196 protein-coding genes, 1 tRNA gene, 3 pseudogenes and 2 riboswitches (1 of these 202 cut by a window edge) are annotated in these 230686 nt (G+C 64.3%); of the genes and pseudogenes, 88 read left to right on the top strand and 112 right to left on the bottom strand.

Annotated elements, in window-relative coordinates:
* The 3 genes from J2W94_RS00995 to J2W94_RS00985 all read right to left on the bottom strand — a co-directional run.
* On the bottom strand, nucleotides 1-487 hold the 5' portion of the coding sequence (locus J2W94_RS00995; RefSeq protein ID WP_310089742.1) for an NAD-dependent protein deacetylase. Its footprint begins 404 nt before the window's first position; 487 of the gene's 891 nt are visible here — the first part of the coding sequence; the start codon lies at nucleotides 485-487; the stop codon falls past the left edge of the window.
* Nucleotides 488-554: 67 nt separating this feature from the next.
* Nucleotides 555-1685, bottom strand: a complete 1131-nt coding sequence (locus J2W94_RS00990; protein WP_310089741.1) for a PilT/PilU family type 4a pilus ATPase — start codon at nucleotides 1683-1685, stop codon at nucleotides 555-557.
* Nucleotides 1686-1760: 75 nt separating this feature from the next.
* A complete protein-coding gene (locus tag J2W94_RS00985; RefSeq protein ID WP_310089740.1) occupies nucleotides 1761-2798 on the bottom strand; it encodes a type IV pilus twitching motility protein PilT in 1038 nt (345 codons plus the stop codon).
* 96 nt (nucleotides 2799-2894) lie between these two features.
* Between J2W94_RS00985 and J2W94_RS00980 the strand changes: the two genes are divergently transcribed.
* Genes J2W94_RS00980 through J2W94_RS00970 form a run of 3 tightly spaced genes read left to right on the top strand, consistent with a single transcriptional unit; the run spans nucleotide 2895 to nucleotide 4910 of the window.
* Nucleotides 2895-3575 (top strand): YggS family pyridoxal phosphate-dependent enzyme, encoded by a 681-nt coding sequence (locus J2W94_RS00980; protein WP_310089738.1) that lies wholly within the window; start codon nucleotides 2895-2897, stop codon nucleotides 3573-3575.
* Between the two features lie 8 nt (nucleotides 3576-3583).
* On the top strand, nucleotides 3584-4408 hold the full coding sequence (gene proC / locus J2W94_RS00975; RefSeq protein ID WP_310089737.1) for a pyrroline-5-carboxylate reductase: 825 nt from the start codon (nucleotides 3584-3586) through the stop codon (nucleotides 4406-4408).
* A 40-nt stretch (nucleotides 4409-4448) separates the two neighbouring features.
* Complete coding sequence (locus J2W94_RS00970) at nucleotides 4449-4910, top strand: DUF4426 domain-containing protein (RefSeq protein ID WP_310089736.1); 462 nt, start codon at nucleotides 4449-4451, stop codon at nucleotides 4908-4910.
* 18 nt (nucleotides 4911-4928) lie between these two features.
* Here J2W94_RS00970 and J2W94_RS00965 read toward each other — a convergent pair whose 3' ends face one another.
* The 3 genes from J2W94_RS00965 to pdxH all read right to left on the bottom strand — a co-directional run bounded on the left by J2W94_RS00965 (nucleotide 4929) and on the right by pdxH (nucleotide 6945).
* Nucleotides 4929-5330, bottom strand: a complete 402-nt coding sequence (locus J2W94_RS00965; protein WP_310089735.1) for a DoxX family protein — start codon at nucleotides 5328-5330, stop codon at nucleotides 4929-4931.
* A 78-nt stretch (nucleotides 5331-5408) separates the two neighbouring features.
* On the bottom strand, nucleotides 5409-6206 hold the full coding sequence (locus J2W94_RS00960; RefSeq protein ID WP_310089734.1) for a cobalamin-binding protein: 798 nt from the start codon (nucleotides 6204-6206) through the stop codon (nucleotides 5409-5411).
* A gap of 136 nt (nucleotides 6207-6342) precedes the next feature.
* Nucleotides 6343-6945 carry a pyridoxamine 5'-phosphate oxidase gene (gene pdxH, locus J2W94_RS00955; RefSeq protein ID WP_310089733.1) on the bottom strand — a complete coding sequence of 201 codons (603 nt, stop codon included), beginning with the start codon at nucleotides 6943-6945 and terminating at the stop codon, nucleotides 6343-6345.
* Between the two features lie 195 nt (nucleotides 6946-7140).
* On the opposite strand from pdxH, the gene J2W94_RS00950 reads away from it, so the two are divergent.
* Entirely contained in the window at nucleotides 7141-7956 is an 816-nt protein-coding gene (locus J2W94_RS00950) for a kinase (RefSeq protein ID WP_430540530.1), read from the top strand.
* A 64-nt stretch (nucleotides 7957-8020) separates the two neighbouring features.
* On the opposite strand, the gene J2W94_RS00945 is transcribed toward J2W94_RS00950, so the two are convergent.
* A complete protein-coding gene (locus J2W94_RS00945; RefSeq protein WP_310089732.1) occupies nucleotides 8021-8224 on the bottom strand; it encodes a dodecin family protein in 204 nt (67 codons plus the stop codon).
* A gap of 112 nt (nucleotides 8225-8336) precedes the next feature.
* On the opposite strand from J2W94_RS00945, the gene J2W94_RS00940 reads away from it, so the two are divergent.
* From J2W94_RS00940 to J2W94_RS00920, 5 genes are all read left to right on the top strand, one after another.
* The gene (locus J2W94_RS00940; protein WP_310089731.1) at nucleotides 8337-8879 is read left to right on the top strand and encodes a shikimate kinase; all 543 of its coding nucleotides are present in this window, start codon (nucleotides 8337-8339) and stop codon (nucleotides 8877-8879) included.
* Nucleotides 8876-9985: a 3-dehydroquinate synthase gene (gene aroB, locus J2W94_RS00935; RefSeq protein ID WP_310089730.1), complete on the top strand. Its 1110-nt coding sequence runs from the start codon at nucleotides 8876-8878 to the stop codon at nucleotides 9983-9985. The genes J2W94_RS00940 and aroB overlap by 4 nt, the downstream gene beginning before the upstream one ends.
* Nucleotides 9986-10213: 228 nt before the next feature.
* Nucleotides 10214-10468, top strand: coding sequence for a WGR domain-containing protein (locus J2W94_RS00930; protein ID WP_310089729.1), 255 nt, complete (start codon nucleotides 10214-10216; stop codon nucleotides 10466-10468).
* A gap of 42 nt (nucleotides 10469-10510) precedes the next feature.
* Nucleotides 10511-11575, top strand: a complete 1065-nt coding sequence (hemE, locus tag J2W94_RS00925; RefSeq protein ID WP_310089728.1) for a uroporphyrinogen decarboxylase — start codon at nucleotides 10511-10513, stop codon at nucleotides 11573-11575.
* Between the two features lie 33 nt (nucleotides 11576-11608).
* Nucleotides 11609-12235 carry a hypothetical protein gene (locus J2W94_RS00920; RefSeq protein ID WP_310089727.1) on the top strand — a complete coding sequence of 209 codons (627 nt, stop codon included), beginning with the start codon at nucleotides 11609-11611 and terminating at the stop codon, nucleotides 12233-12235.
* Between the two features lie 22 nt (nucleotides 12236-12257).
* On the opposite strand, the gene J2W94_RS00915 is transcribed toward J2W94_RS00920, so the two are convergent.
* Complete coding sequence (locus J2W94_RS00915; RefSeq protein WP_310089726.1) at nucleotides 12258-12851, bottom strand: HAD family hydrolase; 594 nt, start codon at nucleotides 12849-12851, stop codon at nucleotides 12258-12260.
* Nucleotides 12848-16381 (bottom strand): hybrid sensor histidine kinase/response regulator, encoded by a 3534-nt coding sequence (locus J2W94_RS00910; RefSeq protein WP_310089725.1) that lies wholly within the window; start codon nucleotides 16379-16381, stop codon nucleotides 12848-12850. The genes J2W94_RS00915 and J2W94_RS00910 overlap by 4 nt, the downstream gene beginning before the upstream one ends.
* A gap of 106 nt (nucleotides 16382-16487) precedes the next feature.
* On the opposite strand from J2W94_RS00910, the gene J2W94_RS00905 reads away from it, so the two are divergent.
* The 3 genes from J2W94_RS00905 to J2W94_RS00895 are packed head-to-tail and all read left to right on the top strand — an operon-like array spanning nucleotide 16488 to nucleotide 18356.
* A complete protein-coding gene (locus J2W94_RS00905; RefSeq protein ID WP_310089724.1) occupies nucleotides 16488-17165 on the top strand; it encodes a YceI family protein in 678 nt (225 codons plus the stop codon).
* A complete protein-coding gene (locus J2W94_RS00900) occupies nucleotides 17162-17782 on the top strand; it encodes a cytochrome b (protein ID WP_310089723.1) in 621 nt (206 codons plus the stop codon). The genes J2W94_RS00905 and J2W94_RS00900 overlap by 4 nt, the downstream gene beginning before the upstream one ends.
* On the top strand, nucleotides 17772-18356 hold the full coding sequence (locus J2W94_RS00895; protein ID WP_310089722.1) for a YceI family protein: 585 nt from the start codon (nucleotides 17772-17774) through the stop codon (nucleotides 18354-18356). Before J2W94_RS00900 ends, J2W94_RS00895 begins: the two co-directional genes overlap by 11 nt.
* A gap of 123 nt (nucleotides 18357-18479) precedes the next feature.
* On the opposite strand, the gene J2W94_RS00890 is transcribed toward J2W94_RS00895, so the two are convergent.
* Entirely contained in the window at nucleotides 18480-19034 is a 555-nt protein-coding gene (locus J2W94_RS00890; RefSeq protein WP_310089720.1) for a hypothetical protein, read from the bottom strand.
* A gap of 103 nt (nucleotides 19035-19137) precedes the next feature.
* On the bottom strand, nucleotides 19138-19368 hold the full coding sequence (locus tag J2W94_RS00885) for a glutaredoxin family protein (RefSeq protein WP_310089719.1): 231 nt from the start codon (nucleotides 19366-19368) through the stop codon (nucleotides 19138-19140).
* A gap of 67 nt (nucleotides 19369-19435) precedes the next feature.
* Between J2W94_RS00885 and J2W94_RS00880 the strand changes: the two genes are divergently transcribed.
* Entirely contained in the window at nucleotides 19436-20818 is a 1383-nt protein-coding gene (locus J2W94_RS00880) for an L-serine ammonia-lyase (protein WP_310089718.1), read from the top strand.
* Nucleotides 20819-21047: 229 nt separating this feature from the next.
* On the top strand, nucleotides 21048-23546 hold the full coding sequence (locus tag J2W94_RS00875; RefSeq protein ID WP_310089717.1) for an EAL domain-containing protein: 2499 nt from the start codon (nucleotides 21048-21050) through the stop codon (nucleotides 23544-23546).
* 92 nt (nucleotides 23547-23638) lie between these two features.
* Here the strand turns inward: J2W94_RS00875 and J2W94_RS00870 are convergent, their stop codons facing one another.
* The 3 genes and pseudogenes from J2W94_RS00870 to J2W94_RS00865 form a co-directional block, all read right to left on the bottom strand.
* Nucleotides 23639-25516 carry a S8 family peptidase gene (locus J2W94_RS00870; RefSeq protein WP_310089715.1) on the bottom strand — a complete coding sequence of 626 codons (1878 nt, stop codon included), beginning with the start codon at nucleotides 25514-25516 and terminating at the stop codon, nucleotides 23639-23641.
* 110 nt (nucleotides 25517-25626) lie between these two features.
* Nucleotides 25627-26382: pseudogene (locus tag J2W94_RS18120) on the bottom strand (YadA family autotransporter adhesin); the annotation flags it as partial.
* Nucleotides 26383-26562: 180 nt separating this feature from the next.
* Nucleotides 26563-30069: pseudogene (locus J2W94_RS00865) on the bottom strand (ESPR-type extended signal peptide-containing protein); the annotation flags it as partial.
* A 352-nt stretch (nucleotides 30070-30421) separates the two neighbouring features.
* Between J2W94_RS00865 and J2W94_RS00860 the strand changes: the two are divergent.
* Complete coding sequence (locus J2W94_RS00860; RefSeq protein WP_310089713.1) at nucleotides 30422-31804, top strand: sensor histidine kinase; 1383 nt, start codon at nucleotides 30422-30424, stop codon at nucleotides 31802-31804.
* Nucleotides 31805-31888: 84 nt separating this feature from the next.
* Here the strand turns inward: J2W94_RS00860 and J2W94_RS00855 are convergent, their stop codons facing one another.
* The 4 genes from J2W94_RS00855 to metX all read right to left on the bottom strand — a co-directional run bounded on the left by J2W94_RS00855 (nucleotide 31889) and on the right by metX (nucleotide 36060).
* On the bottom strand, nucleotides 31889-32602 hold the full coding sequence (locus J2W94_RS00855) for a response regulator transcription factor (RefSeq protein WP_310089712.1): 714 nt from the start codon (nucleotides 32600-32602) through the stop codon (nucleotides 31889-31891).
* A gap of 79 nt (nucleotides 32603-32681) precedes the next feature.
* A complete protein-coding gene (locus J2W94_RS00850; protein ID WP_310089711.1) occupies nucleotides 32682-33758 on the bottom strand; it encodes a homoserine dehydrogenase in 1077 nt (358 codons plus the stop codon).
* Nucleotides 33755-34981, bottom strand: a complete 1227-nt coding sequence (locus J2W94_RS00845) for an O-succinylhomoserine (thiol)-lyase (protein ID WP_310089710.1) — start codon at nucleotides 34979-34981, stop codon at nucleotides 33755-33757. The genes J2W94_RS00850 and J2W94_RS00845 overlap by 4 nt, the downstream gene beginning before the upstream one ends.
* A complete protein-coding gene (gene metX, locus J2W94_RS00840) occupies nucleotides 34978-36060 on the bottom strand; it encodes a homoserine O-succinyltransferase MetX (protein ID WP_430540529.1) in 1083 nt (360 codons plus the stop codon). The genes J2W94_RS00845 and metX overlap by 4 nt, the downstream gene beginning before the upstream one ends.
* Nucleotides 36061-36140: 80 nt before the next feature.
* A riboswitch (SAM riboswitch) is annotated at nucleotides 36141-36258 on the bottom strand.
* Between the two features lie 112 nt (nucleotides 36259-36370).
* Between metX and J2W94_RS00835 the strand changes: the two genes are divergently transcribed.
* The 6 genes from J2W94_RS00835 to J2W94_RS00810 all read left to right on the top strand — a co-directional run bounded on the left by J2W94_RS00835 (nucleotide 36371) and on the right by J2W94_RS00810 (nucleotide 43828).
* Nucleotides 36371-37480, top strand: coding sequence for a phytase (locus J2W94_RS00835; protein ID WP_310089709.1), 1110 nt, complete (start codon nucleotides 36371-36373; stop codon nucleotides 37478-37480).
* Nucleotides 37477-38412, top strand: coding sequence for a M23 family metallopeptidase (locus tag J2W94_RS00830; protein ID WP_310089708.1), 936 nt, complete (start codon nucleotides 37477-37479; stop codon nucleotides 38410-38412). The genes J2W94_RS00835 and J2W94_RS00830 overlap by 4 nt, the downstream gene beginning before the upstream one ends.
* Nucleotides 38413-38585: 173 nt before the next feature.
* A complete protein-coding gene (locus J2W94_RS00825) occupies nucleotides 38586-40190 on the top strand; it encodes a peptide chain release factor 3 (RefSeq protein WP_310089707.1) in 1605 nt (534 codons plus the stop codon).
* A gap of 3 nt (nucleotides 40191-40193) precedes the next feature.
* The gene (locus J2W94_RS00820; protein WP_310089706.1) at nucleotides 40194-41078 is read left to right on the top strand and encodes a CPBP family intramembrane glutamic endopeptidase; all 885 of its coding nucleotides are present in this window, start codon (nucleotides 40194-40196) and stop codon (nucleotides 41076-41078) included.
* 55 nt (nucleotides 41079-41133) lie between these two features.
* Nucleotides 41134-41802: a PAQR family membrane homeostasis protein TrhA gene (gene trhA, locus J2W94_RS00815; protein ID WP_310089705.1), complete on the top strand. Its 669-nt coding sequence runs from the start codon at nucleotides 41134-41136 to the stop codon at nucleotides 41800-41802.
* 79 nt (nucleotides 41803-41881) lie between these two features.
* Nucleotides 41882-43828, top strand: coding sequence for an AsmA family protein (locus tag J2W94_RS00810; RefSeq protein WP_310089704.1), 1947 nt, complete (start codon nucleotides 41882-41884; stop codon nucleotides 43826-43828).
* A gap of 152 nt (nucleotides 43829-43980) precedes the next feature.
* Here the strand turns inward: J2W94_RS00810 and J2W94_RS00805 are convergent, their stop codons facing one another.
* Genes J2W94_RS00805 through mtgA form a run of 3 tightly spaced genes read right to left on the bottom strand, consistent with a single transcriptional unit; the run spans nucleotide 43981 to nucleotide 46155 of the window.
* Entirely contained in the window at nucleotides 43981-44409 is a 429-nt protein-coding gene (locus J2W94_RS00805; RefSeq protein ID WP_310089703.1) for a CBS domain-containing protein, read from the bottom strand.
* Nucleotides 44369-45397: a glycosyltransferase family 2 protein gene (locus J2W94_RS00800; protein WP_310089702.1), complete on the bottom strand. Its 1029-nt coding sequence runs from the start codon at nucleotides 45395-45397 to the stop codon at nucleotides 44369-44371. Before J2W94_RS00800 ends, J2W94_RS00805 begins: the two co-directional genes overlap by 41 nt.
* Nucleotides 45398-45399: 2 nt before the next feature.
* Nucleotides 45400-46155: a monofunctional biosynthetic peptidoglycan transglycosylase gene (gene mtgA / locus J2W94_RS00795; RefSeq protein ID WP_430540555.1), complete on the bottom strand. Its 756-nt coding sequence runs from the start codon at nucleotides 46153-46155 to the stop codon at nucleotides 45400-45402.
* A 198-nt stretch (nucleotides 46156-46353) separates the two neighbouring features.
* Between mtgA and J2W94_RS00790 the strand changes: the two genes are divergently transcribed.
* The 3 genes from J2W94_RS00790 to J2W94_RS00780 all read left to right on the top strand — a co-directional run bounded on the left by J2W94_RS00790 (nucleotide 46354) and on the right by J2W94_RS00780 (nucleotide 51359).
* Nucleotides 46354-47247 carry an Hsp33 family molecular chaperone HslO gene (locus J2W94_RS00790; RefSeq protein ID WP_430540554.1) on the top strand — a complete coding sequence of 298 codons (894 nt, stop codon included), beginning with the start codon at nucleotides 46354-46356 and terminating at the stop codon, nucleotides 47245-47247.
* 142 nt (nucleotides 47248-47389) lie between these two features.
* Nucleotides 47390-48214, top strand: a complete 825-nt coding sequence (locus J2W94_RS00785) for a hypothetical protein (RefSeq protein ID WP_310091521.1) — start codon at nucleotides 47390-47392, stop codon at nucleotides 48212-48214.
* A gap of 280 nt (nucleotides 48215-48494) precedes the next feature.
* The gene (locus J2W94_RS00780; protein WP_430540553.1) at nucleotides 48495-51359 is read left to right on the top strand and encodes a TonB-dependent receptor plug domain-containing protein; all 2865 of its coding nucleotides are present in this window, start codon (nucleotides 48495-48497) and stop codon (nucleotides 51357-51359) included.
* Nucleotides 51360-51668: 309 nt separating this feature from the next.
* Here the strand turns inward: J2W94_RS00780 and J2W94_RS00775 are convergent, their stop codons facing one another.
* The 3 genes from J2W94_RS00775 to J2W94_RS00765 form a co-directional block, all read right to left on the bottom strand.
* Nucleotides 51669-53294 carry a tetratricopeptide repeat-containing sulfotransferase family protein gene (locus tag J2W94_RS00775; protein WP_310089699.1) on the bottom strand — a complete coding sequence of 542 codons (1626 nt, stop codon included), beginning with the start codon at nucleotides 53292-53294 and terminating at the stop codon, nucleotides 51669-51671.
* Nucleotides 53295-53517: 223 nt separating this feature from the next.
* Nucleotides 53518-55305: a phosphoenolpyruvate carboxykinase (GTP) gene (locus J2W94_RS00770; RefSeq protein ID WP_310089698.1), complete on the bottom strand. Its 1788-nt coding sequence runs from the start codon at nucleotides 55303-55305 to the stop codon at nucleotides 53518-53520.
* 130 nt (nucleotides 55306-55435) lie between these two features.
* Nucleotides 55436-56179 (bottom strand): helix-turn-helix domain-containing protein, encoded by a 744-nt coding sequence (locus tag J2W94_RS00765; RefSeq protein WP_310089696.1) that lies wholly within the window; start codon nucleotides 56177-56179, stop codon nucleotides 55436-55438.
* Between the two features lie 111 nt (nucleotides 56180-56290).
* Here J2W94_RS00765 and J2W94_RS00760 point away from each other — a divergent pair, with 111 nt between their 5' ends.
* Nucleotides 56291-56722 carry a hypothetical protein gene (locus J2W94_RS00760; protein WP_310089695.1) on the top strand — a complete coding sequence of 144 codons (432 nt, stop codon included), beginning with the start codon at nucleotides 56291-56293 and terminating at the stop codon, nucleotides 56720-56722.
* On the top strand, nucleotides 56719-57531 hold the full coding sequence (locus tag J2W94_RS00755) for a DUF2145 domain-containing protein (protein ID WP_310089694.1): 813 nt from the start codon (nucleotides 56719-56721) through the stop codon (nucleotides 57529-57531). Before J2W94_RS00760 ends, J2W94_RS00755 begins: the two co-directional genes overlap by 4 nt.
* Nucleotides 57532-57561: 30 nt before the next feature.
* On the opposite strand, the gene J2W94_RS00750 is transcribed toward J2W94_RS00755, so the two are convergent.
* The 4 genes from J2W94_RS00750 to J2W94_RS00735 form a co-directional block, all read right to left on the bottom strand.
* On the bottom strand, nucleotides 57562-58470 hold the full coding sequence (locus J2W94_RS00750) for a DUF4097 family beta strand repeat-containing protein (RefSeq protein WP_310089693.1): 909 nt from the start codon (nucleotides 58468-58470) through the stop codon (nucleotides 57562-57564).
* A 10-nt stretch (nucleotides 58471-58480) separates the two neighbouring features.
* Nucleotides 58481-58966 (bottom strand): anti-sigma factor, encoded by a 486-nt coding sequence (locus J2W94_RS00745; protein WP_310089692.1) that lies wholly within the window; start codon nucleotides 58964-58966, stop codon nucleotides 58481-58483.
* Nucleotides 58963-59529: an RNA polymerase sigma factor gene (locus J2W94_RS00740; RefSeq protein ID WP_310091518.1), complete on the bottom strand. Its 567-nt coding sequence runs from the start codon at nucleotides 59527-59529 to the stop codon at nucleotides 58963-58965. Before J2W94_RS00740 ends, J2W94_RS00745 begins: the two co-directional genes overlap by 4 nt.
* A 613-nt stretch (nucleotides 59530-60142) precedes the next feature.
* Entirely contained in the window at nucleotides 60143-60742 is a 600-nt protein-coding gene (locus J2W94_RS00735; protein WP_310089691.1) for a TetR/AcrR family transcriptional regulator, read from the bottom strand.
* 156 nt (nucleotides 60743-60898) lie between these two features.
* Here J2W94_RS00735 and J2W94_RS00730 point away from each other — a divergent pair, with 156 nt between their 5' ends.
* From J2W94_RS00730 to J2W94_RS00720, 3 genes are all read left to right on the top strand, one after another.
* Entirely contained in the window at nucleotides 60899-61867 is a 969-nt protein-coding gene (locus J2W94_RS00730; protein ID WP_310089690.1) for an alpha/beta fold hydrolase, read from the top strand.
* Nucleotides 61864-64344 carry an acyl-CoA dehydrogenase gene (locus J2W94_RS00725; protein WP_310089689.1) on the top strand — a complete coding sequence of 827 codons (2481 nt, stop codon included), beginning with the start codon at nucleotides 61864-61866 and terminating at the stop codon, nucleotides 64342-64344. The genes J2W94_RS00730 and J2W94_RS00725 overlap by 4 nt, the downstream gene beginning before the upstream one ends.
* A 157-nt stretch (nucleotides 64345-64501) precedes the next feature.
* Nucleotides 64502-64978, top strand: coding sequence for a hotdog fold domain-containing protein (locus J2W94_RS00720; protein WP_310089688.1), 477 nt, complete (start codon nucleotides 64502-64504; stop codon nucleotides 64976-64978).
* A 116-nt stretch (nucleotides 64979-65094) separates the two neighbouring features.
* On the opposite strand, the gene J2W94_RS00715 is transcribed toward J2W94_RS00720, so the two are convergent.
* Nucleotides 65095-65457, bottom strand: a complete 363-nt coding sequence (locus J2W94_RS00715) for a DUF1304 domain-containing protein (protein WP_310089687.1) — start codon at nucleotides 65455-65457, stop codon at nucleotides 65095-65097.
* Nucleotides 65458-65569: 112 nt separating this feature from the next.
* Complete coding sequence (locus tag J2W94_RS00710; RefSeq protein WP_310089686.1) at nucleotides 65570-66943, bottom strand: NTP/NDP exchange transporter; 1374 nt, start codon at nucleotides 66941-66943, stop codon at nucleotides 65570-65572.
* A 215-nt stretch (nucleotides 66944-67158) separates the two neighbouring features.
* On the opposite strand from J2W94_RS00710, the gene J2W94_RS00705 reads away from it, so the two are divergent.
* Nucleotides 67159-68751, top strand: coding sequence for a GMC family oxidoreductase (locus tag J2W94_RS00705; protein ID WP_310089685.1), 1593 nt, complete (start codon nucleotides 67159-67161; stop codon nucleotides 68749-68751).
* A gap of 15 nt (nucleotides 68752-68766) precedes the next feature.
* Here J2W94_RS00705 and J2W94_RS00700 read toward each other — a convergent pair whose 3' ends face one another.
* The 3 genes from J2W94_RS00700 to J2W94_RS00690 all read right to left on the bottom strand — a co-directional run bounded on the left by J2W94_RS00700 (nucleotide 68767) and on the right by J2W94_RS00690 (nucleotide 72828).
* Nucleotides 68767-69666 (bottom strand): DMT family transporter, encoded by a 900-nt coding sequence (locus J2W94_RS00700; RefSeq protein ID WP_310089684.1) that lies wholly within the window; start codon nucleotides 69664-69666, stop codon nucleotides 68767-68769.
* A gap of 83 nt (nucleotides 69667-69749) precedes the next feature.
* Complete coding sequence (locus J2W94_RS00695) at nucleotides 69750-71651, bottom strand: M48 family metallopeptidase (RefSeq protein WP_310089683.1); 1902 nt, start codon at nucleotides 71649-71651, stop codon at nucleotides 69750-69752.
* A gap of 571 nt (nucleotides 71652-72222) precedes the next feature.
* Nucleotides 72223-72828: a LemA family protein gene (locus J2W94_RS00690; RefSeq protein ID WP_310089682.1), complete on the bottom strand. Its 606-nt coding sequence runs from the start codon at nucleotides 72826-72828 to the stop codon at nucleotides 72223-72225.
* An 81-nt stretch (nucleotides 72829-72909) separates the two neighbouring features.
* Here J2W94_RS00690 and J2W94_RS00685 point away from each other — a divergent pair, with 81 nt between their 5' ends.
* Nucleotides 72910-74331 carry a serine hydrolase domain-containing protein gene (locus tag J2W94_RS00685; RefSeq protein WP_310089681.1) on the top strand — a complete coding sequence of 474 codons (1422 nt, stop codon included), beginning with the start codon at nucleotides 72910-72912 and terminating at the stop codon, nucleotides 74329-74331.
* Nucleotides 74332-74389: 58 nt separating this feature from the next.
* On the opposite strand, the gene J2W94_RS00680 is transcribed toward J2W94_RS00685, so the two are convergent.
* The 12 genes from J2W94_RS00680 to J2W94_RS00625 form a co-directional block, all read right to left on the bottom strand.
* Nucleotides 74390-74926: an SRPBCC family protein gene (locus J2W94_RS00680; protein WP_310089680.1), complete on the bottom strand. Its 537-nt coding sequence runs from the start codon at nucleotides 74924-74926 to the stop codon at nucleotides 74390-74392.
* Between the two features lie 118 nt (nucleotides 74927-75044).
* On the bottom strand, nucleotides 75045-75479 hold the full coding sequence (locus J2W94_RS00675) for a hypothetical protein (RefSeq protein ID WP_310089679.1): 435 nt from the start codon (nucleotides 75477-75479) through the stop codon (nucleotides 75045-75047).
* A gap of 973 nt (nucleotides 75480-76452) precedes the next feature.
* Complete coding sequence (gene gcvH / locus J2W94_RS00670) at nucleotides 76453-76848, bottom strand: glycine cleavage system protein GcvH (protein ID WP_310089678.1); 396 nt, start codon at nucleotides 76846-76848, stop codon at nucleotides 76453-76455.
* 90 nt (nucleotides 76849-76938) lie between these two features.
* Nucleotides 76939-78075: a glycine cleavage system aminomethyltransferase GcvT gene (gene gcvT / locus J2W94_RS00665; protein WP_310089677.1), complete on the bottom strand. Its 1137-nt coding sequence runs from the start codon at nucleotides 78073-78075 to the stop codon at nucleotides 76939-76941.
* 203 nt (nucleotides 78076-78278) lie between these two features.
* Nucleotides 78279-78800: a hypothetical protein gene (locus tag J2W94_RS00660; protein WP_310089676.1), complete on the bottom strand. Its 522-nt coding sequence runs from the start codon at nucleotides 78798-78800 to the stop codon at nucleotides 78279-78281.
* Between the two features lie 3 nt (nucleotides 78801-78803).
* Nucleotides 78804-79235: an NfeD family protein gene (locus J2W94_RS00655; RefSeq protein WP_310089675.1), complete on the bottom strand. Its 432-nt coding sequence runs from the start codon at nucleotides 79233-79235 to the stop codon at nucleotides 78804-78806.
* A gap of 24 nt (nucleotides 79236-79259) precedes the next feature.
* Complete coding sequence (locus J2W94_RS00650; protein ID WP_310089674.1) at nucleotides 79260-80213, bottom strand: SPFH domain-containing protein; 954 nt, start codon at nucleotides 80211-80213, stop codon at nucleotides 79260-79262.
* 106 nt (nucleotides 80214-80319) lie between these two features.
* Nucleotides 80320-81258 (bottom strand): DUF6607 family protein, encoded by a 939-nt coding sequence (locus J2W94_RS00645; protein WP_310089673.1) that lies wholly within the window; start codon nucleotides 81256-81258, stop codon nucleotides 80320-80322.
* Nucleotides 81255-81899, bottom strand: a complete 645-nt coding sequence (locus tag J2W94_RS00640; RefSeq protein WP_310089672.1) for a Hemin transport protein — start codon at nucleotides 81897-81899, stop codon at nucleotides 81255-81257. Before J2W94_RS00640 ends, J2W94_RS00645 begins: the two co-directional genes overlap by 4 nt.
* A 3-nt stretch (nucleotides 81900-81902) precedes the next feature.
* Nucleotides 81903-84125, bottom strand: coding sequence for a TonB-dependent hemoglobin/transferrin/lactoferrin family receptor (locus tag J2W94_RS00635; RefSeq protein WP_310089671.1), 2223 nt, complete (start codon nucleotides 84123-84125; stop codon nucleotides 81903-81905).
* 133 nt (nucleotides 84126-84258) lie between these two features.
* A complete protein-coding gene (gene hemP / locus J2W94_RS00630) occupies nucleotides 84259-84462 on the bottom strand; it encodes a hemin uptake protein HemP (RefSeq protein ID WP_310089670.1) in 204 nt (67 codons plus the stop codon).
* Nucleotides 84463-84529: 67 nt separating this feature from the next.
* Entirely contained in the window at nucleotides 84530-85504 is a 975-nt protein-coding gene (locus tag J2W94_RS00625; protein WP_310089669.1) for a potassium channel beta subunit family protein, read from the bottom strand.
* A gap of 294 nt (nucleotides 85505-85798) precedes the next feature.
* Between J2W94_RS00625 and J2W94_RS00620 the strand changes: the two genes are divergently transcribed.
* From J2W94_RS00620 to J2W94_RS00600, 5 genes are all read left to right on the top strand, one after another.
* Entirely contained in the window at nucleotides 85799-86368 is a 570-nt protein-coding gene (locus tag J2W94_RS00620) for a TMEM165/GDT1 family protein (protein ID WP_310089668.1), read from the top strand.
* 83 nt (nucleotides 86369-86451) lie between these two features.
* Entirely contained in the window at nucleotides 86452-87750 is a 1299-nt protein-coding gene (locus J2W94_RS00615) for a NupC/NupG family nucleoside CNT transporter (protein WP_310089667.1), read from the top strand.
* Between the two features lie 4 nt (nucleotides 87751-87754).
* A complete protein-coding gene (locus tag J2W94_RS00610) occupies nucleotides 87755-88735 on the top strand; it encodes a ribokinase (RefSeq protein ID WP_310089666.1) in 981 nt (326 codons plus the stop codon).
* Between the two features lie 20 nt (nucleotides 88736-88755).
* Nucleotides 88756-89754, top strand: a complete 999-nt coding sequence (gene dusB, locus J2W94_RS00605; RefSeq protein ID WP_310089665.1) for a tRNA dihydrouridine synthase DusB — start codon at nucleotides 88756-88758, stop codon at nucleotides 89752-89754.
* 237 nt (nucleotides 89755-89991) lie between these two features.
* Nucleotides 89992-90825, top strand: coding sequence for a class I SAM-dependent methyltransferase (locus J2W94_RS00600; protein WP_310089664.1), 834 nt, complete (start codon nucleotides 89992-89994; stop codon nucleotides 90823-90825).
* Between the two features lie 39 nt (nucleotides 90826-90864).
* On the opposite strand, the gene J2W94_RS00595 is transcribed toward J2W94_RS00600, so the two are convergent.
* From J2W94_RS00595 to J2W94_RS00585, 3 genes are all read right to left on the bottom strand, one after another.
* Entirely contained in the window at nucleotides 90865-91911 is a 1047-nt protein-coding gene (locus J2W94_RS00595) for a metal-dependent hydrolase (RefSeq protein ID WP_310089663.1), read from the bottom strand.
* Between the two features lie 140 nt (nucleotides 91912-92051).
* Entirely contained in the window at nucleotides 92052-92867 is an 816-nt protein-coding gene (locus J2W94_RS00590) for a UDP-2,3-diacylglucosamine diphosphatase (protein WP_310089662.1), read from the bottom strand.
* A complete protein-coding gene (locus J2W94_RS00585; protein ID WP_310089661.1) occupies nucleotides 92864-94579 on the bottom strand; it encodes a GNAT family N-acyltransferase in 1716 nt (571 codons plus the stop codon). Before J2W94_RS00585 ends, J2W94_RS00590 begins: the two co-directional genes overlap by 4 nt.
* Before the next feature lie 223 nt (nucleotides 94580-94802).
* Between J2W94_RS00585 and metK the strand changes: the two genes are divergently transcribed.
* From metK to J2W94_RS00555, 6 genes are all read left to right on the top strand, one after another.
* Nucleotides 94803-96014 carry a methionine adenosyltransferase gene (gene metK / locus J2W94_RS00580; protein ID WP_310089660.1) on the top strand — a complete coding sequence of 404 codons (1212 nt, stop codon included), beginning with the start codon at nucleotides 94803-94805 and terminating at the stop codon, nucleotides 96012-96014.
* A gap of 162 nt (nucleotides 96015-96176) precedes the next feature.
* Nucleotides 96177-97721, top strand: coding sequence for an SDR family NAD(P)-dependent oxidoreductase (locus J2W94_RS00575; protein WP_430540528.1), 1545 nt, complete (start codon nucleotides 96177-96179; stop codon nucleotides 97719-97721).
* 263 nt (nucleotides 97722-97984) lie between these two features.
* A complete protein-coding gene (locus J2W94_RS00570; RefSeq protein WP_310089659.1) occupies nucleotides 97985-98611 on the top strand; it encodes a CDP-alcohol phosphatidyltransferase family protein in 627 nt (208 codons plus the stop codon).
* Nucleotides 98612-98615: 4 nt separating this feature from the next.
* Entirely contained in the window at nucleotides 98616-99209 is a 594-nt protein-coding gene (locus tag J2W94_RS00565; protein ID WP_310089658.1) for a lysophospholipid acyltransferase family protein, read from the top strand.
* Complete coding sequence (locus J2W94_RS00560) at nucleotides 99206-100195, top strand: phosphatidate cytidylyltransferase (RefSeq protein WP_310089657.1); 990 nt, start codon at nucleotides 99206-99208, stop codon at nucleotides 100193-100195. The genes J2W94_RS00565 and J2W94_RS00560 overlap by 4 nt, the downstream gene beginning before the upstream one ends.
* A 54-nt stretch (nucleotides 100196-100249) precedes the next feature.
* Nucleotides 100250-102124 (top strand): ATP-binding cassette domain-containing protein, encoded by a 1875-nt coding sequence (locus J2W94_RS00555; protein WP_310089656.1) that lies wholly within the window; start codon nucleotides 100250-100252, stop codon nucleotides 102122-102124.
* Between the two features lie 675 nt (nucleotides 102125-102799).
* On the opposite strand, the gene ppc is transcribed toward J2W94_RS00555, so the two are convergent.
* On the bottom strand, nucleotides 102800-105508 hold the full coding sequence (ppc, locus tag J2W94_RS00550) for a phosphoenolpyruvate carboxylase (protein ID WP_310089655.1): 2709 nt from the start codon (nucleotides 105506-105508) through the stop codon (nucleotides 102800-102802).
* Between the two features lie 267 nt (nucleotides 105509-105775).
* Nucleotides 105776-105903: riboswitch (S-adenosyl-L-homocysteine riboswitch) on the top strand.
* 36 nt (nucleotides 105904-105939) lie between these two features.
* Between ppc and ahcY the strand changes: the two genes are divergently transcribed.
* The 5 genes from ahcY to J2W94_RS00525 all read left to right on the top strand — a co-directional run bounded on the left by ahcY (nucleotide 105940) and on the right by J2W94_RS00525 (nucleotide 110827).
* Nucleotides 105940-107370 carry an adenosylhomocysteinase gene (ahcY, locus tag J2W94_RS00545; protein WP_310089654.1) on the top strand — a complete coding sequence of 477 codons (1431 nt, stop codon included), beginning with the start codon at nucleotides 105940-105942 and terminating at the stop codon, nucleotides 107368-107370.
* 173 nt (nucleotides 107371-107543) lie between these two features.
* Nucleotides 107544-108368 (top strand): methylenetetrahydrofolate reductase [NAD(P)H], encoded by an 825-nt coding sequence (metF, locus tag J2W94_RS00540; protein ID WP_310089653.1) that lies wholly within the window; start codon nucleotides 107544-107546, stop codon nucleotides 108366-108368.
* Nucleotides 108369-108508: 140 nt separating this feature from the next.
* On the top strand, nucleotides 108509-109123 hold the full coding sequence (locus tag J2W94_RS00535) for a hypothetical protein (protein ID WP_310089652.1): 615 nt from the start codon (nucleotides 108509-108511) through the stop codon (nucleotides 109121-109123).
* Nucleotides 109124-109220: 97 nt separating this feature from the next.
* Nucleotides 109221-109811, top strand: a complete 591-nt coding sequence (locus J2W94_RS00530; RefSeq protein WP_310089651.1) for a hypothetical protein — start codon at nucleotides 109221-109223, stop codon at nucleotides 109809-109811.
* 104 nt (nucleotides 109812-109915) lie between these two features.
* Nucleotides 109916-110827, top strand: a complete 912-nt coding sequence (locus tag J2W94_RS00525) for a branched-chain amino acid transaminase (protein WP_430540527.1) — start codon at nucleotides 109916-109918, stop codon at nucleotides 110825-110827.
* 122 nt (nucleotides 110828-110949) lie between these two features.
* Here the strand turns inward: J2W94_RS00525 and J2W94_RS00520 are convergent, their stop codons facing one another.
* From J2W94_RS00520 to J2W94_RS00495, 6 genes are all read right to left on the bottom strand, one after another.
* Entirely contained in the window at nucleotides 110950-112281 is a 1332-nt protein-coding gene (locus tag J2W94_RS00520) for a sensor histidine kinase (RefSeq protein ID WP_310089649.1), read from the bottom strand.
* Nucleotides 112274-112951: a response regulator transcription factor gene (locus J2W94_RS00515; protein WP_093282672.1), complete on the bottom strand. Its 678-nt coding sequence runs from the start codon at nucleotides 112949-112951 to the stop codon at nucleotides 112274-112276. Before J2W94_RS00515 ends, J2W94_RS00520 begins: the two co-directional genes overlap by 8 nt.
* Nucleotides 112952-113318: 367 nt before the next feature.
* The gene (gene rimK, locus J2W94_RS00510) at nucleotides 113319-114194 is read right to left on the bottom strand and encodes a 30S ribosomal protein S6--L-glutamate ligase (protein ID WP_310089648.1); all 876 of its coding nucleotides are present in this window, start codon (nucleotides 114192-114194) and stop codon (nucleotides 113319-113321) included.
* A gap of 185 nt (nucleotides 114195-114379) precedes the next feature.
* Nucleotides 114380-114916, bottom strand: a complete 537-nt coding sequence (locus tag J2W94_RS00505; RefSeq protein ID WP_310089647.1) for a hypothetical protein — start codon at nucleotides 114914-114916, stop codon at nucleotides 114380-114382.
* Between the two features lie 536 nt (nucleotides 114917-115452).
* Nucleotides 115453-115526, bottom strand: a tRNA-Gly gene (locus J2W94_RS00500).
* 86 nt (nucleotides 115527-115612) lie between these two features.
* Entirely contained in the window at nucleotides 115613-117445 is a 1833-nt protein-coding gene (locus J2W94_RS00495) for an autotransporter domain-containing protein (RefSeq protein ID WP_310089645.1), read from the bottom strand.
* A 162-nt stretch (nucleotides 117446-117607) separates the two neighbouring features.
* Here J2W94_RS00495 and thiS point away from each other — a divergent pair, with 162 nt between their 5' ends.
* The 5 genes from thiS (at nucleotide 117608) to J2W94_RS00470 (ending at nucleotide 121790) form a co-directional block, all read left to right on the top strand.
* Nucleotides 117608-117808: a sulfur carrier protein ThiS gene (gene thiS, locus J2W94_RS00490; RefSeq protein WP_310089644.1), complete on the top strand. Its 201-nt coding sequence runs from the start codon at nucleotides 117608-117610 to the stop codon at nucleotides 117806-117808.
* A gap of 189 nt (nucleotides 117809-117997) precedes the next feature.
* Complete coding sequence (locus J2W94_RS00485) at nucleotides 117998-118792, top strand: thiazole synthase (RefSeq protein ID WP_310089643.1); 795 nt, start codon at nucleotides 117998-118000, stop codon at nucleotides 118790-118792.
* Between the two features lies 1 nt (nucleotide 118793).
* The gene (gene trmB, locus J2W94_RS00480; RefSeq protein ID WP_310089642.1) at nucleotides 118794-119513 is read left to right on the top strand and encodes a tRNA (guanosine(46)-N7)-methyltransferase TrmB; all 720 of its coding nucleotides are present in this window, start codon (nucleotides 118794-118796) and stop codon (nucleotides 119511-119513) included.
* A gap of 30 nt (nucleotides 119514-119543) precedes the next feature.
* A complete protein-coding gene (locus tag J2W94_RS00475; protein WP_310089641.1) occupies nucleotides 119544-121403 on the top strand; it encodes an SLC13 family permease in 1860 nt (619 codons plus the stop codon).
* 6 nt (nucleotides 121404-121409) lie between these two features.
* Nucleotides 121410-121790, top strand: coding sequence for an ACT domain-containing protein (locus J2W94_RS00470; protein WP_310089640.1), 381 nt, complete (start codon nucleotides 121410-121412; stop codon nucleotides 121788-121790).
* A 152-nt stretch (nucleotides 121791-121942) separates the two neighbouring features.
* Here J2W94_RS00470 and J2W94_RS00465 read toward each other — a convergent pair whose 3' ends face one another.
* Nucleotides 121943-122269, bottom strand: a complete 327-nt coding sequence (locus J2W94_RS00465; protein WP_310089639.1) for a Rieske (2Fe-2S) protein — start codon at nucleotides 122267-122269, stop codon at nucleotides 121943-121945.
* 88 nt (nucleotides 122270-122357) lie between these two features.
* On the opposite strand from J2W94_RS00465, the gene J2W94_RS00460 reads away from it, so the two are divergent.
* The 4 genes from J2W94_RS00460 to J2W94_RS00445 all read left to right on the top strand — a co-directional run bounded on the left by J2W94_RS00460 (nucleotide 122358) and on the right by J2W94_RS00445 (nucleotide 125386).
* Nucleotides 122358-122642 carry a hypothetical protein gene (locus J2W94_RS00460; RefSeq protein ID WP_310089638.1) on the top strand — a complete coding sequence of 95 codons (285 nt, stop codon included), beginning with the start codon at nucleotides 122358-122360 and terminating at the stop codon, nucleotides 122640-122642.
* Between the two features lie 73 nt (nucleotides 122643-122715).
* Nucleotides 122716-123426, top strand: a complete 711-nt coding sequence (locus J2W94_RS00455) for a fumarylacetoacetate hydrolase family protein (protein WP_310089636.1) — start codon at nucleotides 122716-122718, stop codon at nucleotides 123424-123426.
* Nucleotides 123427-123489: 63 nt separating this feature from the next.
* A complete protein-coding gene (gene mscL / locus J2W94_RS00450; protein ID WP_310089635.1) occupies nucleotides 123490-123894 on the top strand; it encodes a large-conductance mechanosensitive channel protein MscL in 405 nt (134 codons plus the stop codon).
* Nucleotides 123895-123970: 76 nt separating this feature from the next.
* Nucleotides 123971-125386 carry a M28 family peptidase gene (locus J2W94_RS00445; protein ID WP_310089634.1) on the top strand — a complete coding sequence of 472 codons (1416 nt, stop codon included), beginning with the start codon at nucleotides 123971-123973 and terminating at the stop codon, nucleotides 125384-125386.
* Between the two features lie 250 nt (nucleotides 125387-125636).
* Here the strand turns inward: J2W94_RS00445 and J2W94_RS00440 are convergent, their stop codons facing one another.
* From J2W94_RS00440 to cysD, 6 genes and pseudogenes are all read right to left on the bottom strand, one after another.
* Nucleotides 125637-126500, bottom strand: coding sequence for a TrmH family RNA methyltransferase (locus tag J2W94_RS00440; protein WP_310089632.1), 864 nt, complete (start codon nucleotides 126498-126500; stop codon nucleotides 125637-125639).
* Nucleotides 126490-127032, bottom strand: coding sequence for a GNAT family N-acetyltransferase (locus J2W94_RS00435; protein WP_310089631.1), 543 nt, complete (start codon nucleotides 127030-127032; stop codon nucleotides 126490-126492). Before J2W94_RS00435 ends, J2W94_RS00440 begins: the two co-directional genes overlap by 11 nt.
* Nucleotides 127025-130150, bottom strand: coding sequence for an efflux RND transporter permease subunit (locus J2W94_RS00430; protein ID WP_310089630.1), 3126 nt, complete (start codon nucleotides 130148-130150; stop codon nucleotides 127025-127027). Before J2W94_RS00430 ends, J2W94_RS00435 begins: the two co-directional genes overlap by 8 nt.
* Before the next feature lie 6 nt (nucleotides 130151-130156).
* Nucleotides 130157-131257 carry an efflux RND transporter periplasmic adaptor subunit gene (locus J2W94_RS00425; protein WP_310089629.1) on the bottom strand — a complete coding sequence of 367 codons (1101 nt, stop codon included), beginning with the start codon at nucleotides 131255-131257 and terminating at the stop codon, nucleotides 130157-130159.
* Between the two features lie 122 nt (nucleotides 131258-131379).
* Nucleotides 131380-133254, bottom strand: a complete 1875-nt coding sequence (cysN, locus tag J2W94_RS00420; RefSeq protein WP_310089628.1) for a sulfate adenylyltransferase subunit CysN — start codon at nucleotides 133252-133254, stop codon at nucleotides 131380-131382.
* 286 nt (nucleotides 133255-133540) lie between these two features.
* Nucleotides 133541-134455, bottom strand: a pseudogene (gene cysD, locus J2W94_RS00415) (sulfate adenylyltransferase subunit CysD); the annotation flags it as partial.
* Between the two features lie 220 nt (nucleotides 134456-134675).
* On the opposite strand from cysD, the gene J2W94_RS00410 reads away from it, so the two are divergent.
* From J2W94_RS00410 to J2W94_RS00395, 4 genes are all read left to right on the top strand, one after another.
* Complete coding sequence (locus J2W94_RS00410) at nucleotides 134676-136514, top strand: assimilatory sulfite reductase (NADPH) flavoprotein subunit (protein WP_310089627.1); 1839 nt, start codon at nucleotides 134676-134678, stop codon at nucleotides 136512-136514.
* A gap of 93 nt (nucleotides 136515-136607) precedes the next feature.
* Nucleotides 136608-138311, top strand: a complete 1704-nt coding sequence (gene cysI / locus J2W94_RS00405; protein ID WP_310089626.1) for an assimilatory sulfite reductase (NADPH) hemoprotein subunit — start codon at nucleotides 136608-136610, stop codon at nucleotides 138309-138311.
* Nucleotides 138308-139042, top strand: coding sequence for a phosphoadenylyl-sulfate reductase (locus tag J2W94_RS00400; protein ID WP_310089625.1), 735 nt, complete (start codon nucleotides 138308-138310; stop codon nucleotides 139040-139042). The genes cysI and J2W94_RS00400 overlap by 4 nt, the downstream gene beginning before the upstream one ends.
* A 345-nt stretch (nucleotides 139043-139387) precedes the next feature.
* Nucleotides 139388-140818, top strand: coding sequence for an MFS transporter (locus J2W94_RS00395; protein ID WP_310089624.1), 1431 nt, complete (start codon nucleotides 139388-139390; stop codon nucleotides 140816-140818).
* A gap of 41 nt (nucleotides 140819-140859) precedes the next feature.
* On the opposite strand, the gene J2W94_RS00390 is transcribed toward J2W94_RS00395, so the two are convergent.
* Complete coding sequence (locus tag J2W94_RS00390) at nucleotides 140860-141108, bottom strand: DUF1272 domain-containing protein (RefSeq protein ID WP_310089623.1); 249 nt, start codon at nucleotides 141106-141108, stop codon at nucleotides 140860-140862.
* A 135-nt stretch (nucleotides 141109-141243) separates the two neighbouring features.
* Between J2W94_RS00390 and J2W94_RS00385 the strand changes: the two genes are divergently transcribed.
* Nucleotides 141244-141849, top strand: a complete 606-nt coding sequence (locus J2W94_RS00385; protein ID WP_310089622.1) for a DUF1579 domain-containing protein — start codon at nucleotides 141244-141246, stop codon at nucleotides 141847-141849.
* A gap of 121 nt (nucleotides 141850-141970) precedes the next feature.
* Here J2W94_RS00385 and J2W94_RS00380 read toward each other — a convergent pair whose 3' ends face one another.
* The 4 genes from J2W94_RS00380 to J2W94_RS00365 form a co-directional block, all read right to left on the bottom strand.
* Entirely contained in the window at nucleotides 141971-142264 is a 294-nt protein-coding gene (locus J2W94_RS00380) for a putative quinol monooxygenase (RefSeq protein ID WP_310089621.1), read from the bottom strand.
* 105 nt (nucleotides 142265-142369) lie between these two features.
* On the bottom strand, nucleotides 142370-143347 hold the full coding sequence (locus J2W94_RS00375; RefSeq protein ID WP_310089620.1) for an XVIPCD domain-containing protein: 978 nt from the start codon (nucleotides 143345-143347) through the stop codon (nucleotides 142370-142372).
* A gap of 109 nt (nucleotides 143348-143456) precedes the next feature.
* Nucleotides 143457-143873 (bottom strand): hypothetical protein, encoded by a 417-nt coding sequence (locus tag J2W94_RS00370; RefSeq protein ID WP_310089619.1) that lies wholly within the window; start codon nucleotides 143871-143873, stop codon nucleotides 143457-143459.
* Between the two features lie 138 nt (nucleotides 143874-144011).
* A complete protein-coding gene (locus J2W94_RS00365) occupies nucleotides 144012-144995 on the bottom strand; it encodes a LysR family transcriptional regulator (RefSeq protein WP_310089618.1) in 984 nt (327 codons plus the stop codon).
* A 169-nt stretch (nucleotides 144996-145164) separates the two neighbouring features.
* On the opposite strand from J2W94_RS00365, the gene cysG reads away from it, so the two are divergent.
* A complete protein-coding gene (gene cysG, locus J2W94_RS00360) occupies nucleotides 145165-146631 on the top strand; it encodes a siroheme synthase CysG (protein ID WP_310089617.1) in 1467 nt (488 codons plus the stop codon).
* 21 nt (nucleotides 146632-146652) lie between these two features.
* Nucleotides 146653-147612 carry a cysteine synthase A gene (gene cysK, locus J2W94_RS00355; RefSeq protein WP_310089616.1) on the top strand — a complete coding sequence of 320 codons (960 nt, stop codon included), beginning with the start codon at nucleotides 146653-146655 and terminating at the stop codon, nucleotides 147610-147612.
* A gap of 62 nt (nucleotides 147613-147674) precedes the next feature.
* Here cysK and J2W94_RS00350 read toward each other — a convergent pair whose 3' ends face one another.
* The 10 genes from J2W94_RS00350 to gap all read right to left on the bottom strand — a co-directional run bounded on the left by J2W94_RS00350 (nucleotide 147675) and on the right by gap (nucleotide 162890).
* Nucleotides 147675-148289 (bottom strand): ribosomal protein L7/L12, encoded by a 615-nt coding sequence (locus J2W94_RS00350; protein WP_310089615.1) that lies wholly within the window; start codon nucleotides 148287-148289, stop codon nucleotides 147675-147677.
* 50 nt (nucleotides 148290-148339) lie between these two features.
* Nucleotides 148340-148726 carry an SMU1112c/YaeR family gloxylase I-like metalloprotein gene (gloA2, locus tag J2W94_RS00345; RefSeq protein WP_310089614.1) on the bottom strand — a complete coding sequence of 129 codons (387 nt, stop codon included), beginning with the start codon at nucleotides 148724-148726 and terminating at the stop codon, nucleotides 148340-148342.
* A gap of 243 nt (nucleotides 148727-148969) precedes the next feature.
* Nucleotides 148970-149974, bottom strand: coding sequence for a class I fructose-bisphosphate aldolase (locus J2W94_RS00340; RefSeq protein ID WP_310089613.1), 1005 nt, complete (start codon nucleotides 149972-149974; stop codon nucleotides 148970-148972).
* 184 nt (nucleotides 149975-150158) lie between these two features.
* The gene (pyk, locus tag J2W94_RS00335) at nucleotides 150159-151625 is read right to left on the bottom strand and encodes a pyruvate kinase (RefSeq protein WP_310089612.1); all 1467 of its coding nucleotides are present in this window, start codon (nucleotides 151623-151625) and stop codon (nucleotides 150159-150161) included.
* Nucleotides 151626-151830: 205 nt separating this feature from the next.
* Nucleotides 151831-154113, bottom strand: coding sequence for a tetratricopeptide repeat protein (locus J2W94_RS00330; RefSeq protein WP_310089611.1), 2283 nt, complete (start codon nucleotides 154111-154113; stop codon nucleotides 151831-151833).
* On the bottom strand, nucleotides 154110-156128 hold the full coding sequence (locus tag J2W94_RS00325; RefSeq protein ID WP_310089610.1) for a DUF3857 domain-containing transglutaminase family protein: 2019 nt from the start codon (nucleotides 156126-156128) through the stop codon (nucleotides 154110-154112). Before J2W94_RS00325 ends, J2W94_RS00330 begins: the two co-directional genes overlap by 4 nt.
* A 119-nt stretch (nucleotides 156129-156247) precedes the next feature.
* Nucleotides 156248-157441, bottom strand: coding sequence for a phosphoglycerate kinase (locus J2W94_RS00320; RefSeq protein WP_310089609.1), 1194 nt, complete (start codon nucleotides 157439-157441; stop codon nucleotides 156248-156250).
* Nucleotides 157442-157627: 186 nt separating this feature from the next.
* Nucleotides 157628-158995 (bottom strand): DUF3999 domain-containing protein, encoded by a 1368-nt coding sequence (locus tag J2W94_RS00315; RefSeq protein WP_310089608.1) that lies wholly within the window; start codon nucleotides 158993-158995, stop codon nucleotides 157628-157630.
* Nucleotides 158992-161712 carry a DUF2339 domain-containing protein gene (locus tag J2W94_RS00310; RefSeq protein ID WP_310089607.1) on the bottom strand — a complete coding sequence of 907 codons (2721 nt, stop codon included), beginning with the start codon at nucleotides 161710-161712 and terminating at the stop codon, nucleotides 158992-158994. The genes J2W94_RS00315 and J2W94_RS00310 overlap by 4 nt, the downstream gene beginning before the upstream one ends.
* 173 nt (nucleotides 161713-161885) lie before the next feature.
* Nucleotides 161886-162890 (bottom strand): type I glyceraldehyde-3-phosphate dehydrogenase, encoded by a 1005-nt coding sequence (gene gap, locus J2W94_RS00305; RefSeq protein ID WP_310089606.1) that lies wholly within the window; start codon nucleotides 162888-162890, stop codon nucleotides 161886-161888.
* Between the two features lie 210 nt (nucleotides 162891-163100).
* Between gap and J2W94_RS00300 the strand changes: the two genes are divergently transcribed.
* From J2W94_RS00300 to J2W94_RS00275, 6 genes are all read left to right on the top strand, one after another.
* Nucleotides 163101-163856, top strand: coding sequence for a S1/P1 nuclease (locus J2W94_RS00300; protein ID WP_430540526.1), 756 nt, complete (start codon nucleotides 163101-163103; stop codon nucleotides 163854-163856).
* Between the two features lie 8 nt (nucleotides 163857-163864).
* Complete coding sequence (locus J2W94_RS00295) at nucleotides 163865-164731, top strand: MBL fold metallo-hydrolase (RefSeq protein WP_310089605.1); 867 nt, start codon at nucleotides 163865-163867, stop codon at nucleotides 164729-164731.
* A gap of 130 nt (nucleotides 164732-164861) precedes the next feature.
* Nucleotides 164862-165242, top strand: a complete 381-nt coding sequence (locus J2W94_RS00290; protein WP_310089603.1) for a molybdopterin-dependent oxidoreductase — start codon at nucleotides 164862-164864, stop codon at nucleotides 165240-165242.
* Nucleotides 165239-166021, top strand: a complete 783-nt coding sequence (gene modA / locus J2W94_RS00285; RefSeq protein WP_310089602.1) for a molybdate ABC transporter substrate-binding protein — start codon at nucleotides 165239-165241, stop codon at nucleotides 166019-166021. The genes J2W94_RS00290 and modA overlap by 4 nt, the downstream gene beginning before the upstream one ends.
* Nucleotides 166022-166036: 15 nt before the next feature.
* A complete protein-coding gene (modB, locus tag J2W94_RS00280) occupies nucleotides 166037-166726 on the top strand; it encodes a molybdate ABC transporter permease subunit (RefSeq protein ID WP_310089601.1) in 690 nt (229 codons plus the stop codon).
* Nucleotides 166726-167343 carry an ATP-binding cassette domain-containing protein gene (locus tag J2W94_RS00275; RefSeq protein ID WP_310089599.1) on the top strand — a complete coding sequence of 206 codons (618 nt, stop codon included), beginning with the start codon at nucleotides 166726-166728 and terminating at the stop codon, nucleotides 167341-167343. Before modB ends, J2W94_RS00275 begins: the two co-directional genes overlap by 1 nt.
* Nucleotides 167344-167378: 35 nt before the next feature.
* Here the strand turns inward: J2W94_RS00275 and J2W94_RS00270 are convergent, their stop codons facing one another.
* Together J2W94_RS00270 and J2W94_RS00265 are read right to left on the bottom strand one after the other, a co-directional pair.
* A complete protein-coding gene (locus J2W94_RS00270; RefSeq protein ID WP_310089598.1) occupies nucleotides 167379-169043 on the bottom strand; it encodes a M56 family metallopeptidase in 1665 nt (554 codons plus the stop codon).
* Nucleotides 169033-169401, bottom strand: a complete 369-nt coding sequence (locus tag J2W94_RS00265) for a BlaI/MecI/CopY family transcriptional regulator (protein WP_310089597.1) — start codon at nucleotides 169399-169401, stop codon at nucleotides 169033-169035. Before J2W94_RS00265 ends, J2W94_RS00270 begins: the two co-directional genes overlap by 11 nt.
* Nucleotides 169402-169509: 108 nt before the next feature.
* Between J2W94_RS00265 and J2W94_RS00260 the strand changes: the two genes are divergently transcribed.
* Nucleotides 169510-171483, top strand: a complete 1974-nt coding sequence (locus J2W94_RS00260; protein ID WP_310089596.1) for an acetyl-CoA hydrolase/transferase C-terminal domain-containing protein — start codon at nucleotides 169510-169512, stop codon at nucleotides 171481-171483.
* Here J2W94_RS00260 and J2W94_RS00255 read toward each other — a convergent pair.
* From J2W94_RS00255 to J2W94_RS00185, 15 genes are all read right to left on the bottom strand, one after another.
* On the bottom strand, nucleotides 171480-172865 hold the full coding sequence (locus J2W94_RS00255) for an AcvB/VirJ family lysyl-phosphatidylglycerol hydrolase (protein WP_310089595.1): 1386 nt from the start codon (nucleotides 172863-172865) through the stop codon (nucleotides 171480-171482). The genes J2W94_RS00260 and J2W94_RS00255 overlap by 4 nt on opposite strands.
* Entirely contained in the window at nucleotides 172862-175447 is a 2586-nt protein-coding gene (gene mprF, locus J2W94_RS00250; RefSeq protein WP_310089594.1) for a bifunctional lysylphosphatidylglycerol flippase/synthetase MprF, read from the bottom strand. The genes J2W94_RS00255 and mprF overlap by 4 nt, the downstream gene beginning before the upstream one ends.
* Before the next feature lie 135 nt (nucleotides 175448-175582).
* On the bottom strand, nucleotides 175583-177601 hold the full coding sequence (gene tkt, locus J2W94_RS00245; RefSeq protein WP_310089593.1) for a transketolase: 2019 nt from the start codon (nucleotides 177599-177601) through the stop codon (nucleotides 175583-175585).
* Nucleotides 177602-177703: 102 nt separating this feature from the next.
* Nucleotides 177704-179008 (bottom strand): dicarboxylate/amino acid:cation symporter, encoded by a 1305-nt coding sequence (locus J2W94_RS00240; RefSeq protein ID WP_310089592.1) that lies wholly within the window; start codon nucleotides 179006-179008, stop codon nucleotides 177704-177706.
* A 143-nt stretch (nucleotides 179009-179151) separates the two neighbouring features.
* On the bottom strand, nucleotides 179152-180837 hold the full coding sequence (locus tag J2W94_RS00235; protein WP_310089591.1) for a BatD family protein: 1686 nt from the start codon (nucleotides 180835-180837) through the stop codon (nucleotides 179152-179154).
* On the bottom strand, nucleotides 180834-182627 hold the full coding sequence (locus J2W94_RS00230) for a tetratricopeptide repeat protein (protein ID WP_310089590.1): 1794 nt from the start codon (nucleotides 182625-182627) through the stop codon (nucleotides 180834-180836). Before J2W94_RS00230 ends, J2W94_RS00235 begins: the two co-directional genes overlap by 4 nt.
* Nucleotides 182624-183640, bottom strand: coding sequence for a vWA domain-containing protein (locus J2W94_RS00225; protein WP_310089589.1), 1017 nt, complete (start codon nucleotides 183638-183640; stop codon nucleotides 182624-182626). Before J2W94_RS00225 ends, J2W94_RS00230 begins: the two co-directional genes overlap by 4 nt.
* A 10-nt stretch (nucleotides 183641-183650) precedes the next feature.
* A complete protein-coding gene (locus J2W94_RS00220; protein WP_310089588.1) occupies nucleotides 183651-184103 on the bottom strand; it encodes a DUF4381 domain-containing protein in 453 nt (150 codons plus the stop codon).
* The gene (locus J2W94_RS00215; RefSeq protein ID WP_310089587.1) at nucleotides 184103-185011 is read right to left on the bottom strand and encodes a DUF58 domain-containing protein; all 909 of its coding nucleotides are present in this window, start codon (nucleotides 185009-185011) and stop codon (nucleotides 184103-184105) included. Before J2W94_RS00215 ends, J2W94_RS00220 begins: the two co-directional genes overlap by 1 nt.
* Before the next feature lie 23 nt (nucleotides 185012-185034).
* Nucleotides 185035-186057: an AAA family ATPase gene (locus J2W94_RS00210; RefSeq protein ID WP_310091512.1), complete on the bottom strand. Its 1023-nt coding sequence runs from the start codon at nucleotides 186055-186057 to the stop codon at nucleotides 185035-185037.
* Nucleotides 186058-186214: 157 nt separating this feature from the next.
* The gene (locus tag J2W94_RS00205; RefSeq protein ID WP_310089585.1) at nucleotides 186215-188104 is read right to left on the bottom strand and encodes a type IV pilus secretin PilQ; all 1890 of its coding nucleotides are present in this window, start codon (nucleotides 188102-188104) and stop codon (nucleotides 186215-186217) included.
* A 14-nt stretch (nucleotides 188105-188118) separates the two neighbouring features.
* On the bottom strand, nucleotides 188119-188604 hold the full coding sequence (locus tag J2W94_RS00200) for a pilus assembly protein PilP (protein WP_310091510.1): 486 nt from the start codon (nucleotides 188602-188604) through the stop codon (nucleotides 188119-188121).
* A 56-nt stretch (nucleotides 188605-188660) separates the two neighbouring features.
* Entirely contained in the window at nucleotides 188661-189365 is a 705-nt protein-coding gene (locus J2W94_RS00195) for a type 4a pilus biogenesis protein PilO (RefSeq protein WP_310089584.1), read from the bottom strand.
* The gene (locus J2W94_RS00190) at nucleotides 189362-190147 is read right to left on the bottom strand and encodes a PilN domain-containing protein (protein WP_310089583.1); all 786 of its coding nucleotides are present in this window, start codon (nucleotides 190145-190147) and stop codon (nucleotides 189362-189364) included. Before J2W94_RS00190 ends, J2W94_RS00195 begins: the two co-directional genes overlap by 4 nt.
* Nucleotides 190147-191205, bottom strand: coding sequence for a pilus assembly protein PilM (locus J2W94_RS00185; protein ID WP_093283079.1), 1059 nt, complete (start codon nucleotides 191203-191205; stop codon nucleotides 190147-190149). The genes J2W94_RS00190 and J2W94_RS00185 overlap by 1 nt, the downstream gene beginning before the upstream one ends.
* Before the next feature lie 220 nt (nucleotides 191206-191425).
* Here J2W94_RS00185 and J2W94_RS00180 point away from each other — a divergent pair, with 220 nt between their 5' ends.
* The 4 genes from J2W94_RS00180 (at nucleotide 191426) to J2W94_RS00165 (ending at nucleotide 195774) form a co-directional block, all read left to right on the top strand.
* The gene (locus J2W94_RS00180; RefSeq protein WP_310089581.1) at nucleotides 191426-193912 is read left to right on the top strand and encodes a penicillin-binding protein 1A; all 2487 of its coding nucleotides are present in this window, start codon (nucleotides 191426-191428) and stop codon (nucleotides 193910-193912) included.
* Nucleotides 193913-194016: 104 nt separating this feature from the next.
* On the top strand, nucleotides 194017-194670 hold the full coding sequence (locus J2W94_RS00175; RefSeq protein ID WP_310089580.1) for a hypothetical protein: 654 nt from the start codon (nucleotides 194017-194019) through the stop codon (nucleotides 194668-194670).
* A gap of 44 nt (nucleotides 194671-194714) precedes the next feature.
* Nucleotides 194715-195179 carry a methyltransferase family protein gene (locus J2W94_RS00170; protein ID WP_310089579.1) on the top strand — a complete coding sequence of 155 codons (465 nt, stop codon included), beginning with the start codon at nucleotides 194715-194717 and terminating at the stop codon, nucleotides 195177-195179.
* Between the two features lie 85 nt (nucleotides 195180-195264).
* On the top strand, nucleotides 195265-195774 hold the full coding sequence (locus J2W94_RS00165; protein ID WP_430540525.1) for an O-acetyl-ADP-ribose deacetylase: 510 nt from the start codon (nucleotides 195265-195267) through the stop codon (nucleotides 195772-195774).
* Nucleotides 195775-195892: 118 nt separating this feature from the next.
* On the opposite strand, the gene J2W94_RS00160 is transcribed toward J2W94_RS00165, so the two are convergent.
* The 7 genes from J2W94_RS00160 to J2W94_RS00130 all read right to left on the bottom strand — a co-directional run bounded on the left by J2W94_RS00160 (nucleotide 195893) and on the right by J2W94_RS00130 (nucleotide 205889).
* Nucleotides 195893-197182, bottom strand: coding sequence for a citrate synthase (locus J2W94_RS00160; protein WP_310089578.1), 1290 nt, complete (start codon nucleotides 197180-197182; stop codon nucleotides 195893-195895).
* A gap of 238 nt (nucleotides 197183-197420) precedes the next feature.
* Nucleotides 197421-197666 carry a type B 50S ribosomal protein L31 gene (locus tag J2W94_RS00155; protein WP_310089577.1) on the bottom strand — a complete coding sequence of 82 codons (246 nt, stop codon included), beginning with the start codon at nucleotides 197664-197666 and terminating at the stop codon, nucleotides 197421-197423.
* A gap of 72 nt (nucleotides 197667-197738) precedes the next feature.
* Nucleotides 197739-198677 carry a nucleoside hydrolase gene (locus J2W94_RS00150; protein ID WP_310089576.1) on the bottom strand — a complete coding sequence of 313 codons (939 nt, stop codon included), beginning with the start codon at nucleotides 198675-198677 and terminating at the stop codon, nucleotides 197739-197741.
* A 101-nt stretch (nucleotides 198678-198778) separates the two neighbouring features.
* The gene (recG, locus tag J2W94_RS00145) at nucleotides 198779-200884 is read right to left on the bottom strand and encodes an ATP-dependent DNA helicase RecG (RefSeq protein WP_310089575.1); all 2106 of its coding nucleotides are present in this window, start codon (nucleotides 200882-200884) and stop codon (nucleotides 198779-198781) included.
* A 96-nt stretch (nucleotides 200885-200980) separates the two neighbouring features.
* Complete coding sequence (locus J2W94_RS00140) at nucleotides 200981-203425, bottom strand: TonB-dependent receptor (RefSeq protein ID WP_310089574.1); 2445 nt, start codon at nucleotides 203423-203425, stop codon at nucleotides 200981-200983.
* A 77-nt stretch (nucleotides 203426-203502) separates the two neighbouring features.
* Nucleotides 203503-204642 carry an SO2930 family diheme c-type cytochrome gene (locus tag J2W94_RS00135; protein WP_310089573.1) on the bottom strand — a complete coding sequence of 380 codons (1140 nt, stop codon included), beginning with the start codon at nucleotides 204640-204642 and terminating at the stop codon, nucleotides 203503-203505.
* Nucleotides 204643-204653: 11 nt separating this feature from the next.
* Complete coding sequence (locus tag J2W94_RS00130; protein WP_310089572.1) at nucleotides 204654-205889, bottom strand: parallel beta-helix domain-containing protein; 1236 nt, start codon at nucleotides 205887-205889, stop codon at nucleotides 204654-204656.
* Nucleotides 205890-206045: 156 nt separating this feature from the next.
* On the opposite strand from J2W94_RS00130, the gene J2W94_RS00125 reads away from it, so the two are divergent.
* On the top strand, nucleotides 206046-207092 hold the full coding sequence (locus tag J2W94_RS00125) for an AraC family transcriptional regulator (RefSeq protein ID WP_310089571.1): 1047 nt from the start codon (nucleotides 206046-206048) through the stop codon (nucleotides 207090-207092).
* Nucleotides 207093-207235: 143 nt separating this feature from the next.
* On the opposite strand, the gene J2W94_RS00120 is transcribed toward J2W94_RS00125, so the two are convergent.
* The 5 genes from J2W94_RS00120 to J2W94_RS00100 form a co-directional block, all read right to left on the bottom strand.
* Nucleotides 207236-207619 (bottom strand): RidA family protein, encoded by a 384-nt coding sequence (locus J2W94_RS00120; protein ID WP_310089570.1) that lies wholly within the window; start codon nucleotides 207617-207619, stop codon nucleotides 207236-207238.
* Between the two features lie 45 nt (nucleotides 207620-207664).
* The gene (locus J2W94_RS00115) at nucleotides 207665-209833 is read right to left on the bottom strand and encodes a RelA/SpoT family protein (RefSeq protein ID WP_310089569.1); all 2169 of its coding nucleotides are present in this window, start codon (nucleotides 209831-209833) and stop codon (nucleotides 207665-207667) included.
* A 508-nt stretch (nucleotides 209834-210341) separates the two neighbouring features.
* On the bottom strand, nucleotides 210342-210641 hold the full coding sequence (rpoZ, locus tag J2W94_RS00110) for a DNA-directed RNA polymerase subunit omega (protein ID WP_310089568.1): 300 nt from the start codon (nucleotides 210639-210641) through the stop codon (nucleotides 210342-210344).
* A 170-nt stretch (nucleotides 210642-210811) separates the two neighbouring features.
* Nucleotides 210812-211423 (bottom strand): guanylate kinase, encoded by a 612-nt coding sequence (gene gmk / locus J2W94_RS00105; protein WP_310091507.1) that lies wholly within the window; start codon nucleotides 211421-211423, stop codon nucleotides 210812-210814.
* A gap of 18 nt (nucleotides 211424-211441) precedes the next feature.
* Nucleotides 211442-212302 carry a YicC/YloC family endoribonuclease gene (locus tag J2W94_RS00100; protein ID WP_310089567.1) on the bottom strand — a complete coding sequence of 287 codons (861 nt, stop codon included), beginning with the start codon at nucleotides 212300-212302 and terminating at the stop codon, nucleotides 211442-211444.
* Between the two features lie 72 nt (nucleotides 212303-212374).
* On the opposite strand from J2W94_RS00100, the gene rph reads away from it, so the two are divergent.
* The 9 genes from rph to J2W94_RS00055 all read left to right on the top strand — a co-directional run bounded on the left by rph (nucleotide 212375) and on the right by J2W94_RS00055 (nucleotide 220824).
* On the top strand, nucleotides 212375-213100 hold the full coding sequence (gene rph / locus J2W94_RS00095; protein WP_310089566.1) for a ribonuclease PH: 726 nt from the start codon (nucleotides 212375-212377) through the stop codon (nucleotides 213098-213100).
* A gap of 135 nt (nucleotides 213101-213235) precedes the next feature.
* Nucleotides 213236-213628: a VOC family protein gene (locus J2W94_RS00090; protein ID WP_310089565.1), complete on the top strand. Its 393-nt coding sequence runs from the start codon at nucleotides 213236-213238 to the stop codon at nucleotides 213626-213628.
* Nucleotides 213625-214215, top strand: a complete 591-nt coding sequence (gene rdgB / locus J2W94_RS00085) for an RdgB/HAM1 family non-canonical purine NTP pyrophosphatase (protein ID WP_310089564.1) — start codon at nucleotides 213625-213627, stop codon at nucleotides 214213-214215. Before J2W94_RS00090 ends, rdgB begins: the two co-directional genes overlap by 4 nt.
* Before the next feature lie 75 nt (nucleotides 214216-214290).
* A complete protein-coding gene (hemW, locus tag J2W94_RS00080) occupies nucleotides 214291-215445 on the top strand; it encodes a radical SAM family heme chaperone HemW (protein WP_310089563.1) in 1155 nt (384 codons plus the stop codon).
* Between the two features lie 79 nt (nucleotides 215446-215524).
* Complete coding sequence (locus J2W94_RS00075; RefSeq protein ID WP_310089562.1) at nucleotides 215525-217954, top strand: DUF1631 domain-containing protein; 2430 nt, start codon at nucleotides 215525-215527, stop codon at nucleotides 217952-217954.
* Nucleotides 217951-218298 carry a PilZ domain-containing protein gene (locus tag J2W94_RS00070; protein ID WP_310089560.1) on the top strand — a complete coding sequence of 116 codons (348 nt, stop codon included), beginning with the start codon at nucleotides 217951-217953 and terminating at the stop codon, nucleotides 218296-218298. The genes J2W94_RS00075 and J2W94_RS00070 overlap by 4 nt, the downstream gene beginning before the upstream one ends.
* A gap of 273 nt (nucleotides 218299-218571) precedes the next feature.
* Nucleotides 218572-219915: a Xaa-Pro dipeptidase gene (gene pepQ / locus J2W94_RS00065; protein ID WP_310089559.1), complete on the top strand. Its 1344-nt coding sequence runs from the start codon at nucleotides 218572-218574 to the stop codon at nucleotides 219913-219915.
* Between the two features lie 37 nt (nucleotides 219916-219952).
* Complete coding sequence (locus J2W94_RS00060) at nucleotides 219953-220270, top strand: low molecular weight protein tyrosine phosphatase family protein (protein WP_310091506.1); 318 nt, start codon at nucleotides 219953-219955, stop codon at nucleotides 220268-220270.
* A 98-nt stretch (nucleotides 220271-220368) separates the two neighbouring features.
* Nucleotides 220369-220824 carry a nuclear transport factor 2 family protein gene (locus J2W94_RS00055; protein WP_310089558.1) on the top strand — a complete coding sequence of 152 codons (456 nt, stop codon included), beginning with the start codon at nucleotides 220369-220371 and terminating at the stop codon, nucleotides 220822-220824.
* Nucleotides 220825-220889: 65 nt separating this feature from the next.
* Here the strand turns inward: J2W94_RS00055 and J2W94_RS00050 are convergent, their stop codons facing one another.
* The 3 genes from J2W94_RS00050 to J2W94_RS00040 form a co-directional block, all read right to left on the bottom strand.
* Nucleotides 220890-221657 carry a TerC family protein gene (locus J2W94_RS00050; protein ID WP_310089557.1) on the bottom strand — a complete coding sequence of 256 codons (768 nt, stop codon included), beginning with the start codon at nucleotides 221655-221657 and terminating at the stop codon, nucleotides 220890-220892.
* Between the two features lie 79 nt (nucleotides 221658-221736).
* A complete protein-coding gene (gene pepP, locus J2W94_RS00045) occupies nucleotides 221737-223056 on the bottom strand; it encodes a Xaa-Pro aminopeptidase (protein ID WP_310091504.1) in 1320 nt (439 codons plus the stop codon).
* Nucleotides 223057-223073: 17 nt separating this feature from the next.
* A complete protein-coding gene (locus tag J2W94_RS00040; protein WP_310089556.1) occupies nucleotides 223074-223616 on the bottom strand; it encodes a UPF0149 family protein in 543 nt (180 codons plus the stop codon).
* A 154-nt stretch (nucleotides 223617-223770) separates the two neighbouring features.
* On the opposite strand from J2W94_RS00040, the gene J2W94_RS00035 reads away from it, so the two are divergent.
* The 4 genes from J2W94_RS00035 (at nucleotide 223771) to J2W94_RS00020 (ending at nucleotide 227358) form a co-directional block, all read left to right on the top strand.
* Nucleotides 223771-226032 (top strand): putative bifunctional diguanylate cyclase/phosphodiesterase, encoded by a 2262-nt coding sequence (locus J2W94_RS00035; RefSeq protein WP_310089555.1) that lies wholly within the window; start codon nucleotides 223771-223773, stop codon nucleotides 226030-226032.
* Between the two features lie 190 nt (nucleotides 226033-226222).
* Complete coding sequence (locus tag J2W94_RS00030) at nucleotides 226223-226441, top strand: TIGR02449 family protein (RefSeq protein ID WP_310089554.1); 219 nt, start codon at nucleotides 226223-226225, stop codon at nucleotides 226439-226441.
* On the top strand, nucleotides 226438-226737 hold the full coding sequence (locus J2W94_RS00025; protein WP_310089553.1) for a cell division protein ZapA: 300 nt from the start codon (nucleotides 226438-226440) through the stop codon (nucleotides 226735-226737). The genes J2W94_RS00030 and J2W94_RS00025 overlap by 4 nt, the downstream gene beginning before the upstream one ends.
* Before the next feature lie 141 nt (nucleotides 226738-226878).
* On the top strand, nucleotides 226879-227358 hold the full coding sequence (locus J2W94_RS00020) for a DUF962 domain-containing protein (RefSeq protein ID WP_310089551.1): 480 nt from the start codon (nucleotides 226879-226881) through the stop codon (nucleotides 227356-227358).
* 50 nt (nucleotides 227359-227408) lie between these two features.
* On the opposite strand, the gene J2W94_RS00015 is transcribed toward J2W94_RS00020, so the two are convergent.
* The 3 genes from J2W94_RS00015 to J2W94_RS00005 are packed head-to-tail and all read right to left on the bottom strand — an operon-like array spanning nucleotide 227409 to nucleotide 230489.
* Nucleotides 227409-228266, bottom strand: coding sequence for an NAD-dependent epimerase/dehydratase family protein (locus J2W94_RS00015; RefSeq protein WP_310089550.1), 858 nt, complete (start codon nucleotides 228264-228266; stop codon nucleotides 227409-227411).
* On the bottom strand, nucleotides 228267-229499 hold the full coding sequence (gene nhaA, locus J2W94_RS00010; RefSeq protein ID WP_310089549.1) for a Na+/H+ antiporter NhaA: 1233 nt from the start codon (nucleotides 229497-229499) through the stop codon (nucleotides 228267-228269).
* Between the two features lie 36 nt (nucleotides 229500-229535).
* Nucleotides 229536-230489, bottom strand: a complete 954-nt coding sequence (locus J2W94_RS00005) for a calcium/sodium antiporter (RefSeq protein WP_310089548.1) — start codon at nucleotides 230487-230489, stop codon at nucleotides 229536-229538.
* Between the last annotated feature and the right edge of the window lie 197 nt (nucleotides 230490-230686).

Here is a 230686-nt window from a genome sequence, read left to right as displayed (position 1 = left end):
CCGCAGCCAGCCCGACCCAGTCCGGATTGTCCTCGCTCAGGCGCAGCTGGATTTCCGCACGCGGGTAGCTCGCGGCGCAGTCCAGGCAAACCACCTGGTCGATCCGTCCATGCAGGTCGATGACGTCGCGGCTGCCGGCCCGTCCGTGCAGGCCATCCACATTCTGGGTGAGCAGCCGCGACAACCTGCCCGACCCTTGCCATTGCGCCAGCGCCAGATGCGCGGCGTTGGGGTGCGCCAGGGAAATGACCGGCCAGCCGATAAAACTCCGGGCCCAGTACCGCGCATGCACCGCGGGGTCTTCGGTGAAATCGCGGAAATCGACCGGCGGCGTGCGTTTCCATTCGCCCCGCGCATCACGATAGTCGGGGATGCCGGAGGCGGTGCTGCAGCCCGCGCCGGTGAGCACGAACACCCGGTCGTAGCCGGCCAGCCACTCGCGCAGGCATTCGGCGGGGTCGGCAATTTCCGGTAAGCACGCGCCCATGCTTCGATTGTCCACGAAAAAGGGGCAGTTGCCTGCCCCTCTCAGTCTCGTGGCTATCGGCGAAGGATCAGCGTACTTCCGCGATCTCCACCCCATCCAGCCCCTGCGCCAGGGTACGCGCGTCGCCGCCCTGGGCCAGTTTGATGCGCAGGCGCACCTCGTTCTGGGAGTCGGCGAAGCGCAGCGCGTCTTCGTAGCTGATTTCGCCGGCCTGGTAGAGCTCGAACAGGCTCTGGTCGAAGGTCTTCATGCCCAGGTTGGTCGATTCCTTCATCACTTCCTTGAGCTTGTGGATTTCGCCCTCGCGGATGTAATCCTGGACCAGCGGCGTGCCCAGCATGATCTCCATCGCCACCCGACGGGCCTTGCCATCCGGAGTCGGGATCAGCTGCTGCGCGACCACGCCCTTGAGGTTCAGCGAAAGGTCCATGAGCAGCTGGCCACGGCGGTCTTCCGGGAAAAAGTTGATGACGCGGTCCATGGCCTGGTTGGCGTTGTTGGCGTGCAGGGTGCACAGCACCAGGTGGCCGGTTTCGGCGAAGGCGATGGCGTGGTCCATGCCTTCGCGGGTGCGCACTTCGCCGATCATGATCACGTCCGGCGCCTGGCGCAGGGTGTTCTTCAGCGCGTTGTCCCAACTGTCGGTATCGATGCCCACTTCGCGCTGGGTGATGATGCAGCCCTCGTGTTTGTGCACGAATTCGATCGGGTCTTCGATGGTGATGATGTGGCCGGTGGAATTCTGGTTGCGGTAGCCGATCATCGCCGCCAGCGACGTGGATTTACCGGTACCCGTGGCGCCGACGAAAATGATGATGCCGCGCTTGGTCATGGCCAGCGTCTTGATGATCGGCGGCAGGTTCAGCTCTTCGACGGTGGGAATGCGCGCCTCGATGCGGCGCAGGACCATGCCCACCTGGTTGCGTTGGTAGAAGCAGCTGACGCGGAAGCGGCCCACGCCGGCGACGCCGATGGCGAAATTGCATTCGTGGGTCTTCTCGAATTCCTCGCGCTGGGCCGGCGTCATCACGTTGAGCACCAGATCGCGGCTCTGCTGGCTGGTCAACGGCGTCTGCGTGATCGGCGAGATCTTGCCGTTGACCTTGATCGACGGCGGCATGCCGGAGGTGATGAACAGGTCCGACGCCTTCTGGTGCGCCATCAGCTTGAGGAACGAGGTGAAATCGATGGTGCTCATGGCTGTCTCCGGGAACTGGGAACTGGGACCAGGGAGGGGCGGCGATGTGCCTGTACCCCACTCCCTGCGCCCTGGTTATTCGAACAACCGCTTGTCCTTGGCGTATTCCTTGGCCTGGTGGCGCGTGATCAACGAGCGCTTCACCAGATCCTGCAAATGCTGGTCCAGGGTCATCATGCCGTTCTGCTGACCGGTCTGGATGGCGGAGTACATCTGCGCCACCTTGTCCTCTCGGATGAGGTTGCGGATGGCCGGCGTGCCCACCATGATTTCCCAGGCCGCGGTACGACCGCCGCCTACTTTCTTCAGAAGCGCCTGCGAGATCACCGCGCGCAAAGATTCGGAAAGCATCGAGCGGACCATCGGCTTCTCGCCGGCGGGGAACACGTCGATGATGCGGTCGATGGTCTTGGCCGCCGAACTGGTATGCAGGGTGGCGAACACGAGGTGTCCGGTTTCCGCGGCGGTCAGCGCCAAGCGGATGGTTTCTAGATCGCGCAACTCGCCGACCAGGATGATGTCGGGGTCTTCGCGCAAAGCCGAGCGCAACGCTTCGTTGAAGCCGTGCGTGTCGCGGTGCACTTCGCGCTGGTTGATCAGGCACTTCTGCGAGGTGTGCACGAACTCGATCGGATCCTCGACGCTGAGGATGTGGCCGTACTCGTTCTTGTTGATATGGTCGATCATCGCCGCGAGCGTGGTCGACTTGCCCGAGCCGGTGGGACCGGTGACCAGGATCAAACCCTGCGGCTGCTCGATCAGCTGCTTGAACAGCGGCGGACAACCCAGGTCCTCGAGCGTCAACACTTCGGAGGGAATGGTGCGGAACACCGCACCGGCGCCGCGGTTCTGATTGAAGGCGTTGACGCGGAAGCGCGCCAGGCTGGGAATCTCGAAGGAGAAGTCGACTTCGAGGAATTCCTCGAAGTCGCGACGCTGCTTGTCCGACATGATGTCGTAGACCAGCGAATGCACCTGCTTGTGGTCCAGCGCCGGAATGTTGATTCGACGCACATCGCCATCCACCCGGATCATCGGCGGCAGGCCGGCCGACAGATGAAGGTCGGACGCTTTGTTCTTGACCGAGAACGCCAGTAGTTCGGCGATATCCATACGCTGCTTTCCCCAAAATTGCTGCGACAGCTGGAACGATACATCCCCGAGAGGCAGTATAGCGCCCTTGCCGCGATATCCAACGGTTGAAGGATTATGCTCGCACAACGGCTCAACGCGACACTACAAAGCCTTGAAAACGTAGCTATTGCGAGCCATCGGCCATTGCCGCGGTTACTGGCGGTTTCCAAGACCCAAACTGCGACGGCGGTCGCGACTCTGGCGGCCGCCGGACAGCGCGCTTTTGGCGAAAATTACGTTCAGGAAGCGCAAGCCAAGATCCGCGCGCTGGCGGACGCAGGATTGGAATGGCATCTGATCGGCCACCTGCAATCCAACAAGGCGGAAGTGGCCGCGGACCTCTTCGACTGGGTGCAGACCGTCGACCGGCTGAAACTGGTCGCCGCGCTCGCCCGTTTCCGCCCGCCGCATCGCCCGCCGCTGAACGTGCTGGTGCAGGTCAATATCGACGACGAGGCCAGCAAGCACGGTTGCGCTCCGGAACAGGTGCTGGAACTGGCCGCGGCCATCGCGCAGGAACCGCGTCTGGTGCTGCGCGGGCTGATGGCGATTCCGACACCGCATCCGGACCTCGAATCGCGCCGCCCCGCCTACCGCGACATGGCGGTCTTGTTCGATACGCTGGTCGCTCGCCATTCCTCGGTCGATACGCTGTCGATGGGAATGAGCGACGATTTCCCGCTGGCCATCGCCGAAGGTGCGACGATGGTGCGTATCGGCACCGCCTTGTTCGGCCCACGCGCCGGCAAACCCTGAGGAAGACCATGACACATCCGGAAAACATCGCCTTCATCGGCGGCGGCAACATGGCGCGCAGTCTGATCGGCGGCCTGATCGCGCGCGGCGCGAGAGCCGAAAGCATGCGGGTTGCTGAACCCGTCGAAGTCCTTCGGGAATCTCTGGTCAATGATTTTGGCGTGCAAGTGTTCGCAACCGCAATGGAAGCAGCTGCCGGCGCGACCCTCTGGGTGTTGGCGGTGAAACCGCAGGTGATGCGGACCGTGTGCGAAGGGCTGGCGGACATCGCCCGCTCCGACAGGCCGTTGTTGATTTCCATCGCCGCGGGTATCACCGCCTCGCAAATGCAGCGCTGGCTGGGCGGCGAGAACGCGATCGTCCGCGCCATGCCCAACACTCCCGCCCTGCTGGGCGCAGGCGTCACCGGGCTTTTTGCCACCGCGCAGGTGGATGCGGCCGGTCGCGAACGTACCGAGGCGCTACTATCCAGCGCGGGCACCACGGTCTGGATAGACGAGGAAGAAAAAATGGACGCGGTCACCGCCGTCTCCGGCAGCGGCCCGGCGTATGTGTTCCTGCTGGCCGAAGCGATGGAACAGGCGGCCATCGCCGAAGGCCTGGGCGCTGAAGCGGCGCGCGCGCTAGTCCTGCAGACAGTGCTGGGCGCGGCCCGCATGCTGACCGAATCGGACGAATCGCCTAGCGAACTGCGCCAACGGGTGACCTCGCCCAATGGAACTACCCAGGCGGCGATCGAGACGTTTCAGGATGGCGGCTTCGAAAAGTTGGTGGGCAAGGCGATCCATGCGGCGGCCCGGCGTGGCCAGACATTGTCCGCCGCCAACGATTGACGCGCTGGCAACCCTCCACCTTACCGGACACGGACTGCAGATGCTCCTCATCAAATCATTATCGATCGCTTTGGCCGCATTGTTGCTGACCGCCTGCAATGGTTCCGAACAGCCGCGCGCGGCAGAGATCGTCGCGCCCGCCGAAACCACGGCGGTGTTCGGCGATCTGCGCGTGCATTACAACGCCTTGCCGACGCTCAGCCTGAACGATGCGGTGGCGCGGGAATACAGTGTGGAAAAGGATGCAGGAACAGCGATGCTGGTGATCGCGCTGCGCCAGTTCGCCAACAATGAGGAAATCCCCGCCGAAGGCGAAGTGAGCGCCACCGCCTACGATCTGCAGGGTGCACGCCAACAGATCGCATTCAAGGCGGTGAAGACTGGGGACTACACCGACCATATCGGCATCTTCGACATTCATCCGCGCGACTCGTATCGCTTCGAGGTGACATTGAAAGCGAACGGCCGCAGCGAAGTCGTCAAGTTCCAGCGCAATTTCTGAACGCTTGCGTGAGCGGGCTCAGCGCTGGTTGAGGGCGTAGCGGCCCGGGCCCATCAGTGCAATCGCGACCGCGGCCGCCAGGTACATCGCCTGCAATTCCACCGCCCAGCCGCCCTGCTCGTTGAGTTGGCCCAACTGCGCCAGATGCACCAGTCCGAACGCGAACAGCATGTTGACCACGATGATTCCGGCGCCGATCCGCGCATAAAAACCAAGCAGCACCAGCGCCGGTGCAAGCACTTCGCCGGCCAGCGCGCCATAGGCCAGGAAGGCGGGCAGTCCTTGCGCGGCAAGCATCCCTTCGATGGGCTCCAAGCCGGACTTCAGCTTGGCGATGCCGTGCAGCATGACAAGCGCCGCCAAGGCGACGCGCAACAACAACTTGCCGAGGTCTTGCTGGGTGGTCTGGTTGGGGCTCATCTGGGTGCTCCGGTGGTGGTTGCCTGCATCATCGCAGGATCGGCCCTGGTGGCGCAGCAGCCCTCTGCCTGAAGTCGCTCAGGCCAGGCGTTTCGACCAGTCCTGGATGATGCGCGCCATCTCGCGCACGCCATCGGTCAGCGCTGCGGGCCCGGGCTGCAGGATCAACGGCGATTTGATTTCGTGAAGTTCGCCATCGCGGACCGCGGGTATCGCCTGCCAACCCGGACGTGCGGCGACCTTTTCCGGCCTGAATTTCTTTCCGCACCATGAGCCGAGGATGATGTCGGGCGCACGCTGCACCACCACTCCGGCATCGGCCAGGATGCGGTGCTTGGCCAACGATTCGATGGAGAGTTCCGGAAACACGTCGTCGCCGCCGGCAATCCGTATCAGTTCCGCCACCCAGCGTATGCCGGTGATCGGCGGCTCGTCCCATTCCTCGAAGTAGACCCTGGGACGCCGCGGCAAGGCTGCCGATGCCCGTTCGATTTCATCCAGTCCGCGCCGTAGTTCGTCTGCGTACGCGTCGGCCCTGCCGCTCGCTCCGACCAACGCGCCGAGCCTGCGGATGTAATCCAGGATCCCGTCCACGCTGCGGTGGTTGGAGATCCAGACTTCCACTCCGTGCTTGATCAACTCGGCCGCGATCTCCGACTGGATATCGGAGAAGCCGACCACGAAATCGGGCTTGAGCTGGAGAATTTCCCCGATCTTGGCGCTGGTGAACGCGCTTACTTTCGGCTTTTCCTTGCGGGCGATGGCAGGACGCACGGTGAAGCCGCTGATACCGACGATGCGGTGTTGCTCTCCCAGCGCGTACAGCGTTTCGGTAGGCTCTTCGGTGAGACAGACGATGCGCTGCGGACCGGTCACCGGATGCTCCAACGTAGGAGCGTGCGTAGGAGCGACGTAAGTCGCGAATGAGAACGTTCGAAAAATTTTGTTTCGCGACTTACGTCGCTCCTACGACCACTCCCCCGGCCGCTCCTACGAATGCAGGCCGTCACGATCACGGATACAGCATCCGCTTCGACCATTCGCCGCTCGCATCGCATTCGTAACGCCAGCGTTCGTGCAGGCGGAACTCGGCGCCGTACCAGAACTCGAACGCCTCCGGGATCACCCGGAACCCGCTCCAACCTTCCGGCCGCGGAATCTCTCGCCCCTCGAATTCCGCTTCGACCTGGGCAATACGGTCGTCGAAGTCGTCGCGCGAGCCCAGGGTTTCCGACTGGGCGGAAGCCCACGCGCCAATCTGGCTGGGGCGCGGGCGCGAAGCGAAATACACGTCGGCCTCCACATCGTCCACCACCTGCACCACGCCCTCGATCCGCACCTGGATGCCCGCCGCCCGCAGGCTGCGCCATAGGAACAACAGTGCGGCGCGCGGATTGGTTTCCAGTTCTCGGCCTTTGTGGCTGTGCAAATGGGTATAGAACACGAAGCCGCGCTCATCGAAGGACTTGAGCAGCACGGTCCGCGCCGAAGGCCGCCCGTCGGCGGTCGCGGTCGCCACGGTCATGGCATTGGGCTCGATCTCTCCACTGCTGGCTTTGGCCTCCGCGAACAGTGTCGTGAAAGTGGACAGGGCTTCCGCATACAGGTCGATCATCGGTACTTCTCACTCGGTTTTGCGTACGCCATTGATTATCGGAAACCCCGGAATCGGCAATAAAAATCCGATCGTCATTCCCGCGAAGGCGGGAACCCAGTGACTTTGCTCGGAGCATCAAGTCGCTGGATCCCCGCCTTCGCGGGGACGACGATCTGAAGGTTTTTTGTCCGAGCCTTGCGCTATTGTCTCCCTATGATCGCCGGCACGCACGCATCCAACGCGGGATTCGAGGAATCGCTGGTCGTTTCCGCCCTGGAAGCGGCATTGTCGCTCCCGCAGCCCATGCCTGTATTCGCCATCTCGGGTTTGCAGGGAAGCGGGAAATCGACGCTTGCGGCCCAGATTGCGGCCCTCGCCGACACGCGCGGACATCGCGTCGCGGTGCTATCCATCGACGATTTCTATCTCCGCAAGGACCAGCGCCTGCAATTGGCGCGCGAAGTGCATCCGCTGCTCGCCACGCGCGGGCCGCCCGGCACCCACGACCTCGGTTTGGCGTTGGAAACCATCGGAAGCTTGCGCGATGGCCGGCCGACGCGATTGCCGCGCTTCGACAAGCTTGCCGATGAGCGCGAGCCCGCGGCGCGTTGGCTCAGCATGGAGCGGCGCTGCGATTTCGTTCTGCTGGAAGGTTGGTTCCTAAAAACGCCGCCGCAGAGCCCGGATGACCTGTTGCAGCCGATCAACGCGCTGGAGCGCGACGAAGATCCCGACGGAAGCTGGCGCAGATGGTGCAACAAGGCGCTGGCCGACGACTATCCCCGTCTGTGGCAAACCATCGATGCGTTGTGGTTCCTGCAGGGGCCGGACTTCGATGTCGTCCCCGAGTGGCGCTGGCAGCAGGAACAGTCGCTGCAAGCCAGCGACCCGGAACGCGTGGCCATGAGCCGGCTCCAGGTAGAGCGTTTCGTACAGCTGTTCGAACGCGTTAGCCGGCAGGCCTTGTGCACCTTGCCGACCATCGCGGACAAAACCGTTGCCCTTGACGAGCAACGGCGGCCTTTGTAGAGGCTGCCCCGTACCAGTACGGGCTAGAGGGCTGGATACGGGGCGGGCACTGCCCGCCGTATCTTTACTCGACCACGAAGCTGATACGCAGGTTGACCCGCCATTCGGTGATGTTGCCGCCGTCGTCGGTAACCACCTTGATCTCGTTGACCCAGGCGCCCTTGATTCCTTTCACCGTTTCGGCTGTCTTCTTCAGGCCGCTCTTCACCGCATCTTCCACGCTGGTCTTGGACGAGGCGTTGACTTCGATGATCTTGGCGATCGACATGGCTTGCTCCTTGATGGGCGGGTTACGCCGGACCCACGAAAGTAGCCCCATGACCGTTAACGTTGCGCAAGAAATGCCGAGCGGTGCGGGCCGGTGATAGCATCTGTTCACCATGAATCCCGCCCCCAACCTGATCCTGGTCGGCCCGATGGGTGCCGGCAAGACCTCCATCGGCCGACGCCTTGCCGAGCGCTTCGGCCTGGAGTTCGCCGACGTGGATCAAGTGGTGGTCGAGCGTTGCGGCGCCACCATCAACACCATCTTCGAGCACGTGGGCGAAGCGGGCTTCCGCGAGCGCGAAAAGGCCGCCTTGGCGCACGTGCTGGCAGAGGAAGGAAAAATGGTCTCCACCGGCGGCGGCGCGGTACTGGATTGCGACAACCGGTCGCTGATGCAACGGCGCGGATTCGTGGTCTACCTGCGCGTGGGCGTGGAGGCGCAGCTCAAGCGGTTGGGGCGCGACCGTTCCCGACCTTTGTTGCGGCGTGGCGACCGCGAGCAGGTATTACGCGACTTGACCGCTGTTCGCGAGCCTTTTTATATGGAAGTGGCCGACCTGATGCTGGATACCGATGGCCTGTCGCCGGGTGGGGCGACCTCTACCCTGGCGCAGCTGCTGGCGAGCCAATGGCAACGAAGCGAGCGTGCGGCATGAATGAGGTCTCGCGCATCGTCGAAGTGGGCGGCGAATCTCCATACCGGATCGTGATCGGTCCCGGCGCGCTGGCGGACGGAGCTTCGCTTGCCGGCCACGTCCGCGGCCGGCACGTGCTGCTGGTCAGCGATTCCACGGTGGCGCCGCTGTATGTCGCCACGGTACGCGAAGCCCTGCACGAAGCGCGCCCCGACCTGCTGGTGGGCACTTTCGTGCTTCCTGCGGGCGAAGCTTCGAAGACGCTGGCGAATTTCGGCGCGGCGATCGAAGCCCTGGCCACCCTGGGAGCGACCCGCGACGCCTGCATTTTCGCCCTGGGCGGCGGCGTGGTGGGCGATCTGGCCGGTTTCGCCGCAGCCTGCTGGATGCGCGGCGTGGATTGCGTGCAACTGCCGACCACGTTGTTGTCCATGGTGGACTCTTCGGTCGGCGGCAAGACTGCGGTCGACATCGCCCAGGGCAAGAACCTGGTCGGCGCCTTCCATCCGCCGCGCGCGGTATTCGCCGACACCTCCACCCTTCGCACCCTGCCGCCACGCGAACTGCGTGCGGGGTTGGCCGAGGTCATCAAATACGGGGCGATCCGCGATCCGTTGTTCCTGGAATGGCTGGAAGCCGAGCGTCAGGGGTTGCTGGCCGGCGACGATGCCACTCTGGCCATGGCCATCGCGCGCAGCTGCGAGCACAAGGCCGAGATCGTGGAGCGCGATCCGCTGGAACGCGGCGAGCGCGCCCTGCTCAACCTAGGCCACACCTTCGGCCATGCCATCGAGACCGAGCAGGGCTACGGCAGTCCGCACAACGACAACCTCAATCATGGCGAAGCGGTCGCCGTGGGCATGGTGCTGGCCGCACGCCTGTCCGCGACCTTGGGCTTGGCCGAAAACGCCGACACCGACCGTTTGATCGCGCTGCTCCGCTCCTACGGATTGCCCACCTCAATCCCGGCGGGCCTTGCGCCAGAAGCGCTGCTGGCGCGCATGCGCCTGGACAAGAAAAACCTAGCCGGCCGCCTGCGGCTGGTGCTGTGGCGCGGAATCGGACGCGCCGAAGTGGCGCCGGATGTGGACGAAAACCGCGTGCTGGCGGTGCTCTCCGGCTATTGATCCGGCCCGGAAGTAGTGACGACAACGCATGCCGGTGGGAGCGGCGTCCCGCCGCGAGCCCTTGCTTTTTTTGCCCTGCAAAAGCTCGCGGCGGGACGCCGCTCCCACAATATCCGGTGCCGATACCTGCCCGAATGATGACGCGGCCCCATGCGCACTCTTCGGGTTGCGCTGCGGCGATGCAACGTGACCTGCCCCAATAGCGTTAACAGGCCCTAAAATGAGGCCATGCGCCTCTTCCTCCAGCAACGCCCGACCGCGGGCGAATCGCCCCGCTACGTGCAGCTCACCTTGCAGCCAGACCTGTTCGGCGGCTGGGAGCTGCTGCGCGAGACCGGGCAGCTCGGCGGCCGCGCCCAACTCAAGCGCGAGCAATACCTGCTGCAAGAGGAGGCCACCGCCGCTTTCGAGAAGGCGCGCGACGGCCACGTCAAACGCGGCTTCCAGGTCACCTTCGTGCGCGGCGCCGATGCGCCCAAATGAACGCGCCAGCGACCTGACCCCACTTTTCTATCCGGATCCACCATGACTGCTTTGAAGAACGACCGCCTGCTGCGCGCGCTCAAGCGCCAACCCGTGGACTGCACCCCCGTCTGGCTGATGCGCCAGGCCGGACGCTATCTTCCCGAATACCGCGCCACCCGGGCCAAGGCCGGCAGCTTCCTGGCCATGGCCAAGAATCCGGAGATCGCCTGCGAGATCACGCTGCAGCCGCTGGCGCGTTTCGATCTGGATGCGGCGATCCTGTTCTCCGACATCCTCACCATTCCCGATGCGATGGGTCTGGAACTGTATTTCGTCGACGGCGAAGGCCCCAAGTTCCGCAACACGGTGCGCAGCGCGGCCGACCTGGCCAAGCTCGGCGTTCCGGATATGGAAACCGAGCTGCGCTATGTGATGGACGCGGTGCGCGTGATCCGCGGCGAACTGGACGGCAAAGTGCCGCTGATCGGTTTCTCCGGCAGCCCGTGGACGCTGGCCTGCTACATGGTCGAAGGCGGCGGCAGTAAGGACTTCGCACGGATCAAGGCGATGGCGCTGAACGATCCCGCCACCTTGCACGGGCTGCTGTCGGTCAACACCGATGCGGTGATCGCCTACCTTTCCGCGCAGCGTGCGGCGGGCGCGCAGGCCTTGCAGGTCTTCGATACCTGGGGCGGTGTACTCAGTCCGGCGATGTACCGCGAATTCTCGCTTCCGTACCTGACCCGCATCGCGCGCGAGCTGGACCGCGGCGCAAATGAGGAATTCACTCCGCTGATCCTGTTCGGCAAGGGCAACGCCGCGCACCTGGAAGCGCTGGCCGAAAGCGGCACCGATGCGGTGGGCGTGGATTGGCTGGTGGAGTTGTCCGAAGCGCGCCGCCGCACCGGCGGCAAGGTCGCCTTGCAGGGCAACCTGGATCCGGCGGTGCTGTACGGTTCGCCCGAAGCGATCCGCACCCAGGTGGGCAATGTGCTGAACAGCTATGGCCAGGGTTCTGGCCACGTCTTCAACCTCGGCCATGGCATGTCGCCGGACATGGATCCCGAGCATGTGGGCGTACTGGTGGATGCCGTGCACACGCTGTCCGCGCGCAGCCCCGCCTGAGTTTTTCCAGTCCCGGATCGTCCTGGAGCCCGCATGGAATGCCGCCGCTTCATCTTCGCCACGCTGCTGGGTCTATCGACTCTGGCATGGTCCTCGTGGGCGGCAACGCCGGCGCCGGTACTGCAATTGTCGGGCGGCGATTTCCCCGAGCTGACCGTGCACCAACCGACTTTCGACGAAGCCGGCAATCAGCTGCCGATGACCTGCGACCAGATTCGCGCCAAACGCATCGACGAACTCGATCCGCTATGGAAACGCAGCGTGGATCGCATCCATCTGGAATGCGAGGGCCTGAAGGAGGAAGACGTCGGCTTCGACATGCTGGCCACCACCATCACCGGTTTCCTCAAGACCGGCATGGCGCAGTTCGCCGGCCAGCCGCTGGCGGAGGTGCGGCTGATGGATTCGGACTTGTGGAGCGACCACCAGTACATCCTGCAGCGACCCTACGAAGAAGCACGCGACGCGTTGAAGCGGTTCATCGAGGCGCGTTGCGGCGCGCAACAGGACAACCCCGCCGCGCTGGTGGAGAACAGCTGCGCCATGACCGAAAGCGAAGAAGGCCTGTATCTGGAGACCAGCGAGGTCGGCGGCATCTGGGTCCATCCGGAGCAGGACGATCCACAACGCACGGTGTACGCGGAAGCCTGGTCGGACTAGGCGCAGGCCTCGAAGGTCGAGATCAGGCCACTTCCTGCCAGCGGAAATATTTCCTGTCCGCCAGATCCAGCATCTCACGATCCTCGCGCGTATCCCCATAGGCGTACACGACGGCGTAGGCATCGAGATCGCAACGTTCGCGCACTCTTCGCGATTTCTCCTCGCCCACGCATTGCGCGCCCAGGTAACGTCCGGTCAACCGTCCCTCGGCGGTCTCCAACCGCGAGCAGATCAGCTCCAGCCCCTGCTGTCCGCACCAATGGGAAAGGTAAACGTCCAGCGAACCCGAGACCACCACCACGCGATCGCCCTGCGCCTGGTGCCAACGGATCCTGTCCAACGCTATCGGCCTGACCACACTCGGCAGGACATCGCGTGCGAAGGCATGGCCGGCCTTCCGCACGGAGGCTTCCGGCACGCCGCGGAAACCGAAATGCACGATGCGGGAACGAATCCGTTTCCCGGAAACCACGCCCATGCGATAACCGCCGACCCAAGGCGCAAGCAAGATCTTGCCGATGGCCAGGCGGCGCGGAGTTACGGAAAAGCGCATGAAATCGGGAAACATTTCCCGAGTGGTGATGGTGCCGTCGAAATCGAACAGGGCCAAATTCACTGCGGAGCGGCCTCGCTTTTCGCCAAAGCCCGTTCGATGGCCGCCGCCAGCAGATCGCCGGTCACCGGCTTGCGCAGGAAACCATCGAAACCCGCCGCTTGCGCCAACGGTTCCGCTTCCGCGTCGGCACGCGCCGTCACCGCGATCAACGGCGCCTTGAACGATTGGGCGCGCAACTGACGAGCCAGGGCCAGGCCATCCAGGCCCGGCAGATCCAAGTCCAGCAGCGCGAGATCGAACGCCTGCGTCGCCGTTCGCGTCAGCGCCGCCAGACCATGGGCCGCGTGAGTGACCTGGTGCCCGCGCGCGCGCAGCAAACCGGCGATCACTTCGGCTACGGTGGCGTCGTCTTCGACCAGCAGGATGTGCAGCGAAGGCGACGGCGCCGATGGATCGGCAGGGCGCTGTCGAGGCAGATCCGCGGCGGTGGCCAGCGGCAACTGCACGATGAAGCACGTGCCCCGCCCCGGCGTGCTTTCCACGCTGATCCGCCCGCCCATGGCCACCGCCAGCTCCTGGCAGATCGCCAGACCCAGGCCGCTGCCGCCGTAACGCGCGGCGGTGCGCGCGCCCTCGGCCTGCTCGAAACGCTGGAACAAGCGGGTCTGTTGTTCCTCGCTGATGCCAGGGCCCGTGTCGCCGATCGCCAACCGTATTCCCTGCGGCGCAGAGGGCGAGACACGCAAGGTCACGCCTCCTTTCTCGGTGAATTTGATCGCATTGCCCAGCAGGTTGAGCAGGATCTGCCGCACCCGCACCGGATCGCCCTGCAACGCCGCCGGCACGGTCGCCGCTACTTCGTCGGAAAAGCTGAGGCCGCGCTGCTCGGCCATGGGCGCGGTCAATCCCACCACTTCGTCCACCAACGCACGCACGTCGAAAGCCTGCTGTTGCAATTCCAGCTTGCCGGCCTCGATCCGCGCGATATCCAGCGCATCGTTGACCAGGCGCAAGAGATGCGTGCCGGCATTTTGGATGGCGTGGGTGTAGCCGCGCTGTTTCTGATCCAACGGCGTGGCCAGCAGCAGTTCGCTCATGCCCAGCACGCCGGTCATCGGCGTGCGCACTTCGTGGCCCAACGTGGCCAGGAAGCGGGTCTTGGCCAGCGACGCCTGTTCGGCCACGTCGCGCTTGTGTTCGGCCAACTGCCAAGCGCTACGGCGACGCAAGCGACGCCGATACAGGGCGCCAGCGACGCCCAGCAGCAACAGGCCGAGCGCCACGAACGCGGCGATTCCCCATTTGCTGCGCCACCAGGGCGGCGACACCTGGAAACGCAGAATGCGTTCGGCCGAGGCATTGCCCACATCGTCGAAAGCTTGCACATGCAGCACGTAATTGCCCGGCGACAGGGTGGAAAACGCGCGTTCGCCGCTGGCACCCTGGTCCACCCAATCCTTGTCGAAGCCTTCCAGCAGCGAGCGATAGCGGTTGACCAGCGGATCGTCGAAGGAAAGCAGGCGCGCGCTGATCTGCAGTTCGTGATCGCCCGGCTGCAAAGTGAATCCGCCTGCAGCCGGCAGTGCGACGACTCCATCCTCGCGGCTGACCTGCAGCGCATCCAGCACCAGGTGCGGCGTGATCGGCGCCGGATCGGGCAGGCGCGTGTCCAGCAGCATCACCGAGCCATCGGCCGCGCTTCCCGCCAACACGCCATCGCTGGTCATCAGCAGGGCGCGATCGTTGAATTCCTGGCTGAGCAAGCCATCGCGCACGCCGTAATTGCGCACTTGGTTGGTTTGCGGATCGAAGCGGAAAAGACCCCGTCGCGTCGCCAGCCACAGCCGCTTCTTCGCGTCTATCTGCAAACCGGTGGATTCCAGCGCCGGCAAGTCCTCCGCCTTGGTGACGCGCTTTGCCAGTGCCCAGCGGCCGGAAGCGTCGCGATGCCAGGCCTCCAGGCCCGACAGGCGATGCAGCCAGAGCCTATCTGCACTCTCGAACACGAACCCGAACACGCGTTGTTCGCCGAACGCGGGCAAGGCGACGAATTTGCGTTGTTCGGATTGCCAACGCCGCAGACCTTTCGCACCCGCCAGCCACAAACCGCCATCGGGCGCGCGCACCATCGCTTCCACGTCCGATTGCGGCGAACCGTCCGCGTCCACCGCGAAGTTGTCGAGCACCTTGCCGGTATCCAGGTCGCGATGCTGCACGCTGCCCATCTGAGTGGACAGCCACAATCCATCGGGTGTCTCCACCAGCCAATCCACCGTGCTTTCGTCGGGATGGGCATCGTGCGGGTCTTCCGTCGCCCAGGTGCGCATTTCGCGGGTCGCCAAGTCGATCCGTATCAATCCCTTGCGATAGCCCAGCCACAGGCGGCCCTTGCTGTCTTCCAGCGCCGAAATCAGGCGGACATCCTTGAGCTCCTCTTCGTACATTCCCAACGACGAGATTTCGCCGGTATGGGTATTGAGGCGCTCCACTTTACCGATGGTGCTGGCCAGCCAGATATGGTCTGCACCCGCCGCGGAAAGACCGCGATAAACACCGCCGGCAAGGCCTTGCGCACGCGAGAAAGCGGCGATGCGCCGCCAATCCGAGCGCAAATAGGCCAGGCCTTTGGTAGGCACCGGCACCCACATGCCGCCATCGGGTTGCAGTAATGCGGTCTGCACTACGCGGCCTATGCCGGCGCCCAGATCATCGTGGACCACAGGTGCCGGAGCGCCGTTGCCTTCGGTCCGCCACAGACCGCCCTGGCTGGCCAGCCAATATTCGCCGCTGCCGTCGCTCAAGATCGTCATCACCGCATTGGGCCGAGCGAACATCGGCGACCACTCCGGCGTCTGCCAACGACCGTCGGCGCGCCACTGGAAAACGCCTTCGGAAGTGCCGACCCACTGCGTGTCGCCGATGCGGGTCACCGAATAGACCATCAGGTCTTCGCCGGCCGGCGTCGCGACTCGGTGCACGGCCTTGCCGTCGAAACGAGCCAACCCGCCCATGGTCCCGATCCACAGCCCCCCTTTGTGGTCGAAGGAAAGCGACAGCACCGTGTCCGACGGCAGGCCGCCAGGCGAATTCTCGTCGGCGCGGAAGCCAGTAATCAGTCCTTGCGGAGACAGACGATGCAGACCGCCGCCGAAAGTGCCGAACCACAGATCTTTCCCCTGACTGGCGATGGTGAAAACATCGTCGCTGCCCATCTCGGGATGGTCGGCCAGGCGGTAATGGCGGAAACCTTTACGCTCCTTTCCCATCACGCTGAGGCCGCCGTTTTCCGTCGCCACCCAGATCCGGTCGTCGCTATCTATGTGCAGCGCCTGCACGACGTTGCCGGGCAATGAAGCGGGGTCGTCGGGATTATGCCGCCATACCTGGAAGCCCACCCCGTCGTAACGGGCCAGCCCATCCCAGGTGGCGATCCACAGATAGCCTTCGCGGTCCCGTGCCAGCGCCGGGATAGTGGTGGCAGGCAGGCCATCGGCGGAACCCAGCAATCGGAAACGCGGTATCTCGGGCACGGTCGCCTGCGCGGTGACGCACAGCATGACCAGCCCCAGCAACCAAAGGCACCGCTTCATTCCCTACCCCCACCTGGCCCGCTTCCCTGTGCGGGCAGCATCGCAACGGACCGTTGCATGTGCAAGCGGCGTATCTTCAGCAGCACCCACCTAGAATCCCGGGCCTATGAACCCGTGCCCCCGCCTTGGCGTCGCCCTCTTACTGTCGCTGCCGGCCCTGCCGGCGTGGGCGGCGAGTGCGGCTTATGAACTGGATCCGGTGCATACCCGGGTCATGATCGCAGTCGAACACGCCGGCTTTTCCAAGGCCATCGGCACCGTGTCCGGCAGCAACGGCCATCTGCAATTCGATCCGGAGAACTGGACTACGGCCCGGCTTGAAGTCAGCGTCCCCCTGCAAAGGCTGGACCTGGGCGACGAGAAGTGGAACCAGGCCGTACTGGCGCGCAACCTGCTTGACGTAGAGGAATTCCCCACCGCCACTTTCGTTTCGACCCGAATCGAACCCATCGACCCGCAGCATGCCTCTGTATACGGCACGCTGACCCTGCATGGCGTTCCCAAGGAAGTGAAGTTGGAAGTGACCCTCAATGCGCTCAAGCGCCATCCGCTGCCGCCGTTCCGGCGCACCGCGGGATTTTCCGCCACCGCCACCCTCAGCCGTGCGGATTTCGGCATCGATGCCTGGAAGTCGGTGATCGGCGACCGCGTGGACCTGCGCTTGGAGGTGGAGGCCACGCGCACCCGCAAGGACGATGACGACAACGACGAACACGATGGCGCACAGCCGCCCGCCACGCCACCCATCACGCCTACCCAAACCGCGGAGCCCGCCACGCCATGACCTTGAAGAACACTGCCGACCGTTGGGGCCCGGTAAGCCAGGCCTTTCACTGGTTGATCGTGCTGCTGATCCTGGGCATGGCCATCGTCGGCCTGACCATGGTCGAGCTGCCGAAGACGCCGAAGTATTTCTGGGTCTACACCGCGCACAAATCCACCGGCATCACGGTGCTGGTGCTGGTCGTCGCGCGGCTGGCGTGGCGCCTGTACGCGGGCAAGCCGGAACCGGTACCCGGCACGCCGACCTGGCAGAAACAGGTCGCCAACGTCACCCACTGGATGCTGTACGGACTGATCCTGGCCATGCCGCTTTCCGGCTGGTTGTACGACTCGGCCAGCGGACTGCGCCCGTTCCGCTGGTTCGGCCTGTTCGAGATGCCCAAGCTGAGCCCGCCGGACGAATCGCTGCGCGATGCTTCCCTTGCCGTGCATGAATGGGGCTTCTGGTTGCTGGTGGCGCTGGTCGTCTCCCATGCGGGCGCCGCCTTCTACCATCACTTCTTCCAGCGCGACGCCACGCTTACCCGCATGTTGCCGCGGCGTTCACCCCGCATCGACGATAACGAACCCGCTCCTGCAATCGCCACGAAACCCGAGGAACCCCCGCATGTCTCCTGATTCCAAATCGCGCGTCTTCGCCTCTCCTCTGCTTACCGCCGCCGCATTGGTGGCGACGATGGCCGCCTCGCCCGCCTTCGCCGCCGACTACGTGCAGGCGCCAGGATCCAGCCTGGTGTTCGCCAGCAAGTACGACGGCGAGGTGTTCACCGGCAAATTCGCCAGTTTCACCACTACGCTGAGCTTCGATCCGGCCAAGCTGGCGACCTCGAAGCTGGAGGTGGTAATTCCGCTGGCCGGTACCAGCACCGGCAATGGCGACCGCGATTCCACCTTGTCCGGCGCCGATTTCTTCAACGTCGCCAAGTTCGCGCAGGCCCGCTATACGGCGACGAAGTTCCGTTCGCTAGGCGGCAATCAGTACGCCGCCGACGGCAACCTGAGCCTGCGCGGCGTCAGCAAGCCGGTCACCCTGACCTTCACCTGGACCCCGGGCGCGCAACCTGTGCTGAGCGGCAAAGCCACGGTCAAACGCCTGGACTTCGGCGTCGGCACCGGCGACTGGGCCGATACCAAGACCATCCCGAACGAGGTGGCGGTGAGTACGAAGGTCGTGTTCAAGCCTGCGAAATAATCGCCCGCACGGCCCATGGCGTAGGCCGGGCATTGCCCGCCGAGCTTTCGGGCCGCGAGAGAAGAGCCGGCGGGCAGTGCCCGCCCTACGTACGACTGCAAACTTAGGGCGCCGCGAGAGGCATCATTCCCGCGCAGGTTCCAGCCTGTAAACGAAGGCGCCGAGCAAATCGCCCTCGCGCTTGCTGCGGTGACATTCCAGGCATGCGGTGGTCGCACGGATGGCGCCGTAGGCCTTGAGTCCCGAGGCATCGGTCCGAGCCACGACTTCCTGCTCTTTCTCCAGCGTGCGCAGGATCAGCCTTTCCTGGCCATCGACAGAGCGGCTCGCCCTCATGGGTAGGAAGCTTTCGTCGGTATCGGCATGCTGGAACGCCATGAAGCCGCTCGCATACACCACTGGCGGATCGTGCTTGGCGATGCCGATCAGCTGCACGTCGCCGACGTGCAAGGGTTTGTCGTCCAGCGTCAATCTCCCGCTATGCATGAGCCTCATCATCGGCGTTATCCGCGCCTTGCCGAAGCCATCGCTCTCCACGAACGCCCGCACGTAGTCCGCATGCATGCCCTCCAGCGAAGTCCACACGGGCGGCGATGCATCCGATGATTTCGCGGTGACGGATAACGCTCCTAGCATCAAGGCGCCGAGCAATCCGATCCAGACGGTATTCCGGCCCATGCATGCATCCCTGTTGGCGTAACCGCAAGCCTACCCTTCCCTGCCAAGGAGAACCGTGGTCGGATTCCGGCATTCGGTCAGCAGACAGCTTACGGAACGACCGCTATTCGGTCGGCAGCCATTGCCGCAATCGGGCCGCATCGAACGGCCAATCCAGCTCGCGCCCGGTCGCTTCGTCGCGCAAAACCGGCACGCGGATTCCGTAAGCGGCCTCCAACGAGTCGTCCTCGTCGATGAAAACGCTTTCGAAGTCGGGCAGCCGCGCCGCCGCCAGCATTTCCAGCGCTAGGTCGCAGAGATGGCAGTCGTCGCGCTGATAGAGGATCAGTGGCAAGCGGTCAATCCCGGGAAAGTGCTGCGCCGCAGGAGGGCGGTTCATCGCGAAAGCATAGAATAGCCGCATGGCAGTCAGCACTTTCGACCTTTTCAAGATCGGCATCGGGCCGAGTTCCTCCCACACCGTCGGCCCCATGCGCGCCGCGGCGCGCTTTGTCGCGCGCTGGATCGAGGAGCCGGGGCGGCTGCAGGACGTGGTGCGATTGCGCGCCGAGGTCTTCGGTTCGCTGGCGCTGACTGGACGTGGCCACGGCACCGACAAGGCGGTGCTGATGGGGCTGGAAGGCCACATGCCCAACCTGATCGATCCCGACGTCATTCCCGCCGCGCTCGCCCGCATCCGCGGCGAGAAGAAACTGCTGCTGTCCGGCCGCCATCCGGTCGCCTTCGACGAAAAGCGCGACCTGGTGATGAACAAACGGCAGAAGCTGCCCTTCCACACCAACGGCATGCGCTTCACCGCATTCGACGCCAACGACGAAGTGATCGCCACGCGCGACTACTACTCGGTCGGCGGCGGTTTCGTGGTCAACCAGGACGACGCGGCTTCGGACCGGATCGTCGCCGACGAAACTCCGTTGCCTTACCCGTTCCATAGCGGCGACGAGCTACTGGCGCAATCGCGCGAGAGCGGGCTCAGCATCGCCCAGCTGATGTTCGAGAACGAAAAATCCTGGCGCAGCGAGGACGAGATCAAGGCCGGTCTGCGCGAGATCTGGACGGCGATGCAAAGCTGCGTGGCCCGCGGCATCCGCCAGGAAGGCACCTTGCCCGGCGGCCTGCACGTCACTCGTCGCGCCCCTGCCCTGTTCAACGAACTGTCCAGCAAACCGGAAGCGGCGATGCGCGATCCGTTGACCACCCTGGACTGGGTGAACCTGTACGCGTTGGCGGTGAACGAAGAGAACGCGGCGGGCGGGCGCGTGGTGACTGCGCCCACCAATGGCGCGGCCGGCATCATCCCTTCGGTGCTGCATTACTACGATCGCTTCTGCCCGGGCGCGAACGAGGAAGGCGTCTTCAATTTCCTGCTGACCGCGGCGGCCATCGGCATCCTCTACAAGGAAAACGCCTCGATCAGCGGCGCCGAAGTCGGTTGCCAGGGCGAAGTGGGAGTGGCGTGTTCGATGGCGGCAGGTGGTCTGGTCGCCGCGCTGGGCGGCACTTCCAGCCAGATAGAGAACGCCGCCGAAATCGGCATGGAGCACAACCTGGGACTGACTTGCGATCCGATCGGCGGGCTGGTGCAGATTCCCTGCATCGAACGCAATGCGATGGGCGCGGTGAAGGCCATCAACGCCAGCCGCATGGCCGCGCGCGGCGATGGCAAGCACAAGGTTTCCCTGGACAAGGTCATCAAGACCATGCGCGACACCGGCCGTGACATGCAGGACAAGTACAAGGAAACCAGCCGCGGCGGACTGGCGGTCAACGTCATCGAGTGCTGAACCGGATCTCGTCTAGGCAAGTCTTGCGCCCGACCTTGCAAGAAGGATAAGCGGCGTTACACCGCACGGAAACACGACAGCGTCCCGACTTCGGCCCGGACGAGCGCTTCGCCCTGCGCCCACCGTTGTTGTCATAAACGCGTCATAGCGCACGCTTCGCCGCATTCTATGCAACTACAGTGCGCGCATCCCGGCCTCGAATGCGGGTCACGACTCTAGGGGAACGTCGGTGCAGGGCCAATACGACCTATGGACGGTCATCCTGTCGTTCCTGATCGCCTGGTTCGCAGCGTTCGTGGCGATCCAGCTCGCCGGGCGCGTACGCGAGGCAGCGGCGCACCGGACCGTACTGTGGATATGGGCGGGCGGAACGGCGCTCGGCCTGGGCATCTGGTCCATGCATTTCATGGGCATGCTCGCTTTCCATCTGCCGGTGCCCATTCTCTACGACCTGCCGATGACGGCGGCCTCGGTGCTGCCGGCCATCCTGTCCTCCGCTCTAGCCTTGTACATCGCCGGCACACGCAAACGCGGATGGGCGCAGTTGTTGCTTGCGGCCCTGATGATGGGGCTTGGAATCTGCGTCATGCACTACTCGGGCATGGCCGCGATCACCTTCGTCCCGCCACCCGCTTGGTCGGTCGCATGGGTAGCGGCTTCATTCGCCGTAGCGGTCGTGGTCTCGCTGATCGCGCTGGTGTTGCTGACGCGCTTCTCCTGGGATCGGGGCGAGAGCCATTTCAACATCCAGGTCGGCGCCGCGGCGCTGATGGGGCTCGGAATCTGCGGCATGCACTACACCGGCATGCAAGCCATGTTGCTCGGTCCGGAAACCTATTGCGCAACCCGTCCGAACGCGGTGCCCGGCGAGCAACTGAGTTTGGCCATCGTCAGCAACACCCTGCTGTTCCTCGCGGTGATGACCGTGGGCTCGCATCGCGATCAACGCAGGGCCCGGCAGAACCTCCGCGACGCCGAGGCCAAGCTCACCCATAGCGCCGAGGTCCGCGCGCAAGCGGAAGCGCTCGCCGGGGAATTGACCTGCGACCTGCGCGCCAGCGAGCAGCGCTTTCGCACGCTGGTCGAGAACACGCCTGGCGCGATGCTGATGGTCGACGGCGACGGCCGCATCATGTTGGCCAATATCGCGGCCGAAGGTCTGCTCGGCTACCCGCGAACCGAGTTGATCGGCCAATCCGTAGACATCCTGGTGCCGGTCCGCTTCCGCGCCGGGCCTGGCGCGCTTGGCGACAGTTACAGCCTGATCCCGCAACTGCGCCGGATCGATGCCGGGCGCGATATGTACTGCCTGCGTAAGAACGGCGTCGAAGTTCCGGTCGAACTCAGGCTCAATCCGCTGACGGTCGACGATCGCCAGGTGGTGCTGGCCACCATCATCGACCTCACCGAACGCAAGCAAGCGGAGGAACACATAAAACGCCTCGCCTACTTCGACGGTCTCACCGGACTACCCAATCGCACTCAATTCCAGCTTCGCCTCGCCGAACTGGTGAATCGCCGCGGCGATGCCGGTTTCGGCCTGTTGTTCGCCGATCTGGACGGATTCAAGGAAATCAACGATTCGCTCGGCCACAGCGCGGGCGACCGCGTGCTGACCCAAGTAGCGCAACGCCTGCGCGATGCCGTCGGCATCGATGGCGAAGTGTTCCGCTTCGGCGGCGACGAATTCATCGTCCTGCTGCCGGCCGGAAGCGCGCTTCGGGACGACGGCATCGCCAACGAACTGATCCGGCGCATATCGCTGCCGCTGCGGGTGGAGGGCGAGCAATTGGGGGTCACTCTCAGTATCGGCAGCGTGCGCTATCCCGAGCATGGCGACAAACACGATTTGCTGCTGCGTCGCGCCGACAACGCGCTGTACCACGCCAAAGCGGCGGGCAAGAACCTCCACCTGCGCTTCCAGACCGACATGGAAGAGACCGTCACGCGCCGCTTCATCATGCTCAACGAGCTGCGCCAGGCCGCCGAACGCGATCAACTGGTCGTTCTCTACCAACCTGTCGTCGAACTGCAGAGCCGACGCGTCATCGGCGCCGAAGCCCTGGTCTACTGGGATCATCCCAAACACGGCCGGATCACACCCGCCACCTTCATCCCGGTCGCCGAAGAGAACGGCCTGATGGAATCGCTAGGCGAATGGGTGCTGATCGAGGCCATCCGCCAATCGGCGCAATGGCGCGCACGAGGCCTGGCCTCGTTGCGCATGGCGGTGAACGTCTCCGGCACGCAGTTCCGCAACGCCGCCCGCCTGCGCGACGCGGTAACCGAGGCGCTGCACCAGCACGACTATCCGGCCGGCGACCTGGAACTTGAAATCACCGAGCGCCAAATCATGTACGACCCCGAATCGAGCATCGCCACCATGCACGCCCTGTCGGACCTCGGCGTGGTGATCGCGCTGGACGACTTCGGCACCGGCTATTCCAGCCTCAGCTACCTGAGCCAGTTCCCGCTCGGCAAACTCAAGATCGACCGTAGCTTCATCGACCAGATCGATCAGGTCGGCCCCGGCCGGGCGATCGTGCGCGCGGTGGCCGAGCTCGGAAACAGCCTGGGCATGACCGTGGTCGCCGAGGGCATCGAACGCGAAACCCAACTCGCACCGCTGCTGGCTTGCGGTTGCGGCGAGGCGCAAGGCTATCTGTTCGGGCGGCCGATGTCGGCAGCCGACTTCGAACGCCACGTGCGAATCAGGCTTACCGCTTGAGCGAAACACCTTGCAAAAAAACGCCCGGGATATCCCGGGCGCCGATCGCATCGCGGACGGAACGGGATCGCTCCCGTTGCCGCCATTAGCTGCTAGTACAAACCCATCACCGAGACGTTGGCGAAGGGGCTCTCGCCCACCACGCTGAGGTAGTACGTCCCCGCAGCCGGATTGGTGATGACCACCGCTTCGCTGTTGCCGGCCTTGGCCGACTTGCGGTCGTAACTCGTCGCGGACGGCGTGCGTTCGTAGGCGACATAGATCGAGACGTTGCCGGTACCGCCATAGGTACGCAGGTTCAAGCTGGTCCTGCCGGCCGGCACCACGATTTTGTACAGCAGCGCATCGCCGGTGGCGCCGGTCTGGCCCGTTATAGCGATCCGGTTGTCGAGCAAGGTGCCTTGATCGACCGGGATGTCCTGAGTCGCTGCCAATACCGCTGCCGCGGCGTTGGCGATACCGGGTCCCTGCGATTGGCTGACCGGCGGCATCACCGTGAACGGCGTCACCGTAGTGCGGAGCAGGGTTTTTACCTGCGCCGGGGTCAGTGCGGGCCTGCCGGCGCCTACCGCTGCGCTTTGCATCAACGCGACGATGCCGGCCACGTGCGGGCTGGCCATCGACGTCCCGATCATGCCGACCATCAGATCGCCGGCTGGACTGGCGACGGGCGCTTGCGTACCGCTGTTGCCCAACGACCAGATCCAGCGGTCGTTCGGAGACGAGCCGCTGGTTGCGTTGCCACCCGGCGCCGAAAGGGTGACGGCGGCACCGTAATTGGAAAAGTAGGAACGGGCGCCATCGACGCCCGTGGCGCCGACCGTGATCACGCCCACGCAACTGGCGGGCGAGTGATAGGCGGCGTCCTGGTTGTCGTTACCCGCGGCGACCACCACGGTCACGCCGCGGCTGACCGCGCCGTCGATGGCGGCCTGCGTCACCGGATCGTCGTTGCACGAACCGTAACCGCCCAGGCTCATGTTGATGACCTCCGCCGGATTGGCGTTGTCGGGCACACCCGCGACCGTACCGCCCGAAGCCCAGGTGATGGCATCGGCGATATCGGAGGTATAACCGCCGCCATGGCCAAGCACGCGCACCGGCTGCACCTTGGCGTTGAAGGCGACGCCCGCAAGGCCTAAGCCGTTGTTGGTCACCGCGGCCACCGTGCCCGCGACGTGAGTGCCATGGAAAGAGCTGGTGCCGCCGCCTTCCCAGTCGCCCGGATCGTGCGCATCGGCATCGCGCCCGTCGCCATCACCGGCGACGACGGTGTCGATGATGAAGTCGTAACCCGGCACGATGTTGGCGTTGAGATCCGCGTGGTCGAGATAGCCGGTGTCCAGCACCGCCACCACCACGCCCTCGCCCGTCGATGTATCCCACGCGGTGGGGGCCTTGATGCCGGTCGTCGGGTGGGTGTAATGCCACTGCAGATCCAGGCGTGGATCGTTCGGGGTGAAGTCCAGCCGCTGCTTGATGTAGTCCGGCTGCGCGTATTTGACCGACGGATCCGCCCGCAGCTGCGCGAGCAAGGCGTTGGCTTCATTCTGGTTCAGTCCTCGCGACAGGCGGATCACGTCGCCGCCAGTGGCCAGCCTGCGTACGTACTGCATGCTCAGCGCCGCGCTGCTGCCGTTGGCCGATAGTTTGGTACCGGCGACACCGGCGCGCATTGCGGCTGCATTGATCGCGTTCAACAACAGCGTCTGGCTGCTGCGCGCGGCGGTTCCGTCGCCGTACTTGACGATGAAGCGGTCGAAACTCGCCTGCCTCAACGCACTGCCGGGAAGAACTTTCCTGCTGTTGTTCGCGACACCTGCGGAGACCGAGGCCGCCGAGACAGCCGCGCTCGGGCTGGACATCGTCCGCGGCGCGGCGCTGAAATAATCCGATGCGAAAGCCGATAGCGCAGCGACCACGGCGGTGGCGAGTGTTCCGGTGCAGGCAATACGAGTGCTCTTTCTCACGTTCTCTCTCCTAGGAAATGCAAAGTTTTGGCGAACAGCGCAGGACCTGCCTCAGGGGAAACCGGATCCCGACGACTTTCGCTTTCAACACGTGTGGTTGTTGCAGGGGATTACAGATCGAAGCCGAAACCGACGCCCGCCGATTTGTCGTCGCTGCTGAAGGCGCCGCCGATGCTGAAGGACGCACGTTCGCCGACCGCCTTCGAGTAACCGACCGACAAGGCGCTTTCTCCGTTCTGCCAACCGGCGCCGACCGCGACCCGGCCGCGCGGACTGCGGCTGCCGGCGGCGTTGATCGACATATTCATCATCGCCGAGCTCATCGCGCCCATCCGGTCGATGCGTTGATCTTGTTTGCTCAGGCGCATACCGATGTCGTTGGTCAGTTGGGTGAACTGGTCGTTCATCGCAGTGAAGCGGCTATCGGTATAGGCGTTGGCGGAGCTGAGCGTTCTGGTCGCGGTGGTGTCGGTGTAGCTGTTGGCCGCAGTCAAGGTGGCCGCGTCGCCTGCCTGCATCTGACCGACGTTGGCCGCATCGGTGGTGTTGACGCCTGCGGCCACATTGGTGACGCGGCGTTCGTTGCCGGCGCTACCGACCGAGACGGTATTGGCCTCGTTGGCCACCGAGCCCTGGCCGATCGCGACCGCGCCGCTAGCGGTAGCCGATGCGCCCTGGCCGATGGCGGTGCCGTTGGCCGCGGTGACGCTGGCGTCCGCACCGACCGCAACGGCGTTGGTCGCGGTCGCGCTGATCGAACTGTTGCTGCCGACTGCAGTGCCGCCATCGGCCCCGACCGTCGAACCTGTGCCCACCGCGGTGTCGCCGGCATCGGTGGCGACGCTGCCCTGGCCGATCGCCAGGCCATTGCCGGTGCCCGACGGGATATTGCCGCCACCGCCGCCCGAACCTTGCTCAAGAGAACCGATGCGGTTGCTGAGCCCGGTCAGTGCGTTATCGAGCGCACCGAATGCCGAACCGATGTTGGAATAGCTGCCGCCCTGGATGCTGTAGACCGGCGCGATCATCAGGCCGTTGGCGCCGAATGCGGCGCCGCCGCCGAGAGCGGACGCCACCGAATCCAGCTGAGCGAAGTTAACCGCGTCGCCGGACTGCGTGCCGGCCTTGAGGTTGCTTATGGTCGTGCCTTCGGCTCCGCCCAGGGTGATCGCGTCTTTGGCGTCCGGGTCGTCGTATTTCACTGCAGCCGCATTGATCTCGCCGACATCGCCACCGACTCCGGCGATCGCCTGATCGAGCTGGCCCTTGTTCACCGCATCGGTGGCCTCGGTACCGGCGGCGACATTGGTGATCTGGCGATCGATCGCTGCGTGCACTACGCCGCCAGCATCGGTCCAGTCCTGCGCCGCACCCACCGAAACCGTGTCGGCGCGATCGGCCAGCGAACCTTCGCCGAGAGCGACGCTGTTGCTCGCTTCGGCGGTAGTCCACGCATTGGCGCCGAGCACCGTGGCGTGTTCGGCTTGGGCGAAGCTGTTGTAACCCAGCGAGGTGGCCGAACCGCCGATCGCCCAGCTTTCGGCGCCGACCGCGGTGGTGTAGTCGCCGACGAGAGCGCTGTCCCAGTACGAACCTGCATAAGCGCCCGCACCCAAAGCCGTGCTGTACATTCCGGCCGCGCCCGCCGAAGCGAACGAGCCATCCGAGAAGCCGCCCAGCGCGGTGCTGAACTGTCCGGTCGCCGCCGCGTTCTGGCCGACAGCGGTGCCTTGCGACCCGACGAAAACGTTCTCGCCCGTTTCCTCGTCTGTCGACCAGAACCCGGACGCCGCTCCCGCACCGATCGCAACGCCGCCGACCCCGGACATGCTGTTCGCGCCGATCGCCGTCGCATTGAAATCGGTGGCGTAGGCACCTGAGCCGACCGCGACGCTCTGCCAGCCATCCGCCGTCGCGAACGCGCCGATCGCCGTCGTAAACGGAGCGTCGGCCAGTGCCAGGCCGCCCACCGCGGTCGCGAAGAAGCCATTCGATTCGCTGCCCGCACCGACGGAAACGCCATTGGAACCGTTGGCGATGCTGCTCGAGCCCAGGGCCACGCTGCCACCGCCATTGGCCTGCGCGCTGTTGCCGCCAGCAAAGCTGGAACCACCCTCGGCCGTTGCGTTCGCGCCGATCGCGCTGCTGTTGTCGCCATTGGCGATGCTGCCGTAACCGTTGGCCACGCTGTAGCTGCCGATCGCGTTGGCGCCGGTGCCAATGGCCGACGAGCCTTCGCCCAGCGCCAAGCTGCTGCTGCCGAACGCCAACGAGTAATCGCCGACGGCATTGCTCTGGTAACCGAACGCGCTGCTCTCGACGCCTTCGGCCACGCTGTTGGCGCCGGCGGCGATGGAATTTTCGCCGGCTGCGACCGCATCGTCGCTGCCGTCGGCCAAACCGTTGGCGGCGAAGTAGTGGTCGTCGTCGTTCATGGCGCCGGCCACCGCATCCAACTGGGCCAGGTTCACCGCATCGTTGGCCTCGGTACCGGCGGCGACGCCGGTTATCTGACGCGTCATCCCGGTCCACTCACTACCTACCGTCACCGTGTTGGCGCGGGAGGTGACCGAATCGGCGCCGAGCGCGACCGAGTTCTCGCCCATCGCATAGGTGCGGGCGCCAATGGCGGTGGAGTTGTCGGTCCACGCCCTTGAGTCCATGCCGATCGAGATCGAATCGATACCGCCGGCCTGGGCACCGCTGCCCAGAGCAGTGGCTCCGTCCGCCTGGGTCGTCGCGCCAGCGCCCAGCGCGACACTGTTGATGCCCCAGGCCAAAGTGTTCTCCTCGATGCACATGAAACCGGTGCAGGCCTTGGTGCCGCCGATCGCGATCGCGCCATCGGCACCCGCAGTGGTCCACAGACCGCCCATGGCGATCGAATTCTTGCCGTACGCCATCACGAGGTTGCCTATGGCGATGCCGTGGTCGGCGTTGGCATCGACGTAGCTGTCGGTACCGATCGCGATACCGCCAATCGCCAGCGAGCTTGAATTGGCGCCCATGGCCAAGGAGAAATCGTTCGTCGCCCAGGCGTTGTCGCCGAAAGCGCTGGCGCCGTAGCCGGAGGCATTGCTCAGCGTGCCGACAGAGGTGCCGAAGTCGCCCGCTTGGCTGCCGGCGCCGATGCCGATGCTGTCCGCGCCGCTGGCCAGGCTTTGCACGCCGATCGCGATAGAGGCTTCGCCCAGCGCCTGGCTGCCGCTGCCTTGCGCGACCGAATATTCGCCAGTGGCGACGCTGCCATAACCGCTGGCGACGCTCTCGGTGCCAAGCGCGTTGGCGCCAGCGCCGAGCGCCGACGAACCTTCGCCCAATGCCAAGCTGCCGCTGCCCACGGCCGTCGAGTAATCGGCATCGGCGTAACTGTTGGCGCCGTAAGCGCTGCTTTCCACACCATTGGCGACGCTGTTGGCGCCGGTGGCGGTGCTGGATTCGCCTGCCGCCACGCTCATGGTTCCTACGGCGGTGGCGTTGAGCTGCAGAGCCTGCGCCTGATCGCCCAGCGCCAGCGTACCGTCGCCAAGTGCGGCGGCTTGATAGCCTAGCGCGACTGCGTGATAGCCGGCGGCGATCGTCGCTTCACCCGGACCGATCACGCCATCGCCATCGAGGTCGACGCCGAGGCCGCCGCCGAGCGCGATGCTGCCATCGCCCACGGCGGTGGAGTAATAGCCCGATGCCAGCGCGTAGTTGCCTTGGGCCCAGGCCAGACCGCCAACGCTGGTGGCGCCTTCGCCGATCGCGTAGCTGGATCCGCCGATGGCGACACCGAAATCGCCACCCATGGCGCGCGAGTTGGCGCCAAGCGCCACTCCGGCTTCGCCGTTGGCGCCACTGCCGAAACCGGCTACCAGACTGCCATCTCCATAGGCCTCCGCATTACCGCCGATAGCCGTGGAACCGGTGCCGGAGGCGAGGCTGAGCGCACCGATCGCGGTACCGCCCTGCTCGGCTTCGGCCGAAGCCGAGGCGCCGATCGCGGTATTGCCCAAACCCATGACAGGACCATCGCCAGACGCATATGCGCCCTGGCCCACGGCCACGCTGGCGTCGCCGAAGGCCATCGCGCCTTGGCCGAAGGCGCTGGCGCCGAGGCCGAAGGCGATGCTGCCCGAACCGATCGCAGTGGTGGCATTGGCCGCGGCCCAGCTGCTGCTGCCGATGGCGATGGCGCCCTCGCCGGTCATGGTGGCATCGTCGCTGCCGTCGCCGGCGCCGTTCACCTTGATGTAGGCGTCGTCGACCACCGCCATGATCCCGGCATCGGCCTGCGCCTTTGCCTCGCATCCGGCCTGGTCCGTCTGCTGCGCACCGGCGGGCATCGTATCGGCGCATGTCGCATCGGTTGTGTCTCCGACCGTCGCGGAGTCGGCCGCGTGCGCGCTGGGCGTCAGCGCGAAGCTCGCCGAGAGCAACAATGCGCCCAGGGCCGGCATGCCTTGGCGATGGATCCGCCCCGCCTTCCTGCCGCTACTAGCCGCCAATTCCGAAACTACCACCAGCGCCTGCAATGACCGGTTCCACACCCGACTGAAAACCCTGTTCATCGAATTTCTCTCCAAAATTTGATATTTCAAGAGCAAAAAGACACCCATCGGCCAAAAACGCCGGCGCGAAGCCGGTCGTTGCCGCAGCATCGATTCAGGTTGATTTGCCGATGTACCCCCGGCAAAGACTGGCTGCCGGGACCAAGCGCTCCTGCGCTGCGCCCCCCTCGGCCTGGATGCGAACGTAAGGCCTGCGTAACCGCCTTGTCACGCACGATGTTCTCACCGGATAATCGCGCAATTCTCACCGTCGGCATCGCCAGTTGCCCACCGCGGCTGCGCACGGATGCATGGGCCGATCGTTTCCGTTTTCCAATGGGGCGCCGTGCGTCCGCGGGACTGCGCGATCGACATGTGGCATCGTTTTTTACGCTGGCTGCGCAGCGCGCCCATCACCGACCCGGTGGATCGCCGCAATGCGCCCGTCATGCAGGCGCTGCTGCTCTGTTACGGGCTTCTGCTGCCGCTGAACTGGGCGTGGCGGATCATCGCCCGCGGCAGCCTACCCACCGAGGGCAGGATGATCATCCTGCTGATGGATGTCGCGATCATCGCTCTGGCCTGGATCAGCATCGTCATGATCCGCCGCGGCCGCTTCAAGCCTGCGATCGTGCTGTTCTTGGCACCGCAGCTGATCTCGCTGGCGATCGTGTTCTTCCAGTTCGGCACGCAGCCCGGCGTGATCGATCCGGCGCCCACCATCCTGCCGCTGGTGATCGGCGGATTGGTGCTGGGGCGCACGGCGCTCTGGACCGTGTTCGGCCTGCTGATGCTGGTATTCGGCATCGGATTCGCCACCGAGATAAGGGACGCGGGCGGAACCACCGAGGCGATCCGCAAGGCCCTGGTCAATGTGCCGGCCGTGCTGATCAGCCATTTGCTGATCACGGCGGTACTCGACCGCACGATCCAGGCATTGCGCGAAAGCCTGGGCGAATCCATCGCCCACAGCCGGGCGCTGCAGCACGAGATGGCCGTGCGCGAACGCGCGCAAGCGCAACTGATCCATTCGCAGAAGATGGAAGCCACCGGGCGCCTAGCCAGCGGCATCGCCCACGACTTCAACAATATCCTGGGCATCATCCTGGGTTTCGCATCGCAGCGGCACCAGTCGGGCACCGCTACCGTATCGCGCGCGGCAGCGTTGGAGGAATCGCTGGAAGGCGTGGAGATCGCGGCCAGGCGCGGCAGCGCGATCAGCCGCAAGTTGCTGCGTTTCGGCAGGCACGATGTTTCCAGCATCGAAGTGTTCGATGCCGGCAACGCCATACACGAACTGAAGCCGATGCTGCGCCAGATGTTCGATGCCGACATAGGCTTGGAGATTCTGGTCGAACCACAGGCGCTGCCTGTTCGCCTGGATCGCAGCCAGTTCGAACTGATGATCCTCAACATCGCCGCCAACGCGCGCGATGCCATGCACCAGGGCGGCGACTTCTCGATCGAAGTCGGACGCCTGCAAGAACAGCGCGGCGAGATGGTCCGCATCGGCCTGTCCGACACCGGACACGGTATGACGGAGGAAGTTCTGCACCGCGCGTTCGATCCGTTCTACAGCACCAAACCCGCCGATAGCGGCACCGGCTTGGGATTGTCCGTGGTGCGTGATCTTGTGGAGAACGCGGGCGGACGCATCGAGACGAACAGCCGGCTCGGTATCGGCACTACGTTTGCGATATTGCTGCCGCTGGCGCCGAGCGGTCCGCCTGCCGACGCCGCCTCCGGAAACAAATAGGAAAAATCGACCACTCCTGGAAGACGGACACGTTCGCCGAAGAAGCGAGCCGCGGCTGCCGTACTTCCGCCAGAACTCCGCGCGTCAACGCGTCGCGGTCAACACATACCCTTCGCCATGCACGGCCGACAGCGGCAGCGGTTCGCCGCAGGCGTCGGCGACCTTACGGCGCAGACGGTGGATCATGGAATCCAGGCGATGGTTGTCGAAGTCGAAGACATTGCTGGTCAACGCGGCGATCAGCGCCTCGCGGGTGACCAACTTGCCGGGCGAAGCGGACAGACAGGCGAACAGACTGCGCTCGCTCTTGGTCAGCGCCACCACGGCGCCCGATGGCGTCAACAGGCACCAGCCATCGGCATCGAGGCGCCAACCGGGGTGGACTTTCGTGCGCTCGCCGTTACCGCGCAGGCGACGCGCCAGACTGTGCAGCGTGGCCGCGAGCAGTTCTATCTCCACCGGCTTGGACAGATACGCATCGGCGCCTTCGCTCAAGCCTCGCACGCGATCCGGTGTTTTACCGCGGCCGGTGAGCATGACGATACCCAGCAACGGATAGATCTCCCGCAATTGCCGGGCCACGCTGAAGCCATCCTGGTCGGGCAAGCCCACGTCCAGTATCACGATATCGGCGGCTTGGTTCTGCAGATGCGCGTAGAGCGCGGCGGCGGTTTCGTGGCCGCTGACGACGAAACCGAAATCCTTCAAACCAGGCAACAGGACGCGCTCGCGCAGTACGACGTCGTCCTCAAGCAAGGCGATGCTCGGCGCCGTCTGGGTCGGGTTGAGCGGATTCATCTGCACCCCTGAGTCGCAGACGCTACGTCTGCGCCGATATTTTAGCGGATGCGCGGCCCGTCCGTAGGCAATGGTGCTCTCAGGCGGCTATTTTCAAGACATCGTCCAGCAACGCCGCCGCAGTGACTTCCGCCCCCGCGCCCGGCCCCTGGATCAGCAGCGGCTGATCGCAGTAGCGATCGCTGAAAATGGCGACGCGGTTGTCGGTACCGCCCCCGCCGCAAAGCGCATTGTCGGCCGGTAACGCCTGCAAACCGACGCTGGCGCCACTGTCGTCGAAACGGCCGAGGAAGCGCAGCTTCGCGCCATTGCGGTAAGCGGCTTTGAAATGCGCGGCGAGCGGCACGTCCAGCTGGTCCAGGCCGCGATCGAGTTCTTCCAGCGGAAGCGTGGCGAGTTGTTGCGGCACCAGCGATTCCACCGTCACCGCTTCTCCCTGCAGCGGCAATCCCGCTGCGCGCGCCAGGATCAACAGTTTGCGGCGCACGTCTTCACCCGAAAGATCCAGGCGGGGATCCGGCTCGGTGTAACCGTGCTGGCGGGCTTCGCGTACGAAACCCGAGAACGGACGCATGCCGTCGTAGTGATGGAAAAGCCAAGCCAGCGAACCCGAGAGCACGCCTTCGACCCGATGGATGCGATCGCCACCGGCCACCAGCTCGCGCAAGCTGCGCAGCAGCGGCAGCCCCGCGCCGACGGTCGCGCTGTCGCCGTAGCGCGCGTTGCCTTCCTGCGCCGCTTCCGCAATGGCGCTCGCCCGTGAAAGCGCGCCGCCATAGCCGAGTTTGTTGGCAGTGACCACGTGCACGCCACGCGCCAGCCAGCTTGCATGCCAGTCGGCCACGGTTTCGCTTGCGGTCGCGTCGACCAGCACGTCGCCACGACGCAGCGCTTCGGCTTCCGCCCAGGGCGGCAGCGCGGCGACTTCCAGCGTGGAGGCGCGGGCTTGTTCCAGCGCGCGTGCAGGCAACTCATCGCAATACTGCAGCGCGCGCGAGTTGGCGAGCCACGCGAATGCCGGCAAGGGATGACCGCACTGCTGCAACCGCTGGTAACGGGCTACGAATGCCGTGCCCACTACGCCGGTGCCCAACAGAGCCAACTTCGGCGCCGGCACCGAACGGTACGCCGTCGCCAGACGCACGACGCTGCTCATGCGTCGACGAGGATGCGTTCGTCCTCCGCCTGGCCGGCGATGGCGCGTTCGGCACGCAACAGAGCCTGCGACAGATCGGCGATCAAATCGTCGGTGGATTCGATGCCTATCGACAAGCGCAGCAGGCCGTCGGAAATACCGGCCTTGGCCCGCGCTTCGGCGGTCATCGCCGCGTGGGTCATCGTCGCCGGATGCGCGATCAGGCTTTCCACGCCGCCCAGCGATTCGGCCAGGGTGAAATATTTCAATCCATCGACGAACGCGCGCACAGCCGCTTCTCCGCCATGCAGCTCCACGCTCAGCATCGCGCCGAAACCCTTCTGTTGGCGTGCGGCGACGGCATGGCCGGGATGCGAGGCCAAACCCGGAAAATACACCTTGGAAACCACAGGGTGCTCATCCAACAATGTCGCGATGGCGGTGGTGTTCTCCTGGTGCACGCGCAGCCGCGCGTCCAATGTGCGCAGCCCGCGCAACGTCAGGAAGCTGTCGAACGGCGAACCGGTCAGGCCCAGCGCGTTGGCCCACCACACGAGTTTTTCATGCGTTTCCGCTTCGCGCGCGACGACCGCGCCCCCGACCACGTCGCTATGGCCGTTGATGTATTTGGTGGTGGAATGCAGCACCACGTCGGCGCCGAACTCGATGGGCTTCTGCAGCGCCGGCGACAGGAAGGTGTTGTCGACTACGGTGATCGCGCCAGCCTTTTTGGCCGCGTCGATGACGAAGCGCAGGTCGGTGATGCGCAACAGCGGGTTGGAAGGCGTTTCGATCAGCACCAGCTTCGGCGACTGCGCCAGCGCATCGGCGAAGGAACGCGGATCGGTCAGGTCGGCGGTGATCAGCTCGAAATGGCCTTTCTTCGCCAGCGCATTGAACAGGCGCCAGCTTCCGCCGTAGGCATCGTGTGGCACTACCAGACGGTCGCCCGGTTCAAGCAAGGCGTTCAGTACCAGGGTGATGGCGGCCATGCCGGTGGAAGTGATTACCGCGCCGGCGCCGCCTTCCAGTTCGGCCAGCGCTTCGCCCAGCAGGTCGCGGGTCGGGTTGCCGCTGCGTGTGTAGTCGTACTGGCGCTTGTTGCCGAAGCCGTCGAAGCTGAAGTTGGACGACAGCACGATGGGCGGCGTGACCGCGCCATAGGCGGTGTCGCGATCTATGCCGGCGCGTACGGCCGAAGTGGCCGAGCTACAAGGAGCGTCGTTGTCGGTGTGGCGGCTCATGCGGTTTCTCCAGTCTCGTTGCGGTCGGCATCGCGCAGGGCGGCCACCAGGATGTTGTCGATGCGATCGGTTTCTTTCAGGAAGGCGTCGTGGCCGTAGGGCGAGCGCAGTACGCGCAGCTGTCCGCGCGCGCTGGAACCCTGTGTGTTCAGGCCTTCGACCAGCGCCACGGAATCGGCCAGCGGCACCAGACGATCGCCTTCGACGGCTACCACCACGGTCGGCACGCCGACCTGGGCAGGATCCAAGCGGTGCAGGTCGATGGATTCGGACAGGCGCAGATAGGCGGTGACCGGCGTGCGCGCCACGTATTGCGCGCCGGCGGCGTCCAGGTAGTCCTCGGCGGCGCAACGCACGCGGCCGTTGATGATTTCCGGAGCGGCGTCGAAACGCTCGTCGAATTCCTCCGGCGTGCGGTAGCTCAGCATCGCGAACTGGCGCGCCAGCGAAAGCCCTTGCGCATCGGCGCACTGCAACTGGCCCAACGCCACGGCTTTGCGCTGCAGCGCGCGCCAAGCGGATGCATACGGGTGTGCGCGATGTGCGCCGCTCACCGCGATCAGCTTGCGCAGACGGGACGGATGGCGCGCCGCGAGCTGCAGACCCACCAGCGCGCCGTACGAATATCCGACGAAGGCATGCAGCTGTTCGATCTTCAGCGCATCCAACAACTGCACGATGGCATCGGCTTGATCGGCGGTTTCCAGCGGCACGTCCAGCTTGCCGTCGGCGCCGACGTAGTCGATGGCCAGCAGACGGCGGCGCGTGGGGTCGAGCGCACGGCCGGCTTGTGCCAGCGCATTGGCCCAGCCGTTCTCGGGGAAGGTTTCGCTGGCCACCACGTGGCGATGCGCTGAAATTCCGCCCGCCACGAACACGACCGGCAATCCCGCCTCGCCCAGCAACTCGTAACGCAGAGTCACCTGACGGATGCCGGCATGGCGCAAGTCGAGACGCAGGCTGATTTCGCCGCGCAGGTCGCGCGCGGCTTCCGTCGGCAATGGACCCGTCGACGGCTCGTAGGCCGGCAACGGCGGCAGGGAAGGAACGGCATGCAGGGCGGCGTTGACGAAGCTCATGGCGGTATCCAGTGGAGGAACTTGGACTACAACCATCGAGCTTCGCGGAGCTCGGCGTTCGCCCCGCGCAAGGCAGGATCGAACCATCTTCCGGTAGACGCAGAGGTCTCCGCAGGATTTGGCACCTGGGCGGCGCTTGCGCGTCGCCTGGCTGCCCCGGCTTCAAAGGGCCTGTCCCTCTGCCGGTCTCGATGGTGGCGCCAGCTTGCCAGCCGTTTTTCGACATGTCAATCGCTTTATTCGGATAAAGCGATGGACTAGGTCACAATACCGGTCGCAAGCCACGCCGGCCTTAACGCATAATTAGCATATGACTCCTTCCCGACCTGCTCTGGGCCAGCTTGCGCTCGGCGCCTGCCTGACGCTGCTGGCGGCCTGCGCCACCGCTCCGGCCCCGCACACTTCCGCGCCGCAGGTTCCAGCGCCCAAGACCGCGGTGGATGCGGTGATTGCCGAGGCCTGGGTTTCCACGGAAAGCCCTGAGGACGAACTGGATTCGCTGGCGGTCTGGCCCACCGAGGACGGCCACCTCTGGTTGATCGCCACCGCCAAGTCCAGCCATCGATTGGTGGTTTACGACGCCGAGACCGGTCAACGCCTGCGCAGCGTCGGCGAACGCGGCGAAGGCGTATCGCAATTCAACCGTCCCAACGGCATCGCGGTGTATGGCGACCTGTTGTTCGTGGCCGAACGCGACAACCATCGGGTGCAAGTGTTCAGGCTTCCCGATTTCACGCCGATGGGCTTCGTCGGCCAGGACGTACTGCGTGTTCCCTATGGCCTGTGGGTGCGCGAAAACGGTCCGGACGACCTGGAACTGTTCGTCACCGACAGCTTCATGGCGGATTTCAGGACCGGCGAATTGCCGCCCATGGGGGAACTGGACCAGCGCGTGAAGCGCTTCGAGGTGCAGGTGGACGGCCAGGGCAAGCTGCAATCGAAATACCTGGGCGCGTTCGGCGATACCAGCGAAGCCGGCGCCCTGCGCATGGTGGAATCGATCGCCGGCGACTCGATCAACGATCGCTTATTGATCGCCGATGAGGACCGGCGGGTGGGTTCGACCCTGCGCGAATACACGCTGGAAGGTCTGTACCGCGCCCGCAGCCTGCCGCTGTTCGATGCCGATGCCGAAGGCGTGGCTTTATGGGCCTGCGATTCCGGCGAGGGTTATTGGATCGCCGTGGATCAATTGCGGCCCACCGTATTCCGCATCTTCGATCGCACCAACCTGCAACCTTTGAAGACATTCTCGGGTCAGGTCGTCGCCAATACCGATGGACAAGTGCTTTACGCGGCGGGCACGCCTCGCTTCCCGGCGGGCGCGCTGTTCGCACTGCATGACGACAAGGCGGTGGCCGCGTTCGACCTGCGCGATGTCGCGCGCGCACTGGGATTGTCGGACCGCTGCATGCGATGAAGGCGGTCCGCGTCCCCACAGCCTGGTGTCTCGGATTGGCGTTGATGCTGCTGGGCATGGCCGACGCCGACGCCGCGCGCCTGTACCGCTGGAAAGATCGCCATGGCGTGACCCAGTACGGCGACCAGCCGCCGGCAGCCGACGAGCTTCCGGCCAGCGACGTGAACGTGGTCCGCTTCCGCAATCCGCCCGGCGCCCTGGTACGGCTGCGTCTGGAAAACAAACGCGGCCGTTACGAAGCCTGGGCGGACAACCTGCTGCACGGGCCGGTCGAAGTGATGCTGCGCTTCAAACACGACAGCAATGTCGTCGGCAGCCCTACTTTGCCCGCCGAAGCCACCGTGCCGGCGCGCAGCAGCGTGCTGGTCGCCACGGTCACCATCACCGATCCGATCCGCGGGGGCGATTTCGAATTGTTGCTCGATGGCCTTCCCGGCAGCCCGTCGGCGCGGCCCGTCGACTACGACTACCGCCTGCCCTTCGATTACGCCCGCGTGCGCGTGGACCAGGGTCCGGGCGGCAGCTTCAGCCACAACGACCCGCAGAACCGCTACGCCATCGACTTCGCGCTGGCCGAGGGCACGCCGATAGTGGCTGTGCGCGAAGGAGTGGTGATGCAGGTGGAATCGGATTTCGACAAGGCAGGCCTGAACCGCGAGAAATACGGCGGCCGCGCCAACTTCATCCGCATCCTGCACGACGACGGCAGCATGGCCGTGTACGCGCACCTGCAACCCGAAGGCGTGCAGGTGCGCACCGGCCAGCGCGTGCGCCTGGGCCAGCGCATCGGCCTGTCCGGAAACACCGGCTTCAGCACCGCGCCGCATCTGCACTTCGTACTGCAGGTCAACCGCGGCATGCGCCTGGAGTCGATCCCGTTCCGCATGTTCGGGCCGCTGGGCGAGCTGAAGTTCCCCAGCAGCCGGCGCTGAACTTGTAGGAGCGGGCCCTGCCCGCGACCAAAAAACGGCGCTACGCGGAAACTGCGCTCCCGGAGAACTTCCGGTCGCGCCCAAGGGGCGCTCCTACAGAAAGCAGACCAGCGCAGCCGCTATAATTCGCCTCTTCCCCAATACTCGAACCGCCCTACCCGGCGCGACTTCCCATGCCCGATATTTCCACCGAAGCCGCGCGCCGCCGCACCTTCGCCATCATTTCCCATCCCGACGCGGGCAAGACCACGCTGACGGAAAAGCTGCTGCTGTTCGGCGGCGCCATCCAGATGGCCGGCTCGGTGAAAGGCCGCAAGGCCGCGCGGCACGCGACCTCCGACTGGATGGCGCTGGAGAAGGAGCGCGGCATCTCGGTGACTTCGTCGGTAATGCAGTTCCCCTACGAAGGCCGCATGGTCAACCTGCTGGACACGCCCGGCCACGCCGACTTCGGCGAGGACACCTATCGGGTGCTCACCGCGGTTGACTCGGCGCTGATGGTCATCGACGTGGCCAAGGGCGTGGAAGAACGCACCATCAAACTGATGGAAGTGTGCCGCCTGCGCGACACGCCGATCATGACCTTCATCAACAAGCTGGATCGCGAGGGCCGCGACCCGATCGAACTGCTGGACGAAGTGGAAAGCGTGCTCGGTATCCAGTGCGCGCCGGTGACCTGGCCGATCGGCATGGGCTCGCGCCTCAAGGGCGTCGTGCACCTGGTCAGCGGCGAAGTGCACCTGTACGAACAGGGCCGCAACTTCACCCGCCAGGACTCGGCGATCTTCGCCTCGCTGGACGATCCGCAACTGGTCGAACGCCTGGGCGAGAACCTGCTGGCCGAACTGCGCGACGAACTGGAGCTGGTGCAGGGCGCTTCGCATCCGTTCGATGCCGAAGCGTACCTGGCAGGCAAACAGACGCCGGTGTTCTTCGGCTCGGCGGTCAACAACTTCGGCGTACAGCCGCTGCTCGACTTTTTCGTCGACCACGCGCCCGCGCCGCAGCCGCACGCCACCACCACGCGTACCGTTGACCCGAACGAAGCCAAGCTCAGCGGTTTCGTTTTCAAGATCCAGGCCAACATGGATCCGATGCATCGCGACCGTGTCGCCTTCATGCGCGTGTGTTCGGGCCGCTTCGCCGCCGGCATGAAGAGCTTCCATGTGCGCACCGGCAAGGAAATGAAGCTGGCCAACGCGCTGACCTTCATGGCCAGCGACCGCGAGATCGCGGTCGAAGCGTGGCCGGGCGATGTGATCGGCATCCACAACCACGGCACCATTTCCATCGGCGACACCTTCACCGAAGGCGAGGCGATCAGCTTCACCGGCATTCCCAACTTCGCTCCGGAATTGTTCCGCCGCGCGCGTCTGCGCGACCCTCTGAAGCTGAAGCAGTTGCAGAAGGGCCTGGCGCAATTGAGCGAGGAAGGCGCGACGCAATTCTTCCGTCCGCTGATGAGCAACGACCTGATCCTGGGCGCCGTAGGCACGCTGCAGTTCGATGTGGTGGCTTACCGGCTGAAGGACGAGTACAGCGTGGACGCCAGCTTCGAACCGATCGGCGTGGTCACCGCACGCTGGATCCGCTGCGCCGATGCGAAGAAGCTGGAGGAATTCCGCGACAAGAACGCGATGAACCTGGCCCTGGACGCGGCGGGCGAACTGGTCTACCTGGCGCCCACGCGCGTCAATCTGCAACTGGCGCAGGAACGCGCGCCGGGCGTGGAATTCATGGCCACGCGCGAGCATGCGCACAGCGTGAGCCTGGACTGACGGATGGAAGCACGGCAGCCCGGCCTACACCGTCAGGTCCTGTCCAGGTTGCTGCGCTCGCCATTGGCGCGCATGGTCTATTTCGCGGCGCTGCTGGTCGCGCTCAGGCTCGTATTCGTGTGGATAGCGCAGTCGGCCGGAATCCCGCCCAATAGTTTCAGGACCATGAGCGCGAACTTCGCGTTCACCGTGCTGGCCGTCCTGCCCTACTTGCTCGCTTACTGGCTGCTGGCGAAATTCATCGAAAGGCGTCCGCTGTCCGAACTGGACTGGCGCAAGTCCCCGCAATTGTTGTGGGGTCTGTTCGCCGCGCTGCTGCTGTTCGCGCTGGTGACCGCCGAACTCTGGGCCGCGCAGGCCTACACCATCTCCAGTTTCGGCGACGCGCCGTTGTGGACGCTGTTCCTACTGACCGCCGTGGCGCCCGGGATCACCGAGGAAATCATCAGCCGCGGCATCCTGTTCCGGCTGACCGAGGAAGGCCTGGGGACATGGATCGCGTTGGCGGTATCGGCGCTGTTTTTCGGCTTCGCGCATTCGTTCAACCCCGGCGCGACCGTGTGGAGTTCGGTGGCGATCTCAATCGAAGCCGGGGTGTTGTTCGGGCTGCTGTATCACGTCACCCGTTCGCTCTGGTGGTGCATCGGCCTGCATGCGGGCTGGAATTTCGTACAGGGTGCGGTATTCGGAATACCGGTCTCGGGCATCAAGGTCGATGGCCTGTTCGACTCGCAGCTGCAAGGGCCGGATTGGCTGGATGGAGGCGGTTTCGGCGCGGAGGCCTCGGTGCTGACCGTGCTGACCTGCGGCATCGCCAGCCTGCTGCTCATTCGGCGCATGCTGCGGGATCGGAGCGTCGTGGCTCCCTTTTGGAAACGTGGCCACTGAAAATGTGAGCCACGCACGGATGCAGATGCTGCTGCATTGCGGTAGTTTGCAGGGCATGACTGCCGCCTCCCGTCCCCCGCACGGAGAAAAAATCGATTATCGCGACGAAATAGCCAGTGCCTTGACCCACGGTCTCGGCGCGGTGGCGGCGCTCGCGGGCGGTGCGGTGCTGATTACTCTGGCCGCGCTGTACGGAGATGCCTGGCAGTTGGGCGCCTCCATCGTATTCGGCGTCAGCTTGCTGCTGCTCTACGTCGCCTCGACCTTGTACCACTCCATCCAGCATCCGGTCGCCAAGGCGCGATTGAAGGTGTTCGACCATTGCGCGATCTACCTGCTGATCGCGGGCACATACACACCGTTCACGCTGATCGGCCTGCGTGGGCCGTGGGGTTGGGGCCTGTTCATCGCCATCTGGACGCTGGCGGTGTTCGGCGTGGTGTTCAAGTTGTTCTACACCGGCCGTTTCAAGCTGCTGTCGACGGCTATTTATATCGCCATGGGCTGGCTGGTCATCGTGGCGATCAAACCGATGCTGACCGCGCTGGATGGCTGGACCTTGGGCTGGTTGCTGCTGGGTGGCCTGTTCTACACGCTGGGCACCTATTTCTACCATCGCGAATCGATCCGTTTCTCGCACGCGATCTGGCACATGTTCGTGATCGGCGGCAGCGTCTGCCATTTCATCGCGGTGACCGCGCAGGTGCTCGCTCCACGTCTCTAGCGGATTTGAGCCGCGCAACATGAACGGTTAGACGCACTTTCGCGCAACCTGAACGCGCCTTTCTCGATATTGGCGGCATATGACCGATGCCGCTCCAAAACCCGTCCCATTCTATCGACGCAGGCCTTCGCGAAGGACTTCCGTCGTGTTGGGCGTTCTGGCGCTGGCCTTGGTACTCCTTGTCGTTCTGTTCGACTGGAACTGGCTCAAGGGGCCAGTGCAAAGCTTGGTGCGAGCACAGACCGGTCGAGAATTCCGCATCGGCGGCGACCTAAACGTGGATCTCGGCCGAACTACGACCATCAGCGGCGAGGCTTTGACTTTCGGCAATGCGGCATGGTCGAAGGAGCCGACCATGGCCAGCGCCGATCGCGCCGAGTTCGATATCGAGATATGGCCTCTGTTGTTCGAGCGCCAGACCCGCATCCCGGAGATCCGCCTCACTAAACCGACGCTGCGCCTTGAAACGGGGCCAGACGGCGTGGGCAACTGGGTGTTCGGCGATCCGGACGGAGAACCCATACGGTTCCGCAAGATATGGATCGACGATGGCCGTCTGCAATTCTTCAATGCGCCGAAGAAAACCGACGTCGACATCAGCGTCAACAGCTCGCAACCCCGACGCGAAGATGCGGCCCCGCCCATCGACGTAGAAGGCAAGGGGCGCTGGATCGGCAACCCCTTCAATATTTCCGGCCGCGCCGAATCTCCGTTCGAACTGAGCAACAGCGACAAACCCTACCGCATCAATCTGCGTGCCGACGCCGGCCCGACGCGCGCGCATGCGCGCGGCAATTTGATCAATCCTTTCCAACTGCGCAATTTCAATCTGCAACTCGCGCTTTCCGGTCAGAACATGGAAAACCTGTATCCATTGATCGGCATCGCCATTCCCCCGACCCCGCCGTACAAACTGGACGGACGCCTGATACGCAAGGGAGATGTCTGGCGTTATCAGGACTTCAAAGGTGTGGTCGGCGACAGCGATCTAGGTGGCACTGCCACCGTCACGGTGGGGCGCAAGCGTCCACTGCTGGAGGCCAACCTGGTTTCCAGACGTCTGGATCTGGACGATCTGGCCGGCTTCCTCGGCGCTCCGCCGCAGGCCGGCGGCGACGAATCCACCAATCCCGAGTTGCGCGCGCAAACGCTGCAGCTCGCGGCCGATACGCGTGTGCTGCCCGATAAACCCTACGACCTGACAAAACTGCGCTCGATGGATGCTGATGTGCGGCTGAAAGCGCACCGGATCAACGCGCCCAACTTGCCTCTCGACGACATGGACGCGCACCTGAAGCTCAATGCGGGCATCGTGAACCTGGTGCCGTTGAACTTCGGAGTCGCCGGTGGCGACATCCGTTCCACGATCCGCATGGATGCGCGCGAAGCGGTCATACGCACGCAGGCCAAGGTTTCGGTGCGGCGTCTGGACCTGTCGAAACTATTTCCCGATGTGAAATTGACCAAGGATGCGGTGGGCTTGATAGGTGGCGATATGGCGATCGCCGGCACCGGCAATTCAATCGCCGCGATGCTGGGCAGCGCCGATGGCGACGTCGCCTTGGGCATGGGTCGCGGTCAGATCAGCAACCTGCTGATGGAACTGGCGGGCATCGATATCGCCGAGTCGTTGAAGTTCCTGCTCACCAAGGATAAGAAAGTTCCCATCCGTTGCGCGTTCGGCGATTTTGCCGTCAAGGACGGCATGATGCATTCGCGTGCGCTGGCCTTCGACACCGAAGACACCTTGATCGTCGGCGACGGCGACATCAACCTGAAGAACGAAACCCTGGACTTGGAGCTGCGCCCGCGGCCAAAGGACCGAAGCATCCTGGCGCTGCGTTCGCCATTGGTGGTGGGCGGCACGTTCAAGGATCCGTCGTTCCACCCGGATTTCAAACGCCTGGGATTGCGCGGTGCGGTGGCCCTTGCGCTGGGCAGCATCGCGCCACCCGCGGCCCTGCTCGCGACGCTGGAGCTTGGCCCGGGAAAAGACAGCGCCTGCGGCGGCAAGTACGCGAAGTAGCCAGTAGGGCGGGCACCGCCCGCCGCTCTGTCCGACATCGCGAAGCGGCGGGCGGTGCCCGCGCTACGTGTCAAATCGCTCTGCGAGAACAAGAAACTCCTGGGCCCAGCTACCGAGGACGGTCAGCAAACCACTGAAGGCCAACACGACGTCTAGCTGGCGATATACCGCTGCAACTGATCCAGTTGGACCTTCTGGTCTTCGATCACTGCCTTGACCAGATCGCCGATCGAGATCACGCCGATCACTTCGCCGTCCTCCATTACCGGCAGGTGGCGGATCCGGTGCTCGGTCATCAGCTGCATGCAATGTTCGACCGTGTGATTGGGCCCGACCGTAATCACACCGGCCGTCATGATGTCCCGTACCGAAGTGTCCGCGGAGGAGCGGCCATGCAGCACCACCTTGCGCGCGTAATCGCGCTCGGAAACGATGCCGGCCAGGCTTACGCCGTCCATCACCAGGACGGCGCCTACGCTTTTTTCGGCCATCAGACGGATGGCGTCGATCACCGAGTCGCCGGAGGCGACTGCGTAGATCTCAGGAGTCTTGCTTCCCAACAATTGGCGTAGCGTATGCATCGACCTCTCCTTTCGCACCGGGTTGCTGAGCCGAGAATACTCCTCCTACGCCCGGTTGCCAGACATCCACCAGGTACAGCGGCCGCTGCTTGGATTCGTCGTACAGACGGCCCAGATATTCGCCGATCAGTCCCAATGCGATCAGCTGGATGCCGCCCAGGAACAGGATCACCACCATCATCGTGGGCCAGCCGGCGACGGGGTCGCCGTACAGGGCGGCCTTGACGATGATCCAGACCGCGAACAGGAAAGCGAAAACCGCGGTCAGCAGACCGAAGTAAGTGGCCACGCGCAACGGTGCGGTGGAAAAACTGGTGATGCCTTCCAGCGCGAAGTTCCACAACTTCCAGAGGCCGAAATTGCTGCGTCCCGCAAGACGCGCCTCACGGCGATAGGGAATGGCCACTTGGTTGAAACCCACCCAGCCGAACAGCCCTTTCATGAAACGGTGCCGTTCGCGCAGCTGTCGCAGCGCGGCCAGCGCGCGGGGCGACAACAGGCGGAAATCGCCGGTATCGGCCGGAATGGGGGTCTTGGACAGACGCCCGATCACCCGGTAGAAACCGGCCGCGGTGGCGCGCTTCAACCAGCCCTCGCCTTCTCGTTGGATGCGCGTGCCATGCACATCGTCGTAGCCTTCGCGCCACTTCGAAACGAATTGAGGAATCAGCTCGGGCGGATCCTGTCCGTCGGCGTCCAGGATCAGCACCGCGCCGGTTTCCACCTGATCCAAGGCCGCCGTCAGCGCCAGCTCCTTGCCGAAATTACGCGACAGGCGCAACAACGAGACGCGTGGGTCCTGCCGAGCCAAGCCTTGCATCACTTCCCAAGTGGTATCGGTACTGCCATCGTCCACATACAGGACTTGAGCGTTGACGCCGTCCAGGCGATGAAGCGCGGCGGCGATGCGCGGATGCAGTGTGGGGAGCGCCTCGGCCTCGTTGCGTGCCGCCACCACTACGGTAAGGCGATCCTGATCGTTAGCCATGTTCAATCCAGTGCCTGCAGATAGCCAGAGCCGCCGATCTGCCGCGCTTGACGCTGGATCCAGTTGGCGCGGCGTTGCACGAAGGGTCCGGGACGGGCAACGCTATAGCGTCGCGGAGCAGGCAGCACCGCCGCCAGTCGGGCGCTTTCGGCCGGGGAAAGACGGCTCGCGTCCTTGCGCCAATAGCTGCGGGACGCAGCCTGTGCACCGTAGATGCCGTCGCCGAATTCGGCGATGTTGGCGTAGACCTCCAGGATCCGCGTCTTCGGCCACATCAGTTCGATCAGCAGCGTGTACCAGGCTTCCACGCCTTTGCGCACCCAGCTGCGGCCCTGCCACAGGAACAGGTTCTTGGCGACCTGCTGGCTGACCGTACTCGCCCCACGCACCCTGCGGCCTTTGGCGTTGTTGATCCGCGCCTTTTCGATGGCCTTGAAATCGAATCCCCTATGGCTGGCGAAGTTCTGGTCTTCGGCGGCCACCATCGCCACCGGCAGGTTGGCGGAAATATCCCTCAGGTCCCGCCAGTCGTAGGCCACCCGAAAGCTCGCTTCGCCCGCGCCCCAAGCTTCCAATTGCCGGGCCACCATAAACGCAGAGAAAGGCGGATCGACGAAACGCAGCACGGCCACCTGCAGGACGCTGGCCGCCGCGAACAGGAATGGCAGCGCCAGCAGCCAGCGCAACCAGCGACGTGATCGGGTTCGTCCGGGAGAAGGCAGATCGATGGCGGAGGTTCCTGGCGAATGATTTGAAATCAGGGCGCAATGTTAACCTTTCGCCCCTCTCGGTGAGCGTATCGAAGGACGGCGGGCAAATAGCTCCGCTGCGGCGTCGATACTTCCTGCGAGCCATGCCGAAGAGCCAGTTCGTGCTTACGTCACTTGAACGGCAGCAGGTCGCCCATACCGTTGAGGACATCGTGTCTTTTACGGCGAGAACGCCGCCCCCGGAGAATTGTGAGCAACGCAGGCGACAACCAAACGCGCTTCCTTCTGCCTAGAGCCGGCGTGCGCGGAGTCTGCGTGCGTCTGGAAAACACCTGGCAGGAGATCCTGTCCCACGCTTCCTATCCCGACCGGGCGCGCGATCTGCTAGGCCAGGCCTGCGTGGCGTCTGCACTGTTCACCGGCCACGCCAAGGTGAACGGCCGCCTGTCCCTGCAGCTGCGGAGCCCACGCGCGCTGCGCACGCTGTTCGCCGAATGCACCGCGCAAGGAACCCTGCGCGGCATCGCCCGAATGGCGGAAGGCGAAGCCGCCCCGCACGACCTGCGCGAATTGGGCGAGGACGCGCTGCTAGCCATCACCATCGAAAACCCCGGCCTCGACCCGCGCGAGCCGCAGCGGTACCAGAGCCTGGTTTCCCTGCAAGCCGTTACTCTTTCGGCGGCGTTCGAGAACTACTTCCATCAGTCCGAGCAGCTCCCGACCCGCTTGCTGCTGGCTGCCGACGGCAACGCCGCCGCGGGGCTAATGCTGCAAAAGCTGCCGGGCGACGAAGGTGACAGCGACGGCTGGAACCGCGCCGGTGCCTTGTTCGAGACCCTGCAGCCCGACGAACTTCTGGCCCTCCCCGTAGGCGAGCTTTTGCATCGCCTGTTCCACGAGGAGGAGTGGTCGATCCTGGCCGAACGCCCCCTTCGCTTTGCCTGTTCTTGTTCCCAGCAACGGGTGGCGGCCATGCTGCAGTCGCTGGGAGCCGAAGAGGCCCATGCCGCCCTGGCCGACGGTCAGGCCGAAGTGCGTTGCGAGTTCTGTGACCAGCGCTATATTTTCAGCGCCCGCGAGATCGACGAACTTTTCGCCCTGCCGCCGGTCGGAATACAGGCCCCTGAACGGCTTCAGTAGCTTTCTGCGTGGGTGCTGGGGACTTGTTAAAGAAACATAAACCGAATAGCATCAGATCCCCTTGGGAGGGGAACCCCAGCGCGGGGTTGGGAGTCTTAAACAAGCTATGAACCTGCGTCTTCTGCACCTGCCGTTTGCCCTGCTGCTCGCCTTTGGCGTGGCAACTGGCGCGCACGCGCAATCCAAGAAGCCGCAAGCCTCAAAGCGCGATCCCACGGTCCTTCCGGTATGGAACAACACCAGCGGCAAGGTCGAAGCCGTACTCTTGCTGGAACCGACCGGCGAAGCCTCCGCGGGCGCTAGCTGGCGTCTGGGCAGCAATACTCTAGGAGCGGCGTTTGGCCTCGAAGCCGGCGACTCGCTTGGCTTGGTCTGCAACCGCCAGAGCGCCAGCAGCATCGGCAGCCTGATCAGCAATTGCGCCGTCGCCGAACTCATTACCGACAGCAACGACGGCGGCAGCCAGCGGGTCAGCGCCGGCGCCTCCCTGACTCGGCCCGGCGGCAAGCTGGGACTGTCCGCCGGCAGCGGCCGCGACACCCTCCCCGCTTGGCTGTCCTCCAATGCTGGCGCGCGCGTCGAACAGAACGATCTGGCCGTATTCGGCCAGAAGAACATCGGCCGTGAAGGTTACGTGCGGATCGGCGGCGCGGTAGCCCGCGCACGCCTAGTGCCAATTGCAGATGTTCCCGCCATGGCTGATCGCTGGAACACCAAGAGTCTCAGTGTCGGCGGTGGCTACGGTGCCTTCAGCGCCAACATCGTCGGCCGCGTGGTCGACGTTCCCGGCCAGCCGGGTAAATGGGAAGGCCTGGGCCTGGGTTTGACCTGGCGTACCCCGTGGAGCGGCCAGTTGACCGTCGGCGCGGAGAACGTCATTACCCGCGGCAAGAACCCCTTCTCGCCAAGCGACGAAAGCAGCGACGAGGGCACGGTGCCCTACGTAAGGTATGAACAGGATTTGTGAGGTTTTGCCGTCCGGCACTCCAAGCGCTTCAGTTCTTCCAAAAGCCCGCCACTGCGGGCTTTTTTATGCGTTTTCCACGAAATTCAGGAATACGAATTGAAGATGAATAGGGATCAGTGTCACGCATAATTTGTCCTGCGATTAACGACACTTTAATTCTTTGTATAAGCAGGTTACTATCCCGTTAACCCTGCCACGATTGGCGTTTGCACCATTATTTGGCGCCGCCGTGGGGGTTACTCATGAGCAACCCTCAAGACTCACTTGGAGAGAGAGAGAAATGAAATTTAAGACCAACAAGCTCCGCGACGCGGTTTCTTACGCGCTCGTCATGGGCGCCGCCTCTGTCGCGGGTACGGGAATCGCGGTCGCGCAGGAGACTACGGACGAAGCCAAGACCCTCGACAGGATCGAGGTGACCGGTAGCCGCATTCCGCGCGCCGATATCGAAAACGAACAGCCGGTTACCGTAATCAGCCGTGAAATGATCGAGAATCAGGGCTTCGCGTCCGTTGCGGACATCCTGCAGAACCTCACCTCTTCCGGTTCTCCGGCGATCAGCCGCGCCCAAGCACTGGCTTCGGGCGAGGATGTGGGTGGCTATTACATCGACCTGCGCAATCTGGGTGCCCAGCGCACGCTGATCCTGCTCAATGGCAAGCGCCTTGGCGTCAGCACTTCCGGCCTGCAGGATCTCGGCCAGATTCCTGTCTCCGCCATCGAGCGTATCGACGTGTTGAAAGACGGCGCATCGTCGCTGTACGGTTCCGACGCGATCGCCGGCGTAGTCAACGTCATTACCCGCCGTGATTTCGAAGGCGCGGAAGCCAATGCGTACTACGGCGCGTTCGATGAGGGCGAAGGCAAGCAATCCTTCGACTTCACCATCGGCACCCGCACCGATCGCGGCAGCCTGACCTTAAGTGCGGAGTATTCGAAAGAAGATCCCGTGTTGGCCGGCAATCGCAGTTTCAGCAAGTACGGCAATGCCGGCAAGAACTTCCCGTTCTCGGGTTGGAGCCTGATTTCTCAGAATGGCGTGTGGATTGGCGGCAACTGCCCGTCGGGACTCTGCACCCTGGACCGTGGCAGCGATCCGACCGATCCGAACAACTACCACGACATCACTCCCGCCGAACGCTCCAACCCCAACGAAGTAATGTTCCTGCAGACGGGTTTGGAACGTAAGTCTCTGTTCGTCAGCGGCACTTACGACATTACTGACAAGATACGTTTCACCTCCGATCTCGGCTATAACAAGCGCGCTACCGACCAGCAGATCGCAGGCTATCCGGGCAACTACGGTTTCGGGATGCTTTCGGCCGACAGCTATTTCAATCCGGCTCCGGGCGCGGACCAGTACTGGTTCCGTCGCTTCTGGGAAGTGCCGCGCACCACGCGTAGCGAGCTCGATACTCTGCGCGTGACCTTGGGTCTTGAAGGTTCGTTCGATATCGGCGAGCACCAGTGGAACTGGGACGTCGGCTTCCTTTCCAACGAAAACACCCTCAACAAATATGGTCATGGCGACGCCTATCTGCCTGCATTGCAAGCTGCCCTGGGTCCGTCTTACCTGAACGCCGCTACTGGCCGAGTCGAGTGCGGCACCGCCGCGGCTCCGATCGACTATGGCACCAGTTTCGGCGGTGGCCAGTGCATTCCGTTCAATCCCTTCCTTCCGTATGGTCAGGCGGGCGATGGATCGTTGGGCAATGCAGATTTGCAGACGTTCCTGTTCCCGGAATACCACGACGTCGGCAAGACCAAGACCACCGACTACACTGCTAACCTTGCCGGAACGCTCTTCACACTGCCCGCAGGTGACGTGGGCATGGCTTTCGGTGTGGAACACCGCAACGAACGCGGCCGCTTCGTGCCCGATGCTGTCAATCAGGCCGGCCAGAGCACGGGATTGGCCGCGCAGATCACCCAAGGCAGCTACGACCTGGATGAAGCGTATGTCGAACTCGACATTCCTTTGCTGACGGATGTGCCGTTCGCGAAGGAGCTCGCGCTTAACGTTGCTAGCCGATATTCGGATTACTCGAACTTTGGCGACACCACCAACAACAAGTTCCAGGTGCGCTGGCGTCCGATCGATGGGCTTCTGGTTCGCGCCACGTATGCCGAAGGCTTCCGTGCGCCGTCGATCGCCGATCTGTATGGCGGCTCCGGTCAGGATTTCGCGTTCTACGTCGATCCTTGCGCAGGCGGTCAGCCGGGCGCGGGCAATCCGCGTTGCACAGCCGATGGCGTGCCTGCCACATATGTTCAGCTCGGCCAGGGCGGAGTTCCATGCACCGTGTCACCCTGCCAGACGAACACGCCTTTCATCAGCGGCTCCAATCCTGAGCTGACTGCGGAACAGGCCAAGTCGAAGACTGCGGGTGTTGTGTGGAGTCCGAAGTGGGTGGAAGGCCTGACCGTGTCCTTGGATTGGTACAAAGTCACCATTGACGCGGCAATTGTCGCCGACAGCGCCACCAGCATCCTGTACGACTGCTACGTTGGCGGCGCTGAATCACGTTGCGCTTCTGTCACCCGCGATCCCACTACCCATGTGGTTACGGGTCTGTTCGCTGGCCTGAACAATGTGGGTTCGATTGAAACCGAAGGTTACGATTTCGGCGTGAACTATCGTCTGCCTGAATTCGCGGTCGGCCAGTTCACGGTCGATTGGCAGACCTCCTATGTCAGCTCCTACGACCAGAAGGCTGACGAGGCCCCGGATACCCTGGTCGTCGGTTATGTCGGCACCCCTGGCGTGTTCCGTGTGCGTTCGAACCTGGGCGTGGGTTGGGAGAAGGGCGACTACTCGCTCCACTACATGGCTCGTTACTACTCGGGCATGAAGGAAAACTGCGTTACCAATGCCGCTGGCGTTCCCACCCGTCCCTGCAACGATGTCGATCATATCGATGTATACGGCGAGGCCAATCCGCTTAACCACACCGGCAGCAACACGTTCCACGATCTGCAGGGTTCGGTCAAGTTGCCGTGGAATGCCACTGCTTCGATCGGCGTGAACAACCTCACGAACCACCTGGGTCCGATCATGTTCACCGCACCGAGCAGCAACTTTGCGTACTACGGTGGCTTTGACATCGGTCGTTTCATCTACGTGAAGTATCAGCAGCGGTTCTGATCGAACGTAAGTTCACTTGTTAGATTTCTACGGCCCCGAAAGGGGCCGTAGTTTTTTGTGACGGATGGAATCGACTAAAACTAGAACGTTGCAAGGAACTGCGAATGAGCGATGCGGAGAAATGGGCGAGGAAGGCGCGATACCAAGCGTACGGCTCTAGGCACGTTTCATGCCTCTCCGTCCATCGTTGAGCGATTCGAAAGACACTCAGCCTGCCGGCAAATACGTAGCAGCCAGCAGCGATATCGCTTAAGTCCGATCCGTCGCTGCTTCATAAATGCACCGCGCACCGGAAGGCGGGATTTACAGCTAGTACGGATTCGCGCCGTTCGCAGGCAGCGAACTCAATATCTCGAGCATCGGCCGCAGGTGCCGCTCGTAGGGTACCCACTGCGTGTGTCTGTCCTTCAGTATCCCGTTGCGCACGTGAGCGGCGCTGGCTGTTGCACTGGCCCCTCCTTGCCTATCCAGATCGAGCACGCTCGGCAAGAATTCGAGATCGCAATACTCGAGTAAGCGGCGTGCCTGGATTGTTGGGTTACCTACGAATTCCGCGTAGTCGATTTCCAGGATACGGCCGGGCGCAACCGTGTTCCAATGCGCCATCAATCTTCGGTAAAGCAGAAAATAGTCCGCCAGCGCACGCTGATCGCACGCGTAGGGCGCCGCGCCACGGAAAATCGTACGAAGGTTCGAAAAACAGGTTTCGACCGGATCGCGCCTCATGTGCACGATGCGCGCTTCGGGGAAAGCATGCAGGATGAACCCCACATTGAGGAAGTTGGAGGGCAGCTTTTCCGTCAGCCAGCGACGCCCCTGCGCACGCCAGTGCGCGTAGGCATGCATGCGCTGCCGAACCGCGTCGAAATCGATCGTAGCCGCGCGCGATACCACGCTTCCGTCGACCGCATCGAACGTATCGTGATCGGCGGCTTGTCGCAGGCATGCGCTCAGCTGGTAGGTCTCGCCTCCATCGGTCACGTCCGGATGCCCGGCCAAAACGCGCTCGATCAGCGTCGTTCCCGAGCGGAACATGCCCACTATGAAGATCAATCCGGTACCGCCGCCACTCTCCGGCATGGGAGAAGGTTCATACGACGGCAGAGCCATGCGCTCGAGCGACTCCACCAGCGCATGCTGTTCGCCGGGCCGGTAACCCGCCAGACGCCGCATGGTCGCATGGCCGCGCTCCAAGGCTTGCCAAGCCTCTTCGTAACGGCCCATCGCATGCAGGCTATGGTGCAGGGAGTAGTCGAAATAGGCCCGAGCTTCGGAGCCTGGAGCTGCTGCGGGAAGGACGCGCCGAATCTCGTCGACATGCGAGCGGGCCGATTGTTCGCTCTCCTGCATCGAAAGCAGCCAATGCGCGTTGGCCATCCCGGGATTGGCTTCCAAGGCGCGCCGGATCGACGTCGTGGATTCCTTTTTATGGCCGCTGAACATCTCGAACAGACCACGCAGATAATGGGCATCGGCATAGTCGGGAGCAATCTCCAGCGCCTGCGAAAGGCAGTCCTCAGCCAACTCGTAAAGACCGGACATCCCCAGATGTTGCGCGAGCTCGGCAAGATGAGGAAGCGATCGCGTCTTTCGCCAGTCGCTTCCTTCCACCAGTTTCTTCAGTAGCTCAGGCTCCTCGAATCGTTTCAGTCCGCGCACGACCTGGAGCAGAAGTTCTGGCGAGTCGATCGGCGGCCTGGCCGCTTCCAGAAGGGCTGCATGTGCGTCTCTGTACTGCCCTCGCTGTAGCAGGATCGTCGAAACGAGCGTCGCAATGGGAACCGAATCCGTGACGTCACTCCGCAGCAACGCGACCGCTTCCGCGGCGCGATGCCAATTTCCCTGCGCCGCGTGACCTCGTGCCTGTTCGTAGACGGCGCGAAGTGCCGGCGGAACACCGTTACGGTCAATATCGACGTCAGTGATTGGAACCATGGATTACGCCGTGGGAAATAACGGGGAAACTTCTCGTCGCTTCCTGACGCTCTGGTCTGGCCAGACCGAGCAATCGCCTGGCAGCGACCAAAAGTATCACGCCATCAAACCTTGTTCGACACACGGACATTCGCCGTCGTCCGCTGCCCGCATCGGGCGAACTGCTCAGACCCGATCCCAGCTAAACGTCCTAGTCAATTGGAGAGCTCAAGAACGGATTGTTTTATCTCAGTGTTTTGAGGATCTCGTTCGCTTCGGAAAGCAGGATAGGCGGCATGCGCGAACCATATTCCTGCAAATAGGCCCCGACCTGTTCGAACTCGGCCTTCCAGCCCGCAAGATCGAAGTCGAAAAGCGCTTCCGCCGACCCGTCCGCAAGGTCCAGGCCTTGCAGGCGAAGTTCGCCGTTTTCCGGCAGGAGCCCGACCGGAAGCTCTACCGCTCCTGCCCTGCCCTCTACCCTTTCGATCATCCATTCCAGTACCCGCAGGTTCTCGCCGAAACCGGGCCACAGAAAGCGGCCGTCCTCGCCCTTGCGGAACCAGTTGACGTGAAAGACCTTCGGCAATTTCGCGCCGGGCCGATCGAACGACAGCCAGTGGGCGAAGTAGTCGGCGAAGTTGTAGCCGCAGAACGGCTTCATGGCCATCGGGTCGCGACGCATCACGCCGACATCGCCGGTAGCGGCGGCGGTGGTTTCGGAACCCATGCTGGCGCCGACCAGCACGCCGTGGGTCCAGTCGCGGGCTTCGAACACCAGCGGCACCAGCGAAGCGCGACGGCCGCCGAAGACGATGGCGGAGATCGGAACGCCTTGCGGATCTTCGGCGCGCGCCGAGTAGCTCGGGCACTGCCGGGCCGAAACCGTGAAGCGCGAGTTGGGATGCGCAGCCGGACCGTTGGCCGGATCAAAATCGCGGCCCTGCCAGTCCTTCGACGGCTGCCCTGCCTCCAGACCTTCCCACCAGGGCTGGTTGTCGGCGGTCACGGCGACATTGGTGAAGATCGTGTCGTGCCCGATGGTGGCCAGCGCATTGGGATTGGACTTCTCCGAAGTGCCCGGCGCAACACCGAAGAACCCAGCTTCCGGATTGATGGCGTACAGGCGGCCGTCCTCACCAGGACGCATCCAGCAGATATCGTCGCCCACCGTCCACACCTTCCATCCGGCTTGGCGGTAGCTTTCCGGCGGGATCAGCATGGCCAGGTTGGTCTTGCCGCAGGCCGACGGGAAGGCCGCAGCGATGTAGTGGATCTCGCCGCGCGGATTTTCTATGCCGACGATGAGCATGTGTTCGGCCAGCCAGCCTTCCTGCCGCGCCTGCCAGGAAGCGATGCGCAAAGCGTGGCATTTCTTGCCCAGCAAGGCATTGCCTCCATAGCCGGAGCCGTAACTCTTGATGCTGAGCTCTTCCGGGAAATGCATGATGAAACGGCGATCCGGGTCCAGCTCGCCGGTGGAATGCAGGCCTTTGACGAACACTCCTTCCTTTTCGATACGCGCCAGCGCCGATGCGCCCATGCGCGTCATCAGGCGCATGTTGGCGACCACGTAAGGCGAATCGGTGATCTCGACGCCGCATCGCGCCAGCGGGGAATCGATCGGCCCCATGCAGTAGGGAATGACATAGAGCGTGCGGCCGCGCATGCAGCCGGCGAACAAGGCATCCATCCGCCGATGGCCCTCGGCCGGCGACATCCAGTGGTTGTTGGGACCGGCGTCGTCGCGGTCGCGGCTGCAGACGAAGGTGAGGTGCTCCACCCGCGCGACATCGCTGGGGTCGGAGCGGTACAGCCAGCTGTCGGGATGGGTGTCGGGATTGAGCGGCAGCAGCGTGCCGTCGTCCTGCATCAGTCGCAGCAGCGCGGCGTTCTCTTCCTCGCTTCCATCGCACCAGTGGATCGAATCCGGCTGGGTCAGCGCCGCAGTCTCGGCGACCCAGCGGTTCAAACTCTCGAGTCGGCTAGCGACCGGATGCTTTTCGTCGAAGTACGAAATCGCTGCGTTCATGCGCGCCCTCCCAGGCCAACCATATCGTTACGAATGCAACTAAATGGTACTCGCGCTGGCAGGCGGGGTCTTGCTGCAGTGCAGACCCTGTTTTATGGGAGTTTATTTACGGGAATTCATGAAAACGTTATCAGCCGTTCTGCGCGCGCCGATAGGGCTGGAACAACTGCAGCAGCCATGGTTTCTGCGCCAGCACCAGACTGACGCCGACCCGTTCCTGCGCGCTCAAGGTCGCGTCGCGGGCCAGCAGCGCATCGAACTCGCGCGCCAGTTCCTCCAAGCGCAAGCGGAGTTGCTTGACCCCTTCGATGCTCAGGCTGCCGCTAAGTAGCAATAGCGCATCTTGTTCGCCATCGAACGGATCGGCGAAGAAATCGCCGAGCAAGTTCAGGCGGAAATAGCGTTCCATCGGCCCATTGGCGCGCCAGCGGAAATTGCGCGCGGTGAGCGGGCGTCCGCGGTTGCCCGGCATCAGTTCGATGATGCCCAGGCGATCCAGCTTCACCAGCAGCGCCGTCCACTGGGCGATGTTGAAGTCGAACTGGGCCAGCACGTCTTCCTGACGCCAGCGGTTGATGGTCAGGAACAGCGCGAGCAAGAGCGCAGGCTCGCTCACCAGCGCCTGCTCCTGCGATTCGCTGAGGTTGGCCATGGCCGGGCGGCCGCGCGCGGATTCGGCGCTGAGTTCGGCCAGACCCACATCCAGCGCATCGCAGATCTGCTCCAGCCGCTGCAGGCTCATGGCGCGTTGCGAGAACATGCGTTTGATCGCCGCCTCGCTCAGCTTCAATCGGGCCGCCAGGTCGCGATAGGTCAGGCCTTGCGCGCGCAGGCAGCGTTTCAGGGAATCGACGAGTTCGATGGAGAGCGCCATAGGTCTAGGAATCGTATACCCAACCCACAACATCTGGCCACCTGGTAGAAAGATGTTGAGTTGCGGCGAAGGGTGCGCAAGCTGCAGTCGAACCGAACCCGGAGTTTGATCATGCTGCATCGCCGCCTCACTTTTCCGGTCCTGGTATTGGGCGTGTTGACGACCGGTTTCCACGGCCCAGTTAGCGCGCAATCCAACCATGTCAGCGATGCCTCGGCCGCCAGCCTGGACGCTTCGGTGCAAGTCCCGGTCGCCGTTTACGATGCGCTGAAGGCTGGCGCCCATTTCACCGTGATCGCCGTGCAGGCCAGCGCGCGCGGCACGGTCCTGACGATTTCGGTCGCGCCGGCATTCGGTTCCATCCTGCTGGCCGGCCTGGTCGAACCCGATTACAACCTGCTTTCCGGCTCGCCCAAAACCAGCGTGGGCACGGCGCTGGTGGTTTCGGGGGGCTTGCTGCTGATGGTGGGCAGCACAGCGATCGCTTTCATCCCCGAACCGAGCGCGCGCGCCCACATCCATAGCCGGCGGATCAGCCCATGAGGCCTGCTGCCTGGTTGCTGGCGCTCTGCCTGGCGTGGCCACTGGCCGCTCATGCCGGGACGCAATGCGAAATCCAGCCGGCCACGCCGCAAAAGCTCGCCGACGCCACCGCCACCGCGATGCGGGTGGTGGCGGCGCTGGAAGAGGCCGATGCGCCCGTTGCGCTGGTCGCGCGCGTGGGCACCGATCTTTCCAAGCAAGGTCTGGTTTACAGCCATGTCGGCTTCGCGCTGCGCGACCACGACGATGGTCGCTGGACGGTGTTGCACCTGCTCAACGAATGCGGCACCGCACGTTCGGCCCTGCATGCGCAGGGGCTGGTGAACTTCTTTTCCGACGACCTGGTGAATCAGGACGCCCGCATCGTCTGGCTGCAACCGGCGCTGGCGCAGCGTCTGTCCGATCACCTGCGCGGACTTCCGCAGAATGCTTTGCACGAACAGGCCTACAACCTGATCGCGCGTCCCGGCAGCGGCGAGTACCAGAACTCCACCGCCTGGGTGTTGGAAACGCTGGCGGCGACCGCTTCGACGCCGGAACTGCAAGATCGTCGCGCCGCATACGTGTGGGCGCAACGTGATGGCTTCAGGCCCGATACTATCCATATCGCCTACACAAAGCGCGTGTTAGGCGGACTGTTCGGCGCCAACACCCTCTTTACCGACCACTCCGTCGGCACCCGCCTATCAGGCGACTATCCGATCGTCACTGTGCGCTCGATCCTGCGTTATCTGGAAGAGCAGGGTTACACCGTGCGCACGACCGAATGGCGCGATGGCCGATTGCAGTCCGTTCCGGGCTCCATTTGAGTGCGACAGTGGCGCCCGGACTCTAAGAAGTCATTCCAGCCTGAGTTCCGCATTGCCCGAGAACGTCTCGAGGTGGATCTCGCCTTCGCCCGCGCCGTAACGCGTACTGAAGCTTGAACCAGGACCATGTTCCGGTCTCTCGATCCTCGCACCTGGCGCCTTGAGATCGCCGCTGAAACTTTCTCCGCTGACTTGCGCGGAAAGGTTCTTGGGTAGCGTCAACCTCAGGCTGCCGCTGACGCTTTCCATTCTGATCTCGCCCTTGGACGCCAGCCCCGTACGGACCTCGGCGTTTCCACTGACGGTGCTGGAAGAAAGCTCGCGGACGCGCTCGCCGTTGACGGCCACATCGATGTCGCCCGACACGGTTTCGGTCCTGATCTCGCCGTTCATTCGGCCACGTAGGATGATTCCACCGCTTACGGTTTGCGCCCGGACATCAGCGCTGTTGACGGTCAACCGCAGGTCGCCGCTGACGCTTTCCACATCGACCTCCCGGGGCGCTGCCGCAAGCATCACGTCTCCGCTGACGTTTTCGATGGACAGCTTGGAAGAGGCGACGCCGGACACATCCACATCCGCGGAGACCGCGTCAATGTCCAGTTCCGCGCGTACCGGAACCATCAGCTGCAAGTCGGTAGGCCCGGACTTGTTGCCGCCCCAGCCGCCATTGCTGGGATATTGCACTTTCACCACCAGATGCTCGGAATCGCCCTCTACCACCAGCTTTTCCACGCCATCGCCGAGGGTGCCGGAAATCTTCACTTCGTTACGGTCCCAGGCGCGCACCTGGATGCGCCCCTTGATGTTTTCGATGTCGACACGACCCTGCGCATCCAGCGGGCGGGTCTGATCGATGGGTGTGGCGGCGCCGGCTGCCGCAGAAAGCGCCAGCAGCGGAAGGAAGAACAATGAAGCGACAGGGGTTGTGTGGCGCATGGGAATCTCCTCAGGTCATGATCGCGCGCTGCGTCAATTGCAAGCGTCGTGCGTAGGTGCGGCGAAGTTGTTCGAGCAGGAACGAGGCGTTGGGGTCTCGGTCGATGGCAGCGAGTATCTGCGCCGCGCTGCGATCGAGTTCGCCGAACGCGCCGTGCATCTCAGGTTGGATATCGCCTTGCTGCAAGTGGGCGAAAGCGCGTTCGTAATCCAGCGCCATGGCGACTGCTTGCTGACGGATCAAGGGATTGCCGGCGGGCGCCTGCTGCGGTGCGGCGGGCATCATCTGCCAGACCACGCCGACGGCAAGCAGCACCGAGGCCGCCATGGCCCAAGGGGCGAACCGCCGCGCGCGCGATTTGACCGGCACGGCCGCTTCCTGCGGCATCGCCGCTATACGCGCGGCGATGCCCGGCCACAGATCAGCCTGCGGTTCCACATCGCGACGCAGCCCTCGCAGCTGCCAACGCAGGGTCTCTTCCTCTTGTGCGTTCATACCTCACCTCCTAAACGTCCGCGCAGCAACTGCCGCGCGCGGTGCAACTGCGCCTTCGAACTGCCAACCGCCATACCCAGTTCATTGGCGATTTCTTCGTGTTTCCAACCTTCCACGTCGTGCAATACCAGCACCGCGCGAGCGCGCGGCGGCAGCGTGGCGACGGCGCGTTCTAAATCCATCGAAAGCGCGGTGCCGTTGCCTGCGGAATCCGCCATGCCCAGGCCATCGAGCGCGTCTTCGTCTTCGTCGAAGCGCGGACCGCCGCGGCGGCTGCGCAGCTCCATCAGCGCGGTGGTGACCGCCAGCCGATGCAGCCAGGTGGAGACGGCGCTTTCGAAACGGAACTTCGGCAGCGCCTGCCAGGCGCGGACGAAGGCTTCCTGGGTCAGGTCTTCCGCGCGCACCCCTTGCACACCCACCAGCCTGACGATGACGCCGTGCACGCGTCCGGCATGACGGCGGTAGATCGACTCGAAAGCGCAGGCATCGCCTGCAGCGGCCGAACGCGCCAGCGCGGCATCGGTAGCGGCGGCCACCTCGGCGGTGGTCGTGTCGGTCATCGATTCGCTCATGGCAGCGGTCAGCATAGACATTGGGATGCGGCAATGGGCAGTAAGGTTTAAGGCGATCCATCAATAAAACCAATGTTCACGGTTCTGGACCTGCTTTTGGACCTGCTTTGGCTCTGCTCTAGCGGCCCCGTGAGGCGCGGCAAGCGGGCCGGGATAAACCCCGCAGGGGCGGCGCACAGGGATGTGCGCCGTTTCCGGAGGCGCAGGAGGCGCCTTACGGAAATTCCCGGCCTGCTTGCGGACCCAGCGGCTTCATCGCTGGGCGCGACGTTAGGGTGTGTTTCTTTGGTTACTTTCTTTGCACAAGCAAAGAAAGTGACTCGCGCGCAGCGCGGCTTTTAACAGCCGAACGGCTGATCAATGATTTCCTTTGAAGTAATGGTGGAGAACGAAGCAAGATCAAGAGCACCCCTCCTCAATCCTCCCCTGCGCTGTGCGCAAGGGAGGAGGCAGAAGCAAGTGCAAGATCAAGATCAAGATCAAGATCAAGATGGATCCCAGCTTGACCAGCTGCGCTGTTGAAGGCCGCTGGGATGACATCATTATTGTTCGTGAGAGGCGCTGGGACCCCGCCTTCGCCGAGACGACGAAACCAGCGAATTCAGTTCGGGATCAGCGTACTGATCACGTGCTCCACATAAGCTTCGAACTCTTCGTGATGCAATCGCGGCTGCTGCAACTGCAGGGCCAGCTGCAGGAAGCCCAAATAGGCCGAATACGCCAGGCGAGCGCGGTGCTGGGCCTCGGTCCGGCCCAAGCCGGCCTGGCGAAAGGAAGCGACCAGATACTCCAGGCGCCGCTGCGAAACCCGGTTGATCACCGGCTGCACCGCCGGATGATCCAGCGCCTTCAGCAACTCGCTATAGATAACGTGCGGTTTGACTTCATGGGCGACCAGCAGGAAGAGCTCGCGCAAGCGCGCCCGCGGATCCGGCACGGCTTCCAGGCTACCGAACACGCTTTCCTGTTCGATCGCTTCCCAACGTTCCAGCGCCGCCTGTAAGAGCGCGTCGCGCGATGGGAAATGCCAGTAGAAGCTGCCCTTGGTGACGCCCAACCGACGCGCAAGCGGTTCCACCGCTACCGCCGCGACCCCTTGTTCGGCGACCAGATCCAGCGCGGCCTGCGCCCAATCCTCGGCGCTGAGACGTGCGGGCCGGGAAGTGTTGGCTGAAGCCGATTCGGGCACATTCGCTGTCATATTTCACATTTAACCATACGCCGAGGTTTGTTGCGGTATGTTTTACCGCCTTGCGTCGAACATCCCTGAAATCAGCAGCTTGCAGCGGCAAAGATCTGGGCGGCTGACGCCGAAACCGATTGACTACTCTAAATTGTGAGATCCATACTAGCCCGTATGGTATCCACCTCTTCCAAGCTTTCCTACGACCCGCTGCCAGTGCAGTTGAGGACGCTGACAGGCGCCGGCGGCCTTCCCCTCGCCGCTACCGCATTTCCCACCGCCTCGCCCTTGCAGGCTTCCAATACCTTGCTTTTCGCGCACGGCTTCGGCCAGACGCGCGGCGCCTGGCAACGCAGCGGCATGGCGCTGGCGGCGGAAGGCTACGCCGGACTCTCCTATGACGCGCGCGGTCACGGCGAGTCGGCACGCAATCCCATGGATTTGCCTTATGCCGGCGAACAACTCGCCGACGACCTGATCATCGTCGCCGGCGAACATGTGCAGCCGCCGGTGCTGATAGGCGCCTCGATGGGCGGGTTGTTCGGCATGATTTCAGAAGCGCGCTGGCCAGGCCTGTTCCGCGCCATGGTGCTGGTCGACATCACCCCGCGCTGGGAAGAAGCCGGGCTGCAGCGCATTCTCGGTTTCGTCACCGCGTTCCCGCAGGGCTTCGATTCGCTGGACCACGCCGCCGACATCATCGCCGCCTACCTGCCGCATCGCCGTGCGCGCAAATCGCCGCAGGAACTGCGCGAAGTCCTGCGCGAAGGCAGCGACGGTCGCTGGCGTTGGCACTGGGACGCGCGCCTGATCGACGACCTGGTGCGCGACTGCGCGCAACACCAGGACGACATCGTCGACGCGGCGCGCGGCATACGTTGCCCGGTGCTGCTGATCAGCGGCGGTCGCAGCGACCTGGTTTCGGCCAAGACCGTGGAAGAATTCCAGGCGCTGGTTCCTCACGCGCGTCACGCGCATTTGCCGCAGGCCACGCATATGCTGGCCGGCGACGACAACGACACGTTTACCAGCACCGTGCTGGAATACCTGGCCGATCTGTCCACGGCCGACGCAGACGCAACCGCACTCAACGCCACAGGCGAATCCGCCGTCACCAACGCCGCACCCGGAGCCACTCCATGAGCATCGTCGCCCCCTTCCTCGCCTTCCTGCTGGTCGGTGCGTTCGCCGCCTACCACCGCATCCGGCTGGCCTACTGGGCCGCGATCACCGCCACGCTGCTGGTCGCATGCTGGCTGCTGGGCGCCAATCACACCGCGACCCTCGTCGCCGCCGTGCTGGTCGCGCTGATCGCGGTGCCGCTGCTGATCCCCGCTATCCGCAAACCGCTGGTGACCGCGCCGCTGCTGAAGTTCTTCCGCAAAGTGCTGCCGCCGCTGTCGCAGACCGAACGCATCGCGCTGGAAACCGGCTCGGTCGGCTTCGAAGGCGAGCTGTTCACCGGCGACCCGGATTGGAACAAGCTGCTCAACTACCCCAAACCGCAGTTGTCGGCCGAGGAACAGGCCTTCCTCGACGGGCCGGTGGAAGAACTCTGCCGCATGACCAACGACTGGGAAATCACCCACGTCCATGCCGACCTGCCGCCGGAGCTGTGGGCCTTCATCAAGAAGAACAAGTTCTTCGGCATGATCATTCCGAAGGAATACGGCGGCCTGGGTTTTTCGGCGCTTGCGCACCACAAAGTTATCCAGAAGATCGCTTCGGTCTCCAGCGTGGTCAGCTCCACCGTCGGCGTGCCCAATTCGCTCGGCCCGGGCGAGTTGCTCAACCATTACGGCACCGATGAGCAGAAGGACTACTACCTGCCGCGTCTGGCTGCGGGCGAAGAAGTGCCCTGCTTCGGTCTGACCGGCCCGTTCGCCGGTTCCGACGCCACCTCCATTCCCGATTTCGGCATCGTCTGCAAGGGCGAGTGGAACGGCGCCAACGTGCTGGGCGTCAAGCTGACCTTCGACAAGCGCTACATCACGCTGGCGCCGGTGGCCACACTGATCGGCCTGGCCTTCCGCATGTACGACCCGGACAAGCTGATCGGCGACACGCGCGACATCGGCATCACCCTGGCGCTGCTGCCACGCGAAACCCCGGGCGTGGAAATCGGCCGTCGCCATTTCCCGCTCAATTCACCGTTCCAGAACGGTCCCATCCACGGCAAGGAAGTCTTCATCCCGCTCAGCCAGCTGATCGGCGGCGTGGACAAGGCCGGCCTGGGCTGGAACATGCTCAACGAGTGCCTGGCCGTGGGCCGTTCCATCACCCTGCCTTCCACCGCCAGTGGCGGCGCCAAGGCCGGCGCGCTGGTCACCGGCGCCTACGCGCGTATCCGCAAGCAGTTCGGGCTGTCGGTAGGCCGCTTCGAAGGCGTGGAAGAAGCGCTGGCCCGCATCGGCGGCAAGGCTTACGCGATCAGCGCGCTGTCGCAGGCCACCGCGGCGGCGGTCGACCGTGGCGACGTGCCGTCGGTGCCGTCGGCTATCGCCAAATACCACTGCACGGAAATGGGCCGCGAAGTGTCCAAGGACGTGATGGACGTGGTTGGCGGCAAGGGCATCATCCTGGGGCCGCGCAACTTCGCCGGCCGCAGCTGGCAGGCCGCGCCGATCGCCATCACCGTGGAAGGCGCCAACATCATGACCCGCAGTCTGCTGATCTTCGGCCAGGGCGCGATCCTGTGCCATCCGTGGGTGATGAAGGAGATGAAGGCCGCGGGCAATCCGGATCAACAGGCCGGCCTGGAAGAGTTCGACCGCAATTTGTTCGGCCACATCGGCTTCGCCATCTCCAACGCGGTGCGCTCGTTCTGGTTCGGTTTCACCGGCGCCAAGATCGGCTCGGCGCCGGGCGACGACTACACACGCCGTTACTTCCGCAAGCTGGATCGCTATTCCGCCAACCTGGCGCTGATGGCCGACGTGTCCATGTTGTTGCTGGGCGGCAAGCTGAAGTTCAAGGAATCGCTGTCCGGACGCCTGGGCGACGTGCTGAGCCACATCTATATGACCAGCGCCATGCTCAAGCGCTACCACGATGAAGGCGCGCCGGTGGCCGACCAGCCTCTGTTGGCCTGGGCCTTCCACGACAGCGTGCACAAGATCGAACAGGCCCTGTCGGCCGCGCTGCGCAACTTCCCGATCCGTCCGGTGGTGTGGCTGCTGTGGCCGCTGATTTTTCCGTGGGGCCGCCGCGCCGTCGCTCCCAGCGACCGCCTGGGCCACCGCGTCGCCGCCTTGCTGATGACGCCGAACGAGGCGCGCGACCGCTTGGGCGAGGGCGTATTCCTCACCCCGTGCGAAAACAACCCGGGCGGCCGCATCAACAGCTACCTGGCCAAGGCCATCCTGGCCGAGCCGGTGGAACGCAAGTTCATCAAGGCATTGAAGAACAGCGATATCGAAGCGCTGGATTTCGCCTCGCAGCTGGACGAAGGCGTGCACGAGGGCTGGATCACAGCCGATGAACGCAAGCAGCTGGAAGAGCTGCGCGAGATCACGCTGGAAACCATTACTGTGGACGACTTCGATGCGCATGAACTGCGGTCGGCCGGTTACTACGACAGGCATCGCGCGGAGAGCGGGCAGTCGCGCGAAGCGGCTTGAGGTTTTAAGCCCTCCCCTTGCGCAGCAGAGGGAGGCTGGGAGGGGGTGCTTTTCGCGCTGACTTTCAGATTACTGCCGGAAGCAACAGCAAGATCAAGAGCTACCCCTCCCCAACCCTCCCCTGCTTCGCAAGGGAGGGGGCCAAGCAAGGGCTTCCATGAGCGCTTCAGTACTTCGGCTGTACAACAGCATCACCCGCAAGCCTTTCGGCCATTGGTTGTTCTCGCGTCTGATCTGTTTCAAGGCGCCCTACTTCGGCAGCATCAAGCCGCGCATGACCATGCTTGAGCCCAACCGCGCCGAGGCCAGCATCGCCCATCGCCGCAGCGTCACCAACCACCTGGGCACCGTGCATGCGATCGCGCTGTGCAACCTGGCCGAATTCATCGCCGGACTCATGACCGACGTCAGTATCCCGGCATCGATGCGCTGGATTCCGAAAGGGATGAGCGTGGAATACCTGAAGAAGGCCGTCGGCACCCAGCGCGGGGTGGCTACGCCGGAATTCCCGCCGTACGAGTCAACCGAAGGTTACGAGTTGCCGGTCGACGTGGTGGTGACCAATCCGCAGAGCGATGTGGTATTCAAGGCGCGCATCTCGATGTGGGTTTCCCCCAAACCCGCCCGCGCCTAGGGCGACGGCCTAGGGCGACGTGGGAGCGGCGTCCCGCTGCGAGCTCTTGATCTTCAATCCAAGCGAAAAAGCTCGCGGCGGGACGTCGCTCCCACGGTTCATGCGCGAATACGCAATCAGACCCCGCGAGTCAGACACCACACGGCGATGATGGCGGCGATGGCCGGCACGCCCTGCACGAAGAAAATGCGCTTGTTGACGCTGTACGCCCCATACAGCGCAGCGACCACCACGCAGCCCAGGAAGAACAGCACCACGTTCCACTGCAGGGTGCACAGCGCCCAGAGCAGTCCTGCGGCAAGGAAGCCGTTGTAGAGCCCCTGGTTGGCAGCCAGCACGCGGGTGGTCTCGGCCTTCTCCGGCGAATTGCGGAAAGTCTTCAATCCCAGCGGCTTGGTCCACAGGAACATTTCCAGGACCAGGAAATAAACGTGCAGCAGCGCAACCAGGACGACCAGGATCTGGGCAAGGATCAGCATGGGGCACTCCGCGGCATTGGATGGTCTTCAGCATAACCAACCGCGCGCGCTGCCGCTGACTCTGCCGCTCTGCCGGCGCAGCCGACCGGCGCGAGCCAGGCCGGCCAGAACCTCAGGACGTTCGTTCGCCGGCCTGCTGCCGCGACTCGTCATGGGTGCGCTCGGACGGCAACTTGGCTGCCTCGCGCAGCAGCCGCCACGCGCCGAAGGTAAAACACGAAGCCACCAGCAGGCCCGCGCCGAACACCACGCTGGAGCCGAAACCCGACAGCAGCTTGTGCACCCAGACGAAGGTCAGATCGCCGCCGCGATAGATCACTGTGTCGATGGCCGCGCCGGCCTTGTAGCGCCACTCGCGGTCGACGCGGGTGTAGAGGGTTTCGCGCGCCGGCTTGGCCAGCGAGAACTCGCTGGCGCGCGTGACCACCTGCACGATGGCCACCATCAGCGGCAATGGCGACGCGGCCAGGATCGAGAACCCCAGGATGATCGCGCAGCCGGGAATCAGTAGCGCCGGGGCGATGCCGTAGCGCGACAGCAGCAGACGCGTGAACAGCAACTGCACCACCAGCGTCAGCGCGTTCACAGCCAGGTCGAGCGTGGCGTAGAAAGCGGTGCTGGCGGCAGGATCGGTGTAGAACTTGCGCACGATGGCGGCCTGCTCGTTGTACAGCAGGGTGCCCACGCCGACGCCGAATACCACCATCACCGCCAGCCATCGGAGCAACGGTTCGCGCACGATCAGTTTCAGGCCAGCCAGCACGTCGCCGCCCATGGGTTTTTCGCCGGTGACGACGCCGCGTTCCTGTTCGCGCGCCACCGCCCACAGCCGCAGGCGCAGCAGGCAGACCACGCACAGGCAGAGGAACCCGGCCGAGATCAGCATCAGGTTGGCGATGCCGATGCTGCCGACCACACTGCGGGTGATGATCGGCCCCACGAACGCGCCCAGGGTGCCGGCCGCACCGATGTAGCCGTAGTACGCCCTGGCTTCGACGTTGCTGAAGACATCGGCCATGAAACTCCAGAACACCGCCACCGCGAACAGATTGAACACGGTGATCCACAGGAAGAAGGCCATGCCCCGCCCCGGCACGCCGCTGTCGAAGAGCACGTAGAACAGCAGCAGCGTGGCGATGAAGAATCCGTAGACCACCGGCAGGAACACCCGCCGCGGATAACGGCTGACCAGCGCGCCATAGACCGGCTGCAACAACAGCATGATCAGGAAGGTGCAGGTGAACAGCACCTGCAGGGTGAAGTCCTTCAACGGCATGCCGCGCGCGGCGAAGAATTCGATCATCCGCGGCGGGAAAATCGCCGCGACATCGCTCGAGGCGCCCATTGCCTCGCGCACCGGGCGCAGCACGTAATAGCCGCTGAGCAGACAGAAGAAATACAGGAAGGCCCAGAGCAGCGGCGGAGAATCGCCCAGCGCGGCGCGGAAGCGACCGAATGGGCCATCGCGCGAAGGCGACTGGCTCATGGGTGGACGCACCTGTTTTGGCTTCGCTTCGCGCGCATCGGTCCGGAACTCAGAGGCCGCCAGCGCGCACGGTATCCGATGCACTGCAACATCGCCAGCGGTGGCAAGCCCAATCCCCACCAGCTTTCAGTCGCTTAGGCGCCGCGGCCCACGCACAGAGCATTTGCTCTACCTCCGGCGGCTAGCTTCGCCGCACTCCTGCAACAGGTCTTGGCGTGTACGACTACATCATCATTGGCGCCGGTTCTGCTGGCTGCGTGTTGGCAAACCGCCTTTCCGAAGACCCCGCCGTCAACGTGCTGCTGCTGGAGGCCGGCCCCCGCGACTGGCATCCCTTCATCCACATGCCCGCTGGACTGGCCAAGCTGGTCGGGCAGAAAGGTGTGAACTGGAACTACGACACCGCGCCCGAACCGCAGCTCCACAATCGCCGCCTGTGGTGGCCGCGCGGCAAGGTGCTGGGCGGTTCCAGCTCGATCAATGCCATGTGCTACATCCGCGGCGTCGCCAGCGACTACGACGACTGGGCGACCGCGGGCGCCGAAGGCTGGGACTGGAACAGCGCCCTGCCCTACTTCAAGCGTTCGGAACGCAACTCCCGCGGCGGCGACGCGCTGCACGGCGACGGCGGGCCGCTCTATGTCTCCGACCTGCGCTACACCAACCCTCTGTCGTCGGTGTTCATTGAAGCCGGGCAGCAAGCGGGTTTCCACCATAACCACGACTTCAATGGTCCCGAACAATCCGGCGTGGGTCTGTACCAGGTCACCCAGAAGGACGGCGCGCGCTGTTCGTCGGCCGTGGCCTACCTGCAACCGGCGAAATCGCGCTCCAACCTGGACGTGATGACCGGCGCGCTGGTGCGACGCATCCTGCTGGAGAACGGCCGCGCCGTCGGTGTGGCCTATGCCAGCGGCGGCCAGGAAATCCAGGCGCGCGCCGAACGCGAAGTACTGCTGAGCGGCGGCGCGATCAATTCGCCGCAACTGCTGATGCTGTCGGGCATCGGCCCGGCCGATCATCTGCAGGAACACGGCATCGCCGTCGCGGTGGACTCGCCCTCTGTGGGTCGCAACCTGCAAGACCATCTGGACATCTGCACGCTGCAGCATTGCACCCAACGCGTGACCTACGATCGGGCGGGCGATATCTCGATCGCCTACAACTATTACCTGAAGAAGCACAGCGGCCCAGGCAGCAGCAATATCGCCGAAGCCGGTGGCTTCCTGCGTTCCTCGCTGGCGCCGGATGCGCGCGCCGACATCCAGCTGCACTTCGTGCCAGCGATGCTGGACGACCATGGCCGCAACCGCCTGAAGGGCGACGGCTACACCCTGCACGCCTGCTTCCTGCGCCCACGCAGCCGCGGCCGGATCGCGCTCAACAGTTCCGATCCTCGTGCCGATGCGCGCATCGAAGCGAACTACCTGAGCGACGAGGAAGGTTTCGACCTGAAGATGATGCTGGAGTGCGCCAAGCTGTCGCGCGAATTGTTCGCCCAGAAGGCCTTCGACGCCTATCGCGGCGCGCCCATCCAGCCGCCACGCAGCGACCTGAGCGATAACGAGCTGGTCGAGTTCATACGTTCCAAGGCCGAAACCGTCTACCACCCGATCGGCACCTGCCGCATGGGCAGCGACGAGACCGCCGTGGTCGACAACCAGTTGCGGGTGAACGGAGTGGAAGGCCTGCGCGTGATCGACGCTTCGGTGATGCCGACGCTAATCGGCGGCAATACCAACGCGCCGACCATCATGATCGCGGAGCGGGCTTCGGACCTGATTCTGGGCAAGGCCGTGTTGGGCTGATTCGATTCGAGCGGATCACCCTGTTGCAGGCACCTGGCCGGAAGCTCTGGTAGCCAACCACACGCCCACCGCCGCCAACAAGAATCCGCCCAGCTTCAGCAGCGTCAGGTGTTCGCCCAGCAACAGATGCCCGAATACCGCAGTGACAGGCGGCATCAGGAAGAACAACGCGGCTACTCCCGTCGCCGCGTCGCGGCGGATCAGCAGGAACAATAATGCGAATCCGCCGACCGAGTTGATCAGCACGGTCCAGGCCAGCGGTTCGTAGAACGCCATGCTCGCCTCGTAGCGGAATCCTTCGGCCAGGGCCAGTGGCAGCAAGGCGACTGTGGCCACGCCGTTCTGGATCGCGAGGCCGAGGCGCAGATCGATCTTCGAGGAATAGCGCTTCTGATAAAGCGTTCCCATGCTGATGCCCGCCAAGCCCACCGCCAATGCAATCCAGGCCCGCAGTGGCGTCGCGCCGTCCACGCGGTCGGCCACGACCAGCAACACACCGGCGAAGCCGAGCAGCAAGCCGCACCATTGCGCCAGCCCCAATCGCTCGCTGCCCGCAAGCATGGCCAGAAACGCCACCAGCAGCGGCATGATGCCGATCACCAACGCCGTCACGCCGGCGCTCGCGCCCCAGCCCATGGCCAGGTAGACGCCGCCGAACTGCATCGACAGCATCAGCACGCCAGTGATCATGCTATGCAGCACATCGCGTCGCCCGGCTCGCGCACCCGTCGCCAGTGCAAGCGCGGCAAACACCAGTCCCGCCAATCCAAAACGCCATACCAGTGCGGTGAACGGGGCCGCATGGCCCAGCATCAACTTGCCGGCTATATAACCGGTGCACCAGACGACGACGAACGAAATCCCGAGCACGGACAAGCCGTTGCTGCTCTGGGCGAGTGGCGAGGAATTGCTCATTGCTTGTCCACGATGCGCCGATGCGCATCATCCTTCCCACCGGCCATCGAGTCATCACGACTTTGGTCGGTTGCCGACCCCGCTCATCCGCGCTCGAGCATCGCCGGCAACGGGCAATGCAGCACTGCGCAGATCGTGCGCAGCAGTTCGGATTCGGCCACGCTGACGCGTCCGTCATTGCTGATCGCTGCGGTGATCGCCTCCACCATCACCTGCTTGGCCAGCGGATCCAGCGCGTCCAGCCCTTCCCATACGCCCTCCAGCGTCAGCACGCCTTCGGCCGGCGGCGCATAGGGAAGATGATCGCGTGGCAGCACGCGCTGCAGACCGCTCAGATAGGCATGCTGGGCGGCCATGGCATTGCCGTTGCCAGACTGCGCCACCACCGCCAGGAGGGTCGCGAATTCCCGTCTGACGTTGCCGGGCTTACGGCGACCGAAGCGGGTGTAACGCGCCGGATCCAGCGATTCGCGCACTTGCACTTCAAGCAGCTTGCCCAGGCAATATTCGAACAGCGACACCTGGCCATCGGCATGCACCATGGCATGGACGGCGGCGAGGAAGGCGTCGAGCTCCGGCCGCGGTCGCAGGCGCAAAACGGGGAAGGCAAGCGACGCCAGCGGCAACCGCAGCATCGGGTGCAGGGACGCTAGCTGCTGCGCGCGCAACGACCAGGCCTGCGCGGCGACCGCCTCGCCCAAGCGTGCGGCGACTTCGATACGCTGGTTAGCGGCGATGGCAGGATTGTCGTCGATCAGCAGGCCCAGCAGAAGCGGCATGACGCCTTCGCGCTGCGCCGTCAACTGGCGCAGCTCCGGCGTCAACGATTGCGCGATGCTGTCCGCGCGGCGGTAGTCGTCCTCGGCAGGCAGACCCACCTGCGCGGCGATCATCGGCGGGGTGACGCTGATTTCCCGTGCCAGCGGCGGCAGCGGCTGCGGTGCGGCGGCCAGACCCAGCGCCAGATCCTCCTGCATGCCGTCGGGCGGCGCGGCCATCCAGCGCGTGGCGAGTTGCTGCAGCTGCTGCTCGTTGAAAGACGGATCCAGCAGCCGGATGCGCTCCACCAGCGGCGGATGGGTAGCGAACAAACCGGACATCGACAGTCCTTCGCCGAACAGCATGTGGCTGACTTCCTCGGCCTTGGCTTTGTCGGTGAGTTGCGAACCTTCGTGCAGGCCGCCGATCTTTTTCAACGCGCCTGCCAGTCCCTCGGTCTGGCGCGTGAACTGCACCGCCGACGCGTCGGCCAGCAATTCGCGTTGACGGCTGACCCCGGCCTTGATCATGCGCCCGAAGAACGCGCCGATGCTGCCCACGACTAGCGCGACCAGGGCCACGCCCAGAATCGCGCCGCCGTTCTTGCCGCCGCCACGGCCGTAGATCAGCACGCGCTGGCCGATGATGCTCAGCATCATGATGCCGAACAGTGTGCCCATCAGGCGGATGTTGAGGCGCATGTCGCCGTTGAGGATGTGGCTGAACTCGTGCGCGATCACACCCTGCAGCTCGTCGCGGTTGAGCCTTTCCAGCGCGCCGCGGGTCACCGCCACGGCGGCGTCCGAGGGCGAGTAGCCGGCAGCGAACGCGTTGATGGCCGCCTCGTGCTCCATCACATAGAGCTTGGGCACCGGCACGCCGGAAGCGATGGCGATTTCCTCCACCACGTTGCGCAGGCGCCGCAGTTGGAAATCGGTGGTGTTGGCGGGCACCTCGGTTGCGCCCATCTGCAGCGCGACCGATTCGCCGCCGCCGCGCAGCGACGCCATGCGATACATCGAACCCAGGCCGACCACCAACACCGTACCGACCGTGCTCACGAACAACAGCACCGCGATGCCGCCCGCACTTTCCATCTGCGTACCCAGCAGCACCAGCACCGCCAGATCCACCGCCAGCACGATCCCGCCCACCGCCAGCGCGAACAGCAACACCATGCGGGTAGAACTACTGCGTGCCTTGGCCTGGTGCTCGAAGAAGTTCATAGAGGGAGTGATGCCCGAATTAGTTCGCGATTGATGCTGGTTTTCTTTCTGCTCTGTTCTGCTTTGCTTCGCTCTTGTCTTTTTTGCTTTTGCTCTTCGGCTTTCGACAATCCCCGTGAGGCGCGGCAAGCGGGTCGGACAAACCTCCGCAGGGGCGGCGCACAAGGATGTGCGCCGTTTTCGGAAGGGGCAGGATGCCCCGTCCGAAAATTCCCGGCCTGCTTGCGAACCCCACGGCTTCATCGTGGGGCGCGCCGTTAGGGCGGCTTTCTTTTGGTTACTTTTCTTTGCCGTTCAAAGAAAAGTGACTCGCGCGTAGCGCGAAACGCTTTTGCTCTGCTCAGACAGATGGCGCCAAGAGCGCCCCCATCCGCCTTCGGCACCTTCCCCCGCAAGCAGGGGAAGGGCTCTTACTTTGTTACTACGAGCGCGCAAAGCGCGGCTCTCAACAGCGAAGCTGGTCAACGCTTTGCTTTGATCGGATGAATCGCGCCAAGAACACCCATACCTTCCTTCGGGGCGTCCGCCTTCGGCACCTTCCCCTCTGCAAACAGGGGAAGGGCTGCTTCGGTCAGAACTGCACCTTCGGTGCTTCCCGCACTTCCGCCTTGTCCGCCGGAATATCCAGCAACGCCGCCGGCGCGAAATTGAACATCCCCGCCAGCAGGCTGGACGGAAAGATCTCGCGTTTATTGTTGAACGCCATCACAGAATCGTTGTACGCCTGCCGCGCGAACGCGACCTTGTTCTCCGTGGTGGTCAGCTCCTCGGTGAGCTGCATCATGTTCTGGTTCGCCTTCAGGTCCGGATAGGCCTCGGCCACCGCCAACAGACGCCCAAGACCCGCATTCAGTTGCCCCTGGGCCGCGGCCAGCTCAGCCATCGCAGCGGGATCGCCCGGATTGGCCTTGGCGGCAGAAAGGCCCGACTGCGCGGCGGCGCGCGCGGCGACCACCGCTTCCAGCGTCTCGCGCTCATGGCTCATATAGCCCTTCGCCGTTTCCACCAGGTTGGGAATCAGGTCGAAACGGCGCTGAAGCTGAACGTCGATCTGGGCGAACGCGTTCTTGAACGCGTTGCGGGCAGTGACCAGCCCGTTATAGATGCCTACGCCCCACAGCCCGACCACCACCACCGCAACGCCGACAATCGTCAACAATATGAACAAGATGGTCATCGAACTTCTCCCCGTTTGTGCAATTCCAAAAACCGGCGCTATTATCCGGAACAGAGACAGCTTACGCAGGCGCGACAGACGATGAAAGACAACAGCAATTCGCGGCCTGCACGGTCCATTCGCATCGGACTGCTGGGCCTGCTGCTGCCGTTGACGCTTTCTTCCACCGCGCAGACTCCGATCCGCTGGAGCCAGCAGACTCCCACCGTTGCCTCCGCGCCCGTCTCGCCCGCTCCTACTTCGCCTGCTCCTACTTCGCAATACCGCTCTCCCGCACAACCGCAGGCTTATCGCACCAGCCTGGCCACCCAGCGCGTGATGCCGTTGGCGCAAGGGTTCGACGTAGCGGCATTCGAGAACATGGCCAATGCGCTGACCGTGGGCGAGCGCGTGCCGGGTCTTGCCATGGCCATCGTGCAGAACGGACGCGTGCTGAGCGCGCGCGGTTATGGCGTGACCGACGTGAGCGCGCCGCAATTGGTGGATGGACATACCGTCTTCCGCCTGGCGTCGTTGTCCAAGGCTTTTGCCGGCACCATGACCGGTCTACTGGTCAACGACGGTTCCCTGCGCTGGGACAGCAAGGTCACCGACTACGTGCCCGACTTCCAACTCAGCGATCCTCTGGCGACGCAGCGCGTGACTGTGGCCGACCTGCTCAGCCATCGCGTCGGCCTGCAGAGCCACAACGCCTTCGACCGCGACATCGAGTCCAATGCCGACTATTACGGTGTTTCAAGAAAGCTGGCCTACGCGCCGCTCGAATGCGCGCCCGGACAATGCTATGCCTACCAGAACGTCGCCTTCAGCCTGATCGGCGACGTGGTGTTCGCCGCCACCGGCAGCTTCTACGACCAAGCGGTGGATCGGCGCATCTTCAAGCCGCTGGGCATGAACGACGCCAGCATCGGCCTGACCGGCATCGAGAGCAGTTCGCGCTGGGCGCGTCCGCATGTGCGCAGCCGCAACGGCTGGGTATCGATGATGCCCAAGCCGACTTACTACAAGCTTCCGCCGGCCGCAGGCGTCAATGCCAGCGCAAGCGACATGGCGCAGTGGCTGATCGCGCAGACGGGACACCGCCCCGATGTGCTGCCTGCACCGCTGTTGGCGACCCTGCACGCGCCGCTGATCAGCACCCCAGGCGAAATGCGCGCCGGCTGGCGTCGCGAACGCGTCTATTCGGCGAGCTATGCGCTGGGGTGGCGCGTATTCGACTACGCGGGGCACCAGGTGGTCTTCCACGCGGGGGCCGTGCAAGGTTACCGGGGTCTGGTAGCGCTGGTGCCGGAACGCGATTTCGGCATCGCCATCTTGTGGAACAGCGACAGCAGCGTGCCCTCCGGGCTGCTGCCCACCATCCTGGATCGCGCGATGGGCTTGCCCGCGCAGCAGTGGCTCGACACGCCGATCGGCAGCGACCTGCTGATGGCCGAGTCGTCCGACACCCCCGCCAACGAGAGCGGCAGCTCTTCGAGCAAGGCTTCGGCCTCGCCTAAATAAAGCCGCATTCCATTTCCGACGCCAGGCCGGCGTCGGATCGCGAGCGGCGCTCCCTTCTTCAGCGCGGTCCGCTTTCCAGCAAGCCTTTCAGTTTGGCCAGACCCTTTTCGTAGTCCTTGCCGACCATGCCATCGAGCAGAAATGCACCGAACAGGCGATTGATCGGGTTGTAGCCATGCTCGCTATCCAGCGACCAAGTCACCCGGGTTCCATTCCCGTCCGGAGTCAATCGGAAAGTCGCCTTGGCCTGGCTGCCGCCGAAGTCCAGCGCGTTGACGATCCTGCCATCGGGCACGCTTTCGATGATTTCCTGGCTGCCGCTACCGACCGAACTATTGCCCACCCAGGCCAGCTTGGCGCCGATGCCCGAGGCGGGACCGCTATAGGTGTACTTGGCGGAGGGGTCCATTTCGAACCAGGGCGACCATTCGTTGAAGCGGCCGAAGGAATTGAGGGTGGCGAATACCTCCGCCGGCGGGCGTTCGATGACGGTCGATCGCTCCAGGTGGGAGCTCGCCGGCAAGAGCAGTCCGCCCCCGCCGATCAGCACCGCTAGCACCACCACCACCCACACAAGCCATTTCAGGATTCTCATGCGCGATCTCCCCTGGGGCCTGGGCGAAGGCTACACCCTTAACCCATAAAAAAACTCCCTCCCCGCTGGGCACCGGGGAGAGAGTTCTATGGCTTACAGGTAATCGGGATTTCTTTTTTTAGATCAGCGGAGCCGGGGTGGGCGGCAGCGCTACCGGAGCCTTTTTCTTTGCCTTTTTGGCAGGCTTCTTGGCGGCTTTCTTAGCAGGCTTCTTCTTGGCAGCCTTCTTGGTAGCTTTCTTAGCGGCTTTCTTGGCCGGCTTCTTGGCTACTTTCTTGGCGGCCTTTTTAGCGGCCTTCTTGGCTGGCTTCTTCTTGGCTACTTTCTTAGCGGCCTTCTTAGCGGTCTTCTTGGCTGCCTTCTTAGCCGGCTTCTTCTTGGCTACTTTCTTGGCGGCCTTCTTCGCTACCTTCTTGGCTGCCTTCTTAGCCGGCTTCTTCTTGGCTACTTTCTTGGCGGCCTTCTTTACTGTCTTCTTCACGGCCTTCTTGGCTGCCGATTTCTTGGCGGCTTTCTTGGCGGGTTTTTTCTTAGCAGCTTTCTTCGTTGCCATGTTATGGCTCCTCGTCAGTGAACTATGGATTGGTGAATCCGTTTACAAAGCCCAGTTGCAATGGAACGCCGCGGGAGTCGGACCCGCAGGCAGCCGCCGTCGCGCCAGGCGCGTCGGAACGGATGGTGGCAAGCCCGGCCAGGAATGGCCGCGACCTGTTCGCGCCGGTCGGCGCGGATGAAAAAACACCCGCGTCGCATACGGCGCGGGTGCGGTATCGGGAATGGGTCTGGGTTTTCGTCGGGGAAGCGAAGCCTGCGTCCGTCATGCCGAGGGCGCGGGTGGGGGGCCGTTTTGTTTTGCTTATTGTCGCGATGACTCGGCTCACTTGCTTCCGCAGAAACGTCTGCTGGGGCGAAACCTAATCACGCTTTTTCGATGTGTCAACAGTTTTGCAAAAATATTTTCGGCCCCGCCCCGACCGCGATCCCGCCGCCAGGACGGAGAACTTCCGCGCATCGCGCCGACGCCAGCGCGCCGACTTCCGCATCGCGGCGACGCTGCATTCAAAAACGCCGCGTTTAATGCGGTTTTTTTGTGACGGCGCTTTCGTGCCGACGTACGCGCGCTTGCGATCCGCACCGTGCCCGCGTGTCGATGCGACGCCTTCCGAGGAGTGAACGGCCACGTTTTCGACGTTGCCGCGAACCGCTCGTTTCGGCGTCGCACCAGTCCAAATGCGCGGATTTGCGCAAACTTTTTCCGCCGCCGAACGTCGTCGCCGAGACTTCGAAGACGACTTGCGACGCTCTCGCATCCGCATCGCGATCGCCCGATTCCGATTCCGGCCGACGCAGCAGAACTCCCGTTTCTGGTTTCGCGGCGGAGCGGAAAACAACTCGGAGGACCGCTTGGCCGCCATTCGTCGGCACGCCACGGACGGAGTTCCGTCGCTCGCGAGAGCGAACTCCGAAAAGCAAACCGGCCGCACAAGGCGGCCGGTAGCGGGAGCTGAGAAGCGGACAGGACGGGATCAGTGATCCTCGTCTTCCAGCAGCTCGGCGTAGTCGTCGGGCGCCAGCAGGTCGTTCAACTGGTCGGGTTCCTCGATCTCCAGCACGTAGATCCAGCCTTCGCCGTAGGCATCTTCATTGATGGTTTCCGGCTTGTCGGCCAGGTCCGCATTCACTTCGACCACCGTGCCGGTGAGCGGGCTGTAGACGTCCGAGGCCGCCTTCACCGACTCCACCACAGCGGCGGCGTTGCCGGCTTCGACGCGATCGCCGACGTTGGGCAATTCGACGTAGACCAGATCGCCGAGCAGTCCTTGCGCGTGGTCCGAAATGCCTACGGTGACGCGGCCACTGCCTTCAACGCGTGCCCACTCGTGGGACTTGAGGAATTTGAGGTCGCCTGGGATCTCGCTCATGTTGCTGCTCCGGGGGATCGGGTTGAGGGTGGGCGGGTGGCGCTAGTTTAACGAAGGAATTCGTCCAGTGGACAATGAAGACGCGCGCGCTTATTCCAGCACGCCGGGTTGCGCCTGACCTTCGCGGACGAACGGAAATTTCACCACCCGCACCGGCACCTCGCGGCCGCGGATGTCCACGCGCACGGCGCCCCCCACTCCCAGCGGAATGTCGCCGGCCGGCACGCGCGCGAAGGCGATAGCCTTGCCCAGCGTCGGCGAGAAAGTGCCGGACAGGATTTCGCCCTCGCCGCCGGCGGTCAGCACTTTCTGGCCGTGGCGCAGCACGCCTTTTTCGTCCATCACCAAGCCGACCAACTGGCGCGGCGCGCCGGTAGCGGCCTGCGACTCCAGCACGGCGCGGCCGATGAAATCGCGCGGCTTCGAATCGGCGCCTTCGTCCAGCGCCACGGTCCATGCCAGCGCGGCTTCGTAGGGCGTGGTGGTTTCGTCCATGTCCTGCCCGTAGAGATTCATGCCCGCTTCCAGGCGCAAGGTATCGCGCGCGCCCAGGCCGGCCGGTTTCACTCCGGCGGCGAGCAGCGCATTCCAGAAGGCGACCGCCTGTTCCTGCGGCAGCACGATCTCGTAACCGTCCTCGCCGGTATAACCGGTACGGGCGACGAACAACGGCACGCCGTCGGCGGTGCGGGCCTCGACCGCGGCGAAGCGGCTCAGCTTGTCGGCGGCGGCGCGGTCGGAGTCGCGCAGCAGGCCGATCACCCGCGCGCGCGCAGTCGGTCCCTGCACGGCGATCATGGCGAACTCGGGGCGTTCCTGCACCTGCACCTGGAACGCCTGGGCCTGCTTCTGGATCCAGGCGAGATCCTTGTCGCGGGTAGCGGCATTGACCACCAAGCGGAAGAAATCCTCGGCCATGAAATAGACGATCAGGTCGTCGATGACGCCGGCCTGTTCGTCCAGCATGGCGGTGTACAGCGCTTTGCCCGGCTTCTTCAGCTTGTCCACCGAGTTGGCCAGCAGGTAGCGCAGGAACTCCCGGGTACGCGCGCCGCGCAGATCGACCACGGTCATGTGGCTGACGTCGAACATGCCGGCGTCGCTGCGCACCAGATGGTGTTCGTCGATCTGCGAACCGTAGTGGATCGGCATGTCCCAACCGCCGAAGTCGACCATCTTGGCGCCGAGCGCACGATGGGTGTCGTTAAGGATGGTCTTCTGGGTCATGGCCGTGCCTTGTGAAAGATCGCCATTATCCCAGAACAGGCAGGTACGGGGAGCCGCGTATCGAAGCGACGGTGAGGCTAGTAGTGGGAGCGATGGTGGGAGCGGCGCCCCGTCGCGAGCTGTTGCTTTGGGGCTATCGAGGTAGAGGGCGCAAGATCAAAGAGCTCGCGGCGGGACGCCGCTCCCACTATCGCGCACCACGCTTAAGGTTCGCCGTAGCCTTCGTTGATGCAGTCGACGCGCGCTGGGTCGACCACGGAGAACTTGCCGCTTTTCAGGTCCAGGCGTCTCGCCCAGGCGACGTCGGTCAGGTATTCCTGTTCAGCGCCCTGCCGCACCACCGCAATCACCTTGGCATCGTCCACCTTGTCCACGCGGCAGCTGCCCGCCTGCCAGAAGAATCCCTTGCCCACTTTCGGATAGACCTGCACGTCGGTGATCTTCCACAGCGCCAGCGGCCCTTCGCGGCCAGCCATGCGGCCGGCTACGACGTAGCGCAGCACGGGCTCGGCGTTCGAATCGGCGCCAGGATCCCTGCCTGCGTCGGCCAGCAGCCCGATCGAGAAATCGCACACGTGCTCCGGATCGGCCGAATCGGAAAGGCACGAGCCGCCGACATCCTGCAATCCTTCCGGATACGGCGGCACGGTCTTGCCGATCAACTCGACCGCGCCCACGGTCAACGGCAGCGTCGCAAGCACCAGCAAGGCGATCCGGGCAGGCATGGCTCAGGCCTCTTGTACCTTCAAGGTCATGCCGTCCACCGCGACGACCCGCACTGGCGTACCGGCGGGAAGATCGGCGCCTTCCACCACCCAGAACGCATCGGCGATCTGTACGCGCCCGCGGCCGTTGACGATGGCCTGGTCCAGTTTGGCGACATGTCCGACCAGCGTGTTGGCGCGCTGGTTGAGGTGCGGCCGGTCGCTCTGCGGTTCGTTGTTGCGGAACCAGCGACGGTAGATCTGGATGGAAACGAAACTGAGTACGATGAACGCCGCGACCTGCGCCAGCACCGGCACGTCGTCGATCAGCAGCACGCCCACGAACACCACCGTGGCGGCGAAACCCATCCACAGCATGAACGCGCCCGGCGCCATCGCTTCGGCGGCGAACAGCAGCAGCGCGACGGCTGCCCAACTAACCACATCCCAACGCATGGCGTTCTCCTTGGCCTGGATGGCTCAGCGCAGGGCCGGCGGTTTGCCGGCGATCTTGGCTTGTTGCTTTTCCAGCGATTCCTTCGCCAGTTCGGCGATGCCGGCGATGGAGCCGATGATGCCGCTGGTCTCCATCGGCATCATCACGAACTTCGCATTGGGCGCGTTGGCCAGTTCGCGGAACGCCTCGACGTATTTCTGCGCGACGAAGTAATTGATCGCCTGCACGTCGCCCTTGGCGATCGCGTCGCTGACCATCTGCGTCGCCTTGGCTTCGGCTTCGGCCAGGCGCTCGCGCGCCTCGGCCTCGCGGTAGGCGGCTTCGCGCTTGCCTTCGGCCTGCAAGATGGCGCCCTGCTTCTCGCCCTCTGCACGCAGGATCTCGGACTGACGCACGCCCTCGGCTTCCAGGATGGCGGCGCGCTTGTTCTGTTCGGCCATCTTCTGCTGCTGCATGGACTGGATCAGGTTCTGCGGCGGCTGGATGTCCTTGATCTCGATGCGGTTGACCTTCACCCCCCACGGGCTGGTGGCGTGGTCGACCACGCCCAGCAGCTTGGCGTTGATGGTCTCGCGCTGGCTCAGCGATTCGTCCAGGTCCATCGAACCGATCACGGTGCGGATGTTGGTCTGCACCAGGGCGATCATCGCCTGGTCCAGGTTGGAGACTTCGTAAGCGGCCTTGGCGGCATCCAGCACCTGGAAGAACACCACCCCGTCCACACGAACCACGGCGTTGTCCTTGGTGATGACGTCCTGCGAGGGGACTTCGAACACCTGCTCCATCATGTTGACCTTACGTCCCACTCCATACATGACCGGGATCAGGAAGTGCAGGCCGGGGGACATGGTGCTGGTGTACTTGCCGAAGCGTTCGACCGTCCATTCGAAACCCTGCGGCACCATGCGCACCGTCTTGAACAACACGATAACGCCGGCGACCAGCAGCACGATGGCCAGAAAACCTGTCTCGAACATGAGTTTCTCCCCCTTTCCTTAGATGAGGAGAAGTATAGACGGTAGGTCGGGGCTACGCCCCCGACGCACGGGAACCCGTGGAAGGCGTCGGCGGCGTAGCGCCGACCTACTTCGCCGGCGCCGGCTTCACCCACTCGGCAAACACCTTGTCGATATCGGCATCGGCGACCCGCTTGCCTTCCTCAAGCTCGCCCGCCTGGGTGAACAAGGGAATGATCATGGCCATGCCGTCGATCTTGGTCTTCAGGTGCACACCCGGCGGCTTGACCAGAAACGCATCCCAGCGCGCGCGTACCTTGGCCCAGAAATCCTGGGTCGCTTGCCAGTACTTGTAGGCAGGCTTGAAGTCCACTTCCTTGGTCTTCTGGTAATCGTTGAAGCCGAATTCGCGCGCCAGCTCCACCTGGGTGCCGTCGGGCTTGCGCAGGACCTTGGTGTTGAACTGCTCGTGGGTCCAGCCGTTCGGGGTGATCGTGTGCCGGTTGACCGCCGACACCGCGTTGTAGTCGCTGCGCTTGGTGTACTCGCGGCGCGGTAGTGGACGCCAGCTGAGATCGCTGGTCCAGGTGGCGATACCGTTGGCGTAGTCCCAACGGCCGGTACCGCAATAGCGTGGCGCGTCGCTGACCTCGAACACGCATTGGGTCCAGGCGCCCTGGTTCTTCTCCGCGGGAATCGTGCGCACCCGCCAGGTCTGATCCGCGCTGAACTCGAAGCGGCTGGGCGCCTCGTAGACCCAGTCCTGCCGCCAGTGCTTGGTGACGTGGCCGCTCTTCCCATCCACCAGAATATGTTGCAGGACGATCTTGGCGGGAGTGTCTTCGACCACGATCACCGTCTCGTTGCCGCCGCTGCGCATCGCTGCCGCGCGCTCGTACCCCGGTTGCAGCAGCACGGTTTCGTCGAAGGCGAAATCGACGATGTATTCGCCCCGCATGGCCAGAATGGACTGGCGGTCGCGGGCGGCACTGGACGCCTCCTGTGCGGAAGCAATGCCGGAAGCGACGGAGGGCAGAAAAATAGCGATGGCTAGAACGTATTTCATGGTGTCTTCCTGGAGGTGAATCTGAGCAGCGGCAGGCGGTGACCGTCCTCCGCCTCGAATTTTGCGGCGGCTTGCGTCGCCGCCAGCGCCGACTGCGCGCAGCAACAGTCGTCCACACGGATGTTCCCATCGGCTCCGTCGGCCTGAGCGATGCGTTGCGCGGTGGCTGCGCCCAAGGGCGAAACCGCCGCCAGACTGGCGGCGAGAACCGGTTGCGTCACCGCCGCGGGCACTACGTGCAGCCTGATGATGCAGGCTTGCCATTGCTCGCCGCGCAGGCGTCCGGCCAGCCGGCGCCAGAGGCGCTCGCCGACTCCGATCGCCGCCTCGACCTCATCACGGCAGGGCAATGACGCCAGCAATCGGTCCCAGGCCAGGAAGTCGCTGTCCGGCAAGAGATACAGGCGCCAGCAACAGCGTCCTTCCGCATCGAAGAACACCAGGCTTTCGCGCAAGCCATCGCTGTCCACGCCGGTGCGCGATTCCACCCGCACCGCGTGCGCCCAACCGGAGAGTTCGCCGCCTTGCTGCGGGCGGTAAAGGCATAGCACCGTGCCAAGCGCGGCCAGTTGCTGCGCGCGCGGCAGGCCTGAAGCCGCCGCATGCGGCCTTAGAGCCGTGCCGGGCAGCGCGGCAGCCATGCGTTACCAGTTCACCGACAGGCTGACCGAAAAATTACGGCCCGGGCTGGTGTATCGATCGAGCACGGCACTGCCGCCGTTGACCAATGGAACATCGCCCGCTTCGGAATACTTGCGGTCGGCAAGATTGAAGACGCCGACGTTGACCGTGGTGCCCGGCGCTAAGCTCCAGTGCGCATACAGATCGACGACGCCATAGCCGGCCTGCTGATAGAGGCCAGGATCGGAAACCCGGTCCTTGCGATCGACGAAGCGACCGGCGAGTTCGGCGCCCCAGGCCTCGCGCTCATAGGCGATCCCCAGTGTCGCGGTCAGCGGGTCCACGCTGTCCAACGGCACATCGGCGGTTTCATCCTCACCGCGCGACCAGGCCGCGGCGCCACGTAGCGACCAACCTTCCCACTTCTCCGACAACGCGCCGATATCCAGGCCCGCCTTCAGCTCCACGCCATAGATCTTCGCTTCGGCGATGTTCTGCGACTGGTAGACCATCAGGCCTTCGTCGTTGAATCCGATGAAGCGCAGCGACTCGATGAAGTCGTCGTAACGGTTGTAATAGCCGGACATGCTGGCGTAGACGGCATCGCCCGCGAAACGCAGACCGGCTTCCAGGCCATCGCTGGTTTCCGGCTTCAGGTCCGGATTGGCGATGGCGGTATAGCCGAACAGCAGGTTGGTGAACCCGATGTTGACGTCGTTGTAAGGCGGCGAACGGAAGCCGCGCGCATAGCCGCCGAACAGCGACCACTTGTCGGCGAATTGCCAGACGGCGCCCAGCTTCGGCGAAACATTGGTCTCGCTGACCTCGCTGACCACGACCCCCGGATTGTCCTCGGCGAAGATGTTGTCCACTTCCGGCTTCAGCTTGTAGTGGTCGACACGCAAGGCCGGGATCAGGCGGAAGGCACCCTCGGCGAAATTGATTTCATCCTGCAGATACAGCGCAGCGGTCGTGGTCTTGCTGATGGGAAAATCCCGCACCGGGAAGACGTCGGGCAGCATCGAGGGCGTGGTGGCGCCGGTATTGAGGAAGGTGCGCAGACCATCGCGCTTCTGCCGTGTTTCGCTCCGCGACAGATCCAGGCCATAGGCCAGGTCATGCTTTACGTCGCCGGTGGCGAAGCCCTTGCGGAAGTTCACCTGCAGTCCGTATAGGCGCTGATCGAAATTGAATTCGCGTTCGCGGCGGTCGCGCAGCGTCGGCGGCGGCAGCGAGCGCTCTTCCAGCGTGTACTGGGTGGTCTCGCTGTCTTGGCGATAGACCTGCCAGTCCAGGCTATCGGCGAAGCCCGCGTTCACCGCATCCAGCTCGTGCGCGAACGAAACCCGCGCGCGGGTCTGATGATCGCGGCCCAGCACCAGATTATTGGTTGCGCCGGTCAGCGCCTGAAAGCCGCGCGAAGTGAGCAGGTCGGTGTCGGTGCTGTCCTCGTTGCCTTCCACGGTCAGGCGGAAACGCTGGTCGGCGCTGGGCGCGTAGACCAGTTTGCTCAATACACTGCGGCCATCGCGATCCTGCGGGTTGGGCTGGGTGCGTGTGCTACCGGTGCCGCCCACTTCGCCCTGATTTTCCGTTTCCTTGCCCTGGCGATGGCTCACCGCGACCAGGCCAGACCAGCGTTCGCTGCCGAACGCGGCGGTGGCGCCGCCGAACAGCCCTTCCCAGCTGCTGTCGTAACCCAGCTTGAAACCAAAGTAGGCGTCCTTGCCCTCCTTCAGATAGTCCGAAGGATCCTTGGTGATGAAAGAGACCACGCCGCCCAGCGCATCGGAACCGTAAAGGGAGCTGGTGGGACCACGCACGACTTCGACCCGCTTGAGCGTATCGAGATCGACGAAATTGCGGTTGGCGTTGGAGAAACTGCCGATGGAGAACGCGTCCGACACCGGAATGCCGTCGGTCTGGATGCGCACGCGGTTGCCGCCGAGTCCGCGGATACGGATATCGCCCAGGCCAAAGCGGCCGAAGCTGCTGCCGACGGTGATGCCGGGTTCGTAGCGGAACAGGTCTTTAAGGTCGCGCACCATCAGCTCGTCCATGCGCTCGCGCTCGATCACGTCGACCGTATTGGGAACATCGGCAATGGCCCGTTCGCTGCGCGTGGCGGTGACCTGGATGCGTTCGAGTTCGTTGATGTCGGCGCCGGTATCGGCGGCGGTTTCGGCGTGCGCGGTGGCGGCAAGCGCCAGCCACAGCGCGGAAGCCAGCAAGGTGGGACGGTTCATCGGTTCTACGGGTCCTATGCAAGGTGTGACCCGGTGAGCTGGCGAACCGATGGCTGGCGCTCGGGTGGAGAGAGACGTTTAACGGCGCGGCGGTAAGCGCCACGACCCCGCGTGGCGCGACGCGCGTTTTGGCTTATTTGGTGAGGATCAGCTTGTCGTTGCTGGTGTGGCGCAGGCGGTATACGCGATCGCCGTGGCTGATCAGAATCTCGCGGCGCCCGTTGAGCAGGCGTTCGCTGCTGAGGGTTTCTTCCACGCGTACCGGCTGGGAGACGACGCGTTCATGCAGAACCCCTGATGTCTCGGGGCGGGAAAGGAAGATCGGCTGTGCGCTCATCTGGGTAGCTCCTGTGGGAACAGGATTAGATGATAATGATTCTCATTACTGCGTCAAGACCCTCTCTTCATTCGGCGGTAGCGACCTCCAGCCGGGTCCAGACCGCCTCGTCGTAACGGTCTGTCAGTTCCAGCGCGCCCAGGTTCTCCAGCAATTGCGAGGTGCGGCTGGCGCCCAGCATCACCGTGGACACGTGCGGATTGCGCAGACACCAGGCGATGGCCAGTTGCGAAGGCTTCTCGCCCAGCTCCGCCGCCACGGCGGTGAAGCGGCGTACCCGGTCGATGCGCCTGCTTCCCTCGTCCCCTATCACCATGCGCTGCAACCACGCATTGTCTTTCTGACCCAACCGGGATTCCGCAGCCACGCCTTCGTTGTACTTGCCGGTCAGCAGGCCCGACGCCAGCGGCGACCAGATGGTGGTGCCCAGCCCCAGTTCGGAATACAGCGGTGCGTACTCGAGTTCCACCCGCGTGCGGTGCAGCAGGTTGTATTGCGGCTGCTCCATGCTTGGCGCGTGCAGGTGATGCGCACGCGCGATGCGCGAGGCTTCCTTGATCTGCGCGGCGGACCATTCCGAGGTTCCCCAATACAGCACCTTGCCCTGGCGGATCAGCGCATCCATGGCCCAGACGGTTTCCTCGATCGGCGTGTCCGGATCGGGGCGATGGCAGAAATAGAGGTCCAGGTGGTCCACGCGCAGACGCTGCAATGCCGCATGGCACGCCTCGAACACATGTTTGCGCGACAGTCCGCGCTGGGTCGGCCTGGGATCGTCCACCGCGCCGAAGAACACCTTGCTGGAAACGCAGTAGCCATCGCGCGGCAAGCGCAGATCGGCGATCACATCACCCATGACCTTCTCCGCTTCGCCCTTCGCGTAGACCTCGGCATTGTCGAAGAAGTTGATGCCGTTGTCGTACGCGGCCGCGATCAGGTTGCGCGCTTCGCTGCGCCCGATCTGGCCGCCGAAGGTGACCCAGGCGCCGAAGGACAGCGCGGAAAGCTGCAAGCCGGAGGAACCGAGGCGTCGGTATTGCATGCGTATTGCTCCCAAACGTTTCTGGCGAATGAGAAGAGTTTACTCATGCCAGATGGCGCACCTGTACAATCGCCGCACTTTCCTCCTCCGGGGAGTAGCCCACCCGCCGCGTGCGGGGTCTGCGCATCAACATACTTGGCCGCATTCCTTATGGAATCCTCGCCATGGTGCGCAGGGCCGAAGCTTCGGCTTCGTCGTCGGGCAAGACCGTAGGCAGGCGTTGCGCTACCCGGACCGGGCTGCGTGGCGTTTGCCTTCGCGTCCTTCGCGAATGCCCGGTCCCGGAGTCGATCAATGTTCACCCTGCAAGCCCTGATGGTTTCCACCGGAACGGTGGCGCTCGCCGAAATCGGCGACAAAACCCAATTGCTGGCGCTGTTGCTCGCCGCCCGCTTCCGCAAGCCGTGGCCCATCGCCTTCGGCATTCTGGCGGCCACGATCATCAATCACGCGATTTCGGCCTGGTTGGGCGCTGAACTGTCGCAATGGCTGTCGCCTGAGGTATTGCGCTGGATCGTCGCGGGCAGCTTCCTGGCCGTGGCCTTGTGGACGCTCAAGCCCGACAAGCTGGACGAAGGCGAGAAACTGCCGGCGCACGGGGCGTTCATCGCCACCACGATCGCCTTCTTCCTGGCGGAGATCGGCGACAAGACCCAGGTAGCGACCGTGCTGCTGGCGACCAAGTATTCGCCGCTTTGGCAAGTCATCGCGGGCACCACGTTGGGCATGCTGGCGGCCAACTTGCCGGTGGTCTGGCTTGGCCATCGTTTCGCCGACCGCCTGCCCTTGAAGCTCGCCCGCAGCGTGGCTGCAATCGTGTTCCTGGCCCTTGCCGCATGGGTGGCTTGGCGCGGGATCGGTTGAGGCACGGGTTGATTTGCCTTGCCGCGCCCCCTGCCCTGCTCTAGTCTGGTTCGATTCGGGGACTGCGCGACAGAGGGCTGCACATGCTGGAAGGTTTGGGGCGAATCGGATTCGGGTTGTTCGGGCTGGCGGTGCTGATCGGCATTGTGTTCCTGTTTTCCAACAACAAGAAGGCCGTGGACTGGAAGCTGGTCTTCACCGGCGTGACCCTGCAGATCGCCTTCGCAGCGCTGGTGCTGCTGGTGCCGGGCGGGCGCGAAGTGTTCGACTGGCTGGGCCAGGTCTTCGTCAAGATCCTCAGCTTCGTGAATGCCGGTTCCAGCTTCATCTTCGGCAGCATGATGGACGTGAAGACCTACGGCTTCATCTTCGCCTTCCAAGTGCTGCCGACCATCATCTTCTTCGCCGCGCTGATGGGCGTGCTATACCACCTGAACGTGATGCAGGCGGTCGTGCGCGCGATGGCCTGGGCCATCACCAAGGTGATGAAGGTCTCGGGCGCGGAAACCACCAGCGTCTGCGCCAGCGTTTTCATCGGCCAGACCGAGGCGCCGCTCACCGTGCGTCCTTACATTCCCAAGATGACCGAGTCCGAGCTCATCACCATGATGATCGGCGGCATGGCGCATATCGCCGGCGGCGTGCTGGCCGCCTACGTCGGCATGCTGGGCGGCGGCGACCCGGCGCAACAGGCGTTCTACGCCAAGCACTTGCTGGCCGCCTCGATCATGGCTGCGCCGGCCACGCTGGTGGTGGCCAAGCTGCTGATCCCGGAAACCGGCACGCCGCTAACGCGCGGCACGGTGAAGATGGAAGTGGAGAAGACTTCCAGCAACATCATCGACGCGGCGGCGGCGGGTGCCGGCGACGGTCTGCGTCTGGCGTTGAACATCGGCGCCATGCTGTTGGCCTTCATCGCGCTGATCGCGCTGATCAACTGGCCGCTGACCTGGGTCGGCGAGGTCACCGGGCTGCAGGCCATGCTGGGCAAGCCGACCGACCTGGCCATGATCTTCGGCTACGTGCTAGCGCCCATCGCCTGGGTGATCGGCGTGCCTTGGCAGGATGCGACCACCGTCGGTTCGCTGATTGGTCAGAAAATCGTCATCAATGAATTCGTCGCCTATCTGCAGCTGGCGGAAATCGTCAACGGCAAGGTAGCGGGCGTGAGCCTAACGGCGGAAGGCAAGTTGATCGCCACCTATGCGTTGTGCGGTTTCGCCAACTTCAGTTCGATCGCCATCCAGATCGGCGGCATCGGCGGACTGGCGCCGGAACGGCGTTCGGACCTGGCGCGCTTCGGTTTGCGCGCCGTACTGGGCGGCACCATCGCTACGCTGATGACCGCGACCATCGCCGGCGTACTGTCGCATTTCGGGTAAACACATGGCTTCGGTAGTGGTAGTGGGTTCCTTCAATGTCGACCACGTGTGGCAATGCGAGGCTTTGCCCGCGCCGGGCGCCACCATTTCAGGCAGCTACGCCAGCGGTCCCGGCGGCAAGGGTTTCAACCAGGCCATCGCCGCTGCGCGGGCGGGCGCGGAAACCACTTTCATCTGTGCGCTAGGCGACGACCCAGGCGGCGTGCTGGCGCGCGCGCTGGCCACGGCGAACGGCGTCGACTTGCGCGATCTGGCTTCGGACCAGCCCACCGGCACCGCCGGCATCTACGTGGACACGCATGGACGCAATACCATCGTGATCGGCCCTGGCGCCAATGCTTCGCTGACTCCTGCTTTCGTGCGTTCACAAGATGGGGCTATCGCGGCAGCGGGCACCTTGCTGGTACAGCTTGAATCGCCTGGCGAAAGCGTCATCGCGGCGCTGGAACTGGCGCGGGCGCATGGAGTCGTAGGCCTGTTGAATCCTGCGCCCGCCAACGCCGCAACCAGCATCGAACTGTTGGCGCTCGCCGACATCCTCACCCCGAACGAAACCGAATTCGCCGCCCTGGTCGCCCGCCATATCGGCGAGAAGATCGAGCCGGACGATGTCGGCGCCACCGATGGCGTCAGCCTGCACGCGCTCTGCCGTGAACTGCTGGCGCATGGCACGGTGGTGGTGACTTTGGGTTCGGCGGGCGTGTTCGTCTCGCATGCCGAAGACGCCTTACGCGGCGACGCCAAATCCCACTACCGCCTCGCCGCCGAGCCGGCTGAGGCCATCGATACCACCGGCGCGGGCGATGCTTTCAACGGAGCGCTGGCAGCTTCGCTGGCCGGCAATATGAATCCGGCATTCGCTGAGCACGTGCGCTTCGCTAATCGCTACGCGGCGGTGTCCACGGAACGAACCGGCGCCGCTCTGGCCATGCCACGTCTGGCCGAAGTCGCGGCCCGCTTCGATATCGCCGACTCCGCCCCCTAACGCCCCGTTACAATGCCGATATGCAGATCGGCCCGCATCCGATAACTCCGGCACTGGTCCTGGCCCCCATGGCCGGGGTCACCGACAAGCCGTTCCGGCAACTGTGCAAGCGGCTGGGCGCGGGGCTTGCGGTATCGGAAATGACCACCGGCAATCCCCTGCTCTGGCATACGCGCAAATCGCTGCATCGCATGGACCACATCGGCGAACCCGCGCCGATCAGCGTGCAGATCGCCGGCACCGAACCGCAGGTGCTGGCCGATGCGGCGCGCCACAATGTCGATCACGGTGCGCAGATCATCGACATCAATATGGGCTGCCCTGCGAAGAAAGTGTGCAACGCTTGGGCAGGCTCCGCACTGATGCGCGACGAAGCGCTGGTCGCGCGCATCCTGGAGGCGGTGGTGCGTGCGGTGGAGGTGCCGGTGACCTTGAAGATCCGCACCGGTTGGAACGCCGAAAACCGCAACGGCCTGCGCATCGCCCGCATCGCCGAGAGCGCCGGCATCGTCGCGCTGGCGGTGCATGGCCGCACCCGCGACCAGCAGTACACCGGCGTGGCCGAGTACGACACCATCGCCGAGATCAAGTCCGCATTGCGCATCCCGGTGATGGCCAATGGCGACATCGACTCCCCGCACAAGGCGGCTTTCGTGCTGCAAGCCACAGGCGCCGACGCCTTGCTGATCGGTCGCGCCGCGCAGGGCCGACCGTGGATCTTTCGCGAAATCTCCCATTACCTGGCCACGGGCGACCTGCTGCCGGCGCCCACGCTGGGCGACGTGCGCGAAATCCTGCTGAGCCACCTGCATGCGCTGCATGATTTCTACGGCGAGCATCAGGGCGTGCGTATCGCGCGCAAGCATCTGGGCTGGTACGCCAAAGACCGGCCGGAGAACGCAGCATTCCGCGCGGTGGTCAATCGCGCCGAAAGCGCGGAGGCGCAAATCCGCTTGACGAGCGATTACTTCGACGCGCTGATCGCCGGCGTTGTCCCCGAGTTGTCGGTGGCGGCGTGAACAAAACCCACCATGCCGGATTTGGATCAAATGGGACAAGTCCTATATAAGAACTCCGTTCGTGGTGAGCCTATCGAAGATTCCGTTCGTGGCGAGCCTGTCGAACCACGCTTTTCACGGGAATATTGACCAGTAATATTTGAAAGAATCCGCCAAGGGCGTGGTTCGACAGGCTCACCACGAACGGGATTATTTTTCAGAGCGTCTTTGCTTGTCTGGTACTTCCCGGAGGAAGCCATGAACGACCCGTCCAACACCACCGAATTCCCTTATTTGCACGGCTTTTCCGAAGTGGAGCAAGCGCGCCTGGTGAAGCAGGCCCAGATCGCCGAATCGACCATCTTCCACGACATCGACTATGCCGGCGCCAGCCGCCTGCTGGAAGTGGGCAGCGGCGTGGGCGCGCAGACCGAAATCCTGCTGCGGCGCTTTCCCGCGCTGCATGCGACCTGCGTGGACCTGAGTCCGGCGCAGCTGGGCGCCGCGTCCCGGCGGCTGTCGGCGATGCCCTGGCTGGAGGGACGTTATGCGTTGCAACAGGCCGATGCCACCGACCTGCCGTTCCCGCCGCGCAGCTTCGATTGCGCCTTTTTGTGCTGGGTGCTGGAACACGTTCCCTCGCCGGCGCGGGTGCTCAACGAAGTGCGGCGGGTGCTTTCCCCGGGCTCGCCGCTGTACATCACCGAGGTTATGAACGCCTCCTTCCTGCTCGATCCGTATTCGCCCAACGTGTGGCGCTACTGGATGGCGTTCAACGATTTCCAGATCGATAGCGGCGGCGACCCCTTCATAGGCGCCAAACTCGGCAACCTGCTGCTAGCCGGCGGTTACCGAGATGTCGCCACGCAGATCAAGACCTTCCACTTCGACAATCGCGAACCCGCGCGGCGCAAGACCATGATCGCGTTCTGGGAAGAGCTGCTGCTGTCGGCTGCCGATCAGCTGCTGGCCGAGGGCAAGGTCACCGACGAAGTGGTGGAAGGCGTGCGTCGCGAGATGCACCAGGTACAGAACGATCCCGATGCGGTGTTCTTCTACTCGTTCGTACAGGCGCGTGCGACTGTCTACTGAGACATGCCGGACTCCGGCGCGACTGCGCGAGTCTGTCGGTCAATTCTTAGCGGTGGTGGCGCCCGGCTGGTTCCATATGCGCGACCACAACTCGAACAAGGCTTTCCTCAACCCACCCCGCGCCACCGGCGCGCGATACGCGTCTTGCACTTGCCGTGGCGGAATCGCCCGCCACTCGTCGCCTTCGCGCACGGCAACGACGAAGCTGAAGTTGTAGTCCGGTTCCAGGCCCATGCGCAGGTCGCTGAGCACCAGTTCGTTGCCGACGACCTGCGCCCGCATGAATCCGTGGTTGAACCAGGCCAGCTCCTGCACGGCCTCGATGTCCTTGGCTTCGGCCAGCGCCTGCACATTGGACTTGTAGCCCTTGAAGTCCATCGCCCCACGGTCGGCCACCAGCGAGCGATCGCCGATCACATAGCCGTCGGGGGTCATCGCCACTACGCGCCATAACAGGGTGTTGAGCGGCATGGGTACGGAAAAGCGCGGGGCATCCTGAAGGCCCATCGCCGCAAGGTCGCGATCGGCTTGCTCGTCGACCCGGGACTTGGCCAGTAGCGACCAAGCTAGGTACGCGGTACTCAACGCCAAGCCGGCGAGCAGCGCGCGCTGCGCCTTCATTTTTTCGCGCGCGAACCAGGCGATCACGCAACCCGCTAACAGCCACACCGTATACATAGGATCGATGATGAAAAGGCTGGACCCCATCACCGGCGGCGTGTGCAGCGGCCACAACAGCTGCGTGCCGTAGACGGTGAAGGCATCCAACAGCGGATGCGTCACCAGCGCCAGTTGGATGGCCCAAAACCACCTGCTCGGCGATTCCGCCACGCGCTTGCCGCGGGTTCTGCACAGCCACCAGATCAGCCAGCCCAGTACCGGCAGCACGAACAGCGAATGGCTGAAGCTGCGATGCACGGTCATCAGCGATACGGGATCGCTGGTGGACAAGGCGATGAACAGCGAATCCAGGTCCGGCAGGGTGTTCAGCGCGGCGCCCGCCAGCAGGGCGGCGCGTCGGTGTTTGGCGGGAGCAATGGCGGCGGCGATGGCGCCGCCGAGGAACAAGTGGGTAAGGGAATCCATGTCCAGATGCTAACAGTCCATGCGCCTGCCGCCGTAGGAGCAATGTAGGGTCGGCGTAGGAGCGACGTGAGTCGCGAAGGACAACGGCGCGGTTGATCCTTCGCGACTCACGTCGCTCCTACGCGCCTATGCATCCGGCGTCACGCCGCTCTAGGAAGATCCTGCATCACCAGCCGCAGTCGGGCCGGCAACGCCGCCAGAAGCTCGCCGGTATGCGAAAGCAGGCAGAGGCTGCCATCGGCTTCCTCGCTCAAAGCGGTCAGGCTTTCCACCCAGTCGCCGTCGTTGGCGTAGATCAGACCCTCGCGTTGGATCAGGGCCGCACGGTGGATGTGTCCGCAGATGATGCCGTCCAGGCCACGTCGGCGGGCATCGTCCAGTCCCGCCTGCACGAAACGGGTGATGTAGCGTTCGGCCGCGACGCTTTGTCGTTTCAGATATTCGGATAGCGACCAGTAGCGCAGGCCGAAGCGCTGGCGCAACCCATTGACGATCTTGTTGCCGGTCAGGATGCGGTAGTACAGCCAGTCGCCGAAGCGCTCCTGCAGGCCGCCGAAATGGGTGACCGCATCGTAGTCGTCGCCATGGGTGACCAGCAGGCGGCGTCCGTCGGCGGTGACGTGGATGGCGCGGCGGCGGACCTGCATGGCAGGCAGCACCAGTCCGCAGAACCGGCGTATGGGCCGGTCGTGATTGCCGGGGATATAAATCAGCTCGGTGCCTCGTCGGCGCAAGGCGTGCAGGGCCTCGACCACGCGGTTGTGAGCATGATTCCAGGTCGCGCGCTTCTGCGCCATCCACCACAGGTCGACGATGTCGCCTACCAGGTAGAGCTGGCGACAGTGCAGGGTTTCCAGGAAATCGGCGAACTGCGCCGCATGGCAATGCTTGGAGCCCAGGTGGACATCGGAGACGAACACCGCCCGGCGCATCGCCAAAGCCGCAGCCGCCTTCATGCGGCTGCCTCCGCTTGGGAGGCAACTTCTTTCAGGTAGCGGGCGCGTTTCTTCGGGCGTATGCGCTGCAGATCGACCTCGATCAAGCCGTCGATGGAGTCGCTGAAAGCCGGGTCCACGCCAAAGGCGAGAAAACGGGCGCCACCCGGTTCGCATAGCTCGGTGTATTGCTTGTAGAGCATGGGAATAGTGGCGCCCAGCCTATCCAGGTTCGCCTTCAGCACACCGAACGCGGTCTCGGCGTCGAGTTCGCCGAACGAGGGCGGCGCATCGCGGTACTGGAAGGGATGCCGCGACACCGCCCTTCCTTCCACCTCGCCGTGATAGCGGGCGTAGTAGGCGACGATCTGCTCGCGCGCCGCCAACGGCAACGCCGCGCTTAGGGAAACCGCGCCGAACAGGTAGCGCACATTCGGATGCCGGCGCAGATAGGCGCCTATGCCCTGCCACAGATAATCGATGCTGCGGCTTCCCCAATACTCCGGTGCCACGAAACTGCGGCCCAGTTCCATGCCCTCGGCCAGGTGCGGTACGACGTCGTCCGCGTATCGGAACAGCGAGGCGGTGTACAGACCTTTCAAGCCATGCGTCGCCAGCGTCGTGGCTCCACGCGCGATGCGATAGGCACCGGCGATCTTCCTGGCGGCCTCGTCCCATAGCACGATGTGTTCGTAATGCGCGTCGTAGGAATCGATGTCCAGGGCATCGCCGGTACCCTCGCCCACCGCCCTGAATGTCAGCTCGCGCAGGCGGCCGATCTCGCGCAGCAGCGGCGAACCGGTCCGCAGACGGCCCACGCAGATGCGCTTGCCGTCGCTGGTCTCGCCCAGGATTTCCAGCGCGCGCATGGCGTCGCCCAGCACGCGCGGATCGACGGGCGTTATGAGCGCCTGCTGCGACGGCGCATTCTCTTCGCTTTTCTTGCCTAGCGAGTACAGAGTGCGGCGCACCCGTGCCAGCGCGGCTTCCGGTTCGGCGGTGCGATCCATCCGCATCACCGATCCCACACGCAAAGCGATGCGCCGCCCGCTGCGCTTGAACATCTCGCGCGCCAGCAGCGCCGTTCCCACCGGCTTGGACAATGCCGAAGCGCCGTAGAACAGCGCCGAGTTGCGCGCCTGTATCCGGACCGGCAGCACCGGCGCGTCGTTATCCATGGCGAAACGCAGGAAACCCCGGCGCCAGCGTGTGTCGGTGATGCCGCGCGCGCCCAGGCGCGACACTTCGCCCGCGGGGAACACGATCACGCATTGCTCTTCGCTCAAAGCCTGGTCGATCGCCGCCAGGCTTTGCGCACTGGGCTTGCCGCCCAGGATCCGCACCGGCAACAACAGCTCGCGCAGGCCTTCGACCTGGCTGAGCAGATCGTTGGCCACGATCTTCACATCGGTGCGCACGCTGCCGACCAGATGCAGCAGCGCCAGGGCATCCAGCGCGCCGGAGGGGTGGTTGGCGACGACCAGCAGTCTGCCCGATGCGGGGATGCGGCTCCGTTCCACCTGGTCGACGGTGTAGCGCAGATTGAGGAATCCGAGCGCAGCCTCGATCAGCGCGAAGCCGGTCAGGTGCGCATGACTGTCCAGGAATCCGTAGACATGCTCCAGCCGCGACCATTGCGCCAACCCGCGCAGCAACGGCCGCGCGACGGCGGCGCGACGACCGCGGAACCAGTGCGGATAACGTTCGGCCAGTTGCCGTTCCAGGGTGTTCATGAGCATCGTCCCGCAGCCCGCCCTCGGCGGGTTTCGCCGGCAGCCTGCCCGCGGCGGGCGTCAGGCTGGTTGCGGTTTTGCGGCAGCCAGGTGACAGGCGACCGGGTCGGCTGCGCCGATTCCTTAACGCCAATCCCCTCCTGAACCGGCACAATGCGCGCTCGACCGGGTGCGTGTATCATGCGCACCCATCTTTTCATCTCGATCAAGGGATATAAGCCGAATGTCCAACTACCTCTTCACCTCCGAATCGGTCTCCGAAGGCCATCCGGACAAGGTCGCCGACCAGATTTCCGACGCCGTGCTCGACGCCATCCTGGCCCAGGACAAGCGCGCGCGCGTGGCCTGCGAAACCATGGTCAAGACCGGTGTGGCCATCGTGGCCGGTGAAATCACCACCAGCGCATGGATCGACCTGGAAGCGTTGACCCGCAAGGTGATCGTGGACATCGGCTACGACAGCTCCGAAGTCGGTTTCGACGGCGCCACTTGCGGCGTGCTGAACCTGATCGGCAAGCAGTCGCCCGACATCAACCAGGGCGTGGACCGTAAGAAGCCCGAAGAACAGGGCGCTGGCGACCAGGGCCTGATGTTCGGCTACGCCACCAACGAGACCGACAGCTACATGCCGGCCGCGATCCATCTGTCGCACCGCCTGGTCGAGCAGCAGGCCAAGATCCGCAAGCAGAAGAATTCCAAGCTGCCGTGGCTGCGTCCCGATGCCAAGTCGCAGGTCACCCTGCGCTATGAAAACGGCAAGGCCGTGGCCATCGACGCGGTGGTGCTGTCCACCCAGCACGATCCGGACGTGAAGCAGAAAGACCTGGTCGAGGCCGTGCGCGAAGAGATCCTCAAGCCGGTGCTGCCGGCCAAGTGGCTGCACAAGGGCACCCAGTTCCACATCAACCCGACCGGCAAGTTCGTGATCGGCGGCCCCGTCGGCGACTGCGGCCTGACCGGCCGCAAGATCATCGTCGACACCTACGGCGGCTGGGCCCGTCACGGTGGCGGTGCGTTCTCCGGCAAGGACCCCTCGAAGGTGGACCGTTCCGCCGCCTACGCCGCGCGCTACGTGGCCAAGAACGTGGTCGCCGCCGGCCTGGCCGACCGTTGCGAAGTGCAGGTCAGCTACGCCATCGGCGTGGCCCACCCGACTTCGATCTCGGTCACCACCTTCGGTACCGGCAAGATCTCCGACGAGAAGATCGAAAAACTGATCCGCAAGTATTTCGACCTGCGCCCGTACGGCATCCTGCAGATGCTGGACCTGATCCATCCGATGTACCAGCAGACCGCCGCCTATGGCCACTTCGGCCGCAAGCCGAAGGAATTCACCTACACCGACGGCGCCGGCAAGAAACACACCGCCACGTCGTTCTCGTGGGAGAAGACCGACAAGGCCGAAGAGCTGCGCAAGGCCGCTGGCCTGAAGTAAAAAAACGCAATGTCATCCCGAACGAAGTGAGGGATCTGCTGTTGAAGCGCGGTGAAGCGGATCCCTCGCTACGCTTGGGATGACAAAGTTGGAGAATACGGGCCTGCAAAGGCCCGTATTCTTTTTCAGGCTTCGCAACACCACCGTATTACTGGAACGCCCGTGACTGCCGAAACCCACCTGGAGCAGACCCTGCAGCTGCTGGAGTCCATTGCCGCCGACCGCACCGCGCTCGACGGCTGGCCTGAAGAAGAGCGCGTGCGTCTGCACAAGGCCATCGCCTCGATCTACCACCCCGAGCCGAAGCTGCGCAGGAAGAAGACCAAGGAGCTGGAACGCGAGCGCCACGCCGAGAAGCTGCGCCGCGCCGATGCGCTGCTGGACCAGACCGGCATCCGCGCCTTGCGCCGTGCGCCGGTGTTCACCACGCCCAACTATTTCCCGCCGGCGGGGTTCGTCGCCCAGGACCGCGCCGAAGACGTGCGCGAACCGCTGGAATCGCCCGAGTTGCGGCATTGCTACGTCTGCAAGAAAAAGTACACGCGGGTCCACCACTTCTACGACCAGATGTGCCCCGAGTGCGCGGAGTTCAATTTCACCAAGCGCACCGAACTGGCCGACCTAACCGGGCGTGTCGCGCTGCTGACCGGCGGACGGGTGAAGATCGGCTATCAGGCCGGGCTCAAGCTGCTGCGCGCCGGCGCGCATCTGATCGTCACCACGCGCTTCGCGCGCGACTCCGCGGCGCGGTATTCGCAGGAGCCGGATTTCGAACAGTGGGGCCATCGACTGGAAGTGTTCGGCCTGGACCTGCGCCACACGCCTAGTGTGGAAGCGTTCTGCCGCGAACTGTCGGCCAAGTATCAACGCCTGGACTTCATCGTCAACAACGCCTGCCAGACCGTGCGCCGCCCGCCCGAGTTCTACGCGCACATGATGGAAGCCGAGACCGCCGCGCTGCGCGACACGCCGGAACACGTGCGCAAGCTGCTGGGCAGCTACGAAGGCCTGCGCAGCCACGATCTGCTGCCGGAAGCTTCGGCCATGCAGGTCGCGATCAAACAAGCCGCGGTCAAACAGAGTTTTCCCGAGGTGGCGGGCCTCACCCACGCCGCCGAACTTTCGCAGGTGCCGCTGCTGGCCGAGGAGCTGCTGGGTCAGAAGCACCTGTTCCCCGAAGGTCGGCTGGACCAGGACTTGCAGCAGGTAGACCTGCGCGGCCGCAATTCATGGCGACTGCAAATGGCCGAAGTGCCGTCGGTCGAGCTGCTGGAAGTGCAGCTGGTCAACGCCATCGCGCCTTTCCTCATCAACGCGCGTCTCAAGCCGTTGATGATGCGCACGGCGGACCGCGACAAGCACATCGTCAATGTGTCGGCGGTCGAAGGCCAGTTCTACCGCAACTTCAAGACCACGCGGCATCCTCACACCAACATGGCCAAGGCGGCGCTGAACATGATGACGCGCACCGCCGCCGCCGATTACCACGGCGACGGCATCCACATGAACAGCGTCGACACCGGCTGGGTGACCGACGAGGATCCGGTGGAGCTGGCCGCCCGCAAGACCGTGGAGGAACGCTTCCACCCGCCTCTGGATATCGTCGACGGCGCGGCCCGCATCGTCGATCCGATCATCCACGGCATCAACACCGGCGAACATGTCTGGGGACAGTTCCTCAAGGACTACCGGCCGACTGATTGGTAATTGCAGACCGAAAGCTAAACTTCTCTCCTCTCCCCTTGTGGCGCCCGGAGGGTGTGCAAGGCTGAGAGGATGCCCGTAGGGCAGGAGAGGGGTGTGCGAGCGCAGCGATGCGTGCTTTTTGTGGATTTTCCTCGCTAGAGTTCGCATCGCTATTCGTCATAGCGAGCTCCGGCCCCACCCTCTCCCGGCCTTCGGCCACCCTCTCCCATCAAGGGAGAGGGGAGCAAATCGCTAGCCGCCCGCCCTTCGGCTACTATCTCCCGATGGGGAAAGACGACAACCGCAGGCCGATAGCCGCGCGAGCCAGTGGCTGGGCGCGCGCGCTTAGCGCGTCCCTGGCGCGCTCGTCGATCACGCCGAACCAGATTTCGGTGATCAGCATTTTCTTCGCGGGCGTCGGCGCGATGATGCTGACCTGGGGGATTTCGCCATGGGGTCTGTTGCTTGCGGCGGTTTGCGTGCAACTGCGCCTGCTGTGCAACCTGCTGGACGGCATGGTCGCGGTGGAAGGCGGCAAGCAGACGCCGACAGGCGCGCTCTACAACGAATTCCCTGACCGCATCGCCGATTCGTTGCTGATCGTGGCCCTAGGCTACGCCGCGATGCATCCGTGGCTCGGCTGGCTGGGTGCGCTGCTCGCCGCACTTACCGCCTACGTCCGCGTATTCGGTGGCAGCTCGGGCCTGGTGCAGGACTTCCGCGGACCCATGGCCAAGCCGCACCGCATGGCGGTATTGACCCTGGCCTGCGTGATCGGCGCGGCGGAACTGCACTGGAACGGAACCCGCCACGCACTGCTGGCGGCTGCCATCCTGATTGCCGCAGGCTCGGCACTGACCTGCTTCACCCGCATCCGAGCCCTCGCCGCACGTCTGCACGAAAAGGGCTGAGGTGATGTTCTCGCGCCTCCTGGTGTTCTGCGTGCAGATCTTCCTGGGCGCCTATCCACGCTGGGCGGGCTCGCACCCCACGGGCAGACAGCGCATCTACTTCGCCAACCATGCCAGCCACGTCGACACGGTGGCGCTGTGGTCGGCCCTGCCCCCGCGCCTGCGCAGGCGTACGCGCCCGGTGGCGGCGCGCGATTACTGGGGCAGCGGAATACGCAACTTTGTGGCGCGCAACGGTTTCAACGCTGTGCTGATCGAACGCAACCGCGAGCAATGCGAAGGCGACCCGCTGCAGCCCTTGTACGACGCGCTGGCAGACAAGAGTTCGCTGATCCTGTTTCCCGAAGGCACACGCAATAGCGAGCCGCAGCCGCTTCCCTTCAAATCGGGGCTGTTCCACCTTGCGCAGCGTTTTCCGGAGGTCGAGCTGATCCCGGTATACCTCGACAACGCCCGCCGCAGCATGCCCAAGGGCAGTCTGCTGCCGGTGCCGCTGATCTGCACGGTGCGTTTCGGCCCGGCGCTCCCGCGCATCGACGGGGAAGAAAAACAGGACTTCCTGCGGCGCGCGCGCGAGGCAGTGGTGGCATTGGCATGAACACGAATTTCTCGTCCGGAAGTCTGTCGTTGGACGACTTCCTGCATACCGCCCTCGCCCGCGCCCCACAGAAATTCTGGTGGGTGATCGCCGGGGTCATCGGCGTACTGCTGCTGGCCAGTCTGATCGGCTGGATATTGGCCAGACGCAAGCCGGGGCCGGTAGTCGACAACCTCAATGCGCGCGTGCGTGCGTGGTGGGTCATGGTCGGCGTGCTGGCCGCCTGTTTCCTCCTGGGCAAGATCGCGACGCTGGTGCTGTATGCGCTGCTTTCGTTCTTCGCGCTGCGGGAGTTCCTGACCCTCACCCCGACACGGCGCGGCGACCACTGGTCGCTATGCCTTTGCTTTTATGTCGCCATCCCGCTGCAGTACTGGCTGATCGGCATCGATTGGTACGGATTGTTCGTGATGTGCATCCCGGTGTTCGGATTCCTGCTGCTGCCCGCGGTCTCCGCGCTGTCCGGCGATACCGAGAACTTCCTGGAACGCAACACCAAGGTCCAATGGGGCCTGATGCTGACCGTGTACTGCCTGAGCCATGCGCCAGCGCTGATGCTGCTGCGCATTCCCGGTTACGAGGGACAGAATCTGTTGCTGCTGTTCTACCTACTGCTGGTGGTGCAGCTGAGCGACGTGCTGCAGTACGTCTTCGGCAAGCTGTTCGGAAAACACCTGCTGGCGCCGCTGGTGAGCCCCTCCAAGACGGTGGAAGGTCTGGTGGGCGGCGGCCTGTCGGCCGCGGGCGTGGGCGCGGCGCTGTGGTGGATCACGCCCTTCACGCCGCTGCAATCGGCCCTGCTGTCGCTGCTGATCGTGCTGTGCGGCTTTCTGGGCGGGCTGGCGCTGTCGGCGGTCAAGCGCAGCCTGGGGGCCAAGGACTGGGGCGAGATGATCGAAGGGCACGGCGGCATCCTGGACCGGCTGGACTCGGTGGTGTACGCCGCGCCGGTATTCTTCCACGTGGTGCGCTACCTGTACCAATGAACGGGTCGCGGGATCGCTGCGAGCTTGGGGCTGCCGCGCCGGGTACAATGGCGCATGTCCCTCATGCAATTGCAGCGCGTCGATTTCAGCATCGGCGGACCGCTCCTCCTCGAACACGTCGATCTCACCCTGGAACCCAACGAGCGCGTCTGCATCGTGGGGCGCAACGGCGCGGGCAAATCCACCCTGATGCGGCTGCTGGCCGGCGAAATCACGCCGGACGACGGCGAAGTACGCCTGCAGAACGGCGTGGTGGTCGCGCGGATGGCCCAGGAAGTGCCGCAGGACACCGCCGGCACCGTCTTCGACGTGGTCGCAGAGGGTCTTGGCGACCTGGGCCACCTGTTGGCGCTCTACCACCACGCGCTGCACGACGGCGACATGGAGGCGATGGGCGACGCCCAGGAGAAAATCGAGGCCCAGCACGGTTGGGACCTGGATCTGCGCGTGCAGCAGGTGCTGACCAAACTGGAACTGCCGGAAGACGCCGACTTCGCCGCACTCTCGGGCGGCATGAAGCGCCGCGTGCTGCTGGCCCAGGCGCTGGTGCGCAAGCCCGACATCCTGTTGCTGGACGAGCCGACCAACCATCTGGACATCGACGCGATTGCCTGGCTGGAAGGCTTCCTCAAGCAGTTCGAAGGCAGCATCGTCTTCGTCACCCATGACCGCAGCTTCCTGCGCGCGCTGGCCACGCGGATCGTGGAAATCGACCGCGGCCAGGTGACCAGCTGGCCGGGCGACTACGAAAACTACCTACGCCGCCGCGAAGAGCGCCTGCACGCCGAAGCGCAGGAGAACGCCCGTTTCGACAAACTGCTGGCGCAGGAAGAAATCTGGATACGCCAGGGCATCAAGGCCCGCCGCACCCGCAACGAAGGCCGCGTCACCGCCCTGAAAGCGCTACGTCGCGAGCGCTCGCAGCGACGCGAGCTGGGCGGCAACGTCAACATGGCTGTATCGGCCGCGCAGAAATCCGGCAAGAAGGTCATCGAGATCGAAGGCATCACCCAGGCCTACGACGGACGCGTGCTGCTGGACAACGTGTCGACGACGATCCTGCGCGGCGACCGGGTCGGCATCATCGGGCCCAACGGCGCAGGCAAGTCCACGCTGCTCAAGATCCTGCTCGGCGAGCTGCAGCCGCAAGCCGGCGAAGTCGCGCTGGGCACCGGGCTGCAGGTCGCCTACTTCGACCAGCACCGCAGCCAGCTCAACGACAGCCTCAACGCGTTGGAAAACGTGGCCGAGGGTCGCGATTTCATCGAGATCAACGGTACCCGCAAGCACATCATCGGCTATCTGCAGGATTTCCTGTTCTCGCCCGAGCGCGCACGCGCGCCGATCACCCGCCTGTCCGGCGGCGAACGCAACCGTCTGCTGCTGGCCAAGCTGTTCGCCCAGCCCTCCAACCTGCTGGTGATGGACGAACCCACCAACGACCTGGACGTGGAAACCCTGGAACTGCTGGAAGAACTGCTGGGCGAGTACAAAGGTACCCTGCTGCTGGTCAGCCACGACCGCGAGTTCATCGACAACGTGGTCACCAGCACGTTGGTGCTGGAAGGCCAGGGTCGCCTGGCCGATTACGTGGGCGGTTATACCGACTGGGTGCGGCAGCGTCCGAACGCATTGTTCAACGCGGAATCCGCTGCGCCTGCCAAGGCATCGCCCAGCCCGGTGCAGACTGCTGCGGCTGCCATCGAACCGAAGCGCAAGCTCAGCTACAAGGACGCGCGCGAGCTGGAGTTGCTGCCCGCCCGGATCGAACAGCTGGAAGCCGACATTGCCGCGCGCACTGCTTCGATGAACGATCCTAAGTTCTATCAGCAGGATAGCGCCGCGATCCTGGCCTTCAACGAAGCGTCGGCGAAGCTGCAGGCCGAGCTGGAACACGCCTACCAGCGCTGGAACGAACTCGACGCCTGATATCTCGGCTGCCGTAGGAGCGACGTGAGTCGCAACCGTAATCGAGAATCAGTGTTCGCGACTCACATCGCTCCTACGACAGGACGCGCATGGCTGACCGCGTGGCTCAACACGAGAATCTAAACCCTGCAAGGCTTTCTGCTTTCTGCTTTCTGCTTTCTGCTTTGCTTTGAATCTGACAACCCGTGAGGCGCGGCAAGTGTGGCGGGACAAACCCCGCAGGGGCGGCGCACAAGGATGTGCGCCGTTTTCGAAAGGGGCAGGATGCCCCGTCCGAAAATTCCCGATGCACTTGCGGACCCAGCGGCCTTATCGCTGGGCGCGCCGTAGGGCGGCTTTCTTTTGGTTACTTTTCTTTGCCGTTCAAAGAAAAGTGACTCGCGCAACGCGCGAAACGCTTTTGCACTTCAGCAAGCAAAAGCCAAAGTCGCCGGGTCCCCGCCCCCGACTAAAGCACTCGAGGGCAGCCTCTTCGCGGGGATGACGGCAGGAGCAAGATCAAAAGCACCCCTCCTCAATCCTCCCCTGCGCTGCGCGCAAGGGAGGACGTAGAAGCAGAAGCAGGCACGAGCAAACGCAAGGTCAAAATGGATCCCAGCTTGCGCTGGGATGACGACTGACGGTATCCCGGGTCTGTTCTGCAGGGCAGAACGCGACGTATGCCAGTAGTGGCCACTAACCCGTGTTCTGCACACCCTGCGACACCCCATTCACGCTGGCCACCAGCACGCGCAGCAACGCGTCGTCCTCGCGCCCACTGTCGCGCCAGCGCTTCAGCAGATCGACCTGCAACACGCTGATCGGATCCACATAGGGATTACGCAAGCGGATCGACAACGCCAGCCGCTGGTCGTTCTGCAGCAGCCACTCGTTGTCGTTGAGCCGCAGCACCCACTTCTTGGTCAGCGCCAGCTCGCGCTCGATCAGCGGGAAGAACTCCTCGTGCAACGGCCCGGCCATGCGCGAGAACATCGCCGCGATGCTCAGATCGCCCTTGGCCAGCACCATGGAAATATCGTCCAGGAAGGTCTTGAAGAACGGCCAGTCGCGGGCCATTTCCCGCAACGTCTCCTCCCCGCCCGCCTTGATCACCGCCTGCAGTCCGCTACCCACTCCGAACCAACCCGGAATGACTGCGCGCGACTGGCTCCAGGCAAATACCCAGGGAATCGCCCGCAGATTGGTCAGCGCCGCGTCTTCGCCCAAGCGCCGGGACGGCCGCGACCCCAGCGTCATGCGTTCGATCACGTCGATCGGCGTGGCCTGGCGGAAATAGTCCATGAACTTCGGCGCACCCACGAAGCCGCGATACGCCCGCGTGCTTTCCTTGGCCACCATGTCCATGACTTCCCGCCACTTCGCTTCCCGCGGCTCCAGCGGACGCGGGCGCAGGCTGGACGCCAGCACCGCGCCGGTCGCCTGTTCCAGCGAACGCAAAGCGAGCGCGCGGATGCCGTACTTGCGATGGATCACCTCGCCTTGTTCGGTCACGCGCAAACGGCCGTCCACGCTGCCGCGCGGCGACGCGTCCACTGCGCGCGTGGTCTTGCCGCCACCGCGGCTGATGGAACCGCCGCGGCCGTGGAAGAAGGTCAATTTGATGCCCAGTTCCTTCGCCGCCTGCAGCAGTTCCACCTGCCCGCGCTGCAATCCCCAGCGCGAGGCGGCGATGCCGCCGTCCTTGCCGCTGTCGGAATAGCCCAGCATCACCATCTGCACGTTATCGCGCGCCGCCAGATGGGCGCGGTAGACCGGATCGGCTAGCAGATCCCGCAAGGTATCCGGGCCGTGTTCCAGGTCGTCCACGGTCTCGAACAGCGGCGCGATGTCCAGCGGCACGTTGCCTTGCCCATCGACTAGTCCGCCGCGCCTGGCCAGCGCAAGCACCGTCAGCACGTCGGCGCGATTGTGCGCCATGCTGATGATGTAGGCGCCCAAGGCATCGGTGCCGTGCAGCTGCCTGGCTTCGGAAAGCGCGGCGAATACCGCATCCATGCGCAGGCCGATCTCGTCGTCGTTGTTGGGCAGAACGGTTTCGCCGCTGGCATAGAGCCCGAGCAACGTTCCCCTTTCCACCGCATCGCGCGATTCCCATTCCTCGTCTTTCAATGCAGCCGCGACCGCACGCGCATGCACGCTGGATTCCTGGCGCACGTCCAGCCGCGCTAGGTGGAAACCGAAACTGCGTACCCGCCACGCCAGACGGCGCACCGCGAACCAGCCCGCATGCACACCGCGGTTCTGTTCCAGGCTGTGCAGGATCAGGTCGACGTCGTCGGCGAATTCGCGCGGGGTGGAGTAGCCCTCGGGCGCGTCGTCCAAGGTCGCTTGCAAGCGCGCGCGCATCAGGTCGTTGAGCAGACGGTAAGGCTGGTCGGCGTGGCGCGGCTTGGAGCGCGAGGCGGCCTGCGGCAGCAGCGCACGATAACGCTCGACCTGCGCTTCCACTTCAGGCGATACGCCGACCATGTCCTTGGACTGGCTCAAGAGCGTGGTCAGCTGACGCAGCTCCTTCAGATACAGCTGCAGCACCGAACGACGTTGCGCGCGCAGCGTCGCCGCGATGGTGCTCCCGTCGACGTTGGGATTGCCATCCATATCGCCGCCCACCCAGGTGCCGAAACGCAGCAGCCGCGGCACGTCGATGGTCTTGCCGAAGGTCTCGACCAGCGAAGTCTCCAGGGTTTCGTACAGCACCGGCATGACCCGGTACAGAACGTTGGTGACATAGAAGCCGACATGTTCGCGCTCGTCTTCCACGCCCGGGCGCACCGGCGAGGAATCGGCGGTCTGCCATGATGAAGTCAGCGCCATGCGGAAGCGGGCGATGTCGGTGGCGCGTTCGCCGGGCGTGCGCTGGCCGTCTAGGTCGTTGACCAGGCTGGCGACCATCAGCTGTTCCTTCTCCAGCAGCGCCCGGCGCACCGCCTCGGTCGGGTGCGCGGTGAACACCGGCTCGATGTCGATGCGCGGCAGCCACTCGGCCAGCTCCTCCAAAGTCACGCCCTGCGCTTTCAGCTTGATCAGCGCATCGTGCAGACCGTCGGGTTGCGGCGCGCTGCCGGCGCGCTGGTAGTCGCGGCGGCGACGGATGCGGTGCACACGCTCGGCGATGTTGACCACCTGGAAATAAGCGCTGAAAGCGCGAATCAGCGATTCGGCGTGGTGCGGCTCCAGTCCGGCCAGCAATCCGGCCAGCGAAGCCGGCGGCTCGTCGCCCTGGCGCCGGGCGATGGCGGCGGTGCGGACCTTCTCCACCTCCTGCAAGAATTCCGGAGACACCTGCTCGGCCAGCATGCCGCCCACCAGCGCGCCCAGGCGCCGCACGTCGTCGCGCAACGGCAGGTCGGGAGCGGCGAATTCGAGGCTGCGTGGATCGTTCATCAGCAGGTGCGTCTCGCAAAGCAGGTGGGAGGCCGAAGCCTAACCGAAGCCGCGGGCGTTTTGTGCATTGCGGCATCGGGGACGGCCGCTTGTCCCAAGACAGCAAAATGGGCGCTTGCGTGCCTCTTCTGAGTCACCCGGATGTCCCTACGGAAACCCGCCATTCGGTGACCGGGTCCGCCGGGCCAACCGCCCTGGGGCATGGCCGGACATCGCCGCATCCTCCGTATATCCTTTCATCGCGAATAAGAGATATAATAGCCAGCCTTCGCCGAGGGGCGCTGCGACCGAGACATGTGCGAATCCTTCCGCAAGAGCCCGCACCTCCATGTGCAGGAGCTCAACATAGTCCGGCCAGGCTCGGTGAACAGTTCCTGCAACGGCGCCCGGATAACATGCGGTCCAAGACCGCAAGCACCCGGAGCAATGCCATGAACGCAGTACGCAAATTCTCGACCGACGGCGACTATAAGGTTGCCGATATTTCCCTGGCCGATTGGGGCCGCAAAGAACTGGACATCGCCGAGCACGAGATGCCGGGCCTGATGTCGATCCGCAGAAAGTACGCCGCCGCCAAGCCGCTCAACGGCGTGCGCGTGACCGGCTCGCTGCACATGACCATCCAGACCGCCGTGCTGATCGAGACGCTGAAGGACATCGGCGCCGACGTGCGCTGGGCCTCCTGCAACATCTTCTCGACCCAGGACCACGCCGCCGCCGCGATCGCCGTCACCGGCACGCCGGTGTTCGCCTGGAAGGGCGAGTCGCTGGAAGAGTATTGGGACTGCACGCTGGACGCGCTGACCTTCCCGGGCGGCAAGGGTCCGGAGCTGGTCGTCGACGACGGCGGCGACGTCACCCTGCTGATCCATAAGGGCTATGAGCTGGAAAACGGCTCGAAGTGGGTCGACGAACCCGCGTCCTCGCACGAGGAAGGCGTGATCAAGAACCTGCTCAAGCGCGTGGCCAAGGAGCGTCCCGGCTTCTGGCACACCGTGGTCAAGGACTGGAAGGGCGTGTCCGAAGAAACCACCACCGGCGTGCACCGCCTGTACCAGATGGTTGAGAACAAGTCGCTGCTGGTCCCGGCCATCAACGTCAACGACTCGGTCACCAAGTCCAAGTTCGACAACCTGTACGGCTGCCGCGAGTCGCTGGCCGACGGCCTGAAGCGCGCCATGGACGTGATGCTGGCCGGCAAGGTCGCCGTGGTCTGCGGCTACGGCGATGTGGGCAAGGGTTCGGCCCACTCGCTGCGTGCCTACGGCGCGCGCGTGGTGGTCACCGAGATCGATCCGATCAACGCCCTGCAGGCCTCGATGGAAGGCTTTGAAGTCAACACCGTGGAAAGCACGCTGGGTCGCGGCGACATCTATGTCACCACCACCGGCAACAAGGACGTGCTGACCATCGAGCACCTGAGCCACATGAAGGACCAGGCCATCGTCTGCAACATCGGCCACTTCGACAACGAGATCCAGGTCGACGCGCTCAACGAGTTCCCGGGCGTGGTCAAGCTCAACATCAAGCCGCAGGTCGACAAGTACACCTTCAAGGACGGCCGCGCGATCTTCCTGCTGGCCGAAGGCCGCCTGGTCAATCTGGGTTGCGCCACCGGCCATCCGAGCTTCGTCATGTCCAACTCGTTCTCCAACCAGACTCTGGCGCAGATCGACCTGTGGGCGAACAAGGACAGCTACGAGCCCAAGGTCTATATCCTGCCCAAGAAGCTGGACGAGGAAGTGGCGCGCCTGCACCTGGAAAAAATCGGCGTGAAGCTGACCACGCTGACCACCGAACAGGCCGCGTACCTCGGCGTGGACGTGGACGGTCCGTACAAGCCCGAGCACTACCGCTACTGATTGACGCGTCGGCGCATCTCGCGCCGACTTTCAGTTCGTCATTCCCGCGCAGGCGGGAACCCAGCGACTCTGCTTTTTTCGCACGATGCAAAGTCGCTGGGTCCCCGCCTTCGCGGGGATGACGATCCGTCGAGGATACTGGCCCCCAAACTGCACGAACGCGGACACACCCGATGCGCACACCCCTTTCCTTCGAGTTCTACCCGCCCAAGACCGACGAGCAGCGCGCGCAGTTGGACCGCACCGCGGAGAAGCTGAAGGCGCACTCGCCGGAATATGTGTCGTGCACCTTCGGCGCTGGCGGCTCCACGCTGAGCTACACCTCGGAAACCGTCCGTCATCTCAACCAGACCCATGGCTTCGACGCAGCGCCTCATCTTTCCTGCGTCGGCGGCAGCCGCGAGGAAATACGCGAGTTGCTGCGCCTCTACCGCGCCCTGGGCTGCAAACGCATCGTGGCCTTACGAGGCGACCTGCCGTCGGGCATGGGTCACGCGGGCGATCTGCGCTATGCCTCGGAACTGATCCAGTTCATCCGCGCCGAGCATGGGGACGCCTTCCATATCGAAGTGGGCGCCTATCCGGAAACGCATCCGCAGTCCGACGACGCCCTGACCGACCTAAAACATTTCAAGGCCAAGGTCGACGCCGGTGCCGATGGCGCCATCACCCAGTATTTCTACAACGCCGACGCGTATTTCCACTTCGTCGACGCCGTGCGCAAATTGGGCGTGGAGATTCCGATCATCCCCGGCATCATGCCCATCTCCAACTACACCCAGCTCAAGCGCTTCTCCGAAGCCTGCGGCGCCGAGATCCCACGCTGGATCGGCAAGCGCATGCAGGCCTTTGGCGACGACGCCGAAGCGATTCGCGAATTCGGCGCCGATGTCGTGGCCGGCCTCTGCCGCCGTTTGCTGGAAGGTGGCGCTCCGGGCCTGCATTTCTACACCTTGAATCTCTCCAAGCCGACGATGAACGTGATCGCGCGGCTGTAATGACTCGCGGTTGTAATGAATGTTCTAGAAATGCACCCGCTAGTGTGGGTTCTGCAGGATTCAGACAAGACGCGTTTCAACACATGATGTAGACAAGCATGCGAACAGCATATTGCTAACTTCATGCACGCGCCGCTGTCATGAACGCCGTCGCCGTTTCCACCGTGATTGTCGCCGTTGCCGCTCTGATGTCGCCCGGATCCGTGCCCGCCGGCACAAGCCTGCAACGCTGCGAAAGCGCCGACGGCGAAGTCGCTTACACCGATCGCCCCTGCGCGATGCTGGGCACCCGGCCGCTGCCTATGCCAGGCGAACTCCTGACTCGCATAGCGCGTGAAGAAGCGGCTTACACCCGGGACATCGATTTCGGCGACGCGCCCGCCATCGCGAACGTCGGCAGGCGTTCGCCGACTTCCGGGTGCGCACGCAACAAGCGGCAGCTGGCGATGGACATCCAAGGCTCGCTGGCATTGCACAACGTAAACCGGCTGGCCGAGAGCTACCACTGGGTCGGGAAGTCCCATCGACAGGCTCAGCAACACATGCTGCGGCTGGAAAAAATGGCGTCGCAGCGATTGCTGGATGCCAAGTTGTTCTATGCGCAGATCGGCAGCGGCGCCACGCAGTTCGCAGACGCCGGTACGGCTAGCCCTGGCGCGGGCATCGTGCAATTGACCTTGGGCAACGGCGCAACGCGGCAGGTCGTGGACCTGGAGGTAACGCGGTACTCGGGTTGCTACTTCGTGCGGCTTTGAGCTTCTCGCTCGATTCTGTACGGAAGATCCCATACAGACCGCCCGCGCGCCTCTGTGGCTTCCCATCGCTGCGGACCGCGGGTTAGGCTGACCGGCGATGCGTAATCTCCTCTTCGTCCTGGTCTCCCTGCTTTCCATCGGCCTACTGGCGGTGCCGCGGATGGCGCTTGCGCAGGAGGTCCAGCGTTGCACCACCATGAACGGCGAAACGGTCTACACCGACAAGCGCTGCGAAGACATCGGGGCCATGGATCGCCTGCCACAGGTCACGCCTGGTAGCTCAAGCGGGTCCGGCGGCCTCTACCGCGCCGGCTGTTCACGGACGCTGAGCGATCTGGTCTACCAGATCACCGCGGCCGTCGAGAACAAGGACGTCAATCGCCTGGCCGGCGTGTATCAGTGGACGGATATTTCCAATGCGGCGGCCAATAGCATCCTCGACAAGCTGCAGGCGGTCGTCGACCGACCGCTGGTGGACATCGTGCCGATACGGCCCGCACCGCCGCCTATCGTCGATCAGGACGGCGTCGTGATCGACGACAACAGCGATGGCTATTACCCGCAGACGGCGGCGCGGCAGCGCCCGATCGGACTGCGCCTGGAACAGACCCTGAAGAACGGCAGCACCCCTTCGCGCACGGTGTTCGGTCTGCGTCGTAGTTACAATTGTTTCTGGATCAGCCTGTAACACCGCCCTCGTAGGAGCGACGTAAGTCGCGATGGGGCGTTCCCGTGACGGTTTCATCGCGACTTACGTCGCTCCTACAATGTCCCTGCAATCAAGGAATCCGCATGAAATTCCCCGACAAAATCTGGCACAACGGCGTCATCAAGCCCTGGGCGGAAGCCACCACGCACGTGATGGCGCATGCCATCCACTACGGTTCCTCGGTGTTCGAGGGCATCCGCGCCTATGAAACGCCGAAGGGCACCGCGATCTTCCGTCTCAACGACCACAACAAGCGGTTGTTCCAGTCGGCCAAGATCTACGACATCGAAATTCCCTTCACCCTCGATGAAATCAACGCGGCTTGCCGCGACATCATCAAGGTCAACGGTCTGAGCAAGGCCTACCTGCGCCCGATCGTCTTCCGCGGCTACGGTGGCGTCGGCATCGCCGCCGATACGCCGATCGACGTGGCGGTGGCGGCGATGGAATTCGGCCGCTACCTGGGCGAGGACGGCATGGAGAAAGGCATCGATGCCTGCGTTTCCAGTTGGCAGCGCTTCGCGCCCAATACCCTGCCTGCCGGCGCCAAGGCGGGCGGCAACTATCTTTCCGGACAACTGGTGACGCGCGAGGCGCGCCGCCACGGCTATGGCGAGGGCATCGCGCTGGCTTCCACCGGCTTGCTCAGCGAGGGCGCGGGCGAGAACCTATTCCTGGTGTTCGAAGGCGCCCTGCATACCACGCCCGCCAGCGCTTCGTTGCTTGCGGGCATCACCCGCAATTCGATCATTCGCCTGGCCCGCGACAACGGCATCGAGGTGATCGAGCGCGATCTTCCGCGCGAATACCTGTACCTGTGCGACGAGTTGCTGATGTGCGGCACCGCTGCCGAGATCACGCCGCTGCGCTCGGTCGACGGCAAGCCGGTCGGCGACGGCAAACCCGGCCCGGTCACCAAGAAGATCCAGGACTTGTTCTTCGGCCTGTTCGAAGGCCGTACGGAAGACAAGCACGGCTGGCTGGATTACCTCTGAGGCAAGCTTTGCATTGCGTGACAACAGAGAGTAGGGCGGGCATTGCCCGCCGCTCTTGATTTTCCTGCGGCGGGCAGTGCCCGCCCTACTCAAACGGTCGCTTATTTAATAATGGCGAAGAATCAGTCGGTCGTGAATTTCAGCGTGGCGATCACGCCGCGTGTTTCGCCCGGTCGCACGCCCACCTGCCAGCCATAGAGCTCGCATAACCGGCTGACGATCGACAGGCCGATGCCGCCGCCCTGCGAATGTCCGGCGTGGGTGCCGCGATAGCCGCGCTCGAACAGGCGTGCGGCGTCTTCCGGACTGAGGCCCGGCCCCGAGTCGATGACCTCCACGCTGTCGGCCATCAAGCGCACGACCACGTCGCCTTCCAGCGTGTACTTCACCGCATTGCCGATCAGGTTGCCCAGCGCCACCGAAACCGCCGATTCCGGCGCATCCACGGTCAACCCGCTTTCGCCTTCCATTCGCAAAACCAGCGGCTTGCTGCCAAGTTGCGCGCGATGCGCATCCAGCAATTGTTCGGCGACCCGCGCCACCAGCGTATTGCCCTGCCCGCGCTCGTTGCGCGACAGCAGCAGCAACGATCCGATCAGGTCGGTGCACTGCTGTTCCGCGCGCTGGATGCGGAACAGCCGTTGCTCCACTTTCTCGTCCAGTCCGGGTCGGGCCAGCAGCAACTCGGTCGCGCCGCGTATCACGGCCAGTGGAGTGCGTAGCTCGTGACTGACGTCGGCGTTGAACTCCCGGTCGCGCTGCACCACGTCGGTGAGTCGGGCGGAATAGTCGTCAAGCGCCTTGGCCAGTTCGCCGACCTCATCCTCCGGAAAGTGCGTGGCGAGCGGCTTGGGATTGCTGCTGCCGCGGTAAGAACGAAGCCGCGCAGCCAGCTCCGATACCGGGCTCATCACGCGAGACGCCGCCCACCAACCGACCACCAGCGATAACGCGCTGAAAAGGAGTACGGACAAATAGATGGCGCGCATGAACTGGCGCTGGCCGGAGGCCGTCCCGGAAATGTCATAGGCCAGGAAGAACCATGCCTCTGGCGTCTTGCGCACCGCCAGCTTGTAGATGAGGGGGTCGCCGCTTTCGTCGAAGTCCGAAATATTGTGGTTTCCGTTCGGCAGCCTGGCCCATTCCGGGCGCTCCTCGCGGATGCGGTCGAACTTGTCCGGCGTGAATACGAAGGCCCTGATCTGCTGTACCGGCAGATCGGGGTTCTTCGCGGGGTTGGCGTAGAAGCGCCTGGCGTACTCGTCGATATTGCGATTCATCACGTCTTCGACGAGCTGGTTCTCCACCCGTTGACGGGTGTAGTCGGTCAGATAGGCGAAGAGCGCCGTCAGCCCGGTACCGAGCAGGAAGAACGACAGGATGATTCGGGTTCGGAGTCTTCGCCGAAAACGCAACTGTCGCCGATTACGCCGAGGACTGTCGGTTTCAGGCATCCGGCGCGGCGATCCTATAGCCAATGCCATGACGGGTCTGGATGAAGGGGGTATCGAACGGTTTGTCGACGACCGCGCGCAGGCCATGGATATGCACGCGCAGCGAATCCGAATCGGGCAACTCTTCCCCCCACACGCGCGTTTCCAGTTCCTGACGGGTAACCACCGCGGGCGAGGCTTCCATCAACGCCTGCAGGATCTTCAGTGCGGTCGGGTTGAGCTGCAGCAGCTTGCCCTGGCGGCGCACCTCCAGCGTGTCCAGGTTGTACTCCAGTTCGCCCACTTCCAGCACGCGGGTCTGCACGCCCTTGCCGCGGCGCGACAGCGCATTGAGACGGACTTCGACTTCCTGCAACGCGAACGGCTTGATCAGATAGTCGTCGGCGCCGGAATCGAAGCCGGCCAGTTTGTTGTCCAGCGTGTCGCGCGCGGTGAGCATCAGTATCGGGGTCTGCTTGCGCGCTTCGTTGCGCAGCTTGCGGCAGACTTCCAGGCCATCCATGCCCGGGAGATTGAGATCCAGCACGATCGCATCGAAGTCGTGCACTACCGCCAGGTGCAGGCCGGTGACGCCGTCCGCCGCGAAGTCGACGGTGTGCCCGCGGTCCTCCAGGTAGTCGCCCAGATTGGCGGCTATGTCGCTGTTGTCTTCGATTACGAGTATTCGCATTAGCGGATCCTTTATTTCAACTAACGTTGTGGACCGCGGTCACCGAGTCAGGTTCCCACCGGCGCGGCCTGTAACTTAACAAATCGGCCTTAACAATTGGTCGCTATGGACCGACGAACCGCAAGCTATTCATCGCCCAGACCATGAGCCGTCGCCAAAAAAAGCCCAAGCGGGTGGACACCCGCTTGGGCCAAAGAGTTACCCGATTACCGTAATCCTGTTTTCCAGAGCCACTGACGATAGCTTGAGAGCACAGACTTGCGGTCGGCAGACGCTACGCCGAAAGCGATTAAACCGCCGTTAAAAATAAGGTTAAAGTGGCGTGAAAAGCATGTGTTTTACAGCTAACATATTGATTTTCATCGAATTACTTTCTTGAGCCTGCGATGTGGTCGACGATGGCGCCCGCTACATCCTCGGCGCATACCTGCTCGATCCCTTCCAGCCCCGGCGTGGAGTTGACCTCCAGCACCAGCGGGCCCCGCTGCGCGCGGATCAGGTCCACACCCGCCACATTCAGACCAAGGCTGCGCGCGGCCCGGACCGCGACGTCCTTTTCGCTCTCGCTGGCCTCCACCGGCTCCGCCGTGCCGCCGCGGTGCAGGTTGGAACGGAAATCGCCCTCCGGCGCTTGCCGCCGCATCGAGGCCACCACCCGGTCGCCCACCACGAAACAGCGCAAATCGGCGCCCTCGGCTTCGCCGATGAATTCCTGGACCACGAAATTCGCGTAGAGGCCGCGCAAGGCTTCGACCACACTGCGGGAGGCGGATGGTTTTTCGGTCAGCATGACGCCGGCGCCCTGGGTGCCTTCATTGAGCTTGATGACGTGCGGCGGCGGGCCGAGCATCGATAGCAGGTCTTGAGTGTCGTCGGGATTGTCGCCGAACACCGTGATCGGCATGCCTATGCCCTGCGCGGCCAGCAGTTGATGCGCGCGCAGTTTGTCGCGCGCGCGCAGGATGGCGTCGGAGGGGTTTGGCGTGTAGCTGCCCATCAATTCGAACTGACGCAGCACCGCGGTGCCGTAGCGCGTGATCGATGCGCCGATGCGGGGGATGACCGCGTCGTAGCCGGCGATGGGCTTGCCCTTGTAGTGCATGCTGAAACCATCGCTGGCAATGCGCATGTAACAGCGCAGCGGATCCAATACCCTGACCGTATGTCCGCGCGCGCGCGCGGCTTCCACCAGGCGTCTTGTGGAATAAAGCTTGCTGTTGCGCGAAAGGATGGCGAGTTTCATCCATGGCCTGCCTGGCGATCGGGGCCACAGCATGCCATGCGCGCAGCACCCGCGTATGACGGTGGAAGCTGCGGTTTATCGCCTCGACATACGCGGTAACGGAAAGATACGCGGAGCTCAGCGGGATCACGGCCGCTGGCCGTCCACCCGCCGAATCACCCGCCGATCTCGCCGGCGCCTTGGCCTCAGTTGACCGTACAGGTCAGGCTGAACGTGGTCGATCCATTCGCCGGCAGTGTCGGAATGGCGACGCCCGACTGCATGGCCGCTACCAGCGCCGCGCCGGTGGCGGCCGGGCACGCCGCACCGCCCGCAGCGCTGCAGGCTGCGGTGCTGCAGGCCAGGCCAGCGACTTGCGGATCGCGCAACACCGCGCCGTTGGCCGCAGCCGGACCGGCATTGCTGACCACCATCTGGTAGGTGGTCGTGCCGCCCCGTACTACCGTGGAGGTGTTATTGGTTTTGGTGATCGAGAGATTGGCGTTGAGCACGACCGGCACCGGATCCACCGCGCAACCGAGGAACGGCGATCCGCCGCCACTGCATTGCCCCGCAGTGCTTGCGTCGACGCTGGTCGAGACGCCGAGCTGCGGATCGCCGCCGCCGGCGACCTGCGCGCGATTGGTTAAGGTACCGCTGCCGGCCGACGAGGAAACGGTCGCGTTGAAAGTAATAGTCGCAGTCGCACCGGCCGCAAGACTGGTGCTGCGGTTGCAAGTCACCGTGCCGCTGCCACGCGAATCCCCTAATTCGGTTTATTCCACTCAAAAAAACAGCAGGCACAAAGGCGTGCCGGCGCCGAACAATTCCTTCATTTCGCCCCATGCAGACCATGCGAGTCATGAGCTCCGAAGGGATGCAATTCACAACTTCCGGGGGATGCGATTAAGTACCCGCCCATTAGGTCGCCGACGCAAAAGCCGAGGCCTGCGTCAAGGGATAAATGGTATTGGGTCACAAATTTTGAGCAATCCAGCCTATCGCCAGACAAAGTGACGCAGAACGTCAGAATCGGTTCCATTTTCGGGCTCGGACAAGCAATGAGAACGATCCTTTCGAACCGCAAGATGCCGAGAAACCCTTATGGGAGCTGGACTTTGAGGCGGGGGCAAGCGTCGGATACCAAGACCGGCACCCTGCTTGGGAAGTTAAAATCCCATTAGTCACAGTAGATGAAAGGCGGTCCACCGCAGACGAACGGCGACCATTAACTGCCCTATTGCGCCGCTTGAGAAGGTAATTGCGCTTTCTGGCGGGATGGAGCGGGTGAAGGGAATCGAACCCTCGTCAGTAGCTTGGGAAGCTACAGCTCTACCATTGAGCTACACCCGCAAGGCCGCGAGTCTATTCTCGGGCGCGTGGCCCATGCAAACGGGCGCCCGATCGGGCGCCCGTTGAATCGAAACCGTAGATGGGATTCAGAAACTGCCGCTGAGAGTGGCGAACGCCCCGATATTGGTGCCGCCCTTCTGCCCGACCGTGGTGGACAAGCCGATATCGGCGGCCAAACCGAACACCGTGCTACGCGCACCGAGGGTCAAGGTGCCGTAATCGCGATCCATGTCGAGACCCGGCACCGCATAGGGCGCAAGGCCAGGCATGGACTGCAGCGAGGCGAAGGCCTGCTCGTCTTGCGATTCGAATTCGCGGTCGTAGGTCAGGCGCGCGTACGGCCGGACGTTCTCGTTGATGGCGTAGCTGGCCTGCCAGCCCGCGCTGCCGATCAGCGAATCGAAATCCTGGTCGGGATAAGCCAAGGCGGTGGAGCTGGGATCGCTCTCGGCATAGCCATCGCGTTCGATGCGCTGTGCGAGCAGGCTCAGCACCGGTCCATGGCGGAACGCGTCCTGGCCGAATTCGTAACCTGCATTCAGGCCGAGGCTGAGGTTGGTGCCGTCCGGCGAACCGCTGTGCGTACGCGTGGCCGGCCCGAGTTGCACCGTGCGATCCACGTCGTAGGAGATCCAGGTGTAGCTGAGCTGCGCATTGACCCAGGCCTGGTCGCCGTACCAGCCGACGAAACCGCCCAGAGTGGCGTCGGATTCGTCGAAGCTGCCTGCACGGCTGCCGAAGTCGAAGTCGTTGCGGCCATAACCGGCGAATCCGCCGAACACCAGCGAACCGCGCGACCAATCAACGCCGAACGTGCCGGTCGGACCCATACCGTCGTACAGATGTCCGTGGTCGTAGCGCAGCGAGTCGCCGCGCAGGTCGCCCCACCAGCGCATGCCGTCGGCCTCCGGCTTGCCATTGACGTGGTAGCCCACGCGGTCGGCGCGGGCGCGGCCGATCACCGAAGCGGTGTACGGCAGCAGCGCGATCTGACGCGGCCCCTCGAGTACCGACACCGCGTAATCGGCAAGGATTTCGTGCGACCGTGATGAAGGATGCACGCCATCGGCGAACGCATAGCTAGTGGCGGCATCGCCGGCTGCGTAGTTGGCCGGGCTGCAGGTCAGCGAGGATGCGGTGATCTGCGGATTGCACGCCGTACCGGTGACGTTGCTGATTCCGTACGGTGCCGGGTTGGCGACGATTTCCTGCAACAGGTGGAAGGTATCCAGCGGGATGACGCGCAGGCCCGCTGCGCCCAGACCGGCGAACAGGGCATTGTTGTAGGTGGTCGCCAATTGCGTGCCGGCGGCCTGATTGGCCGCGCCGCCCGCGCGGAATTGCGGGGTCACGCCCAGGTCCGGCACGGTCGGCACCAGCACATAGCGGGCGCCTGCTGCCTGCAGCGTCCCCACCACGCCTATTTGCGCCGTCACCGCCGCGGTGATGGTCGCCTGAGCCGGCGCGCCGCCAGCGACCGCGAACAGGTCGTTGGCTCCGCCCCACACGGTGTACAGGGCGTTGGGATCGGCACGGCCGCCAGCGCTGGCCAGGTAATTGGTGGTCTGGGTGGCCAATGAAGGAATAGGGCCGAGCGCGCCGCTGGTGTTGGTGCCGGTGCGGGCTCCGCCGACGGCGTAGTTGGTGCCGCCCTGGTTGTCGCTGACCGCATTGGTTCCGTAGAACTCGGCCACGTACTCGGACCAGACCAGACCTGGATTGGTGGTGAAGCGCCCTATCAGCGCACCGTTGGGTCCCACCACCTGGATAAGCGCCGGGCGGAAATGGCCCGAATCGGTAAGGCTGTCGCCAATGAATACCGTCTGCGAATAGGGGTGGTTCTGGGCGAAGGCCGGCAATGCGGCCAGGGCCAATGCCAGGGCAAGGGCGGAACGGGCGGGACGGACGAAGGACTGCATCAAGTTTCTCCAGAGGAGGCCAAATTCATCCGGGACCCGGGGGCCGCGGCGGAACGTACGGGGGCGTACAGGCGCGCATGGTTTCATTTCGTTTGTCGCCGCTCACGCTGCATTGCGTCATAAGCATTCCGTCATAGCTCGGCAATGCGGCAAAATGCGCGCATGGAAATCCAATTGAACGGCCAGCGCAGGATCGTCGACGCAGGCAGCAGCCTGTCCGATCTGCTGCAGTCCGAAGGCTTGGCCGAACGCCGGGTGGCGATCGAAGTGAATGGCGAAATCGTGCCCCGCGGCCTGCATGCCTCGCAGCGCCTGCAGGCGGGGGACCAGATCGAGATCGTGCATGCACTGGGTGGCGGCTAGGGCGGTTAGAAGCGTGGGAGCGGCGTTCCGCCGCGAGCTTCTGGCCCTTTGGCAGAGTAGTCGAGCAAGTCAGTAGCTCGCGGCGGGACGCCGCTCCTACGAATTCAACTAGCGCGGTCTCATCGCAGGCGCGTGCGTAGCTGACGACAATCTCGCCCCGCACCCGCAAACATCAGCGATAATCTTCCGATGACTTCTCCAAGCCTTCACGATCCGCTCGTCATCGCGGGCAAAACCTACCGTTCGCGCCTGCTCACCGGTACCGGCAAGTTCAAGGATTTCGACGAAACCCGCCGCGCTACCGAAGCCGCAGGGGCCGAAATCGTCACCGTGGCCATCCGCCGCACCAACCTGGGCCAATCGCCCAACGAACCCAACCTGCTCGACGTGCTGCCGCCGGACCGCTACACCCTGCTGCCCAATACCGCCGGCTGCTATACCGCCGAAGACGCCGTGCGCACCTGTCGCCTGGCGCGCGAGCTGCTCGATGGCCATACCCTGGTCAAACTGGAAGTGCTGGGCGACCAGCGCACCCTGTTTCCGGATGTGATCGGTACCCTGAAGGCGGCGGAGCAATTGGTCGCCGACGGATTCCAGGTGATGGTCTACACCAGCGACGATCCCATCCTGGCCAAGCGCCTGGAGGAAATCGGCTGCGTGGCGGTGATGCCGCTGGCCGCGCCGATCGGTTCGGGCCTGGGCATCCAGAACAAGTACAACCTGCTGGAAATCATCGAGAACGCCAAGGTGCCGGTGCTGGTCGATGCCGGCGTGGGCACCGCCTCCGATGCGGCGATCGCGATGGAACTGGGCTGCGATGGCGTATTGATGAACACCGCCATCGCCGGCGCGCGCGACCCCATCCTGATGGCCGGGGCGATGAAGAAGGCAGTCGAGGCCGGCCGCGAAGCGTTCCTGGCCGGGCGTATTCCGCGCAAGCGCTACGCCAGCGCCTCCTCGCCGGTCGACGGGCTGATCGGCTGAGATGACCGGCACGGCGCCTAACCCCCCGAAGCCCTATACGGTCACCACAGGCCACCGCGCCGTACGCAGTTTCGTGCTGCGCCAGGGCCGGTTCACGCCGGCGCAGCAACGCGCGTTCGATGAGCTGTGGCCGCGCTTCGGGCTGGACTACCACGGCACGCCGCGCGACTTCGACGAGGCCTTCGGCCGCTCCGCCGAGCGCGTCCTGGAAATCGGCTTCGGCAATGGCGATGCTCTGCGCTTCGCCGCCGCCCAGGACCCGCAGCGCGACTACATCGGCATCGAAGTGCATGCGCCCGGCGTGGGCAGGCTGTTGAACGCGCTGGAAGCCGATGGCGCCGCGCATGTGCGCCTGTACCACCACGATGCGGTGGAAGTGCTGCGCAACGAAGTCGCGGAAGGCTCGCTCGACGAAGTGCGCATCTATTTCCCCGATCCCTGGCACAAGAAGCGCCACAACAAGCGCCGCCTGATCCAGCCCGAATTCGCCGCGTTGCTCGTCTCGCGCTTGCGCGTGGGCGGCCGCTTGCATGCCGCCACCGACTGGCAGGACTATGCCGAACAGATGTGGGACGTGCTGGACGCCACGCCGGGACTGGAGAATCGCGCGGGAGCGCGCGGGCACGTGCCGCGACCGGAGTGGCGCCCGCAAACGCATTTCGAGACCCGCGGACAGAAGCTGGGGCACGGGGTGTGGGATCTTGTGTACGACCGTCGCTGACATGACCGACCAAGAGGACCGCGGCGCGTAATGGACACCGCCCTGACGCTGACCAACGACATGAAGCTCGTCCTCGGGCTGGTCGGCTTCACCATGGCGATGTTCCTGTTCGAACGCATCCGCGCCGACGTCGTCGCGCTGATCGTGCTGGTGATCCTGGGCCTGACCGGGCTGGTGGCGCCGGAAGAGCTGTTCGGCGGTTTCTCGGGCAACGCGGTGATGAGCATCATCGCCACCACCATTCTGGGCGCCGGCCTGGACCGCACCGGCGCGCTGAACCGTCTGGCCTCGTGGCTGCTGCAACGCGGCCATGGCATCGAGCAGCGCCTGCTGCTGATGACTACCGGCATCGCCGGACTCAACTCGTCCTTCATGCAGAACCCGTCGGTAATGGCGCTGTACCTGCCGGTCGCCTCGCGCCTGGCGGCGCGCAGCGGTCTGTCGCTGCAACGGCTGTTGCTGCCGATCGCTGCGGCCATCGTGATGGGCGGCGCGCTGACCATGGTCGGCAACTCGCCTCTCATCCTGCTGAACGATTTGCTGATGTCGGCCAACAACAACCTGCCCTCGGGCATGGCCACGCTGGAACCGTTGCGCATGTTCGCGCCGCTGCCGGTCGGCGTGGTCCTGATTGCCGCCTCGCTGTTGTACTTCCGTTTCTACGGCGACAAGAAGCTGCGCGACGAAACCGAAACCAGCGTGGCGCCGGCGCGTACGGAAAGCTATTTCGCCAGTACCTACGGCATCGAAGGCGACGTGTTCGAAATGACCGTCACCGCCGAAAGCCCGCTGGTGGGCATGTCGCTGGGCGAGGCCGAAGCGATCCACGACGCGCCGCTCATGCTCGCCCTCCAGACCGGCAGCGACACCCGGCTGTCGCCGCCCGCGGACATGCGGATCTGGGTGGGCAGCGTGCTGGGCGTGATGGGCGCGCGACAGGAAGTCCACGATTTCGCGCAGAACCATTTCCTGCGCCTGTCCTCGCGCCTGCGCAATTTCGGCGATCTGTTCAACCCCAGCCGCGCGGGTATTTCGGAAGCCGTCATCCCGCCCACTTCCCGTTACATCGGCAAGACCGCCGCCGATCTGCGCCTGCGCAAGCAGTCGGGCATCAGCCTGCTGGCGATCAACCGCGACAAGAAGGTCATGCGCGAGGACGTGCGCAAGGTCCCGCTGCGCGCGGGCGACCTGCTGGTCTTCCACAGCATCTGGCAGGATCTGGCGGTGGCCGCCGAAAGCCGCGATTTCGTGGTGGTGACCGACTACCCCAAGGGCGAGCAGCGTCCGCACAAATTCAAGATCGCGATGACCATCTTCGCCATCACCATCCTGATCGCGTTGACCTCGAAGCTGCCGGTCTCGCTGACCTTGATGACCGGCGTGGCCGGCATGTTGTTGACCGGCGTGCTGCGCATGGACGAAGCCTACGCGGCGATCAATTGGAAGACGGTGTTCCTGATGGCGGGTCTGATCCCGTTGGGTTGGGCCATGGACAGCAGCGGTGCCGCGGCCTGGGTCGCGGGGCATACGGTGGAACGGCTTCCGGAAGGCATTCCCGTGTGGCTGCTGGAGATAGCGGTCGCGCTGCTGACCACCGCGTTCTCGCTGGTGATCAGTCATGTGGGCGCCACCATCGTAATGGTGCCGCTGGCGATCAACCTGGCGCTGGCCGCGGGCGGCAACCCCACCGCCTTCGCGCTCATCGTCGCCTTGTCGGCTTCCAACAACCTGATGACCGCCTCCAATCCGGTGATCTCGATGATCACCGGTCCCGCCAACTACACCAGCCGGCAGTTGTGGCGTGTCGGCGGCCCGTTGTCGTTGATCTACACCTGCGTCGTGGTGCTGACGATCAACCTGATGTTCTGGTGGACGGCCCGCGCGGGCTGACCGAACATGACTCTGACCCTGAAGACCGTTCCCGGAGCTTTCGCGGTCTGCCGTTTCCCGGCAGCGACGGAAGTGCCCCATTGGTTCCACCCTGGCGGTTTCGCTTCGGTTTCCTGGAGCGATGAAGAGCTGTCCATCGTCTGCGACGAATCGCAAGTGCCCGAAGAGGTGCAATGCGAGCGCGGTTGGCACTGCCTGATGTTGCAGGGACCTTTCGCGTTCGAGCTGACCGGCGTGCTGCTGAAAGTGCTGCAACCATTGGCTGCGGCCAAGATCGGAATTTTCGCCGTCTCCACCTTCGACACCGATTACGTGCTGATCAAGGATCATGCGTTCGCGCAAGCGAAGCAAGCGCTCGTCGAAAGCGGACTGACGGTAATCGAATGAAAAGGAAGTAGTGGCCTTAAGGTCCCGTTCGTTGTGAGCCTGTCGAACCACGTTCTTGGCAGGATTCGAAAAATGCCATTTGCCCGCTCTATCGCGAAAAGCATGGTTCGACAGGCTCACCACGAACGGAATGTGGGTATGCGGAAGTCGATTCAACCGCTCAACAGCACCTGCCCGTCGCGTACCTCCACCGCCACCGCGCGCAGGGAATCCCCACGGCAAGGCCCAGCCACGCAGTCGCCTCTTTCCAACTCGAACGAAGCGCCATGCGCCGCGCAAATCAGATGTCCTTCCTTGCTTTTCAGGAACTTACCGGGCGCCCAATCCAGCCGCCGCCCCGCGTGGGGACAGACGTTCAGCCAGGCGCGCACGTTTGCACCATTGCGATGCACGATCAACGATTCGGCGTCGCCGTCGATCAGCGCCTCGATTTCGGCGAATCCGCCGTCCTCGATTGAATCCAATGCGATCAGGGCCATAGGTTTAACGAACTTCTCACACTGTCATGTTTCGGTCATCCGATACTGCGCCACCGGCTTCCGCCGCATTCTGTCACGACCCACGCCGATGTCCGCCAACCGCTTCCGTTTCGACAGCTCCCGCCTGCGCTCCGCATTCGCACCGCGGAAGCCGCGCCATCCCCTGCTGCGCCTGGCGTTCGGCATCGTGGGGCTGGCTCTGCTTTGCCTGCTGATCTTTTTCAGCGTGTTCGTGGGCGCGGCGATGATCGTGGCCGGCGTGGCCTGGAAGCTGCTGAGCCAGCGCGGCAAGCCCGTCGCCGTGCGGGACGCCAACGTGGTGGACGGCGAATTCCGCGTGGTCCGCAAACCGGTGCTGCCGCTGTCGCACTAGGCAACGCCTCCACGCATTGATTGGCAGGCGTTCCGCTTAAACTGTCGCGTCCGAAGCACATGGCGCGAACTCAATGACCGACCTGATCCCCTCGCCTGCGCAGGCGCGCGTTCCCGTGCGCGGCGGCGGCACTTTTCCCGTGCGCCGCATCTACTGCGTGGGACGCAATTTCGCCGATCACGCCAGGGAAATGGGCGCCGCGGCCCCGGCTTCGAAAGCCGAACGCGGCCAACCTGTTTTTTTCCTCAAGCCCGCGGACGCCGTGGTCACCAATGGGGCCGATGTGCCTTATCCGCCCGGCACCAACGACCTCCATCACGAAGTGGAACTGGTGGTCGCCCTGGGCAAGGATGCGCCTGCTGGCGTCCTCGCCCCGGAAAACACCGGCCCGCTGGTCTTCGCCTATGGCGTGGGCCTGGACCTGACCCGTCGCGATCTGCAGGGCGCGGCCAAGGCCAAAGGCCTGCCTTGGGATATCGGCAAGGGCTTCGATCACTCGGCGCCGATCAGTGAACTGGTGCCCGCTGCCGAAGTAACCGCACTGGGAACGCTTGGACTGACGCTCAAAGTCAACGGCGAAACGCGCCAGCACGGCGCATTGAGCGATCTGATCTGGGACGTGCCCGACATCCTGCACGAGCTCTCCAAATTATTCGCGCTGAAGGCGGGCGATTTGGTGTTCATGGGGACGCCGGCCGGGGTCGGTCCGATGGTGGCGGGCGACGCGTTCGTGGCCACGCTGGATGGCGTGGCCGAACTTCGCGGACGCATCACCGCTGCCTGACCCGGGCCACGTTATAGTCCGCCGGCACGGGCGCGTCGGCGTCCGATAGAGGAGGAGACCTGCATGGGCATGATCAGCGAGTTCAAGGAATTCATTTCGCGCGGCAACGTGGTCGACCTCGCCACGGCCGTAGTCATCGGTGCGGCGTTCGGAAAGATCGTCACCTCGCTGGTGGACGGCATCGTGATGCCGGTGATCGGCTTCCTCACCGGCGGCGTAAGCGTCAGCGACTGGAAGTACGTGCTCAGTCCGGCCTCCGTCGATGCGGCCGGCAAGGAAGTGGCGGAAGTCGCGATCCGCTACGGAGCGTTCATCCAGACGATGATCGATTTCCTGCTGATCGCGCTGGTGATCTTCCTGCTCCTTAAAGCCTACAACCGCGTCCGCCAGCCGGTGGAAGCGCCGCCCGCGGCCACCCCGGAAGACGTGCTGCTGCTGCGCGAGATACGCGATTCGCTGAAGAAGTAATTTCCCGACTTATTGCACATTGCGCCGAAGCCGCGGGCTGCTAAGCTCGCGGCTTCCCTTTTTTCCGGAACACGCCATGCGTTTGCTGCCGTTATTGCTCGCTCTTTCTGTTTCCCAGGGCCTCTACGCAGCAGAACGCGAGACGCGCATTCCCGACGCGGCGCTTTCAGTCGCATCGACACTGCGCGAAAAGGCGGTGGCCGACGACACCGGCTGGAAGACCGTCGAATCGCTCACCACCGAAGTGGGCCCGCGCCTGGCGGGCAGCGAAGCCGATGCGCGCGCGGTGGCCTGGGCGCAGGCCAAGTTCAAGGCCTTGGGTTTCGACAAGGTGTGGACCGAAGCGGTGACCTTCCCCAAATGGGAGCGCCGCAGTGAAACCGCCGCGATTCTGGGCGCGCACACGCAGCCGCTCACGGTCACCGCGCTGGGCGGCAGCCCGGGCGGGAAACTGCAAGCCGAGGTGGTGCGCTTCGCCGATCTGGCCGCGCTGGAAGCTGCGCCCGAAGGGTCGTTGGCCGGCAAGATCGCTTTCGTCGATTACCAGATGCAGTCCGCGCGCGACGGCAGCGACTACCGCAATGGCGGGGCGATTCGTTCCAAGGGTCCTTCGGCGGCCATCCGCAAAGGCGCGATCGGTTTTCTGATGCGTTCGGCCGGTACCGACCACCACCGCGTCGCCCACACCGGCATCACTCGTTTCGATGAGGGACTGACTCCGGTGCCATCGGCTGCGCTCGCCATTCCCGACGCCAACCAGCTGGCCCGGCTGCTGGCGCTGGGTCCGGTGCGCGTGTCCGTCGCACTGGATTGCGGTTGGAACGGAGAAGCGACTTCCTACAACGTCATCGGCGAGATCACCGGGCGCAGCAAGCCGCAGGAAGTGGTGCTGATCGGCGGACACCTGGATTCGTGGGACCTGGGCACCGGCGCGATCGACGATGGCGCGGGCGTGGCCATCACCATGGCGGCCGGACATCTGATCGGCCAGTTGAAGCAGGCGCCCAAGCGGACCATCCGCGTGGTCGCTTTCGCCAACGAAGAACAAGGGCTGTACGGCGGCAAGGCGTACGCGGCCAAACATGCTGCGGATGCGGCCAGGCATCAGCTGGGCGCGGAGAGCGATTTCGGCGCGGGCCGCATCTATGCCTTCAATACCGGCGCGCCGGAGCATGCCAAGGCGGCGACCCGCCAGATCGCCGAAGCGCTGGCGCCGCTGGGCATCGAATACACGCCGGACAAGGGCAGCGCGGGCCCGGATATCGGCCCCATCGCGGAAAAGGGTGCGACCTGGGCCTGGCTGGCGCAGGACGGCAGCGATTACTTCGATCTGCACCACAACGCCGACGACACGTTGGACAAGATCGACCCGAAGGCTTTGGCGCAGAACGTCGCGGCGTATGCGGTGTTCGCTTATCTGGCGGCGGAAGCGGATGGGGATTTTGGCAGCGTAGTGAAGGCCACGGAGCCGACTCCGGCGGCTGCCAAGTAAGCGGTCCAGGGCCGACGTGGACCCGCAATCATTCGGATCGTCATCCCATCGGTTTTTAACAGCCGAAAGGCTGGTCAAGCTGGGATCCATTTTGACTTTGCCTTTGGTCTTCAAATAAGCGAAAGCAAGATCAAGGTGGATCCCAGCTTGACCAGCCTTTCGGCTGTTAAAAACCGATGGGATGACGATTCTGTTTTTTTGTTGAGGTCGTACTTCGTTGGAACGTGGCCGAGCGGCTCGGCTCTGCAAGTCAGCGTCGCCACTGCGCCAGGAACACCGCAGTCGCCGCAGCCACATTCAGGCTTTCCACCGCGCCGGTGCCCGGGATCGACAACTGCAGATCGCAAGCCCTGGTCAGGGCATCGTCCATGCCCTCGCCTTCGGCGCCCATCACGTAGATCAATCGCTGCGGCAGTTTGATGGCGAACAGATCCGCGCCGCCGCGCACCACGGTGGCCGCCAGTTGGAAACCGGCGTCGCGCAGTTGCGCGATGGCGGCCATGCGGTCCTCCATTCGCACCAGCGGCACCCGCTCGGCGCCTCCCTCGGCGACCCGCGCGGCCGCGCCGGAAACCGCCAGCGTTGATTCGCGCGATTGCAGGATCGCGCTCACGCCGAAATGCGCCGCCGAACGCAGGATCGCCCCGAAGTTGTGCGGATTGCCCACACCATCCAACCACAGCGCCAATACCGGCCCGGCAGGCAGGGATCGCAGCCAGTCGGACAGCGCCAGCGGATCGACGCGCAGCACATCCGCCACCACGCCTTCGTGGTGGGAGCTGGCGGCGAGCTTGCCCAGATCCGCTTCCTCGACCACACGATAGCCGATACGGTGCTTCACGCACCAGGCAAGCAACGGCTGCAGCTGCGGAATCCGCGCTTCTGCCAGGTACAGCTTGCGGATGGCTTCGGGCCGCTGCGCGAACACCGCTTGTACCGCATTGAGTCCGTAGTAGCGCAGCTCCTGTTTGTTGCCGCCCTCGTGCCTGACGGCGGGACGCTCCTCGCGGTCGGACGATGCCGCTTGTCGGCGCGGACCGGTATTCTCGCGTTTGCGCGTATCGGCGGTGCGGAGGGAGGCCTTGTCCCAGGGGGAAGGCGGTTTAGCGGTCATCGTCCAGGCTCCTTCGCACTTTGGCGAACAGGCGCAGATCATGCAGCACTCCGCGCTTGAATACTGCCGCGCGTTGCACGCCTTCCTCCAAGAAGCCGTTCCTGCGCAGCACTTGCGCCGAACCGATGTTGAAGCCCAACACGGTCGCGTACAGCCGGTAGAGCCGCAATTCCCGCATCGCCCAAGGCGTGAACACCGACACTACGCGGGTCATGGTGCTCTTGCCCCAGTGCGCACGGCCCAGCCAATAGCCGAACTCGGCGGAATGCGCGCGCTCGCCCTTGCCACGATGCGCGCCGATGCCGCCGCAGGCTTCGCCTTCGATCTCGATGGCGAATACCGGATCGGACAGATCGATGATCCGGCCGGAGAGGAAGTTTTCGCCATCTTGGCGCGTGTACGGAAACGGAAAGCGATCGCTGACCCCGCGCGAGACCTGTTCGTCGTCGGCATGGCGAACCAGCGCATCGAGATCGGACTCGCGCCAAGGCCGCAGCAGGAAACCTTCGCCCTGGAGCTGCCGCTCAGCCATGCCCGCCCACCGAGGGAGTCTCGCCCTCCAGCTTCTCCAGTTCATGCGCCACGGATTCGGGAGACTTGGTGAAAGGCGCCAGCAGCGTGTAGGCCGCCGGCACCACCAGCAGCGACAGCACCGTGGAGAACGCGACGCCGAAGATCACCACCACGCCGATGGTCGCGCGGCTGGCCGAACCCGGACCACCGGCCAGCACCAGCGGCACCGCGCCCATGATCGTGGCGATGGAAGTCATCAGGATGGGTCGCAGGCGCACCGAACACGATTCGAGGATCGCTTCGTGGATGCTGCGGCCCTCGTCGCGGAGTTGATTGGCGAACTCCACGATCAGGATGCCGTTCTTCGCCGCCAGTCCGACCAACATGACGATGCCGATCTGGCTGAAGAGATTCATGGTGCCGCCGGTGACCCAGAGGCCCAGCAGCGCGCCCAGCACGCCCAGCGGCACGGTCAGCATGATGCCCAGCGGGTGGATGAAGCTCTCGAACTGCGCCGCCAGCGCCAGGTAGACGATCAGCAGCGCCAGCGCAAACGTGAACAGGACCGCGCCGCCCGCCTGCTGGAACTCGCGCGATTCGCCCTTCCAATCCACTTGCGCGTGCTCGGGCAATTCTTCCTGCACCACTTGCTGGGTCCAGGCGATCGCCTGACCCAGCGGATAACCGGGCGCGAGCCCTGCGGAAATGGTGATGGCGCGCAGCCGGTTGAAGCGATTGAGCGTGCCCGGTTCGGCCAACTCGCTCAGCGTCACCAGGTTGGACAACGGCACCAGTGCGCCGCTGCTAGAACGCACCTGGATCGCCTGCAAATCGGCGGGGCTGGCGCGGCCGGCCCGATCGGCCTGCACCAGCACATCGTACTCCTCGCCGTTGTCGACGAAGGTGGTGACCTGGCGCGAACCCATCATGGTTTCCAAGGCGCGGCCGATATCGGACACCGATACGCCCAGATCGGCGGCACGCATGCGGTTGATGTCCACGCGCATCTGCGGGCGGGTTTCCTTGTAATCCGAATCCGGACCGACGAAACCGGGGTTTTCCTGCATCCGCGCCAGCAGCTTGTCGCGCCACTGCGCGATCTCCACATAGTCCGGACCGCCCAGCACGATGTTGAACGGCTGCCCACGCGAACGCACCAGGCCGCCGCTGACCTGCGTGCGTGCGCGCACGCCGGACAGCACCGAGAGTTTCTTCTGCAAATCGGCGGCTACGTCGGCGGTTTTCTGATCGCGCTTGTCCCAATCCTGCAGAAACACCGCCATGCGCCCGGTGTGCATTTCCTCGCTGGCGCCGAAACCGCCAGGCACCCGCGGATTGGCTCGCTGGATCGGCTGGTCGCCGCCGATCATCGGCGCGACGATCTGCTCGACCTGCTGCATCTGCTTCACCGTGTAGTCGAAGCCTGCGCCTTCGGGCCCGTCGATCATGACCTGGAAGGAACCGCGATCCTCGGCGGGCGCCAATTCCGAGGGGATGACGCGGAACAATACGACCGCGGCGATCATCGCGACCACCATCAGCCCCCCGAACAGCCAGGTCCGGTGCACGGACTTCTCCAGCACGCGCCGGTAGCCGCCGCTCACCTTATCGAATTGCCGATTCACCCACTGGTGCACGCGGTTCGGCTTCTCCTTGGCATGCGGCTTGAGCAATTTCGAGGACATCATCGGCGTCAGCGACAAAGCCACGAAGGCGGAGATCGCGACCGCCGCCGCCAACGCCACCGACAATTCACGGAACAGACGACCGGTATTGCCCTCCAGGAATCCGACCGGCAGGAACACCGCGATCAGCACCGCCGTCGTCGCCAGCACCGCGAAAGCCACCTGCGCGGTGCCGCGCTTGGCCGCCACCAGCGGCGGTTCGCCCAGGTCGACGCGACGCTGGATGTTTTCCACCACCACGATGGCATCGTCCACCACCAGGCCGATACACAAAACCAGTGCGAGCAGGGTCAGCAGGTTGATCGAAAAACCGAAGGCGTACAGCGCGATGAATGCGGCGATAAGGCATACCGGTACCGTCACTGCGGGGATCAGCGCCGCACGCACGCTGCCCAGGAATAGCCAGATCACCAGCAGCACCAGTACGATGCCTTCGGCCAGGGTTTCGTAGACGCGATCGACCGCCGCATCGATGAAGGTGGTGGTGTCGAACGCGACGAAGATGTCGGTGCCCTTGGGCAGGGAAGGACGGATCTTGTCGGCTTCAGCGCGCACCGCGTGCGCCACGTCCAGGCTGTTGGCGGTGGAGGTCTTGACCACACCCAGGCCCACGTTGGGCACGCCGTTGCTGCGGAAATACGCGCGGCGTTCTTCCGACGCCAGCTCCACCTTGGCCACGTCGCCCAGGCGCACCACGTAGCCGTCGGCGCCCTTGCCGAGCGGGATCTGCGCGAAATCCTCGGGCTTCTGGTAATTGCGAGTGACGCGCAGGGTGAAATCGCGGTCGGTCGATTCTATGCGGCCGGCCGGCGGCTCGACATTCTCGCGCGCCAGGGCGTCCTCGACATCGCCGACCGCCAGGCCGCGCGCGGCCAGTTCGTCGCGGTTGAGCCAGATCCGCATCGCATAACGCTGGCGGCCGCCGAAGTTGACCTGGGCCACGCCGTCGATGCTGGACAGGCGGTCGACGACATAGCGCTCGGCGTAGTCGCTGAGCTGCAGCGTATCCATCGTGCTGGAGCTCATGTTGAGCCAGATGATGGGATCGGCGTCGCTCTCCACCTTCGCGATCTGGGGCGACTCGGCTTCTTCCGGCAAGCGGTCCACGACCCGGCTCACCGCATCGCGCACGTCGTTGGCCGCCGCTTCGATGTCGCGCGAAAGATTGAATTCGATGCTGATGTTGGAGCGGCCGTTGGCGCTGCGCGATTCGATGGTGCTGACGCCCTCGATGCCCGACAGCGCGTCCTCCAGCACCTGGGTGATCCGTGTCTCCACCACCGACGCCGAAGCGCCGCGGTAGTCGACCGACACCGAGACGATGGGCGGATCGATCGCCGGCAGTTCGCGCAGCGTCAGCCGGCTGAAGGACATCACGCCCAGCACGATCAGCAGCAGGCTCATCACCACGGCGAACACCGGGCGCTTGATCGACAGGTCGGACAGCTTCATCGCCGGTCAGCCCTTCGCTTCGGACGATTTTTCCGTTGGCGGCGCATTGCTGCCGCCCTCCACCACCTTGCTGCCGGGACGCAGCTTGCCGGTGCCGTCGACCACGATGCGTTCGCCCGCTTTGATTCCGGAAACGATCTCCGCCTTGCCGGCGCTGCGCGCGCCCACTTCGATGCTCGCCTGTTCCACACTGCCGTCGGCCTTGACCCGGTAGACGAAGGTGTCGCGTCCCACCTGCACCAGCGCGATCTCGGGAACGACCAGCGCCTGGCGTTCCGGCCGCGCGAGTCGCACTTCCATCAGCATGCCCGGACGCAGCGCGCGATCGTCGTTGGGAAAATCGCCGCGCACCATCACCGCGCGCGTCGCTTCATCGATGCGCGCATCGATGGTGCTCACTACGCCATCGAAATCGCGACCGGGGTAGGAAGTGCTGCGCGCGCGCAGCGACTGGCCGTTGGCGAGGTTGGCCAGCTGGTTCTCCGGTATGGGGAAATCGACGTAGACGCGCGAGATATCGTCCAGCGTGGCGATCACCGTGGTCGGCGTAATCAAGGCGCCGGGACTCACCTGACGGATACCCAACACTCCGGCGAAAGGCGCGCGCACGTTGCGGTCGCCGATGTCCGAACGCATCTGCCGCACGCGCGCCAAGGCGGCGTCGCGGATGGATTTCTGCGTATCCAGCGAAGCGCGCGCCACCAGCTGCTGATCGGCCAGCGAGAGCTGGCGCTTGTAGAGTTGATCGGCTTCGGCGTACGTCGCCTGCGCCGCCACCAGCGCGGCCTGCTGCGAATCGCCGCGCAAGGTGATCAATGGCGCACCGGCGCGGACCTCGTCGCCGCTTTCGAAGTGCACGTCCTGCACCGCTTCGCTGACCTTCGAAGTGAGAGTGACCGATTCGCGCGCCTTGACCGTACCGATGGCCTGCAAGGTGTCGCTCCACGCCGACGGCTGCACCAACTGCGTGGTGACCGGAATAGGCCGGGAGGCTGCCGCGTCGCCGCGTTGCCCGGCTTTGTCCGAGCCGCAGGACGCGAGCAGCGGGATCAGTATGACCAGCAGCATGGCCAGCAGCACACTGCGCGCGCCCGGTCGGATCGGCATGTCTTTCCCGCAATCGTGGTTATTACCGGAGTTTACCGGTCCACGGTTAACGCTTGTGACAATAAACCGTTGACCGAGGCATGACTAAAGACCCTTGCGGCCGGATCGCGCGCAGGCGGGCGTCACTTCAGGCCCAGCTTCTCCAGCACCTGCGCCGCGAGTTTTTCCGGACTGTGATTACCGGCATCCAGATGCACTTCCGCATGCTCGGGCGTTTCGTAGGGCGAGTCGATACCCGTGAAATTCGGAATCTGCCCCGCACGGGCCTTGCGATACAGGCCCTTCACGTCCCGCTGTTCCGCCAGCTCCAGCGGAACGTCGACGAAGATCTCCAGGAACTCGCCTTCCTCGAAACGCGCGCGCGCCATCTGGCGTTCGGCGCGGAAGGGCGAAATGAAGCTGACCAGCACGATCAGGCCGGCTTCGGTCATCAGTTTCGCCACTTCGGCCACGCGGCGGATGTTTTCCACGCGATCCTCATCGGTGAAACCAAGATCGCGATTCAGGCCGTGCCGCACGTTGTCGCCGTCCAGCAGGAAGGTGTGGTAGCCCAATGCGTGCAGGCGTTTGTCCACCAGGTTGGCGATGGTGGACTTGCCGGCGCCCGAGAGACCGGTGAACCACAGCACGCGCGGCGGCTGGCCTTTGATGCGCGCGCGCGCGGCCTTGTCCACTTCCAGGTGCTGCCAGTGCACGTTGCCGGCGCGGCGCAGGGCGAAATCCAGCGTGCCCGCGGCGACCGTGTTGTTGCTGTGGCGGTCGATCAGGATGAAACCGCCCAGGGTGCGGTTCTCGACATACGCGGCGAAGGCGACCGGCTCGTCCAGGCTGAGATTGACGTAGCCGACCTCGTTTAATTCCAGACGCTTGGCCGCCAGGTGTTCCTGCGTGTTCACGTCGATGCGGTGCTTGATCTCGCTGACCGTCGCCGCGACGGTGCGGGTACCGAGCTTCAACCAGTAGGGACGGCCCGGCAGCAAAGCGGCGTCATCCATCCACAGCAGATGCGCGGCGAACTGGTCGGCGACCTGCGGCGGATCATCGGCGGCGGCGATCACATCGCCACGGCTGATATCGATCTCGTCGGCGAGGGTCAGCGTCACCGCCTGGCCGGCGCGGGCGCTTGCGGTTTCGCTGTCGCCGACGAAAATCGCGGTCACGCGCGAGCGCCGGCCGGCGGGCAGCACGACCACTTCATCGCCGACGTTCGCGTTGCCGGCGGCGATCGTGCCGGCGAAACCGCGGAAGTTCTGGTGCGGGCGGCTGACGAACTGCACCGGCAGACGCAGACCGCCGCGGGTGTCCTGTGCCGACACTTCGACGGTTTCCAGATGCTCGAGCAGGCTCGGGCCCTGGTACCACGGCATGGCATCGGAATGCGCGGACAGGTTGTCGCCGTTCAGGGCCGACAACGGAATGAAGGTGACGCGCTCGATGCCGAGCTGCGCCGCCAAGGCTCGGTACCCAGCGACGATTTCATCGAACACGCGCTGGTCGTAATCCACCAGATCCATCTTGTTCACGGCCAGCACTACATGGCGGATGCCCAGCAGCGACACGATGTAGCTGTGACGGCGCGTCTGCGTCAGCAGGCCTTTGCGCGCGTCCACCAGCACCACCGCCAGATCGGCGGTGGAAGCGCCGGTAGCCATGTTGCGGGTGTACTGCTCGTGGCCCGGGCAATCGGCGACGATGAACTTGCGGCGTTCGGTATCGAAGTAGCGGTAGGCCACATCGATGGTGATGCCCTGTTCGCGCTCGGCGGCCAGACCGTCGAGCAGCAGCGCGTAGTCGATTTCGCCGCCGCGCGTGCCATGGCGCTTGCTGTCGGCGGTAAGCGCGGCGAGTTGGTCGTCGAACAACCGCTTGCTGTCGTACAGCAATCGCCCGATCAGCGTGCTCTTGCCATCGTCCACGCTGCCGCAGGTGATGAAGCGCAACAGCGGTTTTTCTTCGTGCTGCTTGAGGTACCCGGCGATGTCGGTGGGGTTGCTCATCTCGCCGCCTCGATGCTTTTGAATTCGCCGTTGCTCTGCGCTCCATGGGCCCCGTGAGGCGCGGCAAGCGCAACGGGACAAACCCGCAGGGCGGCGCACACGGATGTGCGCCGTTTCCGGAGCAGCAGGATGCTGCTTCCGGAAATTCCCGTTGCGCTTGCGTACCCGTAGCGCAGCGGAGGGCGTGCCGCCCGGGTGTGCTTTCTTTTGGTTACTTTTCTTTGCACAAGCAAAGAAAAGTGAATCGCGCGAAAGCGCGAAACGCTTGTCGGCAAGCAGGGCGCCATCAGAAATACCCCTCCAACTTCTTCTTTTCCATCGAAGCCGTAGGGTCTTGATCGATCACCCGTCCCTGCCGTTCCGAACTGGTGGTCACCAGCATTTCCTGGATGATCGCTTCCAGCGTATCGGCTTCCGACTCGATGGCGCCGGTCAGCGGATAGCAGCCCAGCGTGCGGAAACGCACCTTCTTCAGCTGCGGCGTTTCGCCCTCGCGCAGCGGCAGACGATCGTCGTCGACCAGGATCAACGCACCGTCGCGTTCCACCACCGGACGTTCGGCGGCGAAATACAGCGGCACCACCGGAATGTTCTCGCGGTAGATGTACAGCCAGATATCCAGCTCGGTCCAGTTGGACAGCGGGAACGCGCGCACGCTCTCGCCCTTGTCGATGCGCGCGTTGTAGACGTTCCAAAGTTCCGGACGCTGCCGCTTGGGATCCCAGCGGTGCTTGTCGTTGCGGAAGGAGAACACGCGCTCCTTGGCCCGCGATTTCTCCTCGTCGCGGCGCGCCCCGCCGATGGCCGCGTCGAAAGCGTACTGATCCAGCGCCTGCTTCAAGCCCTGGGTCTTCATCACATCGGTGTGCACGGTGGCACCGTGGCTGATCGGGCCGATGTTCTGGGCGATGCCGTCCGGGTTGATATGCACCCGCAGCTCGGTGCCGGTCTCGGCCACACGGCGGTCGCGGAAGGCGATCATCTCGCGGAACTTCCAGCGGGTGTCCACGTGCAGCAGCGGGATCGGCGGCGGCGCCGGCGCGAACGCCTTCAGCAGCAAGTGCAATAGCACCGAACTGTCCTTGCCCACCGAGTACAGCAGCACCGGGTTGCGGAATTCGGCCGCGACTTCCCTGAGGATGTGGATGCTCTCCGCCTCCAGGCGGTCGAGATGGGACAGGGAAGGTAAGGAACTCATTAAGGATTTCGTGGACGCAAGTGAGGCGGGAACCGGTACGGCAGATTATCAGCTGGCCCCGAAAGGCCGACAGGTTCCCCCGGCAGGGTGGCGAGTATTCGGCCTTGGGGACTTGGTCCAGAAATAAGCGCAGGTCATAACCCCATAACCAGATGTCGTTTCTGAATGGGTTAACGCCTCTCTAGCATCGGACCTCCTAACCGCACTACCCGCGAGTCAAAGCATGACCGCTGCACCGCCCGCGTTGGCCCCCAGTCCCTTGCCCGAGGAGCGCAAGGCGCTGCTGGCGCGCGTCGTGGAAGGGCTGGATCAACCCAGCCTGTGGTGGTTGTCCGGCTACGCCGCCGGCCTGGCCCAGGGCAATCCGGCACCTCACCTGGCGGTGCTCCCAGGCGGCGCGGCGCAGGCCAGCCAGCGTCTGACCGTCGTCTACGGCAGTCAGACCGGCAATGCCCGCCGTGTGGCCGAGGCTCTGGCGGGCGAGGCCGAAGCCGCCGGCCTCAACGTGCGCCTGGTGCGCGCCGATGCCTACCCGCAACGCGAACTGGCCAACGAACGCCTGCTCTATGTGGTCATCAGCACCCAGGGCGAGGGCGACCCGCCGGACGACGCCATCGGCCTGGTCGAATTCATCGCCGGCAAACGCGCGCCGAAACTACCCGAACTGAAGTACGCCGTGCTGGGTTTGGGCGATTCCAGCTACGCCGATTTCTGCGGCATCGGCCGCCGCCTCGACGCGCGCCTGACCGAACTCGGCGCCAGCCGCCTGTTCGCCGCCGGCGAAGCCGACCTGGATATCGACACCGTCGCCCTGCCCTGGCGCGAACAAGCCCTGGGCCATGCCAAAACCTTGTTGAAGGTCACCGCCACGCCTTCGGCTACCGTCACCCCGTTGCGTCCGGCGCCCAGCGCACCGGCCTGGACCCACGACAAGCCCTTCGCCGCTGAGCTGCTGCTCAACCAGCGCATCAGCGGGCGCGACTTCAAGGGCGTAGGTTTCCTCAAGTACGGCGGCATCGGCAAGGACGTGCGCCATCTGGAACTGTCGCTGCAGGGTTCCGGCCTGCATTACGAACCCGGCGACGCGCTGGGGGTGCGCCATCGCAATCCGTCGCTGCTGGTGGAGGGCGTACTGCAGGTGCTGGAACTGGACGGCGACGCATCCGTGCAGGACAAGGAAGAGACACTGCCGCTACGCGAGTGGCTGGCCGCGCGCAGGGAACTGACCAAGCTCAGCCGCCCCTTCCTGGCCAGCCATGCCGCGCAGTCGCGTTCGGAAGAGCTCAACGACTTGCTGGCGCCGACCCGCAACGCCGACTTCGCCGCTTTGCTGGGCAGCCACCAGCTGGCCGACGTGCTGCGTCGCTGGCCCGCCCACTGGGAGCCGCAGGAACTGGTCGCCGCCCTGCGTCCGCTGACGCCGCGCCTGTACTCCATCGCCTCCAGCCGCAAGCGCGTGGGCGAGGAAGTGCATCTCACCGTCGACGTGCTGGATTACCAGGCCTTCGGCCATGCGCATGTCGGCGCGGCGAGCGGTTTCCTGGCGGCGCTGGGCGAAGGCGACCAGGCGCCGGTCTACATCGAAGCCAACGAGCGTTTCCGTGTTCCCGCCGACGCCAACCGCGACATCATCATGGTCGGCCCCGGCACCGGCGTGGCGCCGTTCCGCGGTTTCGTACAGGAGCGCGCGGAAACCGGCGCGCGCGGCCGCAACTGGTTGCTGTTCGGCGCGCGCCACTTCAATACCGACTTCCTCTACCAGACCGAATGGCAGGACGCGCTGCGCAACGGCGAACTGCATCGCCTGGACGTGGCCTTCTCCCGCGACCAGTCCGAGAAGATCTACGTCCAACAGCGTCTGCGCGAACGCGGACGCGAGGTCTACGACTGGCTGCAAAGCGGCGCGCATTTCTATGTCTGCGGCGCCATCGCCATGGGCAAGGACGTGCATGCCGCCCTGCTGCGGATCGTTTCCGAACAGGCGGGCGTCGATGCCGAAGCCGCCGCCGAGTACCTCAGCAAATTGCAGGCGGAGGGTCGCTACAGCCGCGATGTCTATTGACGTGGGAGCGGCGTCCCGCCGCGAGCTTCAAAAGCAAGAGCTCGCGGCGGGACGCCGCTCCAACGACAACCTATACCGGCCAGCCACCAAGTCATGACCACGCATTCCGTCGAAGACATCAAATCCGAAAGCAAGCGCCTCCGCGGCGCCTTGCTGGACAGCCTTGCCGATCCGCTGACCGGCGCGCTGCGCGAGGACGATACCACCGTCATCAAGTACCACGGCAGCTACCAGCAGGACGACCGCGACCTGCGCGACGAACGCCGCCGGCAGAAGCTCGAACCCGCCTTCCAGTTCATGATCCGCACGCGCACCCCGGGCGGTGTGGTCACCCCGCAGCAATGGCTGAAGCTGGATGCCATCGCCACGCGCTACTCCAACCATTCGCTGCGCATCACCACCCGTCAGGCCTTCCAGTTCCACGGCGTGATCAAGCGCGAATTGAAAGCGACCATGCAGGCGATCAATGCGACGTTGATAGACACCCTGGCCGCCTGCGGCGACGTCAACCGCAACGTGATGGTCGCGGCCAACCCGCTGGAATCGGCCGCGCATGCCGAAGTCCAGGACTGGGCGGCGAAACTGTCCAAGCATTTCCTGCCCAACTCGCGCGCCTATTACGAGATCTGGCTGGATGAGGAACTGGTCGCCGGCAGCGGCGAGGAAGAAGAACCGATCTACGGCAGCACCTACCTGCCGCGCAAGTTCAAGGTCGCTTTCGCGGTGCCGCCGGTCAACGACGTGGACGTATTCGCCAACGACCTGGGCTTCATCGCGGTGATCGAGGAGGGCGCGCTGGTCGGATTCAATGTCAGCATCGGCGGCGGCATGGGCGCCAGCCACGGCGATGCGGAAACCTATCCGCGCGTGGCCAACGTGATCGGCTTCGTCGCCCCCGAGCAGGTGATCGCCATCGCCACCGCCGTGGTCACCACCCAGCGCGACCGTGGCAACCGCGTAGTGCGCAAGCGCGCGCGCTTCAAGTACACCATCGACGATCACGGGCTGGACGCCATCGTGGCCGAGATCGAAAGCCGTGCCGGATTCTCTCTCTCCCCGGCACGCGCTTTCCGTTTCGAGCACAGCGGCGACCGCTACGGCTGGGTCCAGGGCGAAGACAGCCGCTGGCACCTGACCCTGAATCTCTCCGCCGGCCGCATCGCCGACCGCCCGGGCGCGCCGCACCTGACCGGACTGCGCGAGATCGCCAACGTGCACCGCGGCGAGTTCCGCATGACCCCGAACCAGAACCTGGTGATCGCCGGCGTGCCCGACAGCGAGCGCAAGCGCATCGACGCGCTGGTCCATTCGCACGCGCTGGACGCGGGCCTGCGCAACGGCACCGCACTGGCGCGCGCGGCGCTGGCCTGCGTGGCCTTGCCGACCTGCGGACTGGCGATGGCCGAAGCCGAGCGTTATCTGCCCGACTTCACCGGCAAGCTGGAACCGCTGCTCGAAAAGCACGGCCTGCGCGATGCGCCGATCCTGCTGCGCATCTCCGGCTGCCCCAATGGCTGCTCGCGTCCTTACCTTGGCGAGATCGCGCTGGTCGGCAAAGCGCCTGGCCGCTACAACCTGATGCTGGGCGCCGACCATCGCGGCCAGCGCCTCAACACGCTGTACCGCGAAAACATCGCCGAGAACGAAATCCTCGACACCCTGGACCCGTTGTTCGCGCGTTACGCCGGCGAACGCGAAGCCGATGAAGGCTTCGGCGATTTCCTGCACCGCAGCGGCGTGGTCGCCCTGCCCGCTTACCCCACACACCGACAGATTCCGCTGGAGCTGCACGCATGAGTGCCCCCAACATCAACATCGATTTCAACATCGCCGCCAACGAACCCGAGTCGCTGGAAGAACTCAACACACAGCTGGAAGCGCGCAGCGCCGAACAGCGTGTGCAATGGGCGCTGGAGAATGGCCCGGCCAACGCCGCGCTTTCCTCCAGCTTCGGTGCGCAGGCCTCGGTGATGCTGCATATGCTCAGCCGGCAGAAGCCGGACATTCCGGTGATCCTAATCGACACCGGCTACCTGTTTCCGGAGACTTACCGCTTCGCCGACGAATTGCAGGAACGTCTGAAGCTCAACCTGCAGGTATTCCGCCCGCTGGTCAGCCGCGCCTGGATGGAGGCGCGCCATGGCCGCCTGTGGGAACAGGGCGTGATCGGCATCGACCAGTACAACGGTCTGCGCAAAGTGGAGCCGATGAAGCGCGCGCTGAAGGAACTGGACGTGGGCACTTGGTTCACCGGCCTGCGTCGCAGCCAGTCCAGCACCCGCAGCCAGACGCCGGTGCTGCAGCAACGCGACGGGCGCCTGAAAGTGAATCCCATCGTCGACTGGACCGACCGCGACATCTGGGTTTACATGAAGAAGCACGATCTGCCCTACCACCCGTTGTGGGACGAAGGCTACGTGTCGATCGGCGATTTCCACACCACTTCGCGCTGGGAGCCGGGCATGAGCGCGGAAGACACGCGTTACTTCGGCTTGAAGCGCGAGTGCGGGATACACGTCGAGGTTTGAGTAGGTCGGGGCTGCGCCCCTCGACGTACAGATCTACCCACCTCTCTCCTCGTGGGAGAGGTCGACGCGCTTGCGCGGCGGGAGAGGGGGTGAGCGGGGTCGTTGCGTTGCCGATGAACGCACTCTTGAAAACATTCGTCATTCGCGTCTGATCGTTTTAACGTGAACCGATAGACCCTCACTCGCTCTCCCCTCTTCCGCCCCTTCGGGGCACCTTCTCCCACAAGGGGAGAAGGGTTAAGCCCATCGCCTCTCCCTTTTAGTTCCCGAGCTGCGCCATGCGACGCCTTCACGATTCGTGAGCGACAATAGCGTTCACCCGCCTGCCGGATCCGCTCTGCCTTCGTGAGAAAGGAACGTCTCCTCCCCCTGATCGTCGCGACCGCATTGTTCATCGAGAACATGGATTCCACCGCGATCACGACGTCCCTGCCGATGATCGCGGGAGACCTGGGCGTAGAGCCGGTGGCGCTGAAGCTGGCACTCACCACCTACATGCTGGCGCTGGCGGTGTTCATTCCCATCAGCGGCTGGGTCGCGGACCGCTTCGGCGCCAGACCCACTTTCATGGCCGCCATCGGCGTATTCCTGCTCGGTTCCGTCGGCTGCGCCGCCTCCGGTTCGCTAGGCGCGTTGGTGGCCGCGCGATTCCTGCAGGGCATGGGCGGGGCGATGATGGTGCCGGTAGGGCGCCTGGTGTTGCTGCGCACGGTGCCCAAGGCGCAGCTGGTGCAGGCGCTCAGCTGGCTGACCATTCCCGCTTTGCTGGGCCCGATGCTGGGCCCGCCGCTGGGCGGCTTGATCACCACCTACAGCAACTGGCGCTTCATCTTTTTGATCAACCTGCCGATGGGCCTTCTGGGCATCTACCTGGCCTGGCGGCACATCCCGATGCTGCGCGGCGGCGCGCGCCCGCTGGACTGGCGCGGATTCGGACTGTCGGCCACGGGGCTGGCGCTGACCATGTTCGGCTTCGCCAGCATGGGCCGGCATCTGATCAGCACGCCGGTCGCCGCCGCCTGCCTGCTCACTGGCGCAGGATTGCTGGGGGTTTACGCGATGCACGCGCGCCACCATCCGCATCCATTGATCGACCTGGGGCTGATGAAGCTGCCGACGTTCCGCATCGGCGTGCTGGGCGGTTCGCTGTTCCGCATCGGCATCGGCGCCACCCCATTCCTGCTGCCGCTGATGCTGCAGCTGGGCTTCGGACTCAACCCGCTGCAATCGGGCTTGATCACCTTCACGTCGGCCGCGGGTGCGATGTTCATGAAGACCTTGGCCGGGCGCATCCTGCGCCGCTGGGGCTTCCGCAAAGTGATGATCACCAATGCGATGATCGCCTCCCTGCTGCTGTGCTGCTTCGGCCTGTTCCGCGCGGACACGCCCTACCCGCTGATCATCGGCGTGCTGCTGGTCAGCGGCTGCTTCCGCTCGCTGCAGTTCACCAGCCTCAACGCCATCGTCTATGCCGACGTGGAACCGGCGCGCATGGCCCAGGCCAGCAGCTTGGCGGCGATGGCGCAGCAGGTGTCGCTGGCCATCGGCATCACTATCGGCGGCTATGCCTTGAGCGTCGCCAGCGTGGCGACACGGCAGCCGTTGGAAGCGGTGATCAACTTCAGTTTCGCCTTCCTCACCGTTGGCCTGATTTCCGGCAGCTCGGTATGGATGATGCTGCGGCTGGCGCCCGATGCCGGCGCGGAAATGTCGGGCAAGGCCGAACCCGGTAAGGAAGTCACCGAGCCCAAGCCGGAACAGCGGCCTGGGAACTGAAGAGGGCTATCGGATTCTCCGCCGCGTTGGGAAGTTGGCCTTCAGACCGCGCGACCACAGCCTTCCGGCTTGAGGACGCGCTCGGTGGAGGCCGGATATTTCGCCAGCAGGTGTGCGGCGCGCGTGGGACGTGCGGCGAAACCGCCGCCGCAGTTGGGGCATTTGCCTGCCAATGCCGTGTCGACGCACGAGGCGCAGAAGGTGCATTCGAAGGAACAGATGCGCGCCGCGGACGAGTCGGGCGGCAGATCGGCATCGCAGCATTCGCAGTTGGGTCTCATCTGAAGCATGACTTCCTCCAAGGCGGGGTGGGTCCGCGGCGATTGTCGCACCGCGCCGTCTGCATCCGGGTGCTGCGTCGCGGCATGCGGGGGGCTCGCTCTGGGCCTAGCATCGCCGCACCTCCCTGGCCAGAGAACGCCACCATGAAAGCCACCCGCAAACTCGCCGTCGCCGCCATTGCCTTCGCGCTCGTGCTACCGCTGTCCGCGCAGGAGGCCGCGCCGAAGATGACCCCCGAACAGCAGGCGATGATGGAGGTCTGGCAGAAGATTTCCACGCCCGGTCCGCAGCACAAGCAGTTGGCCGAGCACCTGGCCGGCACCTGGACGACCAAGCAGACCGTGTGGATGGACCCGTCCGCGCCACCAATGACCGAGACCGGCAAAGCGACCATCACCCCGATCTTCGGCGGCCGCCAGCTGCGCATGGATTTCATCGGCAGCTTCATGGGCCAGCCGTTCGAGGGCGTGGGCTACAACGGCTACGACATCAACGCCGGCAAGTACACCAATAGTTGGACCGACAGCGGCTCGACCGCGGTGATGAATGCCACCGGCGACTACGACGCCGCCAGCAAGACCTATAGCTTCAGCGGTCAGATGCCCGACATGAAGAAGGTCGGTGGCGTGGCCACCGGGCGCCATACCCTGCGCGTGGTCGACGCGGACCATCTGCTGATGGAGATGTTCGAGAACAAGGACGGCAAGGACGTGCGCACCATGCAGATGGAGTACACGCGGGTGAAGTGACGGATGAACCCCAATCGGACGTAGGAGCGACGTAAGTCGCGACTGAAAATGCGGATCGAATGATGCGCAAGGACGTTTCGCGACTTACGCTCCGAAGGAAGTCCCCTGGGGGACGTCGCTCCTACCCGAGCCCGTGCCCGCCCACCGGCTCGGTCACCGTGTAATCGCCGAAGCCGGCAATGATCGGCTTGGCCCTGGCGATCGCCTGCTGCACCGCCGGCAGAGACAACGAGGCCTTGTGGCTGGCTTCGCTATCCCACACTTCGGTGATCCACAGCCAGTCCGCATTCGCCGGATCGCGCGCGACCACATAGCTCAGGCAGCCCGGCATCGCCGAAACGCTTTCCAGCATGATCGCGATCAACTCGTCGCGCTTGCCGGGAGCGGCGATCATTTTTCCAATAAGTCCGTACATCCTCTTCACTCCGTCGTATGAAGCAGAACCGGGAGATGCGGCAGTCACCGCACCTGCACCGATCGCCATTATGAATTCACGTCGCTTCATGGGCATGAATTGATTTTATGCGGACAGGCCGCGCCGCGGGGCTTCCTGGTCCGGGAGTTTTCCCGGTTGCTCCATCGCAAGCTGGCTGCTCATACTTTCCGAACGCTGCATCGGTGATTCGTTGATGGATTGCAGCTGACCAAGCGAAGACCCCAACGGTGTTTCCAGTGCGGTCTGGGTCTTCATCTGCGCCCGGTTATTCGCAGGATCACCGGGATTCCCTTCCACCACGAATACGTTCTCCCCCGCCTTCAGACCTGCCCTTTGTTCGCTCAGCAAGACATGATCGATGCGGCTCATGCCAGCCTGCTTGGCGAGCACTGTCAGACTGGCCGCCATCGGTTCGTTGGTGCCGCCGGAATTCTCCTGGACTGGTACCTTCGCCTGATTCACGCCGTACAGAGCCTGCTGGTACAACGTGTGATCGGCATGCCCAGGATGCGAAGGATGCAGAGCAGACGACTTGTCCGGAAGCTCCTTGTATTCCCCATGGTCGTTGACCATGGGCTTATCGAAAACAGGATACTCGTGCGTCCGTAGTTTCTCGATCTGCTCTTTCGTAGTCATGCGGTTGTCGATTCCAGGCTCCAGAACGCCTGGAAAATCCTTCACGGCCACGCCCATGGTCTCGCCCAAGGTGCGATAGGCGGAATTGCTGTTCACGGTGTCGCCGAAAACCTTGAACCCAAGATTCGGATAATTCAAATCCAATGCGTTCAGCGGCTCTTTCGCCGCCACCGCCGCATTCCATCGCGCCAGAACCTCTTCCTTAGGCGCATCGAGAACCGTCATGTGCGTTTGATCGTTGTTGATGTAGGTCAGCCCGGTCGCTTTGGCACCGATGCTGCTGGCGTAGCCGGGATCATGTGGAAAATTCCAGATCCGTAGCGAATGCTTTTCTTCGTCCGTGCCGATGGGCTGGGGAATATTGGTTTTACGGTCGGTCGCCAAGCCGTGCAGCTCGTCGAGCGCCTTTCCGTTCTCGTCCCGCAAGACCCAGAAATCGTGGCTCGCGACTCCGACCACTCCCAACGAACGCGCTTCGATAGAGTAATTAGGCATCAGATTCCATCCTTAGTAGTTGTCGTTACTTCCTATGCGCTCAAGCGCGCGCTTGCAAACAGCCTTGCATCTCGTTCTTCAGATCGGCGACCGATTTCTCGACGCCGATATCCTTGTAGTAGGCGCCTGCGCCTTTCAGGTCGATCCTGATCTCGTTGGTTCGCTTATCGAACGTGATCCTCGCCCTGAAACCGCCCACATTTGCCTTGCCGAAATCGCCCGTCTCCAGGATGCCTTCATCATGATCCCTGCGTGTCACATCGCTTCGCCAGAAACTATCCGGTTGGGCCAAGCGCTTGACGCTGGTTTCGGCGCATTGAAAAACCCGGTCCATGCTGGTCGCGGGCGGCGCCTGCACAACCGCCGCGGCCATCGGAACCCCGACCACCGATTCGTATAGCCCACAGCCTGTCAGAGTGGTCAGCGCCAGAACAGTCATCCATTTCGAGGCCTTCATCGACATACTCCCTTGTCGTCACGTACCTCCAGCTTACGAAACGGTCGGTTGGTCGGCAACTCGCACAAGGTAGCGGACCCTGCTGGCATTCGACGGCATTCCTGTTTGCCTTAGGCAAAAGAGCGCACGGTCTTTTCTTCAGCTCGTAATCGTTTGCGTCAACGATTCCCAGGTCGGCGGCACCGGCCAGTCCGCGGCCTGATTGCCATCGAGTACACGGCGCAGATCGCGCCGATCGACCTGCGGTGCCAGCACATGCACCAACTCCAATGCGTAGTCGCGCAGCACGCGCTCGCGCGGCAGCACCGCCCAGGCGATGCATTCGTTGATCGCCGACGGCGCGGGCCAAGCGCGCAGGTCGGTATCGGCCGAAGTCACCGCCATTTCCGCCAGCAAGCCCACGCCCATGCCGGCGCGCACGTAGGTCTTGATCAGGTCGGCGTCCAGCGCGGTCAGCGCGATGCTGGGCTGCAGGCCGACGCTGGCGAAAGCGCGCTGCAGGGACGATTCGGGCCGCGTCGAGGATTCGTAGCTGATCAGCGGCTGGGTGGCGAGGTCGGCCATGCTGGGAATCACGTCGGCTTTGTCCAGCGCATGCCCGCGCGGCACCACCACCAACCGCCGCCAGCGGTACAAGGGCACGGCGATGCCGGCCTGCGGTTCCTCGCCGGCGGTGCTGATGACGGCGATATCCGCATCGCCTTCGCTCAACAGATCCAGCGCGGCGCTTTCGCCGGCCTGCTGCAGGTGCACGCTGACCTGCGGATAGGCGCGCTTGATCTGGCCGATGGCCGGCGGCAGCACGAAGCGGGCCTGGGTGTGGGTGGTGGCCAGGATCAGCTGGCCCTGGCTTTCGCGGCGCTGGTTGGCCGAGTAGGTGCGGATATTGTTGGCTTCGGCCAGCACTGCGCGGGCGCGCAGGATCACTTCGCCGCCGGCCGGCGTAACGGCCTCCAGGCTGCGGCCCTTGCGCACGAACAGCAGGAAGCCCAGTTCGTCTTCCAACTGCTTGAGCTGCTTGGACAGGCCCGGCTGGGTCGCGTGCACGCGGGCGGCGGCCAGGGTGATGTTGAGGTCGGCGTCGGCGATGGCCACTAGGTAGCGGAGTTGGGTCAGCGTCATCGGTAGTCTCGAAGCCTGGCGGCTCCTTGGGATGAAGAGGTGACAGGTGAATGTAGAGGAATTCTTGCCCACATCTTATAACCGCCCGTCATATGGAGCGGGCGGCAAGTCATTTCCGACTGCATATAACCGGACGTTAGGGTCATCAGCCCGCCCTTATGCCCTGCCCGTGAACGCGCCGCTCCCTTCCACGTCCTTATTCCCCCTGTTCGCCGACCTGCGCGATCGTCCCGTATTGGTGGTGGGTGGTGGAACGGTGGCCCAGCGTAAGGTCGAAGCGTTGTTGCTCGCCGGCGCATCGCCTGTGGTGGGCTCCCCGGAGTTGAGCGAGGGGCTACAGGTATTGTTGGAAAAAGGCCACATCCGCTGGCGTGCCGACGAGTTCAGCGACGATTGGCTGGACGAGGCATGGCTGGTGATCGCCGCCACCGATGATGCGGCGGTCAATCATGCGGTGGCGGACGCTGCGGCGGCCCGGCGCATCCTGGCCAACGTGGTGGACGATGCGGAGCTCTCCAGCTTCCACGTGCCCGCACTGGTCCAGCGCGGTCCTTTGCAGATCGCCATCTCCAGCGGCGGTGGTGCGCCGATGCTGGCGCGGCATATCCGGCGGCAGTTGGAGACGCTGCTGGACGATTCGCTGGGCACGCTGGCCGAACTGCTGATCCGCCAACGCGAACGCATCCGCACGCGATTCCCGAAGCTGGGCGCTCGCCGCCGCTTCTTCGAAAGACTGCTGGCCGGCCCGCTGCCGCGCCTGCTGCGCCAACGTTTGGATGGCGAACAAGCCGATGCCTATCTGCAAGAGATGCTGCGCGACGACAAAGCGCTGCAGCCGGTCGGCTCCGTGGCGCTGGTCGGCGCGGGCCCGGGCGATCCGGGACTGGTGACCTTGAATGCGCTGCGCGCGATGAACGAGGCCGACGTGATCCTGCACGACCGCCTGGTCAGCGCCGAAGTGCTGAGACTGGCGCGCCGCGACGCCACCCGCATCGAAGTGGGCAAGTCCGCCGGCCGCCACAGCATGAGCCAGGAGCAAATCCATGCGCTGATGCTGGAACACGCGCGGCAAGGCAAACGCGTAGTGCGGCTGAAGGGCGGCGACCCGTTCGTGTTCGGTCGCGGCGGCGAAGAACTCGAATTCCTGCGCGCCCACGGCATCGCCTTCGAAGTGATCCCCGGCATCACCGCCGCGGTCGCCTGCGCGGCCTATGCGGGCATTCCGCTGACCCATCGCGATCACGCGCAATCGCTGCGCCTGGTCACCGCGCACTGCAAGGATTCGCTGGACACCCTGGACTGGCAGGCCCTGGCCCAGGACAAGCAGACCCTGGCCGTCTACATGGGCGTGGCGGGGCTGGAAAAGGTGCGCGAACGGTTGCTGTTGGCCGGTGTCGACCCCCACCTGCCGTTTGCCTTGGTTGAGAACGGTTCGCGGCCGCAGCAGCGGGTCATCACCGGCATGCTGGCGTCGCTTCCGGAAAGCGCGCGCCATCATCGCGTGCAATCGCCCGCACTGCTGATCCTCGGCGAAGTGGCCGCACTCGCGGACTCGCTGCATTGGTTCGGCGCCGCGCCGCTGGCCTCGCAACATTCCGACAACCTGGGCGCGCCTACACTCCCGCAGGCCGCCTAACGCTTTCTTACGGAGAACCCCATGGCTATCTACGACAGTATCCTCGACACCATCGGCCGCACCCCGGTGGTCAAGCTGCGCCGCGTCGCGCCCAAGCATGTAAGCCTTTACGCCAAGGTCGAATCGTTCAACCCCGGCGGCTCGGTCAAGGACCGTCTGGCGCTGGCCATCGTGCTGGACGCCGAGGCCAAAGGCCTGCTCAAACCCGGCGACACCATCGTGGAAGCGACCTCCGGCAACACCGGCGTGGCCTTGGCCATGGTCGCCGCCGCGCGCGGTTACAAATTCGTGGCGACGATGGCGGAAACCTTCTCCATCGAACGCCGCAAGCTGATGCGTGCCTACGGCGCCAAAGTAATTCTGACCCCGGCTGCCGAACGCGGCAGCGGCATGGTGCGGCGCGCGGAAGAACTGGCCGCCAAGCACGGCTGGTTCCTGGCGCGGCAGTTCGCCAATCCCGCCAACCCGGCCTATCACCGCCAGACCACGGCGGCCGAAATCCTGCGCGATTTCGCCGGCTTGCGGCTGGACCATTTCGTCACCGGCTGGGGCACCGGCGGCACCCTGACCGGCGTGGGCGAAGTGCTGAAGGTCGCGCGTCCCGAAGTGAAGATCACCGCCGCCGAACCCGCCGTCGCCTCGCTGCTGCGCGGCAACGAGTGGTCGCCGCACAAGATCCAGGGCTGGACGCCCGACTTCGTGCCGGAAGTGCTGAACCGCGACGTCGCCGATCAGATTTTGCCCATTACGGACGTCGACGCCATCGCCACCTCGCGCCGTCTTGCCGCCGAGGAAGGCATCTTCGTCGGCATCTCCGCCGGCGCGACCGTGGCCGCCGCGTTGCAGGTGGCTGAAACCGCAGTGGAAGGTTCGGTGCTGCTGGCCGTGTTGCCCGATACCGGGGAGCGTTATTTCTCCACGCCGTTGTTCGAAGGCGTCAACGAAGGTTCCGACGACGAGTGGCTGGCCGGGCTGCCCTGACGTAGGGTGGGCATTGCCCGCCTTTCATACACATCGCGAAACGCCGGCGGGCAGTGCCCGCCCTACGACATTCGCGCGTACCAGAAATAACCGATCGCGATAACGACCAGCAGAGCCAAAGCCCATAACCAGCCATATCGATTGGTTTCGCGGCTGACCGTAGTCGCGCCACGCGCCGTGCCCGCGGCATACGGAGCCGATTCCTTGGCCTGTCGCACCAGGTTCAGCGCAGTCTTCAGGTCACCGCGCTCCATCGCAGTGAGCGCGGCTTCCGGCAGTTTCATGCCGTGCTTGCGGGCGACACCTTCCAGCTTCGCCCGCATCGCCTCGTCGCGCGCGGGCGTCTGCTCGTCGCGATGGCGCTCCACCAGATCCTTGGCCTCCTTCAACCCGAGCCCGGTGGCTGCGCGGACGATCTTGATCGCCTCGATCAACTGGCCGCGGGACAACGCCACCAGTGCTTCCATCGGCAAGCCATCGAAAGACGCAGTGGCGACTGCCGTAGGCGGATCGACGGCGAAGCGCTGTTTGCCGGACGCGAAGGCATCCGTCGCCTCCATCGCCCCACGCAGGTCGACGCCATGATTGGCCGCGCGCACCAGCTTGATCGCTTCAATGCGCAGGCCTTTGGCCAGGGCAGCCGCCGCTTCGGCGGGAATGCGTATTTCACGGGACATGGGCAAGCATCGGCCGGAAGATGCCGACACCATAGCGCATCGATGCGCGGCTAGATCTCGTACAACTCGAGCGGCAACCCGTCCGGGTCGGCGAAGAAGGTGAAGCGCTTGCCGGTGTATTCGTCTACGCGGACGGCTTCCGCCTCGATGGAATGCTCTCGCAGACGGGCGATCGCCTGCTCGATATCGGGCACCACGAAAGCCAGATGCCTGAGACCGCAGGCTTCTGGACGCGAGACGCGCGGCGGCGGCGAAGGAAACGAGAACAGCTCGATCTGGACGTCGCCGGAAACCTGCAGATCCAGCTTCCAGGAATCGCGTTCTTCGCGATAAGCCTCGGCCAGTACGCGCAATCCCAGCACCTCGGTATAGAAGCGTTTGGAACGCTCATAGTCCGAAGCAATGATGGCGATGTGGTGGACGCCTGAGATTTTCATGGTTGGGACCCTCAATGAAAAACGCCGGCGCGGGGCCGGCGTGCTGAAACCCTTCTCCCTGCGGGAGAAGGTGCCCCGAAGGGGCGGATGAGGGTACGGCGGAGTGGGGTCGATGGAACAATGGGGACGGTACTAGACGCGCAATTCGCACCCGTCACTCAAACGATGGTTCGCCTGCACCTCTCCGCCGTACCCTCACCCCAACCCCTCTCCCGGCGGGAGAGGGACTCAAAGGCGCAAAACTCAACCTTCCCACTGACCCAGCGCAGCCAAGCCATTTTCTTTCGCACGCGCATGCACGATGGTCTGCGCCTTGGCGAAGTTGCCGACCAGATCCTGCGACCACAGCTTCAACGCCGCCGACTGCATGGCGCGGCCGTAGGAGAACGACAGCGGCCACGGCAGATTGCCCAGACGGTTCATCGCATCCAGGTGCGCGGTGGCGTCTTCGTCGCTCTGGCCGCCGGACAGGAACACGATGCCCGGCAGGATCGCCGGCACGGTGCTCTTCAGGCACATGACCGTGGCTTCGGCGACTTCGTCGATGCTGGCCTGCTCTTCGCTGTCCTTGCCGGCCACGACCATCGAGGCCTTCAGGATGGTGCCTTCCAGCATCACGTTCTGCTCGTACAACGCGCCGAACAACGCGCGCAGGGTGGCTTCGGTCACTTCGTAGCAGGTCTCGATGTCGTGATCGCCGTCCATCAGCACTTCCGGCTCCACCATCGGCACCAAGCCGGCTTCCTGGCACAGCGCCGCGTAGCGGGCCAGCGCGTGCGCGTTGGCTTCGATGCAGGTGCCGGAGGGAATGTCGTCGCCGATGTTGATCACCGCGCGCCATTTGGCGAAACGCGCGCCGAGGGCGTAATACTCCTTGAGGCGGTCGCGCAGGCCGTCGAGGCCTTCGGTCACCACCTCGCCCTGGCAGCCGGCCAGCGGGTGGGTGCCCTTGTCGACCTTGATGCCGGGGATGATGCCGTTGGCGGCCATGTACTTGGCGAACGGCACGCTGTCCTTGGTGGACTGGCGCAGGGTCTCGTCGTACAGGATGGCGCCGGAGATGTGGTCGCTCAGCTTGGGCGTGGTCAACAGCATCTCGCGGTAGGCGCGGCGGTTTTCCTCGGTGTTGGGAATGCCCACGCTCTCGAAGCGCTTGGCGATGGTGGCGGTGGATTCGTCGATCGCAATGATGCCCTTGCCCGCGGCGACCATGGCCTGGGCGGTTTCGGCAAGCTGTTCGATGCTCATGAGGTTCCTGGGGGCGCGGCTGGGAAAGGGGCCGGAATTATAGCCCGCCCGCTGTCGCCCTTCCCTTCACCCAGCGCTTGCAAGCGGTTTCACCATGCTTTCATTCGTGGGAGCGGCGTCCCGCCGCGAGCTCTTACCCTCAAGCCAAAAGAGCTCGCGGCGGGACGCCGCTCCGACGAGAGTTCTACAGTTCGCCCAATCCTTCGGCTTTGCCGTCAGCGCCCAGCTGCAACAGGCGCAGCGTATTGGTCGCGCCGTGCTGTTCCATGTGGTCGCCGCTGGTGAAGATGACGCGGTCGCCGGGAACCAGGCGGCTGAGATCGCGCAGGCAACGCAGCGCATCGCGCGCGGCTTCGCGCGGAGCCAGGCCACGGCTGTCGAAGGCAATGGGGAACACGTCGCGGATCATCGCCATCTTGCGGCGCGAGCCGTCGTGGCGGGAGAACGCGTAGATGGGCGCGCTGGAACGGAAGCGCGACAAGTAGCGCGCGGTACCGCCGGATTCGGTCATGGCGACGATCGCGCGCACGCCGATGTGCTCGGACAGGAACATGGTGGCCATGGCGATGGCCTGGTCCGCGCGCTCCAGGTTGCGCGGCGCTTTCTCGAAATCGGTATCCATCTGGAACTGCTTCTCGGCACCCAGGCAGATGCGCGCCATCGCTTCCACCGCTCTGACCGGATAGGCGCCGGCGGCGGTTTCCGCGGACAGCATCACCGCATCGGTACCGTCGATGACCGAGTTGGCCACGTCCAGCACTTCAGCGCGGGTGGGGATGGGGCTTTCGACCATGGACTGCAGCATCTGGGTGGCGGTGATGACCACTTTGTTGCGCGCTAGCGACTCGCGGATGATCTTCTTCTGCAAGCCGGGCAGTTCGGCGTCGCCGATTTCCACGCCCAGATCGCCGCGCGCGACCATCACCACATCGCTGGCATCGATGATCTCGGCCAGGTTCTCGATGGCCTCGGTGCGCTCGATCTTGGAGACCAATGCAGCGTCGCAACCGTGGCTCAGCGCGATGCGGCGCGCCTCGTTCATGTCCTCGGCGTTGCGGCAGAAGGAGACGGCGATGAAGTCGACGCCGATCTTGGCGACGATGCCGATCAATTCCTTGTCGCGTTCGGTCAACGCGCCCAGCGACAGTCCGCCGCCCTGCTTGTTCAAGCCTTTGCGGTCGGAGAGCATGCCGTCGTTCAAGACGGTGTTGACGATGCGCTCGCCTTCCACCGATTCCACGCGCAGCTGCATCAGGCCATCGTCGAGCAGCAGCACGTCGCCGGGTTGCACGTCACCGGGCAGGCCCAGATAGCTGACGCCCACCTGGGTGGCATCGCCCAGCGGCGCATCGGGATTGGCGACCAGGTCGAAGCGATCGCCGGCCTTGAGTTTCACTTTGCCTTCCGCGAATTTTTCTACGCGGATCTTCGGGCCGGGCAGGTCGGCGAGGATGCCGACTTCGGCGCCCACGCGTTGCGCGGCGGCGCGTACCGCGGCCGCGCGCTTGGCCTGCGCGGACGGGTCGCCGTGCGAGAAATTGAGGCGCACCACGTTGACGCCCGCGCGGAACAGTTCGTCCAGCATGCCAGGCGGATCGGTCGCGGGACCAAGGGTGGCGAGGATTTTGGTGCGGCGTTGGCGGTCGGTCACGGGTTGAGGCTCCCCTCTCTGAGAGCCGGGGAAATTAGCATATCCACGAGACCACTACGATGCCATTCCATACCGGAATCGCGAGATGGCCGGATTGTCGCGAGACAAAGCTGACTCCGGCAGTCTCTATTGGTATTTAAATGGTATTTGATCGTTATCGTGCGAAGTTGCGGCGTCGGCGCGGGGACCGGTGTTCGATGACCTGCTATGCATCTGGTTCCGAACTTCGCTCGTCTATGTAGGGCTTGCCTTGTTGATAGAGCTTGAGCCTGCTCGTGTAGCCGTCCTCGTCCTTGTTGTCGTGGATCACCGTATCGGCGTCCCAGCCCCAGTACGCGGCATATTTCGAGATCGCCCTTCGCTGCGTTTCCGCCGCACGCGGATAATCCCCGGCCGCGGCCAGGCAGGCGGCTGCGGTATCCAGAAAAGGCGCCATAAGGTCCGGCTTTTTCAGTATCGCTTCGGCTAGCTCCACGCCCCGCTGGACGTTGCGCGCGGAAGGCTCGACCGCCGTGCAGAAGGCCCAGGCCATGTTGTTCACCGCCCAGGGCTCTCCCGCTTTATCCAGCGCTTCCCATATCCCTACCGCACGCTTGCGGTCTTCGGCCGCACCGCTGCGGTGGAAGAGCCATTCTGCGTAACCCATTTTCGGATCGTTGTCGTCCGATGCCATCGCACGATCGACCCAGATCTGCGCGCGCTTGCGCTGATCCGCGCCGAAGTCGCCGTCGAGATAGGCCAGAGCCAACTGCATCTGCGATGTGGTATCGCCGGCTTCCGCATCCTGCGTCAGCCATTGCAGCGCCTTCGCCGTGTCCTTGGGCGTCCCCTTGCCTTGGAGGGCAAGACGGGCCGCCCGGCGCCGCGCCTCCTGCGCATCGTCGTCGCCTGCCATGAGCACGTACCAGTCGAACGCCTGTTTGACGGTCTGTCCGGCGTCCTGATGGTCCTGCTCATAGAGTTGCGCGAGCTGGAGCATGGCGTCGCTATCGTTCGATCTCACCGCCGCCATCAGCCAGTGCGCGGCGGATTTCCAGTTGTGCTGAAGATAGTCCTGCTGGGAGAGGTACTTCATGGCGGCGGCGTTGCCGCCCAATGCCGCGCTTCGCATCCATCGCTGCGCCTGATCGCGGTCCGCTGGCGACGAATCTTCTCCCAGCAGGTGGAACGCATAGGAACTTTGCGCGTACGCATCGCCAGCCTCGGCCGCAAGACGCAGCGAAGCGATACGCTGCTCCTCGTTTTCCAGCTGGCGCCAATGTTCGGACAACCATGACTGACCCATGCCGACGCCGTTGCTGCCCGGCGCCGACAATGCCCGCATCTCGGCCTCGGACAGAACTTTCTCCTTGTTGCCGATGCGTTGCGCCGCTCTCACGGCCAAAACCGCGGGCTTCTGCATGGCTTCCGCCAATACCTTCCGCTCCGCTGCCTTGGGACGTTCGATCATGTCGGCCATATGCAGGTATTCGAGGGCGACGCCCTCCTCGTTCCACAGGCGCATGGCGGCCGAAAGCAGTTGATCGGCCAGGGCGGCATCGCGCTTCACCCCGACGCCTTCGGCATGCAGGAAAGCGAGCAGAGTCATCGGCACCGCCTGCTTTTTCTCCGACAGGCCGATCAGGATGTCCGCCAGTCCGTCCGCGCAACCCTCGAAGGGCGAGGCGGTACAAAGCGTCGTCCACAGCCGCAACGACTGGATGCCGCCATATCCCGCACTGATGCGCACCGCGTTGACCTTGGCTTGCGCGCCGGCGGCCTCTCTGGCGTTGAATGCGGCCTGCAGGTCGACGGCGCCAAGTTGCTTGGCGCCGGCTTGCGCATCCAGATAGAAATCGACCAACAGATTCCGATAGTACGGATAACCGGTGTATTCATTGGTGCCTTTCAGGGTAGCCACCGGATCGACATAATCGAATACCAAGCGCGTTTCCCTGCCTTTCTCCTCATCCCAGGCCGCCACCACCAGCGGATAGTGCCGTTCCGGACGGTACAGATCGAAATATTCGTAGCTTACTTTCAGCCCCGCCATGCTCAGCAGCGCGTAGACATCCGCAGGACCCAAGACGCGGATCGGCTTCGGCCACGGCTGCTGGCGACCGTTCTTCAAGGCTTCCTTGGAAAGCGCCAGCAAGGCTTGCTCGAGCTTTTCCGCCTTCTCCGTTTCGCCCGTGCCTTCCGCGCAAAGCAGCGCTCCGCGGAGAACCGCCACGCTTACGGGAGCCTTGCTTACGGCGGCGTCGAGCTCCGCACGATGTTCGCGACAAGCCTCGGCATCGATCCCTTCGGCCGAGTAACCGATTTTCTCCAGCGCCGCATATGCCGAGTAGGCGGTGTCGAAATCGCTGGATTGCAGGAATTCGCTCCAGGCTTCCGCTGGCGCTTGCGCCACCCGGTCTAGACTCACCACTGTAGACGCCGCCAATGCCTGCAAAGGCAATGCCAGCGCCAGACACACGCCTATGCGGAAACGCGTGACCGCCTTCATTTCGACTCCCCTTCCGTTTCCATCGCGCGCAGCAGCGTTTTGATGCGTTGCTCCCGTTCCTTGCCGCTGCTGGGCGCGGTCGGCGCGAAACTCAAACGGGTCGAGAGATCGTCGCGGACCATGCGAATCTGATCGATATGCACCGAAGTTTCCCCGGCCGGGAGCTCCCGCTGCTTGACGTCCAGGTCGTAACGCACGTCGACCTGATCGGGTCCGACGGTGATCTTGCGTTGATAGTCGAACGCGCTGGAAGAATGACTGATGGCATCGCCGACGAAGGTGGGTTGCCATCCTTTCGGATAGATCACCTTGATCTCGTGCGAATACTTGCCGGGCAAGGCGAAATCCAGAGGGCCTTGGCGGGCCATCGACGAGGGCAGAATGGAAACGGATTGCATCGATTCGGCGAAGAGGTCGATCGCCTTGGTGGCGCCAACGTCCTGAAAAGGAGCCTTGAGCAGGTAGGTTTCGTTGAGCTTGATGCGGTTGGCCTGGCGGTCGTCTTCCAGCGCAGCTCCCGACAATACCGACAGTTCGCCGAAACGCTTGCGGTAGTAATCGGAATAGCGGCGGGCCATTTCGTCGGCGCGTTCGGAGGCGAAGGAGCGCCGCACATAATTGGCGGCGGCGCCCTGAAATACCGTCTCGATGGAAAGTTTCACTTCGGTTCCGTTCTTGGGAACCTCATATCGCTCTTGGACGGCGGTCGATTTCAGCACGGTCTGCGGTGGCTCCACCGCCTGCAAGGCGGTGCCGCCCGGCGTCAGCGGCAACACCATGCCGTAAACGCTCAAGTCCACGGTCGCTGGATCCCCACCCTGCTGGACAAGGGTCGGATCCAGCCACAGGACGCGGCCCTTGAGGGTGGCGCGCACGATCACATGGTCGAAATCCGAAGCGGAAGGAACGAAATCCGCCACCGCGCGGCCACGGTCGATCGACACCAGCGCGGGTACGGCTTCGATGCCCATGCGCTGCAACAGCGTCGCCAGCAGATAGGCCTTGTCCTTGCAGTCGCCGTACCTCCTCTGCCAGGTTTGCGACGGGGCTGCGGGACGATGCGTGTTCTCGCCCATTTCCACGCCGAAATAGCGGATCTGGTCCTGCACCGTACGCAGAGCGGCGGCCGTGCGTTGATGTTCGTCCGGCAGCGCACGCCATTGTTCCAGCTTCGATTCCAGCTCCGCGGGGAGTTCGCGCACCGGCGGATACAACGGCAAACCCCAGGCCACCACGTCGGCCCAGTTCTGGTCCAGCGCTACCTGCGCCTGCGGATAGGGCTGGAACCACACCGGATAGCCTTCTTCATCGATCACTGCCGCGCGCGCGGTGGCGCGTATCGACACTTCCACCGACGAAGCGGTCTTGCGAATGATGGGTTCAGGCGATCCGCTGCTGCGATAGATGCGAGGGCGCGCGTTCGGCTCGAACAGCACGCGCAGGCTGGAGTCCAGCATCGGATTTGCCGACGCGAACCGTGTCCAGTCCGAGGCCTGTCCCGCCATCACAGGGTTGCTGCCGATCACCGAATAGCTGATCCGCAGCACGTCGCCGACCCGCACGTCCTCCAGCACGATCAGCGCGGTGACTACGCCATCGGACAGATCGTTCTCGAAACCCGCCTCGCGGCGCGCCAGCGAAACCTTGTCCGCGGCCAGGCGATCGCTCCAGCGTCCGTCGCGGCGCAAGTCGGCGCGATGGATGACCAGCCTCTGGTACTCCGGATTGAACGAGATCTTAAATCGCCCCGCATCCCCCAGATGGGCGGCGGACAGCGGTTCGAACGCATAGTCGACGTAGACTTCGTCGCGACCGCCACGGCGGTCGGACTGCACTTCGTAGCGCCAGTAACGCCAGCGCTTTTCGTCCGCACCAGGGGCCTTGGCATCCCATTTGTCGGGGATAGGCTTGCTGACGACGAAATCGGGCGTGGGCCCGACCTCGAACTGGAAATCGCCGCGGCGATGGGTTTCCGTCGCCTGCGCCGTCGCTGCCACCCACAGCAGCATTGCCATGATGATCCGCATCTTCCCTGCCTTCCCCGAAACAGTTGAAATGACCGCATCGCGTCGCTGTCGCGCCTGCCCCCAAGCGTCAGCGTGCCATGGCGATGACCTGCTCTAACTCTCTTTCCTCATCCCGCGGCGCGCGCCTGTAATGCCGCCACCGCCGGCAGCTCCTTGCCTTCCAGGAATTCCAGGAAGGCGCCGCCGCCGGTCGAGATGTAGCTAATGTCGTCGGCGATGCCGTACTTGTCCACTGCCGCGAGCGTATCGCCGCCGCCGGCGATGGAGAAGGCCTGGGAGGCGGCGATGGCGCGGGCCAGGGTCTCGGTGCCTCGGCCGAAGGCGTCGAATTCGAAAACGCCGACCGGGCCGTTCCAGACCACCGTGCCTGCCTCGGCGATCATCCTGGCATAGCGGGCAGCCGTGTCCGGGCCGATGTCCAGGATCATGTCGTCCGCGCCGACATCGGCGACCTGCTTGACCGTGGCTTTCGCATCGGCCTTGAATTCGGGAGCCACTACCACGTCGGTCGGTACCGGAATATCGGCACCGCGCGCCTTGGCGTCGGCGATGATCTTGCGCGCGGTGTCCAGCAGGTCGTTCTCGACCAGCGATTTGCCCACCCCATGGCCTTCGGCGGCGATGAAGGTGTTGGCGATGCCGCCGCCGACGATCAACTGATCGACCTTGCCGACCAGGTTGGACAGCAGTTCCAGCTTGGTCGACACCTTGCTGCCGGCGACGATGGCCAGCAACGGACGCGCCGGCTTTTCCAGCGCCAACGCCAGCGCGTCCAATTCCGCCATCAGCAACGGACCGCCTGCCGCCTGTTTGGCGAAGCGGATCACGCCATGGGTGGAAGCTTGCGCGCGATGCGCGGTGCCGAAGGCGTCCATGACGAACACGTCGCACAGCGCGGCGTACTTCTTCGAGAGGGCTTCATCGTCCTTGCCCTCGCCTACGTTCATGCGGCAGTTTTCCAGCAGCACGATGTCGCCGGGGGCGACTTCGACGCCGTCCACCCAGTCCTTGACCAGCGGCACGTCGACGCCCAGCAGTTCCGACAAGCGCGCGGCGACCGGCGCCAACGAATCGGCTTCGCTCCACACGCCTTCCTTGGGCCGGCCCAGGTGCGAGGTGACCATGACGGCGGCGCCTTTCTCCAGTGCCAGTTTCAGCGTAGGCAGGGAGGCCGTGATGCGCTGTTCTGAAGTGATGCGGCCTGCCTCGCCCGCTTGGTGTTCGATGGGCACGTTGAGATCCTGGCGGATCAGCACGCGCTTGCCGGCGAGGTCGAGATCGGTCATGCGAAGGATGGACATGGTGGAAGTGTTCCGCGGTCGGGGGCAGACCGCCATTGTCCGGGCTTGAGCGTTGCACGGCAACGCGGAACCATCAGACGGCAAGAGCGGAGTTTGTGGGTATGGGAGCGGCGTCCCGCCGCGAGCTCTTATCCTTGCTCGATTCAGAGCAAAGCTCGCGGCGGGACGCCGCTCCCACGCCTACACTCAATCCGGGTTCTTGCCTGCCGGCTTCTTCAACAAGCTGAAAGCGAATCCCGCCACGATCAGCGCGCCGCCGACCAGCAGCGCCCACAACAACCAGGCTTTCCAGTCGCGTTTCAGCGGTTCTGGCGTCAATGCCTTGGCGCCGGCCAAAGGCTGCATATCGCCGAGGGTGGCGCTAGCCGGTTGCCAGTCCTGCCCCCGCTGCGCACGCAGGGCATCAACCAGCTGGGGGAGGGGCGACTCGGAGCGCTGCCCGCGTGCGCTGCCCCCAAGCAGCGAATAGGGCGCCTTGCCCTGGGCAAGGAATACGACGACTTCGGGCCGGTAGCCCAATCTCAATTCGGGTACGGCTTCGTCGGTGTGGTTCTTGGGGATGAGCTGCCAATAGCGATCGCGGTTCAGCTGCTGCAGCCCCTGCGGCGGCGAGCGACTGGAAGTCTTGCCGTCTTCCAACTGGAAGGCCATCCATGGCGCGGCCGCGAACCGCCATTCCGATTCCTCGCTGTCGCGGGATTTCAGGATCCATTCGTTGGAGCTGTTGCCGGGCAATGCCACGTCGGCGCGTTCGAACGGGAATCGGCCCTTGATTTCGTACAGGAAAGACACCGCCCCCTCTTTTCCCACGACGCGCTTGCCGGCGATTTCCTCCCACTGCCAGTCTTGCGCGGCCTGTATCGGCGCGAACTCAGCGCTTACCCGGGTCAGGGACAGCGCGCGCTGGTCTTTCTGCAGCGGCACCAGGCGCAGGTATTTCGCCTTCACGCCCTCCAGCTCGATGCGATTCTTGAAGATGCGCGCGCCGTTGTTCTGCAGCTCGACCAGATGCCCCTCTTCCTGCACGGTAGACCAGTTCTTCAGATCGTCGGAGGCCATCGCCCGGTAAGGCCGATCGAACGGTTCCTGTCCTGCCGCCCAAGCGAAGTGCAGAGCCCGCACGGGTTCGCGCAGGCGGCTGGTATCGATCAGGTACTCGTTGCCGGAGGCTTGCGTCGCGGTTCCGGCATCGCTCATCACCACCCGGCGCAGACTGCCGTCGGTGGCGATCTCGCTGATCGAGGCGATGTCGCGCGATTGCGAGGTGCTGGAAGGGAGTGGAAACCACGGCACGTCCACCGTATTCGCGGGCTTGGCCAGCGGTTGTTCGGCATCGAACAACGACGCCGCCATCGTCCCGCCGTCGGCATTCACCACTACCAGATCCTTCAGCGTGGGGGACTGCAGCTGCCGATAGACCGTTCGGTCCAGCACCACGCGGTAAGCGCCCGCGTCTTCCTGGCCCAACGTCAACGGCCACTGCTGCGCGTAATCGTCGCGCGTGCCGGCGAAGGCCGCCAACGGCAACAGAACGATCCAGGCGAAACGTTTCATGCGTTTGCTTCCTCGGTGGCGGCGCGTGGCGGCGCCGGCGCGAAATAACCCACCAGCGTGCACAGCAGGCCGTAAGCGATGAAGGAGCCGATGCCCAGCAGGTTGCCGAGGTGTTGCCGGTCGACGAATACCAGCTTGGCCAGAACCACGCCCATCAGCACCGCGCCGGCCAGCCACAGCCCGCGATGGCCGCGACGCGAGCCGATCACCCAGCCCAGCACGCCCAGCACGCTCCACACCACGGTCAGGCTGGTCTGCGCCAGGCTGGTGGAAAGCATGTCCGCTCCCCACTCCACGCCGCCCCAGTGATGCACGGCGCGCAGGGTGATGAAGGTGACCATCAGGAAGCCGGCGCTGGCCATCTTGAAGATGCGCAGTCTCTGCAGCCAATCCGGCGCCTGGTCCGACCACAACCACCGGGCGGCCAGCGCCAGCACCGCCAGTTGCGCCAGTTCCATGGGATTCAACACGGGGATCCACGCCAATGGCGCGCTGCCGCCCGCCTGGAACAGCGCGAACAGCCACCACAGGCCCAGCACGGTGAAGTAGACCGTCTGCAATGCCGTGCGATAACCCTCGAAGCGCTCGCCCAGCGGCGCCGCCAGCAACGGCCAGCGGAACATCGACACGGCCACTACGACCAACCAGGGCAAGACCAGCAATGCGAGCTGCCAACCCTGGCTCAGGTCGAAACGCTGCGCCAACCACGAACACAACAGCGCCAGCGTCACCGGCCACACGATCCACCAGGCGAACTGCGCCCAGCCAGCGAAACGGTCTTCGCTGGCGCGCAGGCACAGCAGGCTGCGGATACCGAGGACGGCGAACGCCAGCCAGGCCCAGACGCCGTAATCGGCGAAAGGCTGCGCGTGCGCGTCCATCTGCGCCAGCGCCAGCGGAATCGCGCTGACGAAACCCGCCAGCGTAGTCAGCGCCAGCGCGGAGGCGGGCCGCCTGCGATGCACTTCCGCGGCGAGCCAGCCGGTGGCGGCGGCGAACGCAAGCAGTGCGTCGGCGCGCACCGTCGGGGCGACGAAGCCGCCGATCTCGTTGATCGCATTGCCGCACCACCACAACAGGCCCCACAGGTAATACAGCAGCGCGATCTGCGACTTGCCTTCGCGCAGGTACGCCCACGCGCTGGCGAACCCGGCGAGTGCGATCAACAACGCGCCCATGAAGGTGGGGTTGGCGATGGCCTGTTCGTCCGGCCAGTAAGCCGACGCGCCGATGAAAAGCGCGGCGGCGGCGGCCAGCTGCAATCCCGCGCCGGTGAGCTGCGGCAACCAGCGCCGCTGGCGCAGGCCCAGCCAGGCCAGTGCCGCGCCTTCCAGTGCGAATACCGAAGCGGTGGCGCGCGCCGACAACGCCAGCGGCACCGCCAGCGTGGCGAAACCGACCGCAAGCAGCGCGTACGAAGCGCCCAGCGCGGCATAACGCTCGCGATGGATGAACAATTTCGCCAGCACCGCGTACAACGCGCCCAGCCCCAGCGCGCACAAGGCCAACGGCATGCGCGGGCTTTCGTCGGTGGGCATCAACAGCGCCGCCTGCAGTGAGAACACGATCAGCGGCGTGCCGAACACCAGGCAGCCGTCGATGAAGTCGCCGCGGCTGGCCGGCTGCTTGCGTGCGTACAGGATCGGGATGATCAGGTAGAAGGCGAAGAACAGCAGCAGGAAGGGTTCGGTGCTGGCGAACTTGCTGGCGTTGTACTGCAGCACGCCCCAGACCGTGCCGATGCCGAAGGTGAAAACGAAACCCAGCAGGTTGAGCACGCGCCACGGACGCCACCAGGCGATGGCCAGGATCGCCGCGTTCAACACCGCATAGTAGGAGAACAGGGCGACATGGTTGCCGCTGCCGGTGGACAGCCAGATCGGCGCCATGAAGCCGGCCAGGATGCCGAGCACCGCCAGTGTCTTCGAGTTCTGCACCACCGCCAGCACGCCGATGCCGGCGATCAGCACAACGCTGATTCCGAAAGCAGGCGCAGCTTCGAGCAGACCGTACATCTTGAAAGCGGCGAATACGGTCAGCAGCAGCACGCCGATGGCCCCGCCCTGCACCGCCAGCGCGAACGAGCGCTTGCTCTCGCGCTGGCGCCAGCCGAACACCAGTCCCGCGAGCGCGGCGGCGGAAATGCCGGCCAGCCGCAGCTCGATCGGCACGGTCAGCCAGCCCTGGTCGCTCGCATACTTCAGCAGCGCGGCCACGCCGGCCAGCAGCACCAGCATGCCGATCTTCACCGGCACGTTGCCCACGGTGAACCAGCGCTTGATCGCGCGGGCGGCCACGGTGAACACATCCGGTGTGGAGGGAGGCGGCGGCGCAGGGCGCGATGGCGCGGCAGGAGGAATGCGTGGCGCAGCGGGCAAGGGCGGCGGCAACGACGCGTCAGTCGGACCGGGAACTTCGGGACGCCGGATCGTTGTGGTCGGTTCCTGCACGCTGGGTTTGCGGGTCAACTCGGCGAGCGTCGGTTCGCGAACGGACGGCTGTTCGGAAACGGGATCCGGCGGCGCAGTCGCGGATCCATATCCGGGCCTGGCCATTGGAGCCGGCGATGCGTCGGTCCGCAGACCCCGCATTTCGTTCTCCAGATCGCTTACGCGCCGCTTCAATCCGCTGATGGAAACCAGCGCCATGATCAGCAGGATCGGCACCGCCAATACCACCAGGCCAAACAGAACCAGTACGCCCGCTAGATCGCCCATCCGTGTACTTCCCCTATGCGTGTGCTTGCGGAGCCTCGGTCAAACCCGACGTATTTGCAACACGGTTCCCCCAGGTGCCGTGCCACTCGACCCACAGTAGCGGATTGTTGTACCCAAACGACAGGAGCGCCACTCGGGCGCTCCTGTAAACATTCCGTTGGACGTGTTGCGGCTTACTTCGCCGCAACCACCCGCACCATTTCCAGGCATTTGTTGGAGTAACCCCATTCGTTGTCGTACCAGCTGACCAACTTGACGAAGGTGCTGTCCAGGGCGATGCCGGCATCGGCATCGAAGATGGAGGTGCGCGCGTCGCCGCGGAAATCGGTGGCGACCACTTTGTCTTCGGTGTAGCCCAGGATGCCCTTCAGCGCGCCTTCGCTCTGCGCCTTCATTTCCGCGCAGATCTCGGCGTAGGTGGCGTCCTTCTCCAACTCCACGGTCAGATCGACCACCGACACGTCGGAGGTCGGCACGCGGAACGACATGCCGGTCAGCTTCTTGTTCAATTCCGGGATCACCACGCCGACCGCCTTGGCCGCACCGGTGCTGGAGGGAATGATGTTCTCCAGGATGCCGCGGCCGCCGCGCCAGTCCTTGTTGCTGGGACCGTCGACGGTCTTCTGGGTGGCGGTGGTGGCGTGCACGGTGGTCATCAGGCCGCGCTTGATGCCCCACTTGTCGTTGATTACCTTGGCGATGGGCGCCAGGCAGTTGGTGGTGCAACTGGCGTTGGAGATGATCGCTTCGCCGGCGTACTTTTTGTCGTTGACGCCGAACACGAACATCGGCGTGTCGTCCTTCGACGGCGCCGACAGGATGACTTTCTTCGCGCCCGCGTCGAGATGCTTCTGCGCAGTGGCCTTGTCCAGGAACAGGCCGGTCGATTCGATCACCACTTCGGCGCCGACGGCGTCCCATTTCAGGTTGGCCGGATCGCGTTCCTGGGTCAGGCGGATGCGGTTGCCATTGATCACCAGGTGATCGCCGTCGACGGAGACTTCGCCATCGAAGCGGCCGTGCACGGAGTCGTAGCGCAGCATATAGGCCAGGTAGTCCGGCTCCAGCAGGTCGTTGATGGCCACGATCTGGATGTCGCTGCCGAAGTTCTGCACCGCCGAGCGCAACACATTGCGGCCGATGCGGCCGAAGCCATTGATGCCAACCTTGATCGCCATGAAGCTACTCCTGGTTTAAGACGGGATGATGAAGACGGGGACGGGAAAGACCGGTATTTTAGCGGCATCCAGCACCCGCTTTAACCCCCAATATAAGGTTTTTGAATGCGTCGCCCGCTCTTAACGACTTTCTTGCAGACAATCCTGCTCGTATTTCTGCCATTTCTCGCAACCCATGCCCTGGCCTGGTCCGGCCCGGGACACCGGCTGGTGGGAGAGCTCGCCCAGCGCCATCTCACTCCGGCCGCCAATGCGCAGGTCGCGGCGTTGCTGAAGGGCGAACCGGAGCCCAGCCTTGCTGGCGTGGCTTCGTGGGCCGATACGCTGCGCAAGAGCAGTCCTGAAAGCTACAAGAGGACCGAGCGTTGGCACTACGTCAATTTTCCGGTCGGAACCTGCGCCTATCGCCCCCAGCGCGACTGTCCCGACGGCAACTGCGTGGTGGGCCAGATCGAGCGCCAGCGCGCGATCCTGGGCGATCGCGCCCAGTCGCTGTCGGCGCGGCGCGACGCCCTGAAATTCCTGGTGCACTTCGTCGGCGACGTGCATCAACCTTTGCACTCCAGCAATCGCAAGGACAAAGGCGGCAATGATTTCCAGATCAGTCTGCGCACCGACCTGCAGCCGGAGGCTTACGCGCAGCAGAACTACGTCGATGGTGTGATGGGCACCAACCTGCATTCCGTCTGGGATTACTACATTCTCGCTTCGAAAGGCGTGTCTGCTTCGCTGTACGCCGACCGGCTGTCCGCATTGCCCTGGCCGCCCAAGCTGCCCAGCAAATCCATGAACCCCGCCGACTGGGCTGGCGAATCCTGCAAGCTGGTGGATTCGCAGCGCCTTTATCCCAAGTCGCACAAGATGGACAGCCGCTACCTGGATGCGCAGCGGCCGCTGGCCGAACGGCAGTTGGAAATCGCAGCGAAGCGGCTGGCCGATCTGCTCAACGCCACTCTGACCGATTGACATCCGCTATGCGACCGACCGTCCATCCCTCGCACCACGCCGATACCGGCACCTGGAGTTACGTGGTTGCGGATCCGGCCACACGCATGGCGGCGATCATCGATCCAGTGCTGGACTTCGATGCCAAATCCGCGCGCATCGCGGGCACTTCCGCGCAGAAGTTGCTGGATATCGTCGAACAACAGGCCTATGACGTGCGCTGGCTGCTGGAAACCCATGCCCATGCCGATCATCTCTCGGCTGCGCAGTGGCTGAAGCAGAGACTTCCCGCGGCTACCCTGGCGATCGGCACCGGCATCCGCACGGTGCAGGAAACTTTTGCGCCCACACTCGATCCCGATGGCGCGCTCGCCACCGACGGCTCGCAGTTCGACCGATTGTTCGGCGATGACGAGCGTTTTGAACTAGGCTCCTTGCCGGCGCGCACGATTCCTGTGCCCGGCCACACGCGCGACAGCCTGGCTTATCTGATCGGCGATGCTTTGTTCACCGGCGATTCGTTGTTCATGCCCGACGCCGGCACCGCGCGCTGCGACTTCCCGGGCGGCGACGCGGCGACGCTGTATCGCTCGATCCGCCGTCTCTACGACAGCTTGCCGGACGCCACTCGGGTATTCGTGTGCCACGACTACGGCCCCGGCGGCCGCGAAGTCGCTTGTGAGACCACGATAGGCGAACAGAAACGCAGCAACCTGCACGTCCGCGATGGCGTGGACGAAAACGCATTCGTAACACTGCGCAAGGCGCGCGATGCCACACTCGCGATGCCGGCTTTGATTCTGCCCTCGCTGCAGGTCAACCTGCGCGGCGGCGCCTTGCCCGAACCCGAAGGCAATGACGTGCGCTACCTGCGGATTCCCCTCGATTCGTTGTGAGAAAGCCATGCTCGTATTTTCAACGTATTGCAGAGTCGCGATAGTCCTCCTCCTGCTTGGCGCCGTTTCATCGCTGCGCGCTCAGGATCACAGCCACGCATCCGACCCTACCTCCCCTTCACCGCTATCGGTGCCGCTGGATCAAGCGACGCTGGCGACGCTTCCACGCTCGGCCGTCGTCGTCACCACACAGGGCAAGACTGCGACCTGCACTGGCGTAAGGCTTTCGGCCCTGCTGGCCCGCGCCGGAGTGTTGTCGGCGGAACACCTGCGCGGCCCGGCGCTGGCCAGCTACGTGCTGGTGACCGCTCGCGACGGCCAGCGCGTGATCTATTCGCTGGCCGAGCTGGAACCCACGCTCGGCAACAACAACGTAATGCTGGTGAATCAGTGCGACGACAAGCCTTTGCCCGACGACAGCGGCCCCTTGCGCCTGATCGCGCCCGAAGAATCGCGATCCGCGCGCTGGCTGCGCCAGGTACAGTCGATCACCGTGGTGGCTGCGCCATGAGCGGCCCGACTCTCAAGGCATGGGGTTGCCTGCTCGCGTTGATCCTGTTCGGTGGCGGCTTGCGGGCAGCGGAGAAAGCCGAACCATTGAGCGTGTTCGCCGCCGCCAGCCTCAAGGAATCGCTGGATGAAGCCGCCGCCGCATACGAGAAAACCAGCGGACAGACGGTGCGCGTTTCTTATGCGGCCAGTTCGGCGCTGGCGCGCCAGATAGAACAAGGTGCGCCGGCCGATGTTTTCCTTTCCGCCGATCTGGAATGGATGGACTATCTGCAGGAACGCAAGCTCATCGATACCGCGACCCGGCGGAACCTGTGGGGCAACACGCTGGTGTTGGTGGCGCCAGTTAGCGGCAACGTTGCGCCTGTGCAACTGAAGCCAGGCGTCGATCTGCTGCCCCGGTTAGGCGAAAAAGGCCGTATTGCGCTTGGAATGACCGCCAGCGTGCCCGCCGGCAAATATGCGAAGGCTTCCTTTATCTCTCTGGGCGTCTGGAATTCGTTGGAACCCCGCATTGCCGAGGCCGAGAACGTACGCGCAGCGCTGATGCTGGTGGCGCGTGGCGAAACGCCGCTGGGCGTCGTCTATGGCAGCGATGCCCGGGCCGAACCGAAAGTGCGGGTGATCGGGACTTTTCCGGAGAATACCCACGCGCCCATCGTCTATCCGGTGGCGCGTATCGCGGCGAGCAGGAATCCGCGTGCTGCCGCGTTCGTACGTTGGCTGGCCACGCCTGCGGCAGCGAAGATCTTCCGCGCGCATGGTTTCAAGGTGCTCTAGGCATCGCCCGTCCGCATGTCGCTATTCACCGCCGATGAACTCACCGCGATCGCGCTTAGCCTGAAGGTCGCCAGCGTGGCCGCGTTGGCCAGCCTTCCGTTCGGGATCGCGCTCGGCTGGGTGCTCGCGCGCAAGCGTTTCCCCGGCAAGTCCCTGCTCGATGCGCTGATACATTTGCCGCTGGTTTTGCCGCCCGTGGTCGTCGGCTATGTCCTGCTGGTGAATTTCGGCAATCAGGGAGTGATCGGCAAGTTCCTGGCTTCGATCGGCATCGACTTCGCTTTCCGCTGGACCGGCGCGGCGCTGGCCAGCGCGATCATGGGCTTCCCGCTGATGGTGCGGGCGATCCGGCTTTCGATCGAAGCCACCGATCGTCGTTTGGAACAGGCGGCAGCCACACTCGGCGCCAGCCCCTGGCGCGTGTTCCGCACCATTACCCTGCCGTTGGCCTGGCCGGGCATCGTCGCCGGCGCGGTACTCGCTTTTGCCAAGGCCTTGGGGGAATTCGGCGCCACCATCACTTTCGTTTCCAACATTCCGGGGGAGACGCAGACGCTTTCCTCGGCGATCTACGGCCTGCTGCAGGTACCGGGCGGCGAGTCGGGAATCTGGCGACTCGCAATCGTGGCGGTAGGGATCTCGCTGCTGGCGCTGTTGTTGTCGGAATGGCTGACCCGCCGCCAGCGCGAAGACGAGGTGCACTGATGCTGTCGCTCGATCTGAAGCTTCGCCGGGGCTCGTTCGAGCGGCATGTGCGCATCGAGGACGCGGCCCGCGTGATCGCGCTCAGCGGCCACTCCGGCGCCGGCAAAACCAGCGTGCTGCATGCGATCGCCGGATTGGTGAAACCGCAGTCCGGCCATATCGAGATCGATGGCCGCCGCCTGTTCGACAGCGCGCGTGGCATCGACATCGCACCGCACCGCCGCCACGTCGGCTACGTCTTCCAGGACACCCGCCTATTCCCGCACCTGGACGTCCGCCGGAATCTGCAATATGGGCGCCGCCCGGGCGATGCGGCCAACGCCTTCGGCTTCGACGCGGTGGTGGCGCTGCTGGGAATCGGGCCGCTGCTGGAGCGCCGCACCATCAACCTTTCCGGCGGCGAAGCCCAGCGCATCGCACTGGGCCGCGCCCTGCTCTCTCAACCCGCGCTGCTGCTGCTGGACGAACCCTTGTCGATGTTGGACCAGGCGCGGCGTGAGGAACTGATTCCCTACCTGCAGCGCGTGCGCGATGAAACCACGCTACCCATCGTCTATGTCAGCCACTCCGCCGATGAGGTGAAGAGGCTGACCGAGGCGGTGCATGTGCTGGATTGAGAGCTGCACGCAATGCGGATGACGGTCGCTTTCCGCTACTGCGGCGGTGATTTCGTCTTGGCCAGCTCCGGGTACATTTCCTCAAGCGGCGGGGTTTCCCGCCAGAACTTTACCGGCACGCGCACCCGGCTGGGAACCGCCTTTCCGTTGATGCGCTTGGGAACATAGACATCTCGGATCGCAATTTCGCGAGCATCGTTGCTGGTAAGAGCACCAGCGGGCCTGACTTCCTCGATATCAACCTTCGAAACGCGTCCGTCCTCATCCAGGTGAAGCAATAACATCGCATCGCCATCGGCCTTGACCATGCCCACCATGCGGACAGGCTCGACCTGGCGGAAAACGCCATCATCATCAATGACCAAGGTAGGCGGTGCGCGTCCAAACACCCGATCCTTCTCCAGAGGAATGATGCGGTCAGCAGGCATCCTTGAAAGCGTCAAGACGGGGGATCGTCCCTGCGCATCGACGAGGGAAGCCAGATCGATCGCCACTGGGCTGTTGCTTTCCAGCGCGTGGGTTTTCTTCGTTTCACGCCCATTGCTGGTGAGCGTCCATTCGATGCTGGGCGCATCAGCACTGCCGCTCGCTTTTACGCGCAGGGACCAGGCCGATTCCGGGACCGTGGATTTCAAGACGAGGTCCGAGTACCCGTTCAACATGGCGTTGGTTGATTTGTCCGCGGCGGTGTACATGGAAGGTCCTTCCATTTGCACCGGCATGTCCTCGGGGATACGTATGTTGACGATCGCGATGGCACGTTCATCCACATGGCCTTGATAAATGGGCGCTTGGCCGTTCGCAGGCTGGGATGCCCACGCCATGTAACTGCTTCCGATCAAAACGGCCAGTACGCTGGTCACCCCGATCCGTCTGCGTAGTTTTCCGGGCAGCGGTCGCTTGAGCATCATGATCCTCTCCTTCAACGATTGGCTGGACTGCCAATGGCAGCCGACCGGCAGTCCAAGGACGGCCAGCTGCGTTTTCAACATCGCTTCGGCATAAGTGCGGCGGCGATCGGGAAACTGCCCCAACACCACCGCATCGCACGCCATTTCCTGATCCTGCCGGAACCGCGCAGCGGCCCAGTGCAGCAACGGGTTGAACCAGTACGCGCAACGCAGCGCCACCACGACCAGATTGACGGCCGTGTCGCCGCGGCGCAGATGCGCGCGTTCGTGGGCCAGCACCATTTCTCCTTCCCGCGATGGATAGCGGGCTTCGAAGTCGGCGGGCAACACGATGCGCGGTTTCCACGCGCCCACCACCGCCGGACAAGCATCCGCCGCCTGCGACACGAATATTCCGCCGCCAACGGGCGAAATGATCCCCAGCGCACGCAGATAGCGGCGCTGCATGCGATGGAAGAACAGCGCCGAAAAAACCACACCGCAGAACCACAGCAATGGCAGCCAGATGCGGTAGTCCGGCAATGCGATGGCGGTGGAATCCGATGCGACGGACGGCATCGGCGCCATGTCCATGGCGACCAGGGCGCCACGGGCCAGTGTGGCCGCTTCGCGGACCGGTGCGGGCAGCAGCACCGCCAACATCGCGAGGGGAACCAGCCACCAGGCGAGATAAGCGACCCGTGCGCCGAACAACCGACGCAAGGGCGTCCTGATCGTCAGTACCAGCAACAGCGCCAAAGTCATCGCCAGCGTGGTCAGCGTCAATGCCTGGATGAGTTCATTCGCCATCGTCGAGCTCCCGGACCAGGCGCTTGAGTTCGGCGATATCGGCCGCCGACAACTTTCCACGCTCACTGAAGTGCGCCACCAGCGGCGCCACGCGCCCGCCGAACAGCCGCTCCAGCATTCCCTCGCTCTGCTGTCCGATCCACGCTTCGCGCGCCAGCACCGGCGAATACAAATAGCGGCGACCTTCCTTTTCCGCCTGGATGGCGCCTTTGTTCAACAACCGGTTCAACAGGGTCTTGACGGTCGGTTCGGCCCAATCGGTATGCACGGATAGCGCGATCACGGCTTCGTCGGCCCCCATCGGACTCTTCTTCCACAGCACCTCCATCACCATGGCCTCGGCTTCGCTGATCTGCATATCGATTACACCTGTAAATGTTTTACGATTACGCCTGTAATCAATAAGCCTGTCAAGTACCCAGACGACCGTTTATCGGTTTGCGGGCCGATCGCCTAAGCTGTCGCCATGACGACCCACTTAGACAATCTCGACGACGCCGTCGAGCTGATCCTCCGCCGTATTCCCGGCACCCTGCGCATCGCCGGTCCCTTGGCCATCGGCAAGCCGCATCGGCTGCTCAATGCCCTGTATCGGCGGGTGGAGAAAGACCCCTCGCGCCCGATGCAGATCTACACCGCGCTATCGCTCGATCCGCCGACTGCGAGCAGCGATCTGGAACGGCGCTTCCTGGCGCCGTTCGCGCAACGCCACTTCGGCGACGATTTTCCCGCGCTTCTTTACGTGCAGGCGATGAAACGCGACGCCCTGCCGGCGCATATCCAAGTGGAAGAGTTCTACATGCAGTCCGGCGCCCTGCTGAAGTCCTCGCAGGCGCAGCGCGCCTATACCAGCCTCAACTACACCCAGGCCGCAGCCGGCGTGGCCCAACGCGGCGCCAACGCGATCCTGCAGAAAGTGGCGCGGGAACCGGGTCCGCTTCAAGGCAAAGCGCCGCGGCTGTCCCTGTCATGCAACAACGACACCACCCAGGACACCATCGACGCGATCCGCGCCCTGGGTTTGCCGCGCCCGTTGATGGTCGCGGAAATCGATCCTGAGCTGCCGTGGATCGGCGGAACCGCCGCGGTGGAAGAAAGTTTCTTCGACATCGTGCTCACACCGCCTGGCCCGTATCCGAAACTGTTCGCGCTGCCGCGCCAGCCGGTGTCCGACGCCGACTACGCCATCGGCCTGTACGCCAGTGCCCTGGTGCGCGATGGCGGCACTTTGCAGATCGGCATCGGCGCGCTGGCCGACGCGCTTTCGCATGCGCTGGTGCTGCGCCATCTCGACAACGAGAAGTACCGCGAAGTGCTGCGCGCACTGGATCCGGAACTGGCGCACCACCCTGCGGTGATCGCCAGCGGCGGCATGGATCCGTTCGCCATCGGCCTGTACGGCTGCAGCGAGATGGTGAACGAAGGCTTCAAGCGCCTGGTCGAAGCCGGCGTCATCCGCCGCAAGGTAGTGGACGACGAGGCGCTGATGACGCGTATCGTCCAGGGCACCGCCAACCTCGGCGACCTGGCCCGATTGGAGCGCGACGGCGAGTACTTGCACGGCGCTTTCTATCTGGGTTCGCCCGCTTTCTACGACTGGCTACGCCATCTTCCCGACGACCAGCGCCGCAGCATCGGCATGCGCCGCATCAGCGAGATCAACCAGCTCTACGGCGGGCACGAATCGCTCGAACGTCTGCAGCGCAGCGGCTCGCGTTTCTTCAACACCTGCATGATGGCTACCGCGCTGGGCGATGCGGTCTCCGACGGTTTGGAGGACGGGCGCATCGTGTCCGGCGTGGGCGGACAGTACAACTTCGTGGCCATGGCGCATGCGCTGGAAGACGCGCGCAGCGTGCTGATGTTCCGCTCGCAACGCGGCGACGGCGGCAAGGCCGAGTCGAGCGTGCGCTGGAACTACGGCCACACCACCATCCCGCGTCATTTGCGCGACCTCTACGTCAACGAGTACGGCATCGCCGATCTGCTGGGCCAGACCGACGAGGATTGCGTGATCGCGATGGCGGCCATTACCGACGCGCGGTTCCAGGAGCCGCTGCTGGAGAAAGCGAAAGAGTCGAAGAAATTGCGCCTGGACTTCGCCGCCGAAGCGGAATGGTCGCGCAATACACCGCAACGCCTCCGCGACACGCTGGCGCCGTTCCGCGACGACGGCACCCTGCCCGACTATCCCCTGGGCAGCGACTTCACCGAAGTGGAACAGCGGCTGGTGAAGGCCCTAGGTTGGTTGAAAGCCGAAACCGGCACGCTGCCGGGGAAGCTGCGGACTATCGGCAGTGCGCTGTTCGCCAGTGGAACTAGGGATGCGGAAGCCTTGCAGCGCATGGCGCTCGACCGGCCGGCCAGTGCGGGCGAATGGCTGTACGCCAGACTGGTTTCGCTCGCGCTGTCGAAAACCGGATCCCGATCCGCCGGCTAGGGTTCCGCGATGCGTTGCACGATAAGCTCGGCGAGCTTGTCGTAGGCGCCATCGAAATGATGCCCGCCCGCCAGCGATTGCGCATGCACATGACCGGGCGGAATGTCCGGACACAGCGAGTCGTCCTCGTCCTCGCCGTAGAGGCATAGCGTGTCGGCATCGCTCAGCTTGATCGCCTCCGGCAGGATCGGCAGGCCGTCGTCGTTGCCGACCCAGTTGGAGAGGTGGAACTCGAAGGAAGCGTTCTGCCCCAGGCCCATGAGCACGGTCTGCGCCACCAGCGCGCGGGACGAGGCGGGCAACCGGTTGACCGCGAAAGGCAACACGTCGGCGCCTTGCGAGTAGCCGATCAGCACGACCCGCTTCTTACGCCAGTGCTTGGCGTAATGACGGACGATCCGGTCGACATCGGTCGCCAGTTCCTCGGGTTCGCGCGCTTTCCAGAAATAGCGCAACGAATCGAAACCGACCACGGGAATTCCCTTGGCCACGAGCGACTTCGCCACCTCCTTGTCCAACCCGGCCCAGCCGCCATCGCCGCTGAGCAGGATTGCGAAGGTGTCGCTGTCGCCGTCGGCCGGTACCTCTATCAAAGGCAGGTCGATCAGCTTCGCTGGCGGAGGCGGAAGCGCGATGTCGCGCCCGGCGGTCAATACGCGGTAACTGGCGAGCAGCGCGGGCAATGTGCCTTTGTCGGTCCAGAGGTTTGGGCCTCGACCCGGCAGTGTCGACAGCGCCGCACCGCGAATGCCGCCGACGAAATCGCGCACGTCTGCGACCGCGCAACGGCCGTCGTTGCTTGCTTGCAGGGCGACCCAGGGCTGCGGCAGCTCCGATACGGGTGCGAGGACCGAAACCTTGCCCTTCGCCTCCTTGAGGAAGCGCTTGTCGGCGCTCGGGCATAACGGCTTTCCCAAATCGAGTCGTGGGCAAAACGACAACGAGATCGCACCGGCGAACGTGTCCTGGTCGGCGACCGCCTGCATCGCGTAAGCCAGCGCGGCGCCGGATCCGTAGCCGACCAACAAGGGCGTTCGGTAGGTGGGTTGACGCGCGTAACCTTGCAGGTAGTGTGAAAGGTTCTCCAGATCGCCGTCCGGCAGCACGCAATCGTCGCCGTCCTTGCCCAGGGCGGCGCGCAGCCTCGGCATGTCGATGCCCGCCACCATCGCGCCTTCCTTGACCAGGGCACGGGCAGCGGTATCCATGGTTCCGTCCCAACCACTGTCGCCGGAAAGGAACAACACGAATTGCCCCGCCTCCCCTTGCGGCCGGTACAGCGCGACGCGGTCGAAGGAGCCATGCGAGATGCGTTCCTGCGCACGCGCCGGAAGCGCGGAGAGGGAGGCGGCCAACAGCAGAACCGAGAGATTTTTGATCATTTCGCGATGACTCCCTTCAAACCGCCGCTGATCAACGCGGCGATATCGGCAAGCAGCAGCAACGGGGCAGCGCCACCCGGCGACGCCAGATAACGCGCTTCCCATTGCGGATCGAATTTTTCCTTGAACGCGCGCAATCCGCGGAAATTGTAGAAATTCTCGCCGTGCGCGAACAACAAGCGGCCTCCGCGATGCCAGAACGGGGCGAGCGAATGCTTGGCCATGCCCGACAACGGCGCCATGCCCAGCCCGAATCGCTGGAACCCGAGCCCGCGCAAATGCAGCATCAGTTCCGAGAACAGGAAATCCATGGTGCCGTACGGCATCGCCGGCAGGTGGCGCATCAGATCGACGGTGGCCTCGGCCTTGGTGTCGGTAGTCAGCAAAGTAGCGAAGGCGACGAGGCGGCCTTCGTGACGCACCACCGCGACCGGCTGTCTCAGTACGTAATCGTCGATGAAGGCGCCTACCGAAAAACGCTTCTCGGCCGCGCGGTGTTCGGCCAGCCACGCATCGGAAACGGCGCGGAGCTCCTCGAGGATCGCCGGCACCGCTTCCGCCGGCACCATCTCGAAGCCGGCGCCTTCGCGTACGGCGCGCTTGATGCTGTAACGCAGGTTGGAACGACGTTTCCCTTCCAGGGAGAAATCGGCCAGCGGCACGTAAGCGTATTCGCCCAACTTGAACAGGCGCAGGCCCGCGTCCAGGTACATCGACAACGATTGCGGACGCACCTGATAGAAACACGCGCGTCCTCCGGCTTCGCGCGCACGTTCCACGAAGCGCCATACCAGTTCGGCCTGTTCGTTCTCCGGCCCCAACGGATCGAACAGGCCGATCCAGGAACGCCGCTGGCGCCCGAACATCACCATGGCTTCGCCGCTTTCGGAGAACAGGAACTGCTTGTCGCCGGTCATCGCCAGAAAACCATCGGCGTTGTCCTGCTGGCGGACGATCAGGTCCGCGCGCGCCAGCGCGGCCGCGTCCGGCGGCTCCAGCGCCGACGATACAGGACGCAACAACTGGCGCACCGCCAATACCAGGGCCAGTAAAGCGATGCCGATCAGCGCGCGCAACGAACGCGGCGCATGCCCGTTGAATTCGAACTGCCACCACAACTCATGGGTGTAGTCGACGTCCTGGTAGGCGAAGAACAGCAGCGCGATCAGCGCGGCGAAGATGGCCGCGACCGCCAGCAACCAGCCCCCGGTGAACGGCACCGACAACAGCGAGGCCTTGCGCGTGAACTGTTTCCGCGACAAGGCCAGCGCGGTCACCAGCGAGACCAGCAGCGCGGCTTCCGATACTGCGATGCCCTTGGGCAGCGCCATCAGCAAGGTCATCCCCGCCAGTCCCAGCCCCGCCCACCAAGCTGCGTCCAGCCGCGACAACATGCCGCGCGCCACGAACAGCAATGCCAATCCGGCGACGCTGCTGAGGAAGTGCGACGCTTCCACCAGCGGCAGCGGCACGTGCAAAGCCAACAACTCCGTGGCTTCTTCGGTGGCCGGAGTCACGCCCGACACCAGCACTACCACCGCCACGACCAGCGTATATGCGGCAAGCAACAACGGCGCCAGACTGCTGACCGCCCTGGTCAACGGCGCCACGATCCCGCTGCGCAATTCGTGCAGCATCATCAGCAGCATGGCCAACGCCAGCGGCAGCACGTAATAGACCAAGCGATAAAGCACGAGCGCGCCGGCCAACGCTTCGCTGGGCACGCGTCCGCCGAGGGCCACCAGCATGACCGCTTCGAACACGCCCAACCCGCCCGGCACGTGACTGATCACGCCCAACACCAGCGCCGCAGCGTAGAAACCGATGAAGACCGGAAAGCCGACGGCGCCGTCAGGCAGCAGCACCCACAACACCGCGCCCGCGGCCAGGATGTCCAGCACCGACCACAGCAACTGCCGCAGCGCCAGCGAGGCCCGCGGCAAGCGCAGGGGCAGGCGGCCGAACAGGCGTCGTTCGCGGCCATCGCGGCACCACACCAGCAGCGCGCCGATCACGGCCAGAACCAGCCACGCACCCGTCGACAGCAGCCAGGCCGGGACATGCACGAGTGGAGCGAGTGCCTGCGCATCCCACAACAGGCCCAACGCCCCCACCGTGCCGACACCCAAGCCGAAGGCCACCGCATTGAAAGCGATGGCCCGCGAAATCAGTCCGGCTTCCACACCGGCGGCTCCGTACAGACGCATGCGCACCGCGCCGCCAGTGAACACGCCCAGGCCGATGGTATTGGTCAGCGCGTAAGCGATGAACGACGTCTGCGCGACGACCCGGTACGGCACCGACGCGCCCACATAGCGAAGCGACGAATGGTCGTAACCGCTCAACGCCAGGTAGCTCACCGCCGTGGCCAGCAAAGCCAGCGTCAGGTCGCCCGGATCGACGCCGCGCACCGCCGCCACGACCTGGTCGTAGCTGATTTCCTGCCACAGGCCCTTGAACGCGAACGCCAACAATCCCGCCAGCGCAATCACGCCGGCCGCAAGCAGCCAGGGTCTGCCCCGCTGCAGCAAGGGCAACCATGATGTCGTCTTGAAATCGATGGTCCGCTGCCTACGCGACATGACCCCTAACCGCCGTTGAACGCATCTATGCGACAGAATCCATTCGCCGCAGTTCCCGTCCTTTATCGCGCAAGCGGCGAAGCATCGCCGTGAAGGCGATGCGATACCGCTTCAATCCGCCTGCGCGTGGGATCCTCAACCCAGCGCTTTTGCCGCTTCCACCACTTTCTCGGCGGTGATGCCGAAGTACGGATACAGCGCCTCGGCAGGAGCGGAAGCGCCGAAGGTATCGATGCCGATCACCGCGCCGTCCAGGCCGACGTACTTGCGCCAGAAATCGGTAACCGCCGCTTCGACGGCCACGCGCTTGCGCACCGCCTTGGGCAGCACCGATTCGCGGTACTCGACCGGCTGGCGGTCGAATACGTCGGTCGATGGCATGGACACTACGCGGGTCTTGATGCCCTGCGCATCCAGCGTCGCCTTGGCCTGCGTGGCCAGGCCGACTTCCGAACCGGTGGCGATCAGGATCACGTCCGCGTTGCCGCCTTCGGCGTCGGCCAGCACGTAACCGCCGCGTGCGATGTTGGCGACCTGCGCTTCGTCGCGCGGCTGGTGCTGCAGGTTCTGCCGGCTGAAGACCAGGCAGCTGGGGCCGTCCTTGCGTTCGATGGCCGCGCGCCAGCACACCGCCGATTCCACCGCGTCGCACGGACGCCAGACGTCGTTGTTGGGGATGTAGCGCAGCGACGCCAAGTGCTCGACCGGCTGATGGGTCGGGCCGTCTTCGCCCAGACCGATGGAGTCGTGCGTATAGACGTGGATCGCGTGCGCCGGATTCAGCGCGCTCATGCGCACCGCATTGCGCGCGTAGTCGCTGAACACCAGGAAGGTGGCGTCGAAGGGAATGAAGCCGCCATGCAGCGCCAGGCCGTTGCTGATCGCGGTCATCGCGAATTCGCGCACGCCGTAATACACGTAGTTGGCATTGGGGTCGTCGCTGGCGACGGTCTTGCTGGCCTTCCACAAGGTCAGGTTGGAATGGGCCAGATCGGCCGAACCGCCGATCAGTTCCGGCAGCAAGGGCGCGAAGGCTTCGATGGCCATTTGCGAGGCCTTGCGTGAAGCGATCACAGGGCCCTCGGCCTGCAATTTCGCGATGAAGGCATTGGCGGACTCGACGAAACCTTCAGGCAAATCTCCGTGCGAGCGACGCGACAGCTCGGCGGCTTCGTTGCCGAAGGTGGCGGCGTATTGGTCGAACAGCGCGTTCCACTGGTCCTCGCGCAGCGCACCGGCCCCGCCGGCGCGCCAGCCCGCGTAGATTTCCTCGGGAATTTCGAACGGGCCGTACGGCCATTCCAACTGCACGCGCGCGGCGGCCAGTTCGTCCTTGCCCAGCGGCGCGCCGTGCGAGGATTCCTTGCCCTGTTTGTTGGGCGCGCCAAAGCCAATCGTGGTGCGGCAGCAGATCAGGGTCGGCCGGTCGGAGGCCTTCAACGCGGTATCGATAGCGGTCTTGATCTCCACCGCATCCTGGCCGTTGACATTGCGGATCACCTGCCAGCCATAGGCTTCGAAGCGCGCCGGCGTGTCGTCGGTGAACCAGCCGTCGGTATTGCCGTCGATGGAGATCTTGTTGTCGTCCCAGAACGCGACCAGCTTGCCCAGACCCCAGGTGCCGGCCAGCGATGCGGCTTCGTGGGAAATGCCTTCCATCAGGCAACCGTCGCCCATGAACACCCAGGTGCGGTGGTCGACGATCTGGTATTCGGGACGGTTGTAGCGTTGCGCCAGCAGCTTTTCGGCCAGCGCGAACCCGACCGCATTGGCGAAGCCCTGCCCCAGCGGTCCGGTGGTGGTTTCCACGCCGGGGGTTTCATGACGCTCCGGGTGACCGGCGGTCTTGCTGTGCAGCTGGCGGAAGTGCTTCAGCTCTTCCAGCGGCAGGTCGTAGCCGGTCAGATGCAGCAGCGCGTACTGCAGCATCGATCCGTGGCCGTTGGACAGCACGAAACGGTCGCGGTTGAACCACTTCGGATTCTTCGGGTTGTGGCTGAGATAGTCGTTCCACAGCACTTCGGCGATATCGGCCATGCCCATCGGCATGCCGGGATGGCCGGACTTGGCGGCTTCCACCGCATCGGCGGCGAGGAAACGGATGGCGTTGGCGAGCTGGCGGCGGCCAGGCTTGTTGGAGGCGGGCGTCGTCATGGGGGCGATTTTCAGTGAGGTCGCCCGTAGCTCGGGCGACCCTATTGTCCCATGGTTGGAGCGCAGAGCGCTTGCTCTTGCCTCCTTTGGAAAAGGGGGAGGTCAGTCCAGGGCTTTTGGCTGATCCTTTTCCCCATGGGCCACCAGGGTGGCCAGGGTCAGGTCGCCGGTTACATTCAGGGTCGTGCGGCACATGTCCAGGAAGTGATTCACGCCCAGGATCATGCCGATGCCGACCGGATCCACCCCGACCATGGCGCAGATCAAGGCCACCACGGGCAGCGATCCGGACGGGACGCCGGCCGTGCCGATACCGCCCAGGATGCAGACCAGCATCACCATGACCTGTTGCCAGATCGTCAGGTCCACGCCGAAGAACTGGGCCAGGAACAGTACGGTGACACCCTCGAACAACGCGGTGCCGTTCTGGTTGGCGGTGGCGCCCACGGTCAGCACGAAACGCGAGACACGATTGGGCAGATGCAGCTTTTCTTCGGCCACGCGCAGCGAAGTGGGCAGCGTGGCGTTGCTGGAAGCGGTGGAGAACGCCATCACGCTGGCTTCCTGGGTGGCGCGGAAGAACGCGAGCGGCGACTTGCCAACGGCTTTCAGTGCCAGCGAATAGATCACGAACATGTGCAAACCCAGCGCAAGTACCACCACGCCTACGTACTTTCCCAGCTTTACAAGCAACTCGAAACCGAAGATGGCGGCCAGGTTGAACATGAAGCAGGCCACCGCATACGGCGCCAAGCGGATCACCAGCCCGATCAGAGTCATGGAGATTTCGAAGACGCCTTCGATGCCGCGCTTGAGGATGCCGGTGTTCTCCGAGGGCGTTAGCACCAGACCAACGCCGAACATCACCGCGAAGAACATCAGGGACAGGATCGCCCCGTTGTTGGACGCGGCACCGAGCACGTTGTCCGGCACGATGGAAAGCAGCATGTCCAGGCCGCGCGGTTGCTTGTCGACGCTGGCGACGATTTCCTTGGCGCGTTCGGCGTTGTCGGTCAGCAGGCTCTGTGCGAGCGCGGGATCCACGCCGGCGCCGGGCTTGAGCAGGTTGACCAGCACCAGCCCGATGATCACCGCCACCGAGGACAGGATCACGGTGTAAGCCAGCGTCTTCCAACCGATGCGGCCCAGTGCGCGGATGTCGCCCATTTCGGCGATGCCCACCACCAGGGCCGAGAACAGCAGCGGCACGATGAGCATGAAGATGAGGTTGAGGAAGATCTTGGAGAACGGCGTGGTCACATAGGTGGTGACCCCCTTGACCCATTCCGCATCGCCGCCGCCGGTTACGTGCACCACCAGTCCCAGCAGCAGGCCCAGGCCGAAGCCGATGGCCATCTTCCAGTGCAAGGGAAGCTTCTTCCTGCCGGAAACGGGCGCGTCGCTCATACGGTGATTCCTTTACGGACAAGCCCGAAGCTTAGCAAACCTCCTGGCCGTAGGAAGCCGTAGGAGCGACGTGAGTAGCGAAGGCACACATCTCCAACGGTCATCGCGACTCGCGTCGCTCCTATGCGCCATACCGCGACGCGTCAGGGCGGATATAAGGACGGCAGGATTCCCTTGGCGGGCTTGGGTGTGGCCCGCCAAATCGGCCCGTTGCGGAAAGCCTCGCGCAATGCAGCCCGTGCCGCCACCCCGTCTCCGTCGGCCCATCGCGCCCGACGCAGCCGCTCCACGGCATCGCGTTGCACGGACGATTCCAGCCTCGCGATCAACGCATCCAGATCGGCGCTCGGCGGTGTGGACATGCCACGCAGAACGTCGCCGACCTCATCCAGATCGCCGCTGTCCAGCACGCGTTTGAGGTCGATCATGGTCTGCGTGGGCAGCGGCTCGGCGGGTTGGCCGTCCTGTCTGGGAAGCCGCCGCGCAGGCGGCGCGGCGCGGCGCCGCAGTGCCCAAACCAGCGTGATCAGCCATAGGCCTGCAAAAGCCACCGCCAGCCAGGCCCAGACACGATTGGACGTACGCATGCGATCGCTGGCGGCAGGCAGGGAGTTGTCTTCGGCGGCGGTTGCGCCCGCAGTGGCGGGGAGCGTCGCGCCTGCGAACCCACCGGTTCCAGGCGCGACCGGGAGGGTGAGGTCGGGCAGGCTGGCCGTCTTCGCCGCGCCCGTTCGCACATCCCACCATCCCATCTTCAAACCGGGCACGGCCAGTTTGCCGGCGCCATTGGGCACCAGCGAATAGCGCCGGGTCAGCTTCACCTGCGGGGATCCGGCATTGAAGGTTTCATCGTACTGCGGCGGTTCCGCGAATACCTGCGCGCCGGCCACCGACGGCATTGGCAGCTCAGGCATCTGCGCCTGCACCGCGCCCTGCGCGATGACTTCCACCACCAGCGTCGCGGCTTCGCCAGCACGCAGCGATTGTGGGGCGCCGACATAGCGCATGCGCAGGTCGCGCAACGGCAGCCAGGGCTGCGGCGCATTGGCCGGCTGCGCGCGTACGTCCAGTGTGCGGGCAGCGCCATTGGCGCGCATCTCGCGGCTGTTGCCGCCCAGCAGATCGTCCATCCATCCGCCCGCGCCGCGGCCCGCGAAACGCGCGCCGGGAATCACCAGCTTGCCGCTGCGCTCGGGCACCATCAGGAAGCGCCGTTCCACCACGTTGTAGCGGCGGCCATTGAACTCGCGGCTCGATTGCACATCGTCGCCCACGCGCTGCAACGAAGCGCCCTCGGGAGTATCCAGATCGAGCTGGCCGGAAGTCAGCGGCACCGCGTAGAACAAGCGCAGGGTGACACCGACGGACTGCTGGACGTAAGGACTGGGATCGTCGACCTCGGTTTCCAGAAAAGCCGTCGCATTGCCGCGTGCCGAGGCCGGCGCCGGCGCCGAAGCCCCGACCACCAGCGCCAACGGCGGGCTTCGCTGGGTACCGATCGGCAACGCGGGGATCGCCAGAGTGCCCGCGCGACGCGGAGCGAGGTTGACGACGTACGTGGTCTTGGCCGTCACCGCGCCGTTGACCATCTGCATTTGACTGCTGCTGGACTGCCCGCTGAGATCGAAATCGCCGCGCAGCGGCGAGAAATCCGGAGCCGCGGCGACCTGATCGGTCTCGATGCTGAGGGTGACCGATTCGCCCAGCGCGACTTGGTTGCGGTCCAGCCAGGCGCGGGTCGCGGCCTGGGCCGCATCGGCGCCCATTGCCGATGCCAGCAAGCACAGCATCGCCAGGGTCATCACCGCCAGGGTCGGGTTGCGTTTCATTGTCCTTCCTTCTGCCGGCGTTCGTATTCCAGCTGGAATTTCGTTTTCAGCAGGCCGCCGGGTTCATCGGGCACGCGCCGCAACCAGGCTTCCACGGCCTGCCTGCGCTCGCGCTGCTCAGGCGTTTCCGCAGGCTGACCTGCCCGCGGATCGTTCTTGCCTTGCTGCGCGGACTGCTTGCCCGCCTGCGCCATGGCCTGTTGCATGCGCTGGCGTTGCGCGGCATCGGCAGCCTGCTGCGCTTTGGCGTCCGCGGCCTTTTGTTCCGGAGTGCGGGGCTGTTCGGATGCTTGTCCGGAACCGGTCTTGGACGGGGTCTGCTGCGGATTGCCGGACTTGTCCTGCGCATCGGCAGGCTTGTCTTTCGGCTCGGTTTTTCCGTCCCCGTTCTGCTGCGGATTGTTTTGTTGCTGGTCCTTCGACTGCTTGCCTTGCTCTTGATTCTGGTTTTGGTTTTGGTTTTGGTTCTGTCCTTCCTGTTGCTTGCGCTTGCGCGCGGCATCGACGACCTTGCGGTTCTCGATCGCGTCTTCCATCTTCGGCTGCCGCTTCAACGCCTGATCGTAGGCGGTGATCGCTTCGTCGTAGCGACCCTGCTTGGCCAACGCATTCGCCTGGTTGTACCAGGCATCGGCGCTGTCGATGCCGGTGAAAGCCTGTTCGGCGGCGGCATAGTCGCCTTTACGATAAGCATCCGCGCCTTGTTCGATGCGCGCGTGCTCCTGCTGGTCCGCGCGTTGCCACCATTGGCGCTCTGCGGCCTGTGCCGACCCTGGCATCGCAAGCGGCAGGCAAAGGCAAAGTGCGACCGCTGCGAACGCGCCGCCGCGACGGAACGCGAACAACGCCAGCAGCATCAGCGGCGGCAGCAGCCAGTAGCCATCGTCCTGCCAGGCCAAACCCTTCTTGCCACGCGCCGCGCTGGCGTCGGTTTCGCGCGGCAGCAACAGATCGAGGGTGCGGAGATCGGAGTCGTCGGCGGCGATGGTTTGATAGCGGCCGCCACCGGCCGCGCTCAGCGCGCGCATCGATCCCGCCTGCAGGCGCGCTTGCGCAATGCGACCGTCGGCGGTGCGATAGGGCGCGCCCGCTGCCGTGCCCAAACCCAGCGCCGAGACGCGATAGCCCTGACGCAACGCGTCGGCTGCGGCGCCGTTGGCTGCGGCATCGGCATGGTCGCTGATCAGCAAGATATCGCCGCGCTCGAACCCGGCCTGTTGCAACAAGCGCACCGACCAGGCGATGGCCTTGCCGGGCTGTTGTCCGTCCACCGGCATGACGTCCGGTTCCAGCGCATCGAGGAACAGCGCCACGTTGGCCGCATCGTCGGTGAGCGGCGCCACGGTGAACGCCTCGCCCGCATAGGCCACCAACGCTACTTGGCCTCCGGCGCGTTCGCGCAGCAAAGTGGCCAGCTTGGCGCGCGCCTGCAACAGACGCGAGGGCGGCAGATCCGAGGCCGCAATGCTGCTGGACAGATCCAGCGCGATCACCAGCGGCGAATGCGATTGCCACAACGGCTGCTCGCCCTGGCGCCAACTGGGGCCTGCGAGCGCCAGGACCGCGATGACATAACCCAACGCGCCCATCCACAACGTGCCGCGTACCGCCTTACCGCCCTGTTCCAGCAGATGCGGCAGCAGATGCGCATCCACCACGCCTCGCCATACGTTGTCGTTGCGCTGACGCGCGCGCCACAACGCCCACAGCGCAGGCAAGGCGAGCAACGCCCATAGCCAATGCGGGCGCAACAAATGCAATGAGTGCAGCGAGGTCATCCAACCGCTCATCGCATTCGCCTCGGCAACAGGAATGCGAACAACGCGACCAGCAACGCGGCCGCCAGTGGCCATCCGTAGCGTTCCACGCGTGGACGCACGCGTGCGCCCTCCTGCTTCACCGGCTCGATGCGATCGAGTTCGGCGTAGATGCCGGCCAGCTGTTCGGTATCGCGCGCTCGGAAGGATTGCCCGCCGGTCTCCTGCGCGATCTTCTTCAATGTTTCCTCGTCTATTTCGTCTCCGCCGCCCGGCATGGGCAAATTGAGGCCGAAGATCGAGAGCCCGCCACCGGAACCGCCGAAGGCGATGGTGTGGATGCGTACGCCTTCTGCTTTTGCGAGTTCCGCAGCCTTCAGCGGTTCGAGTACGCCCGCGGTATTGACCCCGTCGGTGAGCAGGATTAGCACGCGCTGGCCGTTGGGCTGATCGCGCAGGCGCTTCACCGCCAGACCGATCGCGTCGCCGATGGCGGTCTCGCGTCCGGCCAGGCCAGCAACGCTGTCGCGCAGTTGATCGCGCACCGAATCGCGATCCAGGGTGAGCGGCGTCAACGCATAGGCGCGCTGGCCGAACACCAGCAGTCCCACCCGATCGCCGACGCGACGGTCCAGGAAATCCGCCAGCACCGCTTTGGCCGCCGTAAGTCGATCGACCACGTTGCCGCCGAGTTCCATGTCCGGCTCGCTCATGCTGCCGGACAGGTCCACGGCCAGCATCAGATCTCGCCCGCTTTGCGGCGGCGCCACCGCTTCGCCAAGCTGTTGCGGGCGCGCGGCGGCGGCGCAAAGCAGGAACCACGCCAGCCAGGCCAAGGCCGCGATATGCAAATGCCGCGAACGACCGCCGACCGTAGCGATGGCGTCCAGCCGCCGGCCATACGGCACTTTCAGCGCTACGGAAGTATTGCGATGAGGCGGCAACAGCCATCCCGCCAACCAGGGCAGCGGAAAAGCCAACCACATCCATGGCCAAGCGAAACCGCCGAACGCGACCTTCAGTGATTCGAACCAGGAATCGATCATGGCACTTCGATCATTGCTGACCGGCCATAAGTTCGAGGAAGCGCGCACGGGCCAACGCTTTGGCCGCCGCGAAGTCATCCGCCGGGACTTCGCGCCGATAACCGCCTTCCAGCAACAATCGCCCGGCCCCTTCGCTGAAACCCTTCTGCTTTTGGCCATCGAGCAGACGCAGCCAGTCCTCGTTCTGCAGATGGTCGGCTTTCGCATTCACGCGACGCGCTGCGCGGCGCAACAGTTCCGAGATGGCCGCGACCTGAGCGGCGGGTGCGGCGTCGCTGCAAGCGTCATCGAACAACTTCTGCCAGACGAGCAACCTGCGCCGGCGTTTGCGCCTGATCCACCACGCAATTGCGACCGCAAGCGCGATGGCGCCGGCCAGCAGCCACCAACCCGGCGCCGGCGGCCACAGCGACGGCGCTGATGGCACGTGCACGTCGCGGAGGACAAGTTCCTGCGCCTGCATCAGGCCACCTGCGATTGCGCGCGGCCGAGCAATGGCAACCAGGATTCGCTGGGCGCATCGCCTTGCAACGAATACACGCGTACGCCACGGCGCGGCAGGTTCTCCAGCGCGCTTTCAATCGGCCGACCGAATTCTTCCCGCCAACGTTGGCGCTGCGTGGCGTTGCCCAAGTCCAGTTCAACACGGTGGTCGCCAAGCGCGAACGGAAGCATCGCCTGTGGAGGTTCGATTTCGAGCGCATCGGTCAACAGCAGGACGACGACTTCGTGATGCATCGCCAACGCGGGCCAACGCGATTCCGGAAGCGCCGCGATGCTGCGCGGGTCGGCCAGCACGATCAATCGCGATCCGGGACGCAACAGGCGCGTGGCGTCGTCCAGGGCCGCCGCCAGGCCCGTATCGTCCGCGGGCGGTCGCGAGTACCAGCGCACCAATGCGTCGAGCACGCGCAATGCGCCGCGCGCGCCGGACGCCGGCGGCACCGGCGCTTCCTGCCGGCTGCCGCGCAGAATCGCGACGCGATCGCCATCGCGTACCGCGGCCCACACCGCCACCGCCGCCGCGCGCGCCGCCTGCACCGACTTGTAGCGAACGCGAGTGCCGAAGTACAAGGCCGGAGAAGTGTCCGCCACGATCAAGGTCAGCCGCTCGCGTTCGGCCTGGAACAGCTTCGTATGCGTACGGCCGCTGCGCGCGGTGAGGCGCCAGTCGATATGACGGACATCGTCGCCGGCGACGTATTCGCGCGACTCCGCGTATTCCATGCCGCGACCGCGCGCGCTGGATTGCGCGGGACCGGTGACGTTGTGCCGGCCCTTGCGCGCAGGCGGCCGGCGTTGCGCGGTAGCCCGCAGAGCCACCAACTCGGCTAGCGCGGGCTTGACTCCATCGCCAGTGGTCGGGTTCATCGCTTCGCGCTCCGGTACCGCGCTCAGGGCAACGGCACGACATCGAGCAGGGCAGCGACCAGCCTGTCGCCGTCCCAACCTTCTGCGGTGGCTTCGTAGCTGGGCAGCACGCGATGACGCAACACGTCCGGCGCGATCGCACGTACGTCGTCGGGCGTTACGTAGTCGCGGCCGGCCAGCCAGGCCCGCGCGCGCGCGCAGCGTTCCAACGCGATGGAGCCGCGCGGGCTCGCGCCCCACGCGATGCGCCGCGCCAGTTGCGGGTCGTAGCGCTTGGCGTCGCGGGACGCCAACACCAGCTCGATCAGATAGCGCTCCAGCTGCGGAGCTACGTGCAGATCCAGCACCGCGGCGCGAGCGGCGAAAACGTCCTCGATCGGCAACCGCGAGACCGCTTCGGCAGTGTGCTGCAAGGTGTCGCGTGCGCGTTCGCGCGCCAGCCGCAGGATTTCCGCTTCGGCGGCCGCTTCCGGATAACCTATGCGCACATGCATCAGAAAGCGGTCCAATTGCGCCTCCGGCAATGGGAAAGTGCCTTCCTGCTCGATCGGATTCTGGGTGGCCATCACCAAGAAGAGCTGAGGTAGCGGATAGGTATGGCGCCCGACGGTTACCTGCCGCTCGCCCATCGCCTCCAGCAAGGCCGACTGCACCTTGGCCGGCGCGCGATTGATCTCGTCCGCTAGCAGGATGGGATGGAAGATCGGGCCGGGCTGGAACTCGAAGCGCCCGTCCTGCGGCCGCCAGACCTCGGTACCGGTCAGATCGGCCGGCAGTAAATCCGGTGTGAATTGCACACGGGCGAAATCGGCCTGCAGGCGCGAAGCCAGCGCTCGGATCGCCGTGGTCTTGGCGAGGCCAGGGGCGCCTTCCACCAGCAGATGGCCGTCGGCCAGCAGCGCGATCAGCAGGCGCTCGACCAGCGCCGCTTGACCCACGATGGTTTCGGAGAGGCCTTCGCGCAATGCGCTGAAGGCTTGGTGCAGGCGAGAATTACCTACGCTCGCAGGCGGGTTGGCGGAACTCCCGGGAGTCTGGCTATCCATGGATGCGCTATCGGTATGGGGCATGAGTCGATTCTGACCGATCGGGAAACGGATGGTTCATCGAAACCGCGCGCGCGTTCCTGCCTGTTCAGCAATGGCAACTGAAACGGAAACGGGGCCGCAAGCGGCCCCGTTTCTGAGCGAATGACGATGGCGGTCAGCGTTTGGCGACTGACAACACCTTCGGGGTGATGAAGATAAGCAGTTCCGCCTTTTCCTTGGAACGCCCTTTCTTCTTGAACAAGTTGCCGAGGAAAGGAATGTCGCCCAGGAAGGGGACTTTGGCGATGCTGCTGCGATCAGTGAATTCGTACACGCCGCCGATCACCACGGTCTGACCGTCCTCGACCAACACGGCGGTGGTGATCTCGCGCTTGTTGATCTGCGGCACCGAGCCGTAGTTGCCAATATCGATGAAGCTGTCGATCTCGTCCTTCTTCACATTCAAATTCAGGAAAACGCGACCATCGTTGGTAATGGTTGGAGTTACTTTGAGCTCCAGCAAGGCTTCCTTGAATTGCACGTTGGGAGTGGCAGCGGAGCCACCAGTGCCACCTGTAATTGTGACATAACCGACTTCTCGACCTTGGCGAATCACCGCCTCGCGCTGGTTGGCAGTGACTAGGCGCGGATTGGAAATCACTTCCCCGCGGCCTTCTTCCTGCAAGGCGGACAACTCCAGGTCAAGCGAGAAATTCGAGCCGAGTAGGGTGTAGGCCAGCGAGCCTGCTGGATTGTTGATGAACCCACCGGCCGGCAGATTGACATTGAGGCCACCGCGATTGTTTCCGGTCCCGGTATTTCCGGTCGCGGTGTCTCCAATGATCGCCGTGTTGTCGCCATACTGACGCTTGCCGGAAACCCCGAAGCGTGCACCCAGGTCCCGGGCGAAAGTATCGGTGGCGATCACGATGCGGCCCTCGATCAGCACCTGGTCGACCGGACGGTCGATCACGGCGATCAATTCCCGCATCTGCGCGACCTTCTTCGGAATATCGCTGATCATCAAGGTGTTGGTGCGTTCATCCGCAACCAGACGACCGCGCTGCGAGAGGAAGCCGTTTTCGTCGTTGTTGCCGCCGCCGCCACCGCTGCCGCTGTTGCCGATGCCCTTGGCTTCGGTCAACGCTTTGAATATCGCGGACGCGCTGTGGTAGTTGATCTGCACGTAATCGGTGATCAGGTCGACACTTTCGTCCATGGCCCGGCGTGCGTTCTCCTTGTCCTGTTCGAACTTGGCCAGCTCGGGCTGCGGGGCGACCCAGACCACGCCGCCTTCTCGGCGCTGATCCAGTCCCTTCGCGCGCAACACGATGTCCAGCGCCTGGTCCCACGGCACATTGACCAGGCGCAGGGTGACGTTGCCCTGGACGGTGTCGGAAGCCACGATATTGAGGTTGGATTCCTCCGCGATCAGCTGCAACACGGTCCGGACCGGTACGTCCTGGAAGTTGAACGTAACCGGGCGCCCTTTATAAGCGCGCGGCTCGGCCGCCACTCGGGCCGAGCCCGCGGCGATCGAAGATGAGGCCGAAGCACCCATCGCGGATTGGGCCGCGCGCGGCACGATTTCCACGATGTATTCGTTACCGGTCTGGTAAGCCAGAGATTCGAAGGCGCCGTTGGTGCTCAGCACCACCTGAGTGCCGCTGCCTGAGCTGTGCGCGTCCACGCGCTGGACCGGCGTAGCGAAATCGACGACGTTCATCGGCCGCTGCAGGGCGGCGGGAAGGGCGGCGTTACCGACATCCACGATCACCGAGGATCCTTGGTTGCGCAGGTCCGGCATTGCCCCCTTGCCATTGAAGCGGACGATCAGCCTGCCCGCTCCTCCATCGCCTCGCTTGAAGTCGATGTTGGCGATCTCCAGATTGCTGGTCGCCTGCCGGGCGGGGTCGGCATTGCCTGCCACCGCGGCCGGAACCGGCGCGGCGGCCGTGGCTACGCTGGCAACGGCCAGCAAACCGATCGCGAGTCCGAGGCAGCAGACCCTGTGAGTGGCCAAGCGCCGGAAGGGCAACGGGCTGTGAACGTTCGAAGCGGTCATCGTGTATCCCCTAATCATTGATCTTCAAGCGCAATCGACGCAGGCCTTTCCAGCCAGCCGCCCGCACCATCCGGCACAAGTTCGACAAGTTCAATGCGATCTTCATGGACGCCGGTGATGCGGCCATCGCTTTGCCCCAAATAAGCGCCCGGCCGCACCCTGTAGGTGACTTTGTCGGGCGCCATCACCAATGCAATCAGTCCCGCGCCCTTGCCGATCGTGCCGACCATGTCCAGGCTGTCCAGCGGGTACTGCTCCAGCGTTTCCTTGCGCCGGTTCGGATCAGGACGCAGGCCACCGCTGTCGGCGTTGCTCCAGGCATCGCTGAACGGATCGCGGAGGGTTTGCGCGGCGTATTCGAACGTCTCGAATTGCTGCATGACCGGCAGAGGATCCAGCGGCGGCGCTGGGCGCGCTTGAACATCCGCAACCCATTTTTCGAGATTGGGCGCATCACCAGGCGTACTGGTGATGCTGCGCGCGCAGCCGGTTATCGCCATGACGATCAGCAATGCGCAGAACCGACGGGGCAGACGATTCGATTTGAGAGCCGTACTCATGCTTCACCGCCTGCGGCCGGCGCTGCCGGAGGAGTCGCGCCGCCCGCGGCCTTGGCCGCTTCGGCAGCCTTCTTCTCCTGCTCCGCGGTCTCTTCTTCGTCCAAGTACCGGTAGGTCTTGACCGTGCCGGAAAGCTCCAGCGCGCTGTTGTCGGTGATGCGGCCCTTGGTATCCCGGGGCTTGAGCGAAATATCGTGCATGGTCAGGATCACTACGCGCGGCAGCGAAGCCACGCCGCTGACGAAGGCGCCGAACTGGTGGTAACTACCCACCATACGCAGTGCGATCGGCTTCTCCGCGTAGAACTCCTTGGGAGTTTCGGGGCCTGGCTGAAACAGCTCGTTGGCCAGACCGCTGGACAAGGCGGTCTGCGAGATGTCCACGATCAGGTCCGGCATTTCGGTCTTGCTGGGCAACTGACGCAACATCTGCTGCAGCACCTGCTCCATCTGTGCCAATTGTTGTTTCAACGGCTCGAGGTTCGCGGCGCGCCCGGCCTTGTCCTCGAAATCGCGTCGAAGATCGGACTCCTGGCGCTCGAGTACCTGCAACTCCTCGCGCTTGCCCTTGATCGACAGGAAATACGCAAGCAACAGGATCAGCAAGCCCACCAGCACGCAGAACCCGATCTTGTAGTTCCGGGGCCAGTTGCCGATGTTGTTGAAATCGAGGTCGCTGATTTTTACTTTCTTCTGGCTCATGACGCCGGGCTCCCCTGATTCGTCGGCGCAGGCTTTTCAACCGGTGTGTTGGACGGCGGCGCGGCGGCGGGCGCAGTCGGTGCCGGAGCCGATGCGGGTGCGGGCGGCGCAGCCGCGGGCGTCGGGGTTTGGGCGGGAGCTGCAGCAGCTGCATCGCCGGGCGTCGCAACTGCAGCCGGAATGTTGCCTTCGGCATCGGGCGCATTCGGATTCGCGAGCTTCACCTTCAAGGTGAAGGCATACGGAAGCGCACGCGCCGTGGGCGTCGCCGAAGGCGTTCCAGGCGTCCCCTCTTGCGCTTTGGCTTCGATGATCGACAAGTCGGGATTGGTCATCCAGCCCGAGCTTTCCAGATTGCGCATGTAGTTGCTGACTCGCGCATTGGACTGTGCTCGGCCTTCCAGGGTCAGGACTTCGCCTTCCTGCTTGATGTTGGCCAGGGCCACGCCATCGGGAATGGTGCGCACCAGCGAATCGAACAGATGCACCATCTGCGAGCGGTTGGCCTGCAATTGCTCGATCACCTTCTTGCGCGCCAGCAGGCGGTCCTTCTGCTTGTCGAGCGCTTCGATCTCCTTGATCTTGCCCTCCATTTTCTGGATTTCGGCCTGCAAGAACTGGTTGCGGGTGCCTTGACCGCTGATCTGCTGGTTGTAGTGGAACCAGATCAGGAACGACAGCACCAGCCCACCGATGGCTGCCAGGCCCAGCATGCCGTAGAACTCTTTCTGTCGGTTGGCGCGCCGCTCGGCGCGCCACGGGAGAAGATTGATCCTCGCCATCAGTCAAAGCTCCTCAGGGCCAGGCCGGTGGCGATCATCAACGCCGGAGCGTCCTGGGCCAGCGCATGCGCCTGCACACGCGGACCGAGCGTCATCTGGGCCAGCGGATTGGCGACCACGGTCGGCACGCCGAGCTGCTCTTCCACCATTTCCGGCAGTCCGACCAGCGCGGCGCAACCGCCGGCCAGCACGATCTGGTCGACCCGGTTGAATTCGCTACCTGCGTAGAAGAACTGGAGGAGACGGCTGATCTGCTGCACCGTGGCTTCCTTGAAGGGCTCCAGCACTTCCACTTCATAGCTCTCGGGCAGGCCGCCCTGGCGCTTGGCCATGCCGGCTTCTTCGTAGGTCAGGCCGTAGCGGCGCATCACTTCGTCGGTGAGCTGCTTGCCGCCGAACACCTGCTCGCGGCTGTAAAGGCTGCGGCCGGAGCGCAGGACGTTCAACGTGGTCATGGTGGCGCCGATATCGACCAGAGCCACCACGCCGTCGTGCGGAATCGGCAATTCGCTGGACAACAGGGCGAAGGCGTTTTCGACCGCGAACGCTTCCACGTCCATGATCCGGGCGGTCAGGCCTCCCAGCTCCAGCGCGGATTGCCGCAGTTCCACGTTCTCCGAACGCGAAGCCGCCAGCAGTACCTGCACCATCTCGGGGTTGTTGGGCATGGGGCCCAGCACCTCGAAGTCGAGGTTTACTTCCTCGATCGGATACGGAATGTAGTTGACCGCCTCGAGCTCGACCTGGGCTTCCAGATCGTTCTCGTCCAGCTCGGCGGGCATCGGAATGATCTTGGTGATCACCGCGGACCCGGCCACCGCCGCGGCGGCGTATTTGGTCTTGGTTCCGGCGCGGGTCACGGCGCGGCGGATCGCTTCGCCTACCGCCTCAACCTCGACGATGTTCTTCTCGACCACCGCATTGGGCGGCAGCGGCTCCACCGCGTAGTGGTCTACGCGGAAGCGATTGCCGACCCGGGAAAGCTGTAGCAGCTTTACCGCGGTCGAACTTATGTCGACGCCTATGAGCGGCGACTGGCTTTTAGGTATAAGCCCCACGGTATCTCCCCTTCCGACAGGCGCAACGAATAGGTCAGGCCCCGGCTCACATTAATAACGAAGTTTTCACCACTTGCAATAGCCGTTAACCAGCCTGTGCGGCTTGTCACGGTTCACTAAAGATATCGGGCAAGTCACTGTTTCCCCCGGAAACGTAACCGCCCTACCCCGAGTCATCTATACTCCCGCGCCACGTATTCTGCAATCGGAATCTGACCGGATGTCCCGTTTCCGCCGCCTGCTGCGCTGGGCATTTTTCGCGTTCACAGCCCTGTTTCTGTTAGGCGCCATAGGTCTGGGAATCCTCTATTACGTGGTTTCCTCCAAGGTGCCGGACATCCAGTCCCTGCGCACGGTCGAACTCCAGGAACCCCTTTACGTTTACGCCAACGACGGGCGGCTGATCGGGCTTTTCGGCGAGACCCGGCGCTATCCGGTCAATATCGAAAACGTCCCCAAGCAGGTCCAGGACGCCTTCATCGCCGCGGAAGACGCCAATTTCCGGACCCATAACGGCATCGACCCGAAGGGCATTTCGCGGGCGCTATGGCAAACCGCCACCCTCAAGGAAGGGCGCGTGGCCGGCGGCAGCACCATTACCCAGCAGGTGGCGCGCCAGTTCTTCCTGAGTTCCGAATACAGCTACACCCGCAAGCTGGTCGAGATGATGCTGGCGATGAAGATCGAGGGCATGCTGACCAAGCCCCAGATCCTGGAGCTCTACCTAAACAAGAGCTTCTTCGGCAACCGCGCCTATGGCGTAGCCGCCGCCGCCGAGTACTACTACGGCAAGCCGCTGGACCAGCTGACCCTTGGCGAGACCGCCACCTTGGTCAGTGCGCTCAAGTTTCCTTCCAGCGGCAATCCCATCAGCAATCCGGAACGCAACCACCAGCGCAGCGTTTACGTGATCGACCGCATGCTGGAGGACAAACTGGTCACTGCCGCCGAGGCGGCTGCGGCCAAGGCCGAGGCGATGCATGCCAAGCCGCATGAGCGCCCGGTCGAGGTCTATGCGCCCTATGTGGCGGAAATGGTGCGCCAGGAAATGATCGCCCGCTTCGGCGGCGACGTGGTCAATAAGGGTTACCACGTCACCACGACGATCGACCCGACGATGCAGATCGCTGCGGACGTGGCGGTGCGCGAGGGCCTGCGCCTGTACGACCATCGCCATGGCTGGAACGGGATCGAGCAGCATTTCGAAGTCACCGCCGATGCCGATGCGGCATCCCTGGCCGCGCATGTGGCGGGTATACCCACCCAGAACGGCCTGATCCCGACGGTAGTGGCCCGGGCCAATGGCGACGGCGGCATCACCGTGGTCCTGCCCGATGCCAGCGAAGTCACCCTTCCCGCCTCTGCCAGCCGCTGGACCGGCAAGAATCCCGCTGCTTTGTTCAAGCGCGGCGACCTGGCCCGGATCAAGATGGATGCGCCGAAAGTCGCCGCGACCAAGCCGGGCGAGACGCCCACGGCGGCCGAGGTGGCGCCGATCGGCTACCAGATCGACCAGCTCCCGCGCGGCCAGGCTGCGCTGGTATCGCTGGACGCCAGCAACGGCGCGGTGAAGGCGATCATCGGCGGCTACAGCTTCGCCGGCAACAAGTTCAATCGCGCCACCCAGGCCCGCCGGCAGCCCGGCTCGAGTTTCAAGCCGTTCTTGTATGCAGCGGCGTTCGAGCGCGGCTTCAATCCGGCGTCCATCGTGCTGGATGCGCCGGTGGTGTTTCGCGACCGCCGCGGCCACATGTGGCGGCCGCAGAACGACGGCGGCGGCTTCCGCGGCCCCATGCGCCTGCGCGAGGCGCTAGTGCAGTCGCGCAACCTGGTGTCGGTACGCTTGCTGGACAGCATCGGTGTGGATTTCGCGCGCAAGTACATCAGCCAGTTCGGTTTCAACGAAGCCGAACTGCCGCCCAACCTCTCGATGTCGCTGGGCACCGCCTCGCTCACGCCGCTGTCGATGGCGCGCGGTTATGCCGTATTCGCCAACGGCGGCTCGCGGGTGACGCCGTGGTTCATCGATGAGATCAAGGACCGGGAAGGCAACGTCATCTTCAAGGAAAAACCCGCCACCGCCTGCCGCACCTGTGGAGGTGGCAGCGCCGGCGCGCCGGCGCAAGCCAGCAACGTGGTGGACGGCTTCGATTTCAGCCCTACCGAGGACGGCAAACCGAAGGCCGCGGCCGAAACAACTCCGAAAAAGCCGGCCGAAGCGCCAAAACCGGTCGACCCCAACATGGTGGTCGCACCGCGCGCCATCGACGAACGCACCGCCTATCAGCTGGTTTCGATGATGCGGGACGTTGTCCTGCGCGGCACCGCCACCGCGGCCAAGGTCCTCAACCGGGAGGACGTCGGCGGCAAGACCGGCTCCACCAACGACCATCGCGATGCGTGGTTCGGCGGATTCGGCGGCTCCTACGCCACTGTGGTGTGGGTGGGCCGCGACGATTTCCGCAGCCTGGGCTACCGCGAGTACGGCGGCAAAGCCGCATTGCCGATCTGGATCGACTTCATGCGCGAAGCGCTGAAGGAACAGCCGATCGCCCAGAACGATCCGCCGGACGGCATGGTGCAGGTGACCAGCAACGGCGCGACCGAATGGGTCAAGGCCGAGGATCTGGATCGCATCCAGAGCGAAGAGTTCTACAACACCGAAGAGAACGCCGCTGCCGACGAGGCCGCTTTCGACATCTTCTGATTTTGATCCAATGGCGGGCCGGTTCAGGAGCGGGTCGGCCCGCTCCTACAACTCGCGGCGATCATCGGTTACAGTCCGCGCAGGTTTCGACGCGGAGACTCACCATGCACCACGCGCGCCAGCATGCCGAAACCCGTACCCGCGAACGCCGCCATCGATTGGCGCACGAAGCCGCTAGGCTGATGGCCGAAGGCGGCTTCCGCGATTATCACCAGGCCAAGCTCAAGGCCGCCGAACGCCTCGGGATCCACGACGACGCTTCGCTGCCGCGCAACCGCGAGATTGAGGACGCGTTGCGCGAATACCAGCGACTGTTCGTCGGCCAATCGCAACAGCAGGCGGTGCGCCTGCGCCGCGACGCCGCAGCGCGCGCGCTGGAGTTCTTCGCGGAGTTCTCTCCGCGGTTGGTCGGCCCGGTACTGGACGGCACCGCCGATTCCCACTCGCCGGTGCACCTGCAATTGCACACCGACGATGCCGACGCGGTGCCGCGTTTCTTGGAAGAAAACCGCATTCCTGTCGATGCCCGCTCCCGCCACGTGCGGCTGGACCGCGAACGCGGCGACGATTTTCCGGTATGGCTGTTCAGCGCGGAGGAATTGACGTTCGACGTGACCGTGCTCCCGCACGATGCCTTGCGCCAGGCGCCGCTGTCGGGCGTGGACGAGCGACCGATGAAACGGGCTTCGCTGGCGCAGTTGCGGCAGTTGCTGACGGACGAGGAAATCGTGGGATACGAGATGGGCGCTTCCCGCTAGCAGTCAGGCGCGCGGCAGCATGCGCCTGTAATTGAGGCGAAGAGATGGCAAGCATGCTCACTCCAATTTTCATGCGAGCTGTCATTGCATTTCTAGCGCCCCCTGGAGTGGTGGCCTTCCTAGTTCCTGCCGCATGGATTCGGCTGAGTCGTCAGACGCTCAGCTGGCCGTTTGGCTTACTCATGGCCGCGCTGGGTATCTCCGGACTGTTGTGGTGCGTCCGGGACTTCTACGTGTCAGGCAAAGGCACACTCGCGCCATGGGCGCCGCGTCAAGAGCTTGTGGTTGTGGGGCTGTACCGCTACAGCCGTAACCCGATGTACGTATCTGTCGTTTTGATTCTGCTAGGCTGGGCGATCTCGTTCCGCTCGGCAGGTCTGCTTGTCTACGCGCTTGCCGTGGCGCTGGCTTTCCACCTTCGGGTGATTCTTGGCGAAGAGCCCTGGCTGGCGCGGGTCCATGGCTCTGCATGGCAACAGTACAGTCGTCGCGTACGGCGGTGGTTCTAGTGAGCACATGTGATGAATCCCAGCGATTCGTTCAAATCGAACCTGCCTCACGGCTCGACTTGATTCAAACGTCAGGCGTACTTCCGTGATCATTCGAACTCAACAAGCCGACATAACCACCCTGGCAGTAGATGCCATCGTCAATGCGGCTAACTCATCCCTACTGGGTGGCGGCGGCGTGGACGGAGCCATCCATCGCGCCGCGGGTCCGGAATTGCTGCACGAGTGTCGTCTTCTAGGTGGATGCAAGGTTGGCGAGGCGAAGCTTACGAAAGGGTATCGGCTTCCCGCCAAATTCATCGTGCATACGGTCGGGCCGGTCTGGCGTGGCGGCGCCGACGGAGAGCCCGAACTCCTTGCTTCCTGCTACCGTCAATCCTTATCGATCGCGGACAACCAGTCCGTCGTCAGCATCGCGTTTCCCAGCATCAGCACCGGAATTTACGGCTATCCGATCGAGCTCGCGGCCCGAATTGCGGTCGATACCGTCAGTTCGTCGATATCCCGGCTGATCAACATTCAAGAGGTCGTCTTCTGCTGCTTTTCTGCCACGGATCTGGATGTCTATCAGAGACTCTTGCAGGCGCGGTCATAAACAACTCATCCAAGACGAACCGCAGCCGGTCGCACCTTCCTGGCCGCAAACGATCGGACTGACCCTACAAAAAACGCCCCGCGATGCGGGGCGTTTTCTCTTGCGCGAACAGAACCGATCAGCGCTGATCGAAGCCCTTGTAATCGCGCTCGGCGTAGCCGGTGTAGATCTGCCGCGGGCGGCCGATCTTGGCTTCCGGATCCACCTGCTGTTCCAGCCAGTGCGCCACCCAGCCGGCGGTGCGGGCGATGGCGAACATCACCGTGAACATCTCGGTGGGGATGTTGAGCGCCTTGTAGATGATGCCGCTGTAGAAGTCGACGTTCGGGTACAGCTTGCGCTGCACGAAGTAGTCGTCCTTCAGCGCCGCCTCTTCCAGGCGCAACGCCACCTCCAGCATCGGATCGTTGACGCCCAGTTCGGCCAGCACCTCATGGGTCATCTCACGGATGATCTTGGCGCGCGGATCGAAGTTCTTGTATACCCGGTGGCCGAAGCCCATCAGGCGGAAACCCGACTCCTTGTCCTTGGCCTTGTCGACCGCCGAGCTCACGTTCTCCGGCTTGCCGATCTCGGCCAGCATCTTCAGCACGGCTTCGTTGGCGCCGCCATGCGCCGGTCCCCACAACGCCGCCACGCCGGCGGCGACGCAGGCATACGGATTGGCGCCGGTGGAACCGACCATGCGCACGGTGGAGGTCGAAGCGTTCTGTTCGTGGTCCGCGTGCAGGATGAACAACAGATCCAGCGCCTTGGCGGCGACCGGATTGAGGTCCAACGGCTCGCTGGGCACTTCGAACATCATGTGCAGGAAGCGGTCCACGTAAGCGTGATTGTTGCGCGGGAAGCGCACCGGCCAGCCGATCGAATAGCGGTAGCAGGCCGCCGCGATCGTCGGCACCTTGGCGATCAGGCGGATCGCGGCCAGACGGCGCTGTTCCGGGTCTTCCAGGTCCAGGGTGTTGTGGTAGAACGCGGCCATCGAGCCGACCATTCCCACCATCATCGCCATGGGATGCGCGTCGTGGCGGAAGCCGCCGAGGAAGTTCTTGAACGCCTCGTGCATCATCGTGTGATGCGCGACCTCATGGTCGAACTTGGCGAATTCGTCGGAGCTGGGCAGCTCGCCGTTCATCAACAGGTAGGCCACTTCCAGGAAGCTGGACTGCTTGGCCAGTTGTTCGATCGGGTAGCCGCGGTACAGCAGCACGCCGGCATCGCCGTCGATGTAGGTGACGGCGGACTTGCAGCTGGCCGTGGCGGTGAAGCCGGAATCGTAGGTGAAAAGACCCGTTTCCTTGCTCAGCTTGGAAATGTCGACACAACTATTGCCGAGCGTGGGTTTGAGTACCGGCATGACCACCGATTTATCGCCGGCGGTCAATGTGGCCTGGTCGAGTTCTGACACAGTGCGCTCCTTCGTGGGGATGCGCCGGACGGCGATGCCGGCGGCGCGGGACGGGAGTCCAGGGCGTTGGCTCTGGATGGGCGAATTATCGCACACGCGTTTTGGAGCCGTCGCTCAAAAGAGCGCGGCCGTCAGACCAAAGGATGAGAACGGAACGGCAACGACGCAACAACGAAAACGGCCGCGCTGGGCGCGGCCGTCCGAGATTTCGAGGCGAGATCAGCGGCGCTGCAGGGAATTACTTCTGCTGGTAGCGCTTCTGGAACTTGTCGATGCGTCCGCCGGTGTCCATGACCTTGTGCTGGCCCGTATAGAACGGGTGCGAGGCCGAGGAGATATCAAGCTTGATCAACGGATATTCGTTGCCGTCCTCCCACTTCACCGTTTCCTTGGAGGACAGGGTGGAGCGGCTGAGGATCTTGAAATCGGAAGTGACGTCCTGGAAGACGACGTCGCGGTATTCGGGATGGATGTCGGCCTTCATGGCGGCACCAGATATCAGGGAAGTGAAGAGCGGCATTTTAGCCCGCCCCGCCCGCCCAGCGCAACCTGCCCGTCAACCGGCCGCCAGCGCGGCCTGGATCAGGCTCTCGAACCGGGCCTGGTCGTAGCGCATCAGCAGGGTGGCGTTGTCCGGGCGGCCTTCCTGCCGGTTCCAGTCCACCACCGTGGCGCCGCGGGTCAAGGTGCCGGCCAGCTCCACCGCCACCGGGCGATCCAACAGCTCCTGCGCGCCTTGCGGCTGCAGGGCATAGGCCATGGCCAGGGCATCGGCGGAATGCCAGTGGTCGCCACGCCGGTCGGCCGACCAGTTGCGGGTCTGCAGGGAAATCCGGTCGTAGAAGCGCGCGCGCGGGGAGTCTGCCTGCAGCCATTGTTCGGCCCTGCCATGCAGGAAGCCATGGGCGATCACCGCTTCCCAGTCGGCCAGATCGATATGCGGAAAACCCTGAAAGACGATGTGCGCGGCTTCCGGATCGAAGGCGATGTTGAACTCCGCCGCGGCGGTGATGTTGCCGTGCGCGCTGACCGCACCACCCATGACCACGAAGCGCGCGATGCGCTGGGGCAAGGTGGGATCGAGCTTGAGGGCGACCGCGATGTTGGTCAGTGGGCCCAGCGCGACCAGCAGCAGCTTGCCGGCATGCCGATGCGACAGGCGCAGGATCGCCAGCGCGGCGTGCTCGGCTTCGACGCTGCGCGATGCGGGTTCGAAGCCGATATCGCCGAAACCGTCGCGGCCATGCACGTGCGCCGCGTCGACCGCCGGATGCAGCAACGGGTCCGCGCACCCGGCGTAGACCGGCACGTCCTCGCGCCCGGCGACTTCGCAGAGCTTGAGCGCGTTGCGGACGGTGTGGTCCAGACCGACGTTGCCGGCGGCAATGGTCAAGCCGACCAGTTCATGGTTGGGATCGTTGAACGCCATCAGCAGCGCCAAGGCGTCGTCCACGCCGGGGTCGGTGTCGATCAACAGGGGAATTTTGTCGGTCATGTTTCATCGTTCCAATGCGAAGGCGGAGTTTCGCACAGTAGGTCGGGGTTACACCCCGACGCACGGCATGGCGCTTCGTTCGTCGGGGATGTAACCCCGACCTACGCGGATGCATACCGCGCCGCGCCGCCCACCCAACGGGCGATGATGCGGTCCGCGATCTCAGGGGAATCGGCCAGCAGCCGATCCGCCAGTTCGCGCACCAGCGGCAGCATGCCCGCATCGCGCGCGAGATCCGCCACGCGGAAGGCGGCCAGACCCGTCTGACGGGTGCCCAGCAATTCGCCGGGTCCGCGCAGTTCCAGATCCTTCTCGGCGATGACGAACCCATCGTTGGTTTCGCGCATCGTCGCCAGCCGCTGCTTGGCCATCTGCGACAGCGGAGGCTGATACAGCAATACGCAATTGGAAGCCGCCGCGCCGCGCCCCACCCTTCCGCGCAGCTGGTGCAGTTGCGCAAGGCCCAGCCGCTCAGCGTTCTCCACGATCATCAACGATGCATTGGGCACGTCGACGCCAACTTCGATCACCGTGGTCGCCACCAGCAGATCGATCTCGCCAGCCTTGAACTGACGCATCGTCGTCTGCTTCTCGGCCTGCTTCATACGCCCGTGCACCAGGCCGATGCGCAATTCGGGAAGTTGCGCCGACAGCGCCTCGTAGGTGCCCTGCGCCGCCTGCGCGACCACTTCGTCGCTCTCGTCGATCAGGGTGCATACCCAGTAGGCCTGCCGGCCTTCCGCGCAGGCGGCGCGGATGCGTTCCACCAGCTCGGGCCGTCGTTCGCCGCTCAATGCGATGGTCTGCACCGGCGTGCGTCCCGGCGGCAATTCGTCGATGGCCGAAACATCCAGGTCCGCGTACGCCGCCATCGCCAGCGTGCGCGGGATGGGCGTGGCGGTCATGATCAGCTGGTGCGGCACCGATTTTCCGGAAGCGCCCTTGTCGCGCAGCGCCAGACGTTGATGCACACCGAAGCGATGCTGTTCGTCGACGATGGCCAAGGCCAGATCGTGGAAGGCGACGGCTTCCTGCATCAACGCATGCGTGCCCACCACCACTTGCGCCGCGCCCGATGCGACTTCGGCCATTACTTCCGCGCGCGCCTTGCCGGTGACCTTGCCGGCCAGCCAGGCCACGCGAATCCCCAGCGGCTCCAACCATTGGCGAAGATTGGCCAGGTGCTGCTCCGCCAGTAATTCGGTCGGTGCGGCGAGTGCGGCTTGCTTGCCTGCTTCCACCGCGAGCATCGCCGCCATCGCCGCGACCACGGTCTTGCCGCTGCCCACATCGCCCTGCACCAGCCGCATCATCGGCGAAGGCTGCGCCAGGTCGTGCCTGATCTGCGCGAACACCCGCTGTTGCGCGCCGGTAAGCGAGAACGGCAGCGCCGATTGCAATTGCGACGCCAGCTTGCCTTTGCCGGCCAACGCCGGAGCCTGATGCCGCTGCAAGGCGATGCGCTGACGACGCAGACTGAGGTTGTGCGCCAGCAGTTCTTCCAGCGCAAGGCGCCTCTGTGCGGGATGAGTGCCGGTCGCCAGTGCGGCGATGTCGGCGTCGCGTGCGGGCCGGTGCATGCCCAGCAGGGCCAGGCGCAGCGAAGGCAGGCGCAGGCCGTCCAGCATTTCCGCCGGCAGCAGTTCCAATGAAGCCTCGTCGGGCAGGCGATCCAGCGCCTGTCCTATCAGTTTGCGCATCGAGGCCGGACCGATGCCCTCGACCGCGGGATAGACCGGATCCAGTTCCTCGCCCAGCGAAGCGGCATCCGTCTCGCCCAGCACCCTATAACTGGGATGGACGATTTCCAGGCCGTTCTGTCCCGGCTTGGGCGTGCCGTAGCAACGCACCAGCGCGCCCGGAGCGAACTGCGCCACCTGCGCGGCGCGAAAATGGAAGAAGCGCAGCACCAGGGTGGCATGCGATTCGTCGCCGATCGCCACGCGCAGTACCGGTCGATAGCGATAACCGCGCTCCACCGCTTCCACCCGACCTTCCACCTGCGCCGGCACGCCAGGCTGGAGGCTGCGAATGGGCGTGAGCTGAGTGCGATCCTCGTAACGCAGCGGCAGGTGCAGCCACAGATCCTGCAGCGTAAGCAGTCCACGCGCCGCCAGTTTTTCCGCCACGCGCGGACCTACGCCGGCGAGTTGTCCGGCAATGGGCTGGTTGAAAGCGGATTCTTCGCTGCGTGGCGCGGACGGCATCTGCCTAGGATGCCGACCGCGTCGCGTTAACGCCAGTCAGGATTCGCCGCGAAGGCGTGTCAGAACCGGCATTGCGGCCGCCGGCACTTCCGCGATTCAGAATTTCACGCCGACTTCCATACCGTAAGTGCGCGGCTCGCTGACCACCGCGCCGACTGTGCCGAACGCCTCGCGGCCGTACACGTTCAACTGGCCGACGTACTGGTTGTCGAACACGTTGTTCCCGTACACCGCCCAAGTCCAATGGCCTCCGGCCGAGGCCCAGCCCAGGCGGACATCGGTACGGTTCTGCGATTCTCCGGTCGAAAAATTGGGAAAGCTGGTGCAGTCTCCCTGGCCGCGGCTGTAATCGTTGGCGCGACAGGCGCCGCGGTAGGCGTGGCGCAAAGCCAGGCGCAGATCGCCGGCATCGCCGAGGACCCAGGTGTAGTGGCCGCCCAGCGCCGCCGACCAGGAAGGCTCGCCCGTGGGCTGGCCATTGAGATCCAGCAATCCGGCGCCGGTGTTGACGCTGTAGTCCTTGTACTTGGAATTGATGTACTCGGCGTTGAAATCGATGGCGAAGGCATCGCTGACCTGCCAGCGCATGTCGAAATCGACGCCGTAGGCCTCCACGTCGCCGGTATCCACCACGAACCGCGGGATGGCGCTGGTGTTGTCCAGCCGGATCGACTGGCGGTTGTCGTAGCGGTAGGAGAACACCGAGACGTTGTAGGCCAGGCGCGCCTCCGGCAAGGTGTGTTTGATGCCCACTTCGGCGTTCCATACGTCTTCGTTGTCGAATTCGCTGCCGATCTGCAAGGCGTTGTAGCCGCCGGCCTTGTAGCCTTTCGCCAGCGAAACGAAACCCATCAGGTTGTCGCTGAAGTGGTAGTCCGCGACCAGGCGCGGACTCCAGTCGCTCCAGGACTGGCTGGCGCGGGTGGTCAGCCCCTTGTTCATCATCGCCGGCGGATCTACGAAGGCCAGGTCGAAGATGAAGAATTCCTTAGGCACGCCAGCCAGGGCGAAGAATCCGGCCGCGTCCAGCGCGTCCAGCGTGGCGTCCAGCGTGGGCGCGTTGCGGAGATCGTTGAACCAGCTGAAATCCTTTTCGTCGCGGGTGTAGCGCAAGCCGAAGGTCAGATTGAGTTTGTCGTTGACGTGCCAGATCACGTCGCCGAAGCCGGCATACGATTTGGTTTTCAGCGTGTTGTAGAACTGCTCGTTCCAGGCATGGTCCATCAGCGTCAACGGAATGCCGAAGGAGCCCAGCACCTGCGAGAAGTAGCCGAACAGGGTACCGTCCGGTGTTGGCGCCAGGCCCAGATTGGACACTGCCGAATCCACCGCGGTGGTGGTGGTGTTGATTTCGCTGGTCTGGCTGGCTTCCTCTTCGTAATAGCTCGCCCCAGCCACCCAATCCAGGCGATCGGTGGCGCCGCTGAACTTGAATTCCTGGTACCTGGTTTCGTTGGACTCGCTGTTGGTGGAATCCAGGTACAGGTTGGGCCGATTGGTGCCGTCCTCTTCAACCCGATTGAGCGCGTCGAACTGGCGCCAGGCGGTGGTGGAAGTCAGGTGGCCCCACTCGAAGCTGTGGTCGACGATCAGGGTGACGCCATCGAAGGTGCGCCATTCAGCGCTGGCGGCGGTGTCATTGAACGTATCAATGTCGCGCGGATCCAGGTAGGTCAGCGGATCGGCGGGGGCGACCGGCAGGCCCGGGGCGGGCGGCAGCGGCACGATGCCGGTGGTGGGTCGCCCGAGCTGATCCAGATTTTCATGGTCCCAACTCAGCAACGCCGTGGTGTTGTCGGTGATGCCCAGTTGCAAGGCCGCGCGCGTGGCCCAGACGTTGTCGCCGCCCAGATCCTTGCCGGTGGCGCCGTCCTGCAGCCAGCCGTCGCTGGTGTTGAGCAGGCCGTTGAGGCGCAGCGCGGCGCGGTCGCTGAGAGGGATGTTGGCCATCGCTTCCAGGTACTGCTTGCCGTAATTGCCCAATCGGAGCTTGGCCGCGGCTTCGGTTTCGTTGCTGGGCCGCTTGGTGATCACCGACACCGCGCCGGCCGCCGTGTTGCGGCCGAACAAAGTGCCCTGCGGGCCCTTCAATACTTCGATGCGCTCCACGTCGGTCAGCGGCAGCAGAATGCCGCCGCTGCGCCCGGTGTAGACGCCATCGATGAACACGCCCACCGCCGGGTCGGTACCGATGCCGAAATCGTCGGTGCTGATGCCGCGCAGCGCGATCGAGGGTTGCGTGGGCTGCACGCTGTTGATCTGCAGGCCCGGGACGAAGCTGTCCAGATCGCCAAGGTCTTCGGCCGCCACGTCCTGGATCATGCGATCGTCCAACACCTGCAGTGCGATCGGCACATCCTGCAGCTCCTGTTCGCGACTTTGCGCCGTGACCAGAATGCGGTCCAGCGTGGTCGCATCGGTTTCCGCCGGCGCTGCCTCGGTCTGCTGCGCCCAGGCCGTCCCCGTCGATGCCGCCAGCAGGCATCCGCCGAACAAGGCGCGCCGCATTCCCACTACCAGTCCACGTTGGATCAACTTCATCGCTCTCTCCCCGTTTGATTGCTATGCGGCGAATCGTCGCTAAGACATCGCCGCGCCGAATTGGTCCGTCGCTACTCTCACGTGTCGCACGCGCCTTTCTGCGCATCTATCCATTGCCGTATCAGCTCCACGCCTTCGCGATGCACCACCGAACGCCCCAACTCCGGCATCATCACCGAAGGATCGTCGCTGTCCATGCGGAACATCAACACCGAAGCGTCGGCCTGGCCCGGCGCGATGTCGTACAGGCGATTGCCGGTGCCTTTGCCCGCCGCCACCGGTTGCTTGCAGAAACCCAGCTTCAGACGATCGGTGATGGACGCGTCCAGCCACATCCCGGAAGTGATCGCCGGGCCGGTCGGGCTGTGGCAGTGTCCGCAATTGACGTCCAGGTAGGCGCGTGCGCGGTCTTCCAGCTTCTCGTGGGCGGCGTTCTGCCAGTCCGCATTGCGCGGCGCCCGTTCCGGAGCGGGCGCACCGACCAGGTAACCGACGCGCGAAAGATGGGCGAGCTGGTTTTCGTTGCCTGCCGCGTAGGCGAAATCGCGATTGAGGTTGCGCGCCTTCGGCCCGATAGGGTGCAGCGCACGGGTCTTGTTGTCGGTGGCGTGGCAGCTCGCGCATTGGTTCTGGTCGGGCACCTGGTAGTTCGCGACCTCCCGGCCGCCATCGCTGTCCACGAGCTCTAGGGAAATCAGCTCGCCCGCGCGTCTGAGCGTGGCTTCGGTCTGCGCTTCGTTCCAGACGTAGGGCATCGCCTCCCAGCCCGCTTCGCGGCGCACCAGCAGGCGGGTTTCGATCAATCGCACCTTGGACAGGTCCAGCGATTCGCCCTGCAGATCGTTATTGGCGGCGATGCGCGCCACCGATTTTCCATCCCACTGGCCGTCGCCAGGCAATGGATAATAGAAAGTCTTGCTGATGATGGTGCCCACCGGAAAGGCGAAGCTGTTCTGCGCCGCATACGACGCGGACTTTCCCTTCGGCATCCAGATCGTGCGCAGCTTGTGCGCGTAGTCGCTGAACAGCGGCGTGTTGAGGTCGTACGGCACCACGCCTTCGTTCAACGACAGACGCCCACCGTCCACCTTGAGCACGCGCCATTCGCTCAGCGCCTTGGGCTGGCCTTCGGCGAAAAAATGCACGCCGACGTCCTCGCCCTTGCACGCCGAGAACAGCGACATCAATGCAAGCAATGCGAAGCCGCGCAACCGCATCGTTCGCGACCTCAGCCGCGCCCCAGGTCCACCGCTGGCAGCCGCGGCAGATCGCACTCGAAGAGCTTGGCGTCCTTGCTCGGATTCTTGTAACCGCCCGGACCGTCGGCGTTGACCACGCCGCTGACGTCGCGCAGGCAGATTTCCGGTCCGGCCGCGGCCTTGCCGTCGACCTTGCGATCCTTGTTGTAGTAACCGTCCCAGAGCACATCGGGAAAGCTGCCGCTGAGCCCGAACATCGCCACTTTCAACGCTTTGAGGTCCAGTCCATCGGGCGAATCGCCGCCGCCGCTCACTTTATTGCCATGCACGTAGATGCGTTCCGGATACGGATCGAAATCCTTGGCCATGCTGGAATCTTTGTAGCCGGTGGAATAGACGCTGGAGATGATGAAGTTGGCAGTGGCGTTGTCGGAAATCTCGTTGTCGAAGATCTCCACGTCGTCGTTGGCATTCACCACCATGCCCGAACCCGCCGGCACGCTGGCCACCGGGGTGCCCTTGGCGCCGAAATTCTCCGTGTTGTTGGCGATCACTTTATTGTTGAACACGCGGATGTTTCCGCCCTGCTGGGTCAGGTTGGGCATGTTGAAGACCAGGATGCCGCCGGTGTTCTTGGTCGCCACGTTCTCGTATACGTCGGCGTTGATGGTATTCTCGATCTCGATGCCGGCGACGTTGGATTCGGCGCGACTGCGACGCACGATCACGCCATCGGACTGGCCCACGTAGATGCCGGCGTCGGACGCGCCGATGGCGACCGAATCCTCGATCAGCACGTTCTTGGTCAACACCGGGTACAGGCCGTAGGCGCCGTTCTTGGTGCTGGGCCCGCCGGTCCATTGCACTTTGACCTTGCGGATGGTGACGTTCTTGGATTCGCTGATCTTCAGGCCGTCGCCCTTGGAGTCCTCGATGGTCAGGTTCTCGATGGTGAAGTCGTCGCCGTTGACCAGCAGGCCTTCGGCGCCGGCTTTCTGGCCCTTGAAGCTGAGCACGCTCTTGTCCATGCCCGCGCCGCGAATGGTCACGCCATTGGCGCGCAGGGTCAGGCTGCGGTCGAAAGAGAACTTGCCGGCGGGTATCTCGATCACCTCGCCTGGTTTGGCATCGAGCAGGCGCTCGTGCAGGGTAGCGGCGAAACCGGCGTCGCCGGCGGCGACGGCCGCGCTTGCCGGCGCGGTCTGGTCTTTCTGGCAAGCGCTCAGCGCCAGCAACAAGGCAACTACCACGACGTGCTGTCGCATCTTTACTCTCCCAAGGAATGACCAACGAAGCGGCATCCGATGACGCCACGGCGCCACGCATAACGCGGCAATGCAGTCTTGTCCGTGGCCCTTGACGCGAGTGAGGGCAGGAGCGGCATACTTGGGGGGGCAAAGCGGACAAGCTGGAGGGCTTCGATGCGCGTCACCACTGACCCGGTCAATGAAGCGCGGCTGGCGGCGGCGGTCATTCCGACCAACATGCTGTGCCATCTGGTGCAGTTGGCGCGCGAGCGGGAAATGGACAGCACCCCCTGGTTCAAGGGTATGCGCCTGGACCCGCACGAAATCGACGACCCCGCCACCCGGGTGTCTTATCGCCAGGCCAGCGAGATCGTGGCGCGTGCGCTGGCGGCGTTGGCGCAACCCGACCTGGGTCTGGTGGTCGGCTGCCGGCAGGACGTCGGCAATTTCGGCTTGCTCGGCCTGGCCATGAAAACCGCACCGACTTTCGGCGAGGCGGTTTTGCTGGGCATGACCTACCAGCGCACTACCGGCGCCATGTTGGATATCGACACCGATACCAGCAACACCGGCGAAGTGGCGATGACCGCGCGCGCGCCTGTGATCATGCCGGCGATCCTGCCGTTCTTGTGCGAAGAAATGTTCGCCAGCTCGCTGATGGTGGCGCGGGAACTGGTCGGTCCCGAATTCCGTCCCTTGCGGCTGGAGCTGACCTACCCGGCGCCTGCCTATGCCGGCAAGTACGCGGAACTGTTCCAGTGCGAGCTGCATTTCGACCGACCGTGCAACGCGATGGTGATCGACAGCAGATGGATGGCGCTGAAGTTCCCTACCTACAACGCGGTCAATGCGCGCCAGGTGCTCGATCTGTGCGAGCGGCAACTGGCCGATATCGCCTCGCCGCAGAGCGAACTGGCCGCGACAGTGGAACGCTTCCTGCGCCAGCACGTGCGCGAGAACCCGCCGCTTTCGGCCATCGCGGGCGTCATGCACTTGAGCGAGCGCACGCTGCGCCGCCAACTGGCTGCCGATGGAATCAGCTTCAGCCGATTGCACGACCGCATCCGCACCGAGCGCGCGCTGGAACTGCTGCACGATCACAACTTGACCATCAGCCAGGTCGGCAGCCGCATCGGCTTCGCGGATGCGCGCGAATTCCGGCGCGCGTTCAAGCGCTGGACCGGACACACGCCCAGCGAGGCGCGCGAGCAGATGGCGTAAGCGAAAGCAAGAAATGCACGGTGGGAGCGGCGTCTTCGCCGCGAGCTCTTGCCTTGTCTGCGCCCTTGCGACCAGCCAGAAGCAGGATCAAAAGCTCGCGGCGAAGACGCCGCTCCCACGCACTACCGGAAGATCGGCTTCTGTCAGTCGATCACCATCACCGCATCGACTTCGAACACCGCGCCCTTGGGCAGTGCCGACACTTCAACGGTGGAACGCGCCGGAAACGGCGCATTGAAATACTCCTGCATCACCGCATTCACCGCGGCGAACTGACCCAGATCGGTCAGGTAGAGACCGAGCCGGACGATCTGCGCGAGCGAACCGCCGGCGGCTTCGGCGACCGCCTTGAGATTGTCGAACGCGCGCCTGGCCTGCACCGCGATGTCGCCTTCGACCAGGTTGCCGGTCGCTGGATTCAGCGGGATCTGCCCGGAGAAATACACGGTATTTCCGCTGCGCACCGCCTGCGAATACGGGCCGATGGCGGCGGGAGCATGGTCGGTTTGGATGATCTGGCGGGTCATGGCGATTCCATAAGCGGGGCTTGCGCGCATTCTAAAGCAAGGGCGTCATTGCCTTCTGACGCCGTGAACCACGCTCAAACGCCGCAACCGTCGCATCACTTCGGCCAGATGGTTGCGGTCGCGCACCTGGATGGAAAAACGCAGCACCGCGGCGTTGATGTCGCGCTCCAGGTATTCCACGCGGTCGATGTTGGACTGGCTTTGCGCCACCGCGGCGGCGACCTGGGCGAGCACGCCGGGGCGGTTTTCCACATCGATCAGCAGCGCGGCGTCGTAGTCGCCGGTGACGCTGGTGTCCCAGTCGATGGGAATCCAGCGCTCGGGAGATTTACGGAATTCGACCACGTTGGGACAATCCAGGCGGTGCACCACGATGCCCTTGCCGGCGGTGTGGTAGCCCATGATCTCGTCGCCGGGAATCGGCTGGCAGCAATTGGCGAAGCTGACCACGCCGCGCTCGGTGCCGTTGATCAGGATCTTTTCCTGCGAATGCTTGGAATGTCCGCCGCCACGCAGTTCGGCGTAGGCGGTCAGCGCCTGCGCGGCTTGGGTCGGCATCCAGTTGCCCAGGGCGACGTCGGCCAGGAACGCTTCCAGGCGCGGATAACGATGTTCGGCCAGGAACGCTTCCAGGCGCTGCTGCGGCAAACGTTCCAGCGAACTGTCCAGCTCCTCCAGCGCGCGATCCAGCATGCGGTGGCCGAGTTGCACCGCGTCTTCGTGCTCAAGCTGCTTGAGCTGGTGGCGGATCGCCGTGCGCGCCTTGCTGGTGACCACGAATTCCAGCCACTGCGGTTTGGGCAGTGCGGATTTGGCGGTGATGATCTCCACGCTCTGTCCGCTGGCCAGTTTGGTGCGCAATGGCACCAGCTTCTTGTCCACGCGCGAAGCGACCGCCTGGTTGCCGACATCGGTGTGCACGGCGTAAGCGAAATCGAGCGCGGTGGAACTGCGCGGCAACGACAGGATCTTGCCCTTGGGCGTGAACAGGTAAACCTCATCCGGGAACAGGTCGACCTTCACGTTATCCAGGAATTCCAGAGAAGAGCCGGCAGCGCGCTGGTTTTCGATCAGCTCCATGATCCAGGCATGAGCCCGGCTCTGCGCGCTGTTGGGCGCCTGCGCGCCGTACTTGTAGGTCCAGTGCGCGGCGATGCCGCGTTCGGCGATGAGATCCATTTCCACGGTGCGGATCTGCACCTCGATCGGCGAACCGTAAGGACCGAACAGCACTGTGTGCAGCGACTGGTAGCCGTTGGCCTTGGGAATGGCGATGAAATCGCGGAACCGCGCATCCAGCGGTTTGTACTGCGCGTGCACCGATCCCAGCGCCTGGTAGCAGTGCGGCACGCTGTCCACCACCACCCGGAAGCCGAACACGTCCATTACCTGGTCGAAACTTTTGCCTTCGCCGTGCATCTTGTTGTAGATGCTCCAGGGCGTCTTGATGCGGCTTACCAGGCGGTGCTCCAGCCCATCGCGGGTCAGGCGCTGCGACAGGTGCGCCTCGATCTGCGCCATCGATTCGCGCCGCACCACCGGCTGGCTGCGGATGTGCTTGTCGATGATGGCGTGGCGCCACGGATACATGGCGCGGAAACCGAGGTCCTGCAGCTCGGACTTCACCAGATTCATGCCCAGGCGCTGGGCGATGGGCGCGTAGATATCCAAGGTTTCCTTGGCGATGCGTTTGCGCGCCTCGGGACTCTGCGCACCCAGCGTACGCATGTTATGCAGGCGGTCGGCCAGCTTGATCATGATCACGCGCAGATCGCGCGACATCGCCAGCAGCATCTTGCGGAAGCTTTCCGCCGCCGCTTCCTGGCGGTCGCGGAAGTGCAGCTTGTCCAGCTTGGTGACGCCGTCGACCAGCTCGGCCACCGATTCGCCGAAACCTTCGGCGATCTCGGCATGGGTGAGCGGCGTGTCTTCGATGGTGTCGTGCAGGATCGCCGCGATCAGGGTTTCGACATCCAGCCCCAGCTCGGCCAGGACCTGGGCCACCGCCACCGGGTGGGTGATGTAGGGCTCGCCCGATTTGCGGGTCTGCCCTTCGTGCGCGGCGGCGCCGACTTCCCAGGCGCGCCGCAGCAGCGGCAATTGTTCGGCAGGCAGGTAGCTGGCGGCCTGCTCCAACTGCCGCAGATACGCCGGCACCTCATTTTCATGAGGCGGCGAACGATCGACGGTCTTGCTGGAACGGCTCGGAGTCATGCCGCAAGCCTATGCCAGCGGCCAAATAACGGCAAATTCATATGAATCACCCAATTCGTTGGCCCAAACGATGAACTGCCGTTGCCGTTGCCGTTGCGGTTGCGGTTGCGGTTGCGGTTGCGGTTTTCAGAATCCCGTGAGACGCGGCAAGCGGGGCGGGATCAACCCCTAGGGGCGGCGCACAGGGATGTGCGCCGTTTCCGGAGGCGCAGGAGGCGCCTTACGGAAATTCCCGGCCTGCTTGCGGACCCCACGGTTTCATCGTGGGGCGCGGCGTTAGGGCGGCTTTCTTTTGGTTACTTTTCTTTGCCGTTCAAAGAAAAGTGACTCGCGCAAAGCGCGAAATGCTTTGGCTCTGGCCTAAAAAGCCAAAGTCGCTGGGTTCCCGCTTTCGCGGGAATGACGTTGATTGAGCAACAGCGAGAGCGTGAAACTGGAATGCTTCACGACAAAAGCAAACAGCCCGCTTTCGCGGGCTGTTCGACAGGCTACCGTGACAGGAAACCGATCAGTCGTCGCCCTTCGACAAATCGTCGTCGGCGACCACTTCGGCAGCGGCCCATTCCAGCGCCTCGCGCTCGGCGCGCTCGCGTTCGGCCTTCTCGACCTTGTCGATCAACTCGTTGTCGATCTTGCGTGCGGCGATCTCGCGCAGCGCCAGCACGGTCGGCTTGTCGCCGCTCTCGTGGTTGTCGATGGTGGGCTCGACGCCGTTGGCCAACTGGCGGGCGCGCTTGGCGGCCATCATGACCAGCTCGAAACGGTTATCGACGACTTCCAGGCAATCTTCTACGGTAATGCGGGCCATGCGGGCTCCCGGCGACCGGGGTCGCGCGATTAATACAGAAAGGGGCGCGGATTGTAGGCCCGGGGCCGGCCGCATGCAAGCATTTATGCCTTTTCGCCCTTGTTAATCAATGGCTTGGACGTTCAGAGCCGGGTTCGATCCGGCCCCAGCGGCGCGAGCCAGCCGCAGTCCTACCCCAGCAGGGTCTGGATCAGCCCGGCATGCCGGGCCACTTGCGGCTCCTTGCGCAGGCGGCTGGCGGTGAAGATGGCGCACATCTCCTCCACCGCGGTGTCGAACACCTCGTTGACGATCAGATAGTCGAATTCGCCGTAATGGGACATTTCCTCGCGCGCAGCGGCCAGCCGTTGCGCGATCACCGCTTCGCTGTCCTGGCCGCGGGTGCGCATGCGCTGCTCCAGCGCTTCGCGCGAGGGCGGCAGGATGAACACGCTGACCGCATTGGGCACCTTGGCCCGCACCTGGCGCGCGCCCTGCCAGTCGATCTCGAGCAGCACGTCCTTGCCGGCATTCAATTGCGGCTCCACCGACTGGCGCGCGGTGCCCTTCCAGTCGCCGTGCACTTTGGCGTACTCGAAGAAATCGCCGGCGTCGATCATCTGCTGGAAGTCGTCGGCGGAAACGAAGTTGTAGTGCTGCGCGTGGCGTTCGCCCGGGCGCGGCTGGCGCGAGGTGAACGAGATCGACAACGCGATCTGCGGGTCGCGCGCCAGCACAGCGTTGACGATGCTGCTTTTGCCGGCGCCGGAAGGCGCGGCGACCACATAGAGGGTTCCGCGCATGGTCATTCGCTCGCTTCCTTACTCAATGTTCTGCACCTGTTCGCGGATCTGATCGATCAGCACTTTCAGTTCCACCGCGATATTGGTGGTGCGCACGTCGACCGACTTGGAACCCAGCGTATTGGCCTCGCGATTGAACTCCTGCAGCAGGAAATCCAGGCGGCGGCCGACCGGTTCGGTCTGCTTCAGCACGCGGCGGATTTCCTTGATGTGGCTGTCCAGGCGGTCCAACTCCTCGTCCACGTCGAGCTTCTGCAGCCACAGCACCAGTTCCTGTTCCACCCTGCCGGGATCCACGTTCTGGGCGATATCCGCGAGGCGAGCTTCCAGTTTCTGACGCTGGCCGGTGCGGATGGTCGGAATCAGCTGACGCACCTCGGCTGCGCAGGCGGCGAGCGCATCGACCCGCTCGTTGATCGCCACCGCCAGTTTTTCGCCCTCGCGCTCGCGCGCGCCCACGAACTGGTCCAGCAAGGTGTCCAGCAAGGCCAGCGCTTCGGCCTGCAGAACCTCGGCATCGGTCGAACGGGCCTGCAGCACGCCCGGGTATTGCAGCAGATCGATGAATTCGGTGCGCAGTGCCGGGAAGCGCGCGGTCATGTCCAGCGCCAGTTCGGACAACTGCATCACCAGCGACGCGTTCAGTTGCAATCCGCCCTCGCCTTCCGGCGACCGCAGGCGCAGCGAGAAATCCAGCTTGCCGCGGGCGATGCGCGCGGCGATGCGCTCGCGCAGTGCCGGTTCCAGCACCCGCAATTCTTCGGGCAGGCGCAGACCGAGTTCCAGGAAGCGGTGGTTCACCGCCCGTAATTCGCACGCCAGCGTTCCGCCATCGGTGGCGCGCTCGGCGGTGGCGTAGGCGGTCATGCTGCGGATCATCGATGGAGCCTGTTGGCGGGGTGCTGCGGGAGGCGAATGGTACCCTAGCCCACCCTTTTTACGGATTCGCGCATGACCGTCGCCCGTCCCAGTGGCCGCCTCCCCGAACAGATGCGCGAAGTCGGCATCCAGCGCGGGTACACCCGCCACGCCGAAGGATCCGTACTGATATCGTTCGGCGAGACCCGCGTGTTGTGCACGGCCAGCGTGGAGAATCGCGTGCCGGGCTTCCTGCGCGGCAAGGGCGAAGGCTGGGTCACTGCCGAGTACGGCATGCTGCCGCGCTCCACCCACACCCGCAGCGATCGCGAAGCCTCGCGCGGCAAGCAGGGCGGGCGCACCCTGGAAATCCAGCGTCTGATCGGCCGCGCGCTGCGCGCCTGCGTGGACCGCAACGCCTTGGGCGAACGCACCATCACTCTGGACTGCGATGTACTGCAGGCCGATGGCGGCACCCGCACCGCCGCGATCACCGGCGCGTACGTGGCGCTGGTAGATGCCGTCAACTGGCTGAAGGCGAGGAACGAAATCAAGCGCGATCCGATCCACGGTGCGGTCGCCGCCGTCTCGGTCGGCATTTATCGCGGCGTACCGGTGCTGGACCTGGATTATCCGGAAGACAGCGACTGCGATACCGACATGAACCTGGTGATGAACGACGGCGGCGGCTTCATCGAGCTGCAGGGCACCGCCGAAGGCCACGCGTTCCGCCGCGACGAATTGAACGACTTGCTGGCGCTGGGCGAGAAAGGCATCGGCGAACTGTTCGCCGCGCAACGGGCTGCGTTGGCCCCCTGAAAAACTAACGTGGGAGCGCCGTCCCGGCGCGAGCTCTTGAGTTCGTCGGGAAAGAGCTCGCGCCGGGACGGCGCTCCCACCCAGCTCCCACCCAGCTCCCACCCGCGCTCCCACTTGACACCACAACCGCACCTCATGAAACAAACCCTCAGTCTCATCACCCTGGTCGTCGATGATTACGACCAAGCCATCGCCCACTACACCGGCGCGCTCGGCTTCGAGCTGCTGGAAGACACCGATCTGGGCAACGGCAAGCGCTGGGTCCGCGTAGCGCCGCAAGGCAGCAACGAGAGCGGTCTGCTGCTGGCCAAGGCCAGCGACGACACCCAGCGCGCGCGCATAGGCGACCAGACCGGCGGGCGCGTGGGATTCTTTCTGCAGACCGACGATTTCTGGCGCGATCACCGCGCCATGACCGGCAAAGGCGTGGAGTTCTTGGAAACCCCGCGCGAAGAGGATTACGGCATCGTTGCCGTGTTCCGCGACCGCTACGGCAACAAGTGGGACCTGCTGGAGCTGAAAGCATGAAACTGGTGCTGGCCTCCTCCAACCAGGGCAAGCTGGAAGAGCTGCGCAGCCTGCTGGCCGACAACGGCATCGAATTGATCGCGCAGAGCGACTTGGGCGTGGAAGACGCCGAGGAAACCGGAGCCACTTTCATCGAGAACGCGCTGATCAAGGCGCGCCATGCCACCCTTGTCACCGGTCTGCCAGCGCTTGCCGACGATTCGGGCATCTGCGTCGACGCCTTGAACGGCGCGCCAGGTCTGTATTCGGCGCGCTATGCGGGCGAACACGGCAATGCTTCGCGCAACATCGACAAATTGCTGGAAACGATGCGTGAGCTGCCCGACCAGGAGCGCGGCGCGCATTTCTACTGCGTACTGGTATTGCTACGGCACGCCGACGACCCACAACCGCTGATCGTGGAAGGGCAATGGAACGGCAGCATCCTGCGCGAGCGTCGCGGCGGCGGCGGCCATGGCTACGATCCGGTGTTCTTCGACCCGCTTCACGGCCAGTCGGCGGCGGAAATGGAAATGGAATTGAAGAACCGGCTCAGTCACCGCGGCCAGGCCCTGGCCCGCCTGAAACAGCGTCTTCCGCATCTGTAGGGCGGGCGCTGCCCGCCGCATTTCCGCATTGCGATTAAAACGTCGGCGGGCAATGCCCGCCCTACAATGGCGTCCATGCTGATTCCGCCTCCACTGTCGCTCTACGTGCACCTGCCCTGGTGCGTGCGCAAATGCCCGTACTGCGACTTCAATTCGCACGAAGGCAAGGGCGCGCTGCCGTTCGCCGGTTACGTGGATGCGCTGATCCGCGACCTGGACCAGGATCTGCCGCTGGTGTGGGGACGCAGCATCCACTCGGTCTTCTTCGGCGGTGGCACCCCCAGCTTGTTCCCGCCGGAGCAGATCGACCGTTTCCTGCAGACCGCCAGCAGCCGCCTGCGTTTCGCGCCGAATTTGGAGATCACCCTGGAAACCAACCCGGGCACCGCCGAGCACGGACGCTTCGACAAATACCGCGAGGCGGGCGTCAACCGCATCAGTTTCGGCATCCAGAGCTTCGACGACGGCTGCCTCAAACGCCTGGGCCGCATCCACGACAGCGCCGAAGCCGAGCGCGCCGTGAAGCTGGCGCAGGACGCAGGCTTCGACAACTTCAATCTGGACCTGATGTACGCGCTGCCCGGACAAGACCTGGCGATGGCCGAATACGACCTGCAGCGCGCCTTCGCCCTGCAACCCACCCATATCTCGCATTACCAGCTGACTCTGGAACCGAACACGATGTTCTTCGCCCGTCCGCCGAAGGGTCTGCCCGACGACGACAGCGCCTGGGACATGCAGGAGCATTGCCAGGCCCTGTTGGCCGATGCGGGTTATGCGCAGTACGAGGTCAGCGCCTACGCACGGCCCGGGCGGCAATGCGCGCACAACCTCAACTACTGGCGTTTCGGCGATTACCTGGGCATCGGCGCGGGCGCCCACGGCAAACTCACGCTGGGCGCCGAGCAGGACATCCTGCGCCGCTGGAAGACCAAACACCCGACCGTCTATTTGGCCGAAGCCGGCAGCCGGGAATCGCTGGGCGGCGACGAGCGCATCGCCCCAGAGCGGCGTCCGTTCGAATTCATGCTCAATGCGCTGCGGCTCAACGAGGGGTTTGCGCTAGTCGATTTCGAAACCTGGACCGGCCTGGCACGCGATCTCATCGCCGGCCCCCTGGACCATGCCCGCGCCCGCGGTTGGTTGACGGTCGTCGGCGATCGGGCGGTGCCCACGGAACTCGGCCGTCGTTTCGCCAATGATGTGATGGAGTTGTTCCTGGAGCGGTAACCAGAGCTACAGAACCCGCCCTTTCGAGCTTGCCATTGGGGAATGTGTTAAAACCGGCATCAGGGGAGTTATTGAACCAATGTCCAACCTACCGCCCGCAATGCCTTCGTCCACCCCGGCAACGATCGCGCAAGCCTTGTCGCTGCCGCCGCGCGTGCGCAAGATTCTGGGCGTTTTTTTCGGCCGGGTCTCCATCGACCTGAGCGAACGCATCGGCCAGATGCTGGTGGAATCCGAGCAGCAGCTGTTCAAACTGGCCGAACGCGCGCGCAGCAACGAGAAACAGGCCGAGCAGTTCGCCAATCTGCACGGGTTGCGCAAGAGCCGCGCCGACCTGCTGCCGATGTTCCTGGCGGGATTGGAGGGCGAGTTCGCCGCCGTCCGTCAGCCGCGCGTTCTGCCGTCCAAGGATGCGCACGAGCGCATCGAGTACCGGACCATGACCCTGGTCGAAGACGCGGAGATGGACCAGGACATCGTACTGCGTGAGATCGCGCTGCGTCACGAGGCGCGCGCTCGCACGCCGCTCTATCTGATGGGCCAACGTTTCGGCGTGCTGGCCGGTTCCCCCGCCTTCGACGCCGCGCAATTGCCGGTCGGACCGCAGGCGCTGTGCAAGGTGCTGCGCGCCTCGGTCGCCGCCGCATTCGAGATCGACCTGGATTCGCAACTGCTGCTGTACAAGTCCTTCGATCAGAAGGCCCTGGCCGACTATGTCAGCTGGATCGAGATACTCAACACCCTGCTCGCCCAGCAAGGCGTGCTGCCGGGCCTGGTCTTCGCGCCGCAGCGCGTGCGCAGCGACGGAGGAAGCCGCAGGGCGGGCACGGGCGGCCCTCACGCTGCGGAAGGCGCTTCGCGCCCTATGACCGATTGGTATGGGCACTCCTCGCCTTCGGCCTGGTCGGTATTCGGTCTGGACGCGGGGGCTTCCGCAGGCGGCGCATCGCCGCCGGTTTCGGGCAGCGCCGAAGCGGCACAAGCGGTCGCGGGCATCGGCGACGCTAGTAGTGCGGGCAGCGACGCTTCCTCTTTCGCCACCCTGCAGCAATTGCTGCAGGGGCGCCGCATCGCGACATCTCCGTCCGGTGTTCCGGCAGGGCATGCCCCAGCTGCCCCCATGGGACAGGCTCGCCAGCCTGGCGCTCCGCAAGCAGGTGGCCGGGCCGCCTTCCCGCCGACAGAGACCAGCGGCACGGGCGCACGCCTTTCCACCCACGACGTACTCAGCACGCTGCGCACGCTGCAGACCGCGCCGATAGCGGTCGGGCCCGGCCAAACGCGCCGCACTATGTTTGACCTGCAAGAAGCCATGCTGGAGCAGGTCCGCGAACAGCATGGACCGGATGCGGCGCTGGTGCAGCAGGATGCCGACACCTTCGAACTGCTCGGATTGCTGTACAGCGAAATAGAACGCGAAGTGCAGCGCGATGCGCCCGCGGTGGACCTGCTGACGCGCCTGCAGGTGCCGGTGGCGCGGGCAGCGCTGCACGATCGCGAATTCTTCCTGCGTCCCCAGCATCCGGCGCGCGAATTGCTGAACTCGGTGGCCGAATCCGGGGCCGCCTGGCTGGGCGAGGACGATGTGGATCCGCAGCTGCTGCAGAAGCTGCACCACGCCGTGGACCGGGTGGTCACCGACTACAACGGCGACGACGAGGTGTTCGAGAGCGTCAACAACGACGTGCAGGCGCATTTCCGCGCCATGGCGCGCAAGGCGGAAGTTACCGAGCGCCGGCACGTGGAAGCCGCGCGCGGCAAGGACCGCCTCGAGGTCGCCAAGCACCGGGCCGCCGAAACCATCGACGGCGCTCTGCAGGGCCACGTGCCGCCGAAATTCGTCCAGGCCCTGTTGAACCAGGCCTGGGCCGATGTGCTCACCCTTACCCAGCTGCGCAACGGCCAGGATTCCGAGGAATGGCGCGAGCAGGTCGAAATCACCCAGCGCATCGCCACCGTCACCAGCGCGGACCCCGGCACGGCGGATGCGCCGCTTGCCGACCCCGAACTCACCCCGCGGATCGAGAGCGCCCTGATGCAGGTCGGCTATCACGCCGACGAAGCGGCGGCCATCGCCCGCCGCTTGTCCAGCGCCGAAGACGACGAGACCACGTCGCGAACAGAGCTGACCGCGCGCCTCAAAGCCCGCGCCCGCCTTGGCGAACAGGTCGAGATTCCGAAGAAAACCCACGTCGACCGTTCGCCGAAGGAACAGGAGTGCCACGACTATCTGCGCACGCTGCCGTTCGGCACCTGGTTCGAGTTCGTCAAGAACCAGCAGGGCGACGTCACCCGTCAGCGCCTGTCCTGGTATAGCCCGATCACCGACCATGCGCTATTCGTCAATCAGCGCGGTCAGCGCATCGGCGAACAGTCGATGGACAGCCTGGCGCGACTGATGGCGCGCGACCAGGTTCATGTGGTCACGCAGGACAAGGGCCGCTTGATCGATCGCGCCTGGCGCGCCACGGTCAGCGCGCTGCGCAGTTTCACCGGAGCGAACGTATGAGCAACGACTCGCGCCGCACGCAGCGCCGCAACGTGCATGAACCGGTGATGGTGGTCGACACCATGTCCGAGCAGATCATCGGCCGGCTGGGCAATATCTCCGAATCGGGCATGTTGCTGGTGGCCAACGCGCCCCTGGTCGAGGATGCACTGTATCAGCTGCGGTTCGAGATCGCCGACCCTGCCGGTCGTGCGGTCGCGATCGACGTAGGCGCGCACCTGATCTGGTTGGGAAGCGCCAACACGCCCGGCCAGAGCTGGGCGGGTCTGCGCTTCCTGACCATCGAGGAACGCCAGCTGGCGGTTCTGCGCCAGTGGATCGCGCGTCCCGAGGCGCGCGGCTGAAGAGCCGCAGATCTAAAGATCCCGTTCGTGGTGAGCCTGTCGAACCACGCCGTTCGCGCGGTGCTTCAGTGTTTTCCTCTTCTGGCTTCACGCCAAGAGCGTGGTTCGACAGGCTCACCACAAACGGATTTCGAACAGATTTCCAGAATTCTAGCTCCCACGCACGTCGGCCACCTGGCCCTGACTTCAGTGCGTCGGGGACGTAGCCCAACCTACTTCTGCGCAAAAAATCCAGTTGCGGCAAAATTGCAGAATTCCAGACGAGCAGCCGCAATGAACCAGCCCGACTTCGACGCCCTATACGCCGATCACCTGGCCACGATGAAGCGGCGCGCGGACGAGGCCCTGTCGCGCAGCGGCTTCGACCATCTCGTCGTGCCCAGCGGCACCCAGCACTACCAGGTCTTCGACGATCGCGATTATCCCTATGCGGTCAATCCGCAATTCAAGGCCTGGCTGCCGCTGACGCGCGTGCCTTACAGCTGGCTGGTGTACACCCCTGATACAAGCCGGCCGGGCCAGCGTCCGAAAGTGATCTTCTATCAGCCTTTCGACTACTGGCATGTAGTACCCGACGCGCCCAGCGGCTGGTGGGTGGAACATTTCGACATCCACATCATCCGCAAGCCAGAGGAAGCGCTGGCGCTGCTGCCCAAACCCGCGGCGCGTTGCGCGGTCCTGGGCGAACCGCAAAGCACGCTGGGAGACTACGCTCCCAACAATCCGGCGGCGGCGGTCGATTACCTGGAATACCAGCGCTCGTACAAGACCCCGTACGAAATCGCGCTGATGCGCGAAGCCCAACACCTGGCCGTGCGTGGCCATCGCGCCGCCGAGGCGGCGTTCCGCGAAGGCAAGAGCGAATTCGCCATCCACATGGCGTACTGCGGCGCGGTGGGCCAGGACCTGGGCGAGCTTCCCTACAACAACATCGTGGCCTTGAACGAGCACGGCGCGGTGCTGCACTACACCGAACTGGGTCGCAGCGCGCCCGCACCGGTGCGCAGTTTCCTGATCGACGCCGGCGCCAGCTTCCATGGCTACGCCAGCGACATCACCCGCACCTATGCGACGGACAAGTCAGGCGAATTCCAGGCCATGATCGATGCGGTGGATGCCGCGCAGATCAAGATGGGCGAAGGCGTGCGCGCCGGCGTCGACTACAAGCAATTGCACGTCGATTCGCATCTGACCCTGATGGGCATCCTCAAGGATTTCGGAGTGATCAAGGTTTCTCCCGAAGCCGCCTTGGAGACCGGCGTCAGCGCCGCCTTCTTCCCGCACGGGCTCGGCCATCCGATCGGTCTGCAGGTGCACGACGTGGCCGGCTTCGCCGAAAGCGACCGCGGCGGCAAGATCCCCCGCCCGCCCGGCCACCCCTACCTGCGCATGACCCGCGTGCTGGAGCCGGGCATGGTGGTGACCATCGAACCGGGCCTGTACTTCATCGACATGCTGCTGGACGAAGTGAAGAAGAACGGTCGTGCGGACAGCGTGGACTGGGGCCGCGTGGACGCGTTCCGTCCGTATGGAGGCATCCGCATCGAGGACGAAGTGATGTGCACCGCAGGCGATGCGGTGAACCTGACCCGGCCTGCGTTCGCGGCGGCGGCCTGAGCTGGCAACGATTCGTAGCGTATCGACCAGGAACATCCTGTTCGTGTGCAGCCGCAACCGGCTGCGCAGCCCGACCGCCGAACAGGTGTTCGCCTCGTGGCCGGGCATCGAAACCGCGTCGGCCGGGATCAATCGCGACGCGGACAATCCGGTGACGCCGGAGCTATTGCAGTGGGCCGATTTGATCATGGTGATGGAACGCGCGCATCGCTCGAAACTGTCGGCGAAATTCAGAACGCAGCTGGCGGGCAAGCGCATCGTCTGCCTGGAGATACCGGACGAGTTCGACTACATGGAACCGGCTTTGGTGCAGCTACTGAACGCCCGGGTTCCCAGGCACCTGCCCTCTTCCTGAAGCGGTTCTATCATGGGGTGACCTTGTCCGAAAACGGCGAGCGGCAGGCCTGGACGGGCACTAGTCTGGACGTCTTCTTCTGATCGGAGCGCGTCATGATGCGTCGGCTGTCAAAACCCATCGCCCTTTTCTTTCTCGCTGCGGCGACCTTCGCGGCGCAGGCTTCCGAAAGCGACGATATCGCCACCGTCTCCGCGCTGGATACGCAGTACCAGGCCGCGGTGAAAGCCAACGACGCCGCAGCCATGGCGAAAATACTGGCGGACGATTTCATCCTGGTCATCGGCAATGGCGCAGTCAGCACCAAGGCCGATCTGTTGAAGGAGGCCGAGGATCGCATCCGCAGCTACACGCATCAGGAAGACAGCGAACAGACGGTGCGTGTCTGGGGCGATACCGCGGTCGTCACCGCCAAGCTGTGGATGCAGGGCACGCGCAAGGACGGTACGCCGTTCGATTACCAACTCTGGTTCAGCGATACCTACGTGCGCACGAAGGACGGTTGGCGCTACGTGTTCGGACAGGCTTCAATGCCGTTGCCGACGGCGCACTAGCTGCGTCGTCTTGAAGCGATCGACGCATGCACAGCGAGGAGGTCGTGCATGCGTCCCGGCAGGGATCAAGTAGCGCCGCCTTCGTCCGATTCGTATTTCTCGTGTAGCTTCACCGGCATGGGCTTGACCGCGCTGCGCTTGCGGATCCACAGGTTGATCAGTTCCACGAACACCGAGAACGCCATCGCCGCGTAGATATAGCCCTTGGGTATGTGCTGGCCGAAGCCGTCGGCGATCAGCACCAAGCCGATCATGATAAGGAAGGCCAGGGCCAGCACCTTGACCGTGGGGTGGCGCTCGACGAAATCCCCGATGGGCTTAGCGAAGCCGATCATGAAGGCGATGGAGATCAGGATCGCGGTGACCATGACCCAGCGTTCGTCGACCATGCCGACCGCGGTGATGATGGAATCCAGCGAGAACACCACGTCCAGCAGCATGATCTGCACGATCACGCCCATGAAAGTAGCTGTGGCGCCCGGCGAAGCTTCCTGCGAGACGCCTTCGAGTTTCTGGTGGATTTCGTGGGTGGCCTTGCCGATCAGGAACAGGCCGCCACCGATCAGAATCAGGTCGCGCCAGGAGAACTCGTTGCCGAACACGGAAAACAGCGGCGCAGTCAGGCCGATGATCCAGGTGATAGCGAACAGCAGCGCCAGGCGCGTGATCGCCGCCAGGGCGATGCCGACCTTGCGCGCACGGTCGCGCTGGTGTTCGGGCAGCTTGCCGGCCAGGATCGAGATGAAAATGATGTTGTCGATGCCCAGCACCAGTTCCAGCGCCGTCAAGGTGGCCAGTGCGATCCAGATTTCCGGATTTGCCAGCGATTCCATGTGTACTCTCACGTTCGGATCGAAAGGTTGCGGCCAGCGCCGCGCACGGCATTAGATCAGGGCCACGCATAACGCGCTTTCACGCCGTCATCAGCGCTTCTATCTCATCGGCGCTCCGCGCCAGCTTGTCGGTCAACACCCGATTGCCGTCCGCGGTGATCAGCACATCGTCCTCAGTGCGGATGCCGATGCCGCGCCACTTCGCGTCGACCGTGTGGTCGTCGGAGGACACGTACAGACCCGGCTCGAGGGTGAACACCATACCCGGCTCCAACATCCGCGATTCGCCGGCCAGGCGGTACTCGCCCACGTCGTGCACGTCCAGGCCCAGCCAGTGGCCGGTCTTGTGCCGGTAGAAACGGCGGTACTGGCCGCTAGCGATGTTCTTTTCCAGTTTGCCTTTCAACAGGCCGAGTTTCAGCAGGCCTTCGGTCAACGTTGCCACCGCCGCATTGTGGCCGGCCTCGTAAGGCAGGCCCGGCTTGGCCTGCGCCAAAGCGGCCGCTTGCGCGGCGCCGACCAGATCGTGCAACGCTCGTTGCTCTTTGCTGAAGCGGCCGTTGACCGGGAACGTGCGGGTGATATCCGACGCATACCCGCGGAACTCGGCGCCCGCGTCGATCAACACCAGATCTCCATCGGCGGCGCGCGCGTTGTTGGCGCGATAGTGCAGCACGCAGGCATTGGCGCCGGCGCCGACGATGCTGCCGTAAGCAGGCCAGGCATCGTTGGCGCGGAATACGCGCTCGATGTCCGCCTGCAGTTCGTATTCGTGGATGCCGGGACGGGATGCGCGCATCGCCACTCGATGCGCTTCCACGCTGATGTCGGCGGCGCGCTGCATCAGCTTCAGTTCGTCCTTCGACTTGAACAGACGCAGCTCGTGCAGCAGGTGGCCGAGTTCGAGGAATTCGTGCGGCGGCTGGGCGCCGTGCCGGACCTGCTCGCGCACCCGGTTGACCCAGCCGATCAGCTTGAGATCGAACTCGGCATCGCGGCCGAAGTGGTAATAGACGCGCGACCGGCCTTCCAGCAGACCGGGCAAGATTTCATCCAGGTCCTCGATGGGATAGGCGTCGTCCATGCCGAACTGTTCGACCGCGCCTTCCTGCCCCGCGCGCGGACCGTCCCAGCCCTCGCGCTCAGGATCGCGTTCCCGACAGAACAGCAACGCCTCGCCATGCTTGCGGCCGGGCACCAGCACCAGCACCGCTTCCGGCTCGTTGAATCCGCTGAGGTACCAGAAGTCGGAATCCTGGCGATAGGGGTAATGCGTGTCGTGGCTGCGCACGCGTTCCGGCGCGGCGGCCAAAATCAGGATCGCATCGTCGGTGGACATCCGCATCAGCTGTTTGCGGCGCCGCGCGAACTCGGCAGCGGAAATACCCGTCGATGCCATGCCGGTCGACGCCTTCATCAATTCAGGCTCTGGCGATGACGCGGCGCGAGCACGCAGTCCCCATGCAATAACAGGACCGCGACGCGGACGAATTCCTCGATCTCGGCCAGCGCGTGCTCGTCCTCGTCGTCGTCGCTGCTCTCCGGCGCCGCCTGGGCCAGCCGCGCCAGGTCGTGCAGCGCTTCCTCCGCCTCCTCGGACAACGGCGGATTGGCGCCGGCGGCCAGGCCGAAACCGCCAAGGAACCCGCGGCACCAGTCGAACAGGGCATCGGCCCGCGCGTTGAGCGAATCGTCTATTTCCGGGAGCAGCAACTCGAACCCGAAACCGCGATCGTCCAACTGGGCGACGCTGGCCTTGCGCAATTCGTCCAGCGCGCTATCCGGCTCGGGCGCGGGCAGGCTATCGTCGGCGAGCACACGCGCCGGCCAGTTCGCCGCATTCTCGCCGCCGCCGGACAACCAGCCGCACAGCGCGCCGTGCAGTTCGGAGGGGTCCGCGGCCAGCCCGGAACGCCGGGAAGCCTGGGCTACTTCATCGATGAGGGGGAGTTCGGCCATTCAACGTATTCCGTAAACCAATTCGGACAGACGGCCCGGGTGGAAAGTGTAGCAACGAAAACACGGGCGAACGGCTTGTTGTCCGGTCCTCGGCGTGCCTACACTCGACAATCCGCCAGCCGTATTCCGCGCAGCGAGGACCGCAGACCGAGTCATGTTATTCGCATCCGCCGCCGTTATCGTCGCAACCGCCATGCCGACGGCCTTTCCGGGCTCGCGGGTGATCGCGATGATGGTGGCGTTGCTGGTGCTTGCGGTGGTGCTGGCGATCGCGGCGCAGCGTTACTGGCAGTCCAGGCAGCGCGAGTCGTTGGAACCGCCCAGAACCGAATCGCAACGCGAGCGCGACGAGCACCTGAAACTGGCGCTGTGGGCCTCCGGCGAACATTTCTGGGACTACGACCTGATCGGACGCCGCATGCACCATATGCGCGCCGACGAGAGCATCGCGCATTCGGCGGAAATCACCGTACTGACCCGACAGGGCGACGTCCCGCCGATCCATGAACTGGATTTGCCGCTGGTGATGGAACGCTTGCGCAGCCATCTGCAGGGCGAAACCCCATTGTTCATGTCCGAGCACCGCATGGACTTGAGCGGCAACGGCACCTGGGCCTGGGTGCGCGCGCGCGGCCGCGTGGTCGAACGCGACCTGCAAGGACGGCCGCTGCGCATCGCCGGCACCGCGCGCGACATCACCGCCAGCCGCAACGCCGAATACGAGCACCGGATCGCCAGCGAGGTGATGCGCAGCATGAGCGAAGCGGTGGCGGTGCTGGACTGGGATTACAACTTCATCGCCGTCAACCAGGCCTTCACCCGCATCACCGGTTACGCCGATACCGAAGTCATCGGCAAGCCCATGGAGATGCTGGACAGCGGCCAGCAGGACGCCGCATCGCACGAGCGCATGCGCGAGGACATCGGCCGCGACGGCCGCTGGTCCGGCGAAATGTGGAAGCTGCGCAAGGATGGCGAGGAAATCCTGTGCAAGATCGAGACCAACGTGGTGCCCGATGCCAGCGGCCAGCGCAACTTGTACGTGCAGGTGCTCAACGACATCACCGAACAGAAGCGCGCCGAGCAGGAGCTGCGCTATCTGGCCAACTACGACACCCTCACCAGCCTTCCCAATCGTTCGCTGCTGTCCGAGCGTCTGTCGCGCGCCATCGTGCGGGCGCGCCGCGAGAGCGGCAAAGTCGCGGTGCTGTTCATCGACCTGGACCGCTTCAAGGACATCAACGATTCCCTGGGACACGCCACCGGCGACCGCATCCTGCGCGCGGCCGCCGCGCGCGTGCAGCAGACCGTCGGCGCGCAGCACACCGTCGCGCGGCTGAGCGGCGACGAATTCACCGTGGTGCTGGAAGACATCGGCTCGATGGAGGACGCGGAAGTCATCGCCCAGCAGATCATCGATGCGTTCATGCTGCCGCTCAGCTTCGGCGAGCGGCTGGAACTCTCGGTATCGCCCTCCATCGGCATCAGCCTGTATCCGGACCACGCCCAAGTCCCCACCGACCTGTTGAAGCATGCCGATACCGCCATGTACCAGGCCAAGGCCGCCGGACGCCACACCTACCAGGTGTATTCGGAGACGATGGACGAGAAAACCCGCCATCGTGCGATTCTGGCCAGCGCCTTGCGAAGGGCGCTGGAACGCGACGAGCTCGCTTTGGTGTTCCAGCCGCGCCTTTCCCTCACCGAGCACCGCATCACCGGGGTCGAAGCGCTGCTGCGCTGGGAAAGCAAGGATTTCGGCGAGGTTTCGCCCGGCCAGTTCATCCCGCTGGCCGAGGAGTCGGGTCTGATCCTGGAAATCGGCGCCTGGGCGCTGCGGCAGGCGCTGATGACGCTGCATAGCTGGCACCAGCAAGGCCTGCCCGGCTTGACCGTGGCGGTCAACGTGTCGGCGCTGCAGCTCCAGCGCGGCGACCTGTCCGACGTGGTGGCGCAGATCCTGGAGGAAACCGGAGTGTCCGCCCGCTGCCTGGAACTGGAATTGACCGAAAGCGTGATCATGGCCAACCCGGAGAAGAACGCCGACACCCTGCGCGCCTGCCGGCGGTTGGGCGTGTCGCTCGCCATCGACGACTTCGGCACGGGCTACTCTTCGCTGGCCTACCTCAAGCGCCTGCCGCTGACCACGCTGAAGATCGATCAGGAATTCGTCGGCGACCTGACCCACGATACCGACGACGAAGCCATCACCAGCACCATCATCAACATGGGCCATTCGCTATCGCTCAATGTGATCGCCGAAGGCGTGGAAACCGCCGCCCAGCTGCAATTCTTGCGCGACCACGGCTGCGACGAGATCCAGGGCCACTGGATTTCCCATGCCCTGGCTCCGGACGCCTGCCTGCGCTTCATCCGCGAATACGGCATGGGCCACGAGATCGCGGCCGCTTCCTGAGCGCGAGCGTTGCGCAGGACCCGTGGGAGCGGCGTCCCGCCGCGAGCTCTTGCGTCGTATATCTGAAATATGGGGAACCGCAGCCAGAGCTCGCGGCGGGACGCCGCTCCCACCCGTCCCACCCGCTCCTATGCCAACTCCTACAGGCGCAGCTTGACCGCCTGCCCGGCGCACCCCTATCGTGACCGCCATGGACAACGACGCCCTCGAACAGCTCCGCTCCCTGGCCGCGCGCGTGCAGGCGCTGGTCGAACGCTGCCAACGCCTTGCGGACGAGAACCGCAGCCTGCGTACCCAGCAGGAGCAATTAGTCGGGGAACGTTCGCAACTGCTGGCCAAGAACGAGCAGGCGCGTTCGCGCGTGGAAGCCATGATCACCCGCCTCAAATCGTTGGAGCAACACACGTGAGCGGCAACGAACCGGTCAGCGTCCACATCCTGGACCGCGAATACACCGTGGGCGTGGAAGCGGGCGAGCGCAGCAGCCTGATGGCGGCGGCCAAACTGCTGGACAGCAAAATGCGCGAAGTGCGCGGAGGCAACAAGATGGCGGCGGTGGATCGCGTGGCGGTGCTCGCCGCGCTCAACCTGGCGCACGAATTGCAGCAGTTGCGCGACGAACGCAGCGCGCGCGACCGCGAACTGTCGCACACGCTGGACGACTTGCATCGCAAGCTGGATGGCGTATTGGAGTCGCCGCGCTGAATTACGGATCTTCCGGCGGTTCGTCCCTCGCCGGAGCCAGAAGAGCTAGGTCGACGACCCATTAACGGCCGGCGTAGCGGAAACGCCCGCCTTGATCGGCTATGCTCCATACCCTCGCGCACTGATCCTCGGGAGGGATGTATGAATGCGACGGTAGAACGCCCCATCGACCGCTGGTTCGAAAGTTATTCCGGCGACCATCGCAACGACACCAACCAACTGATCCACGTGTTCGCGGTGCCCGCCATCTTGTGGTCGGTCGTGGCCTTGCTGTGGTGCATCCCGATGTTCGGCACGCTGTTCAGGAACGGCATCTGGGCCGGGCTGGCCATGTTCGCCGCCTGGGTGTTCTACAACCGCCTGTCCCGTCCCATCGGCTACGGCATGCTCGCCGTGTTCTTCATCCTGGGCTGCCTCTGCCGTCTGATCGAACAACGCTACGGGCTGCAGACGCTGCTGTATTCGGCCATCGCAGTGTTCGTGGTGGCGTGGATCGCGCAGTTCATAGGCCACAAGATCGAAGGCAAGAAGCCGAGCTTCCTTACCGACCTGGTCTACCTGATGATCGGTCCGATCTGGGTGCTGTCCAAGTTCTATCGCAAGATGGGTTGGAAGTACTGACTCTCCTTCCCCTTCAAGGGGAGGGCTTAAGCAGCCGAGCAAGCTTGACTCTACGAGGAAAACATTCCGTCCGTGGGTTGGAATCCTCGCGGCGAATAGCCGAAATCGCGCCGCGCGGGTTCCACATCGAACACCAGGTCTTCGCGCATCCGCGCTACCGCTGCGCCGCCCAGGCTCTGCATTTTCCCGAACGCGTGCGCGCCCGCCAACGCGGCTTTGAACAACGGTGTCGGCACCCGGATCAACCTTGCCGGTGGCTGTAGCGACGCCAGCGTACGCTTCACCATCTCCGCATAAGCCAGCGTTTCTCCGCCCGGCAACGCGTAACTGCGGCCGCGGGCGTTCCCGGCATCGACCGTCGCCAACGCGGCGTCGGCCAGATCCTGCACATGCACCGGTTGCCGCAACCCGTCGGCGCTGTATGGCAACACGAAGAAACCGGTGCGACGCGCCAGCGATGCGATCCGGGTCAGGGTCTTGTCCCGGCCCGCGCCATACACCAGCGTCGGACGCAGGACCGTCGCCCCTGCCTGGCGTTGCCGGGCGGCCTCGAAGATGCGCGCTTCCGCGTCGCGCAGCCGAGCGGCGACATCACGCTCGGGCTGGTCTTCCGATTCCTGCTTGGTCTCCAGGCTGGTCGAACCGAAGCCGATCACGCGCGGCGCGATCAGCGACGTGTTCGCATACCAGTACGAGAAATGATCCAGTGGTCCCAGGCTGAAGACCGCATCGACCCGCTCCGGCAATTCCGGTACGCGCTGCAGATCGCCACGCAACCACCTCAGCTCTCCGCGATCGCCCTGCGAAGCGCGCGAGACGGCGGTGACGCGCCAATCGTTCGCCAGCAGCCTCTCGATCACCGCCAGGCCGATCTGTCCGCTGCCGCCGAAAACCAGCGCGCTGCGCATTCAGTGGTTGCCGGGTTTCAGCGTGAAACGCAGCCAGACCCAACCGACCAACGCCGAGATCACCGAAGCGCACAGCACGCCCAGCACCGAAGCTTCCCCGAACTCGCCGCCGATGCTGGCGAAGGCCAGGTTTGAAATGAACAGGCTCATGGTGAAACCCACGCCGCAGAGCATGCCCAGGCCCAGCATCGCCTTGACATCCATGCCCTCGGGAAAACGCGCGATGCCGGCCGCGCGCGCGATCAACGCGACGGCCACGATCCCGACCGGCTTGCCCAACACCAGACCCAGCACGATGCCCAGCGGCACCGGCGCCAGGACGTCGCTCATTTGCAAATCGCCCAGCGCCAGGCCCGCGTTGGCGAAAGCGAACAGCGGCAGCACCAGGTAGGCCACCCAGGGATGCAGCGTGTGTTCCAACTGCTCTAGGGGAGAATGTTCCAGCGGCGAAGGCGCATCGACCTGCGTGGAATCGATATTGTCACCACGCAGGGGAATCAGCAGACCGGTGACCACGCCGGCCAGGGTAGCGTGCACGCCCGACTTCAGCACGAAATACCAGACCAGCGCACCGAGAAAGAGATAGGGCCAGAGCCGCTTCACGCCACGCCAGTTGAGCAGCAGCATCAGGCCGATGCCCGCGCCGGCCCATGCCAGCTGGTGCGCAGCCAGATCGTGGGTATAGAAAATGGCGATGATCAGGATGGCGACCAGATCGTCGACCACCGCGATCGTCGACAGCAGCAATTTCATTCCCAACGGCACACGCGAGCCCAGCAGCGCCAGGATGCCCAGCGCGAAAGCGATATCGGTGGCGGTGGGAACGGCCCAACCGCGCAGCGCGATGGTATCGCCCTGATTCACGGCCCAGTACAGGATCGCCGGCACCGCCACGCCGCCGATCGCGCACAGCACCGGCAACAGCATCTGTTCGCGGCTGGACAGCTGGCCGGATAGGGTTTCGCGCTTGATTTCCAACGCCACCAGCAGGAAGAACACCGCCATCAACCCATCGTTGATCCAGTGTTCGGCGCCTTTCACCAGCGCGAAATCGCCGACGCTGATGCCGATCGGCAGGTGCCGAAACGCCTCATACGCGCCCTGCCATGGCGAGTTGGCCACGATCATCGCCAGTGCGGCGGCGGCCATCAGCACGATGCCGGCGGCCGCTTGCAGGCGGAAGAAATCGCGCAGCAGTTCGATGCCGCGCGCGACGGGATTGATTCGACTCATGCGTCGAGTATATCGGTCTGCCCGCGCACTGCTGCCTTAGTTCAAGATCAGAACCAGCTCCAACGCGATCCAGCCCAGGAAAGCGACAAACAGTATCGCGCCCTCGGTTTTGCTGATCCGCAAATCGCCGCGCAGCATGGGATACAGCACCAACACGAAAGCGATGGCCGCGGGCAGTTCCAGTTTCACGAACGACTCGGGCAGCGGCAGCGGACGCAGCGCCGCCATGCCGCCCACCACCACCAGCAGGTTGAACAGGCTGGAGCCGATCACGTGGCCCACCACCATGTCGCCCTGCCCACGCCGCGCCGCGGCGATGGCGGCAGCGACTTCCGGTAGCGCGGTACCGATGGCCACCGGCAACAAGCCGACCAGCAGCGGCGACCAGCCCCAGGCCGCGCCGATCATCGGTGCGCTCTGCACCACGAATTTAGCGCCGAAGTACAGCAACGCCGACGCCACGAGGAAGCGCAACACGTTCATCCACAACACGTTCCTGGTGGCGGAGAATGCGGCGATGCCGGCCTGCACTTCCGCGTTCTCGTGGCGCGCACGCACCAGCAGGAAAGCGAGCACGGCGACGAACGCCGCGAGCAGCACTCCTCCTTCCACACGGCTGATCACGCCGTCCAGTCCGAACACGATCAAGAGCAGCGTCGAGACCGTCAGCATGACCAGCAGATGCGACAACAGACGCGTGCGCACGAGCAGCGGCGCGGCGATCGCCGCCAGGCCCAGAGTCAGACCGACGTTGACGATATTGCTGCCTACCGCATTGCCCAGCGCCAGATCCTGCGCGCCGACCACGTAGGCGCGCGCATTGACGAACAATTCGGGCAGCGAGGTGCCGAAGGCCACCAGCAGCAGGCCGGCGACGAAGGGCGAAGCGCCGAATTTCTGCGCCAGACCGGAAGCGCCCTTGACGATGGAATCACCGCCCAGCGCCAGCAGCACCAGGCCCAATGCGAAAAAACCCCAGGCTTCAGCCATCGTCCCTCTCCCCTATCGTTGCCGTGATTCTAGAGCCAAGTCTATGCGCAAGCGCACCCTGCAAGCCGCGTTGCCGTGGGGGCGGGGGGGCCCCCCCCGCGGTGGTAAGGGGCAGAGGGCGGGGGGGGGCCGGCGCCCCCCCCCCAAAAAACCCCCCCCCCGGTGAGGGCGAGCCCGACCACGGGTGGGCCCACCGC

It is taken from the genome of Pseudoxanthomonas sacheonensis (assembly GCF_031455975.1).
Classification (GTDB): Bacteria; Pseudomonadota; Gammaproteobacteria; order Xanthomonadales; family Xanthomonadaceae; genus Pseudoxanthomonas_A; species Pseudoxanthomonas_A sacheonensis_A.
The sequence above is the reverse complement of the archived record's forward strand: the minus strand, read 5'-3'. Positions and strand labels throughout refer to the sequence as shown.

Excerpts from the sequence above, each read along its gene's own strand:
- J2W94_RS00990 (WP_310089741.1), bottom strand. The coding sequence starts at position 1,685 with ATGAGCACCATCGATTTCACCTCGTTCCTCAAGCTGATGGCGCACCAG.
- J2W94_RS00985 (WP_310089740.1), bottom strand. The coding sequence starts at position 2,798 with ATGGATATCGCCGAACTACTGGCGTTCTCGGTCAAGAACAAAGCGTCC.
- J2W94_RS00980 (WP_310089738.1), top strand. The coding sequence starts at position 2,895 with ATGCTCGCACAACGGCTCAACGCGACACTACAAAGCCTTGAAAACGTA.
- proC (WP_310089737.1), top strand. The coding sequence starts at position 3,584 with ATGACACATCCGGAAAACATCGCCTTCATCGGCGGCGGCAACATGGCG.
- J2W94_RS00970 (WP_310089736.1), top strand. The coding sequence starts at position 4,449 with ATGCTCCTCATCAAATCATTATCGATCGCTTTGGCCGCATTGTTGCTG.
- J2W94_RS00965 (WP_310089735.1), bottom strand. The coding sequence starts at position 5,330 with ATGAGCCCCAACCAGACCACCCAGCAAGACCTCGGCAAGTTGTTGTTG.
- pdxH (WP_310089733.1), bottom strand. The coding sequence starts at position 6,945 with ATGATCGACCTGTATGCGGAAGCCCTGTCCACTTTCACGACACTGTTC.
- J2W94_RS00950 (WP_430540530.1), top strand. The coding sequence starts at position 7,141 with ATGATCGCCGGCACGCACGCATCCAACGCGGGATTCGAGGAATCGCTG.
- J2W94_RS00945 (WP_310089732.1), bottom strand. The coding sequence starts at position 8,224 with ATGTCGATCGCCAAGATCATCGAAGTCAACGCCTCGTCCAAGACCAGC.
- J2W94_RS00940 (WP_310089731.1), top strand. The coding sequence starts at position 8,337 with ATGAATCCCGCCCCCAACCTGATCCTGGTCGGCCCGATGGGTGCCGGC.
- aroB (WP_310089730.1), top strand. The coding sequence starts at position 8,876 with ATGAATGAGGTCTCGCGCATCGTCGAAGTGGGCGGCGAATCTCCATAC.
- J2W94_RS00930 (WP_310089729.1), top strand. The coding sequence starts at position 10,214 with ATGCGCCTCTTCCTCCAGCAACGCCCGACCGCGGGCGAATCGCCCCGC.
- hemE (WP_310089728.1), top strand. The coding sequence starts at position 10,511 with ATGACTGCTTTGAAGAACGACCGCCTGCTGCGCGCGCTCAAGCGCCAA.
- J2W94_RS00920 (WP_310089727.1), top strand. The coding sequence starts at position 11,609 with ATGGAATGCCGCCGCTTCATCTTCGCCACGCTGCTGGGTCTATCGACT.
- J2W94_RS00910 (WP_310089725.1), bottom strand. The coding sequence starts at position 16,381 with ATGAAGCGGTGCCTTTGGTTGCTGGGGCTGGTCATGCTGTGCGTCACC.
- J2W94_RS00905 (WP_310089724.1), top strand. The coding sequence starts at position 16,488 with ATGAACCCGTGCCCCCGCCTTGGCGTCGCCCTCTTACTGTCGCTGCCG.
- J2W94_RS00900 (WP_310089723.1), top strand. The coding sequence starts at position 17,162 with ATGACCTTGAAGAACACTGCCGACCGTTGGGGCCCGGTAAGCCAGGCC.
- J2W94_RS00895 (WP_310089722.1), top strand. The coding sequence starts at position 17,772 with ATGTCTCCTGATTCCAAATCGCGCGTCTTCGCCTCTCCTCTGCTTACC.
- J2W94_RS00890 (WP_310089720.1), bottom strand. The coding sequence starts at position 19,034 with ATGGGCCGGAATACCGTCTGGATCGGATTGCTCGGCGCCTTGATGCTA.
- J2W94_RS00880 (WP_310089718.1), top strand. The coding sequence starts at position 19,436 with ATGGCAGTCAGCACTTTCGACCTTTTCAAGATCGGCATCGGGCCGAGT.
- J2W94_RS00860 (WP_310089713.1), top strand. The coding sequence starts at position 30,422 with ATGTGGCATCGTTTTTTACGCTGGCTGCGCAGCGCGCCCATCACCGAC.
- J2W94_RS00855 (WP_310089712.1), bottom strand. The coding sequence starts at position 32,602 with ATGAATCCGCTCAACCCGACCCAGACGGCGCCGAGCATCGCCTTGCTT.
- J2W94_RS00850 (WP_310089711.1), bottom strand. The coding sequence starts at position 33,758 with ATGAGCAGCGTCGTGCGTCTGGCGACGGCGTACCGTTCGGTGCCGGCG.
- J2W94_RS00845 (WP_310089710.1), bottom strand. The coding sequence starts at position 34,981 with ATGAGCCGCCACACCGACAACGACGCTCCTTGTAGCTCGGCCACTTCG.
- metX (WP_430540529.1), bottom strand. The coding sequence starts at position 36,060 with ATGAGCTTCGTCAACGCCGCCCTGCATGCCGTTCCTTCCCTGCCGCCG.
- J2W94_RS00835 (WP_310089709.1), top strand. The coding sequence starts at position 36,371 with ATGACTCCTTCCCGACCTGCTCTGGGCCAGCTTGCGCTCGGCGCCTGC.
- J2W94_RS00830 (WP_310089708.1), top strand. The coding sequence starts at position 37,477 with ATGAAGGCGGTCCGCGTCCCCACAGCCTGGTGTCTCGGATTGGCGTTG.
- J2W94_RS00825 (WP_310089707.1), top strand. The coding sequence starts at position 38,586 with ATGCCCGATATTTCCACCGAAGCCGCGCGCCGCCGCACCTTCGCCATC.
- J2W94_RS00820 (WP_310089706.1), top strand. The coding sequence starts at position 40,194 with ATGGAAGCACGGCAGCCCGGCCTACACCGTCAGGTCCTGTCCAGGTTG.
- trhA (WP_310089705.1), top strand. The coding sequence starts at position 41,134 with ATGACTGCCGCCTCCCGTCCCCCGCACGGAGAAAAAATCGATTATCGC.
- J2W94_RS00810 (WP_310089704.1), top strand. The coding sequence starts at position 41,882 with ATGACCGATGCCGCTCCAAAACCCGTCCCATTCTATCGACGCAGGCCT.
- J2W94_RS00805 (WP_310089703.1), bottom strand. The coding sequence starts at position 44,409 with ATGCATACGCTACGCCAATTGTTGGGAAGCAAGACTCCTGAGATCTAC.
- J2W94_RS00800 (WP_310089702.1), bottom strand. The coding sequence starts at position 45,397 with ATGGCTAACGATCAGGATCGCCTTACCGTAGTGGTGGCGGCACGCAAC.
- J2W94_RS00780 (WP_430540553.1), top strand. The coding sequence starts at position 48,495 with ATGAAATTTAAGACCAACAAGCTCCGCGACGCGGTTTCTTACGCGCTC.
- J2W94_RS00775 (WP_310089699.1), bottom strand. The coding sequence starts at position 53,294 with ATGGTTCCAATCACTGACGTCGATATTGACCGTAACGGTGTTCCGCCG.
- J2W94_RS00770 (WP_310089698.1), bottom strand. The coding sequence starts at position 55,305 with ATGAACGCAGCGATTTCGTACTTCGACGAAAAGCATCCGGTCGCTAGC.
- J2W94_RS00765 (WP_310089696.1), bottom strand. The coding sequence starts at position 56,179 with ATGGCGCTCTCCATCGAACTCGTCGATTCCCTGAAACGCTGCCTGCGC.
- J2W94_RS00760 (WP_310089695.1), top strand. The coding sequence starts at position 56,291 with ATGCTGCATCGCCGCCTCACTTTTCCGGTCCTGGTATTGGGCGTGTTG.
- J2W94_RS00755 (WP_310089694.1), top strand. The coding sequence starts at position 56,719 with ATGAGGCCTGCTGCCTGGTTGCTGGCGCTCTGCCTGGCGTGGCCACTG.
- J2W94_RS00750 (WP_310089693.1), bottom strand. The coding sequence starts at position 58,470 with ATGCGCCACACAACCCCTGTCGCTTCATTGTTCTTCCTTCCGCTGCTG.
- J2W94_RS00745 (WP_310089692.1), bottom strand. The coding sequence starts at position 58,966 with ATGAACGCACAAGAGGAAGAGACCCTGCGTTGGCAGCTGCGAGGGCTG.
- J2W94_RS00740 (WP_310091518.1), bottom strand. The coding sequence starts at position 59,529 with ATGACCGACACGACCACCGCCGAGGTGGCCGCCGCTACCGATGCCGCG.
- J2W94_RS00735 (WP_310089691.1), bottom strand. The coding sequence starts at position 60,742 with ATGACAGCGAATGTGCCCGAATCGGCTTCAGCCAACACTTCCCGGCCC.
- J2W94_RS00730 (WP_310089690.1), top strand. The coding sequence starts at position 60,899 with ATGGTATCCACCTCTTCCAAGCTTTCCTACGACCCGCTGCCAGTGCAG.
- J2W94_RS00725 (WP_310089689.1), top strand. The coding sequence starts at position 61,864 with ATGAGCATCGTCGCCCCCTTCCTCGCCTTCCTGCTGGTCGGTGCGTTC.
- J2W94_RS00720 (WP_310089688.1), top strand. The coding sequence starts at position 64,502 with ATGAGCGCTTCAGTACTTCGGCTGTACAACAGCATCACCCGCAAGCCT.
- J2W94_RS00715 (WP_310089687.1), bottom strand. The coding sequence starts at position 65,457 with ATGCTGATCCTTGCCCAGATCCTGGTCGTCCTGGTTGCGCTGCTGCAC.
- J2W94_RS00710 (WP_310089686.1), bottom strand. The coding sequence starts at position 66,943 with ATGAGCCAGTCGCCTTCGCGCGATGGCCCATTCGGTCGCTTCCGCGCC.
- J2W94_RS00700 (WP_310089684.1), bottom strand. The coding sequence starts at position 69,666 with ATGAGCAATTCCTCGCCACTCGCCCAGAGCAGCAACGGCTTGTCCGTG.
- J2W94_RS00695 (WP_310089683.1), bottom strand. The coding sequence starts at position 71,651 with ATGAACTTCTTCGAGCACCAGGCCAAGGCACGCAGTAGTTCTACCCGC.
- J2W94_RS00690 (WP_310089682.1), bottom strand. The coding sequence starts at position 72,828 with ATGACCATCTTGTTCATATTGTTGACGATTGTCGGCGTTGCGGTGGTG.
- J2W94_RS00685 (WP_310089681.1), top strand. The coding sequence starts at position 72,910 with ATGAAAGACAACAGCAATTCGCGGCCTGCACGGTCCATTCGCATCGGA.
- J2W94_RS00680 (WP_310089680.1), bottom strand. The coding sequence starts at position 74,926 with ATGAGAATCCTGAAATGGCTTGTGTGGGTGGTGGTGGTGCTAGCGGTG.
- J2W94_RS00675 (WP_310089679.1), bottom strand. The coding sequence starts at position 75,479 with ATGGCAACGAAGAAAGCTGCTAAGAAAAAACCCGCCAAGAAAGCCGCC.
- gcvH (WP_310089678.1), bottom strand. The coding sequence starts at position 76,848 with ATGAGCGAGATCCCAGGCGACCTCAAATTCCTCAAGTCCCACGAGTGG.
- gcvT (WP_310089677.1), bottom strand. The coding sequence starts at position 78,075 with ATGACCCAGAAGACCATCCTTAACGACACCCATCGTGCGCTCGGCGCC.
- J2W94_RS00660 (WP_310089676.1), bottom strand. The coding sequence starts at position 78,800 with ATGCCTGCCCGGATCGCCTTGCTGGTGCTTGCGACGCTGCCGTTGACC.
- J2W94_RS00655 (WP_310089675.1), bottom strand. The coding sequence starts at position 79,235 with ATGCGTTGGGATGTGGTTAGTTGGGCAGCCGTCGCGCTGCTGCTGTTC.
- J2W94_RS00650 (WP_310089674.1), bottom strand. The coding sequence starts at position 80,213 with ATGTTCGAGACAGGTTTTCTGGCCATCGTGCTGCTGGTCGCCGGCGTT.
- J2W94_RS00645 (WP_310089673.1), bottom strand. The coding sequence starts at position 81,258 with ATGAAATACGTTCTAGCCATCGCTATTTTTCTGCCCTCCGTCGCTTCC.
- J2W94_RS00640 (WP_310089672.1), bottom strand. The coding sequence starts at position 81,899 with ATGGCTGCCGCGCTGCCCGGCACGGCTCTAAGGCCGCATGCGGCGGCT.
- J2W94_RS00635 (WP_310089671.1), bottom strand. The coding sequence starts at position 84,125 with ATGAACCGTCCCACCTTGCTGGCTTCCGCGCTGTGGCTGGCGCTTGCC.
- hemP (WP_310089670.1), bottom strand. The coding sequence starts at position 84,462 with ATGAGCGCACAGCCGATCTTCCTTTCCCGCCCCGAGACATCAGGGGTT.
- J2W94_RS00625 (WP_310089669.1), bottom strand. The coding sequence starts at position 85,504 with ATGCAATACCGACGCCTCGGTTCCTCCGGCTTGCAGCTTTCCGCGCTG.
- J2W94_RS00620 (WP_310089668.1), top strand. The coding sequence starts at position 85,799 with ATGTTCACCCTGCAAGCCCTGATGGTTTCCACCGGAACGGTGGCGCTC.
- J2W94_RS00615 (WP_310089667.1), top strand. The coding sequence starts at position 86,452 with ATGCTGGAAGGTTTGGGGCGAATCGGATTCGGGTTGTTCGGGCTGGCG.
- J2W94_RS00610 (WP_310089666.1), top strand. The coding sequence starts at position 87,755 with ATGGCTTCGGTAGTGGTAGTGGGTTCCTTCAATGTCGACCACGTGTGG.
- dusB (WP_310089665.1), top strand. The coding sequence starts at position 88,756 with ATGCAGATCGGCCCGCATCCGATAACTCCGGCACTGGTCCTGGCCCCC.
- J2W94_RS00600 (WP_310089664.1), top strand. The coding sequence starts at position 89,992 with ATGAACGACCCGTCCAACACCACCGAATTCCCTTATTTGCACGGCTTT.
- J2W94_RS00595 (WP_310089663.1), bottom strand. The coding sequence starts at position 91,911 with ATGGATTCCCTTACCCACTTGTTCCTCGGCGGCGCCATCGCCGCCGCC.
- J2W94_RS00590 (WP_310089662.1), bottom strand. The coding sequence starts at position 92,867 with ATGAAGGCGGCTGCGGCTTTGGCGATGCGCCGGGCGGTGTTCGTCTCC.
- J2W94_RS00585 (WP_310089661.1), bottom strand. The coding sequence starts at position 94,579 with ATGAACACCCTGGAACGGCAACTGGCCGAACGTTATCCGCACTGGTTC.
- metK (WP_310089660.1), top strand. The coding sequence starts at position 94,803 with ATGTCCAACTACCTCTTCACCTCCGAATCGGTCTCCGAAGGCCATCCG.
- J2W94_RS00570 (WP_310089659.1), top strand. The coding sequence starts at position 97,985 with ATGGGGAAAGACGACAACCGCAGGCCGATAGCCGCGCGAGCCAGTGGC.
- J2W94_RS00565 (WP_310089658.1), top strand. The coding sequence starts at position 98,616 with ATGTTCTCGCGCCTCCTGGTGTTCTGCGTGCAGATCTTCCTGGGCGCC.
- J2W94_RS00560 (WP_310089657.1), top strand. The coding sequence starts at position 99,206 with ATGAACACGAATTTCTCGTCCGGAAGTCTGTCGTTGGACGACTTCCTG.
- J2W94_RS00555 (WP_310089656.1), top strand. The coding sequence starts at position 100,250 with ATGTCCCTCATGCAATTGCAGCGCGTCGATTTCAGCATCGGCGGACCG.
- ppc (WP_310089655.1), bottom strand. The coding sequence starts at position 105,508 with ATGAACGATCCACGCAGCCTCGAATTCGCCGCTCCCGACCTGCCGTTG.
- ahcY (WP_310089654.1), top strand. The coding sequence starts at position 105,940 with ATGAACGCAGTACGCAAATTCTCGACCGACGGCGACTATAAGGTTGCC.
- metF (WP_310089653.1), top strand. The coding sequence starts at position 107,544 with ATGCGCACACCCCTTTCCTTCGAGTTCTACCCGCCCAAGACCGACGAG.
- J2W94_RS00535 (WP_310089652.1), top strand. The coding sequence starts at position 108,509 with ATGAACGCCGTCGCCGTTTCCACCGTGATTGTCGCCGTTGCCGCTCTG.
- J2W94_RS00530 (WP_310089651.1), top strand. The coding sequence starts at position 109,221 with ATGCGTAATCTCCTCTTCGTCCTGGTCTCCCTGCTTTCCATCGGCCTA.
- J2W94_RS00525 (WP_430540527.1), top strand. The coding sequence starts at position 109,916 with ATGAAATTCCCCGACAAAATCTGGCACAACGGCGTCATCAAGCCCTGG.
- J2W94_RS00520 (WP_310089649.1), bottom strand. The coding sequence starts at position 112,281 with ATGCCTGAAACCGACAGTCCTCGGCGTAATCGGCGACAGTTGCGTTTT.
- J2W94_RS00515 (WP_093282672.1), bottom strand. The coding sequence starts at position 112,951 with ATGCGAATACTCGTAATCGAAGACAACAGCGACATAGCCGCCAATCTG.
- rimK (WP_310089648.1), bottom strand. The coding sequence starts at position 114,194 with ATGAAACTCGCCATCCTTTCGCGCAACAGCAAGCTTTATTCCACAAGA.
- J2W94_RS00495 (WP_310089645.1), bottom strand. The coding sequence starts at position 117,445 with ATGCAGTCCTTCGTCCGTCCCGCCCGTTCCGCCCTTGCCCTGGCATTG.
- thiS (WP_310089644.1), top strand. The coding sequence starts at position 117,608 with ATGGAAATCCAATTGAACGGCCAGCGCAGGATCGTCGACGCAGGCAGC.
- J2W94_RS00485 (WP_310089643.1), top strand. The coding sequence starts at position 117,998 with ATGACTTCTCCAAGCCTTCACGATCCGCTCGTCATCGCGGGCAAAACC.
- trmB (WP_310089642.1), top strand. The coding sequence starts at position 118,794 with ATGACCGGCACGGCGCCTAACCCCCCGAAGCCCTATACGGTCACCACA.
- J2W94_RS00475 (WP_310089641.1), top strand. The coding sequence starts at position 119,544 with ATGGACACCGCCCTGACGCTGACCAACGACATGAAGCTCGTCCTCGGG.
- J2W94_RS00470 (WP_310089640.1), top strand. The coding sequence starts at position 121,410 with ATGACTCTGACCCTGAAGACCGTTCCCGGAGCTTTCGCGGTCTGCCGT.
- J2W94_RS00465 (WP_310089639.1), bottom strand. The coding sequence starts at position 122,269 with ATGGCCCTGATCGCATTGGATTCAATCGAGGACGGCGGATTCGCCGAA.
- J2W94_RS00460 (WP_310089638.1), top strand. The coding sequence starts at position 122,358 with ATGTCCGCCAACCGCTTCCGTTTCGACAGCTCCCGCCTGCGCTCCGCA.
- J2W94_RS00455 (WP_310089636.1), top strand. The coding sequence starts at position 122,716 with ATGACCGACCTGATCCCCTCGCCTGCGCAGGCGCGCGTTCCCGTGCGC.
- mscL (WP_310089635.1), top strand. The coding sequence starts at position 123,490 with ATGGGCATGATCAGCGAGTTCAAGGAATTCATTTCGCGCGGCAACGTG.
- J2W94_RS00445 (WP_310089634.1), top strand. The coding sequence starts at position 123,971 with ATGCGTTTGCTGCCGTTATTGCTCGCTCTTTCTGTTTCCCAGGGCCTC.
- J2W94_RS00440 (WP_310089632.1), bottom strand. The coding sequence starts at position 126,500 with ATGACCGCTAAACCGCCTTCCCCCTGGGACAAGGCCTCCCTCCGCACC.
- J2W94_RS00435 (WP_310089631.1), bottom strand. The coding sequence starts at position 127,032 with ATGGCTGAGCGGCAGCTCCAGGGCGAAGGTTTCCTGCTGCGGCCTTGG.
- J2W94_RS00430 (WP_310089630.1), bottom strand. The coding sequence starts at position 130,150 with ATGAAGCTGTCCGACCTGTCGATCAAGCGCCCGGTGTTCGCCGTGGTG.
- J2W94_RS00425 (WP_310089629.1), bottom strand. The coding sequence starts at position 131,257 with ATGCCGATCCGACCGGGCGCGCGCAGTGTGCTGCTGGCCATGCTGCTG.
- cysN (WP_310089628.1), bottom strand. The coding sequence starts at position 133,254 with ATGAGCAACCCCACCGACATCGCCGGGTACCTCAAGCAGCACGAAGAA.
- J2W94_RS00410 (WP_310089627.1), top strand. The coding sequence starts at position 134,676 with ATGACCGCTGCACCGCCCGCGTTGGCCCCCAGTCCCTTGCCCGAGGAG.
- cysI (WP_310089626.1), top strand. The coding sequence starts at position 136,608 with ATGACCACGCATTCCGTCGAAGACATCAAATCCGAAAGCAAGCGCCTC.
- J2W94_RS00400 (WP_310089625.1), top strand. The coding sequence starts at position 138,308 with ATGAGTGCCCCCAACATCAACATCGATTTCAACATCGCCGCCAACGAA.
- J2W94_RS00390 (WP_310089623.1), bottom strand. The coding sequence starts at position 141,108 with ATGCTTCAGATGAGACCCAACTGCGAATGCTGCGATGCCGATCTGCCG.
- J2W94_RS00385 (WP_310089622.1), top strand. The coding sequence starts at position 141,244 with ATGAAAGCCACCCGCAAACTCGCCGTCGCCGCCATTGCCTTCGCGCTC.
- J2W94_RS00380 (WP_310089621.1), bottom strand. The coding sequence starts at position 142,264 with ATGTACGGACTTATTGGAAAAATGATCGCCGCTCCCGGCAAGCGCGAC.
- J2W94_RS00370 (WP_310089619.1), bottom strand. The coding sequence starts at position 143,873 with ATGAAGGCCTCGAAATGGATGACTGTTCTGGCGCTGACCACTCTGACA.
- J2W94_RS00365 (WP_310089618.1), bottom strand. The coding sequence starts at position 144,995 with ATGACGCTGACCCAACTCCGCTACCTAGTGGCCATCGCCGACGCCGAC.
- cysK (WP_310089616.1), top strand. The coding sequence starts at position 146,653 with ATGGCTATCTACGACAGTATCCTCGACACCATCGGCCGCACCCCGGTG.
- J2W94_RS00350 (WP_310089615.1), bottom strand. The coding sequence starts at position 148,289 with ATGTCCCGTGAAATACGCATTCCCGCCGAAGCGGCGGCTGCCCTGGCC.
- gloA2 (WP_310089614.1), bottom strand. The coding sequence starts at position 148,726 with ATGAAAATCTCAGGCGTCCACCACATCGCCATCATTGCTTCGGACTAT.
- J2W94_RS00340 (WP_310089613.1), bottom strand. The coding sequence starts at position 149,974 with ATGAGCATCGAACAGCTTGCCGAAACCGCCCAGGCCATGGTCGCCGCG.
- J2W94_RS00330 (WP_310089611.1), bottom strand. The coding sequence starts at position 154,113 with ATGAAGGCGGTCACGCGTTTCCGCATAGGCGTGTGTCTGGCGCTGGCA.
- J2W94_RS00325 (WP_310089610.1), bottom strand. The coding sequence starts at position 156,128 with ATGGCAATGCTGCTGTGGGTGGCAGCGACGGCGCAGGCGACGGAAACC.
- J2W94_RS00320 (WP_310089609.1), bottom strand. The coding sequence starts at position 157,441 with ATGTCCATCCTTCGCATGACCGATCTCGACCTCGCCGGCAAGCGCGTG.
- J2W94_RS00315 (WP_310089608.1), bottom strand. The coding sequence starts at position 158,995 with ATGAAACGTTTCGCCTGGATCGTTCTGTTGCCGTTGGCGGCCTTCGCC.
- J2W94_RS00310 (WP_310089607.1), bottom strand. The coding sequence starts at position 161,712 with ATGGGCGATCTAGCGGGCGTACTGGTTCTGTTTGGCCTGGTGGTATTG.
- gap (WP_310089606.1), bottom strand. The coding sequence starts at position 162,890 with ATGGCGATCAAGGTTGGCATCAATGGCTTCGGCCGCATCGGCCGCAAT.
- J2W94_RS00295 (WP_310089605.1), top strand. The coding sequence starts at position 163,865 with ATGCGACCGACCGTCCATCCCTCGCACCACGCCGATACCGGCACCTGG.
- modA (WP_310089602.1), top strand. The coding sequence starts at position 165,239 with ATGAGCGGCCCGACTCTCAAGGCATGGGGTTGCCTGCTCGCGTTGATC.
- modB (WP_310089601.1), top strand. The coding sequence starts at position 166,037 with ATGTCGCTATTCACCGCCGATGAACTCACCGCGATCGCGCTTAGCCTG.
- J2W94_RS00275 (WP_310089599.1), top strand. The coding sequence starts at position 166,726 with ATGCTGTCGCTCGATCTGAAGCTTCGCCGGGGCTCGTTCGAGCGGCAT.
- J2W94_RS00270 (WP_310089598.1), bottom strand. The coding sequence starts at position 169,043 with ATGGCGAATGAACTCATCCAGGCATTGACGCTGACCACGCTGGCGATG.
- J2W94_RS00265 (WP_310089597.1), bottom strand. The coding sequence starts at position 169,401 with ATGCAGATCAGCGAAGCCGAGGCCATGGTGATGGAGGTGCTGTGGAAG.
- J2W94_RS00260 (WP_310089596.1), top strand. The coding sequence starts at position 169,510 with ATGACGACCCACTTAGACAATCTCGACGACGCCGTCGAGCTGATCCTC.
- J2W94_RS00255 (WP_310089595.1), bottom strand. The coding sequence starts at position 172,865 with ATGATCAAAAATCTCTCGGTTCTGCTGTTGGCCGCCTCCCTCTCCGCG.
- mprF (WP_310089594.1), bottom strand. The coding sequence starts at position 175,447 with ATGTCGCGTAGGCAGCGGACCATCGATTTCAAGACGACATCATGGTTG.
- tkt (WP_310089593.1), bottom strand. The coding sequence starts at position 177,601 with ATGACGACGCCCGCCTCCAACAAGCCTGGCCGCCGCCAGCTCGCCAAC.
- J2W94_RS00240 (WP_310089592.1), bottom strand. The coding sequence starts at position 179,008 with ATGAGCGACGCGCCCGTTTCCGGCAGGAAGAAGCTTCCCTTGCACTGG.
- J2W94_RS00235 (WP_310089591.1), bottom strand. The coding sequence starts at position 180,837 with ATGAAACGCAACCCGACCCTGGCGGTGATGACCCTGGCGATGCTGTGC.
- J2W94_RS00230 (WP_310089590.1), bottom strand. The coding sequence starts at position 182,627 with ATGAGCGGTTGGATGACCTCGCTGCACTCATTGCATTTGTTGCGCCCG.
- J2W94_RS00225 (WP_310089589.1), bottom strand. The coding sequence starts at position 183,640 with ATGATCGATTCCTGGTTCGAATCACTGAAGGTCGCGTTCGGCGGTTTC.
- J2W94_RS00220 (WP_310089588.1), bottom strand. The coding sequence starts at position 184,103 with ATGCAGGCGCAGGAACTTGTCCTCCGCGACGTGCACGTGCCATCAGCG.
- J2W94_RS00215 (WP_310089587.1), bottom strand. The coding sequence starts at position 185,011 with ATGAACCCGACCACTGGCGATGGAGTCAAGCCCGCGCTAGCCGAGTTG.
- J2W94_RS00210 (WP_310091512.1), bottom strand. The coding sequence starts at position 186,057 with ATGGATAGCCAGACTCCCGGGAGTTCCGCCAACCCGCCTGCGAGCGTA.
- J2W94_RS00205 (WP_310089585.1), bottom strand. The coding sequence starts at position 188,104 with ATGACCGCTTCGAACGTTCACAGCCCGTTGCCCTTCCGGCGCTTGGCC.
- J2W94_RS00200 (WP_310091510.1), bottom strand. The coding sequence starts at position 188,604 with ATGGCGATAACCGGCTGCGCGCGCAGCATCACCAGTACGCCTGGTGAT.
- J2W94_RS00195 (WP_310089584.1), bottom strand. The coding sequence starts at position 189,365 with ATGAGCCAGAAGAAAGTAAAAATCAGCGACCTCGATTTCAACAACATC.
- J2W94_RS00190 (WP_310089583.1), bottom strand. The coding sequence starts at position 190,147 with ATGGCGAGGATCAATCTTCTCCCGTGGCGCGCCGAGCGGCGCGCCAAC.
- J2W94_RS00180 (WP_310089581.1), top strand. The coding sequence starts at position 191,426 with ATGTCCCGTTTCCGCCGCCTGCTGCGCTGGGCATTTTTCGCGTTCACA.
- J2W94_RS00175 (WP_310089580.1), top strand. The coding sequence starts at position 194,017 with ATGCACCACGCGCGCCAGCATGCCGAAACCCGTACCCGCGAACGCCGC.
- J2W94_RS00170 (WP_310089579.1), top strand. The coding sequence starts at position 194,715 with ATGGCAAGCATGCTCACTCCAATTTTCATGCGAGCTGTCATTGCATTT.
- J2W94_RS00155 (WP_310089577.1), bottom strand. The coding sequence starts at position 197,666 with ATGAAGGCCGACATCCATCCCGAATACCGCGACGTCGTCTTCCAGGAC.
- J2W94_RS00150 (WP_310089576.1), bottom strand. The coding sequence starts at position 198,677 with ATGACCGACAAAATTCCCCTGTTGATCGACACCGACCCCGGCGTGGAC.
- recG (WP_310089575.1), bottom strand. The coding sequence starts at position 200,884 with ATGCCGTCCGCGCCACGCAGCGAAGAATCCGCTTTCAACCAGCCCATT.
- J2W94_RS00140 (WP_310089574.1), bottom strand. The coding sequence starts at position 203,425 with ATGAAGTTGATCCAACGTGGACTGGTAGTGGGAATGCGGCGCGCCTTG.
- J2W94_RS00135 (WP_310089573.1), bottom strand. The coding sequence starts at position 204,642 with ATGCGGTTGCGCGGCTTCGCATTGCTTGCATTGATGTCGCTGTTCTCG.
- J2W94_RS00130 (WP_310089572.1), bottom strand. The coding sequence starts at position 205,889 with ATGCGACAGCACGTCGTGGTAGTTGCCTTGTTGCTGGCGCTGAGCGCT.
- J2W94_RS00125 (WP_310089571.1), top strand. The coding sequence starts at position 206,046 with ATGCGCGTCACCACTGACCCGGTCAATGAAGCGCGGCTGGCGGCGGCG.
- J2W94_RS00120 (WP_310089570.1), bottom strand. The coding sequence starts at position 207,619 with ATGACCCGCCAGATCATCCAAACCGACCATGCTCCCGCCGCCATCGGC.
- J2W94_RS00115 (WP_310089569.1), bottom strand. The coding sequence starts at position 209,833 with ATGACTCCGAGCCGTTCCAGCAAGACCGTCGATCGTTCGCCGCCTCAT.
- rpoZ (WP_310089568.1), bottom strand. The coding sequence starts at position 210,641 with ATGGCCCGCATTACCGTAGAAGATTGCCTGGAAGTCGTCGATAACCGT.
- gmk (WP_310091507.1), bottom strand. The coding sequence starts at position 211,423 with ATGCGCGGAACCCTCTATGTGGTCGCCGCGCCTTCCGGCGCCGGCAAA.
- J2W94_RS00100 (WP_310089567.1), bottom strand. The coding sequence starts at position 212,302 with ATGATCCGCAGCATGACCGCCTACGCCACCGCCGAGCGCGCCACCGAT.
- rph (WP_310089566.1), top strand. The coding sequence starts at position 212,375 with ATGACCGTCGCCCGTCCCAGTGGCCGCCTCCCCGAACAGATGCGCGAA.
- J2W94_RS00090 (WP_310089565.1), top strand. The coding sequence starts at position 213,236 with ATGAAACAAACCCTCAGTCTCATCACCCTGGTCGTCGATGATTACGAC.
- rdgB (WP_310089564.1), top strand. The coding sequence starts at position 213,625 with ATGAAACTGGTGCTGGCCTCCTCCAACCAGGGCAAGCTGGAAGAGCTG.
- hemW (WP_310089563.1), top strand. The coding sequence starts at position 214,291 with ATGCTGATTCCGCCTCCACTGTCGCTCTACGTGCACCTGCCCTGGTGC.
- J2W94_RS00075 (WP_310089562.1), top strand. The coding sequence starts at position 215,525 with ATGTCCAACCTACCGCCCGCAATGCCTTCGTCCACCCCGGCAACGATC.
- J2W94_RS00070 (WP_310089560.1), top strand. The coding sequence starts at position 217,951 with ATGAGCAACGACTCGCGCCGCACGCAGCGCCGCAACGTGCATGAACCG.
- pepQ (WP_310089559.1), top strand. The coding sequence starts at position 218,572 with ATGAACCAGCCCGACTTCGACGCCCTATACGCCGATCACCTGGCCACG.
- J2W94_RS00055 (WP_310089558.1), top strand. The coding sequence starts at position 220,369 with ATGCGTCGGCTGTCAAAACCCATCGCCCTTTTCTTTCTCGCTGCGGCG.
- J2W94_RS00050 (WP_310089557.1), bottom strand. The coding sequence starts at position 221,657 with ATGGAATCGCTGGCAAATCCGGAAATCTGGATCGCACTGGCCACCTTG.
- pepP (WP_310091504.1), bottom strand. The coding sequence starts at position 223,056 with ATGGCATCGACGGGTATTTCCGCTGCCGAGTTCGCGCGGCGCCGCAAA.
- J2W94_RS00040 (WP_310089556.1), bottom strand. The coding sequence starts at position 223,616 with ATGGCCGAACTCCCCCTCATCGATGAAGTAGCCCAGGCTTCCCGGCGT.
- J2W94_RS00035 (WP_310089555.1), top strand. The coding sequence starts at position 223,771 with ATGTTATTCGCATCCGCCGCCGTTATCGTCGCAACCGCCATGCCGACG.
- J2W94_RS00030 (WP_310089554.1), top strand. The coding sequence starts at position 226,223 with ATGGACAACGACGCCCTCGAACAGCTCCGCTCCCTGGCCGCGCGCGTG.
- J2W94_RS00020 (WP_310089551.1), top strand. The coding sequence starts at position 226,879 with ATGAATGCGACGGTAGAACGCCCCATCGACCGCTGGTTCGAAAGTTAT.
- J2W94_RS00015 (WP_310089550.1), bottom strand. The coding sequence starts at position 228,266 with ATGCGCAGCGCGCTGGTTTTCGGCGGCAGCGGACAGATCGGCCTGGCG.
- nhaA (WP_310089549.1), bottom strand. The coding sequence starts at position 229,499 with ATGAGTCGAATCAATCCCGTCGCGCGCGGCATCGAACTGCTGCGCGAT.
- J2W94_RS00005 (WP_310089548.1), bottom strand. The coding sequence starts at position 230,489 with ATGGCTGAAGCCTGGGGTTTTTTCGCATTGGGCCTGGTGCTGCTGGCG.